The 223,071-nt window shown below is 68.9% G+C and carries 209 protein-coding genes and 4 tRNA genes (2 of these 213 cut by a window edge); 97 read left to right on the forward strand and 116 right to left on the reverse strand.

Going from position 1 to position 223,071, the window contains the following annotated elements:
• Window positions 1-2,469: the 5' portion of a 2-oxoglutarate dehydrogenase E1 component gene (locus ACYVAK_RS08280; protein ID WP_461059800.1), read on the reverse strand. 357 nt of this gene lie to the left of the window's left edge; 2,469 of the gene's 2,826 nt are visible here — the first part of the coding sequence; it begins with the start codon at window positions 2,467-2,469; the stop codon falls past the left edge of the window.
• 158 nt (window positions 2,470-2,627) lie between these two features.
• Here ACYVAK_RS08280 and ACYVAK_RS08285 point away from each other — a divergent pair, with 158 nt between their 5' ends.
• Both ACYVAK_RS08285 and ACYVAK_RS08290 read left to right on the forward strand, forming a co-directional pair.
• Window positions 2,628-3,074: a GntR family transcriptional regulator gene (locus ACYVAK_RS08285; RefSeq protein WP_461059802.1), complete on the forward strand. Its 447-nt coding sequence runs from the start codon at window positions 2,628-2,630 to the stop codon at window positions 3,072-3,074.
• Between the two features lie 133 nt (window positions 3,075-3,207).
• The gene (locus ACYVAK_RS08290; protein ID WP_461059804.1) at window positions 3,208-4,809 is read left to right on the forward strand and encodes a hypothetical protein; all 1,602 of its coding nucleotides are present in this window, start codon (window positions 3,208-3,210) and stop codon (window positions 4,807-4,809) included.
• Between the two features lie 15 nt (window positions 4,810-4,824).
• Here the strand turns inward: ACYVAK_RS08290 and ACYVAK_RS08295 are convergent, their stop codons facing one another.
• Genes ACYVAK_RS08295 through purB form a run of 4 tightly spaced genes read right to left on the reverse strand, consistent with a single transcriptional unit; the run spans window position 4,825 to window position 9,300 of the window.
• Window positions 4,825-5,790, reverse strand: coding sequence for a GNAT family N-acetyltransferase (locus ACYVAK_RS08295; protein WP_461059806.1), 966 nt, complete (start codon window positions 5,788-5,790; stop codon window positions 4,825-4,827).
• The gene (locus ACYVAK_RS08300) at window positions 5,787-7,031 is read right to left on the reverse strand and encodes a JmjC domain-containing protein (protein ID WP_461059808.1); all 1,245 of its coding nucleotides are present in this window, start codon (window positions 7,029-7,031) and stop codon (window positions 5,787-5,789) included. Before ACYVAK_RS08300 ends, ACYVAK_RS08295 begins: the two co-directional genes overlap by 4 nt.
• On the reverse strand, window positions 7,028-7,918 hold the full coding sequence (gene bla / locus ACYVAK_RS08305; protein ID WP_461059810.1) for a subclass B3 metallo-beta-lactamase: 891 nt from the start codon (window positions 7,916-7,918) through the stop codon (window positions 7,028-7,030). The genes ACYVAK_RS08300 and bla overlap by 4 nt, the downstream gene beginning before the upstream one ends.
• A 17-nt stretch (window positions 7,919-7,935) precedes the next feature.
• Window positions 7,936-9,300: an adenylosuccinate lyase gene (purB, locus tag ACYVAK_RS08310; RefSeq protein WP_461059812.1), complete on the reverse strand. Its 1,365-nt coding sequence runs from the start codon at window positions 9,298-9,300 to the stop codon at window positions 7,936-7,938.
• Between the two features lie 89 nt (window positions 9,301-9,389).
• On the opposite strand from purB, the gene ACYVAK_RS08315 reads away from it, so the two are divergent.
• Both ACYVAK_RS08315 and ACYVAK_RS08320 read left to right on the forward strand, forming a co-directional pair.
• Window positions 9,390-10,796, forward strand: coding sequence for a class II fumarate hydratase (locus tag ACYVAK_RS08315; protein WP_461059814.1), 1,407 nt, complete (start codon window positions 9,390-9,392; stop codon window positions 10,794-10,796).
• Entirely contained in the window at window positions 10,793-11,698 is a 906-nt protein-coding gene (locus tag ACYVAK_RS08320; RefSeq protein ID WP_461059816.1) for an NAD(P)-dependent oxidoreductase, read from the forward strand. Before ACYVAK_RS08315 ends, ACYVAK_RS08320 begins: the two co-directional genes overlap by 4 nt.
• 21 nt (window positions 11,699-11,719) lie before the next feature.
• Here the strand turns inward: ACYVAK_RS08320 and ACYVAK_RS08325 are convergent, their stop codons facing one another.
• Complete coding sequence (locus ACYVAK_RS08325; protein ID WP_461060524.1) at window positions 11,720-12,214, reverse strand: DUF3574 domain-containing protein; 495 nt, start codon at window positions 12,212-12,214, stop codon at window positions 11,720-11,722.
• 186 nt (window positions 12,215-12,400) lie between these two features.
• On the opposite strand from ACYVAK_RS08325, the gene ACYVAK_RS08330 reads away from it, so the two are divergent.
• Window positions 12,401-14,854: a TonB-dependent receptor plug domain-containing protein gene (locus tag ACYVAK_RS08330; protein ID WP_461059818.1), complete on the forward strand. Its 2,454-nt coding sequence runs from the start codon at window positions 12,401-12,403 to the stop codon at window positions 14,852-14,854.
• 37 nt (window positions 14,855-14,891) lie between these two features.
• On the opposite strand, the gene ACYVAK_RS08335 is transcribed toward ACYVAK_RS08330, so the two are convergent.
• Entirely contained in the window at window positions 14,892-15,980 is a 1,089-nt protein-coding gene (locus ACYVAK_RS08335; RefSeq protein ID WP_461059820.1) for a PLP-dependent cysteine synthase family protein, read from the reverse strand.
• Window positions 15,981-16,057: 77 nt separating this feature from the next.
• On the opposite strand from ACYVAK_RS08335, the gene ACYVAK_RS08340 reads away from it, so the two are divergent.
• Window positions 16,058-17,437, forward strand: a complete 1,380-nt coding sequence (locus ACYVAK_RS08340) for a M24 family metallopeptidase (RefSeq protein ID WP_461059822.1) — start codon at window positions 16,058-16,060, stop codon at window positions 17,435-17,437.
• Between the two features lie 14 nt (window positions 17,438-17,451).
• Here the strand turns inward: ACYVAK_RS08340 and ACYVAK_RS08345 are convergent, their stop codons facing one another.
• Genes ACYVAK_RS08345 through ACYVAK_RS08375 form a run of 7 tightly spaced genes read right to left on the reverse strand, consistent with a single transcriptional unit; the run spans window position 17,452 to window position 22,069 of the window.
• The gene (locus ACYVAK_RS08345; protein ID WP_461059824.1) at window positions 17,452-17,994 is read right to left on the reverse strand and encodes a hypothetical protein; all 543 of its coding nucleotides are present in this window, start codon (window positions 17,992-17,994) and stop codon (window positions 17,452-17,454) included.
• Between the two features lie 2 nt (window positions 17,995-17,996).
• Window positions 17,997-18,671: a hypothetical protein gene (locus ACYVAK_RS08350; RefSeq protein WP_461059826.1), complete on the reverse strand. Its 675-nt coding sequence runs from the start codon at window positions 18,669-18,671 to the stop codon at window positions 17,997-17,999.
• Window positions 18,672-18,700: 29 nt separating this feature from the next.
• Window positions 18,701-19,588: a DUF4097 family beta strand repeat-containing protein gene (locus tag ACYVAK_RS08355; RefSeq protein WP_461059828.1), complete on the reverse strand. Its 888-nt coding sequence runs from the start codon at window positions 19,586-19,588 to the stop codon at window positions 18,701-18,703.
• A 57-nt stretch (window positions 19,589-19,645) separates the two neighbouring features.
• Window positions 19,646-20,608, reverse strand: a complete 963-nt coding sequence (locus ACYVAK_RS08360; protein ID WP_461059830.1) for a hypothetical protein — start codon at window positions 20,606-20,608, stop codon at window positions 19,646-19,648.
• Window positions 20,605-21,465, reverse strand: a complete 861-nt coding sequence (locus ACYVAK_RS08365) for an ABC transporter ATP-binding protein (RefSeq protein ID WP_461059832.1) — start codon at window positions 21,463-21,465, stop codon at window positions 20,605-20,607. Before ACYVAK_RS08365 ends, ACYVAK_RS08360 begins: the two co-directional genes overlap by 4 nt.
• A complete protein-coding gene (locus ACYVAK_RS08370; RefSeq protein ID WP_461059834.1) occupies window positions 21,462-21,833 on the reverse strand; it encodes a GntR family transcriptional regulator in 372 nt (123 codons plus the stop codon). The genes ACYVAK_RS08365 and ACYVAK_RS08370 overlap by 4 nt, the downstream gene beginning before the upstream one ends.
• Entirely contained in the window at window positions 21,833-22,069 is a 237-nt protein-coding gene (locus ACYVAK_RS08375) for a hypothetical protein (protein ID WP_461059836.1), read from the reverse strand. The genes ACYVAK_RS08370 and ACYVAK_RS08375 overlap by 1 nt, the downstream gene beginning before the upstream one ends.
• Window positions 22,070-22,209: 140 nt before the next feature.
• On the opposite strand from ACYVAK_RS08375, the gene ACYVAK_RS08380 reads away from it, so the two are divergent.
• Complete coding sequence (locus tag ACYVAK_RS08380) at window positions 22,210-22,770, forward strand: glutathione peroxidase (RefSeq protein ID WP_461059838.1); 561 nt, start codon at window positions 22,210-22,212, stop codon at window positions 22,768-22,770.
• Window positions 22,771-22,774: 4 nt separating this feature from the next.
• Here ACYVAK_RS08380 and ACYVAK_RS08385 read toward each other — a convergent pair whose 3' ends face one another.
• Window positions 22,775-23,275, reverse strand: coding sequence for a nuclear transport factor 2 family protein (locus ACYVAK_RS08385; protein WP_461059840.1), 501 nt, complete (start codon window positions 23,273-23,275; stop codon window positions 22,775-22,777).
• Here ACYVAK_RS08385 and ACYVAK_RS08390 point away from each other — a divergent pair.
• Entirely contained in the window at window positions 23,274-23,795 is a 522-nt protein-coding gene (locus ACYVAK_RS08390; protein ID WP_461059842.1) for a DUF3429 domain-containing protein, read from the forward strand. The two genes, ACYVAK_RS08385 and ACYVAK_RS08390, sit on opposite strands and share 2 nt — an antisense overlap.
• A gap of 88 nt (window positions 23,796-23,883) precedes the next feature.
• Window positions 23,884-24,657, forward strand: coding sequence for an FKBP-type peptidyl-prolyl cis-trans isomerase (locus ACYVAK_RS08395; RefSeq protein WP_461059844.1), 774 nt, complete (start codon window positions 23,884-23,886; stop codon window positions 24,655-24,657).
• A gap of 63 nt (window positions 24,658-24,720) precedes the next feature.
• Here ACYVAK_RS08395 and ACYVAK_RS08400 read toward each other — a convergent pair whose 3' ends face one another.
• The 3 genes from ACYVAK_RS08400 to ACYVAK_RS08410 are packed head-to-tail and all read right to left on the reverse strand — an operon-like array spanning window position 24,721 to window position 27,498.
• Window positions 24,721-26,403: an ArnT family glycosyltransferase gene (locus ACYVAK_RS08400; RefSeq protein ID WP_461059846.1), complete on the reverse strand. Its 1,683-nt coding sequence runs from the start codon at window positions 26,401-26,403 to the stop codon at window positions 24,721-24,723.
• Window positions 26,390-26,740 (reverse strand): lipid-A-disaccharide synthase N-terminal domain-containing protein, encoded by a 351-nt coding sequence (locus ACYVAK_RS08405; protein WP_461059848.1) that lies wholly within the window; start codon window positions 26,738-26,740, stop codon window positions 26,390-26,392. Before ACYVAK_RS08405 ends, ACYVAK_RS08400 begins: the two co-directional genes overlap by 14 nt.
• Entirely contained in the window at window positions 26,737-27,498 is a 762-nt protein-coding gene (locus ACYVAK_RS08410; RefSeq protein WP_461059850.1) for a glycosyltransferase family 2 protein, read from the reverse strand. The genes ACYVAK_RS08405 and ACYVAK_RS08410 overlap by 4 nt, the downstream gene beginning before the upstream one ends.
• A 174-nt stretch (window positions 27,499-27,672) precedes the next feature.
• Here ACYVAK_RS08410 and ACYVAK_RS08415 point away from each other — a divergent pair, with 174 nt between their 5' ends.
• The 5 genes from ACYVAK_RS08415 to ACYVAK_RS08435 are packed head-to-tail and all read left to right on the forward strand — an operon-like array spanning window position 27,673 to window position 32,136.
• Window positions 27,673-29,031: a UDP-glucose dehydrogenase family protein gene (locus tag ACYVAK_RS08415; protein WP_461059852.1), complete on the forward strand. Its 1,359-nt coding sequence runs from the start codon at window positions 27,673-27,675 to the stop codon at window positions 29,029-29,031.
• Complete coding sequence (locus tag ACYVAK_RS08420; RefSeq protein ID WP_297866552.1) at window positions 29,018-29,248, forward strand: SlyX family protein; 231 nt, start codon at window positions 29,018-29,020, stop codon at window positions 29,246-29,248. The genes ACYVAK_RS08415 and ACYVAK_RS08420 overlap by 14 nt, the downstream gene beginning before the upstream one ends.
• 5 nt (window positions 29,249-29,253) lie before the next feature.
• Window positions 29,254-29,844 carry a DUF2058 domain-containing protein gene (locus tag ACYVAK_RS08425; protein ID WP_461059854.1) on the forward strand — a complete coding sequence of 197 codons (591 nt, stop codon included), beginning with the start codon at window positions 29,254-29,256 and terminating at the stop codon, window positions 29,842-29,844.
• Window positions 29,841-30,977, forward strand: a complete 1,137-nt coding sequence (locus tag ACYVAK_RS08430) for a sterol desaturase family protein (protein ID WP_461059856.1) — start codon at window positions 29,841-29,843, stop codon at window positions 30,975-30,977. The genes ACYVAK_RS08425 and ACYVAK_RS08430 overlap by 4 nt, the downstream gene beginning before the upstream one ends.
• Window positions 30,978-31,008: 31 nt before the next feature.
• Window positions 31,009-32,136 carry a sterol desaturase family protein gene (locus ACYVAK_RS08435; protein WP_461059859.1) on the forward strand — a complete coding sequence of 376 codons (1,128 nt, stop codon included), beginning with the start codon at window positions 31,009-31,011 and terminating at the stop codon, window positions 32,134-32,136.
• 34 nt (window positions 32,137-32,170) lie between these two features.
• On the opposite strand, the gene ACYVAK_RS08440 is transcribed toward ACYVAK_RS08435, so the two are convergent.
• The 3 genes from ACYVAK_RS08440 to ACYVAK_RS08450 all read right to left on the reverse strand — a co-directional run bounded on the left by ACYVAK_RS08440 (window position 32,171) and on the right by ACYVAK_RS08450 (window position 37,715).
• Complete coding sequence (locus ACYVAK_RS08440) at window positions 32,171-33,025, reverse strand: ribonuclease H-like domain-containing protein (protein WP_461059861.1); 855 nt, start codon at window positions 33,023-33,025, stop codon at window positions 32,171-32,173.
• Window positions 33,022-35,370, reverse strand: coding sequence for a DEAD/DEAH box helicase (locus tag ACYVAK_RS08445; RefSeq protein ID WP_461059863.1), 2,349 nt, complete (start codon window positions 35,368-35,370; stop codon window positions 33,022-33,024). Before ACYVAK_RS08445 ends, ACYVAK_RS08440 begins: the two co-directional genes overlap by 4 nt.
• A 146-nt stretch (window positions 35,371-35,516) precedes the next feature.
• Window positions 35,517-37,715 carry a M3 family metallopeptidase gene (locus tag ACYVAK_RS08450; RefSeq protein WP_461059865.1) on the reverse strand — a complete coding sequence of 733 codons (2,199 nt, stop codon included), beginning with the start codon at window positions 37,713-37,715 and terminating at the stop codon, window positions 35,517-35,519.
• Between the two features lie 152 nt (window positions 37,716-37,867).
• Here ACYVAK_RS08450 and ACYVAK_RS08455 point away from each other — a divergent pair, with 152 nt between their 5' ends.
• Window positions 37,868-40,180: a methyl-accepting chemotaxis protein gene (locus ACYVAK_RS08455; RefSeq protein WP_461059867.1), complete on the forward strand. Its 2,313-nt coding sequence runs from the start codon at window positions 37,868-37,870 to the stop codon at window positions 40,178-40,180.
• An 18-nt stretch (window positions 40,181-40,198) separates the two neighbouring features.
• Here ACYVAK_RS08455 and metH read toward each other — a convergent pair whose 3' ends face one another.
• Complete coding sequence (gene metH, locus ACYVAK_RS08460) at window positions 40,199-44,011, reverse strand: methionine synthase (RefSeq protein WP_461059869.1); 3,813 nt, start codon at window positions 44,009-44,011, stop codon at window positions 40,199-40,201.
• Complete coding sequence (locus ACYVAK_RS08465; RefSeq protein ID WP_461059871.1) at window positions 44,008-44,961, reverse strand: ArsR/SmtB family transcription factor; 954 nt, start codon at window positions 44,959-44,961, stop codon at window positions 44,008-44,010. The genes metH and ACYVAK_RS08465 overlap by 4 nt, the downstream gene beginning before the upstream one ends.
• A 96-nt stretch (window positions 44,962-45,057) precedes the next feature.
• On the opposite strand from ACYVAK_RS08465, the gene ACYVAK_RS08470 reads away from it, so the two are divergent.
• Entirely contained in the window at window positions 45,058-46,269 is a 1,212-nt protein-coding gene (locus ACYVAK_RS08470) for an acyl-CoA dehydrogenase family protein (RefSeq protein ID WP_461059873.1), read from the forward strand.
• Between the two features lie 36 nt (window positions 46,270-46,305).
• Window positions 46,306-47,277 carry an NAD(P)/FAD-dependent oxidoreductase gene (locus ACYVAK_RS08475; protein ID WP_461059875.1) on the forward strand — a complete coding sequence of 324 codons (972 nt, stop codon included), beginning with the start codon at window positions 46,306-46,308 and terminating at the stop codon, window positions 47,275-47,277.
• On the opposite strand, the gene ACYVAK_RS08480 is transcribed toward ACYVAK_RS08475, so the two are convergent.
• Window positions 47,262-49,340 (reverse strand): EAL domain-containing protein, encoded by a 2,079-nt coding sequence (locus ACYVAK_RS08480; RefSeq protein WP_461059877.1) that lies wholly within the window; start codon window positions 49,338-49,340, stop codon window positions 47,262-47,264. The genes ACYVAK_RS08475 and ACYVAK_RS08480 overlap by 16 nt on opposite strands.
• Window positions 49,341-49,416: 76 nt before the next feature.
• Window positions 49,417-50,421, reverse strand: a complete 1,005-nt coding sequence (gene epmB, locus ACYVAK_RS08485) for an EF-P beta-lysylation protein EpmB (protein ID WP_461059879.1) — start codon at window positions 50,419-50,421, stop codon at window positions 49,417-49,419.
• Between the two features lie 68 nt (window positions 50,422-50,489).
• Here epmB and efp point away from each other — a divergent pair, with 68 nt between their 5' ends.
• The 6 genes from efp to folE2 all read left to right on the forward strand — a co-directional run bounded on the left by efp (window position 50,490) and on the right by folE2 (window position 55,710).
• Window positions 50,490-51,056, forward strand: coding sequence for an elongation factor P (gene efp, locus ACYVAK_RS08490; RefSeq protein WP_461059881.1), 567 nt, complete (start codon window positions 50,490-50,492; stop codon window positions 51,054-51,056).
• Between the two features lie 96 nt (window positions 51,057-51,152).
• Window positions 51,153-52,499 carry a TRZ/ATZ family hydrolase gene (locus ACYVAK_RS08495; RefSeq protein ID WP_461059883.1) on the forward strand — a complete coding sequence of 449 codons (1,347 nt, stop codon included), beginning with the start codon at window positions 51,153-51,155 and terminating at the stop codon, window positions 52,497-52,499.
• The gene (gene ubiG, locus ACYVAK_RS08500) at window positions 52,496-53,227 is read left to right on the forward strand and encodes a bifunctional 2-polyprenyl-6-hydroxyphenol methylase/3-demethylubiquinol 3-O-methyltransferase UbiG (protein WP_461059885.1); all 732 of its coding nucleotides are present in this window, start codon (window positions 52,496-52,498) and stop codon (window positions 53,225-53,227) included. The genes ACYVAK_RS08495 and ubiG overlap by 4 nt, the downstream gene beginning before the upstream one ends.
• Window positions 53,224-53,886 (forward strand): phosphoglycolate phosphatase, encoded by a 663-nt coding sequence (gene gph / locus ACYVAK_RS08505; RefSeq protein WP_461059887.1) that lies wholly within the window; start codon window positions 53,224-53,226, stop codon window positions 53,884-53,886. Before ubiG ends, gph begins: the two co-directional genes overlap by 4 nt.
• On the forward strand, window positions 53,883-54,701 hold the full coding sequence (locus tag ACYVAK_RS08510; RefSeq protein ID WP_461059889.1) for a hypothetical protein: 819 nt from the start codon (window positions 53,883-53,885) through the stop codon (window positions 54,699-54,701). Before gph ends, ACYVAK_RS08510 begins: the two co-directional genes overlap by 4 nt.
• 55 nt (window positions 54,702-54,756) lie before the next feature.
• Window positions 54,757-55,710, forward strand: a complete 954-nt coding sequence (folE2, locus tag ACYVAK_RS08515; protein WP_461059891.1) for a GTP cyclohydrolase FolE2 — start codon at window positions 54,757-54,759, stop codon at window positions 55,708-55,710.
• A 29-nt stretch (window positions 55,711-55,739) separates the two neighbouring features.
• Here folE2 and yidD read toward each other — a convergent pair whose 3' ends face one another.
• On the reverse strand, window positions 55,740-56,000 hold the full coding sequence (yidD, locus tag ACYVAK_RS08520) for a membrane protein insertion efficiency factor YidD (protein WP_461060526.1): 261 nt from the start codon (window positions 55,998-56,000) through the stop codon (window positions 55,740-55,742).
• Between the two features lie 40 nt (window positions 56,001-56,040).
• Between yidD and dksA the strand changes: the two genes are divergently transcribed.
• Window positions 56,041-57,063, forward strand: coding sequence for an RNA polymerase-binding protein DksA (gene dksA, locus ACYVAK_RS08525; protein WP_461059893.1), 1,023 nt, complete (start codon window positions 56,041-56,043; stop codon window positions 57,061-57,063).
• Between the two features lie 119 nt (window positions 57,064-57,182).
• Here the strand turns inward: dksA and ACYVAK_RS08530 are convergent, their stop codons facing one another.
• The gene (locus tag ACYVAK_RS08530; protein WP_461059895.1) at window positions 57,183-58,079 is read right to left on the reverse strand and encodes a LysR family transcriptional regulator; all 897 of its coding nucleotides are present in this window, start codon (window positions 58,077-58,079) and stop codon (window positions 57,183-57,185) included.
• 96 nt (window positions 58,080-58,175) lie between these two features.
• Here ACYVAK_RS08530 and ACYVAK_RS08535 point away from each other — a divergent pair, with 96 nt between their 5' ends.
• Complete coding sequence (locus ACYVAK_RS08535) at window positions 58,176-58,898, forward strand: SDR family oxidoreductase (protein ID WP_461059897.1); 723 nt, start codon at window positions 58,176-58,178, stop codon at window positions 58,896-58,898.
• Between the two features lie 14 nt (window positions 58,899-58,912).
• Window positions 58,913-59,317 (forward strand): RidA family protein, encoded by a 405-nt coding sequence (locus tag ACYVAK_RS08540; RefSeq protein WP_461059899.1) that lies wholly within the window; start codon window positions 58,913-58,915, stop codon window positions 59,315-59,317.
• 46 nt (window positions 59,318-59,363) lie between these two features.
• On the opposite strand, the gene ACYVAK_RS08545 is transcribed toward ACYVAK_RS08540, so the two are convergent.
• From ACYVAK_RS08545 to cysS, 3 genes are read right to left on the reverse strand one after another with little or no spacing between them, the layout of a single operon-like run.
• A complete protein-coding gene (locus ACYVAK_RS08545; protein ID WP_461059901.1) occupies window positions 59,364-61,208 on the reverse strand; it encodes a DUF885 family protein in 1,845 nt (614 codons plus the stop codon).
• Complete coding sequence (locus ACYVAK_RS08550) at window positions 61,205-61,651, reverse strand: SufE family protein (RefSeq protein WP_461060528.1); 447 nt, start codon at window positions 61,649-61,651, stop codon at window positions 61,205-61,207. The genes ACYVAK_RS08545 and ACYVAK_RS08550 overlap by 4 nt, the downstream gene beginning before the upstream one ends.
• An 8-nt stretch (window positions 61,652-61,659) precedes the next feature.
• Window positions 61,660-63,072: a cysteine--tRNA ligase gene (gene cysS, locus ACYVAK_RS08555; protein WP_461059902.1), complete on the reverse strand. Its 1,413-nt coding sequence runs from the start codon at window positions 63,070-63,072 to the stop codon at window positions 61,660-61,662.
• Window positions 63,073-63,203: 131 nt separating this feature from the next.
• Here cysS and ACYVAK_RS08560 point away from each other — a divergent pair, with 131 nt between their 5' ends.
• From ACYVAK_RS08560 to argH, 8 genes are all read left to right on the forward strand, one after another.
• Window positions 63,204-63,764 (forward strand): glycine zipper 2TM domain-containing protein, encoded by a 561-nt coding sequence (locus ACYVAK_RS08560; RefSeq protein WP_461059904.1) that lies wholly within the window; start codon window positions 63,204-63,206, stop codon window positions 63,762-63,764.
• A gap of 312 nt (window positions 63,765-64,076) precedes the next feature.
• Window positions 64,077-65,087 (forward strand): N-acetylornithine carbamoyltransferase, encoded by a 1,011-nt coding sequence (locus tag ACYVAK_RS08565; RefSeq protein WP_461059906.1) that lies wholly within the window; start codon window positions 64,077-64,079, stop codon window positions 65,085-65,087.
• 64 nt (window positions 65,088-65,151) lie between these two features.
• On the forward strand, window positions 65,152-66,342 hold the full coding sequence (locus ACYVAK_RS08570; RefSeq protein ID WP_461059908.1) for an argininosuccinate synthase: 1,191 nt from the start codon (window positions 65,152-65,154) through the stop codon (window positions 66,340-66,342).
• Window positions 66,339-67,436 (forward strand): acetylornithine deacetylase, encoded by a 1,098-nt coding sequence (locus tag ACYVAK_RS08575; RefSeq protein ID WP_461059910.1) that lies wholly within the window; start codon window positions 66,339-66,341, stop codon window positions 67,434-67,436. The genes ACYVAK_RS08570 and ACYVAK_RS08575 overlap by 4 nt, the downstream gene beginning before the upstream one ends.
• Window positions 67,433-68,752, forward strand: coding sequence for an acetylglutamate kinase (locus ACYVAK_RS08580; protein ID WP_461059912.1), 1,320 nt, complete (start codon window positions 67,433-67,435; stop codon window positions 68,750-68,752). Before ACYVAK_RS08575 ends, ACYVAK_RS08580 begins: the two co-directional genes overlap by 4 nt.
• On the forward strand, window positions 68,749-69,351 hold the full coding sequence (locus ACYVAK_RS08585; RefSeq protein WP_461059914.1) for a GNAT family N-acetyltransferase: 603 nt from the start codon (window positions 68,749-68,751) through the stop codon (window positions 69,349-69,351). The genes ACYVAK_RS08580 and ACYVAK_RS08585 overlap by 4 nt, the downstream gene beginning before the upstream one ends.
• Complete coding sequence (argC, locus tag ACYVAK_RS08590; RefSeq protein WP_461059916.1) at window positions 69,348-70,301, forward strand: N-acetyl-gamma-glutamyl-phosphate reductase; 954 nt, start codon at window positions 69,348-69,350, stop codon at window positions 70,299-70,301. Before ACYVAK_RS08585 ends, argC begins: the two co-directional genes overlap by 4 nt.
• Window positions 70,298-71,590: an argininosuccinate lyase gene (argH, locus tag ACYVAK_RS08595; RefSeq protein WP_461059918.1), complete on the forward strand. Its 1,293-nt coding sequence runs from the start codon at window positions 70,298-70,300 to the stop codon at window positions 71,588-71,590. The genes argC and argH overlap by 4 nt, the downstream gene beginning before the upstream one ends.
• On the opposite strand, the gene ACYVAK_RS08600 is transcribed toward argH, so the two are convergent.
• The 4 genes from ACYVAK_RS08600 to ACYVAK_RS08615 all read right to left on the reverse strand — a co-directional run bounded on the left by ACYVAK_RS08600 (window position 71,587) and on the right by ACYVAK_RS08615 (window position 76,487).
• Entirely contained in the window at window positions 71,587-72,012 is a 426-nt protein-coding gene (locus tag ACYVAK_RS08600; RefSeq protein WP_461059920.1) for a hypothetical protein, read from the reverse strand. The genes argH and ACYVAK_RS08600 overlap by 4 nt on opposite strands.
• Window positions 72,013-72,095: 83 nt before the next feature.
• Window positions 72,096-73,454: a DUF3999 family protein gene (locus ACYVAK_RS08605; RefSeq protein WP_461059922.1), complete on the reverse strand. Its 1,359-nt coding sequence runs from the start codon at window positions 73,452-73,454 to the stop codon at window positions 72,096-72,098.
• On the reverse strand, window positions 73,451-76,204 hold the full coding sequence (locus ACYVAK_RS08610; protein ID WP_461059924.1) for a DUF2339 domain-containing protein: 2,754 nt from the start codon (window positions 76,202-76,204) through the stop codon (window positions 73,451-73,453). Before ACYVAK_RS08610 ends, ACYVAK_RS08605 begins: the two co-directional genes overlap by 4 nt.
• A gap of 206 nt (window positions 76,205-76,410) precedes the next feature.
• Window positions 76,411-76,487 (reverse strand) — tRNA-Pro (locus ACYVAK_RS08615).
• A 175-nt stretch (window positions 76,488-76,662) separates the two neighbouring features.
• Between ACYVAK_RS08615 and hisS the strand changes: the two genes are divergently transcribed.
• Window positions 76,663-78,042 carry a histidine--tRNA ligase gene (gene hisS / locus ACYVAK_RS08620; RefSeq protein WP_461059926.1) on the forward strand — a complete coding sequence of 460 codons (1,380 nt, stop codon included), beginning with the start codon at window positions 76,663-76,665 and terminating at the stop codon, window positions 78,040-78,042.
• Window position 78,043: 1 nt separating this feature from the next.
• Window positions 78,044-79,927 carry an HAL/PAL/TAL family ammonia-lyase gene (locus ACYVAK_RS08625; RefSeq protein ID WP_461059928.1) on the forward strand — a complete coding sequence of 628 codons (1,884 nt, stop codon included), beginning with the start codon at window positions 78,044-78,046 and terminating at the stop codon, window positions 79,925-79,927.
• Between the two features lies 1 nt (window position 79,928).
• On the opposite strand, the gene ACYVAK_RS08630 is transcribed toward ACYVAK_RS08625, so the two are convergent.
• Genes ACYVAK_RS08630 through ACYVAK_RS08645 form a run of 4 tightly spaced genes read right to left on the reverse strand, consistent with a single transcriptional unit; the run spans window position 79,929 to window position 83,677 of the window.
• The gene (locus ACYVAK_RS08630; protein ID WP_461059930.1) at window positions 79,929-81,065 is read right to left on the reverse strand and encodes a PQQ-dependent sugar dehydrogenase; all 1,137 of its coding nucleotides are present in this window, start codon (window positions 81,063-81,065) and stop codon (window positions 79,929-79,931) included.
• 44 nt (window positions 81,066-81,109) lie between these two features.
• Window positions 81,110-82,375 (reverse strand): TIGR03862 family flavoprotein, encoded by a 1,266-nt coding sequence (locus ACYVAK_RS08635; protein WP_461059932.1) that lies wholly within the window; start codon window positions 82,373-82,375, stop codon window positions 81,110-81,112.
• Window positions 82,376-82,385: 10 nt separating this feature from the next.
• Complete coding sequence (locus tag ACYVAK_RS08640) at window positions 82,386-82,832, reverse strand: FKBP-type peptidyl-prolyl cis-trans isomerase (RefSeq protein ID WP_461059934.1); 447 nt, start codon at window positions 82,830-82,832, stop codon at window positions 82,386-82,388.
• A complete protein-coding gene (locus tag ACYVAK_RS08645) occupies window positions 82,832-83,677 on the reverse strand; it encodes a hypothetical protein (protein WP_461059936.1) in 846 nt (281 codons plus the stop codon). Before ACYVAK_RS08645 ends, ACYVAK_RS08640 begins: the two co-directional genes overlap by 1 nt.
• 129 nt (window positions 83,678-83,806) lie before the next feature.
• Between ACYVAK_RS08645 and ACYVAK_RS08650 the strand changes: the two genes are divergently transcribed.
• The gene (locus ACYVAK_RS08650; RefSeq protein ID WP_461059938.1) at window positions 83,807-84,562 is read left to right on the forward strand and encodes a sulfurtransferase; all 756 of its coding nucleotides are present in this window, start codon (window positions 83,807-83,809) and stop codon (window positions 84,560-84,562) included.
• A gap of 24 nt (window positions 84,563-84,586) precedes the next feature.
• Here ACYVAK_RS08650 and ACYVAK_RS08655 read toward each other — a convergent pair whose 3' ends face one another.
• Window positions 84,587-86,488 (reverse strand): DEAD/DEAH box helicase, encoded by a 1,902-nt coding sequence (locus tag ACYVAK_RS08655; RefSeq protein WP_461059940.1) that lies wholly within the window; start codon window positions 86,486-86,488, stop codon window positions 84,587-84,589.
• Between the two features lie 143 nt (window positions 86,489-86,631).
• Between ACYVAK_RS08655 and ACYVAK_RS08660 the strand changes: the two genes are divergently transcribed.
• Window positions 86,632-88,533: an ATP-binding cassette domain-containing protein gene (locus ACYVAK_RS08660; RefSeq protein WP_461059942.1), complete on the forward strand. Its 1,902-nt coding sequence runs from the start codon at window positions 86,632-86,634 to the stop codon at window positions 88,531-88,533.
• 12 nt (window positions 88,534-88,545) lie between these two features.
• On the opposite strand, the gene ACYVAK_RS08665 is transcribed toward ACYVAK_RS08660, so the two are convergent.
• Window positions 88,546-89,160 (reverse strand): putative metalloprotease CJM1_0395 family protein, encoded by a 615-nt coding sequence (locus ACYVAK_RS08665; protein WP_461059944.1) that lies wholly within the window; start codon window positions 89,158-89,160, stop codon window positions 88,546-88,548.
• A 200-nt stretch (window positions 89,161-89,360) separates the two neighbouring features.
• Between ACYVAK_RS08665 and ACYVAK_RS08670 the strand changes: the two genes are divergently transcribed.
• Genes ACYVAK_RS08670 through ACYVAK_RS08680 form a run of 3 tightly spaced genes read left to right on the forward strand, consistent with a single transcriptional unit; the run spans window position 89,361 to window position 95,890 of the window.
• Window positions 89,361-94,217 carry an NAD-glutamate dehydrogenase gene (locus ACYVAK_RS08670; RefSeq protein WP_461059946.1) on the forward strand — a complete coding sequence of 1,619 codons (4,857 nt, stop codon included), beginning with the start codon at window positions 89,361-89,363 and terminating at the stop codon, window positions 94,215-94,217.
• Window positions 94,218-94,232: 15 nt separating this feature from the next.
• Window positions 94,233-95,000, forward strand: a complete 768-nt coding sequence (locus ACYVAK_RS08675; protein ID WP_461059948.1) for an NAD kinase — start codon at window positions 94,233-94,235, stop codon at window positions 94,998-95,000.
• Window positions 95,000-95,890, forward strand: coding sequence for a 5'-nucleotidase (locus ACYVAK_RS08680; RefSeq protein ID WP_461059950.1), 891 nt, complete (start codon window positions 95,000-95,002; stop codon window positions 95,888-95,890). The genes ACYVAK_RS08675 and ACYVAK_RS08680 overlap by 1 nt, the downstream gene beginning before the upstream one ends.
• Window positions 95,891-95,918: 28 nt before the next feature.
• On the opposite strand, the gene ACYVAK_RS08685 is transcribed toward ACYVAK_RS08680, so the two are convergent.
• Window positions 95,919-97,073 carry an MFS transporter gene (locus ACYVAK_RS08685; RefSeq protein ID WP_461059952.1) on the reverse strand — a complete coding sequence of 385 codons (1,155 nt, stop codon included), beginning with the start codon at window positions 97,071-97,073 and terminating at the stop codon, window positions 95,919-95,921.
• Window positions 97,074-97,315: 242 nt separating this feature from the next.
• Between ACYVAK_RS08685 and ACYVAK_RS08690 the strand changes: the two genes are divergently transcribed.
• From ACYVAK_RS08690 to ACYVAK_RS08705, 4 genes are all read left to right on the forward strand, one after another.
• Window positions 97,316-97,645, forward strand: a complete 330-nt coding sequence (locus ACYVAK_RS08690; RefSeq protein WP_461059954.1) for a hypothetical protein — start codon at window positions 97,316-97,318, stop codon at window positions 97,643-97,645.
• A gap of 163 nt (window positions 97,646-97,808) precedes the next feature.
• A complete protein-coding gene (locus ACYVAK_RS08695) occupies window positions 97,809-98,375 on the forward strand; it encodes a hypothetical protein (protein WP_461059956.1) in 567 nt (188 codons plus the stop codon).
• Window positions 98,376-98,402: 27 nt separating this feature from the next.
• Window positions 98,403-98,726, forward strand: coding sequence for a heavy-metal-associated domain-containing protein (locus ACYVAK_RS08700; RefSeq protein WP_461059958.1), 324 nt, complete (start codon window positions 98,403-98,405; stop codon window positions 98,724-98,726).
• Entirely contained in the window at window positions 98,716-99,108 is a 393-nt protein-coding gene (locus ACYVAK_RS08705) for a hypothetical protein (RefSeq protein WP_461059960.1), read from the forward strand. Before ACYVAK_RS08700 ends, ACYVAK_RS08705 begins: the two co-directional genes overlap by 11 nt.
• A gap of 56 nt (window positions 99,109-99,164) precedes the next feature.
• On the opposite strand, the gene ACYVAK_RS08710 is transcribed toward ACYVAK_RS08705, so the two are convergent.
• Window positions 99,165-99,368 (reverse strand): heavy-metal-associated domain-containing protein, encoded by a 204-nt coding sequence (locus tag ACYVAK_RS08710; RefSeq protein WP_461059962.1) that lies wholly within the window; start codon window positions 99,366-99,368, stop codon window positions 99,165-99,167.
• Between the two features lie 204 nt (window positions 99,369-99,572).
• Between ACYVAK_RS08710 and ACYVAK_RS08715 the strand changes: the two genes are divergently transcribed.
• On the forward strand, window positions 99,573-99,995 hold the full coding sequence (locus tag ACYVAK_RS08715; protein ID WP_461059964.1) for a MerR family DNA-binding protein: 423 nt from the start codon (window positions 99,573-99,575) through the stop codon (window positions 99,993-99,995).
• Window positions 99,996-100,061: 66 nt separating this feature from the next.
• Here ACYVAK_RS08715 and ACYVAK_RS08720 read toward each other — a convergent pair whose 3' ends face one another.
• The gene (locus ACYVAK_RS08720) at window positions 100,062-100,286 is read right to left on the reverse strand and encodes a hypothetical protein (RefSeq protein WP_461059966.1); all 225 of its coding nucleotides are present in this window, start codon (window positions 100,284-100,286) and stop codon (window positions 100,062-100,064) included.
• Window positions 100,287-100,473: 187 nt separating this feature from the next.
• Between ACYVAK_RS08720 and ACYVAK_RS08725 the strand changes: the two genes are divergently transcribed.
• The 12 genes from ACYVAK_RS08725 (at window position 100,474) to ACYVAK_RS08780 (ending at window position 112,643) form a co-directional block, all read left to right on the forward strand.
• Window positions 100,474-100,872 carry a hypothetical protein gene (locus tag ACYVAK_RS08725; RefSeq protein ID WP_461059968.1) on the forward strand — a complete coding sequence of 133 codons (399 nt, stop codon included), beginning with the start codon at window positions 100,474-100,476 and terminating at the stop codon, window positions 100,870-100,872.
• Between the two features lie 175 nt (window positions 100,873-101,047).
• Complete coding sequence (locus ACYVAK_RS08730) at window positions 101,048-103,249, forward strand: heavy metal translocating P-type ATPase (RefSeq protein WP_461059970.1); 2,202 nt, start codon at window positions 101,048-101,050, stop codon at window positions 103,247-103,249.
• Window positions 103,246-103,689: a Cu(I)-responsive transcriptional regulator gene (gene cueR / locus ACYVAK_RS08735; protein WP_461059972.1), complete on the forward strand. Its 444-nt coding sequence runs from the start codon at window positions 103,246-103,248 to the stop codon at window positions 103,687-103,689. Before ACYVAK_RS08730 ends, cueR begins: the two co-directional genes overlap by 4 nt.
• Before the next feature lie 25 nt (window positions 103,690-103,714).
• Window positions 103,715-104,107 carry a CopL family metal-binding regulatory protein gene (locus ACYVAK_RS08740; protein WP_461059974.1) on the forward strand — a complete coding sequence of 131 codons (393 nt, stop codon included), beginning with the start codon at window positions 103,715-103,717 and terminating at the stop codon, window positions 104,105-104,107.
• Window positions 104,108-104,195: 88 nt separating this feature from the next.
• On the forward strand, window positions 104,196-105,932 hold the full coding sequence (locus ACYVAK_RS08745) for a TolC family protein (RefSeq protein WP_461059976.1): 1,737 nt from the start codon (window positions 104,196-104,198) through the stop codon (window positions 105,930-105,932).
• Window positions 105,929-107,275, forward strand: coding sequence for a multicopper oxidase family protein (locus tag ACYVAK_RS08750; protein ID WP_461059978.1), 1,347 nt, complete (start codon window positions 105,929-105,931; stop codon window positions 107,273-107,275). The genes ACYVAK_RS08745 and ACYVAK_RS08750 overlap by 4 nt, the downstream gene beginning before the upstream one ends.
• Window positions 107,276-107,290: 15 nt before the next feature.
• Entirely contained in the window at window positions 107,291-108,010 is a 720-nt protein-coding gene (locus tag ACYVAK_RS08755; RefSeq protein WP_461059980.1) for a c-type cytochrome, read from the forward strand.
• A gap of 13 nt (window positions 108,011-108,023) precedes the next feature.
• Entirely contained in the window at window positions 108,024-108,542 is a 519-nt protein-coding gene (locus ACYVAK_RS08760) for a YybH family protein (RefSeq protein WP_461059982.1), read from the forward strand.
• Entirely contained in the window at window positions 108,539-109,039 is a 501-nt protein-coding gene (locus tag ACYVAK_RS08765; RefSeq protein WP_461059984.1) for a DUF411 domain-containing protein, read from the forward strand. Before ACYVAK_RS08760 ends, ACYVAK_RS08765 begins: the two co-directional genes overlap by 4 nt.
• Before the next feature lie 10 nt (window positions 109,040-109,049).
• Window positions 109,050-111,245, forward strand: coding sequence for a copper-transporting P-type ATPase (locus tag ACYVAK_RS08770; protein ID WP_461059986.1), 2,196 nt, complete (start codon window positions 109,050-109,052; stop codon window positions 111,243-111,245).
• 65 nt (window positions 111,246-111,310) lie between these two features.
• Window positions 111,311-111,619 carry an EF-hand domain-containing protein gene (locus ACYVAK_RS08775; RefSeq protein WP_461059988.1) on the forward strand — a complete coding sequence of 103 codons (309 nt, stop codon included), beginning with the start codon at window positions 111,311-111,313 and terminating at the stop codon, window positions 111,617-111,619.
• 112 nt (window positions 111,620-111,731) lie between these two features.
• On the forward strand, window positions 111,732-112,643 hold the full coding sequence (locus tag ACYVAK_RS08780; RefSeq protein WP_461059990.1) for a sterol desaturase family protein: 912 nt from the start codon (window positions 111,732-111,734) through the stop codon (window positions 112,641-112,643).
• Here the strand turns inward: ACYVAK_RS08780 and ACYVAK_RS08785 are convergent.
• The 7 genes from ACYVAK_RS08785 to ACYVAK_RS08815 form a co-directional block, all read right to left on the reverse strand.
• On the reverse strand, window positions 112,550-113,344 hold the full coding sequence (locus ACYVAK_RS08785) for a helix-turn-helix domain-containing protein (RefSeq protein ID WP_461059992.1): 795 nt from the start codon (window positions 113,342-113,344) through the stop codon (window positions 112,550-112,552). The genes ACYVAK_RS08780 and ACYVAK_RS08785 overlap by 94 nt on opposite strands.
• A 94-nt stretch (window positions 113,345-113,438) precedes the next feature.
• On the reverse strand, window positions 113,439-116,591 hold the full coding sequence (locus ACYVAK_RS08790) for an efflux RND transporter permease subunit (RefSeq protein WP_461059994.1): 3,153 nt from the start codon (window positions 116,589-116,591) through the stop codon (window positions 113,439-113,441).
• A 7-nt stretch (window positions 116,592-116,598) separates the two neighbouring features.
• Window positions 116,599-117,630, reverse strand: a complete 1,032-nt coding sequence (locus tag ACYVAK_RS08795; RefSeq protein WP_461059996.1) for an efflux RND transporter periplasmic adaptor subunit — start codon at window positions 117,628-117,630, stop codon at window positions 116,599-116,601.
• Window positions 117,627-118,898, reverse strand: coding sequence for a TolC family protein (locus tag ACYVAK_RS08800; RefSeq protein WP_461059998.1), 1,272 nt, complete (start codon window positions 118,896-118,898; stop codon window positions 117,627-117,629). The genes ACYVAK_RS08795 and ACYVAK_RS08800 overlap by 4 nt, the downstream gene beginning before the upstream one ends.
• A 58-nt stretch (window positions 118,899-118,956) precedes the next feature.
• The gene (locus tag ACYVAK_RS08805) at window positions 118,957-119,337 is read right to left on the reverse strand and encodes a hypothetical protein (RefSeq protein ID WP_461060000.1); all 381 of its coding nucleotides are present in this window, start codon (window positions 119,335-119,337) and stop codon (window positions 118,957-118,959) included.
• A gap of 17 nt (window positions 119,338-119,354) precedes the next feature.
• On the reverse strand, window positions 119,355-119,693 hold the full coding sequence (locus ACYVAK_RS08810) for a DUF3703 domain-containing protein (RefSeq protein ID WP_461060002.1): 339 nt from the start codon (window positions 119,691-119,693) through the stop codon (window positions 119,355-119,357).
• Entirely contained in the window at window positions 119,690-120,376 is a 687-nt protein-coding gene (locus ACYVAK_RS08815; protein ID WP_461060004.1) for a cation transporter, read from the reverse strand. Before ACYVAK_RS08815 ends, ACYVAK_RS08810 begins: the two co-directional genes overlap by 4 nt.
• 58 nt (window positions 120,377-120,434) lie before the next feature.
• Between ACYVAK_RS08815 and ACYVAK_RS08820 the strand changes: the two genes are divergently transcribed.
• Window positions 120,435-120,869, forward strand: a complete 435-nt coding sequence (locus ACYVAK_RS08820; protein WP_461060006.1) for a MerR family transcriptional regulator — start codon at window positions 120,435-120,437, stop codon at window positions 120,867-120,869.
• A gap of 175 nt (window positions 120,870-121,044) precedes the next feature.
• On the opposite strand, the gene ACYVAK_RS08825 is transcribed toward ACYVAK_RS08820, so the two are convergent.
• Genes ACYVAK_RS08825 through ACYVAK_RS08835 form a run of 3 tightly spaced genes read right to left on the reverse strand, consistent with a single transcriptional unit; the run spans window position 121,045 to window position 122,849 of the window.
• Window positions 121,045-121,671, reverse strand: coding sequence for a BPSL0761 family protein (locus ACYVAK_RS08825; protein ID WP_461060008.1), 627 nt, complete (start codon window positions 121,669-121,671; stop codon window positions 121,045-121,047).
• A 55-nt stretch (window positions 121,672-121,726) separates the two neighbouring features.
• Window positions 121,727-122,491 carry an SseB family protein gene (locus tag ACYVAK_RS08830; protein ID WP_461060010.1) on the reverse strand — a complete coding sequence of 255 codons (765 nt, stop codon included), beginning with the start codon at window positions 122,489-122,491 and terminating at the stop codon, window positions 121,727-121,729.
• On the reverse strand, window positions 122,472-122,849 hold the full coding sequence (locus ACYVAK_RS08835) for a hypothetical protein (protein WP_461060012.1): 378 nt from the start codon (window positions 122,847-122,849) through the stop codon (window positions 122,472-122,474). The genes ACYVAK_RS08830 and ACYVAK_RS08835 overlap by 20 nt, the downstream gene beginning before the upstream one ends.
• 113 nt (window positions 122,850-122,962) lie before the next feature.
• Here ACYVAK_RS08835 and ACYVAK_RS08840 point away from each other — a divergent pair, with 113 nt between their 5' ends.
• Entirely contained in the window at window positions 122,963-123,244 is a 282-nt protein-coding gene (locus ACYVAK_RS08840) for a helix-turn-helix domain-containing protein (protein WP_461060014.1), read from the forward strand.
• 30 nt (window positions 123,245-123,274) lie between these two features.
• Here the strand turns inward: ACYVAK_RS08840 and ACYVAK_RS08845 are convergent, their stop codons facing one another.
• From ACYVAK_RS08845 to ACYVAK_RS08865, 5 genes are all read right to left on the reverse strand, one after another.
• Complete coding sequence (locus ACYVAK_RS08845) at window positions 123,275-126,268, reverse strand: Tn3 family transposase (RefSeq protein WP_461060016.1); 2,994 nt, start codon at window positions 126,266-126,268, stop codon at window positions 123,275-123,277.
• A gap of 24 nt (window positions 126,269-126,292) precedes the next feature.
• Complete coding sequence (locus tag ACYVAK_RS08850) at window positions 126,293-127,582, reverse strand: site-specific integrase (RefSeq protein WP_461060018.1); 1,290 nt, start codon at window positions 127,580-127,582, stop codon at window positions 126,293-126,295.
• 336 nt (window positions 127,583-127,918) lie between these two features.
• Complete coding sequence (locus ACYVAK_RS08855) at window positions 127,919-128,398, reverse strand: hypothetical protein (protein WP_461060020.1); 480 nt, start codon at window positions 128,396-128,398, stop codon at window positions 127,919-127,921.
• Between the two features lie 13 nt (window positions 128,399-128,411).
• Entirely contained in the window at window positions 128,412-129,527 is a 1,116-nt protein-coding gene (locus ACYVAK_RS08860; protein WP_461060022.1) for a HigA family addiction module antitoxin, read from the reverse strand.
• 18 nt (window positions 129,528-129,545) lie between these two features.
• The gene (locus ACYVAK_RS08865; protein ID WP_461060024.1) at window positions 129,546-129,842 is read right to left on the reverse strand and encodes a type II toxin-antitoxin system RelE/ParE family toxin; all 297 of its coding nucleotides are present in this window, start codon (window positions 129,840-129,842) and stop codon (window positions 129,546-129,548) included.
• A 281-nt stretch (window positions 129,843-130,123) separates the two neighbouring features.
• On the opposite strand from ACYVAK_RS08865, the gene ACYVAK_RS08870 reads away from it, so the two are divergent.
• From ACYVAK_RS08870 to ACYVAK_RS08885, 4 genes are all read left to right on the forward strand, one after another.
• Window positions 130,124-131,179 carry a DNA-binding protein gene (locus ACYVAK_RS08870; protein WP_461060026.1) on the forward strand — a complete coding sequence of 352 codons (1,056 nt, stop codon included), beginning with the start codon at window positions 130,124-130,126 and terminating at the stop codon, window positions 131,177-131,179.
• 119 nt (window positions 131,180-131,298) lie between these two features.
• Window positions 131,299-131,637 carry an ArsR/SmtB family transcription factor gene (locus ACYVAK_RS08875; protein WP_461060028.1) on the forward strand — a complete coding sequence of 113 codons (339 nt, stop codon included), beginning with the start codon at window positions 131,299-131,301 and terminating at the stop codon, window positions 131,635-131,637.
• Entirely contained in the window at window positions 131,634-132,020 is a 387-nt protein-coding gene (locus ACYVAK_RS08880; protein ID WP_461060030.1) for an arsenate reductase ArsC, read from the forward strand. The genes ACYVAK_RS08875 and ACYVAK_RS08880 overlap by 4 nt, the downstream gene beginning before the upstream one ends.
• Window positions 132,017-132,688, forward strand: coding sequence for an aquaporin (locus tag ACYVAK_RS08885; RefSeq protein WP_461060032.1), 672 nt, complete (start codon window positions 132,017-132,019; stop codon window positions 132,686-132,688). The genes ACYVAK_RS08880 and ACYVAK_RS08885 overlap by 4 nt, the downstream gene beginning before the upstream one ends.
• A 13-nt stretch (window positions 132,689-132,701) precedes the next feature.
• Here ACYVAK_RS08885 and ACYVAK_RS08890 read toward each other — a convergent pair whose 3' ends face one another.
• From ACYVAK_RS08890 to asnS, 17 genes are all read right to left on the reverse strand, one after another.
• Window positions 132,702-134,840: a putative bifunctional diguanylate cyclase/phosphodiesterase gene (locus tag ACYVAK_RS08890; protein ID WP_461060034.1), complete on the reverse strand. Its 2,139-nt coding sequence runs from the start codon at window positions 134,838-134,840 to the stop codon at window positions 132,702-132,704.
• Window positions 134,821-135,366: a heme NO-binding domain-containing protein gene (locus ACYVAK_RS08895; protein WP_461060036.1), complete on the reverse strand. Its 546-nt coding sequence runs from the start codon at window positions 135,364-135,366 to the stop codon at window positions 134,821-134,823. The genes ACYVAK_RS08890 and ACYVAK_RS08895 overlap by 20 nt, the downstream gene beginning before the upstream one ends.
• Before the next feature lie 12 nt (window positions 135,367-135,378).
• On the reverse strand, window positions 135,379-136,830 hold the full coding sequence (gene sbcB, locus ACYVAK_RS08900) for an exodeoxyribonuclease I (RefSeq protein WP_461060038.1): 1,452 nt from the start codon (window positions 136,828-136,830) through the stop codon (window positions 135,379-135,381).
• Window positions 136,827-138,200, reverse strand: a complete 1,374-nt coding sequence (locus tag ACYVAK_RS08905) for an FAD-dependent oxidoreductase (RefSeq protein WP_461060039.1) — start codon at window positions 138,198-138,200, stop codon at window positions 136,827-136,829. Before ACYVAK_RS08905 ends, sbcB begins: the two co-directional genes overlap by 4 nt.
• Entirely contained in the window at window positions 138,197-139,474 is a 1,278-nt protein-coding gene (gene kynU / locus ACYVAK_RS08910; RefSeq protein ID WP_461060041.1) for a kynureninase, read from the reverse strand. The genes ACYVAK_RS08905 and kynU overlap by 4 nt, the downstream gene beginning before the upstream one ends.
• 8 nt (window positions 139,475-139,482) lie before the next feature.
• Window positions 139,483-140,493 carry an amidohydrolase family protein gene (locus tag ACYVAK_RS08915; RefSeq protein ID WP_461060042.1) on the reverse strand — a complete coding sequence of 337 codons (1,011 nt, stop codon included), beginning with the start codon at window positions 140,491-140,493 and terminating at the stop codon, window positions 139,483-139,485.
• Between the two features lies 1 nt (window position 140,494).
• The gene (locus ACYVAK_RS08920) at window positions 140,495-141,451 is read right to left on the reverse strand and encodes a sodium-dependent bicarbonate transport family permease (RefSeq protein WP_461060044.1); all 957 of its coding nucleotides are present in this window, start codon (window positions 141,449-141,451) and stop codon (window positions 140,495-140,497) included.
• Window positions 141,451-141,981: a 3-hydroxyanthranilate 3,4-dioxygenase gene (locus tag ACYVAK_RS08925; RefSeq protein WP_461060046.1), complete on the reverse strand. Its 531-nt coding sequence runs from the start codon at window positions 141,979-141,981 to the stop codon at window positions 141,451-141,453. Before ACYVAK_RS08925 ends, ACYVAK_RS08920 begins: the two co-directional genes overlap by 1 nt.
• Before the next feature lie 25 nt (window positions 141,982-142,006).
• The gene (locus ACYVAK_RS08930) at window positions 142,007-142,432 is read right to left on the reverse strand and encodes a RidA family protein (protein ID WP_461060048.1); all 426 of its coding nucleotides are present in this window, start codon (window positions 142,430-142,432) and stop codon (window positions 142,007-142,009) included.
• On the reverse strand, window positions 142,429-143,085 hold the full coding sequence (gene can, locus ACYVAK_RS08935; RefSeq protein WP_461060050.1) for a carbonate dehydratase: 657 nt from the start codon (window positions 143,083-143,085) through the stop codon (window positions 142,429-142,431). Before can ends, ACYVAK_RS08930 begins: the two co-directional genes overlap by 4 nt.
• Window positions 143,070-144,506, reverse strand: coding sequence for an aldehyde dehydrogenase family protein (locus ACYVAK_RS08940; RefSeq protein WP_461060052.1), 1,437 nt, complete (start codon window positions 144,504-144,506; stop codon window positions 143,070-143,072). The genes can and ACYVAK_RS08940 overlap by 16 nt, the downstream gene beginning before the upstream one ends.
• A gap of 48 nt (window positions 144,507-144,554) precedes the next feature.
• Window positions 144,555-145,346: an endonuclease VIII gene (gene nei / locus ACYVAK_RS08945; protein ID WP_461060054.1), complete on the reverse strand. Its 792-nt coding sequence runs from the start codon at window positions 145,344-145,346 to the stop codon at window positions 144,555-144,557.
• A 48-nt stretch (window positions 145,347-145,394) separates the two neighbouring features.
• Window positions 145,395-145,736 (reverse strand): PilZ domain-containing protein, encoded by a 342-nt coding sequence (locus tag ACYVAK_RS08950; protein ID WP_461060056.1) that lies wholly within the window; start codon window positions 145,734-145,736, stop codon window positions 145,395-145,397.
• Window positions 145,736-146,509, reverse strand: a complete 774-nt coding sequence (locus ACYVAK_RS08955; protein ID WP_461060058.1) for an SDR family oxidoreductase — start codon at window positions 146,507-146,509, stop codon at window positions 145,736-145,738. Before ACYVAK_RS08955 ends, ACYVAK_RS08950 begins: the two co-directional genes overlap by 1 nt.
• Window positions 146,506-146,769, reverse strand: coding sequence for a hypothetical protein (locus ACYVAK_RS08960; RefSeq protein WP_461060530.1), 264 nt, complete (start codon window positions 146,767-146,769; stop codon window positions 146,506-146,508). Before ACYVAK_RS08960 ends, ACYVAK_RS08955 begins: the two co-directional genes overlap by 4 nt.
• A 112-nt stretch (window positions 146,770-146,881) precedes the next feature.
• Window positions 146,882-147,175, reverse strand: a complete 294-nt coding sequence (locus tag ACYVAK_RS08965) for a hypothetical protein (protein WP_461060060.1) — start codon at window positions 147,173-147,175, stop codon at window positions 146,882-146,884.
• 40 nt (window positions 147,176-147,215) lie between these two features.
• Entirely contained in the window at window positions 147,216-148,616 is a 1,401-nt protein-coding gene (gene asnS / locus ACYVAK_RS08970; protein WP_461060062.1) for an asparagine--tRNA ligase, read from the reverse strand.
• Window positions 148,617-148,747: 131 nt separating this feature from the next.
• Here asnS and ACYVAK_RS08975 point away from each other — a divergent pair, with 131 nt between their 5' ends.
• The 5 genes from ACYVAK_RS08975 (at window position 148,748) to ACYVAK_RS08995 (ending at window position 152,083) form a co-directional block, all read left to right on the forward strand.
• On the forward strand, window positions 148,748-149,089 hold the full coding sequence (locus ACYVAK_RS08975) for a HesB/IscA family protein (protein ID WP_461060064.1): 342 nt from the start codon (window positions 148,748-148,750) through the stop codon (window positions 149,087-149,089).
• Window positions 149,090-149,251: 162 nt separating this feature from the next.
• Complete coding sequence (rpsF, locus tag ACYVAK_RS08980; protein WP_461060066.1) at window positions 149,252-149,662, forward strand: 30S ribosomal protein S6; 411 nt, start codon at window positions 149,252-149,254, stop codon at window positions 149,660-149,662.
• Window positions 149,662-149,934 (forward strand): 30S ribosomal protein S18, encoded by a 273-nt coding sequence (gene rpsR / locus ACYVAK_RS08985; protein WP_297867205.1) that lies wholly within the window; start codon window positions 149,662-149,664, stop codon window positions 149,932-149,934. The genes rpsF and rpsR overlap by 1 nt, the downstream gene beginning before the upstream one ends.
• Window positions 149,935-150,029: 95 nt before the next feature.
• On the forward strand, window positions 150,030-150,479 hold the full coding sequence (gene rplI, locus ACYVAK_RS08990; protein WP_461060069.1) for a 50S ribosomal protein L9: 450 nt from the start codon (window positions 150,030-150,032) through the stop codon (window positions 150,477-150,479).
• Between the two features lie 212 nt (window positions 150,480-150,691).
• Complete coding sequence (locus tag ACYVAK_RS08995; RefSeq protein ID WP_461060071.1) at window positions 150,692-152,083, forward strand: replicative DNA helicase; 1,392 nt, start codon at window positions 150,692-150,694, stop codon at window positions 152,081-152,083.
• Between the two features lie 15 nt (window positions 152,084-152,098).
• Here the strand turns inward: ACYVAK_RS08995 and alr are convergent, their stop codons facing one another.
• Window positions 152,099-153,238 (reverse strand): alanine racemase, encoded by a 1,140-nt coding sequence (gene alr, locus ACYVAK_RS09000; protein ID WP_461060073.1) that lies wholly within the window; start codon window positions 153,236-153,238, stop codon window positions 152,099-152,101.
• An 84-nt stretch (window positions 153,239-153,322) separates the two neighbouring features.
• On the opposite strand from alr, the gene ACYVAK_RS09005 reads away from it, so the two are divergent.
• The 12 genes from ACYVAK_RS09005 (at window position 153,323) to ACYVAK_RS09060 (ending at window position 164,806) form a co-directional block, all read left to right on the forward strand.
• The gene (locus ACYVAK_RS09005; RefSeq protein WP_461060075.1) at window positions 153,323-154,921 is read left to right on the forward strand and encodes a cryptochrome/photolyase family protein; all 1,599 of its coding nucleotides are present in this window, start codon (window positions 153,323-153,325) and stop codon (window positions 154,919-154,921) included.
• Window positions 154,918-155,679 carry an SDR family NAD(P)-dependent oxidoreductase gene (locus tag ACYVAK_RS09010; protein WP_461060077.1) on the forward strand — a complete coding sequence of 254 codons (762 nt, stop codon included), beginning with the start codon at window positions 154,918-154,920 and terminating at the stop codon, window positions 155,677-155,679. Before ACYVAK_RS09005 ends, ACYVAK_RS09010 begins: the two co-directional genes overlap by 4 nt.
• On the forward strand, window positions 155,676-157,115 hold the full coding sequence (locus tag ACYVAK_RS09015) for a cryptochrome/photolyase family protein (protein ID WP_461060079.1): 1,440 nt from the start codon (window positions 155,676-155,678) through the stop codon (window positions 157,113-157,115). The genes ACYVAK_RS09010 and ACYVAK_RS09015 overlap by 4 nt, the downstream gene beginning before the upstream one ends.
• Window positions 157,116-157,152: 37 nt before the next feature.
• Complete coding sequence (locus ACYVAK_RS09020; RefSeq protein WP_461060081.1) at window positions 157,153-158,712, forward strand: WS/DGAT/MGAT family O-acyltransferase; 1,560 nt, start codon at window positions 157,153-157,155, stop codon at window positions 158,710-158,712.
• Window positions 158,712-159,347, forward strand: coding sequence for a peptide-methionine (S)-S-oxide reductase MsrA (gene msrA / locus ACYVAK_RS09025; RefSeq protein ID WP_461060083.1), 636 nt, complete (start codon window positions 158,712-158,714; stop codon window positions 159,345-159,347). Before ACYVAK_RS09020 ends, msrA begins: the two co-directional genes overlap by 1 nt.
• Window positions 159,348-159,370: 23 nt before the next feature.
• The gene (locus ACYVAK_RS09030) at window positions 159,371-161,986 is read left to right on the forward strand and encodes a putative bifunctional diguanylate cyclase/phosphodiesterase (protein ID WP_461060085.1); all 2,616 of its coding nucleotides are present in this window, start codon (window positions 159,371-159,373) and stop codon (window positions 161,984-161,986) included.
• Entirely contained in the window at window positions 161,983-162,588 is a 606-nt protein-coding gene (locus ACYVAK_RS09035; protein WP_461060087.1) for a glutathione S-transferase N-terminal domain-containing protein, read from the forward strand. Before ACYVAK_RS09030 ends, ACYVAK_RS09035 begins: the two co-directional genes overlap by 4 nt.
• A gap of 300 nt (window positions 162,589-162,888) precedes the next feature.
• A tRNA-Val gene (locus tag ACYVAK_RS09040) sits at window positions 162,889-162,963 on the forward strand.
• 74 nt (window positions 162,964-163,037) lie between these two features.
• Entirely contained in the window at window positions 163,038-163,700 is a 663-nt protein-coding gene (locus tag ACYVAK_RS09045; protein WP_461060089.1) for a 4'-phosphopantetheinyl transferase family protein, read from the forward strand.
• The gene (locus ACYVAK_RS09050; protein ID WP_461060091.1) at window positions 163,693-164,019 is read left to right on the forward strand and encodes a GIY-YIG nuclease family protein; all 327 of its coding nucleotides are present in this window, start codon (window positions 163,693-163,695) and stop codon (window positions 164,017-164,019) included. Before ACYVAK_RS09045 ends, ACYVAK_RS09050 begins: the two co-directional genes overlap by 8 nt.
• 3 nt (window positions 164,020-164,022) lie before the next feature.
• Complete coding sequence (locus ACYVAK_RS09055; protein WP_461060093.1) at window positions 164,023-164,280, forward strand: hypothetical protein; 258 nt, start codon at window positions 164,023-164,025, stop codon at window positions 164,278-164,280.
• Window positions 164,281-164,311: 31 nt separating this feature from the next.
• The gene (locus tag ACYVAK_RS09060; RefSeq protein ID WP_461060532.1) at window positions 164,312-164,806 is read left to right on the forward strand and encodes a YgjP-like metallopeptidase domain-containing protein; all 495 of its coding nucleotides are present in this window, start codon (window positions 164,312-164,314) and stop codon (window positions 164,804-164,806) included.
• 103 nt (window positions 164,807-164,909) lie between these two features.
• Here the strand turns inward: ACYVAK_RS09060 and ACYVAK_RS09065 are convergent, their stop codons facing one another.
• From ACYVAK_RS09065 to ACYVAK_RS09080, 4 genes are all read right to left on the reverse strand, one after another.
• A complete protein-coding gene (locus ACYVAK_RS09065) occupies window positions 164,910-166,052 on the reverse strand; it encodes a PGAP1-like alpha/beta domain-containing protein (protein ID WP_461060095.1) in 1,143 nt (380 codons plus the stop codon).
• Between the two features lie 111 nt (window positions 166,053-166,163).
• A complete protein-coding gene (locus ACYVAK_RS09070; protein ID WP_461060097.1) occupies window positions 166,164-166,958 on the reverse strand; it encodes an alpha/beta fold hydrolase in 795 nt (264 codons plus the stop codon).
• A 143-nt stretch (window positions 166,959-167,101) separates the two neighbouring features.
• The gene (locus tag ACYVAK_RS09075; protein ID WP_461060099.1) at window positions 167,102-167,257 is read right to left on the reverse strand and encodes a hypothetical protein; all 156 of its coding nucleotides are present in this window, start codon (window positions 167,255-167,257) and stop codon (window positions 167,102-167,104) included.
• A complete protein-coding gene (locus tag ACYVAK_RS09080; protein WP_461060534.1) occupies window positions 167,245-167,637 on the reverse strand; it encodes a glutamine amidotransferase-related protein in 393 nt (130 codons plus the stop codon). The genes ACYVAK_RS09075 and ACYVAK_RS09080 overlap by 13 nt, the downstream gene beginning before the upstream one ends.
• Between ACYVAK_RS09080 and ACYVAK_RS09085 the strand changes: the two genes are divergently transcribed.
• Window positions 167,527-167,841: a hypothetical protein gene (locus tag ACYVAK_RS09085; RefSeq protein WP_461060564.1), complete on the forward strand. Its 315-nt coding sequence runs from the start codon at window positions 167,527-167,529 to the stop codon at window positions 167,839-167,841. The genes ACYVAK_RS09080 and ACYVAK_RS09085 overlap by 111 nt on opposite strands.
• 35 nt (window positions 167,842-167,876) lie before the next feature.
• Here ACYVAK_RS09085 and ACYVAK_RS09090 read toward each other — a convergent pair whose 3' ends face one another.
• The 3 genes from ACYVAK_RS09090 to ACYVAK_RS09100 form a co-directional block, all read right to left on the reverse strand.
• Window positions 167,877-168,626, reverse strand: coding sequence for a hypothetical protein (locus ACYVAK_RS09090; RefSeq protein WP_461060101.1), 750 nt, complete (start codon window positions 168,624-168,626; stop codon window positions 167,877-167,879).
• Window positions 168,627-168,760: 134 nt separating this feature from the next.
• Complete coding sequence (locus ACYVAK_RS09095) at window positions 168,761-169,270, reverse strand: thioredoxin domain-containing protein (protein ID WP_461060103.1); 510 nt, start codon at window positions 169,268-169,270, stop codon at window positions 168,761-168,763.
• An 89-nt stretch (window positions 169,271-169,359) separates the two neighbouring features.
• Complete coding sequence (locus ACYVAK_RS09100; protein ID WP_461060105.1) at window positions 169,360-169,902, reverse strand: carboxymuconolactone decarboxylase family protein; 543 nt, start codon at window positions 169,900-169,902, stop codon at window positions 169,360-169,362.
• A 107-nt stretch (window positions 169,903-170,009) separates the two neighbouring features.
• Between ACYVAK_RS09100 and ACYVAK_RS09105 the strand changes: the two genes are divergently transcribed.
• Window positions 170,010-170,885 (forward strand): helix-turn-helix transcriptional regulator, encoded by an 876-nt coding sequence (locus ACYVAK_RS09105; protein ID WP_461060107.1) that lies wholly within the window; start codon window positions 170,010-170,012, stop codon window positions 170,883-170,885.
• Here the strand turns inward: ACYVAK_RS09105 and ACYVAK_RS09110 are convergent, their stop codons facing one another.
• Together ACYVAK_RS09110 and ACYVAK_RS09115 are read right to left on the reverse strand one after the other, a co-directional pair.
• A complete protein-coding gene (locus tag ACYVAK_RS09110) occupies window positions 170,886-171,317 on the reverse strand; it encodes a hypothetical protein (protein ID WP_461060109.1) in 432 nt (143 codons plus the stop codon).
• Entirely contained in the window at window positions 171,310-171,807 is a 498-nt protein-coding gene (locus tag ACYVAK_RS09115) for a hypothetical protein (protein WP_461060111.1), read from the reverse strand. The genes ACYVAK_RS09110 and ACYVAK_RS09115 overlap by 8 nt, the downstream gene beginning before the upstream one ends.
• Window positions 171,808-171,906: 99 nt before the next feature.
• Here ACYVAK_RS09115 and ACYVAK_RS09120 point away from each other — a divergent pair, with 99 nt between their 5' ends.
• Window positions 171,907-172,689 (forward strand): AraC family transcriptional regulator, encoded by a 783-nt coding sequence (locus tag ACYVAK_RS09120; RefSeq protein ID WP_461060113.1) that lies wholly within the window; start codon window positions 171,907-171,909, stop codon window positions 172,687-172,689.
• On the opposite strand, the gene ACYVAK_RS09125 is transcribed toward ACYVAK_RS09120, so the two are convergent.
• Entirely contained in the window at window positions 172,677-173,060 is a 384-nt protein-coding gene (locus tag ACYVAK_RS09125; protein ID WP_461060115.1) for a hypothetical protein, read from the reverse strand. The two genes, ACYVAK_RS09120 and ACYVAK_RS09125, sit on opposite strands and share 13 nt — an antisense overlap.
• Before the next feature lie 161 nt (window positions 173,061-173,221).
• On the opposite strand from ACYVAK_RS09125, the gene ACYVAK_RS09130 reads away from it, so the two are divergent.
• Window positions 173,222-174,391 carry a WD40/YVTN/BNR-like repeat-containing protein gene (locus tag ACYVAK_RS09130; RefSeq protein ID WP_461060118.1) on the forward strand — a complete coding sequence of 390 codons (1,170 nt, stop codon included), beginning with the start codon at window positions 173,222-173,224 and terminating at the stop codon, window positions 174,389-174,391.
• Window positions 174,392-174,488: 97 nt separating this feature from the next.
• Entirely contained in the window at window positions 174,489-175,694 is a 1,206-nt protein-coding gene (locus tag ACYVAK_RS09135; RefSeq protein ID WP_461060120.1) for an Lcl C-terminal domain-containing protein, read from the forward strand.
• A 30-nt stretch (window positions 175,695-175,724) separates the two neighbouring features.
• Here the strand turns inward: ACYVAK_RS09135 and ACYVAK_RS09140 are convergent, their stop codons facing one another.
• Window positions 175,725-176,327: a TetR/AcrR family transcriptional regulator gene (locus ACYVAK_RS09140; protein ID WP_461060122.1), complete on the reverse strand. Its 603-nt coding sequence runs from the start codon at window positions 176,325-176,327 to the stop codon at window positions 175,725-175,727.
• Between the two features lie 61 nt (window positions 176,328-176,388).
• Here ACYVAK_RS09140 and ACYVAK_RS09145 point away from each other — a divergent pair, with 61 nt between their 5' ends.
• Both ACYVAK_RS09145 and ACYVAK_RS09150 read left to right on the forward strand, forming a co-directional pair.
• The gene (locus ACYVAK_RS09145; RefSeq protein WP_461060124.1) at window positions 176,389-177,462 is read left to right on the forward strand and encodes an efflux RND transporter periplasmic adaptor subunit; all 1,074 of its coding nucleotides are present in this window, start codon (window positions 176,389-176,391) and stop codon (window positions 177,460-177,462) included.
• Window positions 177,459-180,569: an efflux RND transporter permease subunit gene (locus ACYVAK_RS09150; RefSeq protein WP_461060127.1), complete on the forward strand. Its 3,111-nt coding sequence runs from the start codon at window positions 177,459-177,461 to the stop codon at window positions 180,567-180,569. Before ACYVAK_RS09145 ends, ACYVAK_RS09150 begins: the two co-directional genes overlap by 4 nt.
• 62 nt (window positions 180,570-180,631) lie before the next feature.
• Here ACYVAK_RS09150 and ACYVAK_RS09155 read toward each other — a convergent pair whose 3' ends face one another.
• Window positions 180,632-181,486 carry an NAD(P)H-binding protein gene (locus ACYVAK_RS09155; protein WP_461060129.1) on the reverse strand — a complete coding sequence of 285 codons (855 nt, stop codon included), beginning with the start codon at window positions 181,484-181,486 and terminating at the stop codon, window positions 180,632-180,634.
• Between the two features lie 101 nt (window positions 181,487-181,587).
• Between ACYVAK_RS09155 and ACYVAK_RS09160 the strand changes: the two genes are divergently transcribed.
• Window positions 181,588-182,541, forward strand: a complete 954-nt coding sequence (locus tag ACYVAK_RS09160; RefSeq protein ID WP_461060131.1) for a LysR substrate-binding domain-containing protein — start codon at window positions 181,588-181,590, stop codon at window positions 182,539-182,541.
• Between the two features lie 134 nt (window positions 182,542-182,675).
• Window positions 182,676-182,873: a YjfB family protein gene (locus ACYVAK_RS09165; protein WP_297866241.1), complete on the forward strand. Its 198-nt coding sequence runs from the start codon at window positions 182,676-182,678 to the stop codon at window positions 182,871-182,873.
• On the opposite strand, the gene ACYVAK_RS09170 is transcribed toward ACYVAK_RS09165, so the two are convergent.
• From ACYVAK_RS09170 to ppsR, 6 genes are all read right to left on the reverse strand, one after another.
• Entirely contained in the window at window positions 182,864-184,972 is a 2,109-nt protein-coding gene (locus ACYVAK_RS09170) for an oxidoreductase (protein ID WP_461060133.1), read from the reverse strand. The two genes, ACYVAK_RS09165 and ACYVAK_RS09170, sit on opposite strands and share 10 nt — an antisense overlap.
• A gap of 6 nt (window positions 184,973-184,978) precedes the next feature.
• Window positions 184,979-186,040 (reverse strand): aromatic ring-hydroxylating oxygenase subunit alpha, encoded by a 1,062-nt coding sequence (locus ACYVAK_RS09175; protein WP_461060135.1) that lies wholly within the window; start codon window positions 186,038-186,040, stop codon window positions 184,979-184,981.
• Window positions 186,041-186,178: 138 nt separating this feature from the next.
• Window positions 186,179-186,254 (reverse strand) — tRNA-Glu (locus ACYVAK_RS09180).
• Window positions 186,255-186,277: 23 nt separating this feature from the next.
• Window positions 186,278-186,353, reverse strand: a tRNA-Ala gene (locus ACYVAK_RS09185).
• Between the two features lie 46 nt (window positions 186,354-186,399).
• A complete protein-coding gene (locus ACYVAK_RS09190) occupies window positions 186,400-186,900 on the reverse strand; it encodes a DUF1249 domain-containing protein (protein WP_461060137.1) in 501 nt (166 codons plus the stop codon).
• Window positions 186,901-186,937: 37 nt separating this feature from the next.
• The gene (gene ppsR, locus ACYVAK_RS09195) at window positions 186,938-187,756 is read right to left on the reverse strand and encodes a posphoenolpyruvate synthetase regulatory kinase/phosphorylase PpsR (protein WP_461060139.1); all 819 of its coding nucleotides are present in this window, start codon (window positions 187,754-187,756) and stop codon (window positions 186,938-186,940) included.
• A 140-nt stretch (window positions 187,757-187,896) separates the two neighbouring features.
• Here ppsR and ppsA point away from each other — a divergent pair, with 140 nt between their 5' ends.
• Complete coding sequence (gene ppsA / locus ACYVAK_RS09200; RefSeq protein ID WP_461060141.1) at window positions 187,897-190,284, forward strand: phosphoenolpyruvate synthase; 2,388 nt, start codon at window positions 187,897-187,899, stop codon at window positions 190,282-190,284.
• Window positions 190,251-191,216 carry a mechanosensitive ion channel family protein gene (locus tag ACYVAK_RS09205; protein WP_461060536.1) on the forward strand — a complete coding sequence of 322 codons (966 nt, stop codon included), beginning with the start codon at window positions 190,251-190,253 and terminating at the stop codon, window positions 191,214-191,216. The genes ppsA and ACYVAK_RS09205 overlap by 34 nt, the downstream gene beginning before the upstream one ends.
• Before the next feature lie 20 nt (window positions 191,217-191,236).
• Here the strand turns inward: ACYVAK_RS09205 and ACYVAK_RS09210 are convergent, their stop codons facing one another.
• Both ACYVAK_RS09210 and orn read right to left on the reverse strand, forming a co-directional pair.
• Window positions 191,237-194,182 (reverse strand): two-component regulator propeller domain-containing protein, encoded by a 2,946-nt coding sequence (locus ACYVAK_RS09210; protein WP_461060143.1) that lies wholly within the window; start codon window positions 194,180-194,182, stop codon window positions 191,237-191,239.
• Window positions 194,183-194,214: 32 nt separating this feature from the next.
• Window positions 194,215-194,784: an oligoribonuclease gene (orn, locus tag ACYVAK_RS09215; RefSeq protein WP_461060145.1), complete on the reverse strand. Its 570-nt coding sequence runs from the start codon at window positions 194,782-194,784 to the stop codon at window positions 194,215-194,217.
• A 121-nt stretch (window positions 194,785-194,905) separates the two neighbouring features.
• Between orn and ACYVAK_RS09220 the strand changes: the two genes are divergently transcribed.
• Window positions 194,906-195,382 (forward strand): DUF2721 domain-containing protein, encoded by a 477-nt coding sequence (locus ACYVAK_RS09220; protein ID WP_461060147.1) that lies wholly within the window; start codon window positions 194,906-194,908, stop codon window positions 195,380-195,382.
• A 25-nt stretch (window positions 195,383-195,407) separates the two neighbouring features.
• Here the strand turns inward: ACYVAK_RS09220 and tadA are convergent, their stop codons facing one another.
• From tadA to ndk, 17 genes are all read right to left on the reverse strand, one after another.
• A complete protein-coding gene (tadA, locus tag ACYVAK_RS09225; RefSeq protein ID WP_461060149.1) occupies window positions 195,408-195,911 on the reverse strand; it encodes a tRNA adenosine(34) deaminase TadA in 504 nt (167 codons plus the stop codon).
• 88 nt (window positions 195,912-195,999) lie between these two features.
• Window positions 196,000-198,345 (reverse strand): sensor domain-containing diguanylate cyclase, encoded by a 2,346-nt coding sequence (locus ACYVAK_RS09230; protein ID WP_461060151.1) that lies wholly within the window; start codon window positions 198,343-198,345, stop codon window positions 196,000-196,002.
• Between the two features lie 171 nt (window positions 198,346-198,516).
• Window positions 198,517-200,100 carry a glutamine-hydrolyzing GMP synthase gene (gene guaA, locus ACYVAK_RS09235; protein WP_461060153.1) on the reverse strand — a complete coding sequence of 528 codons (1,584 nt, stop codon included), beginning with the start codon at window positions 200,098-200,100 and terminating at the stop codon, window positions 198,517-198,519.
• 42 nt (window positions 200,101-200,142) lie between these two features.
• Window positions 200,143-201,597 carry an IMP dehydrogenase gene (guaB, locus tag ACYVAK_RS09240; protein ID WP_461060155.1) on the reverse strand — a complete coding sequence of 485 codons (1,455 nt, stop codon included), beginning with the start codon at window positions 201,595-201,597 and terminating at the stop codon, window positions 200,143-200,145.
• 31 nt (window positions 201,598-201,628) lie between these two features.
• Entirely contained in the window at window positions 201,629-202,924 is a 1,296-nt protein-coding gene (locus tag ACYVAK_RS09245) for a TRAP transporter large permease (protein WP_461060157.1), read from the reverse strand.
• On the reverse strand, window positions 202,921-203,415 hold the full coding sequence (locus tag ACYVAK_RS09250; RefSeq protein WP_461060159.1) for a TRAP transporter small permease: 495 nt from the start codon (window positions 203,413-203,415) through the stop codon (window positions 202,921-202,923). The genes ACYVAK_RS09245 and ACYVAK_RS09250 overlap by 4 nt, the downstream gene beginning before the upstream one ends.
• Window positions 203,412-204,410 (reverse strand): TRAP transporter substrate-binding protein DctP, encoded by a 999-nt coding sequence (dctP, locus tag ACYVAK_RS09255; RefSeq protein WP_461060161.1) that lies wholly within the window; start codon window positions 204,408-204,410, stop codon window positions 203,412-203,414. The genes ACYVAK_RS09250 and dctP overlap by 4 nt, the downstream gene beginning before the upstream one ends.
• A 13-nt stretch (window positions 204,411-204,423) precedes the next feature.
• Entirely contained in the window at window positions 204,424-205,317 is an 894-nt protein-coding gene (locus tag ACYVAK_RS09260) for a TRAP transporter TatT component family protein (RefSeq protein ID WP_461060163.1), read from the reverse strand.
• A gap of 9 nt (window positions 205,318-205,326) precedes the next feature.
• Window positions 205,327-206,217, reverse strand: a complete 891-nt coding sequence (gene folD / locus ACYVAK_RS09265) for a bifunctional methylenetetrahydrofolate dehydrogenase/methenyltetrahydrofolate cyclohydrolase FolD (RefSeq protein ID WP_461060165.1) — start codon at window positions 206,215-206,217, stop codon at window positions 205,327-205,329.
• A 31-nt stretch (window positions 206,218-206,248) separates the two neighbouring features.
• The gene (gene moeB / locus ACYVAK_RS09270; protein WP_461060538.1) at window positions 206,249-207,436 is read right to left on the reverse strand and encodes a molybdopterin-synthase adenylyltransferase MoeB; all 1,188 of its coding nucleotides are present in this window, start codon (window positions 207,434-207,436) and stop codon (window positions 206,249-206,251) included.
• A 642-nt stretch (window positions 207,437-208,078) separates the two neighbouring features.
• Window positions 208,079-209,476: a ribosome biogenesis GTPase Der gene (gene der / locus ACYVAK_RS09275; RefSeq protein WP_461060167.1), complete on the reverse strand. Its 1,398-nt coding sequence runs from the start codon at window positions 209,474-209,476 to the stop codon at window positions 208,079-208,081.
• Window positions 209,477-209,480: 4 nt separating this feature from the next.
• On the reverse strand, window positions 209,481-210,698 hold the full coding sequence (gene bamB / locus ACYVAK_RS09280; protein ID WP_461060169.1) for an outer membrane protein assembly factor BamB: 1,218 nt from the start codon (window positions 210,696-210,698) through the stop codon (window positions 209,481-209,483).
• A 3-nt stretch (window positions 210,699-210,701) separates the two neighbouring features.
• Window positions 210,702-211,352 carry a YfgM family protein gene (locus tag ACYVAK_RS09285; protein WP_461060171.1) on the reverse strand — a complete coding sequence of 217 codons (651 nt, stop codon included), beginning with the start codon at window positions 211,350-211,352 and terminating at the stop codon, window positions 210,702-210,704.
• Window positions 211,353-211,409: 57 nt separating this feature from the next.
• On the reverse strand, window positions 211,410-212,303 hold the full coding sequence (locus ACYVAK_RS09290) for a RodZ domain-containing protein (protein ID WP_461060173.1): 894 nt from the start codon (window positions 212,301-212,303) through the stop codon (window positions 211,410-211,412).
• Window positions 212,300-213,091 carry a type IV pilus biogenesis/stability protein PilW gene (pilW, locus tag ACYVAK_RS09295; RefSeq protein WP_461060175.1) on the reverse strand — a complete coding sequence of 264 codons (792 nt, stop codon included), beginning with the start codon at window positions 213,089-213,091 and terminating at the stop codon, window positions 212,300-212,302. Before pilW ends, ACYVAK_RS09290 begins: the two co-directional genes overlap by 4 nt.
• On the reverse strand, window positions 213,078-214,235 hold the full coding sequence (gene rlmN / locus ACYVAK_RS09300) for a dual-specificity RNA methyltransferase RlmN (protein WP_461060540.1): 1,158 nt from the start codon (window positions 214,233-214,235) through the stop codon (window positions 213,078-213,080). Before rlmN ends, pilW begins: the two co-directional genes overlap by 14 nt.
• Before the next feature lie 36 nt (window positions 214,236-214,271).
• A complete protein-coding gene (gene ndk, locus ACYVAK_RS09305) occupies window positions 214,272-214,697 on the reverse strand; it encodes a nucleoside-diphosphate kinase (protein WP_461060177.1) in 426 nt (141 codons plus the stop codon).
• Between the two features lie 250 nt (window positions 214,698-214,947).
• On the opposite strand from ndk, the gene ACYVAK_RS09310 reads away from it, so the two are divergent.
• The 3 genes from ACYVAK_RS09310 (at window position 214,948) to ACYVAK_RS09320 (ending at window position 219,275) form a co-directional block, all read left to right on the forward strand.
• Window positions 214,948-215,571 carry a TetR/AcrR family transcriptional regulator gene (locus tag ACYVAK_RS09310; RefSeq protein ID WP_461060179.1) on the forward strand — a complete coding sequence of 208 codons (624 nt, stop codon included), beginning with the start codon at window positions 214,948-214,950 and terminating at the stop codon, window positions 215,569-215,571.
• A gap of 117 nt (window positions 215,572-215,688) precedes the next feature.
• Window positions 215,689-218,058, forward strand: coding sequence for a 3-hydroxyacyl-CoA dehydrogenase/enoyl-CoA hydratase family protein (locus ACYVAK_RS09315; RefSeq protein WP_461060181.1), 2,370 nt, complete (start codon window positions 215,689-215,691; stop codon window positions 218,056-218,058).
• Window positions 218,059-218,078: 20 nt separating this feature from the next.
• Window positions 218,079-219,275 (forward strand): acetyl-CoA C-acyltransferase, encoded by a 1,197-nt coding sequence (locus ACYVAK_RS09320; protein ID WP_461060183.1) that lies wholly within the window; start codon window positions 218,079-218,081, stop codon window positions 219,273-219,275.
• A 78-nt stretch (window positions 219,276-219,353) separates the two neighbouring features.
• On the opposite strand, the gene ACYVAK_RS09325 is transcribed toward ACYVAK_RS09320, so the two are convergent.
• Entirely contained in the window at window positions 219,354-220,655 is a 1,302-nt protein-coding gene (locus tag ACYVAK_RS09325) for an NAD(P)/FAD-dependent oxidoreductase (protein WP_461060185.1), read from the reverse strand.
• 59 nt (window positions 220,656-220,714) lie between these two features.
• Between ACYVAK_RS09325 and ACYVAK_RS09330 the strand changes: the two genes are divergently transcribed.
• Window positions 220,715-221,110, forward strand: a complete 396-nt coding sequence (locus tag ACYVAK_RS09330; RefSeq protein WP_461060187.1) for a hypothetical protein — start codon at window positions 220,715-220,717, stop codon at window positions 221,108-221,110.
• Between the two features lie 8 nt (window positions 221,111-221,118).
• Here the strand turns inward: ACYVAK_RS09330 and galU are convergent, their stop codons facing one another.
• Both galU and ACYVAK_RS09340 read right to left on the reverse strand, forming a co-directional pair.
• A complete protein-coding gene (galU, locus tag ACYVAK_RS09335; protein WP_461060189.1) occupies window positions 221,119-222,000 on the reverse strand; it encodes a UTP--glucose-1-phosphate uridylyltransferase GalU in 882 nt (293 codons plus the stop codon).
• Window positions 221,997-223,071, reverse strand: partial view of a polysaccharide biosynthesis protein gene (locus tag ACYVAK_RS09340; protein WP_461060191.1) — the 3' portion only. 830 nt of this gene lie beyond the right edge of the window; 1,075 of the gene's 1,905 nt are visible here — the last part of the coding sequence; the start codon falls outside the window, past its right edge; it ends in the stop codon at window positions 221,997-221,999. Before ACYVAK_RS09340 ends, galU begins: the two co-directional genes overlap by 4 nt.

Genomic DNA, 223,071 nt, shown 5'->3' on the forward strand with positions numbered 1-223,071 from the left:
GCCGCCGCAGACGACCACGCGGGTGGCCTTCTTGGCGTCCTTCGCGGTGCTGTCCGGGATGAGCGTCTGGAAGCTGCCCTTGGCGAGGTCGTCGAGCGTCGACACCGAGAGCTTGTGGCGCAGCATCGACTTCGGCGTCATGACGACCAGCGGCTTGCGCGTGCCGCGCAGCATCTGGCGGCGCAGCATGTGGAAGCTCTGCGCCGGCGTCGTCGGCGTGACCACCGAGATGTTGTGGTGGGCGCAGAGCTGCAGGAAGCGCTCGAGGCGTGCCGAGCTGTGTTCCGGGCCCTGGCCTTCGTAGCCGTGCGGCAGGAACAGCACGAGGCCGCAGAGACGGCCCCACTTGGCCTCGCCCGAGGTGATGAACTGGTCGATCACGACCTGCGCGCCGTTGGCGAAGTCGCCGAACTGGCCTTCCCAGATGTTCAGCGTGGTCGGCTCGGCGGTGCTGTAGCCGAACTCGAAGGCCATTACGGCCTCCTCCGAAAGGAGGGAGTCGACGACCACCACGTGTTCCGGGTTCGACACCAGCTCGCGCAGCGGCATGATCGCCTCGCCGGTGGCCTGGTCGTGCTGCACCGCATGACGGTGGAAGAACGTGCCACGGCCGGCGTCCTGGCCGACGAGGCGCAGCTTGAAGCCTTCCTTCAGCAGCGTCGCGTAGGCGAGGTTCTCGGCGAAGCCCCAGTCCATCGGCAGCTCGCCGGCGGCCATCTTGCGGCGGTCCTCGTAGATCTTCGCCACGCGCGGGTGCAGCTTGCGCTCCTCGGGCACCGCGTTGATCTGCTGCGCCAGCGCGTCCAGGGTCTTGCGCGCGACGGCGGTCTTCACCTCGTCGTTCAGCGAGCCCTTGAAGTAGGGCGACCAGTCGACGCTGACGCTGTCCTTGGCCGCGGTGGTGACATCGGCCGTCACTTCGCCCTTGTCGAGCTTGGCGCGGTAGCCGTCCACGAGGGTCTTCGCGTCGTCGGCGCTGATCACCCCGGCCTCGATCAGGCGGTTGGCATAGAGCTCGCGCGTGGTCTTGCGCGCGCGGATGTTCTGGTACATCAGCGGCTGGGTCGCGGCCGGCTCGTCGGCCTCGTTGTGGCCGTGGCGGCGGTAGCAGACGAGGTCGATGACCACGTCGCTCTTGAAGGTCTGGCGGAAGTCGAAGGCGATCTGTGCGCAGAACGCCACGGCTTCCGGATCGTCGCCGTTCACGTGCAGCACCGGGGCGCCGACGATCTTCGCCGGGTCGGTGCAGTACAGCGTGGAGCGGGTGTCGTCCGGGCGGCTGGTGGTGAAGCCCACCTGGTTGTTGATGACGATGTGTACCGTGCCGCCGACCGCGAAGCCGCGGGCCTGCGACATCTGGAACAGCTCCATGATGACGCCCTGGCCGGCGAAGGCCGAGTCGCCGTGGATCAGCACCGGCACGACCTGCGAGCGCGCCTTGTCCTCGCGGCGCATCTGCCGCGCGCGCACCGAGCCGGCGACCACCGGGTCGACGATCTCGAGGTGCGACGGGTTGAAGGCCAGCGCGATGTGCAGCGGGCCGCCCGGGGTGGCGATGTCGGCCGAGAAGCCCATGTGGTACTTCACGTCGCCGGAGTGCGCCGGGTCGTCATGGTGGTCGAAGCGGCCCTCGAACTCGGCGAACAGCTTGGACGGCGGCTTGCCAAGCGTGTTCACGAGGACGTTGAGGCGGCCGCGGTGGGCCATGCCGATGACCATGTCCTTGACGCCGTTGGCCCCGGCGCGGCGCACCAGCACGTCCATCGCCGGGATCAGGCTGTCGCCGCCCTCGAGCGAGAAGCGCTTCTGGCCGACGTACTTGGTGTGCAGGTAGCGCTCGAGGCCCTCGGCGGCCGTGGTGCGCTCGAGGATGCGCGTCTGCTCCTCCTTCGAGAAGCCGAAGCGGCCGGCGGCCTTCTCGAGGCGCTCCTGCATCCAGTGGCGCTGCCTGGCGTCGCTGATGTGCATGAACTCCGCGCCGATGACGCTGGAGTAGGTGGTGCGCAGCTTGGCCAGCAGGTCCTTGAGCTTGAGGCGATCGGCACCGAAGTAGGTGTTGACCGGGAATTCGGTCTCGAGATCGGCATTCGACAGGCCGTGGAAGGCGAGCTCGAGATCCGGGGCGTCCGGCTTGCCGGCCATGCCCAGAGGATCGAGCGAAGCGCCCAAGTGGCCGCGCGAGCGGTACGCCGTGATGAGCTTGCTCACCGCCATCTGCTTCTTGGCGGTCTCTTCGTCGAGGCCACCACCGAGGCCCTTGGCCGCCAGCATCCCGGCCACCTGCACGCGGGCCATGGCGTCGGAATGCGGCACGTCGGCGCTGCCGCCGAAGCCGTCGAAATAGGCCTTCCACTTCGCGTCGACCGACGCCGGGTCGCGGAGGTACTGCTCGTAGAGCTCTTCAATGAACGCGGCGTTGCCGCCGGAGAGCTGCGAGGACTGGGCGAAGGTCTTGAGGAGGCTGGCCACGGCGATCCTGGGTGCGTTGGGCTTGGACGGGTTGTTGGCGCAAGTGCTTGATGGACAAGAGGCGCCGGGCGCGGGCCCGGGCGAAGCCGCGCGATTATAGACCGTCACGACGCGAAACGGGCTTGACGCCGACCATCTGTATCGGATTATTAATACACATGGACGCATCGCAATGGCAGGTTTCCGGCGCGTCGCCGGTCCCCATCTATCGTCAGATCACCGAGCAGGTGCGGCGGTTCATTGCCGCCGGGCAGTTGCAGGTGGGTGAGCGGCTGCCTTCGGTTCGCGCCATGGCCGCGCGGTTCGGCATCAATCCGATGACGGTGAGCCGTGCCTACGCAGCCTTGTGCGAGGACGGCGTGCTGTTGCGGCGCCGGGGATCGGGCATGGTCGTGGCGCCCCGCACGGGCCGGGCGGGTCTGACGGCCGAGGCGCGCCTCCGCTTGCTCGAGTCGAAGCTGCAGGAGGTGATCCTCGAAGCCAACGATCTCGGCCTGGCCGCGGGCCCGGTGTGCGAGCGCCTGCATGCCCTGTTCCTCTCGCCGACGACGCCCGCCGTCACGCCGCCGCGTCGACGTCGGCGGCAACTTCCATCCCCGGGCTGAAGAATCGCGACCCCAGCGCCATGGAATCCGAGACGGACGCGCTCCAATGCGTCCGGCGCCCGGAAGGGCTTGGCGCCAGCGAGGCATCCGTGATGCCATCCGCCGGCCCGCCCGCGACGTTACAGAGGTCACCATGTCCCTGCCCCCCAGCGCCCCACGCTCGGCGCCAACGTGGCTCGTCATGCCGCTGGTTGCGGGCGTTCTGACGGGATGCACCGCGTTCGAGCGGGGCGTCGAACAAGGGGACCCGCCGACCGATCCCGTGACGGGGTGTCCGGACCTCAGCGGCTCGTATGTGCTGCAGCCGACCACGCTGGACGGCGATCCGGATCCGGGCGTGGATCCGGCGAAGCCCGTGCGCTTCGAGGATGGCGCACTGTCACCGGCCGCGGCGCGCCTCGGCGGTTCTGCTGGCCCGAGCCTCTACGAGGGCGTCATCGTGCGATCCGATGGCACGCACGCGCTCGAGCTGCAGTTCATCCCCCCGTTCGGCCGGGTGATGCAGGACCTGGAGTCGATCCGCCAGCACCAGCGCCCGCGTTATGCCGAGTGGTACCGCCTGCTGCAGCCGGCCCGCCGTGCGGCCTTTGTCGCGGAGAACGGCGAGGCCGCGCTGCAGGCCCGCCTTCGCGAGTTGGGGCCGGACACCGGGCCCCTCGTGCGGTTGAACCGTGGTCCCCACTTCAACTGCGAGGACGGGTGGGTCGTGGTGCCGCGCGAGTACCTGCCGCCCATGCGGATGACGCTTGATGACGGCGGGCATCTGGTCATCGAGGCCAAGGAGTGGACCTACAGCGTCTGGGGCGGATGGGGTGACCAGTCATGGCGCGTTCCGACGGGCGCCTACCTTGGCACCGCCCGGTGGGCGCGCGACGCGTCGGTGCGACCTTGGGACGCCGATGACGTTGGGCAGCGTTACGTCTTCGCACGGCCGGCCGAGGAGATCGAGCGTGAACAGGCGGTCGCCGCCGATCGCGCGCAGCGCAGTGCCGAGCGTCGCTACGCGGATCCGGAGGCCGTGCGCGACGCGCTGCGCCCGCTGCTGCCGGCGGGTGTGACCCTCGGCGAGATCGAGATCGCGCAGTTGCCTTTCATCGGCCACCGGGTTCGCGTGCAGGCGCTGCCCAGCGATCCGGCGATGGACGGCGAGGAGCAGCGGCGCCGCCTGGAGTGGTTCCTCGCCGCGCTGAAGGAGGGCGACCCCGGCTTCATCGAGGATCGGGAAGTCGTGAAGCGGGCGATTTCGAGCGCTGGACACGTGCGCCATGAATTCGAGATCTACCTCGATACCCATCCGGCGGTGCAGCCGGCGCGCGAACGCGTCGTGGTGGGCTTTACCCCGGCGCCGGCCGATTTTTCCGGGGCCGGGGCGTCGTCGGCACCACGGCCTTCGTCGCCGCCTGCATCGGCCGTCACCGCCGGGAGTGCCCCCGGGCCCGTGCCGTCCTCGGATCCGGTGCCGCCAGGATTCGCCCTGTTGTCCGAGGTCGAGTCACGCCTGCAACCGCTGTTGGCGACCGGGTGCCGACTGTCGCGGCTCCGTTACGCCGGTGAGGCGGTGATCATCGCCGGCGAGGCCGACGACATGCCGTGTGTGTCGAACACCTTGCGCGCCATCGACGTCGTCATCGCGCCGAATGGCGCACGCGTCGAACTGATGCATATCGCCGCCGATGGCGCTGGCCGCTACCGCTACGAGATCCGCCTGCCGCCCTCGCCGCTGACGCGCGCGTGAGGCGGCGACGCCACCTCAGATCCCGAGCGCACGAAGCTCGGTGAGTTCGCGGGCACGCTCCCAGCGGCGATCGAAATCCTGCGCCAGCTGGCGCGCACGCGCCGGGCCATCGAGGCAGCCACTGCCCTCGAAGCGGGTGGCCAGCGGACGGAAGGCGTAGGCGGTCTCGTCGATCACGAGGTAGCTTTCCGGTGCCTGGCGATCCTCGGCATCGATCGGTGTGCGCAGGGCAAACACCGAGCTCAGGCGCTGCGCCAGAGGCAGCAACGGATGGCTCTCGCCGCGCAGTCGATCCGGCTCGATGACGATGAGGCGCACCGTCGGGCCGCGGCCGGCGGTCGCGAAGCTGCGCAGGGCGTCGATCACGGCGGCGTGGCCGTACAGCGTCGGCTCGAGGTCGCGGGTGAACACCCGGATCTCGCGACGTGCGCGGCCCAGCAGTGCCAACGTGAAGTCGCGCACCGCGGACTCGCTGGTGAACTCCTGCAGCGCGCCGTCGCCGGTCGGCGCCGGTCGCGGGCGGCGGCCGGGGTCCGGGGCGCCGAGGGCCTTGCGCATCTTGCGATGCGGGATGCCGGCTTCCATGAACTCGTCGCCGAACGCCTCGAAGCCGTGGCGGGCGTAGAAGGGCATCGCGTGGGTCTGCGCATTGAGGCTCACCTCGGGCCAGCCCAGCGCGCGCGCCTCGTCCATCAGGGCCTCCATCAGCACGTCGCCGACGCCCTTGCCACGCCATTCGGCGAGTACCGCCATCCGCCCGATCTTCCGCTCTGGGGTGAGGCGGCCCGTGCCGATGGGACGGTTCGCTGCGTCGCGGGCGATCACGTGCCGACACTGCGGGTCGAGCTCGTCCCATTCCTCTTCGATCGGCACCTGCTGCTCGACCACGAACACCGGCTCGCGCACGGCGCGCAGGTCGGCGAAATCGACGGCATAGTCCGCGGGCTCGACGCGGAATTCAGCGGAAATCGGCAGGGTCATCGGGGCTTCCTGGGCGAGCGGGGCTTCTTCGGGGCGATGGCGCGGTAGTGCCCGAGGGCGGCGAGGGCGACGACGGACTCGCGGGCGTGGTCGTCGAGCTGCCCCCACGCGGCCGCATCCAGCGTGTCGTGGCGGCAGAGCAGGGCCGCATCCTTGGCCCGAAGGCCTTCGATGTCGCTGCCGGTGACGAACCATAGGGCCTTGGTCTTGCCGTCGCGCAGCCAGGCCACGCGCGAGAACGGATGGCGTTGCACGATGCCCCCGGCCGCGAGGGCCGTGTCGAACTCGGCACGGGTCGGGGCCTTCTTCGGCGGCTGCAGGTTGCCGGAGGCGCGGTAGCGGGTGATGAAGCGGCCGAACCAGCGGCGCAGCAGGGCGTCGTCGGCGTCCGCGTCGCCGGCCATGCCACCGAGCGTGTGCTTGACCCGTGCGAGCGCGTGCGCATCGATCTCGAAGGCGTCGGTGGGCACGGCGAGATCGGGGTCGGCGTATCGCTCCTTCTCGCCGGCGCGGGACGCAAGCTCCAGCGCGAAATCCTCGATCAGCTCGGCCTTGGCCGGTGCGCGCATGCCCAGCGAGAAGGTCAGGCAGGGGTCGAGCGCGACGCCGTGGTGGCCGAGGCCCGGCGGCAGGTAGAGCATGTCGCCGGGGCCGAGCGTCCATTCGTGGCTCGGCGTGAAGCGCTTCAATAGCTTGATCGGGGCGTCATCGCGGAAATCGACGGGTTGGTCGGGATTCGCGTCGATCTGCCAGTGACGATGGCCCATGCCCTGCAGCAGGAAGACGTCGTACTGGTCGATGTGCGCGCCAACCGATCCACCTTCCACGGCGAAGCTGATCATCACGTCGTCGATGCGCCAGCGCGGCAGGAAGGGGAAGGCCTCGACCAGTTCGCGCACGTCGGCATCCCACTTGTCCACGTCCTGCACCAGCAGGGTCCAGTCGCGCTCGGGCACGCGGTCGAAGCGGTCCTCGGGCAGCGGGCCGGTCTCGACGGTCCAGCGGTCCTTCTTTCGATCCCACAGGATGAGGCGCGAGAGCGCCGTCGCCTCCAGCGAGAGCGCGCCGAGGTCGTCGGGGCTGATCGGGCTCTCGAAGCCGGGGAAGGCGTTGCGGATCAGCAGCGGGCGCTTCTGCCAGTAGTCGCTCAGGAAGGCGCCGGCCGGCATGCCGAGCGGGCCTTTGCCGGTGGCGTCGATCTCGATCGGCAGCAGGGCCGAAGGGGCGGTCTTGCGGGTCATGGCGTGGCCTGGCGTTCGGTGTCGAGGCGGGCATCGAGCCGGCGGGCGCCCGCTTCGGCGTAGCGGCGGCAGGCGGTGGCGTCCACCAGCGGTTCGGAGGGCGCGTCGCCGAGGCGATACCAGAGCCGGCTGGCCACCGGATGCGGCGAGATCAGGATGTCGCAGGGCAGGGCGGCGACGGTGTCGAAGGTGCTGCGGAGCATCGTCGCGAAGGCCGGACTCGCGGCCGGATTGCTGAAGCGGTAGCTGTCCGGCGCGACGGCGCTCAGGGAATCGGCGAAGACCATGGCGTGGCAGACCCCAGCCTCGCAGCTGGTCCAGCTGAAGCTGGTCCCGCCCAACGAATGGCCCGGCGTGGCGTGGGTCTGGATGCGCAGGTCGCCGACGCGTACCTCGGCGTTGTCGGGCAGGGTCTCGATGACTGCGACTGGCGGGAAGCCCGGCATGCGGAACGGCACCTGCGGGTCGCGCACGTCCATGTCACCCTTGCGCAGCGCGATCAGGCCGGGGCGCCGGGCGCGCAGCGGCGCGCCGGTGGCCTGCTGGACGGCCGCGAGGCCGCCGGCATGGTCGATGTGCTCGTGCGTGTTCAACAGCACACGGACGTCCTTCGGGTCGAAGCCCAGCGTGCGGATGCTCTCGACGATCATCGGCCCGGCCTCGGGCGTGGCGCCGTCGATCAGCACGTGGCCCGCGTCACCGGTGATGAGCAGCGCGCTGATCCCGCAGGTGCCCACGTACCACGTGTTCCCGAAGATTGGGCGCGGGGGCGTCGGGTCGCTCCAGCCGGCGTCGTCGGGGCAGGTCGGCGCGGGCGCGATGGCCTCGGCCCTCACCGCGCCGGTGGCCACCAGCAGGACGGGCAGTAGGGCGGCAGCGAGGCGCACGAGCGGGCCCCGGGCGCTCAGACCGTCTTCGCCAGCGATTCGGCGCGGCCGGTGTACGTGGCCGGCGTCAGCGCGAGCAGGGCACGCTTCGGCTCGTCCGGCAGGTCGAGGCCGGCGATGAACTCGCGGATCGAATCCTTGGTGATGGCCTGGCCGCGGGTGAGCGCCTTGAGCTGCTCGTAGGGGTTCGGCAGGCCGTGGCGGCGCATCACCGTCTGCACGGCTTCCGCCAGCACTTCCCAGCTGTTGTCGAGGTCTTCGGCGAGGCGTGCCGGGTTCACCTTGAGCTTGCCGATGCCGCGGTTCAGCGCGTCGTACGAGACCAGCGTGTGGCCCCAGGCGGTGCCCAACGCGCGCAGCACGGTCGAGTCGGTGAGGTCGCGCTGCCAGCGGCTGATCGGCAGCTTGGCGCCGAAGTGCTCGAACAGCGCATTGGCGATGCCGAAGTTGCCTTCGGCGTTCTCGAAGTCGATCGGGTTGACCTTGTGCGGCATGGTCGAGCTGCCGACCTCGCCTTCCTTCAGCGCCTGCTTGAAGTACCCGAGCGAGATGTAGCCCCAGACGTCGCGGGCGAAGTCGATCAGGATCGTGTTGATGCGGCGCTGCACGTCGCCCAGCTCGGCGATGAAGTCGTGCGGCTCGATCTGCGTGGTGTAGGCGTTGAAGTGCAGGCCCAGCGATTCGACGAAGCCCTGCGCGAGGCGCGGCCAGTCGACGTTCGGGTAGGCCGACAGGTGGGCGTTGTAGTTGCCGACCGCGCCGTTGATCTTGCCGAGGATCTCGACCTGCGCGAGCTGCTGGCGCTGGCGCTTCAGGCGCGCGACGACGTTGGCCAGTTCCTTGCCCAGGGTCGTCGGGCTGGCGGTCTGGCCGTGGGTGCGCGAGAGCATCGGCTCGTCGGCGTACTCGTAGGCCAGCTTCTTCAGCGTTTCGATCAAGCCGTCGAGCTGGGGCAGCAGTACCTCGTCGCGAGCCTGCTTCAGCATCAGCGCATAGCTGAGGTTGTTGATGTCCTCGGAGGTGCAGGCGAAGTGCACGAACTCCAGCGCGGCCTTGAGCTCCTCGTTCTCCGAGAGCTTCTCCTTCAGGAAGTACTCGACGGCCTTGACGTCGTGGTTGGTGGTCCTCTCGATCGCCTTGACCCGCGCCGCGTCCTCCACCGAGAAGCCGTCGGCCAGGCGCTGCAGCAGGGACGCGGCCTGATCGGAGAAGGGCGGCAGTTCCGGGATGCCCGGCTCGGCCGAGAGGGCCAGCAGCCACGCGATCTCCACGCAGACGCGGGCGCGGATCAGTCCGTACTCGGAAAAGATCGGGCGCAGGGCGTCGACCTTGCCGGCGTAGCGGCCGTCGAGCGGGGAGAGGGCGGTGAGGGCGTGGGACATGGCGGGGTCGGGAATCGGGGCGGTCGAGCCGCGGAAGCCCGCCATTCTACCGGGCTAAGCTGGGGCGCCCCCACCCCGAGGAGAGCCCCATGGCCGGCCCCACCCGCACCGAACGCGACAGCATGGGCGAGCTCGCCGTGCCGGCCGAGGCCCTTTGGGGCGCGCAGACCCAGCGCGCGCTGGAGAACTTCCCGATCTCCGGTTGGCGCATGCCGCGCGGCTTCCTGCGCGCCCTCGGGTTGATCAAGGCCGCGGCCGCTGAGGCGAATGCAGGGCTGGGCCTGCTTGACGCCAAGCGCGGCGAGGCGATCCGCGATGCGGCGCTGAAGGTGGCCGCCGGCGAATTCGATGCCGAGTTCCCCATCGACGTCTTCCAGACCGGCTCGGGCACCTCGAGCAACATGAATGCGAACGAGGTGATCGCCCACGTGGCGCATTCACTCGGCGGCATGGCCGTGCACCCCAACGACCACGTCAACCTCGGGCAGAGCTCGAATGACGTCATTCCCACCGCGATCCAGGTCGGCGCCGTGCTGGCGGTGCGCGGGCGCCTGCGGCCCGCGCTCGAACACCTGCGCGAGGTGATCGCGCGGCGCGCGCACGAGCACCTCGGCACGGTGAAGACCGGCCGAACGCACCTGATGGATGCGATGCCGATCACGCTCGGGCAGGAGCTCTTCACTTGGGCCAGCCAGGTCGGGCAGGCCGAGGAGCGGCTGAAGGACGCCGAGCGTCGCCTGCGCGCTTTGCCGCTCGGCGGCACCGCCATCGGCACGGGCATCAACGCGCATCCGCAGTTCGCCGAACGCGCCTGCACCGAACTCGCGCGCCTCGCCGATGCGCCGTTCACGCCCGCGGCCAATGCCTTCGTGGGCATCGCCGCGCAGGACGGCGCGGTGGAGCTCTCCGGCCAGCTCAACGGCCTTGCCGTGGTGCTGATGAAGATCAGCAACGACCTGCGCTGGATGAACTCCGGGCCGCTGGCCGGCTTGGGCGAGATCGAGCTGCCCGCCCTGCAGCCGGGTAGCTCGATCATGCCGGGCAAGGTGAACCCGGTGATCCCCGAGGCCGTGGCCATGGTCGCCGCCCAGGTGATGGGCATGCACGCCACGATCTCGGTGGCCGCGCAGAGCGGCAATTTCCAGCTCAACGTGATGCTGCCGGTGATCGCCCACAACCTGCTCTGGGCCATCGAGCTCAGCGCCAATGCCGCGCGCCTGCTCGCCGATCGCGCCATTGCAGGCTTCAAGGCGCGCGAGGATCGGCTGCAGGACGCGCTGGTGCGCAATCCGATCCTAGTGACGGCACTGAACCCGCTGATCGGCTACGAGAAGGCCGCCGCGATCGCCAAGAAGGCCTATGCGAGCGGAAAGCCCATTCTCGACGTGGCGGTGGAGGAGACCGGGTTGAATCGCGAGGTGCTGGCGAAGGCCTTGGACCCGCTGGCGCTGACGAAAGGCGGCATCGTCGACGGGCTGACGGGCGCCGGCGGATGAGCCCCGGACCCGAGCCGCGCATCGGCGTGATCGGGCTCGGCGCCATGGGCCAACCGATGGCGCTGCGCCTGCAGGCCGCCTTCGGGCCGATCCACGTCTGGAACCGCAGCGCCGAACGATGTGCGCCGCTGGTGGCCGCGGGCGCGATGGCTTGCGATGACCCGGATGCGCTCTTTGCGGCCTGCGACGTCGTACTGGTGATGCTGGCCGACGAGGCCGCCATGGACGCCGTGCTGGCCCCGGAGGCCGCAACCTTCGCGGCCCGTGTTCGCGGTCGGACGATCATCAACGCAGCAACCATTTCCGGTCCCGCCTCGCAGCGGTGGGAGCAACGGATCCGCGAGGCCGGCGGCGCCTACGTCGAGGCCCCGGTCTCGGGCTCGCGCGTGCCGGCCGAGTCGGGGCAGTTGCTGGCCATGCTGGCCGGTGCACCCGAGGCGGTCGCGGCGGCGAGGCCGGTGATGGCGCCGATGTGCCGGCAGGTCGTCGACTGCGGCCCCGTGCCCTCGGCGCTGACGATGAAGTTCGCGGTGAACCTGTTCCTGATCGCCTCGGTGACGGGGCTCGCGGAGTCGGCCCACTTCGCCCGCGCCGCCGGCATCGATCTCCGGGTCTGGGCCGATCTCGTCGACGCCAGCCAGATGGCGAGCGACATCTCCCGGGTCAAGACGGGGAAGCTCCGCGAGGGCGATCTCTCCCCGCAGGCGGCGATCAACAACGTCCTGGCGACGAACCTGCGCATCGTCGAGGCCGCGCACGCCTCGGGCATTCCGGTGCCGCTGGCAGAGGCAACGCTGCGCCTCTACGCGCGGGCTGCGGAAGGGGGCTTGGGGGCGTTGGACATGATCAGCGTCGTCGACGCGTTCCCGCCGGTGACACGCCCGGACGCACCGCGCGACTGATCCGCCCGGGGTAGCGCCGGCTCAGAAGGAGACGTCGGCCGCCTGGCTGGCCCACAGCACCGACTGGTGCCCCGTCTCGGCTTTCCACGCGCTGCGGATCGCGTCGATCTTGGCCCGCTCCTCCGCCGTGTCCGGATGGAGGATCACCAGCACTTTCGAGTCGAGGCGTTCCGGTGCGGCTTGGCCACGGAAGAGCCATTGGCCGTAGGCGTCGAGGACGGTGAGCCCGTCGGGAAAGCGCGGCGTCACCTCGCGGTCGAGGAAGCCTTGCCAGCGGGCGTCATCGATGCGGGTGGCCGGGTCGTCGCGGTCGCCGACGCCGAAGTACAACTCGCTGCGACGCCAGGCGGCGGCGACCCTCGGTCGGGCGGCGTCGCCTTGCAACGTCGGCGAGCGGCGATCGGTTGGCGTGGCGTTGGTGGCAACGCCTGCGCAGCCGGCGAGCGCGAACAGAACGATGGCAAGCAGCGCGGGCCGCAGGGCGGTCCGCGCGGACTCCACGGGAATCGGGCGCATGGGGCGACGTGGTGTGGAAACGACGACGGAGGCCTGCACGGTCGCCGAGGTCGCGACGGCGGCGAAATGGGTGGGGGTCATGGCGTTATTCCTCCGCGTTATGGTTTCGAAATGTCTGCGTCAATTAGGGTTTTTGGCATCAGCTGCACTGATCGCTGGCCCTACTTTCGAACACGCAGGTTGCTTATGCCAAAGACACATGTCGCACCCCTCGCCATCGCCATCGCCGTCGCACTCAGTGCGTCCGCCGGGGTCTCGCAGGCCCGGTCCACGCCCACTGCGCCGGCCAATGACGCCCGCACCCTGGATGCCGTCATCGTCACCGGCACCCGAGCCTCGGGCAGAACGGCGCTGGAGTCGACCGCGCCGATCGACGTGCTCGATGCCGAGGACCTGCGCCGCGCCGGCGTGTTGAACGGCGAGCTGGGGACGGCGCTGCAGGCGCTGCTGCCCTCGTTGAACTTCCCGCGCCAGTCCAACAGCGGCGGCGCGGACCACGTGCGCCCGGCCCAGCTGCGCGGCCTCGCGCCGGACCAGGTGCTGGTGCTGGTGAACGGCAAGCGCCGCCACGTCAGCGCGCTGGTCAGCACCGACAGCAAGATCGGCCGCGGCACGACGCCCGTCGACCTGAACGCGATCCCGGTGTCGGCCATCCGCCGCATCGAGGTGCTGCGCGACGGCGCCGGCGCGCTCTACGGATCGGATGCGGTGGCCGGCGTGATCAACATCCTGCTCGACGACCGCCCCGAGGGCGGCCGCGTGGACGCCAGCGTCGGCGCGCACCGCACGGACGTCGACGCCATCGACGAGACGCTGACCGACGGCCAGACCACCTCCGCCAGCGCGCAGATCGGCACGGTGCTGGGGGGTGACGGCTTTCTGCGCACCGGCTTCGAAGTGAACCGCCGCGAGCCGACCAACCGCGCCGGCTTCGACCAGGTTCCGTTCTTCGAGGAGCAGACGCCGGCCAACCTCGCGCTGGGCGGGCGCCGCAACTTCGTGCTGGGCGATGGTGAATCGCAGCGCTTCGGCGGCTGGTTCAACGCTGGCCTCCCGGTGGGCGAGGGCGGCGAGCTCTACGCCTTTGGCACCTACCAGCAGTCGGACACCGAAGGCGCGAACTTCTTCCGCTATCCGGACGGTGCGGCGAACCTCCGCAGCGTCTATCCGAACGGCTATCGCCCGGTCTCCGTCGGCGAGAACCTCGATATCGCCGGCGTCGCGGGCCTGCGCACCCGCGCCGGGGCGTGGGATGTCGACGCCAGCCTCAACCTCGGCCGCAATGATTTCACCTACCGCCTGCGGAACTCGTTGAACGCCTCGCTCGGGGCGGCCAGCCCGACGCAGTTCCGCGTTGGCGACTACCGGTTCGACCAGACGCTGTTCAACCTCGATGCGTCGCGGGTGTTCGAGAGCGATGCCGTGGCCCATACGCTGGCCTTGGGCACCGAGTTCCGCAGGGAGACCTACGAAACCGGTGCGGGCGACCCGGCGTCGTATGCCGCCGGCCCGCTGACCACGCGCCCGACCGGCGCGCAGGCCGGTGGTGGCCTGACGCCGCAGGACGTGGCCGACCTCTCGCGCGACGTGGCCACGCTGTACGCCAACGTCTCGACCGACTGGGGCAACGCCTGGACGACGGATGCCGGCCTGCGCTACGAGGATTACAGCGACTTCGGCGGCGAGTTGACCGGCAAGCTGGCGGCCGGCGTCGCCCTGAACGACATGGTGGCCCTGCGCGGCTCGGCCTCGCGCAACTTCCGCGCGCCGTCTCTGTCGCAGATCGGGTTCGAGGCCACCAGCACCGGCTACGACGCCTCCGGCCGCCTGCTGCAAGGCCGCCTGCTGTCGGTCAACAACCGCATTGCCCGGGGGTTGGGCGCCCAGGATCTCGATCCTGAAACCGCGCTGAACCTGTCGTTCGGTGTGACTGTGCAGCTTGGCGGCGGTTTCGATGCCAGCGTCGACGTGTTCCGTATCGACGTCGACGACCGTGTCGCGCTGTCCGAACGCATCACCGGAACCGCGCTCACCACCTTCGTGCAGACCACCTTCGGCGTGGCGGGGGTGCAGAGCGTCAACTTCTTCGTCAACGCGGCGGACCTGCGCACGCAAGGTGCGGAGCTGGTGGCCAACTGGCAGGGCGAAGCCGCGGGCGGCGACCTGCGCCTCAACGCCGCATGGAGCTACGCGGAGACGGAGATCCAGCGCTTGGCCGACACGCCCGCGGTGCTGCGCACCCTGGTGCCGGGCTACCGCGTGATCGGCGTCGAGGAGAGCAACACGCTGACCGACGCTGCGCCACGCACCCGCGCCGTGTTGACGGCGAACTGGGATCGACAGGCGTGGTCCCTCTTGGGGCGCCTGACCCGCCACGGCAGCGCCACGCGTGTCTTCGACTTTGGCGGCGGCTTCGAGCCGCGCCAGACCTACGGCGCCGAGTGGCAGCTGGACGCGGAGGTCGCCTATGCGATCAGCGACGCATGGACGGTGGCCGTGGGTGGCCAGAACCTCACGGACAACTACCCCGACCGCTCCATCGACGACATCGCCTACTTCGGCAACCTGCCGTACGACGTGCTGTCGCCGATCGGCAGCAATGGCGCGTTCTGGTACGGCCGCGTGAGCTGGACGTTCTGACCGAGCGACCCGGCCCGGCGGCGCCGCCGGGCCGGGCTCAGCCGGCCAGATCCACCGGCAGTTCGAACCGTGCCCCCCCGACGATGGCCGCGACCGCGGTGGCGTGCGATCGGAGGTCGTGGCCCTGCGCCACCACCCAGGCGTCGTCGTAGTAGGTGTCCAGATAGCGCTCGCCGCCGTCGCAGATCAGCGTCACGACCGCGCCGGTCTCGCCCGCGGCCTTCATCTCCGCCATCACCTGCAGCGCCCCGACGAAATTGGTGCCGGTCGAGCCGCCGACGCGGCGGCCGAGCAGGCCCGCCAGCACGCGCATCGCAGCGAGGCTGAGGGCGTCCGGGACCTTGACCATGCGGTCGATGGTCTCGGGGAGGAAGCTGGCCTCGACGATGGGACGCCCGATGCCCTCGATGCGCGAGCCGCGGTCGAGGCGGTGGCAGCGCTTGCGGTCCTTGAAGGCGTCGAAGAACACCGAGTGCTCCGGGTCGACGACGGCGAGGCGCGTGCAGGCGTTGCGGGTCGGCTGGTAGCGGATGTAGCGGCCCACCGTGGCGGCGGTGCCGCCCGTGCCGGCGGAGACGACGAGCCAGCGCGGGCAGGGGTGGGGTTCGAGCTTCAGCTGTTCGAAGATCGATTCGGCGATGTTGTTGTTGCCGCGCCAGTCGGTGGCGCGCTCCGCGTAAGTGAACTGGTCCATGAAGTGGCCGCCGATCTCGGCGGCCAAGGCGCGCGAGGCCGCGCTGACGTCCGCGCCTTCGATCATGTGGCATCGGCCGCCGTAGAACTCGATGCGCGCGATCTTTTCCTTGGACGTGGTGTTCGGCATCACCGCGATGAAGGGCAGGCCGACCAGGCGCGCGAAATACGCTTCGGACACCGCCGTGCTACCGCTGCTGGCCTCGATGACGGTCTGGCCCTCGCGCAGCCAGCCGTTGCACAGGGCATACAGGAACAGGGAGCGCGCGAGCCGGTGTTTCAGGCTGCCGGTGGGATGCGAGCTCTCGTCCTTGAAGTACAGCGGGATGCCCGGGTAGGCCGGCAGGTCGAGGCGGATCAGGTGGGTGTCGGCCGAGCGCTGGAAGTCGGCTTCGAGAGCCGCGATGGCGGCGTTGACCCATTGGCGGGACATGGCGGTGGGACGGGCCGGTGGCTGGACAGGCCGCCATTGTCGCCTAGGATCAAGGCCCCGGACCCCGAGACCCGCCGATGCCGACGCCGATGCGCTCCGCCCTGTTCGCCGCCACCCTGCTGGCCCTGCTGCCGATGGCGGCCGCTGCCGCACCGTCGTCCACCGAGTTCGCGCAAGGGCGGGTGATCGCCTCGGCCGACGGTTTCGCCGTGCTACCGCCGCGCGCGCGCATCGAACCCGAGAACCGGATGCTCACCGAGCGCATCGAGGCCCTGCTGCCGGCACTGATGGCCGAGGCCGATCTGGACATGTGGCTGGTGCTCAACCGCGAGTACGCCGAAGACCCGGTCTACTTCACCCTCGTGCCGCAGCCCAGCTTCGCGGCGCGTCGCACGACGATGCTGGTGTTCCATCGCCAGCCCGGCGGCACGGTGGAGCGCCTTTCGGTCAACACCTATCCGCTTGGCCCGCCCTACGAGGTAGCGTGGTCGGGGGGCAACCTCGACGAACAGTGGGCGGCACTGGGCAAACTCATCGGCGAGAAGAATCCGAAGCGCATCGGCATCAACGTCTCGCGCCACTGGCCGGTGGCCGATGGCCTGACGGCCGGGCTCGAGGAGCGCCTCCGCGAGGTGCTGCCGGCGGGCTTCGAGGATCGGCTCGTGCCTGCCGAGAACCTGGTCATCCGCTGGCTGGAAACGCGTTCGGCCGGCGAACTCGAGGTCTACCCGCACATCATGGGCATCGCCCGAGGCGTCATCGCGGAAGCCTTCAGCGCGCGGGTGATCACGCCCGGCGTCACCACCACGGACGATGTCGCGTGGTACGTCCGCGAGCGTTTCGAATCCCTGGGCCTGCCGATCTGGTTCATGCCCTACGTGAACCTCCAGCGGCCCGGCCTCGCCTGTGACGCGGAGAACCCGTTCTGCGGCGAGAGCGGCGTGATCCGCCCCGGCGACGTGCTGCATACCGACGTGGGCATCTGCTACCTGAAGCTCTGCACCGACACGCAGGAGATGGCCTACGTGCCCAAGGCTGGCGAGACCAGCGTGCCCGAGGGCCTCGTCCGCGCGCTGGCCACCGGCAACCGCTGGCAGGACCTGCTCACGGCCCAGTTCGTCGCCGGGCGCAGCGGCAACGAGATCCTGCAGCGTACGCGCGCGGCCGCGGCCAAGGCGGGCATCACGAGCAACACCTACACCCACCCGCTGGGCGTCTTCGGGCATGCGCCCGGGCCGACCATCGGCATGTGGGACAACCCCGGCCTGAACCCGGTGACGGGCGACTGGCCCCTGCACGCCAACACGGTCTACGCCATCGAGGGCAACATCGCGCAGGCCGTGCCGGAGTGGGGCGGCCAGTGGGTTCGGATCAAGCTGGAGCAGGGCGCCCTGTTCGACGGCGAGCAGGTCATCTACCTCGCCGGCCGGCAGACCCAGTGGCACGTGGTGCGCTGAGCCTCGCTTCGCCTTCAGCGGCCTGAAGCGCGCTTCCAGAGGTACTTCAGGCCGGGGAAGAGCCCGCGATGCAGGGCGAAGGAGATCGCGGCGAAGGCGAAGGCGAAGATCGAGGGCAGGATCGCGCCGATGGCCACCATCGCACCGGCGAGGAAGCCGAGGACGATCTCACCGCGCCACACGGGGAACGCCAGCGAGAGCGCAAGCAGGCTGCCCAGGACCCACGTCCCATCGATGTCGGGGCGGACGACGACGAACGCGGCGATCGCGCCGCCGGCCGCCAGCCCGCCCAGCATCCCGGCCACCATGCCGGGCCGCCAGCGCGGGCGAAGCCCCGTGCCGATCGCCCGGCGACGGATCGACGGGGCGTAGAGCACCGCCAGCAAGGGCAACCACAGTAGACCCCAGGCGTTCGAGATCGCCGGCATCGACGGGTCGGCGAGGAAGTGGTGGCTGGCGATGCCGCCCTGCGACCACTCCCAGCCGAGGTGCAAGGCCACGAGGCCTGCTGCGATAGCAGCGAGCCTCAGGCGCCAGCCCCCGACGGAGAGCGCCATCGTCAGGAACTGACGGTGGCTTCGGCTTCGCCTTCCGCGGGTGCGGCGGGCTCGGCAGCGGTGTCGTCCGACGCCGACTTGCACTCCGTGTCGACGTTGATGCTCTTGGCGTAGGGCGCGAACTCGGGCACCAGCGCGGTCAGGCGCTCCTGCGCGACCTCGAGGCCCTCGACCTGGTCGCAGAGCGCGAGCGCGGCGGCCTCGATCTTCTTCGCTTCGGCTTCGATGCGCGCCTCGGCGCCCTCAGCGTTGCCACCGAAGATGCTCTCGATCGCGAGGGCGGCCGCTTCGCCGCCGATCGCAGCGCCCTGGCGCCCGATGGCCATGCCGGCTTCGGCCACGGCCAGCACTTCCTTGCGGTAGGCGAGGGCGGCCTCGCGCTGTTCAGCGCTGAAGGGCACGGCCGTGCCGTTAATGAGCAGGTCGCCCTGCGGGGTCAGTTCGGCCTTCGGGCCGACACCGTCCACCTGCAGCGAAAGGTTCTCCTCTTGCAGCTTGCGGCTGGCCTCGGCCAGGGCCTTGTCGACTTCGCCGCCCGCAGCCGTGGCTTCCGCGACCCCTTGGCGGGTCTCATCGGCGATCTGCTGGGCGGTGCTGCGGGCCTGTTCGCCGCAGGCCGTGCCGGCGAGCGCGAAGGTCAGGGCGAGGGCAATGGGGGACAGTCGCGAGAGGCGCATGGGGATTCCTCGGGATGGGGGTTGAAGGGTCAGCCGCCGATGACGACGCGACCGCGGATGTCACGGGTGTCGATGTTCTCGAGGGCGCCGCGGTCGGCGACGATCACGTCGCCATCGACGTTCTCGATATCGACATCGCCGGAACCGACGCTGCCGATGCGCACGGCGCCGCGCACGCCACGCAGGGCGATGTCGCCGGAGCCGACGGAGGCGATGCGGGCGTCGCCGCGCACGCCGTCGACGCTGATCGAGCCGCTGCCTGCGGACATCGAGGCGATCGGGCCGACATCGAGCATGTCGACGTCGCCGGAACCGACGCTGGCGCGCACGTCACCCTGCACGCGCTTGAGCACGGCATCGCCCGAGCCGACATCCACCGAGACCGCGGTGGCGCCATCGACGACGAGGTCGCCGGAGCCGACGTTGCCCTCGACGCGCCCGACCTGGCGCAAGTCCACGTCGCCCGAGCCTACGTCGACACCAATGCGGGAAAGGCCCGTCAGGGTTGCGTCGCCCGAACCGACGGTAAGGGAGATCGGCAGGTCGGCCGGCAGCGAGAGGCTGATCTCGCGCCAGGTGTACACGTCGGTGCCGAACAGGCCGTAGATCGTGATCGAGCTGTTTCGACTCGCGATATGCAAGGTGTCGCCGCGGCGTTCGACGGTCATGTGGCTTTCGGCCGCGCGCTCGGCGGTCGAGGCGCAGTGCTTGATGGCGAGCGACGGCGCGCCCGGCCTGACGGTGAGTTCGTCAGCGCCGATCTCGACGACGACGCGGGTGATGCCGTCGAGGTCCAGGGTGGGCGCCTCGGAGCGGGAGTGCTCGCAACGGTCGGCGGCCATGGAGGGGAAGGCCAGGGCGCAGGCCGTTGCGAGCAGCAAGGGGCGGAGCAGGGGGCGGGGGATCTTGGCAGGCATCGTGCGTTCTCCGATTCGGGGGCGGGGTGCCCGGCGGACGCCGGGCACCGGAGGGCATCAGGCGTCTTCGCGCCAGCGGCGCAAGCGGATGGCCACGGCGACAAGGGCGGCGGCGACGGCCACGCCGATCCACAGCGAGGGCGCCGCAAGGCTGGCATAGCTCATCGACACCAGTTCGAAGACGCTCTGGTCGGTGGGCTGGAAGTCGTCGACACGCTCCCAGTTCCCGGAGAAGGCGAACCACAGGCCCGGGATGAAGCTGCCGAACAAGCGCCCGACGATGTTTTCCCAGAACCACTCCGCGCCGAGGTTGCGGTCGAACATCGCCTGCTGCCAGGAAAGCAGGATGCCGGCCAGCACCGGGGTACCCACGGCCCACAGGAAGGGCGCGCGTTTGGCCCAGGCCGAGACGGCCATGCACCAGGCGATGCTGGGCAGGGCCCACAGGGCGTAGACCGGGATCACCACCAGCACGGCGAGTGGCGCCAGGTAGAACTCGCTTGTCCCGAGCAACTTCGGAAGCACGTTGGCGCCGAAGGCCGACATGGTCAGCGCGGCGACGATGGCCACCAGCGTGCCGACCACGATCCCGACGACCGCGGCGATCAGCGGGGTGACCACGGCCATGGACACCAGCTTCGAGATCACCGTGGCGGTGTTCGAGACCGGCATCGACTTCCAGAAAAGCACGCTGCGGTCGCGGCGGTCATCGTAAAGCGAGCCCAGCGCGTAGAAGAGCACCACGAAGGCCAAAACGGCCGCCAGCGGGGCCATCGACGGCACGATGGCGAAGGCCAGGCCTTCGGCGATCTGCTGCTGGGTCTGCGTGGCCAGTACGGTGCCGTCGGTGACGATGCGCTCGCCGTTGACCCGGATGTCCCCGTCCTTCGCGGCGATGCCGATCGCGGCACTGATGCCCGCGGCGCCGAGCATCAATCCGCCGACCACCACGGGTGCCCAGAGCATGCCGCCCTTGTGCTCCCAGAACTCGCGCTTCAGCAGGGTGGGGAAGGTGTTCATGCGTAGGTTCCTTTCATCGTGGCCACGAACAGATCGGCGACGCCTGGCGTCCGGAGTTCACCGAGCTCGGCCAGGCGTTCGCGCGGCTGGCCATCGAACAGGAAGACGGTCTTGCCGAAGACGCTGCGTTCGTCGATGGGCTTCAGCGCGCGCGCGGCCTCGGCCTTGTCGCCGCCGACCATCACTTCGTGGAAGCGCTCGCCCACGTCGTCCATCGTCGCCTGCAACACCAGCTTGCCGTCGCGGATGAAGACGAGGTCGGTGAGGATGTGCTCGATCTCCTCGACCTGGTGGGTGGTGACGATGATCGTCTTCTCCTCGTCGAAGTAGCGCTCCAGCAGGTCCTTGTAGAACTGCTTGCGGTAGAGGATGTCGAGGCCGAGCGTCGGTTCGTCCAGCACCAGCAGCTTGGCGTCGATGGCCATGACCAGTGCCAGATGGAGCTGCACGATCATGCCCTTGGACATGGCCTTGACCTTCATCTTCGGGTCGAGCTTGGTGTGCGCCAGGAAGGCCTGGCACTTCTCGCGGTTGAAGCGCGGGTGCACGCCGGCGACGAAGTCGATGGCTTGGGCGACGCTGATCCAGCGCGGCAGCACGGCGACGTCGGCGATGAAGCAGACCTCTTTCATCAGCGCGTCGCGCTGGGTGCGCGGGTCGAAGCCCAGCACCTTCATGTCGCCTTCGAAATCGATCAGGCCGAGCATGGCCTTCAGGGTGGTGGTCTTGCCCGAGCCGTTCGGGCCGATCAGGCCGACGATGCGCCCCGGGGCGATGTCGAAATCGACGCGGTCGACGGCCACCGACTTGCCGTAGCGCTTGGCCAGGCCGCGGGCGGAGACGGTCATGGTGCTCATGAATGGGCTCCGTTCGTCGGCTTGGCCGCGAGCAGCTGCTCGGGCTTCAGGCCAAGGCGCTCGATGCGGGCCAGCACCTGCGGCCACTCTTCCTTCAGAAAACGCTCGCGCTCGGAAGCGAGCAGTTTTTCCCGAGCTCCATCGATGACGTACATCCCCAGTCCCCTTCGTTTTTCCACCAAGGCCTCGTCGGCCAGTTCCTGATAGGCGCGTGACACGGTGATCGGATTGAGCTGGTAGTCGGCGGCCACCTGGCGCACCGAGGGAAGGGCATCCCCCTCCTTGAGCTCGCCGTCGAGAACCATCGCCACGACGCGCTCCTTGAGCTGCCGGTAGATCGGCGTGCTGTCACTCCAGGCGATGCTCATCAGGGCGCCCCCACGCTGGCGCGCTTGCCGAACGAAAAGAACGGCATGGCGTGGTGCGAACGGGCGCGGCCCTGGCCCTCGCGGGCGTCGACGTGCGCGATCGCGGCGACGGCCTGTTGGCTCGCGTCGGCGGCCAAGCTGCCCGGGCGCGGCGGTTCACCCAGGGCGTAGCCGAGCGAGGTCACGCCGGCGGCGAGGACCAGGGCGCTCAGGCTGTTGCGGAGGCGGGTGTTCATGGCGGGACCTCAGTGAGGTGGGTGGGTGGTGTTGTAGGTAACTATAACACCATTTTTTGGGCCGTCAACACCCCGAACACGGCGAATAAGCAAACTGATGGCATAGACCGGTGTCCGCTGGTCCCACCGAGGAGAACGCAATGAAGGCTTGGATCGGCGCCCTGGCGCTCGTGGTCGGATTGGGTGCGGGCGGCTTCACCGCCGACGCGCAGGCCGGGGTGCTGGACCACGAGTTCCGCCGCTTGGCGGGGCAGGACCGGGTCAACCTCGCGCAGGCCTACGCCGGCCAAGTGCTGCTCGTCGTGAACACGGCCAGCAAGTGCGGCTTCACCCCGCAGTACGAAGGGCTGGAAGCGCTGCACCAGAAGTATTCGCCGCAGGGCTTCGCGGTGCTCGGCTTCCCGTCGAACGACTTCATGGGCCAGGAGCCCGGCAGCGAGGCGGAGATCCAGGCGTTCTGCACGCTGACCTACGGCGTGAAGTTCCCGATGTTCGAAAAGGTCGTGGTGCGCGGCGCGGAAGCGACGCCGTTCTATCGCGAACTGGCGGCGGCGACCGGTGACCAGCCGGGCTGGAACTTCCACAAATACCTGATCGGCCGCGACGGCACGGTGGTCGCAAGCTTCGGCAGCCGCACCAAGCCGGATGCGCCGGAACTGGTCGAAGCGATCGAGAAGGCGATCGCCGCGCCGAAGCCCTGAGGGCTCAGACGCGTCGCAGCACGGCCTCGATCATCCAGCCGAGCACGGGGATGTGGCGGAACAGGCCGTCCGCCGCATTCCAGTAGTCCTGGTGGTAGACGACGCGGCCTTCCGCGTCGAAGCGCAGGTGGGACAGGCCGATGCTCTCGGTGTCCCGGCCTTTCTTGAAGCGCTTGAAGCGGATCACCATGCGCCAACGCAGAAGGTATTCGCCTTCCGGATTGCGCGTGCTGTCGATGATGTCGACGCGGCAGTGCTCGACGGCCTCGGCGCTCTCGCGCAGGTAATGCGCGAGCGCCTCGCGGCCGACGACCGTCTTCAACGTGTCGTTGAACCAGATGTCCTCGGCATAGGTCGCGGGGAGCAGGCGGTCGATGCGGTCGGCCGCGAAGCTGGAGAAGAACGCCGCGAAGGCATCGAGGGCGCGGGCTTCCGCGTCGCTGCCGGCTGCGGGAGGATGCGAGTGGCGGCGTCGTGCCGCATCGAGGGCTTGGAAGGTGTCCATGAGCGGATTGGAGCGCGAGGCGCGTCGGGAGTACATGACGGTACAGGACCTGTACCAGCCGCCGCTGCCGCGCGCCGCGGTGTGGTTGACCTGGTTGGGGCTGATGCCCTTTGTCGCCGCGCTGGCGGCCTGGGCGGCCGGCGGCCTGCTCGAGGAGGCGCGACCGCTGGCGATCGGCAGCAAGGCCTTCCTCGTCTACTCGGCCGTGATCCTGAGTTTCCTCGGCGGCGTCCGTTGGGGCAGGGTGATGGGGGCCGGCGGCGGTGCGCCGGGCTATGTCTTGGCCGTGCTTCCCAGCTTGTGGGCCTTCCCGGCCCTCTTCCTGCCCGCGCTCCAGTCGCTGGCGGCACTGGCGCTCGGCTTCGGCCTTGCGCTGTGGTTCGACACCCGCGCCGACGCCTTGCCTGCCACGCCGGGATTCCGCCAGCTGCGGCGGCAGATCTCGGCCGCGGTCATCGCCGCGCACGGGATGGCGATGGGCCTTTGCTGGCATTTCGGCGGCGGGCTCTCCCCGGCCTGAGCGGTGCATTGCCGAAGCCCGTCGTCGGGGCCACAATCGGCGGCCCGCCGCGTCCGTGGCGGTTCCGACTGATGGAGTCCGTTCCCCCATGTTGAACACCCGTTCCCTGGCCGCGACCGCCCTGCTGGGCCTTTGCGTCTTCGCCGCGCCGGCCTTTGCCCAGAACCCGACCGCCGCCCCCGCGGAAGCGCCGGCCACGCTGCAGCTGCCGGCCGTCGAAGGCCTTCGCACCGACAATGAGAAGATCAGCTACATGATCGGCTTGCAGATGGCCTCGAGCCTGCAGCAAGTCAAGGACTACGTGGATCCGGCCACGCTGGCCAAGGCCATCGAGGCCGGCCTCTCGGGCGAAGGCAAGCTGATGACCGACGCCCAGGCGCAGGAAGTGGGCATGGCCTTCGGCCAGTTCATGCAGCGCCGCCAGGCGGCCCTGATCGCCGAGCAGGGCGCCAAGAACCTCGCCGAGGGCGAGGCCTTCCTGGCCTCGAACAAGACGAAGGCCGGCGTGCGCTCGACCGAGAGCGGTCTGCAGTACCAGGTGGTTCGTGCGGGCGCTGGCGCCCGCCCGACCGCCGCCGATACCGTGAAGGTTCACTACCGCGGCACGCTGCTCGACGGCAAGGAGTTCGACAGTTCCTATGCCCGCAACGAGCCGGCGACGTTCCCGCTGGCCGGCGTGATCCCGGGCTGGACGGAAGGCGTGCAGCTGATGCCCGTGGGTTCGAAGTACGTGTTCTGGATCCCGGCCGCGCTGGCCTATGGCCCGAACGGTGCTGGCCAGGACATCCCGCCGAACGCCACCCTGAAGTTCGAAGTCGAACTCCTCGAGATCGTCCAGCAGGACGCTGCAGCCGCCCAGTAAGCGGGCTGCCGCAGGCATCGACGAAAGGGCCGCGGTTCGCCGCGGCCCTTTTGCGTGCCGCGGCTAGTCGGCGCCCTCGGAACCGCAGCGCGCCGTCAGGGCGCCTCCGGGCACCAGCGACCATGAGCGCCGGTTCGCCACGCCCACGTCGATCACCCGAGAGCGCTCGATGCAGGCCGGGATCGTGTCGGTGCGGGCGAGCACCCATCGGTCGCCGGGGGCGGTGCCGAGCCACGGTATGGCGGATCGCCATTGCGCCTTGCCGGACCTCTTGAAGCCGAAATCGGTCACCGGACGGTCCGCCTGCAGGCGCATCTGTTCGGTCCACGCCACGAGGCCGAGGTCCGCGTCGGTCGGCAGGCGCGCGGCGACGGTGGCCATCACGCTGCGGCCGGAACTGCTCGGATCGAGCGCCGGCCGCAGGACCAGGCCGTAAGTGCTCCACAGGATGGCGGTCAAGGCCAGCAGGCCGGGGACAACCCGCCGCGTGCGCGTGGCAAGCATGGCGGTGAGGCCGAGGGCGCCGGCAACGAGAAGGCCGAGGAAAACGGTATGGGCATCGCTGTCTTCGATTCCCCTCGGCGCGGCGAGGCGATCGGACCACGCGTCGGGCCCGGCGACGCCGGCGAGGCCGATCGCGGCCAGCAGCGACGCGATCGCAAGGCCGTAGCCGAACAAGGCACGACGAACGCCGGTGCGCTCGAGCAGTGCGCCAAGGAGGGGCGCCGCGGCGACGCACAGCACCGGCAGCGCCGGGAAGATGTAGACCCCGCGTTTTCCCGGGCTGGCGGAGAAGAAGAGCAGCACCATCACCACCCAGGCGAGCAGGGTGATCAGCACCGGGTCGCCATCGCGCAGCCGCCGCCACCACGCCGGTGCCAGCCAAGGCAGCAGGAGGACCCCGGGCAACCATAGGGAGGCGATGACTTCGGCGTAGTACCACCACGGCTTGATGTGGTGCCACGCGTTGAAATAGCGCTCCCCCGTCTGGCGGAACAGCAGTTCGGCGACATAGGCGTTCAGCTCCGGATTCTGTGCCCGCATCACCTCGAGGCCCAGGGGGGCCAGCCACACGGCGGTGCCGGCGACGAAGGCAGGGAGCACCAAGGCCCAGCGGATCCGCCACTCAACGCGCGGGGCGCCGGGCAGGGGCAGGGCGCCGCGACGCTCGAGGATGAAGGCGGGCAGCAGCATCAGCAGGGGCAGGAAGCCCACGCCTTTGGTGACCGTGCCGAGGCCGGCGAGGAAGGCGCCGAACCACAGCCAGCGCGGCGGATGGCCGAGGAACAGGTGCCGCCCCATCGCCCAGACCGCGCCCATGATCATGGCCACGACGACCATGTCGATCTGCGCGCGCTTCGCCTGCAATCCGAACTGCAGACAGAGGGCCAAGGCGACCGAGGCCGCCATGCCGGCCTGCGGCCCCCAGAGTCGGCGGGCCAGGTCGTGAACGAGCCACAGCGTCAGCACGCCCGCGAGCAGCGAAGGCAGCAGGAAGGCGATGCGAAGGTCGCCGAGCAGCGCATAGGCGCTGGCCTGCAACCACATGAATACCGGGGGCTTCTCGGCGTAGATCTCGCTGCCCCGGTGCGGTACCAGCCAGCGTCCCGTATCCACCATGTCCTGCGCCATCATCGCGAAGCGGGGCTCGTCGGGCGGCGTGGGTTCCCTCAGGCCGATGCCCGCGCCCAGCACGAGGAGCGCGGCCAGCAGCCAGAGCAGCAGGCGGCGATCAGGACGAAGCATGGGAGCCCTCGTCGCCGCGTGCGCCGGCCTTGTCCCAGCCGCGGTGGCGGATATCGAGCCACAGGCTGTAGCAGGCGGTGAAGGTGGGGAACAGGTTCTGCAGCACGCCGACCGAGTCGCGTTTGCTCGAGAACAGGAAGTAGGAGAGCACCATCAGGCTTCCGACGATGCTCATGTACCAGAAAAGGCGCGGGATGACCGGTTTGCCGGCGCGCCGGCTGGCGATGAACTGCACGAGCCAGCGGCCGCCGAACATCAGCGCGCCGAGGTAGCCGATCAGCTTCCACGGCGTGATGTGGATGCCCGTCCAGTCGAGCCAGAGGATTTCCTGGTTCATGCGCGCGTCGCCCCGGCGACGGTGACTTCCTTCACCGCTGTGCGCTTGGCGCGGCGGATCAGCCACATCACGCCGCGCAAATCGGCGAACGCGACGAGCAGGCGGCCAAGGTTGGTGTACTTCGACGTGCCTGCCCCGCGTTCGCGGTGGTTCACAGGCACGCTTACCGTCTTCCACCCCGCGCGCTGGAACAAGGCCGGCAGGTAGCGGTGCATGTGGTCGAAGTAGGGCAGGTCGAGGAACGCCTCGCGCTCGAACAGCTTCAGGCCGCAGCCCGTGTCGGGCGTCGCGTCCCGCAGCAGCCGCGCGCGCACCGCGTTCGCCACCCGCGAGCTGATGCGTTTGCCGGCGTCGTCGCGCCGGGTGGTGCGCCAGCCGGCGAAGCACTTGGTGTCGTCGCCCGCCAGGGTCCGCTCGGCGAGCAGGAGGCGGATGTCGGCCGGATCGTTCTGGCCGTCGCCGTCCAGCGTGGCGATCCACTCGCCGCGCGCGGCCTTGATGCCATTGCGGATGGCCGTGCTCTGGCCGCTCTGCTGCGCATGCGAGAGGACGCGAAGCTCCGGATGGCGCCGCTGGGCCTGCCGCAATTCGTCGAGCGTTCCGTCTTTCGAAGCGTCGTCGACGAACACCATCTCGAACGCCATCCGCCCACGCAGGGCGTCCGCGACTTCGTCGACCAGTCGGCCGACGTTGCCCTGTTCGTTATGGGCCGGGACGACCACGCTGAGCGGGAGAGGGGGCGCGTGCGGCTCGGTCATCGGTCAGGTCGCGTCGTGGTCCGGGAATCGAGCGTGAAGTCTAGGCGAAAGGCGCTCCGCGCCACCATAAGGCCGCGGGCGATGAGACTCATTCGCGATCGCGGCCTGGACGCTGCCAATCGACACATCCGGTCGCTAGAGTGCCGCCTGCGTCCAGCCAGCGGGGAGTGGTGCATGCGGGTCAGCGTGTTTGGAACGGGGTACGTGGGGCTCGTGACGGGGGCCTGTCTGGCGGAAGTGGGCCACCAGGTGGTCTGCGTGGATGTCGACGCCGCGAAGATCGCCGGGCTGCGGGAGGGCCAGATCCCGATCTTCGAGCCCGGCCTCGACGAACTGGTGCGCAACAACCACCGGGCGGGCCGCCTCGATTTCACCACCGGGGCCGAAATCGCCGTCGCCCATGCGCGGATCGTGTTCATCGCGGTCGGCACGCCGCCCGACGAGGACGGCAGCGCCGACCTGCGCCACGTGCTCGCCGTGGCGCGGACCTTGGGCCAGCACATCGCCCAGCCCACCGTGATCGTCAACAAGAGCACCGTCCCCGTGGGCACGGCCGACCGGGTGCGCGAGGTGGTCGCCGCCGAGCTGGCCGCGCGCGGCGCCGAGGTCGCGTTCCACGTGGTGTCGAACCCGGAGTTCCTGAAGGAGGGCGCGGCGGTGGCCGATTGCCTGCGCCCCGACCGCATCATCCTCGGCAGCCGCGACGCCGGCGCCATCGAGAAGATGAAGCGGCTCTACGCCCCCTTCAACCGCAACCACGAGCGCGTGATCGTGATGGACGAGCGTTCGGCCGAGCTGACCAAGTACGCCGCGAACGCGATGCTGGCGACGAAGATCAGCTTCATGAACGAGATGGCCAACATCGCCGAGCGCGTCGGTGCCGACATCGAGGCCGTGCGCCACGGCATCGGCAGCGACCCCCGCATCGGCTGGCATTTCATCTACCCCGGCGCCGGATACGGCGGCAGCTGCTTCCCCAAGGACGTGCAGGCGCTGGAACGCACCGCACGCCAGCACGGCTACGGCGCGCGCATCCTCGAGGCGGTGGAGGGCGTCAACGAACGCCAGAAGGGCAAGCTCTTCGAGCTGATCACGCGGCATTTCGGCGGGGACGTGCGCGGGCGCACCTTTGCCGTGTGGGGCCTGGCGTTCAAGCCCAACACCGACGACATGCGCGAGGCCTCGAGCCGCACGCTGCTGCAGCAGCTGTGGGCCGCGGGCGCGCGGGTGCAGGCCCACGACCCGGAGGCCATGGACGAGGCGCGGCGGATCTTCGGCGAACGCGACGACCTCGTGCTCAGTGCCACGCCCGTCGAAGCGCTCTCTGGGGCGGATGCGCTCGTCGTCGTGACCGAGTGGAAGGCGTTCTGGAGCCCGGACTTCGACGCTTTGAGGCACACTTTGCGGGCCGGCGTCGTCTTCGATGGCCGGAACGTCTACGACCCGAAGGAAGTGGAAGAGGCGGGCCTCGCGTACTACGGCATCGGCCGGGGGCGCAGCCTCCTCGCCCCGAAGCCGAATGCCCAGCCCTGACCGCGACACCACCGCCGACCGCCGGCTCACCGAGCTCGAGACCCGCCTGGCCTTCCAGGAGCACGCGATGCAGGAGCTTTCCGAAGCCCTGGCCGACGCGCGCATCGAAGGCCAGAAGAACCGCGAGCTGCTGACCCGCGTGCTCGACGACCTCAAGCAACTGCGCCGTGCGCTGATGGCCGACCCGGCCAGCGAGCCGCCGCCGCCGCATTACTGATCCCCATGAGCGACAGCCTGAAAGACCAGCTGCTCGGCCTCGGCTTCAAGCCGGCGCCCAAGCCCGAGCGCGCCGAGCGCAAACCCGACGCCAAGGCGGGGCCACGCCCGGCCGCTGGCGGGCGACCGCATCGCGGCAAGCCCGGTGGTGGTGGCAAGCCGCGCACGCAGGAGGAGATCGATCTCGCCAAGGCCTACGCGCTCCGTGCGGAGACCGAGAAGCGCGAGCGCATGGCCGCGGAACAGGCCAAGCAGGAGGCCGCGCGCGTCCGCCGCGAGGCGAAGGCGAAGCTGGACGCCTTCCTCGTCGGCAAGGCGCTGAACGACGCGGCCGCCGAGCACGCGCGGCACTTCCCCTACGGTGGGAAGATCAAGCGCGTCCACGTGACGCCGGACCAGCTGAAGGCCCTCAATGCCGGTGAGCTGGGCGTGGTTCAGAGCAACGGACGTTACCTGCTGGTGACCGCGGCCGTGCTGGCCGAGGCCAAGGCGATCTTCGCGGACGCCATCGCGCTGGAGGTCGATCCCCACGCACCGCCGGGCAGCGACGAGTACGCCGATCCGCAGTACCAGGTGCCGGACGACCTGGTGTGGTGACGCCGCGTCGCTCGTGGCTGGCGTCGATGTCCGCCGGGCTGGGCGTGCTGTCGGTGCTCGGCGTGCTGTGCTTCCACTTCCCGGACCTGCTGACGAGTCGCGATTTCCGCGCCGTCTATAGCGAGACGTTTGCCCGCCATCTGCTGCTCGCGGGCATCGTCGCGGCGTTCGTGCTGGGCACCGTGTCGATCCTGCGCGGCCGCGCGCGCCGCGTCGCGCTGGTGGGCGTGTGCTCCGCGGCCCTGGCCTCGCTGCTGGGCGGCGCGTCGGTGCAGTTCGATCCGATCCCCCAGACGCCCTACTCGCTGGGCCTCGACTGGTTCGTGATCTCGCTGTTCTTCTCGACGATCGTTTTCGTGCCGGTCGAGCGGATGCTGGCGGTGCGGCCGATGTCGCCCTTGCGTCCGGGTTGGCGCACCGACCTCGCGTACTACTTCATCAGCCACGTCGCCGTGCAGTTCCTGCTGATCGCCGCGACGGCCTCGACCACGGCGATGGATGCCCTCGTGGCGAACGAGGGCCTCAAGGCGGTCGTGCAGTCGATGCCGGTGTGGCTGCAGTTCGTGATGGCGGTCTTCCTCGCCGATCTCGCCCAGGCCGGTCTGCACCGGGCGTACCACCGCGTGCCCGTCCTGTGGCGCTTCCATGCCGTGCACCACTCCAGCCGGCACATGGACTGGCTGGCCGGCTCGCGCACCCACATCGTCGAGGTGCTGTTGACGCGCACCGCGGTCCTGACGCCGCTGGTGCTGGCGGGGTTCTCGGCGGAGGCCATCAATGCCTACGTGATCCTGGTCGGCCTGCAGGCCGTGCTGGCCCACGCCAACCTGCGCATCGACTTCGGCTGGCTGGAGTACGTGCTCGTGACGCCGCGGTACCACCATTGGCACCACGTCCGCGATCCGGCGTGGGTCGATCGCAACTACGCCATCCATCTGCCGCTGGTGGACATGCTGATGGGCACGTTCAAGCGGGCGCCGCGAGGCGAATGGCCTGCGGAGTACGGCGTGCTGAAGCTCGAGACCGTGCCCAGTGGCGTCGTGGCGCAGACGCTGATGCCGCTGCGCCCCATGCGATCGCACGCCGATTACGTCGGCAAGGCGGGCGAGGCCGGCGCGCCGCCGGTGGGTTGAGCGGCGCGAGGCAGTCGAGGGGAGGGCGGTCATGGCGGAAACCATCATGCTCTGGGCCATCCCGGCCTTCTTCGTGCTGATCGGCGTCGAACTCGTCGCCGCGCGTGCGACGGGGCGCGCCGTCTACCGCGCGAACGACGCCATCGCCAGCCTGTCGCTGGGCGTGATGTCGCAGGTGGCCGGTGCGTTCACCAAGGCGCTGACCATCGGCTTCTACGCCGTGGCCGCGGAGCACGTGGCGCTGTTCGAGCTCTCCGCCACCAGCCCGTGGGTGTGGGTGACCGGGTTGCTGCTCTACGACTTCTGCTACTACTGGCTGCACCGCGCCGGCCATGAGGTGAACCTGCTGTGGGCCGCGCACGTGGTGCACCACCAGAGCGAGCGCTACAACCTCACCACCGCATTGCGGCAGACCAGCAGCGGTGCGTTTCTCGGCTGGCTCTTCTACCTGCCGATGGCCGTGCTCGGTTTCCCGCTCGAGGTGTTCGCCGTGGTGGCGGTCATCGACCTGCTGTACCAGTTCTGGATCCATACCGAGCTGGTGCCGAAGCTGGGCTGGTTCGACCGCGTGTTCGCGTCACCGTCGAACCACCGCGCGCACCATGCGGTGAACGAGCGTTACCTCGACAAGAACTACGGCGGCCTGTTCATTCTCTGGGACCGCCTGTTCGGTACCTTCGTCGAGGAGGACGACGCGGATCCGGTCGTCTACGGCACGCGCGCCCCGCTGCGCAGCTTCAATCCGCTGTGGGCCAACCTCGAGGTGTACGTGGCGCTGTGGCGCGACACCTGGCGCACGGCGCGCTGGCGTGACCGCCTGCGCCTCTGGTTCGGCGAGCCGGGCTGGCGTCCTGATGACCTGCAGCGCCTCGATCCGAAGCCCGCGTTCGACATCGGGCGCCCCGAGTACGACCCGCCGGCCTCGCGTGGCACGACCGCGTACGTCACGGTGAACTTCGCGCTGCTCTTGCTCCCGGCCGTGCATTTCCTGATGAGCGCGGGAACGATGCCGCTGTGGCAGTCGGCCGCGTATGCGTGCGCCCTGGTGGCGAGCTTGGTCGTGCTGGGTGCCCTGATGGAAGGCCAACGCTGGGCCCGGCCCGCGGAACTGGCCCGATGGGTATTGTTCGCGGCCGGCCTCGTCGTGGCCTCGACCTGAGCGGCGACGGTTCACGATCAGGCACTGCCGCCGGCTAGCCGCAAGGGGGGGGGCCGAGATGGCGGAGCAGCAGGGCCGCGAGGCTCGCGAGGTCCTGCGCATTGTGTTCGCCCACGCGCCGCAGCAGGGCGGCGCTGCCGCCGCGCAGGAAGCCCCGCCACGCGGCCGGGGCCTCGCTGCCCGGGAGGTCGTGGTGGCGCACGATCCCGAGCAGGTGCCGCTCCACCGTGGCGAGCCGGAAATCCGGCAATAGCCCGCGCCATCGCCGCCGCGTGGGATACAGCAGGTCGAGGTGCGGCCGGTCGCGCCACGGATCGGGCAGTCGCGACAGCGTGTGCCGGGTGCTGAGCAGGGGGCGGTCGTAGCTGCGCCCGTTGTAGCTGACGAGCACGGCGCCCTCGTCGAGATCGGCCAGCGCCGCACGAAGCATCGCGGCCTCCGCCGCCATCGTGGCGGTGGTGAACTGGGTGATCGACAGGCCCTCGGGGCCGAAACGCGCCAGGCCGATCATGAAGGCCCGCGTGCCCGTGCCACCGGCGAGGCCGGTGGTCTCGGTGTCGAAGAAGCACAGCTGTTCGCGGGCGATCGGCGCGTCGAACGTCGCGCCTACCGCGGGCGGCCGACGCCCCCGCGCCGGCCTCGCCAGCGCGGACAGGTCGATCGTCGGCGGCGCGACGAGCGACGCGCGTTGCTCGGTGGTTCGCCACAGGCCCGGGGCGACTTCCTCGCCCGGAAGGTGGCGGTCGATTGCGGAGGCGCTGGCGGGCGAGGCCGTCCGACGTGGTCCGCGCTCCCGCAGGCGGCGCAGGCGCTCGATCACGTCGGCGAGATCGTCGCTGCCGGGGGCCGTTCGCCGCTGCTGCCGCAGCCAGTCGAGGGCCGCGCTCATGCGGCCTCGAACAGGGTGAGCAGACGTTGGGCGGCGCGCTTCGGCGTCTCGGCCTCGTCCTTGACCGGGGCCGCCACCGGCCCCACGCAGGCGGGGCAACCGCGCGTGCACGGACAGGCCGCCACCAGGCCGCGGGCGCGCTTCACCAGCGCGGCCCGACGCTCGTACAGCGGCTGCGACAACCCGATGCCACCGGGGTAGGCGTCGTAGAGGTACAGCGCCGGATGGAAGCGGCCGTCGGGATGCGCGTCGTCGACGCACTTCTGCAGGTCGCGGCCCTCGGCCATGACGGCCAGCTGCGCCACGCACTGCAAGGCGTATGCTGCGCCGTGGAAGGCAGCGAGAGCCTGCTCGCGTGTCGGCCACGCAGCCTCGAGCACGGCCGGCGGCAGCTGCCACCACGTGGCGGTGGTCTGCAGTTCCTGGTCCGGCAACTGCACCGGCCCGTAGCCGATGTTCTCGTGTGTGTGGAAGCGGATCTTCTTGTAGCCGGAGACGCGTCGCACCACGTGCACCTCGCCGGTTTCGCACTGGCCCGCGCCGAGCGGCGAGGCGTCGAAGCGCTCCAGCACCTTGAGCTTGGTGTGGTCGATGGCGTCGGTGTAATAGTCGACGAAGGTGCGCCGCACGTAGGCCTTGCGACCGGGCCAGTCCAGGCGCTCCACCTGGTAGGGCACCGACTGCACCATGTGGATGGCGCCTTCGTACAAGGTGAGCGCCGCGGCGGTGTAATCGACCTCGGCGATGATGGTCTGGCGGCCGTCCGTGCGATCCACGACGACGAAGTTGCCGTCGGCGACGGCGCGCAGGTTGACGGCATTCGCAGGGTAGCTGTCGGCGATCCACTCCCAGCGCTCGCCTTCCCGGTGCACGACCGCGTCGTCGGCCAGCAGATCGAGGAAGCCGTCGACCTCCACGGGCCCGAAGCGCTCCCCAACGCTGAAGGGCAGCTCGAAGGCGGCGCAGCGCACGTGGTCAAGCAGCACCAGCGGCTGGTCGGCGTGGATCCGCGCCTGCTCCGGGTTGGCGCCGAAGAAGTACTCCGGGTGCTGCACCACGTACTGGTCGATGGCCTCGCTGCTGGCGACCAGCACGCCCACCGAAACCTGCTGCCGCCGTCCGGCGCGCCCGAAGCGTTGCCAGGTCGCGGCGACCGAGCCGGGCCAGCCATTCAACACCACGACGTCGAGCGCACCGATGTCGACACCGAGCTCCAGCGCCGAGGTGCTGACGATGCCATCGACCTTCCCGGCGCGCATGGCCACCTCCGTCTCGCGGCGCTCGTTCGGCAGGTAGCCGCCACGATACGCGCGGATCCTCGCGGGGCCGCGCGGTTCGCGGTCGAAGACCTCCTTGAGGTACTTGGTGATCACCTCGACTTGCGTGCGCGAGCCGCAGAAGACCAGCGTCTTGAGGGCGGCTTTGATGGCGACGCGGGCGATGCGCACCGACTGCGAGCGCGCCGAGGCGCGCAGGCCGAGGTCGGGGTTCACCACCGGCGGATTCCACAGCAGCAGGAACTTTTCGCCGGAGGGCGCGCCGCTTTCGGTGATGGCGTGCACCGGCGCTTCGACCAGGGCTTCGGCGTGCTCGACGGCATTGCCGATGGTCGCCGAGCAGAGGATGAACTGCGGGTCACTGCCGTAGAACGCGCACAGCCGCTTGAGGCGTCGGATCACGTTGGCGACATGGCTGCCGAAGACGCCGCGGTAGCCGTGGATCTCGTCGATCACCACGTAGCGCAGGTTCTCGAAAAGCGCGGCCCATTTGGTGTGGTGCGGCAGGATGCCCTGGTGGAGCATGTCCGGGTTCGTCACCACGACGTCGGCGCCTGCACGGATGGCCTGCCGCGCATCGCCGGGGGTGTCGCCGTCGAAGGTCGCAGCGCGCACGCCAAGGTCACCCGCGGTCGAAAGCTCGATCAGCTCCGCCACCTGGTCCTGCGCCAATGCCTTGGTCGGAAACAGGAACAGCGACTTGCCCCCGAGCCGTGCCGCCGCCAGCACCGGCAGCAGGTAGCAAAGCGACTTCCCCGAGGCGGTCGGCGTCGCCAGCAGCAGGTTCTCGCCATCCCGGGCAGCCCGCCAGGCGTCGCCCTGGTGGCGGTAGAGCCGCGTGATGCCGCGAGCCTGCAGGGCCTCGGCGATGCCACGCGGGAGGTCGGCCGGAAAATCGACGTAGTCACCGTCCCTGGCCGGCACGCGCCGCAGGGCGGTGATGCGCTCGGCGTACTTGCGCCCGAGGCGTTGCACCCAGTCGCCGCCCTCGGTCCGGGCGATGGCGGGGCCGCGCGGGGCCGCGGACTCGGGAAGGGCGGGGGGGGCGGAGCGGACGGCAGCGTTCATGCAGGCACCGGTAGGGAGGAGGCCGTTGTCGCCCGGTCCCGTCTCACGGCCTGCGACTCGCGGGCCGTCGACGCCTGGAAAGGCGACGGGGCCCGAAGGCCCCGTCGCGAGTGGCAGGCGTCGAGCCTGTGCCTCGAAGACCGCGATCAGCCTTCGTTGTCGGCCTCGGCGGCGGTGCCGGGGGCGTCGCCGTCGGCGAGGAACCCGCGGTTGCGCAGCAGGGGTTCGACCACCGGCTCGCGGCCGCGGAAGGCCACGTAGGCCGCCATCGGGTCGCGCAGGTTGCCGGCCGAGAAGACGTAGCGCTTCAGGCGGGCGGCGGTCTCGGGATGGAACAGGTCCCCCGTCTCCGAGAAGGCGTCGAAACCGTCCGAATCCAGGACTTCGGACCACAGGTAGCTGTAGTACCCGGCCGAGTAGCCTCCGGCGAAGATGTGGGCGAAGTGCGGGCTTCGATGCCGCATGGGGATCTCGGGGATGGCCCCGATGCGCGCCAGCGCCTGCGCCTCGAACGCGGCGACGTCGATGCCCTTGGCCTGCTCGGCCGTGAGCGCGTGGAAGTCCATGTCGACGAGGCCCGAGGACAGGAATTCGACCGTGGCGAAGCCCTGGTTGAACTGGCGCGAGGCGATCAGGCGCTGCTGCAGCTCCACCGGCATCGAGGCGCCCGTGGTCTTGTGCGTGGCGAACTTGTTGAGGAAGTGCGGCGTGAGCACGTAGTGCTCGAGGATCTGCGCCGGGAACTCGACGAAATCCCGCGACACCGACGTGCCGGCAAGGCTCGGGTAGTTCACGTCCGACAGCAGCCCGTGCAGGCCGTGGCCCATTTCGTGGAACAGGGTGATGGCGTCGTCCAGGGAAATCGTGGCGATCTCACCCTCGGGGGCGGCCGGGATGTTCATCACGTTGACGATGTGCGGCGTCACCACCCCGTCGAACTTCTCCTGCACGCGGTAGCTGCTCATCCACGCGCCGCCCGACTTGCCCTGGCGTGCGAAGTAATCGCCGTAGAACAGGCCGACGTGCTGGCCCGCGGCGTCCTTGACTTCCCAAACCCGCACGCTGGGGTGGTAGACCGGGATGTCCTCGCGCTCGGTGAACTCGAGGCCGAACAGGCGCTTGGCGAGATAGAACTGCGCGGCAATGAACTGCTCGAGCTGGAAGTAGGGGCGGATCTCGTCCTGGGAGATGTCGAACCGCGCCTTGCGGACCTTTTCGGCGTAGTAGCGCCAATCCCAGCCCTGGAGCGCGTAGTCGCCGCCCTCGCGGGCGATCAGCGCCTGCATGTCGGCGCGTTCCTCCTTGGCGCGGGACAGTGCCGGCTCCCACACTCGGCGCATCAGATCGAGCGCCGCGCCGGGGGTCTTCGCCATCGTGTCGTCGAGCGTGAACTCGGCATGCGAGCCATAGCCCATGATCTGCGCGCGCTCGGCGCGCAACGCGACGATTTCGGCGATGACGCCCTTGTTGTCCTCGCCGTCGTTGTTGTCGCCGCGGAGGGTCCAGGCGCGCCATGCCTGCTCGCGCAGGGCGCGGTCTTCGGCGAAGGTCAGGAACGGCTCGACGCTCGGACGCTGGAGGGTGATGGCGAATTTGCCCTCTTGCCCGCGGGACTTGGCCTCCGCCGCTGCGGCGGCCTTCAGTGGCGCCGGGACGCCGCCCATCTGTGCCTCGTCGAGGAACAGGGCCCACTCGTCCGTGTCCTTCATGAGGTTCTGCTGGAACCGCGAGGACAGGGCGGCGAGGCGTTCGCCGATCGCGGCCACCCGCTCGCGCTGCGCCTCGGTGAGCGCGGCACCGGCGCGCGTGAACTGGAGGTGGTAGCGCTCGACGAGGCGCACCTGTTCAGCATCGAGCGCCGCGTCGGCCCGGCTCTCGAAGACCGACTTCACGCGCGCGAAGAGCGCGGGGTCGAGCAGGATGCGGTTCTGGTGCGCCGCGATCCTGGGCGCCATCTGGGTCTGGATGGCGCGGATGGCGTCGCTGCTGTTGGCCGACGTCATGTTGAAGAAGACCTGGGCGACGCGGTCGAGGTCCCGCCCGGCACGCTCCATCGCCGCGATCGTGTTCTCGAAGTCGGGCGTCGCCGGGTTCCTCGCGATCGCCTCGACCTCCTCGAGGTTGCTCGCCATGGCCGCTTCGAAAGCCGGCACGAAGTGCTCGGGACGGATACGGTCGAAGGGCACGGCACCGTGGGGCGTCGACCATTCGGGCTGGAGGAAGGGGTTGGCCTGCACGGCCGCGGTCGCGGCGGCGGCCGGTGCCTGTGCCTGCGGCGCCGCGCCGGCGGGGAAGGCGAGGATGAGGGTGGCCGCCAGGGCGGCGGCGAGGGTGGTCTTGGTCATGGAAACAGGCAAGGGTGGGTCGAGTCGCGATGCTGCGACCGAAGAGTCGTACCATCGAGGTCGCCTGCGGCGCGTGAGGCCCGGAATTGATTGAGGTCATGTCGGGCGATGCGGCGCGCGGGTCAGCTACGACGACGCCAAGGGAGCCCGACATGCCGATGCCCCACTCGATGTCCGATGCCAAGCCCCGTGGAACGGCTTCCGGCCCGTCCCCCGCACCCTCCCCGTCGAGGCGCGACCGTCGGCATGACGTGCCGGTCACGGGGGTCGAAGTCGAGTTCCGCGACGGCGAAACCATCGTCTCGTCGACCGATCCGCAGGGGCGGATCACCTACGTCAACGGCTACTTCATCGAGATCAGCGGCTACAGCGAGGCCGAGCTGATCGGCCAGCCCCATCGCATGATCCGTCATCCGGACATGCCGGCTGCGGCGTTTGCCGACATGTGGGCCGCGCTGAAGAAGGGCCGTCCGTGGGTCGGGATGGTCAAGAACCGCTGCAAGAACGGCGACCACTACTGGGTGGAAGCGAACGTCGCACCCATCTACGACGCCCAGGGCCGGCTCGAAGGCTACGTCTCGGTGCGGCGGAAGCCGACCCGGGCGCAGGTGGCCGAGGCGGAGGGCCGGTATCGCGACATCCGCGACGGCCGGCTGTCGCGCTTCGAGATCGAGAACGGCGTGGTTCACCCCCCCAGCCTCGCCCGGGCGCTCAATCCGCTGTGGCGGTTGACCCTGACCTCCCGCCTCTTCCTCCTGGCCCTGTTCGGCGTCGGGGCGGCGGGTGCGCTGCTGTGGCTTCAGGCCAAGGGCGCCTCCTCGGCCACCCTCGTCGCCTTGTGGCTGGCCAGCGGCGCCTTCGCCACGTACTCGGCCTGGTGGCTTTCCAGAGACGTCGTCGGCCGTCTCGCGCGGGCCAAGGCGCTGTTCCACGAGATCGCGGCCGAGAAGCACGACGGTGTCGTGGATATCTCCCGGGCCGACGAGGTCGGCGCGGTGCTCCTCGGACTGAAGTCGCTGCAGGTCCGGCTCGAGTTCAGCACGCAACGCCTCCGCCGCGAGGCGGCCGCCTCGTCGCGCATCAACCAGGCGCTCGACATGGCGGCGACGAACATCATGGTCGCCGATCGCCGCTTCAACATCGTCTTCGCCAACAGGGCCGTCCTCGAAACCTTCCGCCGCCACGAGGCCCGCATCGCCTCGGCGATCCCCGGCTTTACCGCCGATTCGATCGTCGGCTCGTCCATCGATCGCTTCCACGAAGACCCGGCACGCCAACGCGCCATGCTTGCCGGGATGAAGGCCCCGCATCGCGGCCAGGTGGTGATATCGGGGCTGATCTTCGATCTGGTCGTGACGCCGGCATTCGGCCATGCGGGACTGTTGATCGGCTATGTCGTGGAGTGGAAGGACCGCACCGAGGAAATCGCCATCGAGCGCGAGGTGCAAGACGTGGTCGAGGCGGCGAGCCGGGGCGAGCTCGGGCACCGGATCGACACCGCCAGCAAGGCGGGCTACGTGCGCCAGCTCGGCGAAGGCATCAACCGCGTGCTCGGCATCTTCGAGGACATCACCGCCAAACTGCAGGCGTTCATGGCCGGCCTCGCCCATGGCGACCTGCGCGTTCGCATGGAGCAGCGCTACGAGGGGGCGTTCGGCCGCATGGCGGCGGACGCCAACAGGACGGTGGAGGAGCTCGCGGACATCGTCGGCCGCATCCAGGACGCCGTCGGGGTGTTCCGCACCGTGTCGTCGGAACTCGCGGCCGGCAACAGCGACCTGCAGGCGCGCACCGAGCAGCAGGCCGCCAGCCTCGAGGAGACCGCCTCGTCGATGGAGGAACTCACGGCGACGGTGCAGCAGAACGCCGAGAATGCCCGCACCGCGAAGAGGCTTTCGGAAGGCGTCGGGCGCATCGCGCAGGAGGGGGGGCACGTCGCTGCGGAAGCGGTCGATGCCATGGCGCAGGTGGCCGAAGCCTCCCGGAAGATCGAGGACATCATCACGGTGATGGACGGCATCGCCTTCCAGACGAACATCCTCGCCCTCAATGCCGCGGTGGAGGCGGCCCGTGCCGGGGAACAGGGGCGTGGCTTCGCCGTCGTGGCCTCCGAGGTGCGCGCGCTGGCGCAGCGCAGCGCGGCCTCGGCCAAGGAGATCAAGTCCCTGATCGCGCACTCGGTCGAGGCGGTGCGCGGCGGTTCCGAGAAGGTGTCCCAGGCCGGGGCGTCGATCCGTGCCCTGGTCTCCGAAGTCGAGAAGATGGGGCATCTCGTCGCCGAGATCAGCGCCGCCAGCGAGGAGCAGGCGCAGGGCATCGTCACCGTGAACCAGACCGTGAGCCAGCTCGACACGGCCACCCAGCAGAACGCCGCCTTGGTGGAGGAGGCGAGTGCCTCGGCCCGCGCGCTCGAAGACCAGAGCAACCAGCTGGGTCAAGCGGCCGCCAGCTTCCGCTTGCAGTGAGCCCGCTGCGACCCGGACTCAGTCCGGGTCGTAGTCGAGGTTGGGCGCCAGCCAGCGCTCGGCCTGCTCCAGCGCGATGCCCTTTCGCTTCGCGTAGTCGGCCACCTGCTCACGCGAGAGCCGGCCGACCACGAAGTACTGGCTGTCGGGGTGGCTGAAGTACAGGCCGCTCACCGCCGAAGCCGGGTACATCGCGAAGTTCTCGGTGAGCGAGAGGCCGATGCGCTGTTCCGCCTGCAGCAGGTCGAAGATCGTCCGCTTTTCGCTGTGCTCGGGGCAAGCCGGGTAGCCCGGGGCCGGACGGATGCCGCGGTAGTCCTCGCGGATGAAGGCCTCGTTGTCGAAGGCCTCGTCTGCCGCATAGCCCCACAGCCGGGTGCGCACCTCGCGGTGCAGCCATTCGGCGCAGGCCTCGGCGAAGCGGTCGGCCAAGGCCTTCAACAGGATGGCGTTGTAGTCGTCGTGGGCGGCCTCGAAGCGCGCCACGTGCGGCTCGATGCCGATGCCGGCGTTCACGGCGAACGCGCCGACCCAGTCGCCATGGCCGGACGGGGCGATGAAATCGGCCAACGCGAGGTTCGGGCGGGTGTCCGGTTTGTCGGCCTGCTGTCGGAGCGTGTGCAGGGTGGCGAGGCGCTGCGCCGGCTGTGCCGGGTCGAAGACGGCGATGTCGTCGCCCTCCTGCGCGGCGGGCCACAGCCCGGCCACGGCCTTGGCCGTCAGCCACTTCTCCGCGATCACCGTGTCGAGCATGGCTTGCGCGTCGCGCCAGAGTTCACGGGCCTGCGCGCCGACCACCGCATCGTCGAGGATCTGCGGGAAGCGCCCGGCGAGTTCCCAGGTCTGGAAGAACGGCGTCCAGTCGATGAAGTCGCGCAGCGTGGCCAAGGGCACGTCGTCGAACACGGTCACGCCAGGTGACGCGGGCTGCGGTGGGGCGTAGGCCGACCAGTCGGGCGCGAAGCGCTTGGCGCGGGCGCGCTCCAATGGCATCAGGGGCTTGGCGTCGCCCCGGTTGGCGTGGCGGCGGCGCACGTCCTCGTAGTCCGCCACGATGCCGGCCATGAAGGGTTCGCGCAGGTCCTTGGAGAGCAGCGACTGCGCGACGCCGACGGCGCGCGAGGCGTCCTTCACCCACACCACCGGCTCGGCGTAGTGCGGGTCGATCTTCAGCGCGGTGTGCGCGCGGCTGGTGGTCGCGCCGCCGATCATCAGCGGCACGGTGAAGCCCTGCCGCTTCATCTCCTTGGCGACGTGGCTCATCTCCTCCAGCGACGGCGTGATCAGGCCGGACAGGCCGATCAGATCAACGTTCTCCTCGCGAGCGCGGTCGAGGATCGTCTGCGCCGGCACCATCACCCCGAGGTCGATCACGTCGAAGTTGTTGCAGCCGAGCACGACGCCGACGATGTTCTTGCCGATGTCGTGCACGTCGCCCTTCACCGTGGCCATCAGAATCTTGCCGCGCTGCTTGGCGTCGCCGCCGGCGGCGGCCTTCTCGGCCTCGAGGTAGGGCAGCAGCACGGCCACGGCCTTCTTCATCACCCGGGCCGACTTCACCACCTGGGGCAGGAACATCTTCCCGGCACCGAACAGGTCGCCGACCACGTTCATGCCGGCCATCAGCGGGCCTTCGATGACGTCGAGTGGTCGGCCCAAGGCCTGCCGCGCCTCTTCGGTGTCGCCCTCGATGAAGGCATCGATGCCGTGGACGAGGGCGTGCTTGAGGCGTTCCACCACCGGCAGTTCGCGCCACGCGGCGTCCTCGACCTTCACCTCGCCCTTCTTGCCCTTGTAGCGGTCGGCGATGGCGAGCAGGCGCTCGGTGGCGTCGGGGCGGCGGTTCAGCACCACGTCCTCGACGCGCTCGCGCAGTTCCGCGTCGAGGTCGTCGACCAGCGCCAGGGCGCCGGCGTTGACGATGCCGAAGTCCATGCCCGCGCGGATGGCGTGGTAAAGGAAAACGGCGTGGATGGCTTCGCGCACGTGGTTGTTGCCGCGGAACGCGAAGCTGACGTTGGAGACGCCGCCGGAGACGTGGGCGAGGGGGAAGCGCGCCTTGATCGCCCGCGTCGCCTCGATGAAGGCGACGGCGTAGTCGTCGTGCTCCTCGATGCCCGTGGCGATGGCGAAGATGTTGGGGTCGAAGATGATGTCTTCGGGCGCGATGCCGGCGCGTTCCGTCAGCAGCGCGTAGGCGCGCGAGCAGATCTCGACCTTGCGCTCGAAGGTGTCGGCCTGGCCCTGCTCGTCGAAAGCCATGACGACCACGGCCGCGCCGTAGCGGCGCAGCAGCTCGGCCTGGCGCAGGAACTCGGCTTCGCCTTCCTTCAGCGAGATCGAATTGACGATCGGCTTGCCCTGGACGTTCTTCAGGCCGGTCTCGATCACGCTCCACTTGGAGGAGTCGATCATCACCGGCACTTTGGCGATGTCCGGCTCGCCGGCGATCAGGCGCAGGAAGCGGCCCATCGCGGCTTCGGCATCGAGCATGCCCTCGTCCATGTTGATGTCGATGACCTGCGCGCCATTCTCCACCTGCTGGCGGGCGACCACGAGCGCCTCGTCGAAGCGGCCCTCGAGGATCAGCTTCTTGAACTGCGCCGAGCCCGTGACATTGGTGCGCTCGCCGACGTTGACGAAGTTGCTCTCCGGCGTGATGACCGACGGCTCCAGGCCCGAGAGGCGCATGTGGGGGGTCAGCGAGGGCAGGGCGCGCGGCGGCAGGCCGGCCACGGCCCGGGCGATGGCGGCGATGTGCTCGGGCGTGGTGCCGCAGCAGCCACCCACGATATTGAGCAAGCCGGCCTCGGCGAACTCGCGCAGCACGCCGGAGGTTTCTCCCGGCTGCTCGTCGTAGCCGCCGAAGGCGTTCGGCAGGCCGGCGTTCGGATGGCAACTGATCGCGCATTCGGCCACCGAGGACAGCACATCGATGTGGGCGCGAAGGTCGCGGGCGCCGAGGGCGCAGTTCAGGCCGATCGACAGGGGCTTCGCGTGGCGCAGCGAATACCAGAACGCTTCCGCCGTCTGGCCCGAGAGCGTGCGGCCGGAGCGGTCGGTGATGGTGCCGGAGATCATCACCGGCCAGCGGGCGCCATGCGCCGCGAACATCGTCTCCAGCGCGAAGACGGCAGCTTTCGCATTCAGCGTGTCGAAGATGGTCTCGACCATCAGGACGTCGGCGCCGCCTTCGACGAGGGCTTCGGCGGCCTCGCGGTACTGCGCTACCAGGCTGTCGAAATCGATGTTGCGGAACGATGGATCGTTGACGTCCGGTGAGATGGAGGCCGTGCGCGGCGTCGGGCCGAGCACGCCAACGACGAAGCGAGGCTTCGTCGGGTCACGGGCTTCGAACTCGGCGCAGGCCGCCTTGGCGAGCTTGGCCGCCTCGCGGTTCAGCTCGGGCACGAGGTGCTCGAGACGGTAGTCGCCCTGGGCGACCCGCGTGCCGTTGAAGGTGTTGGTCTCGATCAGGTCGGCGCCGGCCTCGAGATAGGCCCGATGGATGCCGGCGATCACCTCGGGCTTGGTCAGCACCAGCAGGTCGTTGTTGCCTTTCAGGTCGCTGCCGCAGCCGCACCCTTCGCCGTGCTCGTGGTCGGGCGCCAAGTGTGCGCGCTCGTGGCCGGAGGGGATGTCGCTGGCCCTGGGCGAGAACTGCAGGCCATCGAAGCCCTGTTTGAAGCGCTCGCCGCGGTAGTCGGCTTCGGTGAGCTGGTGTTTTTGCACCATCGTGCCCATCGCGCCGTCGAGTACGAGGATCCGCGATGCCATCGCGTCGAGCAGCTGCAGGACGCGGTTCGCATGCTTCCAGGGCAGGTCGCTCATCCGCGCTTGCGCTCCGGCGAGAGGCCCGGCTTGTGCGCGATGAGGCTGATCACCTCGAAGTGGGGCGGCCGCTTCTCCTTCGCGACGACCTCGCAGACGCGCACCTCGAGCCCCGCTTTCTCCGCAAGCTTGCGCAGTTCCTTTTCGGTGAAGCCGAGGTTGAGGTGGCCATAAGGCTCGACCGCGGCTTGATGCTCGTGTCTGGCGAGGCAGGTCGCGAGCAGGCGCCCCCCTGGGCGCAAGGCGCGCGCCGCTTCGGTCAGGGCCTTGGCCGGCTTTTCGGCATAGGTCAGGGCGTGCATCAAAAGCACGAGGTCGAACGCCGCATCGTCGCAGTCGATGGCATGCATGTCGCCCTCACGCAGCTCGACGTGCGCGTACTTCGACAGCCGCTCGCGTGCCGCGGCGATCACCTTCGGGCTCGCGTCGATGCACAGGTAGCGCCGCGCGTGCGGGGCCAGCATCTCCGCCATCAGGCCGTCGCCGGAGGCGATATCGAGGACATCCACGGGTTCCAGCAGGGGCAGGGCACTGCGGGCCAGCGCTTCCCACGTGCGGCCGGGGGAGTAGTGGCGCTCCATGTCGCCGGCCACGGAATCGGCCCAGTTCTGGTCCGAGGCGCGGGCCGCCAGCACCGTGGGCAGGCGTTCGGCGTCCTGACGGAGCAGCGGATCGTTGGCGCCATCGCGCAACGTGCGCCAGAGCGCGGCCTCCGCGGGCTCCAGCGCGTCGTTGAACCGGTAGTAGGCCGACACGCCGGCACGACGGTCGACGACCAGCGCCGCCTCGCGCAGCTTCGCGAGGTGCGTCGACACGCGCGGCTGCGCCAGGTGCGTGATCGTCGCCAGCTCGGCGACGGTGAGCTCCTCGCGTTCGACGAGGGCCAGCAGGCGCACGCGGGTAGGGTCGGCCAGCACCTTCAGGCAATCCGACCAGGCTTGCAGGTCCATATGTATCTTTTTATCCGAATCCAGCGATGAACTAGTCTGGAGGCCGCTTCAGGCCGGGTCAAGGCGCGCCTTCACCCCGGCACCATGCCGTGGGGTATGGGTCAGCGGTTACACTCGCGACTTTCCGTTTGCCGACCGGGGTGTGCTGTGGATTTCGGATTCACTGAAGAGCAGTTGATGATTCAGGACGTGGCCCGTCGTATCGCGCAGGAGAAGATCGCGCCGAGCGCCGAGCACCATGACCGCACGGGCGAGTTCCCGTTGGAGAACATCCGCATCCTCGGCGAGAACGGCCTGATGGGCATCGAGGTGCCCACGGAGTACGGCGGCGCCGGCATGGATCCGATCAGCTACGTGCTGGCCATGATCGAGATCGCCGCCGCCGACTGCGCGCACAGCACCATTGTCTCGGTGAACAACTCGCTGTTCTGCAACGGCATCCTGAAGTTCGGCACCGAGGCGCAGAAGCAGAAATACGTCCGCGCGATCGCCGAGGGCAAGGAGATCGGCGCCTTCGCGCTGACCGAACCGCAGTCGGGCTCCGATGCCACGGCCATGCGCTGCCGCGCGGTGAAGCAGGCCGACGGTACGTACGTGATCAACGGCAAGAAGAGCTGGATCACTTCAGGTCCGGTCGCCAAGTACATCATCCTGTTCGCGATGACCGACCCGTCGAAGGGCGCCAAGGGCATCACCGCCTTCATGGTCGACACCGCCAAGCCGGGCTTCTTCCGCGGCAAGACCGAACCGAAGCTCGGCATCCGCGCCTCCGCCACCTGCGAGATCGAGTTCCAGGACTACGTGGCCACCGCCGAGGAAGTCGTCGGCGTGGAGGGCGAGGGCTTCAAGATCGCGATGGGCGTCCTGGATGCAGGCCGCATCGGCATCGCCTCGCAGGCCGTGGGCCTGGCCCGCGCGGCCTACGAGGCCAGCGTGGCTTACGTGAAAGAGCGCAAGAGCTTCGGCCAGGCGATCGGCAGTTTCCAGATGATCCAGGCCAAGATCGCCGACATGAAGTGCAAGCTCGACGCGGCGGAGATCCTCACGCTGAAGGCGGCATGGGCGAAGACGCAGGCCGACAAGACCGGCGGCCGCTTCAGCACCGAGGCGTCAGTGGCCAAGCTCACGGCTTCGGAAGCGGCGATGTGGATCACCCACGCGGCGGTCCAGATCCACGGCGGCATGGGCTATTCGAAGGAAATGCCGCTGGAGCGCTACTTCCGCGATGCCAAGATCACCGAGATCTACGAAGGCACCAGCGAAATCCAGCGCCTCGTCATCGCCCGCAACGAAACCGGGCTGCGCTGAGTCCCCACGGCCGCGCCAGCCCCCCCTTTCGTCCCGATGGATGTCGACGTTCTCGTCGTCGGCGCCGGCCTTGCCGGCGCGTCGGCCGCGCGGTCGTTGCATGACGCCGGGCGCACGGTCCTTGCCCTCGACAAGGGCCGCGGCCCGGGGGGGCGGCTGAGTACGCGCCGAGCAGGCACCGGTTCGTTCGACCACGGAGCGGCTTGGCTGCAGGCCCGCACATCGGCTTTCGACGCTTGGTTGTCGACCGAAACCGCGGCGGGGCGAGCCGGCGTGTGGCGTTCCGGTCATGTCGGGATTCCCGGCATGAACGCCCTCGTCGCTGGGCTGCTCGATGGGCTGGCACCGCGATGGTCCGTGGCGGTCGCGGTGCTGCGTCACGATGCGGGACGATGGTGCGCCGTCGATGCGGATGGTCGCGTGGTCGGCGTTGCTCCGGCCGTCGTGCTCGCGATCCCGGCACCCCAGGCCGCCACGCTGCTGCGGAACAGTGCAGCCCCCTTGGGTACCTCGCACGCCGCGGCGGCGATGGCCCTTGCCGGCATCCGCTATTCGCCCTGTTGGGCGGCCTTGCTTGCCGTCGACGTCGAGGCGGCTGGCCGGGTGGGGGAGCGCGTTTCCGATGATGTCGTCGAGGCGATCTACCGCGAAGCGGACAAGCCTGGACGCGCGGACTCGGGCCATTGGGTTGTGCATGCCAGTGCCGAGTGGAGCGAGGCGAACCTCGAGGCGGACGCGGGCGACATCGCCCGCCGTCTGAAAGAGGCCTTCGTCGCGCGAACCGGCGTCGACGCCGCCGCGATCCGCAACGTGTCGGCGCATCGTTGGCGCTACGCCCGGCCCCTGGATCGGATCGATCCGGTGCCCCTCGAGGCTCCCGGCCTGGTGTTCGCGGGCGACGCCTTCGGGCCGCCGGAGACCTCGACCATGGCGCCCGCGGAGCGGGCGTGGGTGTCGGGGCGTGCCGCCGCCAAGCGGCTTCTCGCCGAGGTTCAGCCGAAGTCGTAGTTCATCGCCGGTCCGGCCGCCGCCAGGAAGTCGCCCTCCACGTAGTCCACGCCGATGCCGAAGAGCACGGTCATGCTTGCGGCGTCCTGCACGTAATGCACCACGCAGGTCTTCCCGAGCTCGCGGGCCTTCTCGGCGAACTCGCGCACCTTCGCCTGGTTCTCGCCGTTCTTCGACAGGTCGGTGATATAGCTGCGATCGATCTTCACCACGTCGGCATCGATGTGTTGCAGCAGCTGGAACGAATTGAGGCCCGTTCCGAAATGCTCGAGGGCGAGGCGGACGCCCGCGGCATGCAGTGTCTGGGCGAAGGCCTGGATCGCCTTCAAGTGGGTGAAAACGGCCGGCTCGTGCAACTGCAGCACGAGCAGTCCGCCCGGGATGCCCGCTGCCTTCACCGCCTCCACGATTTCCGCGGCAAGCCGGTCGTTCGCGGAGATGCTCTCCGGGCCGAGTTTCACGTACAGGGTCGTATCCTTCCGGGCGGCTTTGCGCTCGGCGATGACCGCGATGGCGCGATGGATGACCCAGCGGTCGATGTCCGGCCCGAGGCCTTGCTCAAGGGCGAGGGGCAGGAACGTCGAGGGGTTGATGATCTCCCCGCCGTTACCCTTCAGGCGCAGGTAGGCCTCATAGGTCTCGCCGGGCTCGCCGTTGAGGCTGATGATGGGCTGGTAGTGCAGCACGAAGCCGTCGTTGTCCAAGGCGTCGCGAAGACGTTGCACCCAGGCCTGGATGCGCTCTTCCTCGGCGCGGTCGCGGGCGGCGGGATCGTGGATCTCGATCCGGTCGCCACCCACGCCCATCGCCGACTGAAGGCTCGTTTCGGCGCGACTGAGGACGGGGCCGATCTGCGCATTGCGCTCCCCGATCTGGACGCCGCCCACGCTGACGGTCAGCGTCAGCGACCGGTCGCCCACCTCGAGGATCTTGCCCTGGAAGGCCGCGCGGATCCTCTCGGCGCGGACCTGGCTGGCCTTGTGGTCGTGGAGCCGGCAGATCACGGCGAAGCGGTGGTCCGACAGCCGGCCCGCCATGGTGGTGTCGTCGAGGGCCGTCCCGAGCCGTTCGCAGAACGCCTTGAGGAACTCGTCGGCCTGCGCCATGCCGATGGTGCCGACGAGGGTTTCATAGTTGTCCGGCTCCACCAGCAGCAGGGCCTGGTGGTGCCGTCCGCCGGCCGCGGCCGCGACCACGCGCTCCAGCTCACCCATGAAGTGGGCACGGTTGGCGAGGCCGGTAAGCGGGTCGCGCAGGCGCAGCGCCTCCAGCTCGGCCGCCATCGAGGCGTCGACCATTTGCGGCCGGAACACGATCTGCAGGCAGGGCTCGCCCTCGTACGAGGCAGGCGTGAACTCCATCAACGCGTCGAACTCTCCGCCCGTCGCATCCATCGCCTTGATTTCGAGCTGGCTCGGAGGGGTTTCCCCTTTCGACAAACGCTTCAGCAGGTCCTTGAAGGACGAGGCGTGCGACGAGGCGATCAGGTCGAGGACCGACAGGCCTTCGATGTCCTCGAAGCTCTCGTAGCCGAACATCTCGAGGTAGGCCTCGTTGGCCCGGATGTGCATGCCTTCATGGATGTAGGCGATCGGATCGCGCGAGGAGTTGATCAACGCGTCGCAGCGCCGCTCGGTCTCGCGGAGCTGTGCTTCCAGCACGCGGACGGCGCGTCGGGTCCGGACGAACTCGGCCTCCGCGCGCACGACGGTCTGCGCCTGGGCCGGCTGGTCGCGCAGCACGACGTCGCGTGCGCCCCGCTTCAACGCATCGAGCAGCCCGCTCTCGGTGAGTCCCTCCAGTACGGCGAGTACGGGCAGGTCCTTGCCGCTGCTTTCCACCTCGCGCACGACCGCGTCGAACGGGATCGTGGCGGCATCCATGGCGGCCACGACCAGGTCGATGCTCTGCGTCGACAGCAGATTGCGCAGGTCGTCCAGATGGTCCGGACGTTGCGGGCGCACGGCCATGCCGCCGTTGCGGAGCATGCTGGTGAGCTGCTCGGCGTCCTCCAGGCGGTCGTCGACCAGGAGAAGGCGCAGGACGGCGTCGTTCGTGGGCATTCGGGCTCCGGGGGTCGCATCGGTATCCCGTCCGAGTATACGGACAGCGCAACGCCTCGCGGCCCCTGCCGTCGCGTCAGGCCGGGGTCTTGCCAGGCTGCCCCGGGATTTCGCGGACGAGCGTCGGCACGAGATAGCCCGGAAGTCGCGCGTGGATGGCCGCGCGCAGGGCGAGGGCCTCGGCTTCCGGCACTTCGAAATGCGCCGTGCCGTGCACGCGGTCAAGCAGGTGCAGGTAATAGGGCAGGACCCCGGCCTCGAAGAGGGACTCCGACAAGGCGACCAAGGCGTCCGCGTCGTCGTTCACCCCGCGCATCAGCACGGACTGGTTCAACAGGTGGACCCCGCGCTGGCGCAGGGATTGGCAGGCGTCGCGGACCGACGCGTCGATCTCGTTGGCATGGTTCGCGTGGACCACCATCACCACCGGCCAGGGCAGGGCGCCGATCCAGTCGAGGCATTCGCGGTCGATCCGTTCCGGCAACACGATCGGAAGCCGGGTGTGGAGGCGCAGCCGGGTGACCTGCGGAAGGTCGCGCAGCGCATCGGTCAACTCGGCCAGCTTGGCCGTGGAAAGGCTCAACGGATCGCCGCCGGAGAGGATCACTTCACGCACCGACGGATCGGCGCGCAAGTAGTCGAGGGCCGAGGCCCAGCCGCCCGCCGCCGCAGTCTCGTCGGCATAGGGGAAATGCCGGCGGAAGCAGTAGCGGCAGTGGATGGCGCAGCTTCCCGTGGCGATCAGCAGGGCGCGGCCGTCGTACTTGTGGATGACGCCGGTGCCCCCTTTGGCGGCACCATCACCCACGGCATCGAGGCTGAAGCCCGGTACGAGGCGGTCTTCCTCGTCGATGGGCAGCACCTGCCGCAGCAGGGGGTCGGCCGGGTCGCCGTGGCGCATGCGGGCGGCGTAGCCGCGCGGCACCCGCAACGGGAATTGCGCCTGCGCCGTGGCCGAGACGCGCGCCGCCAGGGCCGGAAGGCCCAGGCCTTCCAGCAGTTCGACGGGGTCGCGAAGGGCCTCGCGCCACAGGGCCTGCCAACGGGCCGGCTGCCGGGCGGCGGCGGGAACGGGTATCATCTCGGGTCTTTACGCGCGGCCCGACCGGGCCGTGAAGCCCCGCATTCTAAAGGTTCAGGAGCACCCGCATGGCCAGCTACGGCATGAATGACGTCAAGAACGGCATGAAGATCATCGTCAACAACGAGCCGTGCGTCATCACCGAGACGGAATACGTCAAGCCGGGCAAGGGCCAGGCCTTCACCCGCGTGAAGTACCGCTTCATCAAGACCGGCCGCGTGGTCGAAATGACCATGAAGGCCACCGACAACGTCGAGGCCGCCGACGTCGTCGACACCGACATGCAGTACCTCTACAACGACGGCGAATTCTGGCACTTCATGCAGCAGGAGACCTTCGAGCAGGTGCAGGCCGACGCCGCTGGCGTGGGTGACACCGCGAAGTGGATCAAGGGCGAGGAGCCCTGCGTCGTCACGCTTTGGAACGGCACCCCGATCGCCGTGCAGGCGCCGAACTTCGTCGAGCTGAAGATCATCGAAACCGACCCGGGCGTCCGTGGCGACACCTCGGGCGGCGGTGGCAAGCCGGCCAAGCTGGAAACCGGCGCGGTCGTGCGCGTGCCGCTGTTCGTCGGCCAGGACGAAGTCATCAAGGTCGACACCCGCACCGGTGAGTACGTCAGCCGCGTCAAGTAATCGCGTACGCCAGCCTCTGGCGTCATCGCCCCGCCACGGCGGGGCCGGCATCCTTGCGGCGCGCCCTCACCGGCGCGCCGCAGCCTTATCCGGGGAGTGAACGTGCTCGAACCCTGCGACCTGTTGATCGAAGCCGGCTTCGTCGTGCCGGTGGTGCCCAAGGGCGCCGTGCTCGCGGACCACGCCGTGGCCGTCAAGGACGGCCGCATCCTCGCGGTGCTGCCGCGCGCCGCGGCCCGGGCGCGCTTCCTCCCGGCGGAAATCGTGTCGCGGCCCGACGCTGCGCTGATCCCGGGGCTGGTCAACATCCACACCCACAACCCCATGACCTTGCTCCGGGGCGTGGCGGACGACCTGCCGCTGATGCCCTGGCTGCAGGAGCACATCTGGCCGATCGAAGGGGCGGTGATGGGGCCCGACTACATCGCCGATGGCATCGAGCTCGCCGTGGCCGAGATGCTCCGGGGCGGCACCACCACCTGCAACGAGAACTACTTCTTCCCCGACGTGCAGGCGCAGACCTACAAGCGCCTCGGGTTCCGCGCCACCGTGGGCCTGCCGGTCATCGAGTTCCCGTCGCCCTGGGCGCGGACCACCGCCGAGTACTTCGACAAGGCGCTGGAGGTCTTCGACGCCTGGCGCGGCGACCCGCTGATCCGCTTCGCGTTCGCGCCGCACGCGCCGTACACGGTGTCGGACGCCAGCTTCGAGCGCATCAACATGCTGTCGGCCCAGCTCGACATTCCCATCCACTGCCACGTCCACGAGACGGCGCAGGAAATCACCGATTCGCAGGCCCAGCACGGGCAGCGCCCGCTGGCACGGCTGGATCGGCTCGGCGTGGTCGATGCGCGCCTGATCGCCGTGCACATGACCCAGCTCACCGAGGGCGAGATCAAGCTCTGTGCGGAGCGCGGCGTGCACATCGCCCACTGCCCGCAGTCGAACCTGAAACTGGCCTCCGGCTTCTGCCCCGTCGAGGCGCTGCGTTCCGCCGGCGTCAACGTGGCCATCGGCACCGACGGCTGCGCCAGCAACAACGACCTCGACATGTTCGAGGAGACCCGCCACGCCGCGCTGCTGGCCAAGGCCGTCGCCAGCGACGCGAGGGCCCTCGACGCCTCGGCCGCGCTCGAGGCGGCCACGTTGGCGGGTGCGAAGGCCCTCGGCCGCGACGACGAGATCGGTTCGATCGAAGCGGGCAAGCAGGCGGACCTTGCACTGGTCGACCTCGGGGAGCTCGAGCTCCAGCCGCTGTACCACGTGGTGTCGCATCTGGTTTATGTCGCGACGCGCCACCAGGTCAGCGACGTGTGGATCGCCGGGCGACCGAAGCTCCGGGATCGAGGCCTCGTGGACATCGATGCGGACGCCCTGAAGGCCAAGGCCAGGCAGTGGGCGCGCCGCATCGCCGACATCCCGCGCCCGGGAGCCTCGGCATGAGCGCCACGGCCGCGGCGACGAACGTGAATCCGGCGGAAGTGGCGAAGTTCTCCGCGCTCGCCAACCGCTGGTGGGATCCGGAGGGCCCGCAGGCGCCGCTGCATGTGCTGAATCCGGCACGGCTCGGGTACGTCGCGGCGCGCCAGCCGCTGCGCGGTGCGCGCGTGCTGGATGTCGGGTGTGGCGGCGGTCTGCTCAGCGAGGCCATGGCGCGCGAGGGCGCCCGCGTGCTCGGGCTCGACCTCTCACCGGAGCTGATCGATATCGCCAAGCTGCACCGCCTGGAGGCGATGCAGGGCGGCGCGGTTCTCGACCTCGACTACCGCGTGCAGCCGGTCGAAGCCCTCGCCGATGCCGAGCCCGGCACCTTCGATGCGATCACGTGCATGGAGATGCTGGAGCACGTGCCGGAGCCGGGGAGCATCCTCGAGGCCTGCGCCCGCCTGCTGAGGCCCGGTGGCCGCCTCGTCGTCTCGACCATCAACCGCACGCCGGCCGCCTTCGCGCTGGCGATCGTCGGCGCCGAGTACGTCGCCGGCCTGCTGCCGAAGGGCACGCACGACTACCGCACCTTCATCAAGCCCTCCGAGCTGACGCGCGTGCTGCGCGCCGTGGGGCTGGAGGTCGAGGATGCCAGCGGCCTGCACTACGACCCGCTGCGCAAGACCGCGTGGGTCGCCCCGGGCACCCGGGTGAACTACCTGCTTTGCGCACGGAAGCCCGGATGACCCTGCGCGCCGTGCTGTTCGACCTTGATGGCACCCTCGCCGACACCGCGCCCGACCTGATCGCCGCGGTGAACCGCGTCCTGATCGAGGAAGCGAGGCCGCCGCTCCCGGACCATGCCCTGCGGCCGCTGGTGTCGAAAGGCGGACGGGCGCTGCTGTCCCGTGCGTTTCCCGAACTCGATGAGGACGCCCGCGAACCCTTGCTCCCGCGCTTCCTGGCGGCCTACGCGGAAGCGTTGGCCGTGCATACGCGGCCGTTCGACGGCATCGAGCCGCTGCTCGCCGACATCGAGGCCCGTGGATGGTCCTGGGGCATCGTCACCAACAAGCCCGAAGGCCTGGCCGTGGGCGTCGTGGCGGGGCTGGGGTGGTCTGCGCGCGCCAAGGCCTTGGTGGGCGGGGACACGCTGCCCGTGAAGAAGCCCGCGCCCGAGCCCTTGTGGCTCGCCGCCTCGCACTTGGGCGTCGCCCCGGAGGCTTGCCTGTACGTGGGTGACGACGCCCGCGACATCGAGGCCGCCCGCGCCGCCGGCATGGCCAGCGCCGCGGCGCTCTGGGGGTATCGCGAAGCGCACGAGGACCCGCGGTCCTGGGAAGCCGACGTCGATTGCCGCGATGCCGAGGCCCTTCGTCAGTGGCTGGCCGGGCAGGGCGCATGAGCTCGCCGACGATCGACGAAGGCCTCCGCGCGGCCTTCTCCAAGGCCGAAGTGCGGGAGCCGATCCACCGCGCTGCGGCCGGCTTCGTGCCGACGGACTCGCGCGCCGTCTACATGGCTTGGGTGGCCCTGCTTGAGGAACTGCGCGAATGCGCGTTCGAACTGTCGGACCCGCGCGTGACCGCGGTGAAGTCGGGATGGTGGGCCGAGGAACTGGACGGCGTCGCCCGCGGGGCGGCGAGGCACCCGTTGACGCGTGTCCTCGTCCGCGGTGGTGGGCCGTGGACCGGCATCGGCGATGCCCTGTTGGCCGTGGCCACCGACGATGCGCCCTCGGCCGATCGCGAGGGCGCCCTCGCGGCCCTGCGTCCGTTCGCCGAAGCCCTCGTTCGCGTCGAAGCCCATCTGTTCGGTGCCGAACCCGAGATCGAGATGCAAGCGCGCTGCCTCGCGGTGCATTGGCTTCGCTTGCGTCTTGAACGAGGTCTCCAGGCGACGGATCGCGCCCGCGTGCCGCTGGTGCTGTTCGCACGCCATGGCCTGCGACGCGAGCAACTCGCCGGGACGGAGGCGGAGGCGCTGCGCCGCGATTGGGCGAAGCAATTGCACGAGCTGCTCCCCGAAGGCTCCCCGGTCGGGTGGGCGTATCCGCGCCGCGTGGGCCTGCACGCCGACCGCCTCGCCCTGGCGTGCAGCGCGGACGGGCGCCGCCGCCCGGCTGGACCCGCCGCGGCCTTCTTCGACGTGTGGCACGCCTGGCGTTGCGCCCGAAACGCTGCATTGCGCAGCGACGCGCCGGCCGCCCGCACGACTTGACGTACGCTGCACCCGCACCCACTTAGGGTGCCTGCCTTTATTGACCGGACCCCCCATGTCCCCGACCCGCGAAAACGTCGTCCGCATCATGCCGGACATCGCCAACGACGCCCGTCCCGCAACGGCCGGCCAACTCGCCTGGGTGGGTATGGGCGAGATCGAAGCCCCCGTCCGCGTCGTCACGGGCGGCGCCGAGGCGGTGGCCGTGCCGGCCCGCATCACCGCGTTCGTGAACCTGCACCGCGCCGACGTGCGCGGCATCCACATGTCGCGCCTCTACCTGCATCTCGACCGCCATCTGGCCGCCGAGCCGCTGAGCGCGAACAGCCTGCGTCGCCTGCTGCGCGATTTCCTCGACTCGCATGCCGACCTGTCGGACCGGGCGATGGTGGAGATCCGCTTCGACCACCTGCTGCGTCGCAAGGCGCTGGTGAGCGACAACACCGGCTGGAAGGCCTATCCCGTCACCCTGGTGGCCACCCTCGACCGCAATGGGTTCGATCTCGAGCTCGGCGTGCAGGTGGCGTACTCCAGCACCTGCCCTTGCTCGGCCGCCCTGGCACGGCAGCTGATCCAGGAGCAGTTCCGCGGCGATTTCGCGGCCGGCGGGTCGGTGGATGCCGATGCGGTGCTGCGTTGGCTCGGCTCGGAGCAGGGCATCGTCGCCACCCCGCACAGCCAGCGCAGCCACGCGGACGTGAAGGTCCGGCTGGCGCCGAACGCGAACGAATTGCCGATCGTCGAGCTGGTCGATCGCATCGAGGGCGCCCTGAAAACGCCGGTGCAGACGGCCGTGAAGCGCGAGGACGAGCAGGCGTTCGCCCGCCTCAACGGCCAGAACCTGATGTTCTGCGAGGACGCCGCGCGCCGCATGCAGGCGGCCTTGCAGGACGACGAGCGCATCGCCGATTTCTGGCTGCGCGCATCGCACTTCGAAAGCCTGCACGCCCACGACGCCGTGGCCGTCGCGGTCAAGGGCATCGACGGCGGCTACGGCCCTCGCGGCTGATCGGCCGCGGGGCAACCGCTGGGACCCGGTCAGGGAACCGGGTCGAAGCCGCCCGGGTGGAGGGGGTGGCAGCGGCAAACCCGCTTCGTGCCCAACCACACTCCCTTGGCGGTGCCGTGCTTCTGCACGGCCTCGTACATGTACATCGAGCAGGTCGGGTGGAAGCGGCAATGCTGGCCCAGCCACGGGCTGATGACGCGCTTGTAGCCGCGCAAGCTGGCAAGGACGAGACGCTTCAAAACCGGACTTCCAAGCGGCGGCGGGTTGCCCCGCTGGGGCCGAAAGGCTATAACACGCCGCCGCAACGGCTCAACGACCCAGAGGAACCTCGTGGCTGCCAAGAAACCCGCGAAGAAAGTTGCCAAGGCCCCGGCCAAGAAGAGCAGTGCGGTCGGAAAAGTGGCGAAGGCGGTCGGCAAGGTCGCCAGCGCGGTGAAGAAGGCGGTTTCGACCCCGGCGAAGAAGGCGCCCGCGGGCAAGGCCAGGCCTGCGTCCAAGCCGGCCGCGAAACCGGCGAAGAGTCCGGCCAAGAAAGCGGCAAAGGCGGTGCCGAAGGCCGCGTCGAAGGTCGTCACCAAGGCCAAGGCGCCACCGGTCAAGGCGACCGGCAAGCCGGCGGTGAAGCCTGCCGCCAAGCCCGTCGCCAAGCCGCCGGTGAAGGTGGCTGCCAAGGCCGCGCCCGCCGCGAAGCCGGCGGCGTCGCCGAAGGCTCCGGCCAAGGCGCCGGCGACTCCGGCGGCAAACGCTGGAACGGCGTCGAAGACCGTCGTCTCGCCGACCAAGGCGGGGTCCGCCGCCAACGCCAAACCCTCAACCCCCACGGCGACGCCGGCGAAGCCTGCGCCGCGTCCTGCTGAGACGAAGCCGAGCGGCAATCGCGCCGGTTACGTCAAGCCGGAGCGTCCCCGTGAAGAACCGAAGCGACCCACACAAGTGATTGAACGCGTCACCCTCCCGGCCGGCTACAAGCCGAGCCCGAAGGAGGAGTACATGAACTCCTTCCAGCTCGAGTACTTCCGCCAGAAGCTCCTCCATTGGCGGCAGGAACTGGTCGAGGAATCGCAGCAGACCATCGAGAACCTCAAGGACGAAGTCCGCGACGTCGGCGACGAGGCCGAGCGCGCGACCCGCGAGACGGAAAACGCCCTCGAACTCCGCACGCGGGACCGCTACCGCAAGCTGATCAACAAGATCGACAGCACCTTGCGCCGTCTCGACGAAGGCGACTATGGCTTCTGCGTGGACACGGGTGAGCCGATCGGACTCGACCGCCTCGAGGCCCGCCCGACGGCGGAACGCACGCTGGACGCTCAGGAGCGCTGGGAGCATCTGCAGAAGCAGATGGGTGACTAGCAGGAGCGATCACCGTCCGTCGACGGACCGGATACGGTCGAAACAACAAGCCCCGCAATCGCGGGGTTTGTTGTTTCCGGGGGGGCGAATCCGCAGCGCTTGCTTCGTCGACGCAGGCATCAGCCCGACCAGGCGGCGTTGCGCACGTGGTCAATCAAGGCGCGAAGCTTTGGCGCGACGTTGCGACGCTGCGGAAAGTAGAGGAAAAAACCGGGGAACGGCGGGAGATAGCCGCCCAGCACAGGCACGAGTTCGCCGGTAGCGACGTAGGGCCGGAAGGTCTCCTCGGTCGCGAACGTGATTCCCCCGCCTGCGAGTGCCACGCGCAGCATGAGGCGCAGGTCGTTGGTCGTCACCTGGGGCTCGACCGCCACATCGAAGGGCGTGCCGTCCTCGCTGAACTCCCAGCGGTAAGGCGCCGCGTGCGGCGCCGGTCGCCAGCCGATGCAGCGGTGCTCGAGCAGGTCGCGCGGATGCATCGGCGTTCCGTGGGCGGCCAGATAGGCGGGGGATGCGACGACGGCCTCGCGCTGATCGCCGGTGACCGCGATCGCCACCATGTCCTGGTCGATGGCGTCCCCCAGGCGGATGCCGGCATCGAATCCGCCGGCGACGATGTCCACGTCGTCATCGGTCACGGTCACGTCGAGGGTGACGCCGGGGTGCTCGGCGGCGAACGACGCGATCAGTGGACCGGAGAGGAAGTGCTCTGCGATGGACGTGACCGCGACGCGAAGCACGCCACGCGGGGATCGCTCCGCCGCGACGGATTCCAGGGCCGCCTCGATGTCGGAGAACGGCTGGGAAAGGGCGTCGCGCAGGCGCTCGCCAGCTTCGGTCAAGCGTACGGAGCGCGTGGTGCGCATCACCAAGGCCGCCCCGAACGCGTCCTCGAGTCGGCGGATGCCCTGGCTCACTGCGGAACGCGTCACCCCCAACCGATCGGCGGCGGCGCGGAAGTTGCGCTCGGTCGAAACGGCGAGGAAGAGCGGCAGCAGATTCAGGTCGACGCTCATTGTCCAGCGCCGCTCATCATCGCGTCGACGTTCCCGGGGATACCGCCCTTCATCGTTCTCGCCCACCTTTGCCGGACACACGCAGGGAGTGTAAGCATGAGCAAAGTCATTCTGGTCACGGGCGCATCCAGCGGCATCGGCGAGCGCATCGCGCGGGAGATGGGGGGCGCGGGCGCCAAGGTCCTGCTCGGGGCGCGCCGGGTGGAGCGCATCCAGGCGATCGCGGAGGACATCCGCTGGGCCGGTGGCATCGCCGAAGCCCGATGCCTCGACGTCACCTGCCGCCGATCGATGGAGGGATTCGCCGCCTTCGCCGTCGAGACCTGGGGACGCATCGATGTTCTCGTCAACAACGCCGGCGTGATGCCGCTCTCGCCGATGTCGGCGTGCAAGGTGGACGAATGGGAACGCATGGTCGACGTCAACATCAAGGGCGTCCTGTGGGGCATCGGCGCCGTCTTGCCGGTGATGGAGTCGCAGGGGGCCGGCCAGATCATCAACATCGGGTCGATCGGCGCCTTGGCGGTGGTGCCGACGGCGGCGGTTTACTGCGCCACGAAGTTCGCGGTTCGCGCCATCTCTGACGGCCTTCGTCAGGAGAGCCCCCGCATCCGGGTGACCTGCGTCAATCCCGGGGTCGTCGAGAGCGAGCTTGCTTCGACCATCACCCATGCCGAGACGGCAGCGGCGATCCGGGCCTACCGCGCCATCGCGCTACAGCCCGGCGACATCGCGCGCGCCGTCCGGCAGGTGATCGAGGCGCCGCACCACGTCGATACCACCGAAATCACCATCCGGCCTACCGCCGCGCCGCACTGAGACGGAGCCCCCCGATGAATCCGATCACCCGCCTCAACCCGCCATCCCTGCCGGATACCGCCGAGCTGGGGTACTCGCAGATCTCGATCGTCGCTCCCGGCCGGATGGCCTATGTTTCCGGCCAGGTCGCCTGGCGGCCCGGCGGAGGCCCTGTCCCTGCGAGTCTGGTGGAGCAGATGCGGATCGTGGCCATCAACGGGAAGGCGGCGCTGGACGCCCTGGGGACGTCGCCCCGTGACATCGTCCTCGCGCGCCTCTATGTCGTCGACCTGACGCCGGAACGACTCGATGCCCTCATGCCTGCCTTCCTGGCCACTTTCGAAGGCGCCCAGCCCTGCATCACGGGCGTGGGCGTGCCAGCCCTGGCAGCCCCCGAGTTGCATGTCGAGATGGAACTGGTCGTCAGGCTGCCTGATTGACGTCGTGGGAGGGTACCGGTCATCGCAGGGCGAAGCCCGAGCCCGATCAGCGCGCGCTGGCGTTGGCCGGACTGTCGAGGAAGCGCCAATTGCCCCCCGGGGCCTGGGCTCCGACGCGGTCGAACAGTCGCTCGCGCAGATAGCGGATCGGCATCGAACCCTCGCGCATCACCCGGTCGTGGAACTCGCGCTCGCTCCATCCGCCGCGGGTCACGCGCTCCTCGTGCAGGGCGCGGAACTGCCAGCCGCCGACGAGGTAAGCCACCTGATACAGGGGGCCGTAATCGCCCGCGATCGAGCGCCGCACCTCGGCCTTGGCGTTCTCGGGCTCGTGACCGACGCGATCGACCAGAAGCGCCACGGCCTCGTCCGGCGTCATCCGGCCGGACTGCACGCCGAGCGAGAAGAGGATCCGCGCGGCGCGGTGGCTGCGCCAGAACAGCATTCCCATCCGGTCTTCCGGCGTGGTCGCGAAGCCCATGTCGTAGAGACGGAGTTCCCAGTACAGGGCCCAGCCCTCCGTCCAGAACGGGCTGTCGAAGCCTGCGCGGTGCTGGCTGTAGCGCTGTGAGTACCAGTGCTGCAGGTGGTGGCCGGGGATCAGTTCGTGGTGCACCACCGCGCGGGAGAAGTGACGGTTGTTGCCACGCAGGGCATTGAGCTTGCGCTCGTGCGGCATGCCGTCGGTGGGGAATGCGACCCAGACGTCCTGCCCGCCGAGGAAGAACGGCGCCTGTAGCTGGAACTCGGGCGTGAGCATTGTCATGCGCCAGTCGCGCTTCGCGCCGTCGGGCACCGTGATCAACTCACGCGATTCGAGGAAATGCACCGCTTCGTCCGCCAGCTCGACCACGAGCCCGGGCTGTTCGCCGGGCGCGACGTGGCGCTGCTTGACCCGTTCCAGCGCCTCGCGCCAGTCACGCGAGCCCATCTCGCGGGCGGCCTTGTCCATCTCGGCCTGGCACCAGGCCAGTTCGCGTTCAGCTGCCGCCATCAGTTCGGCCGGGCTGTAGTCGATGCCTTCGGCGGCGAGTGCCTTGGCGATCGCCGCGTCGCCGATCGGGTCGGCGCGCAGCGTTTCCGGGTCAGCGGCACCGCCCAGCGTGTCGCGCAACAGCTTGCCGTGCGCTTCCAGTTGCTTGTCGAGGGCCGCGTAGGGCGCGTCGACCCACCAGCTGAACTGCGGGTCGTAGCCGGACTGGTAGGTGTGCCAATCCGCGAGCCCACGACGCAGCGCGGCAGCATGTTGCGCGGCGCGCAGGGCGAGGGTAGGGGGGACATCGGGGGCGCCGTCAGCTGCTGCAAGGCGTTGGGCGCGGGCCTCGAGATCGCGACGCACGCGTTCGAGGGTGTCCGCCGTACGGCGCGGATCGGCCTGCCGCAGGTCGCGACGGTCCTCCAGCAGGACGACGAGGTCGTCATACCCCGGAAGCAGCCCACGGACGGCCTCGTAGCGCTCCTTGGCGAACGCCTGGGCCGTCGCATCCAGCGCCAGATCGCGTTGCAGCAACAGGCGGTCGAGGCGGTCGTCCTGGTTCAGTCCATCGGCATCGATCGCGGCGAGGCGGGCCTGCCAATCGGCGACCAGGCCGGCGCGGAGCCGGGCACGGCGTGGTGCATGGAGTGGCTCGATGCCTCGGTCGACGAGCGAGCGCACGTGCTCGAGCGCCTCGCGGTCGGCGCGATAACGCGCGACCACCGGTCGAAGCCGCGAGGCCGGCTGCTCGGGCATTTCCGACAGGGGGGGCGGCGCGAAGCGCGCTGGATCGATGGTGATGGGTGCCGGAGTCGCCGAGCCAGCCGCCTCTCCCTCCGGGCGGGCGTGCGCTTCGATCCGAGGTATCGCGATCAGCGCGGTGGCGATGGCGAGGAAGAGCAATCGGAGGCTCATGGGGCACTCCCGGCGCGACGCGCGGTGTCTTGGATGAACGCGAGCAGGGCGGCGAGCCCGTTGCTGCGCGTCGGGGAGAGGTGTTTCGAAAGTCCGACCGTGGCGATGTAGTCGGGCGTGGTCGCGAGGATCTCGGCGGCGCTGCGGCCCGAGTAGACGCGCAGCGCCAAATACACTAGGCCGGACACGATCGAAGAGTCGCTGATGGCGTGGAAGTCCAGCCGGGCCGCGTCACCCTGCGCGACGATCCACACCTTCGACTGGCAGCCGAGCAGGCGGTTCTCCTCGGTTTTCCACGCCTCGGGAAGGTCGGGCAGCTTGCGACCGAGGTCGATCAGATACTGGTAGCGCTCTGTCCAGTCGCCGAAGAAACCGAACTCCTCGGCGATGGCCGATTGTGCCTCGGACGGCGTGGGTTCGATCGGGAAGGATGGCGCCGGCATCGGCGTGCTCATGCGCGCTTCCTCGACCAGCGCACGCCCTGCGGCGTGTCCTCGAGCACGATGCCCGCGGCGGCGAGTTCGTCGCGGATGGCATCGGCGCGGGCGAAGTCACGGGCCTTCTTCGCGGCGTTACGCTCGGCGACGAGGGCATCGATGCGTGCATCGTCATCGTTGGCTGTGCCTTTTCCGAACCAGGCGTCCGGGGGCTGCTGGAGCAGGCCCAACGCGGCACCCGCACCGAGGAGTTCGGCCTTGGCGCCGCGGGTTTTCGCAATGGCCAGCGCCACGGCGGCGTCGCCCGATGCCTGCGCCAATTCGCGCTGCGCCGCCCGCGCCTCGCCCGCAAGTCGCGACAGTTCCGCCAGCGCCGCGGGCGTGTTCAGGTCGTCCGCAAGGGCGAGCTCGATGGCCTCGGGCAGTACCGGGGCCGCCTCGACGTCGACAAGGTCGCGCAGCGTCCCGTACAGACGATCGAGGGTGTTGATGCTCTGCTCGATCAGGGCCGGCGACCAGTCGAGGGGCTGGCGGTAATGCGCCGAGAGCAGGGCATAGCGCAGCGCTTCGGCGGGGTAGTCCTTCAGCAGCTCGTGCACCGTGCGGATGTTGCCGATGGACTTCGACATCTTGCTGCCGTCGAACGTCAGCATGCCGTTGTGCAGCCACCAGCGGGCGAACGTCGTGCCGCTGGCGCACTGGCTCTGGGCGATCTCGTTCTCGTGGTGCGGGAACTGCAGGTCGACGCCGCCGGCGTGGATGTCGATGGTGTCGCCGAAGTGCGCGTGGCACATGGCCGAGCATTCGATGTGCCAGCCCGGGCGGCCGCGGCCCCAGGGCGAGTCCCAACCGGGCAGCTCCGGGGTGGAGGGCTTCCAGAGCACGAAATCGCCGGCGTCGCGCTTGTACGGGGCGACCTCGACGCGGGCGCCGGCCAGCATCTCGTCCGTGCTGCGGCGGGAGAGGGCGCCGTACTGGGCGTAGGTCGACACCTGGAAAAGCACGTGGCCGTCCGCGGCGTAGGCATGGCCCTTCGCGATCAATCGCTCGATCATCGCGATGATGTCGCCAATGTGGTGGGTGGCGTGGGGCTCGAGGTCCGGCAGCTTCACGCCCAGCGCGCCCATGTCCTCGCGGTAGATCGCCGTGAACTTTTCGGTGATCGCGGTGATGGGCACCTGCTGTTCGATCGCCGACTGGTTGATCTTGTCGTCGACGTCGGTGATGTTCCGGGCGTACACGACCTTCGGGTAGTGGCGTCGCAGCAGGTCGCTCAGGACGCCGAAGACCACCGGCCCGCGCGCGTTGCCGATGTGGGCATAGTTGTAGACCGTGGGGCCGCAGACGTACATCGTCACACGGTCCGGATGGGCGGGCTGGAAGTCCTCGACCTGTCGGGACAAGCTGTTGAAGAGACGGATCGCCACGGGGCCTCGGGGCTGACTGAACACGGCCTCGGAGTGTAGCAACGGCCTCCCTCGCCTTAACGGAAATCTTAGGCCCCGGTTCAGCCGTCCGGTGCTGGAATTCGGGTCGTCCGAACGTTCCGGAGTCACCGATGATCCGCATCCCGCGCTGCGTCCTCGTTCTTGCCACCCTGGCCGCCACCGGCGCCGCCTCGGCGCAGTACCGCGACGACTACGCGCCGTCCTACGCCTCGGGCCAGGAGAACGTCTCCTACGCCTACGCGCAGGTCACCCGCGTCGACCCGATCTACGAGACCGTCCGAACCCGCGTTCCGGAAGAGGTCTGTGGTGGTGAAGAAATCCGCGAAGTCCGCCGTTCGAACGGCGGCACGGTGGTCGGCGCCTTGGTCGGCGCGGCCCTCGGCAACACCGTCGGCAGCGGCGACGGCCGCCAGGCCGCGACGGTGGCCGGCGCGGTGATCGGTGGTGCGATCGGCCGCAACGCCGACAAGAACAACGAGCGCGTGGTGGTGCGCGACGCCGGCTGCCGCGTGGTCGACGTGGAGCGCGAGCAGCGCCGCATTGCCTCGTATGATGTCGAGTACGTGCACCAGGGCCAGACCTACATGTCCCGTCTGCCCTATGACCCGGGTGACCGCCTGCGCGTGCGCGTGGCCGTGACCCCGGTGGACGAGGGCACGGCCTACCGCTGAGGTCTCGCCTGACGGTCGGGACGGGGCGCCCTTCGGGGCGCTTCGTCGTTCCGGGGCTTGCATGCACCCGCCCGCTCTGCGACCCTTCTTACCCTATGTTCCCCTTCCTGCCCGCCTTCGGCGTCCTGACCTCGGCCTACATGGCCGCCGGGATGACGTCTCGTGCGCGCCGACCGGAACCCCGCCACGTCGCTGGGTAACCGGTTCGTTTCGCTGTTTTGAAACCACCAACGCCCAGCCTCGCGCTGGGCGTTGGCGTTTTGCGTTCCCGAAATCCGCTTTGCCCGATTCGCCTCCTTGGAGCCTCCACCCATGAAGCACTTCCTGAACACCCAGGACTGGTCCCGCGCCGAGCTCGACGCCGTCCTCGACGAGGCCGCCGCCTTCAAGGCGTCGAAGTTCGGCCAGCAGATGGCCGGCAAGAGCATCGCCCTGGTGTTCTTCAACCCCTCGCTGCGCACGCGCACCAGCTTCGAGATCGGCGCGACCCAGATGGGCGGCCATGCCGTGGTGCTGGCGCCCGGCAAGGACGCGTGGCCGATCGAGTTCGACTTCGGGACGGTGATGGACGGCGAGGCCGAAGAGCACATCGCCGAGGTGGCGAAGGTGCTGAGCCGCTACGTCGACCTCATCGGCGTGCGCGCCTTCCCGAAGTTCATCGACTGGTCGGTGGACCGGCAGGACAAGGTGCTGGCCGGCTTCGCGAAGTACGCGACGGTGCCGGTGATCAACCTGGAGACCATCACCCATCCCTGCCAGGAGCTGGCCCATGCGCTGGCCCTGCGCGAGCGCTTCGGCAAGGACCTGCGCGGCCGCAAGTACGTGCTGACCTGGACCTACCACCCGAAGGCCCTGAACACGGCCGTGGCCAACTCGGCGCTGACCATCGCCACGCGCCTCGGCATGGACGTGACGCTGCTGTGCCCGAACGAGCAGTACCTGCTCGACGAGCGCTACATGGGCTGGGCGAAGGCGAACGTCGCCGAGAGCGGCGGCTCGCTGCAGGTCTCGCATGACATCGACGCCGCCTACAAAGACGCCGACGTGGTCTACGCCAAGAGCTGGGGCGCATTGCCCTTCTTCGGGAACTGGGCCGAGGAAAAGCCGATGCGCGATACGCTCAAGCACTTCATCGTCGACGAGCGGAAGATGGCCCTGACGCGCGACGGCGGCAAAGGCCTGTTCTCGCACTGCCTGCCGCTGCGCCGCAACGTGAAGGCCACCGACGGCGTGATGGATTCGCCGAACTGCATCGCCATCGACGAGGCCGAGAACCGCCTGCACGTGCAGAAAGCCGTGATGGCCCGCCTGTTGCGCGGTTGAGTGCCCCCAGTCCCGCCGCATACCGCCTCCCTCTTTCCTCCCCACTCCTTCCTTCCCTGAGCCCATGTCCAAGAAAATCGTCCTCGCCTTTTCCGGCGGCCTCGACACCAGCTTCTGCGTGCCTTACCTCCAGGAGCGCGGCTGGGAAGTGCACACCGTGTTCGCCGACACCGGCGGCGTCGACGCCGAGGAGAAGGCGTGGATCGAAGCCCGTGCGCATGAACTGAAGGTCGCCAGCCACGTCACCGCGGACGGCGGCCCGGCCATCTGGGCCGGTTTCGTGAAGCCCTTCGTCTGGGCCGGCGAGCCCTACCAGGGCCAGTACCCGCTGCTGGTCTCGGACCGCTACCTGATCGTCGAAGCGGCGCTGAAGCGCTGCGCCGAACTGGGCACCAAGGCCATCGCGCACGGCTGCACCGGCATGGGCAACGACCAGGTGCGCTTCGACCTCGCCATCAAGGCGCTGGGCGACTACGACATCATCGCGCCGATCCGCGAGATCCAGAAGGAGCACAAGGAAGTCCGCGCCTACGAGCAGGCCTACCTCGAGGCCCGCGGCTTCGGCGTGCGCGCCAAGCAGAAGAGCTACACGATCAACGAGAACCTGCTGGGCGTGACCATGAGCGGCGGCGAAATCGACCGCTGGGAGGCCCCGGGCCCGGGCGCGAAGGGCTGGTGCGCGCCGCGCAGCGAGTGGCCGACGACGCCCCTTGAGCTCACGCTGGGCTTCCAGAACGGCGAGGCCGTCACCTTGAACGGCGAGGCGCTGCCGGGCCACGTCATCCTTGCCAAGCTCAACGCAGCGCTGGCGCCCTATGGCGTCGGCCGCGGCCTGTACACCGGCGACACCACGATCGGCCTCAAGGGCCGGATCATCTACGAGGCCCCGGGCCTCGCCGCGCTGCTGACCGCGCATCGCGCGCTGGAGGAGGCCGTGCTCACCAAGAACCAGAACCGCTTCAAGCCGGAGATCGGCCGCAAGTGGACCGAGCTGGTCTACGAAGGCTTCTTCCACGACCCGTTGAAGACCGATGTCGAAGCCTTCCTGGCCTCGTCGCAGCGCACGGTCAACGGCACGGTGACCCTCCGCACGGAGGGCGGCCGCGTCGACGCGGTGGCCATCCAGTCGCCGCACATCCTCAACGCCAAGGGCGCCACCTACGCGCAGGCCGCCGACTGGGGCGTGGCCGAGGCCGAGGGCTTCATCCGCCTGTACGGCATGAGCAGCACGCTGTGGGCCGAGGTGAACCGGTGAGCGAGGCCCTCGCCAGCACGCTGACGCACCTCGACGCCCTCGTCGGTTTCGACACGCGCAACCCGCCGCGGGCCATCGGCACCGGCGGGATGTTCGACTACCTGCAGTCGAACCTGCCGGGCTTCCGCTTCCAGCTGACCGACTTCGGCGCCGGTGCGGTGGCCCTGCTGGCCGTGCGCGGCAACCCGACCCGGGTGTTCAACGTGCACATGGACACCGTGCCCGACTCGCCGGCGTGGACGGCCAGCCCGCACGTGCTGCGCGTGACGGCCGACCGCGCCATCGGCCTCGGCGCCTGCGACATCAAGGGCGCGGCGGCGGCCATGCTGGCGGCCGCGGCCCGCACCACGGGGGATGCGGCCTTCCTGTTCACCACCGATGAAGAAGCCAACGATGCCCGCTGCATCGCCGGTTTCCTCGCCCAAGGCCACGGCTTCACCGAAGCCGTGGTCGCGGAACCCACGGGCTGCGAGGCCGTACTGGCGCATCGTGGCATCGCCTCGGTGCTGATGAAATTCCAGGGACAGGCCGGGCACGCCTCGGCGGCGAACGCCTTGAAGCTCTCGGCCCTGCACCAGGCCATCCATTGGGGCGAAGCGGCACTGGCTTTCGTCGAGTCGCAGGGGCACCAGCGCTTCGGCGGCCTCACTGGGCTGCGCTTCAACATCGGCCGCGTCGAAGGCGGCATCAAGGCCAACATGATCGCGCCGAGCGCCGAGGTTCGCTTCGGCTTCCGGCCGCTTCCCAGCATGGACGTCGCGCAGCTGCACGCGCACTTCAAGGGCCTCGCCGATCCGGCCGCGCTGGCACATTACGAACCGACGTTCTATGGCCCCTCGCTGCCCGCCGGCGACGTCGCGCAGGCGGAAGCCAAGCGCCTCGCCGCGCGCGATCTCGCCGACGAGCTGGGCCTGCCGATCGGCAACGCCGTCGACTTCTGGACCGAAGCCAGCCTGTTCTCGCAGGCGGGCATGACGGCCCTCGTGTTCGGCCCGGGCGACATCGCCCAGGCCCACACCGCCGACGAGTGGGTCGCCCTCGACCAACTCCGCCAGTACACCGACCACCTGATCCGACTGTTTTCGCGGCCATGACCGACCTTCGCACCACGATCGTCCGCCTGCTCTCCAATATGGCGAGCGCCAAGGAGATCCAGCAGTACTTGAAGCGCTTCAGCTCGGTGGACGCCGCGCGCTTCGCCGTCGTCAAGGTCGGCGGCGCGATCCTGCGCGACGACATGGAATCGCTCGTCTCGTCGCTGTCTTTCCTGCAGCAGGTGGGCCTGACGCCGGTGGTGATCCACGGTGCCGGCCCGCAGCTGGACGAGGAAATGGCCGCCGCCGGCATCACCAAGCAGACCGTTGATGGCTTGCGCGTGACGCCGCCGGAGGTGCTGGCCGTCGTGCGCCGCGTGCTGGTGCGCGAGAACCTGCGCCTCGTCGATGCCTTGCAGGAAGCCGGCGTGCGCGCCACGTCGATCCAGACGGGGGTGTTCGAAGCCGAAATCGTCAACCGCGAGCGCCTGGGCCTCGTCGGCGACGTGAAGCGTGTCGAGCGCGACGGCGTCGAGGCGGCTATCCGCGCGAATTCGATCCCGGTGATCTGCTCGCTGGGCGAGACCCGGGACGGCCAGATCGTCAACGTCAATGCCGACTGGGCGGCGAACGAGCTGGTGAAGTCGCTGCAGCCCTACAAGATCATCTTCCTGACCGGCACCGGCGGCCTGCTGGACGGGGAGGGCCGGCTGATCGACTCGATCAACCTCAGCACCGACCGCGAGCGCCTGATGGCCGCACCATGGCTGACCGGCGGCATGCGGGTGAAGATCGAGCAGATCGCCGACCTCCTTGACGCGCTGCCGCCGTCGTCCTCGGTGTCGATCACCAAGCCCGACGAGCTGGCCAAGGAGCTGTTCACCCACCGCGGCTCGGGCACGCTGGTGCGCCGCGGCGAGGCCATCCACGTGTTCGAGCGCTGGGACCAGGTGGACCTGCCGCGCTTGAAGCATCTGATCGAGTCCGGCTTCGGTCGCGCCCTCACTCTGGACTACTTCGAAACGACGACGCCGTGGCGGATCTACGTCTCGGCCAACTACCGCGCCGCGCTGGTGCTCACCGAGGAGAACGGCATCCCGCACCTCGACAAGTTCGCCGTCGCCGACGACGCCAAGGGCGAGGGCCTCGGGCGTGCCGCGTGGGACGTCATGCGCGCCGAAACCACGCGGCTGTTCTGGCGCTCGCGCAGCACCAACCCGATCAACGACTTCTACTTCGACCAGTCGGAAGGCGCGCTCAAGGGCGACCCCTGGACGGTGTTCTGGTACGGCCTCGAAGGCTTCGACGACATCCGTTTCGCCGTCGAGCACTGCCGCACGCGCCCGGCCACGCTGAAGCTGGGGGCGGCGGCATGAGCGCGTGGACGTCCGTGCCCACACTGCGCGGCCAGCACGTGATGCTGGAGCCGCTGGCCCGCGAACACGTTCCCGGGCTGGAGGACGCGGTGCGCGACGGTGAACTCTGGAGGCCGGGATACACCGCGATCCCCGCGCCAGAGGGCATGGCGGCCTATGTCGACAAGGCCCTCGCGCTCCGTGATGCCGGTCGGGCCCTGCCTTTCGTGGTGCGGGACGCGACGGGAGCCATCGTCGGCAGCACCCGATTCGGCGATATCGAGGCATCGCACCGGCGCGTGCAGATCGGTTGGACCTGGTATGCCAAGCGGGTCCAGCGCACCGGACTCAATACCGAGGCCAAAACGCTGCTGCTCACGCACGCCTTCGAAAGCATGGGCTGCCGTCGGGTGGAATTCTTCACGCATGCCCTGAACCAGGCCTCCCGCGCCGCGATCGTCAGGATCGGCGCCAAGGAAGAGGGCGTCCTGCGCAACCACATGCAGATGCCCGACGGCCATTGGCGCGACACGGTGGTGTTCTCGATCATCGATGAGGAATGGCCCGCGGTGCGCGTCCATCTCAAGCACCTGGTGTCCCGTGCGGGAGGCGACGCATGATCCGCGTCGGCCTCGTCGGAGCCCGCGGCCACGTCGGCACCGAGCTGATCCGGCTGCTGGCCGCGCATCCGGCGTTCGAGATCGCCTTCGTCTCCTCGCGCGAGCGCGAGGGCCAGCGGCTCGCCGACCACGAGCCGGCCTACCGCGGCGAACTGCGCTACTCGGTGCTGGACGCCGCGGGCGTGGCGGCCAGCGGCGTGGAGGCCGTCGTGCTGGGCTTGCCGAACGGGCTGGCCGCGCCGTACGTGGCCGCCATCGACGCCGCCGCCCCGGGCATGGTGATCGTCGATCTCTCGGCGGATTTCCGTTTCGACGGCGCGTGGACCTACGGCCTGCCCGAGCGGAACCGTGCGGCACTGGCCGGCGCCCGCCGCATCAGCAATCCCGGGTGCTATGCCACCGCCATGCAGATGGCGCTTGCCCCGATCCTCGATCTCGTCGACGGACCCTCGCAGTGCTTCGGGGTGTCCGGCTACAGCGGCGCCGGGACGACGCCGAGCGACAAGAACGACCCCGAAAAGCTGCACGAAAACCTGATGCCGTACTCGCTGGTGAACCACGTGCACGAGCGCGAGGTGACCCGGCATCTCGGCCACCCCGTCGAGTTCATGCCGCACGTCGCGGCGCATTTCCGCGGCATCACCATGACCGTCAATGCGCACCTGCGCGACGCTGCTCCGCTCGATGACCTGCGCGCCCGCTACGCCACGGCGTACGCGGACGAGCCGCTGATCCGGGTGGTCGATGGCGCGCCGTGGGTGTCGCGCATCGCGAACCGGCACGGCGTCGAAATCGGCGGCTTCGCGCTGTCGGACGACGGTCGCCGGCTGGTGGTGGTCAGCACCCTCGACAACCTGCTGAAGGGCGCCGCCACGCAGGCCTTGCAGAACCTCAACCTCGCGTTCGGCCAAGCCGAGACTGCGGGCCTCACCGTGGAATGGGCAGCATGAGCAACGTGTTGTGGGCCAAGCCCGGCATGGACATCGACGCGGACATCCAGCGTTTCCTCGCCGGCGACGACGTCGTCCTTGATCGCGAGTTCATCCGCTACGACATCCGCGCCAGTGGCGCACACGCCGAGGGACTCGAGCGCATCGGCATCCTCGCCGCGGACGAGCTTGCCGCGATCGCTCGCGAGCTCGCCGAGCTCGATGCCGACGTCGCTGCCGGCCGGTTCGTGCTCGATGATCGCTTCGAGGACATGCATTCCGCCATCGAAGCACGCCTGATCGAACGCCTCGGCGATGTGGGCAAGAAGATCCACACCGGGCGCAGCCGCAATGACCAGGTGCTGGTGGCGACGCGCCTCTGGTTGAAGGACCGTCTCGCCCATGCGGCGGCCTTGTCCCACGCGGCCGCGGGGATCGCGATCGAGCGTGCGACGAGCGAGACGGCGATGCCACTGCCGGGCTACACCCACCTGCAGCGCGCGATGGTCTCCAGTGCGGCCATGTGGTGGGCGGGTTGGGCCGAAGCCTTCCTCGACGACGCCGACCGCCTTCGTGACACCGCGCGCTGGATCGACGCCAATCCGCTCGGTTCGGCCGCCGGCTATGGCGTGAACCTCGCCCTCGACCGCGACCATACGACCAGTGCCCTCGGTTTCGGCCGGATGCAGGTCGCCGCGACCTACGCGCAGCTCTCCCGGGGCAAGTTCGAGCTGGCCGCCCTGGAGGCCCTCGGCTCCGCCTTGCTCGACCTGCGGCGGCTCGCGTGGGATCTGTCGCTGTTCGCCAGCGCCGAGTACGCGTTCGTCCGCCTGCCGGCGAAGTACACGACGGGCAGTTCGCTGATGCCGAACAAGCGCAATCCCGACGTCGTCGAGCTGATGCGTGGCGTGTACGCCTCCGTCGCCGCGGCGAAGACCGAAGTGGAGCAACTGCTCTCGCTGCCGTCGGGCTACCACCGCGACCTCCAGTACTCGAAGGGCGCGATCGTGCACGGCTTCGGCCGTGGCCTCGCCGCGCTGGGCTTGCTGCCCGAGCTGTTGCGGGCGATGGAATGGCAGCCGGACCGCATGCGCGCGGCCATCGAACCGTCGATGTATGCGACCGACTTGGCGGTCGAGCTCTCGGCGCGAGGCGTTCCTTTCCGCGACGCCTATCGTCAGGCGGCCGACCCTGCCCAGTGGGCGGATCGCGATCCGCTTGCCAGCCTCGAGGCACGGCTGTCGCCGGGCGCCGCGGGCGACCTCCGCGTGGCGCGTCTCGCCAACCGCTGGTCGACGTCGGGGTCCTAGCGCACGGTGGGCGGGTTCGCGTCGATCCGCCGTGACTCCAACGCGCGGAGCACGCGACTCATCGCATCGCCGATGCGGTCGTGCGATTCGCGCGGCTCGCGAAGACCCAGCGAACGTTCGAGGTCGGCGAAGCTCGCATCCTCCGGCAACGCGTTGAGGGCATCGATGATGCGATTCACGGCATCGAGCGTCGGCTTGAGTTCAACGGCCTTCAGATTCGCGAGGACGAGGCGCCCGCCCAGGGCCAGCACGAGCGGAGACCATGCCGGTTGGGTCGGCGCCGCCCCGCCGTCGGGATCCGTCCGCAAGGCGAGGGCATTCACCCGCCGCTCGGCGCGGTGCCAACCGCTGTGGGCCGCGATGCGGCCGCGCGCGGAGATATCGAAGGCGTCGACGTGGGGAATCGGGGCGCTCGCGTCCATGGCTCCTCCGGGGTGTCAATAACTGTCAATACGCGAAGTCTGTCACGTATTGCCTGCCTCCCGGATGAACGTTTCCAATGCAATCAACTGGCGGGCGCGGTCCTCAGGAGCCGCCATGCGAGTCCACCGACCAGCAGGGCCCCCGCTCCCAGGACGGCCCAGAGGCTCCAGCGGCCGGGATCGGGCCGGGGCGACAGGGCCGCGGCCCCGGCCAGGATCCGGGCCGGTCCGAGGGTCGCCAAAGGCGGCTGCCAGTGTTGTCCCTGGCGCTCATGGAGCGCCGTGAGGGGATCCCCCAGCGGCACGGCGTTGCGCCGCCCCTGGGCACTGCCCGCCAGCACGCGGAAGGGCGGCGTGCCGTTGGCCATGACGATGACGCGGTCCGGGGCGTAGCCCAGGACGAGTCGAGGGGGCGGGGCCGATTGCTGCAACTGGAGCCGAAGGCGACCAGCGCCGCTGCGCCACAGCGGCACGGGCGCGGCTTCCAGGGTCTCCCCACCCAGCGTCAGCCGCCATGCCGTTCCGGAGGACACCGGCTGCCATCGGTTCCCGATTTGCTCCTCCACGCGGAACTCGAGGATCCCGTCGCGCCCCGCGAGCTTCACGTCGGCCTGCTGGATGGGAAGGGGGCCGATGGCAGGGAATTCGACCGTGCGTCCGTCCTCCGAAACGGCATTGGCGTCGAGCACTCGAGTCGCCAAGGGCGCCGGCTCCGCATCGCGCCGACGCAGCCCCTCCAGAGCCGCGACCGTCGGCAGAGGCGCCTCGCCGGTCACCGGACGCAGCGAGAGGTAGCGGTGCGTGCTGCGGGGGAAACGCAGGTCGAGCCGCTCGATGCGGCGACCGTCGCCGGAAGCGCGCAGCAGGGGCAGGGCCGATTGGAGGGGCTGCCAGTGCACGAGATCGTCGGAGCCGCGCACGTCGACGAGGGTTCGGAAGTCGGCGTCATCCCGCGGCGTCAGGCGCAGCCCATCGATGCCCTCGCGTGATTCGCCGCCGACATCGACCAGCCATTCCGCTGCTCCGGCGCTGGTCTGCCCGCCTTCGGCGCTTTGCAGGTCCAAGGCCGCCAGTCCGCCCTGCGCATCGCGGCGCACGTGGAGTTCCCACCCCCCCGACGTCGCCGTGGCGTCGCCGGGCACCGCGAGCGGCAGCGCCAGCGGGAGGACCTGGGGCGCCAGCGGCGGCGCGGGCGGCGGCGGGCGCTGGAGGGTGATCGGCTGCTCGCGCCCTTGCGCATCCACCACGACGAGGTCGGTCAGGTCCGAGGTGGTCAGCGTGGCGTAGGCCTCGGCCGGCAACTCGAAGGCGAACACCGGTGCGTCCGCCGGCGCCTCGATCGGAAAGGCCAGCGCGAAATCCGCGTCTGCCGCGTGGGCCGGCGTCCAGAACAAGGCTGCCGCCAGGAGCAGCCCTCGGTGGCGGGGGGTGGCACGGATCATTCGATGGCCTCAGGGCGGCTCGGGGGGCGGGGGGCGAGACGGCCGACGACGACCAGCAGGCCGCCGACGGTCAGGAAGGACACGATGCCAAGCAGGTCGCCGAGGTTCGCGCGATCCACCAGCAGGAGCTTCAGTAGCACCATGGCGAGCAGCAGCGCGCCGTAGGTCCACAAGGATCGGCTGCCGCGGCGCGACCCGGTCACCCAGCAGATCACGCCGGCCAGCGACCAGACCACGCTCAGGGCCGCCTGCGACGACGTCCACGAGGCGACGTCCAGCCAATCGACGGCGCTGATCCACGGGGAACCGGCCGAACCCTCCGCGCCCCAATGCCACGACGCCCGGAGCGTCGCCATCGTCATCAGCGTGAACGCCGCGGCGCCCAAGGCGACGGCCGCGATGGGGCGCGTCGAGGCCCGCGGGGGCATGCGCCGGAGCCAGACGGCGAGGCCCAGCACCCCGATGAGCTGGAACAATTCGACAGGGTTGAGCAAGGGCACCCACGGCAGCGGCGCGGCGCTGCCAGCGACGGCCTGGGTCACGACCCACACGCCGCCCAGCACGAGCAGGGCGAGGCCCAGCGCGACCCGCCGGTAAGCCTCGCTGTCATCGCCGACCGGCCACGCCGCCAGCGCCGGCCGCCGCAGCAGGAGGGCCGTGAGCGCCGCCAGGGGCAGCCACGGCAGGATCCATCGCCAGCCATCCCCCAGGGCCTCGGCGTTGATGGCCTCGAGCCCCTCGCGAATGCCCAAGCCGACAGCGAGCGTCAAGGCCGCGAGCCCGGCGATGTGGGTCGTCGCCCGCCGGCCGGTGAGTCCACGCAACGCCGGCAACACCAGCACCAGCGCTGCCGTCAGGGCCAGCAAGGTGAACCCCCGCGGCTGCGACAGCCACGACGGCGATTCGAGGGCGGCCACCACGACGGCGAACACCGCCGTGGGCATTGCCAGCGCCGGCAGCCACGCCGGCTTGCGCCATGGCGTGAGGCGCCGTAGACCGGCGGCCAGCAGGGCGCTGATCGCCACGAACACCAGCCAGCCCGCCCCCAGTTCGAGGGTCGTCTGGTCGGTGGTGGTGTAGGTGTACACGCTGTCCAAGCGTTCCACTTCACGCGCACCCGCCCAGAACCACCACCCAAGTGCGGCGGTGGTCAGCACGGCGCCGGCGGTCGAACGCTGGTTTTCGTGGGCGCGATCCAGCAACCACGCGCAGGCACCGGCGCCCAGGACGAGCAGCAGCAGGTTCAACGTGTGCGGATTCAGCACGGCCATGCCCTCGTCGCCATGCTCGAGCGATGCGACGTAGGCGAGGCCGGCGAGCACCTGCAGTCCCACGCCCGCGACCTGCGGCCAACGCCGCTGTTGCGTCTGACCCAGCCACAGCAGGGCGACGCCTTGCAGTGCCCACGTGGCCGAGGTCCAGCGCGCGGAGAGCGCCAGGGGCACGGCGAGGGTGGCGAAGGCGAGGCCGAGGGCGGCCGCGCTCTGGCCCAGTACCCGCAGCTTGGCCTCCCGGCGCGACCACAGGGCCAACAGCAGGTAGACCGCCGCCACCGCGAGCGCGGAGAAGGCCAGTGGCATCGTCTCGCCATCCAGCAGCGCGACCTGCATCGGAAACGCGACCAGCGGCGTGCCGAACAGCAGCGTCGCATCGACTTTGCCCGGCTCGCGCCCCTTCAGCGCATAGGCCACCGGGATCGTCACGTACATGAGGAAGAACGCGACGAGGAAGGGCTCCGTCGTCGCGAAGAGTTCCGGTCGGAAGTACTTCGCGCCCCACAGCGCCGCAACGCCGAACGTGAAGACGAATCCCATCAGGTTCAACGCCCGCCACGGCCGCACCCACGCCATCGCGAACACGGCGCCGTTGAGCAGCGCGTAGTAGCTGAAGAGCGCGACATGGTTGCCGCTGCCGGTGGACAGCAGGATGGGCGCGAGATAACCGCCGAGGAAGCCGATGGCCGAAAGCCACACCGCGCTCTGGCGGATGGCCAGCACGGCGGCACCGGCCACCAGCACCAACACCAGGGCGAAGGCGAGCCCGGCAGGCAACAGTCCAGGGACGCGGAAGCTGCCAAACACCGTGAGCAGCAGGATGCCGATGGCGCCGCCCTGCAGGCTGAGACCGAACGCGGGACGTTCGCGCACCTGCTTGAGCCCGTAAAGGAGCATGCCCATGGCCGCGACCGCAATGGCGGCGTAGCGCACCGACACCGGCACCGTCAGCCAGCCTTCGCTGGCCGCATAGCGGATGAGCGCCGCCACGCCGAACAGGGATACCAGCAAGCCGAGCTTGACCGGCACGTTGCCTTCGAACAGGAACGTCCTCAGGCGGGCGGCGAAGCGCTCGACCGCGTCGGGCTCGGACGCGGGCGGTCGCGAAGCCGTGGTGCGCAGGGCAGCGCGCTCGACGGCGGGTGAGGGGGCAGGCGCCGGTGCAGGATCGGCGTCGCCCATCGACGGTATCGGCGGCGGTTCTTCGGCGGGCCCTGGCTTCGCGGAGGTCATCGGCGCCGGCGTCGGATTGGCGGGCGCCGCAAAGGCCGTCGCCTGAGATTCGCGCTGCGGGCCATGGGGCGTTTCCAACTCGCGAAGACGTGACGCGAGTGCGTCGATGCGACGCGACTGGCGATGCAGCAGACCGAGCGCGGCCACCAGCAGGAAGCCCGCACCGAAGCCGAACAGGGCCTCCGCCTCGGAGGCCAGGACGGCACCCATGAGGGCTGCGAGGAAAGCGAGCACCCAGATCATTGAACGCGTCTCCCCGCGCGTGAATTCCGCGGCAGTTCATCCCGATTGGGCGGAAAGGTCAACGAAGCGTCGACGAGCCGCGCGCGCGTCGCGCTTGGCGGCACGGGGCAGTGCGGATTCCGCTACCGGGTCGCCGTGGCGTGCGTGGGCGCGCCGCCGGGCCGGAAACGCAAAACCCGCCTTTCGGCGGGTTTGGCTTGCAGCTTTGGTCGGGGAGACAGGATTCGAACCTGCGACTTCTACGTCCCGAACGTAGCGCTCTACCAGGCTGAGCTACACCCCGACGGGAGCCGCAAAGAATAGTGGGATTTGCTGGTCATCGCAAGTCCCCCGGGTCGAGTGTCGAACGCGAACGGCCCCGGCCAAGCGCCCGATGGTCGGGGCCATCGCACGACTGCGTCGCCTTGCGGTCGATTTGCGACAATCGCAGGCCTGTCGATATTCCCCGGAGAGTCCGCGTGATCAAGCCCCGCACACCGCCCGGCGTCCTGGAGCTGCTGCCCCGCGACCAGATCGCCTTCCAGCGCGTGCTCGACGTGATCCGTCGCAACTACGAGCGTTTCGGCTTCCTGCCGGTCGAGACGCCGGTGTTCGAGCTCACCGACGTGCTGCTGACGAAGAGTGGCGGCGAAACCGAGCGCCAGGTGTACTTCGCGCAATCCACCGGCGCGTTGGAGAAGAAGGAAGAGGGCCTGCCCGAACTCGCCCTGCGCTTCGACCTCACCGTACCGCTCGCCCGCTACGTGGCCGAACACGAGCACGACCTCGCGTTCCCGTTCCGCCGCTACCAGATGCAGCGCGTCTACCGCGGCGAGCGGCAGCAGCGTGGGCGCTTCCGCGAGTTCTACCAGTGCGACATCGACGTGATTGGGAAGGACGCGCTCTCGGTGCGCCACGACGCCGAGATGCCTGCGGTGATCCACGCGATCTTCGCCGAGCTCGGCATCGGCAAGTTCACCATCCAGATGAACAACCGAAAGCTGATGCGTGGCTTCTTCGAGCGCCTTGGCGTCGCCGATGGTGCACTCCAGATGGCAGTGCTGCGCGAGGTGGACAAGATCGACAAGCGCGGCGCCGATTACGTGCGCGACACGCTGACCGGCGAGGGTTTCGGATTGTCCGTCGATGCGGTCACGCAGATCCTTGGGTTCGTCTCCATGCGTTCCAGTGGCCATGCAGACGCACTGGCGAAGCTCGATGCGCTGGGTGGCGGCAACGCGACGCTGGAGCAGGGCGTCACGGAGCTGCGGGAGGTGCTTGCGCTGGTCGGCGCGCTCGGCGTGCCCGAGGCGGATTACGCGATCAACTTCTCGATCGCGCGCGGCCTCGATTACTACACCGGCACGGTCTACGAGACGACGCTCGACGCCCATCCGCAGATCGGCTCGATCTGCTCGGGTGGCCGCTACGACAACCTCGCGAGCCACTACACGAAGTCGCACCTGCCGGGCGTCGGCATCTCGATCGGGGTGACGCGCCTGTTCTGGCAGCTCCGGGAGGCGGGATTGATCGGCACCGCCGACAGCAGCGTCGAGTGTCTGGTGGCCCTCATGGACGATGCCGGCCTCGCCGATGCCCTGGCGCTCGGCAGTCGACTGCGAACCGGTGGCATCAATGCCGAGGTGCAGCTCGAGCCGAAGAAGCTCGCGAAGCAGTTCCAGTACGCCGATCGGGCCGGCATCCGCTTCGTGCTGCTGCGCGGCGAGGACGAGCTGGCCAAGGGCACCGTCGCGGTGAAGGACCTTCGCCGAAACGAGCAGTTCGAGGTGGTGGAGTCGGAGCTCGTCGCCGCGCTCAAAGTCGAACTGGCGCAACAGCGCGCGCTCGCGGGACGCTGACGTGGCGCCTCCCTTGCCGGGCGCCGCCCCCATCCGGCTCGACGGGGCTTCGCTGACCCGGGAGCAGGTCGTCGCCGTCGCACGCGGCGCATCGGTTGTTCTCGACGTCGCGCAGCTCCGTGCGGTCCAGCGTACCGCCGATTTCCTGGCCGAGCAGGTGCGCCGGCAGGAGCCCTTGTACGGGGTGTCGACCGGCTTCGGCAGCAACGCCGATCGCCTCCTGGGTGGGCACCGCGTCCGAGGGGACGGCGATACGGCGACGACGCTGCACGAGGAGCTGCAGGAAAACCTGATCACCACCCATGCGGTGTGCCTTGGCGAACCCTTCCCCGAGGACGTGGTGCGCGCGATGCTGGTGATCCGCATCAACACGCTGATGAAAGGGCACTCCGGCGTGCGCTCGAGCACGCTCGAAGCCTATGCCGCGATGCTCAACGCCGGGATCGTCCCCGTGGTGCCGAAGCTGGGTTCGGTGGGTGCAAGCGGCGACCTCGCCCCACTGTCGCACCTCGCCATCGTCCTGCTGGGGCAGGGGGAGGCCTTCTTCCGCGGCGAACGCCTGCCGGGTGGGGAAGCACTGAAGCGGGCCGGGCTGTCGCCGATCCGCCTCTCCTACAAGGAAGGTCTCGCCCTCAACAACGGCACGGCGCAGATGCTCGCCACCGCCGTGCTGTGCGCCGATCGCCTCGAGAAGCTCGTGGATCTCGCCGACCGCTGCGCGGCAATGACGATCGACGCCTTCGCCGGCCGACGGCGTGCGTTCGACGCGCACGTCCACGCGCTGCGCCCTCATCCGGGGCAGGTGGCCAGCGCCGACAACCTGCGGGTCTTGCTCGAAGACTCCACGCTCGCCGACATCGCCTACCACCTCGTGCCGCGCGCCCGGCCATGGCTTCCGTCGAGCTGGCCTAGCGCCTCGCTTGCGCGCTTCAGCTTCGACATCGGCTGGGACTGGGTGCCGGCCGACCAGCGCCATGGCCGCGAGCGCTTCTACCAGCGCTTCAAGCCGTTCCGCGGCGGCAAGAAACACCAGCCGCAGGACAGCTACAGCCTGCGCTGCGCGCCGCAGGTGCACGGCGCCGTGCGCGATGCGCTGGCCCAGCTGCAGCGTGTGGTCGACGTCGAGCTCAACGCGGTCACGGACAACCCGCTGATCTTCCCGGACTTCGAAGGCGCGAGATTCATCGAGGACCAGGTGGTTTCCGCCGGCCATTTCCACGGAATGCCGATCGCCTTGGCCATGAGTTACGTCAAGGCCGCGATTCCGGTGCTGGCCTCGATCTCGGAGCGTCGACTCAACAAACTGGTCGACCCCGCCACGAACGACGGGCTACCGGCGTTCCTGAGCGGTAACGAGGACGGCACCGATTCGGGCTACATGATCGTGCAGTACACCGCCGCGGCGATCGTCAACGACCTTGCTTCCCGGGCGCACCCGGCCACGGTGTACTCGGTGCCGACCAGTGCGAACGCCGAGGACCACGTCTCGATGGGGGCGAACGAGGGTCGCCACGTGCTCGACATGAGCGCCGACCTGGCGAAAGTGCTGGCGCTCGAACTGATGACGGCCGCGCAGGCGCTGGATTTCCGCCGGGACATGATCGAAGCCGCGCGGCGGTTGGCCCGCGAGGCAGACCTCGCGACGTTCGCCTCCAAGGTCGGCAATGCCCCGCCGGACCCGCACCCGCAGCGTCCGCAATTCCTCGCCGAGTGCGACGCGCTGCGTGCCGAGCTGGCATCGTCCCCCGGCTTCGCGCCGGGCACGGCGACCGCGGAACTGCACGCGGCGTTCCGTGCGCACGTAGCGTTCCTCGGCAAGGACCGTGCCCTCGACGGCGACGTTGCTGCCGCCGTGGCTTTCGTCGAGGCGTGGCTGGCGCGCTGAATCAGCGGGCCAGCAGCTCCACTCTCGCGATCTGCCCGTTCCGTGCGTCGGTGAGGACGTACAGGGCGCCGTCCGGCCCTTGGCGCACGTCGCGGATGCGCTGACCCCAGTCGTCAAGGAGCACTTCGGTGTCGACCACGCGTTCGCCGTCAAGCACCAGCCGCTGCAGGTGCGTCAGCGCCAGTGCGCCGACGAAGGCGTTGCCCGACCAGGCCGGGAAGCGGTCGGCGGTGTAGAACGCAAGGCCAGAGGCCCCGATCGACGGCGTCCACTGGTACAGCGGCTGCTCCATGCCCGCCTTCTCCTTGAGGCCGCCTCCGATGGTCGTGCCGTTGTAGTTGATGCCATAGGTGATCACTGGCCAACCGTAGTTGAGGCCCGCGCGCGGCACGTTGATCTCATCGCCGCCACGCGGCCCGTGCTCATGCGTCCACACGAGGCCGGTCTGCGGGTGCAGCGCCATGCCTTGGATGTTGCGGTGGCCGTAGCTGAACACGCCAGGGTGCGTGCCTTCGCGGGCGGCGAGCGGCAACCCGGCGACCGGCGTGCCGTCGTCGTTGAGCTTGAAGAGCTTGCCCTGGCCGCGCGTGAGATCCTGCGCGGTGTCCTGCATGCCGCGGTCGCCGGAGCTGACATACAGCTTGCCGTCGCGGTCGAAGACGAGGCGCGAGCCGTAGTGGAAGCCGGTATCGACCTTCGGCGACTGGCGGAAGATCACCTGCACGTCCTTCAGCGCCTCGCCGTCGAGGCGACCGCGCGCCACCGAGGTGCCGGCACCGCCGCTTCCGGGCTCCGAGAAACTCAGGTAGACGAGGCCGTTCTCGGCGAACCGCGGGTGCAGGGCAACGTCCAGAAGGCCGCCCTGGCCGCGGGCTTGCACGCGGGGGACGCCACTCACCGGCCGGGAAAGCGTGCCGTCCGCGGCGGCGATGCGCAGGCGTCCCGGGCGCTCCGTCACCAGCATCCGCCCGTCAGGAAGGAAGGCGAGGCCCCAGGGGTGCTCGAGGCCCTCGACCACGGACGTCACGCGGACCGTGCCCTGTTCGCTGGGGAATTCGCGGGACTCGGCGCCAGCCGGTGGCGCGAGAGCGAGGGCAAGAGCGAGGGCGATGAGGGCGTTGCGGGGGCGTTGGGGCATGGCCGGTGTTCCAGGAAGGAGCCGCGAGTCTCGCGGCGGGTGGATCAAGACGATGTCACCGCGTCTCGGCACGCATCGGCCGCCGCCCGGCCTGCCGTGACACCGCTGGCGAAGCAGGCGGTGAGCAGGTAGCCCCCGGTCGGGGCGTCCCAATCAAGCATTTCGCCGCAGGCGAACCATCCGGGCAGCGCCTTGAGGCCAAGGCGCTCGTCGACGGCCTCCAGCGCCAGCCCGCCCGCGGTACTGATGGCCTCGGCGATCGGGCGGGGCGGCCCCAAGGGCAGGGGAAGGCGCTTGATCGCCGCGGCAAGGCCACGGGCATCGGCGAGCGCGTCGGCCGTGAGGACCTCCCGGATCAGGGCGGCCTTGGCCCCGTCCAACTTGAGCCGACGCCGGAGGATCTCGCTCAGCGAGCGGCCCTCGCGGGGCTTCGCAAGGGCCTCATGCACGCGCTCGACGGCCAGGCCCGGCAACAGATCCAGCGCGAGCGCGGGGCGCTCCCCGCGTTGCCATGCGGCCCTCAGGTCGGGGCCGATCGCGTAGATGAGGCTGCCTTCGATGCCCTGCGCGGACAGCACGCATTCCCCTTGGCGCCGGTGCTCGCGGCCCTCGGCGTCGCGCCAGTGCGCGATGACCGGCTTGAGCGGCGCTCCGGCGAACTTGGTCGCGACCAGCGGGCTCCACGCCACGTCGAACCCACAGTTGGAGGCTTCCAGCGGCAGCGTCGGCACGCCTCGTCGTGCCAACCAAGGGAGCCAGGCGCCGTCCGAACCCAGTTGTGGCCAGCTGCCGCCGCCCAGGGCAAGCACCACGGCCTGCGCCACAAGTCGCCGCGTGCCTTCCGGGCCTTCGAGCAAGGCGTGGCCCCCGCCATCGAAACCCGTCCAACGCTGGCGCATGTGCATCCGGACGCCGTCCTGCTTGAGGCGGGCCACCCAGGCGCGGAGCAGCGGCGCCGCCTTCATGTCGGCAGGGAAAACCCGACCCGATGAACCGACGAAGGTCTCGATGCCAAGCCCCCTTGCCCAGTCACGGAGGCGCGGGCCGTCGAAAGCATCCAGCCAACGCGCCACCTCCGGCGCTCCGCGGCTGTAGCGCTGCTCGAACGCGGGCCGGGAATCACCATGGGTCAGGTTCAGCCCGCCACGGCCGGCGATCAGGAACTTGCGACCGACCGAGGGTTTGGCTTCGAAGAGGTCGACCTCGACGCCAGCGCGTCGCGCGGTCTCCGCGGCCATCAGGCCGGCTGGACCGCCGCCGATGATCGCGACGCCGGGGCAATCCCAGACGGCAGGCGCGGTCGAGCTCATGGGGATGCGCTCATCCGGCCGGCTCGACGGCCAACAGTTCGACCTCGAAAAGCAGGGCCTGGTCCGGCGGGATCACGCCGCCGGCACCCCGCTTTCCGTACGCGAGGTCGGCGGGGACCGCCAACTCGCGGACTTCCCCAACCTTCATGCCCAGCACGCCCTCGTCCCAGCCGCGGATGACCCGGCCGCGGCCGAGCGGGAACGCCAGAGGCTCGCCACGCGGCCGCGAGCTGTCGAAGGACTCGCCCCGTCGGCCCGCGCTGCGCTCGTCATAGAACCATCCGGTGTAATGGACACGGACAAGGTCGCCGCTGCGGGCCACGGCGCCATCACCCGCTCGAAGCACGGTGATTTCGAGATCCGCGGGGCTGCCCCCCGCGGCTGGCGCCGGGGGAGGGCGGCAGCCGGCAAGCAGTGCGAGGCCGAGGACCAATGCGGCGGCGACCCGGAGACGCATCACTGCTCCGTCAGGGTGATCGTGTACGCCCCGTCCTGGTCGCCGTTCGTGCCGACGTAGATCTCGTATTGCCCCGGCGCGAACACGCCGCTGATCTCGGCATCGAGCTCGCCGCGGCTGTCGTCGTCGCACCACGTGCGGTTGGGGCCGACCACGACGAGGGTCGAGTCGGTCGTGCTTTCGACGAAAATCCGCAGGTTCAGCGCCGAGGTGACCGTCAGGCGGTGGTCTGGCGTGGTGTCGATCGTGCCGACGCAGGCCTTCCCGAAGCTGCGCGCGTCGCGCGAGCCGCCGGTTTCGCCGCGGCTCCGCTGCGGGTCCGGGGTGAAGCCCGCGCCCAACGTGAAGTCGCGATAGGCTTCGATAGCGCCGCTGTCACCGGCCCCGGTGCTCGCGCCACCGACGTTTTCGGTCAGCGTGAGGGTGTACTGGCCGGTCTGGCCGAGGTGCCCCACGTAGACCTCGTAGCGGCCAGGACGCAGCAAGGCGTTGATCTCGGCGTCGAGCTCCCCGCGGCTGTCGTCGTCACAGAACGTGCCGGACGGGCCCCGGAGGACGAGTGTCGAATCCGTGGTGCTGGTGGTGTAGAGCTTCAGGTTGACGGCACTGGTGACCGTGATCACGTGGTCCGGCGTGGTGTCGACACTCCCACTGCACGGGCCGCCGAAAGCCTGCGCGGCATCGCGCGCGCCGCCGGTGGTTCCGGTGCCCGTTTGCGGATCGGGCGTGAAGCCAGCCCCGATGCTGAAATTCCGGTAGTCCGACGCCCCGGCGACGCCGGTGATCAGGATGGCGCCAAGGGCGATCATGCGGGCGGCGGCGCGGCGGAGGGCAATGCGGCTCATGGAAGCTCCCGGTAGGAATCCGGGGCAGTCTGGCGGGGCAACCCGCATTGTCAAGCTTCCGTGACGGGGATTGACCGCTCGATAATGCCGCCGACGTCGATGACCGCCCTCGGCCTCCGGAAAGCCCGCATGCCATCGATCCTGAACATCGCCGCCTATCGATTCGTCGCGGTCGCTGACCCGGTGGCGCTGCGCCGGGCGATCGCCGAGCGCGCCGAAGCCGACGGCCTGAAGGGAACGGTGCTGGTGGCGCCGGAGGGCATCAACCTGTTCCTGGCCGGCGTACCGGGCTCGGTGCGGGCGTTTATGCGCTGGCTACGCGCCGAGCCTCTTTTCGTCGGGCTGCATGCCAAGGAGAGCTGGAGCGAGCAGGTGCCGTTCGCGCGGCTCAAAGTGAAGCTCAAGCGCGAGATCATCGCGTTCCGGCGCGACGGCGTGGACCCCGTCGGGGCGCCGGCACCGTTCGTGGCCCCGACGACCCTGAAGCGCTGGCTCGATGCCGGGCGGGACGACGAGGGGCGTGCGGTCCTGCTGCTTGACACGCGCAACCGCGAGGAAGTCGCTCAAGGAACCTTCGACCAAGCGCTCACCCTTCCCATCGACGACTTCGTCCAGTTGCCCGAGGCGCTCGAACACGAGCGCCATCGGCTGCATGGAGCGACGGTGGTGAGTTTCTGCACCGGGGGAATCCGTTGCGAAAAGGCCGCGCCCCTGCTCCGGAATCTCGGTTTTGGAGACATCCGCCAGCTCGAAGGAGGCATCCTTGGCTACTTCGAGGCCGTGGGTGGGGCGCACTGGCGCGGCGACTGCTTTGTCTTCGATGAGCGCATCGCGCTCAAGCCGGACCTGTCCCCGGTCGGCGGTTCGCCAGGCACTGGCGCGTAGCGAGGGCCCCGGCCGCGACGCGGCTCATTCGCCGCGCGGCTTGCCCTTGAAACCCGGCTTGAAATTGCCGCCCTTGTAGCCGCCGGGCTTGAAGCCGCCCTTCTTCGGGAAGCGCGGCGCCGCACCCTCGAGCTCGCCGCTGTCGTCCTTCGACGGGTCGTAGGCCTTCAGCATCAGCGCCTGCCCGGCGACGCGCACCTTCTTCAGGTGGGCCATGATCTCCTTGGGCATGCCCTCGGGCAGATCGACCAGCGTGTCGTTGGTGCGGATGTTGATGCGGCCGATGTGCGCGGCCTCGAGGCCGGCCTCGTTGGCGATGGCGCCCACGATGTTGCCCGGCTTGACCTGGTGGGCGTGGCCCACGGCGATCCAGTAGGTGGCGAAGCCCGGCTCCGGCGCGCGCGGCGCGTCGAACTTGGCCGGACGCGGCTTCGGCGGGCCGTCCTCGCGCGGCGTGCGCATCTCGGGACGCCAGCTCATCGGTTCGCCGCGCGGCTGGCGCGGCAGCTTGTCGAAGTCGACGCGCTCGCGGCGCTCCGGACGCTCGCCGAACTCACGCTCGGGGCGCGCCTCGCGGCTCGGCGGCTCCATCAGCAGTGGCGTGTCGCCCTGCAGCAGGCGGGCAAGGGCGGCGGCGATCTCGATGGCCGGCACGTTGTGCTCGGTCTCGTAGCGCTCGACCAGGGCGCGGAAGGGCTCGATGCCCTCCAGCTGCCGGGCCTGGGTGATGCGGTCGAGGAAGCGGTTGATGCGCGAGTCGTTGACGGCCTGCACGGTGGGCAGCGTCATCGGCTCGATCGGCTGGCGCGTGGCGCGCTCGATGGCCTTGAGCATGCCGCGCTCGCGCGGGCTGACGAACAGGATCGCTTCGCCGCTGCGCCCGGCACGGCCGGTGCGGCCGATACGGTGGACGTAGCTCTCCGTGTCGTAGGGGATGTCGTAGTTCAGGACGTGGCTGATGCGCTCGACGTCGAGGCCACGGGCCGCCACGTCGGTGGCCACGAGGATGTCGATCTTGCGGTCCTTGAGCTGCTGGATCGTGCGCTCGCGCTGGGCCTGCTGCACGTCGCCGTGGATGGCGGCGGCGGCCAGACCGCGGGCGGCCAGCTTCTCGGCGAGCTCCTGCGTGGCCTGCTTGGTGCGCGCGAAGATGATCATCGCGTCGTAGGCCTCGGCCTCGAGGATGCGGGTGAGGGCATCCAGCTTGTGCAGGCCGCTGACCATCCACATCCGCTGGCGGATGTTGGTCGCCGTGGTGGTCTTGGCCTTGATGGCCACTTCCACCGGGTCTTTCAGGTAGGTCTGGGCGATGCGCTTGATCGGCGGCGGCATGGTCGCGGAGAACAGGGCGACCTGGCGCTCCGGCGGCGTCTTCTTCAGGACCGCCTCGACGTCGTCGATGAAGCCCATGCGCAGCATTTCGTCGGCCTCGTCGAGGACGAGGGCCTTCAGCTTCGACAGGTCCAGCGAGCCGCGTTCGAGGTGGTCGATGACGCGCCCGGGCGTGCCGACGACGACATGGACGCCACGCTTGAGCGCGCCGAGCTGCGGGCCGTAGGCCTGGCCGCCGTAGATGGGCAGCACCTGGAAGCCGGGGATGAACGCGGCGTACTTCTGGAAGGCCTCGGCCACCTGGATCGCGAGTTCGCGCGTCGGGGCGAGCACGAGCACCTGGGGTGCGCCCGCCGGGCTGGTGCCGATGCGGGTCAGCAGGGGCAGGGCGAAGGCGGCGGTCTTGCCGGTGCCGGTCTGCGCCTGGCCGAGGACGTCACGCCCATCCAGCAGCGGCGGGATGGTGGCGGCCTGGATCGGCGAGGGCGACTCGTAGCCCACGGCCGCGAGGGCCTGCATCAGGCTTTCGGACAGGGCAAGGTCGGAGAAGCGCAGCGACGGCGCTTCGTTGGTCGTTTCGGTATCGGCGCTCATGGCGGCCTCGAGAGTGCCGGCTCAAACGCCCGGCGGGAAGGGCGCGGAGTTTACCCGACCTTCGGGCCCGCCACCCCAACGGGAGCCAACCGGCGGTTTCCGAACCGGGGGAGGGGCCGGGACCACCGCGTAAACTCCGGGGTATGCCTCTGCTCACTTTGAATCGCGTCGACTACGGCGTCGGCGGCCCGCGCCTGCTCGACGGTGTCGACCTCGCCATCGAACCCGGCGAACGCATCGCCCTGATCGGCCGGAACGGCGCCGGGAAGTCCACCCTGCTGAAACTGATCGCCGGGGAGCTCGTCCCTGACGACGGCGAACGCCGGCTCGAAGGCGGCGTCCGCGTCGCCCGGCTGGAGCAGGAGGTCCCGGCGCATCTCGACGGTTCGATCTACGACGTCGTCGCCGACGGCCTTGGCTCGGTGGGCCATGACATCGCCGAGTTCCATCACTTGAGCCATGCCGAGGACATCGACATGGAAGCCCTCGGCCGCGTTCAGGCGCGCATCGACGCCGCCGACGGCTGGCGGCTCGAGGCGCGCGTCGAAGCCACGTTGACCAAGCTCGGTCTCGATGGCGAACTGCCCTTCAGCGCCCAGTCCGGTGGCCTGAAGCGCCGGGTGCTGCTGGCCCGCGCCTTCGTGGCCGAGCCGCAGATCCTGCTGCTGGACGAGCCCACCAACCACCTCGACATCGCGGCCATCGAGGCGCTCGAAGCCGCGCTGCTCGACTACAAGGGCTCGATCGTATTCGTCACCCACGACCGCCGCTTCCTGAAGGCCCTGGCCACCCGCATCGTGGAGATCGACCGCGGCAGGCTGACCAGCTGGCCCGGCGACTGGGCGAACTACCTGCGTCGGCAGGAGGAACGCGCCCATTCGGAAGCGCAGGAGAACGCCAGGTTCGACAAGCTGCTGGCGCAGGAAGAGGTCTGGATCCGCCAGGGCATCAAGGCCCGCCGCACCCGCGACGAAGGCCGCGTGCGCCGCCTCGAGGCCATGCGCCGCGAGCGCGCCGAGCGCCGCGACAAGGCCGGCAACGTGAAGATGGCGCTGGCGGAAGGCCAGCAGAGCGGCCGCAAGGTCATCGAGACGAAGGGCCTCACCTTCGGCCACGGCGAGCGCACGCTGGTCCGCGACCTCGACCTGACGGTGATGCGTGGCGACCGCATCGGCCTCATCGGCCCGAACGGCAGCGGCAAGACCACCCTGATCAAGCTGCTGCTCGGCGACCTGCAGCCGCAATCCGGCGAGGTGAAGCAGGGCACCGGCCTGCAGGTGGCCTACTTCGACCAGTACCGCATGGCGCTGCGCGAGGACTGGAACGCCCTCGACAACGTCTCGCAGGGGGCGGAGTTCGTCGAGGTCGGCGGCCAACGCAAGCACGTGATGGGTTACCTGCAGGACTTCCTGTTCACGCCCGAGCGCGCCCGCGCGCCGATCCACAAGCTCAGCGGTGGCGAGCGCAACCGGCTGCTGCTGGCCCGGCTTTTCGCCCAACCCTCGAACCTGCTGGTGATGGACGAACCCACCAACGACCTCGACGTCGAGACGCTGGAACTGCTCGAGGAGCTGCTGGGCGAGTATCCGGGCACCCTGCTGCTGGTCAGCCACGATCGCGACTTCATCGATGCCGTGGCGACCTCCACGCTGGTGATGGAGGGCGAGGGCCGCGTCGGCGATTACGTGGGCGGCTACACGGATTGGCTGCGGCAGCGGCCCGCCGCCAGCGTGGCCGCGACGTCGGGCGCCGTGGCCAAGTCGGCACCGCCGGCCCCCGTCGTTCGCGCCGTGCCGGCGCCGGGACCCGCGAAGCCCGCGGCGCCGAAGCGCAAGCTCGGCTTCAAGGAGCAGCGCGAGCTCGAAGCCCTGCCCGGGCGGATCGATGCGCTCGAGAACGAGATGGCGGCCCTCGCCGAAGCGTTGTCGGCGCCGGGGTTCTACGCCAAGGACAGTGCCGCACAGACGGCGCACCACGCGAGGATGGCCGCGGTGCAAACCGAATTGGATGCCGCGTTTGCCCGCTGGGCGGAACTCGACGGCTGAGCAAGCGGCGCGTCAGGCGACGCGATCGAGCACCACCCCCACGGAACGCGGCGGTTCGCCGCGATTGCGCAGCGCATCGCCGAGCGAGGCCTGGGCCGAATAGGCCTCGGCCGCGGCCTCACGACGGGCGATCTCGGCCCGGGCACGTTGCTCGATGCGCGCCCCCAGCTTCGCCACGGCGAGATCCGCCCCGGAAGGCTCTGCGGGGGCCAAGGCCGCGGCCTGGATGCGCCGACCTTTCTCGAGGTTCGCTTCCGGGTCGTCGCTGGTCTCGCTGGTGTCGATCTCTACACTGCCGCCGATGGCGTACCGCTTGCCGTCGGGGCCGGTGATGTAGCTGTAGCTGGGGCCGGATTTCAGCAGGCCACCGGCCGCGGCCATGTGCGCCTGTTCGTGCTGGCGGACCTCGCGGTCACGGGCCTGAAGTTGCTGTATGGCAACGCGAGTCCGCGCGTCCTCGAGCGGGTTTCGCGCACTGCCAGGCGTCACCGGGACCGCCGCACGGAGCGTTTGCGGCTGCGCGGACGCGGGGGGGAGTGCGACTGCCGGCAAGGGGGCGGCGACCGCCTCCGTGCGTGACGGAGCCGCTGCGGGCGACGACGGGGCGATGGACGGGCCGATCAGCATGGGCAGACCGATACGCGGAGCCCGGTCACGATACCCCCGCGCCCCCCCGCGTGTCGTGATGCAGCGCACGGACGTTGCCCGTCGGCCGACCACCCACCGACGACCGCGGCGACGCGGGGCGGGGTGTGTCGTGGCGACGGGAGCCCGTTGAGACGGCGTACACTTCGAGCTTTCACTCAGTCGCCGGATCGACCGACCCCATGAGCGCCCCGAACGCCGCCCCCCACCCCGAACTCTCCGCCCTGGCCACGGCTGCAGCGAACTCGGGACCTGACGGTGCAGCGCTGGCGCGCTTCGTCGAACGCTTCTACGCCCGCGTGCCGCAGGAAGACCTCGCCCTCCGCCCGGCCGAAGCCTGGCTGGTCGTGGCGCGCGCGATGCTGGCCTTCGCCGCGGGTCGCGCGGCCGGCGCTCCGAAGCTCCGCCTGTCCAACCCCGATGCGTCCGCCCTGGGGTTCGCCAGCTCGCACACGGTGCTCCAAATCGCCAATGACGACATGCCGTTCCTCGTCGATTCGGTCAGCATGGCTTTGGCCGAGCGCGGCATCGGCATCCACCTGCTCGTGCACCCGGTGATCGACGGCGAGTCCCTGATGCACATCGAGATCGACCGACAGTCTCCCGAAGACTTCACGGCCATCGAACAGGCGCTGGTTGCCGCGCTCAGGGACGTGCGGCTTTGCGTGCAGGACTGGGCGGCGATGCGCGAAATCATGGTGCGTGCCGCCGACGACCTGGCCACACGCGCCCTGCCGGTCAACGATGTCATTCGCGCCGAGTCACAGGACTTCCTGCGCTGGGCCGCCGACAACCACTTCACCTTCCTTGGCTATCGGGAGTACCGGGTCGCCGGGGAGGGCGCCGCGCGCACGCTGGCTCCGGTCGAGGGCACCGGCCTTGGCCTGATGCGCCACGCCTCGACGCAACCGCCGCGAGCCGTCAGCGAATTCGCTGCGCATCGCCATGGGGGCGAACGCGACGTGCTCATCCTTACCAAGACGAACGCCCGCGCGACGGTGCATCGCCCCGGGTACATGGACTACATCGGCGTGCTCGTCTACGACGAGAACGGCGTGGCCGTGGCCGAGCAGCGCTTCCTCGGGCTCTACACGTCGGGGGCGTACAACCGCCGCCCCTGGGAGATCCCGCTGGTGCGTCGCCGCCACGACCAGATCATGGAGCGCTCCGGCCTCGCCGCCGCGAGCCATAGCGGCAAGGCGCTGCGCCACATCCTCGACACGCTGCCGCGCGACGAGCTCTTCCAAAGCTCGGTGGATGAGCTGTTCAGCACGGTGATGGGCATCCTGGCCCTGCAGGAGCGCGTGCGCAGCCGCCTGTTCCTGCGCCGTGACCGCTACGGCCGCTTCTTCTCGGCCCTCGTGTACATCCCGCGCGACCGCTTCAGCGGCGAGGTTCGCAACCGCATCGAGACCCTGCTGCGCGACGCCCTTCAGGGCGAGCGCCTCGACTCCAGCATCAGCATCGGCGAATCGCCGCTGGCGCAGATGTATCTCGTGATCCGCCCCAAAGCGGGCGCCACGGTGGCGGCCGACGCGGCGGCGCTGGAACAGCGCATCGCCGCCATCGTGCGCAACTGGCAGGACGGCCTGCGCGACGCGCTGGTCCGCGCCAAGGGCGAGAGCGACGGCCTGCGCCTGGCGCGACGCTTCGCGAAGGGCTTGCCGCCGGGTTACGTCGATGCCGTCACGCCGGAGATGGCCGCGCGGGACCTCGTGCGTGCCGACCAGCTGGCGTCCGAGAAGGACCTCGCGCTCTCGCTCTACCAGGCCGACGACGGCCTGCGCTTCAAGGCCATGCGACTGGATCGCGTGATCGCGCTCTCCGACGCGCTGCCGATGCTCGAGAACCTCGGGCTCCGCATCCTTTCCGAGCACCCGTACGAGCTCGAGGCCGACGGCCGCCTCGTGGCGATCCAGGACTTCGTGGTGCAGGCCCAGCGCCCGCTGGGCGACCTCGCCGCGGCGCGGGCCGATTTCGAGGACGCATTCGCCCGCGTCTGGTCCGGTGACGCCGAGAACGACGGATTCAACAAGCTCGTCCTTGCCGCAGGCCTGAGCTGGCGGCAGGTGGCGATGCTCCGCGGCTACGCCAAGTACCTGCTGCAAACCGGCGTACCGTTCTCGCAGGCCTACATGGAAGAGACGCTGGTGCGCTACCCGCTGGTCGCCCGCCTGCTCGCGGAACTGTTCGAAGCCCGCTTCAACCCGGGCCGCGGCCATGCCGACGCCGCACGCGCCGGCATCGCACGCGAGTCGCTGTCCCGCGTCCTGGACGGGCTGCCGGACGCCGAGCGGACCGCGCTCGCGGCCTCCGTCGACGCCGCGGCCGCGGCGATCGGCCAGGAGCGCACCGCCGCCATGGCCGGTATCGAGGAGGCGATGGGCGGCGTGCTCGAGCGCGTGTCCAGCCTCGACGAGGACCGCATCCTCCGCAGCTTCAAGGCGGTCATCCAGGCCACGCTGCGCACCAGCTTCCACCAGGCGAAGGGCCGCGACTACATCAGCTTCAAGTTCGACCCTGCCAAGGTCCCCGACCTGCCGAAACCCAAGCCCTACCGCGAGATCTTTGTCTACTCGCCGTGGGTCGAAGGCACCCATCTGCGCTTCGGGCCCGTGGCGCGCGGCGGCCTGCGCTGGTCGGATCGCCGCGAGGACTTCCGCACGGAGGTGCTGGGCCTCGTCAAGGCGCAGATGGTGAAGAACACCGTCATCGTGCCGGTGGGTTCGAAGGGCGGCTTCTTCCCGAAGCGCCTGCCGTCCAGCAGCGACCGCGACGCGTGGATGGCCGAGGGCATCGCCAGCTACAAGCGCTTCATCAACGGCCTGCTCGACATCACCGACAACATCGTCGACGGCAGGATCGTCCCGCCGGTCGACGTGGTCCGCCATGACGCGGACGATCCGTACCTGGTCGTCGCCGCCGACAAGGGCACGGCCACGTTCTCCGACATCGCCAACGGCATCAGTGCCGAGCACGGGTTCTGGCTGGGCGACGCCTTCGCCTCCGGCGGCTCGGTGGGCTACGACCACAAGGGCATGGGCATCACGGCGCGCGGTGGCTGGGAGTCGGTCAAGCGTCACTTCCGCGCCATGGGCCGCGACTCGCAGACGCAGGATTTCACCTGCGTGGGTGTCGGCGACATGTCGGGCGACGTGTTCGGCAACGGCATGCTGCTCTCGAAGCACATCCGCCTGCTGGCGGCCTTCGACCACCGCCACATCTTCCTCGATCCGAACCCGGACGCGGCGCGCTCCTTCGTCGAGCGTGAGCGCCTGTTCAAGCTGCCGCGATCGAGCTGGGACGACTACGACAAGGCGCTGATCTCCACGGGCGGTGGCGTGTTCCCGCGCTCGGCCAAGCACATCCCGGTCAGCCCGGAAGTCCGCGCCGCCCTCGGCATCGAGGGCGACGTGGAGCAGATGACGCCCGCCCAGCTGATGAACGCCATCCTCAAGGCGCCGGTCGACCTGCTGTGGAACGGCGGCATCGGCACGTACGTCAAGGCCAGCACCGAGACCCACGCCGACGCCGGCGACCGCGCCAACAACGGCCTGCGCGTGGACGGCCGCGAGCTGCGCTGCAAGGTGGTGGGCGAGGGCGGCAACCTCGGCATGACCCAGAAGGGCCGCATCGAAGCGGCGTTCAACGGCGTCCTGCTCAACACCGACTTCATCGACAACTCGGCGGGCGTCGACACGTCCGACCACGAAGTCAACATCAAGATCCTGCTTGGCGGGGTGATGGCGCGTGGCGGCCTGACGCTCGAGCAGCGCAACACGCTGCTGGCCGAGATGACCGACGAGGTCGGCGAGCTGGTGCTCAACGACAACTACCGCCAGAACCAGGCGATCAGCCTGATGGAGCGGATGAGCGTGCCGCGCCTCGGCAGCTTCCAGCACCTGATCCGCACGCTGGAATCGCAGGGCCTGCTCGACCGCGCCATCGAGTTCCTGCCGTCCGATGCCGAATTCAGCGACCGCCGCTCGCGAGGGCTCGGCCTGACGCGCCCGGAGCTGTCGATCCTGCTCAGCTACGACAAGATCGTGATCTTCAACCAGCTGCTCGACAGCGACGTTCCGGAAGACCCGTACCTGTCGCGCGAGCTGCAGCGCTACTTCCCGAAGCCGCTTCAGGAACGCTACGCGGCCGACATGGAAGGCCACCGCCTGCGCCGCGAGATCATCGCCACGGCGGTGACCAACTCGATGGTCAACCGCATGGGTTCGACCTTCGTGCTGCGCATGCAGGAGGACACCGGCGAGCAGCCGGCGCAGATCGCCAAGGCCTACACGATCGCCCGCGAGATCCTCGAGGCCCGCGCTTGGTGGTCGGCCATCGACGCGGCCGACCTACGCGTGCCGGAAACCGCGCAGATCGACGCGCTGATGGCCATCTGGCACCTGCTGCGCCAGTACACGCGCTGGATGCTCAACCTGCCGGGCGAGCAACTGGTCATCGCCTCCATGGTGGAGCGCTATGCGGCGAGCCTGCGCGAGCTTCGCGCGGTGCTCGCCGAAGCGCTCCCCGGCGAGGCAAAGACGCAGTACGAAGCCAGCATCGACGGCTGGTCTCGCAAGGGTTTCGCGCCGACGCTGGCCGCCGATTTCGCCGCCCTGCCGTTCCTCGCCTATGGCCTCGACATCGCGCAGATCGCCCTGCAGCGAAAGCTGCCGGTGGCCGACGTGGCGCGCGTCTACTTCTCGCTCTCGGATGAGCTGCACACCAAGTGGCTGATGGACCAGGTCGAACTGCTGCCGGTCGAGGGGCGTTGGCATGCGCAGGCCCGTGGCGCGCTCCGCGACGAGTTGCAGCAGCAGCAAAGCACGCTCGTCGGGCAAGTGCTGGGGAGTGCACCAGCCGGCAAGGGCGCCAACGAGGCCGTGGCGGATTGGCTGTCCCGGGAAGATTCGACGCTGCGCTACACGCTCGCGATGTTCGCCGACATGCGCAACCTGCGTGGAATGGACTACGCGACGCTGCTGGTCGCGGTTCGCCGCCTCGGGCAGATCGCCGCGGCCGGCGGCCGGGCCGGTTGATCGATCCGTCAGCGCATGGCCTTCACCCGAATCGCCTTCATGGCAAGCCCGACGGCGGAGGCCGAGGTGGCGCGCCGGGCATTGGAAGCCGCCCATGGGCATTGTCCGCCGGCGGAGGCCGACGTCGTGGTGGCCCTCGGCGGCGACGGGTTCATGCTGCAGACCCTGCATCGCCATGGCGGCCTCGGCGTGCCGGTCTACGGCATGAAGTTGGGCACGGTCGGGTTCCTGATGAACCAGTACCGTGCCGACGGCCTGCACGATCGCCTTGCCCGCGCACGGCACAACGTGCTCCGGCCGCTCGAGATGCAGGCCATGACCGAGGGCGGGCAGGCGATCACGTCGCTGGCCTACAACGAGGTCTCGTTGCTGCGGCAGACGCGGCAAACGGCCCACCTCCGGATCGCGGTGAACGGCCAGCGCAAACTGGATGAGTTGGTCTGCGACGGCATGCTGGTGGCGACGCCGGCAGGGTCGACGGCCTACAACTATTCGGCGCATGGACCCATCCTGCCGCTGGGCTCCGAGGTGATCGCGATGACGCCGATCGCCGCGTTCCGCCCCCGGCGCTGGCGCGGCGCGCTGCTGCGATCCGACGCCGAGATCGGCATCGAGGTGCTGGATGCCCTCAAGCGACCGGTCAGTGCCACCGCCGACTCGCACGAGGTCCGCAACGTCGTCGAGGTGCGTATCCGCGAATCGCGGACCCACACCGTGACCTTGTTGTTCGATCCCGAACACGACCTGGCGGACCGCATCCTCAACGAGCAATTCGAGAGCTGATGCGTCCCCTCGTCGTTGCTATCACCGCTCGGGCACTCTTCGACCTCGAGGACGGCCATGCCCTCTTCGAGCGCGAGGGCCTGCAGGCCTATGCCGCCTACCAGCGCGAGCGCGAGGACCAGCCGCTCCAGCCAGGGATCGCCTTCCCACTGGTGCGCAAGCTGCTCGCGCTGAATGCCCTGCTACCCGAGGGCGTCCCGCCGGTCGAGGTGATCCTGCTGTCGCGGAACTCCGCCGATACGGGGCTGCGCATCTTCAACGCCATCGAGCACTACGGGCTCGGCATCGTGCGCGCCGTGTTCACCAGTGGCGCGGATACCCACCCCTACATCCGCCCGTTCGGCGCGCAGCTGTTCCTCAGCGCCAATCCCGCCAGCGTACGCAGCGCGCTGGAGCACGGCGTCGCGGCCGCGACGATCCTGCCGACCGGCCTTCCTCCGGTCGATCGCCATCCGCAGCTGCGCATCGCCTTCGACGGCGATGCGGTGATCTTCGGCGACGAGAGCGAACGCGTCTCGCAGGAGGAGGGACTCCAGGCCTTCCACAACCACGAGACCGAACGGGCGCTCGAACCGCTGTCCGGCGGACCGTTCCGCGGCTTCCTTTCGGCGCTGCATACCCTGCAGCAGGCGCTGCCCGCCGACGATCCGCCGATCCGCATCGCGTTGGTGACGGCGCGCTCGGCCCCTGCGCACAAGCGCGTGATCCTCACCCTGCGGGAGTGGGGCATCCGCCTCGACGAGGCCTTGTTCCTCGGCGGGCGTCCCAAGGGGCCATTCCTCGACACCTTTGGCGCCGACATCTTCTTCGACGACTCGATGCACAACATCGAGAGCGCGATGCAGCACGTCGCTGCTGGGCACGTTCCGCACGGCGTCTCCAACGAATAGGACGGCTGATGCCGGGGGCATCAGCCGTTCATGGCAGCCGTCCTGGCCGCGCCAATGCCATCCGGTGAAGCAGCAGGGCGGACAAGGTCAGGGCGGCGCCACCAAGGAAGGCCGCCGCTCCCGCCCCCTTTTCCCACAGCGCTGCGGCCAGCAGCGCACCCAGCACGCCGCCAAGTCCCGACGAAAAGCCGTACATCAGTCCCTGGCCGGCGCTCGCTTCGTTGCCGGGGAACAGGGCCGCCATGCGATGCATCAAACAGGCATGGAACAGTGCGAAGCCCAAGGCGTGCGTGGATTGCGCCAGCAGCATCACCGGCATGGATGACGCGAACAGGGCGACCGCCACCCAACGCAGGACGGTCAGCCCGAGGCAAACCGCGACAAGGCGATCCACGCCATGGCGGCGGATCAGGCTCGGTGCCCACCAGAACAGCACGATCTCGGCGAGCACGCCGACCATCCACAGCATGCCGACGGCAAGCCCGTCGTGGCCGTTGGCACGCAGATGGAGGGTGTAGAAGACATAGAACGCGCCGAAACCGGCCTGCACGAGCAAGGCGAGCAGTAGCAGCGGTCGCACGCCCGCCCGCGACCAGAGGCCGCGCATCGCGACGCGCGATGCGCCCGCGGGCGGGACCGCCGGTGGATCGCGCCGGAACGGCCATGCCGCCCAGGCCATCAAGGCGAACCAGGGCAGCGTTGCGCCGACGAACCACGCGTCGCCCCACGCATCAAGCAGGGCACCGTAGGAACCTGCGACCACGAGGAAGCCCACCGAGCCCCACACCCGCAGCCGGCCGTAGCTCTCGCTGCGGCCATCGATCGCCCCAAGGGTCATGGCCTCGAACTGCGGCATAACGGCGTTGTAGAAGAGTCCGAACAGGAGCATCGCGGCGAACAGCCCGGCGACGGTGGAGACCGCGCCGAACGAGGCGAACGCGATGCCCGCAAGAATGCAGCCGCCCACCAACCAGCGTCCCGGACGGGGGCTGCGAGCCACGGCGCGCGACCACACGGGCGGGGCGATGATCCGCGACGCGTACCAGAGACCGAGCATGCCGCCCGCCACGAAACCGCTGAATCCGAGGTGGTCGACGAAGCGCGCCACGTAGGGCGTATAGGCACCCAAGGCCGCGTAGAAGCAGAAATAGAAGACCGCATAGCGGCGGAGTGGGGTGGGCATGGGAACGGACGCTTCGACGGCGCGTGAATGATCGCATTCCCGCGGAGGCGCCCGAGCGGCCAATCCAGAGGGATGGCAGGGATAGTTGCGAAAATCTCCCAGAGGTCGTGTAACTCCTTGTCGCTACTCAGAATTTAGAACTTCTCCGTTGTCTTCGCTACCGAACAAGGCGCGTCTCTGGCCGAACGACTCGGACGGAAATGTTGACTGCTCTTCGACACCGCACGAGAGATAATTGAGGAATGCGCTGCACCCTCGTCCTTGTCGTCACGCTGTTCGCCCTGCTGCTCGCGCAGATGGCGATCGCCGGCGCGCCGGCAATGACTGCGCCCGCGGAGACGCCAAGCGGTACGTCGGCCCCGTGCCACCCGGTGAGCCCCGATGCCCCGTCGTCAGACGACGTGCCGGAGCCGTGTGAAGCGCTGTGCGAAGCGGCCTGCGCCGCACCGAGCCTGGGGTTGTTGCTCCTGACGGTCTCGATTGACGCTCCCAGCGCCAGCCGCCTTCCCCTCCAGGGCGCTCGCGGCCACGGCCGACGCACCGGCGTGGAGCCTCGCCCCCCGAACGCCTGACTCACGCCCGCGCCGCGGCGTTTCGCCGCGGTCTTGCCCCACCCGGGGCGTGATTCGGAGTTCAACCATGATTCGGACTTTTTTTCGGCAGGCCCTCGCGGTCTGTCTGGTGCTGTCTGCGGGCTCTCTCGCGGCGCGCCCCGTCGGCTACGCCGACGGCCACATGCTTATGATCGATGCGACCGCGGACAATCAGCAGCTCGCCTACACCTACAGCCCCAGCTTCCGCTGGTCAGTGTCTGCGGGCCACGCCCGCGTCGAAGACGTCGAGGCCCTGGACGGCAACGTCAGCGTCAGCTTCGTTCGCAGCGCTCGGCTGCTTCACCGCTGGAACCTTCCCCGTGCGCAAGGCAACGCGTTCGTGTGGGGCGGGCTCGGTCGTGCCCGCTACTCGAACGCGGCGCTGCTGAACGGGCAAGGCGTCTGGCATGCCGGGCTGCAGCTCGATTACGAGACGCGACGCATCTACACCGCGTGGGTAACCGAGTACTTCAACGGTGACGGCTGGCAGTTCCGCAGCGACGTCGCATCGCTGGGCATCGCGCCCTACGAGCACGACATGGATCGCATGGCGACCTGGATCGTGCTCAAGGCCAAGCGCTCGTCCGGAATGCGGATGGACGAGATCAACAAGGAGCTTGCTCTGCGCCTGTTCACGCAAACCTGGTGGGTCGACGCCGGCGTGGATCAGCGCGGCCGACCCGCCCTCAATCTGATGTTCAACTTCTAACCCTTCTCACTCCAAAGGACCTATCCCATGAATCGCATCGCTCTCTCCTTCCTCCTCGCCCTTGCCGCGGCACCGGCGTTCGCCACTACGTTGAAGATGGAGGTCAATGGCCTCGTCTGTGCGTTCTGCGCCAACGGCATCACGCAGGCCTTTTCGAAGAAGCCCGAGGTCGCGGAGGTGCACGTCAGCCTCGAGGACCGCCTCGTGGCCGTCGCGCTCAAGCCGGGCCAGAACCTGACGGACGAGGCCGTCACGACATCGCTCAAGGACGCGGGCTACACCGTGGTCTCGATCCAGCGCACCGAGCAGACGGTCGATGAGATCCGCGCCGAGGTCGCCCGTGGCGGCTGATCCGCTGACGCCGCTGAAGACCAGTGCCTGGGGGGCGACCGGCGCCTTGGCCACCAGCATCGGCACCCTAGTGTGCTGCGTGCTTCCGGCGGTCATGGTCAGCCTGGGTGCGGGTGCTGCGTTGGCCGGTCTGGTCAGCGCCGTGCCGCAGCTGATCTGGTTGTCCGAGCAGAAGGCGCTCGTCTTTGGCATCGCCACGGCGATGCTGGCGCTTTCCGGCGCCATGCTGTGGAACGCGCGACGACTGCCGTGTCCGGCCGATCGGCGTCAGGCGGAAGCCTGTACCCGACTGCGCCGCTGGTCGCATCGGCTGTACGCGACAGCGGTGGTGCTGACAGCGCTGGGGGCCCTTTTCGCCTTCGGGCTACCCCTTCTCGCTTGACGGTCCAGTCCCCGGGACGAACGTCCCGGGGACCGCTTCGAGACGCGTCGCGACGTTCAGCGCTCGATCGGGACGGACTCGTAGCCAGCGTCCTGAATCGCGCCGACCAGGCGGGGCCGCTCGGCCGCATCGACGTCGACGTCGAGCTCGCGACGGCTGAGATCGATCACCACGGGTACTCCAGGAAACGCGGTCTGCATCGCGTGACGCAGCGTGCGGACGCAGTGGCCGCAGGTCATCTGCGGGATATGGAATCGCATGACGCTCTCCAAACGAGGATGTCATCCGACGATGCGGCTTACCCGCGTGGGAAGGTCAAGCGAGGCCGCATGACGACGGAATTGACCTTCCCACCGTGGGAGGCCGGATGCTGGGGCGTGTCATCCACGTGGGAGCTCGACCCGATGCCCTTGCGCCCTGATCCCCGGAGAAGCCCAACGCGCTCCACACCGTCGCCCGCTTCCGTGGACACCCCGGTGTCGATCGGCGTCGCCGCACGGATCGCCGGCATCACCGTGCGCATGGCGCGGCACTACGAGGCCGTAGGTTTACTTCCGCCAGCGAGCCGAACGCGCACGGGGGAGCGCCGGTTCAACCGCGCCGACCTCCACACGCTGGCGTTCATTGCTCGAGCGCGGGCGTTGGGCTTTCCGCTGGATGCCGTTCGGACGCTGCTGTCGCTGTGGCATGACCCGCACCGCAGCAATGCCGACACGCTCGCCCTGGCCGAAGTGCAGTTGGAAGAGCTTGACGGCAAGCGCGCCGCCTTGGAAACGATGTCCGGCGCGCTGCAGCGGCTGATCGATGCGTGTGCCGGGGACGGTCGTTCGGAATGCCCGATTTTGGACGACTTGGCGGAGCCTCCGCGATCGCCCCGAGCGTGGTGATCGTGCCGAGCGGAGGATGCTGAGGGGCGGACGTCGCGGGTGTGACGCGGCACACCCGCTTGGTGGTCAGTCCTCGATGTCCACGATGTCGGGACTGACGCCGAGGCGTTCCGCCACATCGGCCTTCAACGCGTCTTCGGAAGCGAACTCCGCGTTGTCGATCAGTTCGGGGTGGTCCTGCTCGTTCCCCTCTTCGTCTTCCGATGTCACCTCAGCGCAACGCAGCACGCCGTGCATGTACTCCGGTACCTCTTGGTCCAGATGGACCGTAACGCTTGCAATCTTCTTCATGGCTCGTACTCCTGTGTGGAATGGGCGCACCTCAGCCAATGAGGTGTCCACACCTATTTAGGCGAAACACCAGCCGACTGCACCTGGTTCGCGAAACGCTTGACCTGACGCGTGTCAGCCCGGGCAGTGTCGGGGTGCGGTCGCGACCGGGGCCGCATTTTCCTTCCATTGCCACGAGGACTTCCCCATGACTCACGGCTTCGACGTGCTGAAAACCCATCCCCATCCACCCCACGCCACGCTCGAGGACTGCATCAAGGCCTGCCTCGATTGCTGGGTGGCCTGCACCGCTTGCGCTGACGCCTGCCTGGCCGAGAAAGACCCCACCGGCATGGCCGCCTGCATCCGCCAGGACATCGCCTGCGCCACGGTGTGCGCCGCCACGGTCCAGCTGCTGATCCAGTCCGCGTCGCTCAAGGACCACGCCGCCGTTCGCGCCCAGCTCGAGGCCTGCGCGGCGGCCTGTGCGGCCTGCGAGAAAGAGTGCCGCAGCCACGCGCATCACCATCGCCACTGCGCTCACTGCGCCGAGGCGTGCAAGGCCTGTCGAGAGGCGTGCGAGCGCGCCCTGAAAGCCCTGGGCTGATCCCCAGACGGCCCGGCGCGGGCGCTCGCACGCCGCGCCGGGTTTCCTTCTTCCGACGGCGGCTCCACAGGTGCCGACGTGCTCCTGAACCACGCGGGCGGGTCTCGACAACGGGCATTGACCTTGCCCCGGTGGGAAGGGCCAAGGTGGCCCTGCGACCCGCCGGACGAGCCCCATGAACCCACCGAACGCCACGACGCTTCCCGTTGTTCTCGACATCGAAGGCATGACCTGCGCGTCCTGCGTGGGACGCGTGGAGCGAGCACTGCGCGGTGCGGACGGCGTCCGCGCGGCAACGGTGAATCTCGCCACCGAATCGGCTCGCGTGGAGGGCGTGATCGAGGATGTCGAGCGTCTGCTGCGGGCCGTGGTAGCGGCCGGCTACAGCGCTCGGGTTCGCGCGAGCGGCGTTCCGTCCCCGCCCCCGGTCGCCACCGATGCCCTGCGTCGGCACCTGATCATCGCCAGCGTGCTGACCTTGCCGCTGGTCGCGCCGATGCTGCTGCCCTTCGGCGTCCACGCCATGCTCCCCGGCGTCTGGCAGTGGGCGCTCGCCACACCCGTGCAGTTCTGGATCGGAGCGCGCTACTACCGAGGGGCGTGGTCGGCGGTTCGCTCCGGCAGCGCCAACATGGACGTGCTGGTCGCGCTGGGCACCACGGCCGGCTACGGCCTGAGCGTCTGGCACCTCGTTGATCCAGCGGCTGGAGCGGGCGCGGCGCTGTATTTCGAAGCCTCCGCGGCCATCATCACGCTCGTGCTGTTGGGCAAGTGGATGGAGGCCCGCGCCAAGCGCGATGCGTCCGCCGCCATCCGCGCCCTGCAGCAGCTGCGACCCTCGCTCGCGCGGGTGTGGATGCCGGACGGAACCGAGGCGGAATGGCCCATCGAGCGGGTGCGGGCCGGCGACCGCGTGGTGGTTCGACCGGGCGAGCGCGTGCCGGTGGATGGCGACGTGATCGACGGCCACACGCACGTCGACGAATCGATGCTGACGGGCGAGCCCTTACCGGTCAGCAAAGGCCCCGGCGATCGCGTGACCGGCGGCGGCGTGAACGGCGAGGGGCGCATCGTCGCCGTCGCCCGGACATCGGCCGCGGAAGGGACGCTGGCGCGGATCGTTCGCCTGGTCGAAGAAGCGCAGCTCCGCAAGCCGCCGATCCAGCGACTGGTCGATCGCGTCAGCGCCGTGTTCGTCCCGGCGGTGGTGCTGATCGCACTCGGCACCCTGGTGGGATGGGGTGTCACCACCGGCGACTGGGAGCGAGCGCTGATCACCAGCGTGGCGGTGCTCGTGATCGCCTGTCCGTGCGCCTTGGGTTTGGCCACCCCCACGGCGATCATGGCGGGCACCGGCCTGGCCGCACGAGCCGGCATTCTGGTGCGGGACGCGGTGGCCTTGGAAGCGGCCCGCGACGTCCGCGTCGTCGCGTTCGACAAGACCGGCACGCTGACCGAAGGCCGTCCGCGCTTGGCCGGCTTCTATCCGGCCGCGGGACCCCGCAGCGAGGCGCTGGCGCTCGCCGCTGCCGTGCAGCAGGACAGCGAGCACCCGCTGGCGAAGGCCGTGGTCACTGCGGCGCAGGCCGAAGGGCTCGCCATCGAACGCGCGGAGCACGCGAAAGCCATCCCCGGTCGCGGCGTCGAGGCCGTGATCGGCGGGACGACGTACGCCCTGGGCAGCGGCCGATGGATGGACGAGCTCGGCGTTGATCGCCAGCCCCTCATCCATGGCGCCGACGCGGCCGCGGCCCAAGGGATGAGCGTGTCGTGGTTGGCAGACCTCAACGCGACGGAGCGCCGGCTGGTGGCGCTGATGGTGTTCGGCGATGCGCTGCGCCCGGAATCGGTCGAGGCGATCGCGCTGCTGAAGGCCGACGGCATCCGCCCCGTGCTCGTCACGGGGGATCACGCCTTGGCAGCGGCCCACGTGGCGCAGGCGGTCGGCATCGCTGCCGACGACGTGCATGCCAGCGTGCTGCCGGAAGGCAAAGCGACCGTGGTGGCGGACCTCGCCCGGCATGGCCCGGTCGCCATGGTGGGCGACGGCATCAACGACGCGCCGGCGCTGGCCGCGGCGCGGGTTGGCATGGCGATGGGATCGGGCACCGACGTCGCCATGGAAACGGCGGGGATCACCCTGATGCGCGGCGACCCGCGCCTGGTGGCCGACGCGCTGGATCTGTCGCGACGCACCGTCCGCAAGATGCGGCAGAACCTGTTCTGGGCCTTCGTCTACAACGCCGTCGGCATTCCGCTGGCCGCGGGCGGCCTGCTCAATCCGATCGTGGCCGCGGCCGCGATGGCGCTGTCGAGCGTCAGCGTGGTCGGCAATACACTGCTGCTCAAGCGCTGGACCCCAAGGAGCCACCGATGACGCGGCGAGCCCATCGACCCGTCCCCGTGCCGAGTGGACCCCACACCATTGGGGAAGCGTCCGCCGCGTCCGGCGTGTCGGCCAAGATGATCCGGCACTACGAGGCGATGGGGCTGATCCCGGCCGCGGCGCGCACCGAGAGCAACTACCGGCTCTACTCGAACGCGGACGTGCACCGGCTCCGCTTCATCAAGCGGGCCCGGCTGCTGGGGTTTTCGATGAAGCAGATCGAGGTCCTGCTCGGCCTGTGGGCCGACCCTGCGCGCAGCAGCCGCGAGGTCAAGACCTTGGCCCTCGCGCACGCCGACGAGCTCGAGGCGCGAATCCGTGAAATGGCGGCGATGCGCGACACGCTGCTGGACCTGGCCCGCCACTGTCGCGGCGACAGCCGACCGGACTGCCCGATCCTCGCGGACCTGGCCCAGCCGGGTGGCGGTTAACGCTCGCCGATGTAGACTACGGCTCATGTCGCTCCTGCGCACCGCCCTCCACCTGCTGCTCGCCGTGGTCCTCGTGATCAACGGCGTCGCGGGCGTGGCGATGGCGGCGGCGATGACGAGCCACGACGCGGCGGCCGCGTCTGCGGCGACGCCCACGTCGCAAGCGCAGGGCGGCTGCCACGAGAGCCTCAATCAGGCTGCGGCGGCGAACAACGACCCCGCGGACTCGGGCAGCGATTGCTGCGCGGACGGCCGCTGTGCGTGCGCGTGCGTCCACCACGGCACGGTCGTGATGACGATGCTGTCGCCGGTGTCCGTGGTCGTCGCCTGGCCGTCCGTTCCGCCACTTGATGTGGCCGCCGCGCCGAGCGCGCCGGTCGCGCCCCAACTCCGACCACCCATCGCACGGATCTCCTGAGCGGGCTCCTCGCCCGCTGAACGCCCCTGCCTGTCGTTCGACGGGCGGATGACGCGGCCGTCTGAGCCGCTGAGTTCCGGAGATCACCATGAATCCCTTGCTTCGCCGCAGCGCTTTGGCTGTGGCCCTTGCGTCCCTGTTGGGCGGTTGCGCCTCGCTGTCGCCGCGTCCGGACGACGCCCAGGTGAACCGCCTGCTCGAAGAGCGCGGCGCACCGGTCGTCCGCGGCATGGCGGCGGATGCCGCGCCCATCGACGTCCGCGACCGGCTGGCGTCGCCCATCGACCGCGATCGCGCCGTCGCGATCGCCATGCTTCGCAGCCCGCGCATGCGCGAGGCCTACGCCCGCCTGGGCCTCGCTCGCGCCGAGGTCATCGAGGCGGTGGAAATCGCCAATCCTGGCGTGTCCATTGCGCGTATGAACCTGAGCCCGGGTGCGGGCTACAACCAGACGATCGGCGTGTCGCTGCCGTTTGTCGATGCCCTGCTGCTGCCGGTGCGCGCCCGCTGGGCCCGACAGCAGTACGAGCGCCACGGCATCGAGGTGGCCCAGGCCGTGATCGGTCTGACCGTCGAGGTGGAAGCGGCGTGGTACCGGGCCGTGGCGGCACAGCAGGTGGCCGATATGCGCTCCGCTGTGGCCGAGGGGGCGGACGCCACCGCCGAGCTGGCGCAGCGCTTCTTCGACGCCGGCAACATCAGCGAGCTGCAGCTCAAGCGCGAACAGGCGGTGGCGACCCAGTTCCGCATCGATGCCGCCCAAGCGCGTGCCGACGCGCTGCGAGAGCGTCTCGCGTTCGGCAACCTACTGGGCTTGAGTGCCGCCGACGGCGACTGGTCGCTGGCCGATCGCCTGCCGATGCCCGTTACGGCGGAAGACGACGCCGAGGCGCTGGTTCGACTGGCGGAATCGTCGAACCTCGAGTTGCAGGCGGCGCGATTGCAGGAAAGCCAGCTGCGTTCTGCACTGCGCACCACCCGCGCCACGCGCTGGTTCGGCGGCGTCGAGGCCGGGGCGGAGCGCGAGAAGGAAGCCGACGGCGCGTATCTCACCGGCCCGACGCTGAGCTTGGAGCTGCCGCTGTTCAACCAGGGCCAGGGCAAGCTCGCTCGCGCCGAGGCGCTGGTCGCGGAAGCCCAAGCCCGCGTGCAGCTCGCCGAGCTCAATGCGACGAACGCCGTGCGGACCGGATCGCGTGCGTTGAACGAGCACCGCCAGATCGTCGCCCTGCATCGCGACACGCTGATTCCGCAGCGCGAGCGCATCGTCGAGCGCAGCCAGCAGGAGCAGAACTTCATGCTGATCGGCGTGTTCGAGCTCGTGCAGGCGAAGGTCGAGGAGTACGACGCCTACCAGAGCTACCTCGAGGCGGTGCGCGACTACTGGCTGGCCCGCGTCGAGCTGATGCGGGCGGTGGGCCAACGGCTGCCGAGCGACGGGGCAGCGAGCCCGCCCACCCCCAGCGTGCAGGACATCCTGACGCCGAAGGGCGGCATGCCGGGCATGGATCACGGCGCGATGCCGAGCATGGATCACAGCGCCCACGCCCCCGCAGCGGCCGAAGCGGGCGCGACCTCGATGAACGGCATGAAGGGAATGGAGGGCATGGACCACAGCCAGCACGGCGAGACGGCGCCGCCCTCGGAGACGTCGATGGACGGCATGGAGGGGATGGAAGGGATGGACCACAGCGCCCACGGCGCGCCATCGACCCCCTTGCCACCGGAAGACGAAGCCGACGACGCCCTGCCCGAAAGCGGCAAGTCCGAAGACGACCATCACCAGCACGACCACCACGACGGTGGTCAGGGAGAAACGCCATGAGCACGATGTCCCGACGCGATCTGCTGCGCACCGCCGGTGTCGGCTTGGCCGGTGCCGCCGCGACCGGCCTGGTCGCCGCGCAGAACCACGCCGGCCATGCCGGCCACGCCGAGCCTGAGGCAACGCCCGCCGCACCCGCCGCTCCGTCGCGCCGCAGCGCCGGCGGCCGCGGCCGGGTGCGTACGCTCAACGGCTGGACGCTGCCCTACCGGATGAACGGCGGCGTCAAGGAGTTCCACCTCGTCGCCGAGGAGTTCGAGCACGAGTTCGCGCCCGGCTCGAAAGCGATCTGCTGGGGCTACAACGGTGGCACGCCGGGCCCGACGATCGAAGCCGTTGAAGGGGACCGCGTGCGGATCTTCGTCACCAACCGCTTGAAGGAGGCCACCACGATCCATTGGCACGGCCTGATCCTGCCTTCCGGCATGGACGGCGTTGGCGGGCTCTCGCAGCCGCAGATCGGCCCGGGCGAAACGTTCGTCTACGAATTCACGCTGCAGCAGCACGGCACGCACATGTACCACCCGCACGCCGATGAAATGGTGCAGCTTGCGATGGGCACGATGGGGCTCTTCATCATCCATCCCAAGGGCGAGGACCCGGCGCCGGTCGATCGCGACTACGCCTTCCTGATCCACAACTTCGCGCTGCATCCGGGCACGCGCCGTCCCGACCCCGCGATCATGCAGGACTTCGACCTGTGGACCTTCAACTCGAAGGTGTTCCCGGCGATCGACTCCATCGTGGCGCGCACGGGCGAGCGGGTGCGGATCCGCATGGGCAACCTGAGCATGTGGAACCACCCGATCCATCTGCACGGCGTGCAGTTCCAGGTGACGGGCGGCGACGGCGGTCGCTGGCCGCGCAGCCAGTGGCGCTCGGAAGTGACCGAGATCGTCGGCGTCGGCCAGATGCGCGACATCGAGTTCACCGCGGTGCCCGGCGATTGGGCGTTCCACTGCCACATGTCGCACCACACGATGGGGCCGATGGGGCACGACCTGCCCAATACGCTGGGGGTCAATCAGCGCGGGGTTGAAGAGCGCATCCGCAAGATGCTGCCCGGCTACATGGCCATGGGCGAGAACGGCATGGCCGAGCACCAAAAGCACACCGACAGCGGCCACATGCAGGGCCCGCCGAACACACTCGCGATGATGTCGGGCAACGGTCCGTTCGGACCGCTGGAGATGGGCGGCATGTTCACCGTGGTCAAGGTGCGCGACGACCTGCGCTCGGGTGATTACAGCGACCCGGGCTGGTACCGGAATCCCGCCGGCACGGTGGCTCGGAAAGTCAGCGCCGACCCCAGCTTCGGCAACCCGCCGCGTCGTCCCCGCTAAGCCTTGGAGCCCACCATGAACTTCCTGAAATCCGCGCTGCTGATCGGCGGCGTCGGCCTGCTCGGCGCGACCGGCGCCATCTACTTCGGCGTCGTGCATCCCGGCGCCGACGAGCCGCATTCCGCGCCGGTGTACCGCCTGATCGAAACCGCCCGCGAGCGCGCCATCGCCGTGCGTGCGAGCGACATCATCGTGCCGGCCTTGGGCGACGCCGAGCAGATCCGTCGCGGCGCCGGCAACTACGCCTCGATGTGCGTGGCCTGTCACCTCGCTCCGGGCGCGCCCGGGACCGAGCTGAGCCAAGGCCTCTATCCGGCCCCGCCGAATCTGTCGACGCAGGCCATCCGCTCGCCGGAGCACGCCTTCTGGGTGATCAAGCACGGCATCAAGGCCTCGGGCATGCCGGCCTGGGGCAAGAGCATGGACGACCCGTACATCTGGGACATGGTCGCCTTCCTGCAGGCGATGCCGACGATGGATGCGGCGGCCTACCGCGAGCTGGTGGCGTCGAGCGACGGCCACTCGCACGGCGGCGGGGAGTCGATGCCGCACCCGCACGGCAGCGCCGGCGGCGGCGATCACCACGGGGCCGCTGACGAGGCCGGCGGCGCGGCCGCCCACGACCACGGGAGTCACGACCACGGAGCGCATGACCACGGCGACGCCGCGGACAGCACCGAGGCCGCCCCGGCCGACCACCACGACGACCCCAACGCACCGCCCCACGCGCACTGACCGGAGCCCTCGCATGCACACTTTCACCCGATCCGCCGGCGTCCTGCTGTTGGCCGCCGCACCCACCCTGGCGATGGCGCACGAGAACGCGCCGCATGCCGCGCCGGCCGCGAGCGTGCACGCGCAAGCCGCAGCGCCGGCCGCGACGACGCCCGAAGCCACGGTCGACGCCTTTGCACAGGCGCTGCGCCGCGGCGATACCGCCACGCTGCGCACTCTGCTGGCGCCTGACGTGCTGATTCTCGAAGGCGGCGGCGCGGAGCGCTCCGCCGAGGAGTACTTGAGCGGGCACGCCGTCTCCGATGCCGCGTTCCTGAAAACCGCGCACATCCAGCAGACGGCACGAACGGCCAAGACCGAGGGCGAGCTCGCCTGGGTCGCCACCGAGAGCGAGCTGCACGTCGAGCGCGACGGCCAGCCGGTGACGCTGGGCAGCGCCGAGACGATGCTGCTGCAGAAGATCGACGGCGTGTGGCGCATCGTCCACATCCACTGGTCGTCGGCGCGACGCGCCCAGAAGGTGACGCCATGAGCCGCCTCTTGATTGCGCTGGTGCTCGGTTTGGCTGCCGCTGCCTCGGGCTGCAGTGTGGCCACGTCGACCGACAGCGCGTCATCGCCGGCCGCCGCGGCGCCCGCGGCCGCGTTGCCGCTGCTGGTGGTGCACAAGAGCCCGACCTGCGGCTGCTGCTCGCTGTGGGTCGACCACATGAAGCAAGCCGGCTTCCGCGCCGAGATCCAGCTCTCCGACGACGTCGAGCCGGTGAAGCGCCGCGTCGGCGTTCCAGCGGGCTACGGCAGCTGCCACACGGCGGAAGTGGGCGGCTACTTCGTCGAAGGCCACGTGCCCGCCGAAGACGTCCAGCGCCTGCTCAAGGAGCGACCGGACGCGCTCGGCCTGACCGTACCCGGCATGCCGATGGGGTCGCCGGGCATGGAAGTGCCCTCGGGCGAAGTCCGGCCCTACACCGTCTTCCTCGTGCACCGGGACGGCACCGTGTCGCCGTTTGCCGAGCACGGACCGCGCTGAGGAGAACGTCATGGCGCACGACCCGCACGCCCACCACCGGCACGCCGGTGCTCCCACCGCAACCCCGTCGCCCGCCGCGGCCGGCGATAGCAGCGGCATCGGCGTCCCTTGGTACACCTGCCCGATGCACGCCGAGGTGCGCCAGCGCGGTCCGGGGCACTGCCCGAAGTGCGGCATGGCGCTGGAACCGGAGCTCGCGAGCGCTGATGACGATGCGGTTTCGCCCGAACTGGTCGACTTCACGCGGCGGTTCTGGTGGACGCTGCCGCTCACGGTGGTGGTGCTGGTCATCGCGATGGTCGGCCACCGCGTTCCCGGGTGGTCGCCGGCGGCCCGCACCTGGATCGAGCTGGTGCTGACGACGCCGGTGGTGCTGTGGGCGGGCTTGCCCTTCTTCGCCCGCGGCTGGGTCTCGTTCCGTACGGGTCAGCTCAACATGTGGAGCCTGATCAGCGTCGGCGTCGCGGCGGCGTTCCTGTACAGCCTGGCGGCGACGCTCGCGCCCGGTGCGTTCCCGACGACCTTCGTCGAGCACGGCCGGGTCGGGGTGTACTACGAGGCCGCGGCGGTCATCGTGTCGCTGACCCTGCTCGGACAGCTGCTCGAGCTGCGCGCCCGCTCGAAGACCTCGGCAGCGATCCGGGCCCTGCTGGACCTGGCCCCGAAAACCGCCCGTCGTCTCAAAACCGATGGCACGGACGAGGACGTCCCGATCAGCGAACTGCACATCGGCGATCGCGTCCGCGTCCGGCCCGGCGAGAAAGTCCCTACCGACGGCAAGGTGCTCGAAGGACGGTCGCATGTGGACGAATCGATGCTGACGGGAGAGCCGGTGCCGGTCGAGAAGTCGGCGGGCGATGCGGTGATCGGCGCCACCCAGAACGCCAACGGCGCGCTGCTGGTCGAGGTGACCCGCGTGGGTGGCGACACCCTGCTGAGCCAGATCGTGCAGCTCGTGGCCGCCGCACAGCGGTCGAAGGCGCCACTGCAGCGCATGGCCGACGTCGTCGCCTACTGGTTCGTCCTCGCCGTGCTCGCGATCGCGGCGCTGACCCTGCTCGGCTGGGGCCTGTTCGGGCCGGCGCCGTCGTGGACCTACGGCGTGCTCAACGCGGTCTCGGTGTTGATCATCGCGTGCCCGTGCGCTCTCGGGCTGGCTACGCCGATGTCGATCATGGTCGCGACGGGACGCGCCGCGGGATCAGGCGTGCTGTTCCGCGACGCCGAGGCGATCGAAACGCTTCGGCGCGTCAGCGTCTTGGTGGTGGACAAGACCGGCACGCTGACCGCCGGGCGTCCGAGCTTCGCTGCCGTCGAGGTGACCGCGGGCTTCACCCAAGACCAGGTGCTGCGTTGGGCGGCATCGCTCGATTTGGGCAGCGAACATCCGCTGGCGGCGGCCATCGTCGAGGAGGCGCGGCGCCGCAACCTGCCGCTGTCGGCCGCCGAGGATTTCTCCTCCGACTCAGGCATCGGGGTGCGCGGGCGAGTTGACGGCCTGCAGCTGATGCTGGGCAACGAAGCGCTGATGGCGCGGGGCGCAGTTCGGCTGGGCGCACTCGCGTCGGCCGCCGAGAGCTTGCGCAACAGCGGTGCCAGCGTCATGCATCTGGCCGTTGATGGCCAGCTCGCCGGGCTGCTCGCAGTCAAGGACCCCATCAAGTCGACCAGCCCCGACGCCATCGCGACCCTGCGCAACGCCGGCCTGCGCATCGTCATGGCGACGGGCGATGGCCACGCCACGGCCAAGGCGGTGGGACGGGCGCTGGGCATCGACGAGTTCCATGGCGAGGTCACGCCGGCCGACAAGCTCGCACTGGTCGAGCGCCTGCAGGCCGGCGGCGCCAAGGTCGCCATGGCCGGCGACGGCATCAACGACGCGCCGGCGCTGGCCAAAGCGGACGTCGGCATCGCGATGGGCACCGGCACCGATGTCGCGATGTCGAGTGCCAAGGTCACGCTGGTGAAGGGCGACCTTCAGGGCATCGCCATCGCGCGGCGGATCTCCGAAGACACCGTGGCGAATATGAAGCAGAACCTGATGTTCGCGTTCGCCTACAACGCGGCCGGCGTCCCGGTGGCGGCCGGCTTGCTTTACCTGTTCGGCGGCCCACTGCTCAGCCCGATGGTCGCGGCGCTGGCCATGAGCCTGAGCTCGTTCTCGGTCGTGGTGAACGCCCTTCGACTGCGAAAGGCCACGCAGTGAATCCCGGTCCGGGCGGCGCTCCGACGTCCCGGTCCGTTCCCTCACCCACGGAGCAGGAGATGCCCATGTCACGCACACTGACCACCACGCTCGCCCTCGGCATGCTGTTCGCCAGCCCCTTGGCGCTGTCGAACGACAACCCGCACGCCAACCATCCGGCTCCGGCCGCGCAGGACCACGCCGCGATGGCGCCGGACTTCGCCAAGCTCGACACCAACGGCGACGGCCAGCTCGAGAAGATCGAGCTGCCGAAAGACCATCCGATGGCGGCTCACTTCGACATGATGGACAAGGACAAGGACGGCAAGGTCAGCAAGGCCGAGTTCGACGCCATGCACAGCGGGCACGACGGCGCGCACCACGGCACGCACTGAAGTGCCCTGCACGCGGCCGGGTTCCGCCGAGCCCGACCGCGATGCGCCAATTCTTCAAGACGGTCCCCTCGCGGCGACGTAGCGTTCGTGGACGTCGATGGAGGATCGCCTCATGTGGCTTCGCGCAACCTATGCCCCGCTGTTCTTCTTCGGATTCCTCGCCCTCGGGGTCTGGATCGCGAAGGCCCCGGCTTGGTCCTTGTGGACGCTGATGGCCCCACTGGTCTGCGCCGTTGCCGTGTCGTTGGTGGTTGAACGGATCGTTCCGTACCAACCGGACTGGAACGGGTGGCAGCCCGACACGCCGCGCGATCTCGCGCACGCCGGCGTCAACGAGTCGCTGAATCTCGCCGGGGTCGCGCTGTGGAGCACGGTGGCGGCCGCTGTTGCCGGGGTTGGTCTTCCGCGGGCGTGGCCCGACGAGTGGCCGTTGGCAGCGCAAGTGGTGCTTGCGATCGTCCTCGCGGATGTCGGTTTCACGTTGGCGCACTACGCAAGCCATCGGATCGGATGGCTCTGGCGTCTGCATGCGGTGCACCACAGCCTTCGCCGGATGTACGGATTCAACGGGTTGATGAAGCATCCGCTGCATCAGGGTATCGAGGCTGCGGCGGCCTTCGCGCCGCTGCTTCTGCTCGGGGCGCCGCAGGCCGTGGTGGCGCTCGTGGGCTACGCCGCTGTGATCCAGCTGCTGCTCCAGCACAGCAATGCCGACCTCCGCATGGGCCCGCTGCGCCACGTGTTCGCGTGGGCGCCGGTGCATCGCTTCCATCACGTCAAGTACGGCCGCTCGGGCGACGTCAACTTCGGGTTCTTCCTGACCGTGTGGGACCGGCTGCTGGGCACTGCGTTCTGGACAGGCCGTCACCGGGTCAACAGCGACGACCTGGGCATCGGCACGCGGCCCGACTTCCCGGTCGACTACGGGTCTCAGCTGATCGAGCCCTTCCGGGCGCCGACGTCATCGGACGCTCCCGCAACGCCGGAATGGCTCTCCCGGGATGCCTCCGCTGCCGGCGGCTGATGGCCACGGGCGATCGGAATCAGCGACCGGTCCGCACGGACGCCGAAAGTAGCGCGAAGCGACCGCGAGAAGTGAGCGGCGTCGGAAAATCCGGCGTCATGGGCGGCGGCGGTCAGCGTGGCGCCGGCCAGCACGCGATCCATGGCGAATCGCAGACGCCGCCATAGGACGAGCTGCTTGGCCGGCAGGCCGATTGAGGCCCCCAGTCGGCGTTCGAGCTGGCTGATGCTGATGTTCTGACGTTTCGCGAGTTCGCCGACGCGGAGTGGCTCACCGAGCAATCGGTCGACGTCCGCCATTAGCGCGCTGAGCGAAGGCGCTAGCGGATTCGCCGGCCACTCCGCTTCCAGCCACTGTAGCCAGGCATCTGCATCCCGTGGCGCCATCCCGTCGATCAGCGGAATGCGTTCAAGGGTGTAAACCCAGGGCTCCGCGTAGATGAACGTTGCGGGCCCGGTTCCGGCACGGACGAGGTGCGACACCCCTGAGGGCACGATCCATGCTTCGCCGTGCCGAGCCGCCCCATCGACGACCAGCTCGTTTCCGTGGCCCCTGGAGTACACGATCTGATGCGCGTGATGCGCATGACGCGCTGCGTCCCCCGGGACGCCGACGAACACCGCCAGGTGCTCGCCAACGCGGATACGGCCGCGCCAGGGCGATTCTGGCGGTTGTCGAATGCAGGTCAGCGGCGGCGTCATAGTGGGCGCCAGTCTGCCAAGGCGGCGAGCCCCTGGGGCTCGCCGGAATGGAGTTGCTTTCTGATCGACCGACGAAGCGGTGAATGGCCCTTTGTCACGGATTGGTCTTGGGCATCGCTTCCATTGTCTTGTCGCTCTTGTGCACCAGGCGGTACAGCGCCGGCAGCACGAACAGCGTCAGCAGGGTCGACGACAGCACGCCGCCGATCACCACCGTCGCCAGCGGCCGCTGCACTTCCGCACCCGCACCGACGGCAAACGCCATTGGCACGAAGCCCAGGCTTGCGACCAGTGCGGTCATCAGCACCGGACGGAAGCGCGTCAGCGCTCCGTCGCGCACCGCGTCGTCAAGAGCCATACCGTCCAGGCGCAGCTGGCGGATGAAGCTCAGCATCACGATACCGTTGAGCACCGCGATGCCGCTGAGCGCGATGAAACCCACACCCGCCGAAATCGACAGCGGCAGGTCGCGCAGCATCAGCGCCGCGACGCCGCCGGTCAGCGCGAGCGGCACGCCGGAGAACACCACCAGCGCATCGCGGCCTGAGCCGAAGGCGAGGAACAGCAAGCCGAGGATCAGTACCAGTGTCAGCGGCACGACGATCGACAGCCGCTGTGTCGCCGAGATCAGCTGCTCAAAGGTTCCGCCGTACTCGACCCAGTAGCCAGGAGGCACGTCGACTTCGCTGGCCACCCTCCGCTGCACCTCGGTGACGAAAGAGCCGAGATCACGACCGCGGACGTTGGCCGTCACCACCACGCGGCGCTTGCCGTTCTCGCGGTTGATCTGGTTCGGGCCCTCCTCGATGGTGATGCGCGCCACTTCGCGCAGCGGCACGGTGCGGACGCTGTCGGCGCGATCGGCGGGTAGCGGGATCGGCAGGTCGCCTAGTCGGTCGGCATCGTTGCGCAGGCGGTCGTCCAGGCGGACGACGATCGGCGCGCGGCGATCGCCCTCGTAGAGCATTCCCGCCTCGGTGCCGCCGATGGCCGTGGTGACCACCTGTTGGACGTCCGCCACCGAGAGGCCCAACCTCGCCACCGCTTCGCGGTCGGGGTCGACCACCAGCATCGGCAGGCCAGTGGTCTGCTCCACGCGCACATCCGCAGCACCGTCGACGCTGGACATCGCGGCCTCGATCGCCCGTGCGGTGTCCATCAGCGTGTCGAGGTCGTCGCCATACACCTTTACTGCCACGTCCGAACGCACGCCCGAGATCAGCTCGTTGAACCGCATCTGGATGGGCTGGGTGAACTCGTAGTTGTTGCCGGGCACTTTGGCGACCAGCGCTTCGAGCTCGGCGACCAGCTCCGCTTTCGACTTGCCGGAATCCGGCCATTCGTCGCGTGGTCTCAGGATCACGAAGGTATCGGCCACCGACGGCGGCATCGGGTCGGTCGCGACCTCGGCCGTGCCGATCTTGCTGAAGACGAGCTTCACCTCCGGCATCGTCACGATCTCGCGCTCCAGCACCTGCTGCATCGCCACCGACTGTGAGATGGAGGTGCCCGGAATGCGCATCGCATGCAGCGCCACGTCACCTTCGTCCAGGCTGGGCATGAATTCGGTGCCCATCTGCGTCGACGCGAATCCCGCACTGGCCACGAGCACCGCGGCCGCCAGCACCACGCGCCAGCGCCACGCGAGCACGCGGTCGAGCGCCGGGGCATAGCCGCGCTTCAGCCACAGGACGACCCGGTTCTCCTTCTCCCCGATGCGGCCACCGAGGCCCACCGCGACCATCGCCGGCACGAAGGTGAGCGAGAGCAGCATCGCTGCGGTCAGCGCGAACACCACGGTGAAGGCCATCGGGTGGAACATTTTTCCTTCGACGCCGTCCAGCGCGAGAATCGGCAGGTACACCGCGGTGATGATGCCCACGCCGAACAGACTCGGCTTGATCACTTCGGCCGTGGCAGAGGCCGCTAGCTCGTAGCGCTCCTCGCGCGTCAGCAGGCGGCCGAGCCGGTGCTGCAGCTCGCCGAAGCGACGGATGCAGTTCTCCATGATGATCACCGCGCCGTCGACGATGAGGCCGAAGTCCAACGCCCCCAGGCTCATCAGATTCCCCGAGACGCCGGCCTTCAGCATGCCGGTCGCGGTCATCAGCATCACCAGCGGGATGACTGCGGCGGTGATCAGCGCCGCGCGCAGGTTGCCGAGCAGCAGGAACAGCACGACGACGACCAGAAGCGCGCCTTCGGCGAGCGATTTCGACACCGTGCCGATGGTGCGGTTCACCAGCGCCGTGCGGTCGTAGACCGTCCGCAGGATCACGCCGTCCGGCAAGGTGCTGCGAACCGATTCGACACGCGCATCCACCGCCTGCGCGACCTCGCGACTGTTGGCGCCGACCAGCATGAACACCGTGCCCAGCACGACCTCCTCGCCGTTCTCGGTGGCGGCACCGGTGCGCAGCTCCTTGCCCTCTTGCACGGTCGCGACGTCGGAAACGCGGATGACCCGCGTGCCGCGCGTCGTGACCACCACCGCACCGATCGCCGAGGCATCGCCGAGCTGTCCAGGCACGCGCACCAGCACCTGCTCGCCGCGCTTCTCGATGTAGCCGGCGCCGACGTTGGCGTTGCTGCGCTCCAGCGCATCGACCAGGTCATCGAGACTGAGGTTGAGTGCGATCAGCCGGGTCAGATCGGGAGCGACCTGCACCTCCCGGGCATAGCCGCCGATCGTGTTGACCTCGACGACTCCCGGCACCGTGCGGAGCTGCGGCTTGACCACCCAGTCCTGCAGGGTGCGCAGGTCGGTCGGCGTCCACGGCTGTCCGTCCTGCCGCTTCGCCCCGGGCTCGGCTTCGACGGTGTACATGTAGATCTCGCCCAAGCCGGTGGAGATTGGCCCCATCGCGGGCTCGAGGCCGGTAGGCAGCTGGCCGCGCACCTGCTGCAGGCGTTCGGCGATTTGCTGTCGGGCCCAGTAGATGTCGGTGCCGTCCTGGAACACGACGGTCACCTGCGAAAGCCCATAGCGCGACAGCGAGCGCGTGTAGTCGAGCTTTGGAATGCCGGCAAGCGCCGTTTCCACTGGAAACGTCACGCGCTGCTCGGCCTCGAGTGGCGAGTAGCCCGGCGCTTCGGTGTTGACCTGCACCTGCACGTTGGTGATGTCCGGCACCGCGTCGATCGGTAGCCGGAGGAGATTGAAGGCGCCCCAGGCCCCGAGGGCGAGGACGAGCATCAGCACCAGCCAGCGGTGCCGGATGGTGTAGCGGATGAAGGACTCGATCATGGCGGCCTCAGTGCTCGTGCTCGGCGCCGGCCTTGGCGATGTCCGCCTTGACCAGGAAGCTCTGCTCGACGACCACCTCGTCGCCCGAGGACAGGCCGTTCTTCACCTCGACAAACGCGCCGTCGCGAACGCCGAGCGTGACCGGCGCTGCCGCGTAGGTGTCGCCTCGGCGGACGAACACGACGTCGCGACCCTCCATGCGCTGCAGCGCGCCGAGCGGGACGCGCAGCGCGGCCACGGTGGTGCCGATGCTGACCTCGGCCTGCACCGCCATGCCGGGGCGCCAGAGCCCGTCGGCGTTCGCCAGCACCGCCCGCCCGGTCAGGCTCTGGCTGTCGACATCGGCAGCCGGCAGCATCTGCGCGATCGAGGCCGTGGCGCGCGTTCCGTCGGCGATGCGCTCGACCTGCACCTCGGCGCCGATGCGCACCCGCTGGGCATCGCGACCGAACACATGCAGGTCGACCCACACTTCGGAAAGGTCCGCGACCTCGAACAGCGGTGCGTCGCCCGCGAGGCCGCCCACCTCGACGTCGCGGCGCATCACCACGCCGGCGATCGGCGTCGTGATGGCATACGACGAGAGACTGGCGTTGCTCTCGACTGTGGCCAGACGCTGTCCCGCGCTGACGCGATCGCCCACCTGCACGGCGACGGTGCGGACGGCACCGGGAAAGCGCGCCGACACGCGGGCTATGGCCCCCTGGCGCGCCTCGATAACGCCCGGCAGACGCACGGTCTGGTGGATCACGCCTGCGCCAACCGGCGCGACGACGATGCCTGAGCGCTCGGCGGTTTCGGCCGGGATGGTGGTCTGGTCGGCTGGGGCGTCGTCGTGGCCGTGCTCGTCGTCTTCTTCGGCTTGTGTCTCGTCATGGCCGTGGCTGTGTTGCTCCTCGCCTTGGGAGTCATGGGAGGCCTCGGCCTCGTCATGCGCGTGGCCATCGCCATGATCGTCGTCGGCTTGGTTTCCGCAGCCGGCCAGACCGGCGGCCAGGAGGAGGGAAAGCGCGGTGAACAGAAGGGTGTTGCGGTTCATTCGGTGTCTCCTTCGCGAGCGTCGCTTGCCGTCCAGGAATCGGCGGTGAGGCGCTGCAGTTCGATCAGGGCGCGCTGCGTGGCCACGCGGGCCTCCAGCAGCGCGAAGCGTGAGGTGGTGATGTCGGTTTGCACGGCGGCCCACTCGAGGTAGCTCAGGGCGCCGGCGCGGTAAGCGCGCTCGGACTGCGCAGCGGCGCGTTCGAGGCGCGGCAGCACCTCGGTGCGCAGGCGATCGGCCTGCAGTGCGCCGCTTTCCACCTGCGACCAGGCGTCGACGGCCACGGCTTCCAGCTGCAGCGCGGCGGACTCGCGTTGCATCCCCAAGGCCTCGCGCTCCGCGCGGGCGGCGGCGATGGCGGGCTCGGCGCGCTGCCGCGTGCCCAGCGGCAGGCTGAATCCGGCGACGAGGCCGGTGTCGCTACCGTCTTGCAGGCGACGCACGCCGACGCTCCAATCAGCATCCGGGCTCGCCTCGGTCTCAGCGAGCCGCAGCCGCGCTTCGCGGATGCGCGCTTCGTCGGCGAACGCCAACAGCTCCGGTGACTCGGCAATCCGCGCCGTGAGTTCCGCCAGCGTCGGCAACGCAGGCGGCGATTCCGGCACCGGGGTAACCTCCGGCACCGGGCCGTCGACCGGCGCGCCCCACAGAAGCGACAGCCGGCGCCACGCGGCAGCCTGCTGCGCGTCGAGTGTGGCGAGGCGGGCCTCGGCCTGCGCGATCCCGGCTTCGGCCGCAAGCGCAGACGCTTCGGGCGCAGCACCCGCGGCAAAGCGCTGTCGCGTGGCGTGGGCGATGCGCCGGCGCTGGGCGAGGTCTTCCGCCAGCAGCGGGCGCTGCGCCTGCAGTGCGGCGAGATCGACGTAGCGGCGCGTGGCTTCTGCGAGCAGGTCGAGCTGCGTGGCTGCGCGCTGGACGCTGAGCGCGTCGATGCGGGCCGCAGCCAGTGCCCGGCGCGCCTCGCGCTTGCCGCCGCGCTCCAGCACGCCAGCGAGACTCAGCGTCAGCTCGGCGGATCGGGTGCCCTGGAGAGGCCCCGAACCGAGCACGTTCTCCAGATCCACCTGGGCATCGAGTGCTGGGCGAAGGGCCGCCGCTCGCGCGTCGGCCTCAAGACCCTCGCGGCGGGGGACGAACAGACGAAGATCGGGATGGAACTGGACGACGCGTTCGTGCGCGTCTTCCAGCGTGAAGGGCTGGGCGGCCGCGCCCGTGGCGACGGCCAGCACCATCAGCCCGGCCGCGAGCGCGGCCAGACGATTAGACATGGGGAAACTCCGTTGATTCGTGGAATGGAACGCCGCGAAGCGCGGCCGATTCGACGGATCAGCGGATGGGCGGGCGGAACAGGCCTTGAAGCGCCGGGGTTGGCGCGAGGATCGACGCCACATCGGGAGGCAGCATCGGAGGCAGCGCGATCAGCTTCACGACGGGCGTCGGCAGTACGGCAATGACCACGCCGCAGTGGTGCCAGGCATGCGCCAACTCATGCGAGAGGCTGGCCAGCCCGGGCGGGTGCGGCGTGTCTTCATCGCAGCCAGGACGATCGGCGTCGGCGACCGCGGCAGACACCGCGACAGCTTCGTCATGGACCGGCGGATGACCGGTCGCGATCGCACCCAACATCGACGCCACGATCAGCAGCGCCGCCAGCGCCCAAATGAGGCTGGCTTTGAAGGCTCGTGCGCGAGGTCGGAGGCGGCTCATGAGTTCAGGATAACGAATCAACGCGACAACAGGTCGCGAAGGTCGGCGGGGATGGGCATCGGCTGGATGGCGCTGACGTTCGCTCCCCCGGTGTTGCCCTCCGGCACCCAGATCCGACTGAACAGCGCTGCCGCCATAATCCGCGTGGTCTGCCCGAGCATCTCCCGCGGCTGGCGTTGACGCCAAGCCCAGCCCCACATCCGCAGGTGGCTGCGCACATGGGCGAGCGTGTGACGCTGCGAAAGGATGTGGGCGCGTTCAAGGTGATGGAAGGCCTCGCCGGCCCGGCCGCCGGCTTCCGCCTGACGGGCGAGCGCGTACTCGGTCTCGATGGCTTGGTTGAGGCGTGGGCTCATGGTTTCTGCTCGGCGTGTCCGATGGCAGCCGTATGCCCATGCCCATCGTTCATGGGGGTGGGGATGCCGGTGGTCCACTCCCGCCACGCGGCGCGCAGGACGGTGAAGGAGGTCTGTAGGAACAGCGTGGCCACCAGCAGTCCGACCGCGAGATCAGGCCAGCGGGTTCCCGTCCACACGACCAGGCCCGCAGCCGCCAGCACACCGACGTTGTTCGCCAAGTCGTTGCGCGAGCACAGCCAGACGGAGCGGAGGTTCAGGTCCTCATTGCGGAAGCGCGTCAACAGGGCGAAGGCCGTCACGTTGACGGTGAGCGCGACCAGCGACATCACCGTCATGAGCCCGGCATTCGGTACCTCGCCGGAGATGGCCCGTCTGACCACTTCGATGATCACAAACAGCCCGAACGCGCCCTGGAGTGCACCCTTGAGCAGCGACGCGCCCGCACGCTGCCGGATCGAGCCGGCCATCACGACGAGGGTGAGTAGGTAGATGCCCGCGTCACCGAGAGCATCGAGCGAGTCCGCCATCAGCGCGCTGCTGTGCGCCCACAGGCCGACACTGAATTCGCCAACGAAGAGCATCGCATTGAGCCCCATGACCACCCACAGGACGCGGCGAAGGCCGCGTTCATTCGAGCTGGCGCAGGCGGTCGCGGTGTCGTGGCAGGAGCAGTCGGTCATGGTCTTGTCCTCCGAATGGGCGTACCGTAAACCCCGGAGTCGCTACAGGGTCAAGCCCATGAAGATCGGCGAGCTGGCTGCGGCCACGGACTGCCATTTCGAGACCATCCGCTACTACGAAAAGGTCGGTTTGCTCCCGAAACCGGAGCGAACGGCGTCGGGATACCGGGCGTACCGAAAGGGCGACATCGCCCGCGTCCGTTTCATCACTCGTGGCCGCGCTCTGGGGTTCAGCCTCGACGAGATCCGCAGCCTCCTGCGTCTGTCGGAAAGCCCGGATCTGGCCTGCGCCGAGGTCGACACCCTGGCGCGCCGCCACCTGGCCGAGGTGCGCGAGAAGCTCGCCCACCTTCTGCGGATGGAGGCCGAGCTGGTCGCCACAGTGGAACGGTGTCGCGGCGGGAAGCGGGCCACATGTGCTGTGTTGGAGAGCTTGGCGCATGAAGAAAATGCCTCCGATGCGCCCATATCGATCCACTCCGCGCTGCCTTGAGAAGCTCACATGGCCCTTAAACGCCTCGGCCATCAAGGGTCTTCCAAGACGAATGCCGGTTTTCGCTTGAGCTAACGAGGTACGCCGACGGGGCATCCCAACCGTATTTTCCTGGGTGGGAGGGCAGATCGCGGTCGACCAGGTTCGCCAGACTCGGTCATGGCCTCGAATGGGATCAGTCCAGCGGGTGCCACTTGACTGGATTTTCGTGGGTCAGCTGACGAAGGCGTTCATTGATCTCCTCCCCACGATCCTCGATCAGCAGATGCGCAACACTTTTCGTGTTGTCGTCGAACTGCAGGCGGTTGGTCCACTCGATGACCTCTTTCAGGTCCCAGCCAAGGACATGGAAGCAGACGATCAGCACGGGGTGCGCGTCCCGGCACAAGTACGCCAGGCGCTGGCGGCGACGCGTAAGTGCGTCCTGTGCGCGATCCACCGCGGCCAACTGAGCCTCGAGCCCTTCCACACTGGAATCCGCTTCGTCGTCCGCACCGCCGTCTTCGATACCATCATCAGCGTCCTCGGACGGCCAGTGAAGACGCGTCGCCCACGTGAGCGGTTTGCCCGGACACCCCTCCCGCCAGTTCACGCAGTCTCTGGGGTTCTCGAACATCCCCTCGTCCCGACCGAACAACCGCAGGTGCGACGCACTGGAAACATCTTCCACCGTTGGAAAATGGCGCGCAATCTGAGTAGCAGCCCGCCGATGTTCCATCGGCACCCGACGGTCTCCGTTGAGCGCAACGAGCAAGCCGCCCGCCCACAGCACCGCACGACTTCGTTCAAGGGGGATGGTCATTCAAGGGTCCAAGACGGTGTGTGGCGAAAACCGTGGAGTGTTCGCGCTCATCCGGCTAGTGCACGCTTTGGAGGCCGGATTGCCTCGCGTGCGATGTCCGCCGATAGGCCTTCGGAAACTGGCCATACGGATGATCAAGCGACGGACTGAGGGTGAGTACGTCGAGACTCACTTCGAGCCTTTCGCAACACTCTTTCAGGACCACGGTCGCCGCCCTTGCAGCGCGCTCGGCGTCGGCGTCAGAGACAAAGACGATAAGAACGAGATGACTGGTGCCATCCGAATCCGACTTGGCGTATCGGCCGACCGAGGCACTTTCGACCCCCGGAATGCTCTCGAACAAGCCGGGCAAGGGAGCGACAAGCCATGCGGGTGGTTGAGCCTCGGATTCTAGAGCTCGGCCCCGTTCCCCTTCGCCGTCGATCTTCCGCACTGGCGGCAGCACCTTGCCTTGGAGCAGCAAGGCGATCTCCTCGGGATAGAACAGGCAATAGCGCTGGTTCGGATTGAGGATCAGAGTGGCCCCGGCCGTGATCTTAAACAGCTTCCGGCCTGTGATGCCGATGATCCGGATCCTCGGACTCGAGGCCTCTTCTGCTTGGCGACGGTCGCTGAAGAAGGGCACCAGATAGGCGCCGGTTTGAGGGTGGGGAAACGACACAAGCCGAAGATTTCCAGGACGGTCGTTCAGTGGCGCGTGCACGTAAACCGTGGCGTCGAGCAAGGCCGCCATGAACGCCGGCTCGGCAGAGGCATCCTCCATCGAGCGTGCCATTAGCGCCTCCAAGGAGGACTTGCCGTCAGATCGCTTGGGATTCATCGGTCGACTTATTCGGATCGATGCCGTTGTCCCGTTCCTTGAGCTTCGGGGCGTACTTCTCGAGAAACATGGCCATATGGAAGCGACTGTGGCGCGCCTCGGTGGGGACGCCCACGCCGAGTTTTGTGGCCACCACGGTGGCGTAGCTCTGTTGGGCGGCGGTCGGCGGCTTGAGGTCCCAGTCCAAGCAGTCCTTCAGGAGATCCTCGAGCCGTCGCTCCAAAGCCCGGCGGTACGTGTCCCGTACCTCCCGGTCCCGAATCCGCTCCCACTGCATTGCTACCGCCGCCTCGAGTTGGGGCGATACGAACAGCTCGAGGCTGAGATCCACGCCCGCGTGGACGACGTAGATGGTCATGACAGAGCTCTGTCCAGGGTGCCGGGAAGCCATCCTAGCGCGCCGCTACACGTTTTTCATGTATCCGGTGGCGGGCTATAGCTTGGCCAGTCGTTCGGCGTCGGAGCGACTGCGTGGGAAAGAAGACGATCTATTCGGAGGCGTATCGTCACCTGGTTGACCGCTTACGGGAGCGGCGGGAGTCTTTAGGGCAAACCCAGACAGCGCTCGCAAAGGCGATCGGCTGGCCACAGCAGAAGCTGTCCGCCGTTGAAATCGGCTCCCGGCGGCTCGACGTTATGGAGTATTTCACCCTTACCACTGCGCTTGGCCTGTCGAGGCAAGCGGCCCTGAACCTCGTGCCTGAGGTGCCGCGGGGGCGGACCCGGAAGCCCGGAGCGACGCGCGGCCGGTGATCGAGCGACCCCCGCCTGAATTCCCTTGCGCTAGGCGCTGTCGTCGACGCTTGGGAGGACATCCAGCGTCGGGTCTCGCGTTCGTCGACTGAGGTCCAATCGATAGTCGCCGAAACGATTGATGTGCATAGTTCGGTAGGGCGACAAGCCACGCAGCAACTCTTCGTCGATCGTGTGGCCCTCGGCGCGAAGATCCCACAGCACCCGTGTCATGCCATCGAGTGTGTGGAGCATGACTAGGTTCGCCACGACGTGGCTGTACTTGACCAGCTTCTGCTGCTCGTAAGCGACGTTCTCGGCGATCACCCGGTCATTGCCGAAAAAGATCCACTTCACGAAGTTGTTGAACTGCTCGCTCTTGTTCGTCGCTGCACCGATCATCTTTCGAACGTCACCGTCATCGATGTACTTGAGCAGGAACAGCGTCCGCACCGCCTTACCCAACTCTTTGGTGGCGAAGTAAAGCTTGTTCTTGCGACTCTGCGTCCCGAGACGGCGAAGAATAGTGGACGCCGTGATTTTCCCGAGTTTGATCGACACCGCCACGCGCAGCATGTCATGCCAGTGGGAGCGGATCAGCGCCCAATCGATCGGGTCGCCAAATAGACTGCCGATTGCGCCATAAGTGATTTTCGTGTCTGGCTTGTACAGCTTGAGTTCGTGCAATCGGCGAATTCGCGGCATTAGCTCAATGCCCAATAGGTGGGACAGTCCGAAGACCGGCAGGTTCTGCGCATGCGTATCGCCGTGCAGGACGCTGGGCTGGATTGCCGAATCGTTTCCGAAGACGCCGTCGAGGATGTAATACCCCTCGTAGCTGCCGCAGGCATTGAAACGACTGAAAAGCGCGATGTATTTGTCGGAGACATGGTAGTAGCCGATCCCTCCGTAACCCCCGTAACGGATATGGTGCTCCGACAAGAGGTTCTGCTCGTACATCGACCACATGGTGCCGTCCGCCGAGGCGTGGGTGCCCGTGCCCCAATAGCTCGGGAGTTCGTAGCGATCGTAGGCATTGATGATGTGCATCGCGGCGCGGTGAAGAATGTCCTCGGACACATACTTCACGTTGATCCACGCCACGTTTCGACGCTTGGTGTCTTTCAATGACCGTTCGGTCTGCGACGCACCGAGATTGCAGCCGTAGCACAGGAGGGTCGCCACCACCCGACCCAGCAGATCGCTGATCTTCGGATCTGTTCCGGCCAAGGGCCTGAAGAACTTGGTCAGGTCCGTCCAGCGGACACTGTCGATGAGGACATCGATAATGCTGACGGGCTCCATCCGATCGGCGATCAGCTGATCGAGCTTCTTCAACGCATCGCTGGGCTCTTCGCGCCGGTGTCGCGTCAAGACCAGCCGATCATTCTCAAGACGTGCAGAGACGTTGCCTGGAAATCTCGCATCGACCTCCAGGCTCAGGGCCGTCAACTTCGACTTGAGTTCATCAATGAAGGCATCCGCATCGGTCAAGACGCCGGAGGTCTTCTCGTATTCTTCGATCTCGGCGCGGAAGTCTTCATCATTGACGAGCTGCTCCCGGTAGTCGTTGAACTTTTCGCCACCGGGAACGAAAAGGTCGCCGCTCTTGAGTTCGTCCTTGACTTGGCACATCACCGCGATCTCGAAGTACCGTCGATCAATTAGTGGCGGTTGTCCACGCCCCATCTTGTGGAACACGTGCTTCCGCCAGCGGGGCGTCAGCCAGTCGAGATCACGCTCCGAAGAGAGTCCGATCTGCTCGACGCTGAGCCTCATGGCCTTCTGGCGGCGAAGCCGGAGAACCGCTTCAATACAGCGCTCGATCGCGCGGTCGGCGCTCGTCGATCGCAGGCCCATGACCTGAAGGCAGTTCATCAGGATCGGGCGCGCCGAGCCGTATGGCTTCGGCATGAAAGGAATGTAGTCCTTTCCCGAGAAAGCGAGGTGCGCCTCGCACTCTGCCAGCAAAACCTCGGGATCGGCCATCAGGCTCGACGTAATGGCCTCCAGCGTTCCCTCCGCGGTCACGCCGCCCTGGTACGCATTGAGCACGTCGCGGAGCTGCAAGACCAGTCGATCCACGCTCTCCGCGTTGTCAAGCATGTGCTGGTTGAGCATGGCGAGTGCGGCGTTCTCAACCTTTTGCATCCGCTTCAAGTAAAGCTCGGCGGCATCGTCCATGGCCTTGTAGTACCGCCCACGAATGTAAATCACCGCGAGGCCGTACCGCTTCTCGGGGACGAGCTCCGCCATCTCCGGCGCATTCAGGGACTGGGCGTAGCTGAAGAAGTCTCGAAGCCTGGGAATGCTCGTCGCAACCGCAGGAAGTTCATCCGCAAGCGTACGAAGCCGCTCGATGTGCTGGAGATAGCTCCGGACCTCAACATCCGTCGGCTTCCGGGGGTCGCGCCGCAGCATTTGCCAGCCCGTTTCGGCCCCCACGGAAGGACGAACGAACAGCGCGTCGATCCGGGCCTTGATGGTATCAGGGAGCTCACCGGCAATTCGCCCCAAGATTCTGGCGTTGGCCCGGGTGTGTGCCGTCGTCGCCATGCGATCGACCGTCGAGAACGCCGGGAGCTCGATCCGGTGATGGACGAACTCCTCCAGCAGGGCGTTGATGATGTCCCTCGTGTGATGGCGGGCATCGGCGACACGATCGGCCGTGAGGGCTACCCATTCATCGTCCACCTTCGACCAAGCGGTGATGCCCAGTCGTTTGCGCACTAGCTCGATCTGCCTTTGTCGGACGCTGCTTTGGTCGAGTGAGGTCAAGTCACTGGCCTTGGGGCGTCGACCGAATCGAACGAACTTGGCGATGTGGGCCACGATGTCGGGGCGCACCTCTGCCAGCGTGGGGAAATACCCGAGTCGTTGCGCGATTTTGAGAAGAACCGCGAGCCCGAGTCGCGTCGTGGGCTCCCGCGCAGATTTGAAGACGAAATCCACCTCCTCGCGCGTGAGGGAGTACGTTTCTTCCAGTTCGCGGGGACTCAGGTCCGGCTTGATTCGTGGGTAGGCGGTTTCGTGGATCTGGGGCATCGGGGGGAGGATTCCTGTCGATCGCTATTCCCAACGGCGGGATCCGGAGCGCTCCCGCACGTCGGCGTCGAGGTGGAAATGATGGTTGCCGGCGAAGCGGTGGAGACCGTCGAGAAGTTCCGCGACCGTCTCTTCGAAAAGCTCGTCGTCGGGAAGCGAGAAATGGAATCGCTGCCCGTTGGCATCGACCTGCTGGGCCGCCAAGGGCGCGAGACAGCTGTCGATGAGAATCTTCCTTACCTTCGCATTGCCCGAGCGCGAAGCGCGCTGGTTGCTCAGGACCAGACGCACCTCGAGGTCGACCATCGGCACGCGCGGGGCTGGCAAGGCCGCCGGAACCGGCCGCGCGGTGGGCGATGGGCGGGACTCTTCCGCACGCTCAGAAAGTCCGGCCTCGATACGATGCTTGGCGAAGGGATCGGCGCCATCGAGGTAGCGCATCGCCGAGGACACGTCCTTCCAGCCGACGTACTCCATCAGCGACTTCAGGTCCCAGCCTTGGGCATTGGCCCATTGGGCGAAACCGCGACGGAGGGAGTGGCCGCTGTATTGCTCGGGGGATGCCAAGCCGGCCCGCGCGAAGATCTCGCGAAGCAAGCGGGGAATGCTGTTGGCATGCAAGCTGTTCGATCCGATCGCGCCATTAGCGTCAATGCTCCGAAACACCGGTCCGCTGCTGAGTTCGCTGATCGTCAACCAGTCAACCACGGCCTCGACGGGACACCACCTGGACAGCGCGGGAACGCGGAAAGTGACTCCCTCGGCCTGACGATCCCCCTTCGACTGTGGGAGGAAGCACGTCATGCCTTGGCCCTCGACCACCGTCAGGTTCTGGACCTCCAGGCGCAGAAGCTCATCGGTGCGGAACGCTCGCCAGAAGCCCACCAAGACCAGGGCACGATCGCGACGGTGACGCCGCTCGCCCGGCACATCGCCGTGCGAGCCGGCCCATCGGGCGGCCTCGTCCAGCCAGTCGGCCAGTTGGCCGAGCAACGACAGCTGCAGGGGGGCAGCCTGCCGGGGCGCGGCCGGATGAACCGTCTGGATGCCCTTGAGCACCTTTCGAACCACCGGCGCTTTGGTGGGATCGGGAAACCCGTGATCCCGGTGCCACGCCGACAACGCCGCGACGCGCTGCCTGAGCGTGCTGACGGCGAGGGAGGGGGCGAACCGAGCGAGGTACTTGGCGACTTGATCGGCGGTGGCGGGCAACAGCCCTTCGCCTTCCACCTCGAAATGCCGGATGGCCTTGGCATAGCTCGCTCGCGTGTTCTCGCGGGTGGCGGCGTCGAGGTAGCGATCCAGATCCGACATCGGCAGGGGGAGGAGGAGCGTGGGGGACGGGTGGGAAACGCTCGGGTCTACCGCGCTGGGGCCGCTAGGCTGACGCGCGGATGCGGTAGGACGAGGTTCTTCTTCTCGCCGTCGTCGAATTGAACCGCGACGTGTACCTGTTGTCTTCGGGAAGCGGACGCCACAGGCGCAACGGCCTGCACGGTACCCGTGCCGAACAGCGCATGGCTGATCCGAGGTCCGATGGCCACGGTGACCTTGGGGCCAGACTGTTCACGCTTGGGCATGGCGGTTCCTCGTAGTGGCCGGAGGGAATCCTGGTGCGCTCGCCACGGTGAAGCGCGCTCAGGCAAACGATTAGGCGGCGCGCGGCAACGGCTGCTGCATCTCGGCGACGTCGAGCGTGAAGTCCAGCGGGACCTGAACCGGAACGACGGGATCTCGCTTGTCGTTGTAAACATCGACATCGGTCTTGAGCTGGAGGCAGTCGCCGACGATCTGCTGACGCCGCTGTGCGAAGGATCGTACGAAGTGCTCATGGGGTGCGACCGGATCGTCCAAGTCGGCCCAGAGCGACAGCGTCTTGTTGCCCTTCTTGTGGGTCGCGGCGTGCTTGGCGCGGTACCTCCGACCATGGCGGTCGGTCCGATACTCTTCACGGAACACCTGCGAAATGTCGGCCGCGATCACGTCAATGATCGTTCTCGGGTTCGGCTTGTGCAGGCCGTTGTGGAACGCCCAAGCCGCTACTTCATGCGGGTCGAGCAGGCCATCGTGGCCGGTCTCCGCCTTGTACCGCTCGATGTAGTCCTTGACCTGATTGCTGTATGCGGACATCACGAGTTCTCCTTCAGTGCGTCTGGACCACACCCCAACCGTCGGTGCGGGCGGCGTTCGTCACGAATGCCCGCACCTTGGCCTGGTGCTTACGGAAAAGGTCATAGCGGGCGAGCTGCCGCTGCAGCTGGCCCACCACAAGCCCGGGATGGACGTTGATTCGCTGCGCAAACTGCAGGACGCGTTCTTCCTTGAAGAAGGGTGACACCCGTGCAATGAACCCACTCACTTCTGCCTGGTCGACACAGAACTGCGCCGCAGCGTCATTCGCCACCTTCTCCTCGTCATTGATCTGTGTGGACGAAGGGCTTTCGACCTCCTGATCGAGGATGTAGCCCTTGTCCCGGCCGTGACGCTGGAGCACGTGTTCCAGTTCGTGACGGAGCACGAACCAGAAGTTGTCGATGCGATCCAAGCGCAACGTCATGGCGACGACGGGCTGATCGTCCGCAAGCCAAAAACAGGCCCCGTCGATCTTCGTACCCGCGATCGGCTCCACAATCACCCAGCGGACACCGCATTCTTCGAGGATTCGAGCGACGTGGCGGGTTTCTTCCGGCGCGGTGCGCAGCGCCGAGAGTCGCAGCAGGGCATGGCGCAGCGCAGACTCGTCGTACGGGCGGGTGACGAGTTCACGCGCCACATGCCGGGCCCGGTAGAGCCACGCCAACTGGAGCATGGTCGGGCCCGTCTCTGCATCGGTCTTGCGGGCGGCGTGCGCGAAGGCGGGCTCGGCCCCGAGGTGGGGGATGCCGAAGAACTGGCAAAACTGCTGCTCGAGGACATCAATGCTGGTGCTGGCCGAGACCCAGCCGCGCTTGATCATCTCCCGAACCGGAAAGCGGTTGTACAGGTCGGCGCGCCGCTTGATCAGGTTGTCCGCCATCCGAACCTTGGAGAGCTGGTACTGGCTCTCGAGGTTCATCCACACCTCCGGGCCCGTGCCCAAGGACTCCCCAAGCTGGATCGCCGTTTCCGGCGTAATGGCCTTCTTGCCCGCAATGATCTCGTTGATCAGGCGAACAGGGCGGCCAATGATCTCGGCAAGCTCCGTCTGTGACCAGTTGCGGGCCTCCAGCTCCTCGCGGAGGAATTCGCCCGGTGGAAAGACTTCGGCGAACGTACTCATGACATGTCCCCAGGGGTGTTAGTGGTAATCGGCGATCTCAATGACAACGACCTGCTTGCCCTGATCGTCCTCAGCAATCCGGAGGATCAGCCGCCACTGCTTGTTCAGTCGCATCGATCGTTGACCGGCCCGGTCGCCCTTCAACTTTTCGTAGTGGAGCGACTTCATCTCGTAGAAGGGGCGCTCATCCAGTGCCGCCCGAATGAATTGAAGGCGCATGCGAAAGACCTTCACCAAAGCGGCGTCCAAGCCGTGGGTATAGGTTGGATCCTCCTCGAGGCGCCTCAACGCTGGATCCTCGAACCTGACTTCCATGCGCAGAAGGACTCAATAGCTGTCTTTTACACTTAGTGTAATAGATGGGTTGCGGATAAGCAACTCGCTTTCTAGATCGCCGTTCTCCAGGAGCCAGAGTCGGGACGCCTTGCGCCTTTCGTGCTGTTTCAGCCGGCGCAATCCGATGCCGCACGGGGCAAGGCGGGATAATCCAGAATTATCCCGCCTTCGATGCGGCCGCCAGAGGCATCTTGCAACTCCGAATGTTCCCATGTACAAACGTGGTACATACCACAGTACGCAATAGTAGGAGCGACCCCATGGCCCGACCTGGCGTCTACAAAACGGAAGTGGCGAAAGCGCGCGATCGCCTCGTTGCGGAAGGCAAGAACCCCTCCATCGACGCAGTCCGGGCCGCGCTGGGGAACACCGGTTCTCGGACGACGATCCATCGCTACCTGCGCGAGATCGAAGCCGAAGAGAGCGGCGCCATGCCGAACAAGGACCGGCCGGCGGTCAGTGACGTACTGCAGGACATGGTTGCGAAGCTCGCCGAGCGTCTGAACGCGGAAGCCGACGAGCGGATCGCCCAAATCCAGGAGGCTGCGGCAGCCACAATCCAGGAGCGGGACGCCCTGATCGAGGCCCGGAACAAAGAGATCCAGGTGCTCTCTGAAACCGTGCGGGGGCTCGAGCTGCGCCTTCGAAACGAGCAGGCCGGCCATGCCGAGTCTCAAGGAACACTTCAGGCCGCCCGGGTGGCCATCGCCCAGCTTGAGGAGCGCCTTTCGGGTGCGGCCACCCGGAGTGCGGAGCAGGAAGCCCGGATTGGGTCGCTGGAAGACAAGCACAGGCAGGCGAGGGAGGCGCTGGAACACTTCCGGACCTCCGCCAAGGAACAACGTGATCAGGAACACCGGCGCCACGAGCACCAAGTTCAGGGCCTGCAGGTGGAGATCCGCACCCTGCAAGACGGCCTCACGGCCAAGAACGCCGAACTCCTCCAACTGAATCGGGAAGGGGCGCGCCTGAGCGAACAGGTGACGTCACTGGGCAGCGAGGTGCGAGATCTGAAGTCGACCCTGCGGCAGCGGGACCAGAAGATCGCAGAGCTGGATGCCGTGACACGAGAAGTTCTCGACCTCCGTAAGCGGGTCGCAGTGGAAGCTGAAGCCCGCCAGCTGGCTGAAGAACGCGTCTCCGGCCTGCAAAAGGAGGTTCAAGCAGAGCGGGAGGCGCGGAATGCGGCAGAAACAGCTCGCGGAATCGCTGAAGCCCGTGCGGGTGCGGTGGAACTGTTTCTACAGAAGCTCGAGATCTTGCGAGCGCCGGAAACGGGGCAGCCTGGGGTAGCCGAAGCGGGCGAGAAGCCCTAAAAAATCCATCAGAAACGGAGCGTTACGCTGCTTGTGGGTGAAAAATGCACATATCCCTGCCAACCCTCATCCACCGCCTCGCTTGCCATCAATTCCGTTTTTCTGGAAATATGGAATCAATGAAAGCCGCCGCTGCCCTGGAAATCCTCGACGCCCTCGCGCATCCCACGCGGCTCGCGGCATTCCGCGCCCTGGTGGTGGCGGGCCAGGAAGGCCTGTCCGTGGGAGTCCTCCGCGCGGCGTTGCGCGTGCCGCCGGCAACGCTCACCGCCCATCTCAACGTCATGCGGGCGGCGAAACTGGTGCAGGACCGGCGCGAAGGACGGCACATCCTCGTCCGCGCCCATTTCGCCCGCATGGATGACCTCATCACCTACCTCACCGAGAACTGCTGCGCCGGCGCCGCGCCCTGCAGTGTCGGCTCCGTCTGTCCGCCTGCCAAAGGAACGTCCCGATGAAAAAGCGCGTGCTGTTCGTCTGCGTCGAGAACGCCAACCGTAGCCAGATGGCCGAGGCCTTCGCCCGAATGCACGGAGGCGACGCCGTCGAAGCGCTGAGCGCGGGCTCAAGGCCCTCCGGCGTGATCAATCCCAAAGCGGTGCGCTTCATGGCCGAACTGGGTTACGACCTCAGCCGGCACGATTCGAAGTCGCTCGACGAGATCAGCGGCGAGTTCGATGCCGTGATCACCATGGGCTGCGGCGACCACTGCCCCTGGGTCCCCGCCAAGCGTCGCGAGGACTGGGCCCTGCCCGACCCCAAGCACATGGACGATCCCGCCTACCGGGAGGTTCGGGATGACATCTCGGCGCGGGTGAAGGCGCTGCTGGATTCGCTGTGACACCGCTGTCCGCGCGGCTGCTGGCCGAGGGCATCGGAACGGCCTTGCTGCTCGCCTGCGTGGTGGGTTCCGGCGTGATGGGCGTGGCCTTGGCCGAGGGCAACGACGCGATCGCGCTGCTGGCGAATGCCGGCGCCACCGCGGGCTTCCTCTACGTTGCGATCAGCGTGCTCGGGCCGGTCTCCGGCGCCCATTTCAATCCCGTGGTGACCGCGGCGATGGCTGCGCGCGGCGACTTCGCTCCGCGTGAAGCGGCCGCCTACATCGCGATCCAACTCCTTGGCGCCGTGTTCGGAGTGGTCCTGGCCCATGCCATGTTCGACCTGCCCGTCCTGCAGCCCGGCACGACGATCCGCACCGGCCCCGCCCAGTGGCTCAGCGAGGGCGTCGCGACCTTCGGCCTGCTGCTCGCCATCCTGCTCGGCGTGCGGCATCGTCCGGCCGCCGTGCCCGGACTGGTGGCGGCCTACATCTTCGCGGCTTACTGGTTCACGTCGAGCACGTCCTTCGCGAATCCCGCCGTGACGCTCGCCCGCGGCCTGACCGACACCTTCGCGGGGATCCGGCTGCAGGACGTGACCGGGTTCGTGCTTGCGCAGGGCGGCGGCGCGATCGCGGCGCTGTGGGTGACGCGCGTCCTCGGCGACCGGACGCCGCCGGCGGCGTGAAGCGTCGACCGGGTCAAGGCAGCCGGGCGATGGCCTCGAAATCCAGGGGGCGATGGAAGTAGAAGCCCTGGAACTCCGGTGTCCCCAAGGCCGCGAGGCGGGCGAACTGGCCCGCCGTTTCGACCCCTTCGGCCACCACCTGCATATCGAGCGCACGGCAGAGGTCGACCACGCCGCCGACCAGGCGGGCGGCCCGGGCGTCTTCCGCAACGTCCTTCACGAAGCTGCGGTCGAGCTTCACCTTGTGGAAGGGCAGGTTCTGCAGATAGCTCAACGACGAATAACCCGTGCCGAAATCGTCGAGCGCCAGCGTGAAGCCCTCCCTGCGCAGCTGGGTCAGCAGGCGATGGGCTCCGTCGATGTCCTGGACCAGGCCACTCTCGGTCACTTCAAGCTCGAGATCGCCGGGCGTCGCGCCACCGGCCGCCAATTCGGAAAGCAGCATGTCGGCCAGCAGCGGGTCCTGGATCTGCTTGGCCGCGAGATTCACGCTGACGCGTGCGCGCCGGCCGGACTCGCGCAGCTGTACGGCGAGCACGACCGCCGCGCGGACGGCGGCGCGGCCGATCCGGTCGATCATCCCGTTCTCCTCGGCAAGCGGGATGAACTGCGCCGGACTGACCCAGCCCAGCTCCGGCGTATGCCAGCGCACGAGCACCTCATACCCGACGATACGGCGCCGGGTATCGACGCGCGGCTGGGCCACGAATCGGAAGGCATCATTCTCGCACGCACGCCTTAGCAGGCTGACCATCGCGAGCCGTTGCAGGCCGTGATCATCCATGCGTGGCTCGTAGGCCTCGATCCGCGCCCGTCCGCGGCGCTTGGCCTGGCGGAGTGCCGTTCCGGCGTTCAGCACGAGCGTTTCCGCCGACTCGCCATCCTCAGGGTAGACCGCGAGCCCGGCGCTCGCGGTGAGGGACAGGGTCGTGGAGGGGACTTCGATCGGCTCCGCGATCCGCCGAAGGAGCGCGCCCGCGAGCGCCATGGCCTGCTGGATGTCCTCCCCGGGCGGCCCCACGGCCAGCCACTCATCGCCGCCCCAGCGGCCCAGCAGCCAGCCTTCGGGCACGAGGCTCTGCGCCCGCATGGCGCAGGTGACGATCACGTCGTCGGCCTCTCGCGCCCCCAGGCCGTCGTTCACCGCCTTGAACTGGTCGATGTTGATCCACAGCACCGGCAAGGGACGATGGCCAGCTTCGCCGACCCTTGCGACAAGGACTTCCTGCATCGCCGCACGATTGAGGAGGCCGGTCAACACGTCGGTGCGCGAGGCCGTCGCGAGTTCGACCTCCAGGCGCTTTGCCTCGCTGAGGTCCTTGATGGAGACCACCCACTGCGACGTCCGCTCGCCGGTGCCCTGCAGCAAGGTCGCCGAGACGTCGACGGGCAAGCTGGCGGCGCCGGTCTCGAGGCGGCAGTCCGGAACCCAGAAGTGGCCGGCATCCATGGCCTCGCGACTGGCGGCCTCGAGGAGGGCCGGCACGAGGCTCGCCATCGGGATGCGCCGTGCCCGGTCGTGGCTCAAACCGGACAACGCATGGAAGGCGGCGTTCGACTCGAGGATCCGCCAGTCGACGTCGCACAGCACCAGAGCGTCGCGTGAATTCGCGAAGGCATGCCCGAGGACGCGAAGGGACTGGTCCTGTTCGCGCTGGCGCGTGATGTCCTTCGTCGTTCCGACCATGCGAAGCGCGTTACCCGCGTTGTCGCGCTCGATCACCCTGCCGCGGCTGCGCAGCCAGGATCGCCCGTCGCGCAGCCGGAACTGCATGTCGTATTCGGCCGTGCTGCCGGCGAGATGCAGGCGCCACGCCAGCACCACAGACTCCACGTCGGCAGGATGGATGGCGTCGAGCACGTCGATCAGGAGCATCGAGCTCTCCTCGGGTGGCGCATCGACGGCGGTGTAGCGCGTGCTCCTGACCAGGTCGGTTTCCGCGTCCCATTCCCAGATCGATTCACCACTGGCCCAGAGTGCGAGCTCGAGACGGCGCTGCGATCGCTCGGAGGCCTGTAGCGCTTCAAAAAGGGCAAGGCTCTTCCGTTCAAGGAGGCGCTCCGCCTCCTTTCGCGCCGCGCGCTCCCGCGCCAGGCGACGCGCGTGAAGGTCTGCCGCTGGGCTTGCGCCCTCAGGGGCGGGGGCGGACATGGAACACCGAAACGGCGCGACCCTCGAACGTTCCGTGTTCCCAATGCACCTGCAGCGGCTCACCGAAATGGCGGATCGCTCCCTTGATCAGGCCAAGGGCGAGGTCCTCCATGCCGCGAGGCGATTCGTAGGCGAGGCGAAGCTCGCCATCGCCCTGCGACACGACATGGAAACGCGGGAGGCGGGCTTCGGGGTAAAGCTTCCGCACCGCGACGTGGATGTCGCCATCGAGCTGGCAGAGGAGGTCGATCGTGCCGCGACGTCCGTCGATGAGCGACGCGTAGCCCTCGGTGAAGCGGCCGAAGAGGTGCTCTCCGAAGGCCTGGACCAAGGTCCCCGCGGACATGCCGGTCTGTTCGGCGAGCGCGCCCACCAGCGCGACGATCTCCTCGTGCGGGTAGTAGCCGACCGCGGTGTAGGCCCCCTGGTTGGCGGGTGCCGCCTTATCGATGATCCGCTCCAGGGTCTCCGGCGAGAAGCGCTCCTCGACCATCTCCATGAACTCGGTGAACACGATCCCCAGCATCGTCGCGCTCCTTCAGGAAAGCATGTCGGGGATGGCGATCCCCACGTCGGCCAGCCGGTCCCGAACCCATGCGTCGGCGGCCGCCAAGGCCCCATTGTCGCCGCCTGTCGCAGCCATCGCGATGGCCGCATCGCGTTCCGTGAGGTAGCTCGCAAGCGTGCCGTCCGCAGGTGCCGGTTCGTGAAACCGGTCACGCCGCCAAGCGTCCCACACCCGGCGCTGTCCTGCATCCAGCGTGTCGGGCCAGTTCCGTGCCTGGTAACGGAAGAGCAGGGCCTTGAGCCGGGGATCCCGCAGCTGGGACTCGAAGGCGGGCAGTCCCGCCGGATCGGCCGTACGGATCCGCGGGAACAGGCGTCGATCCGCATCGCCGACGAATCCGCCATAGAGGTCGCCGTCGGCGTCGGATTCGCCGAAATCACGCGACTCGGAGTAAAGCGAAACGCAGCGCGCGACGAACTGCGGATGCGCCGCCAGCCAAGCGGCGCGGTCGCCCGCGAGGGCAGCGTCGAGCCCCAGCGCACCGAGCTCCGCCGGCCGCACATGCGCCAGCGGCAGCAGCGCGGGGCAACGGTTGGTGTGGATCTCCTTGAGCGGCAGACGCTGCACGTCCTCGGCGAGCCGCGCCCGCGGCGTGTACAGGCGGGCCTTGAGGGTCTCGTCGTCGAGGTCGTGGAAGAGGGCGGGGTCGGTACCGAGATCGTAGGCGATCACCCGCGTCGCGATGAGCGGATGCAGGGCGATCGGGGCCACGAGGGCGGCATGGCGCTGCGCGGCGGGGAAACGACCGGAAACATGCAGCAGCGGGGTGTGGGCCACGAGATCGCAGAGGCCACGCACGGTCTTCTTGTCGCGCAGCTGCAACACGTAGTCCCAGAACCGGGGCTGGGCGTCCTTGAGCTTGCGGGCGAGGCCGATCAACGCGCGGACGTCGCTCAACGCCTCGTGGGCCATGCCGTCGCGCACCCCGTTGGCCGCCGCGAGGTCTTCCAGCTTGAAGCTGGCCTGCCCGTCGTCGCGCAGCGGCCAATTCAGGCCCTCGGGACGCAAGGCACGCGCGAGTCGAAGCACGTCGAGCAGGTCCCAGCGGCTGTTGCCATGGCGCCATTCGCGCTCGTAGGCGTCGTAGAAGTTCCTGTACAGCCCGAAGCGGATGAATTCATCGTCGAATCGCAGGCTGTTGTAGCCCACCGCGCAGGTCCCGGGCTCGGCCATCAGCTCATGGACGCGGGCGAAGAACTCGGCTTCGATGGTGCCTTCGGCCTTTGCTCGCTGCGGCGCGATACCCGTGATCACGGTCGCGACCGGGGAGGGAAGCAGGTCATCGGCCGGCTGGCAGAACAGCGACACCGGCGCATCGAGCTCGCGAAGGTCCTCATCGGTGCGGATCGCGGCGAACTGCGCGATGCGGGATCGTCTCGGATCGCGGCCGAACGTCTCGAGGTCGTACCAGAGGAAGCTCACGCAGCAAGCTCCAACCAGTCGGCCGGCAACGGTGCCAGCCCGCCGAGGATCCGCGCATCGAGGCCAGCCAGGTCGACGTCTGCCAGATCGTCGATGCCGCGGGTCGCGTCGATCAGGAGTTCGCGCTGCCAGCGCCCGCGCTCGAAGGCGACGGCGTACGGCGTACGGGTGAAGCTCACCATCGAGTAACGCGGCACGAAGCGGCCGGGATGACGCTCGGCCAGCTGCAGCTCCAGCGCCCGCTGGCGGCGCCATTCCGGGTTGTCCACGGAGTCGCGCATCTCCACGTAGTTCTCCAGTGCCATGGCCTGGATCGCTTCCGCGTTGGGGCGACGGTCCGCTTCGAAGGCGGCGAACGCGTCCCGGGTGTCCCCATGCTCCGCCATCAGGCGATCAAGCGCCGCGACGTCTTCGAAAGCGCAGTTCATGCCTTGGCCGTGGAAGGGCACCATGGCATGGGCTGCGTCGCCCAGCAGCACAGCACGCCCGTCGAAGTGCCAGCGCTTCAAGCGCAGCGTGGCCAAGCCGCTGGTGGGGTTGTCCGCCCAATCGGCGGCGAGGCCCGGCATCAGCGCCAAAGCGTCCGGGAACTCGCGCTCGAAGAACGCCCGCGCGGCGCCGGCGTCGGGCATCTGCTCGAAGTTCGGGGTGCCGTCGCGATGGGCCAGGAACAGCGTCGCCGTGAACGTGCCCTCGGTGTTGGGCAAGGCGATCAGCATGTAGCCGCCGCGGGGCCAGATATGCAGCGCGTCGCGGGCGATGCGGAAGCCACCATCCTCGAGCGGCGGGATCTCCAGTTCCTTGTAGCCGTGACCCAGCGGCTCGAAGTGCTCGTGCAGGTCGACGTGGCGCTGCATCGCCGCGCGCAGCGCGCTGCCCGCGCCGTCGGCCCCGATCAGGGCATCGAAGTCGATCCACCGCACGCTGCGATCGTGGTCGTTGACGAGCTCGGCGCGCCGCGCTGCGAAATCGACGTAATTGAGGCGCTGGTGGAAATGCAGCCGTGCGCCAGCCTGCTCCGCGGCGTCGAGCAGCAGCAGGTTGAGGTTGCCACGATGCACCGACCAGATGCACTCGCGATCGACGCGGCCATAAGGCTGGAAGTTCGTGTCGCCCTCGCGCGGATGCACCATGCGCCCGCGCATCGCCACGGCCTGGGCCAGCACGGCGTCGCCGAGGCCTGCCTCGCGCAACACCGCAAGACCGCGGGCTGCGAGCGCGAGGTTGATCGAGCGTCCGCCTTCGTAGCCGCGCAGTCGGGCGTCCGGCCGTCGCTCGAACACATCGACCCGGTGCCCGCGCCGCGCCAGCAGCGCGGCGAGCAAGGCTCCCGCCAGTCCGCCACCGATGATGGTGTAGGCGCGGCTCATGACGGACGCCATTCGCGCACGGCGCGCGCGAACGCGAGGACATCGGTGAAGCGGTTGTACAGCGGCGCCGGACTGATGCGGATCACATCGGGTTCGCGCCAATCGCCGAGCACGCCGTTTGCCGCAAGGTGCTCGAAGAGGGCGCGGCCCATGGCCCGGCCGCCGGCGACACGCAGCGACAGCTGGCAGCCGCGGCGCGAGGGATCCGCGGGCGTCAGGATCTCGATGCGTTCGCAGAGGTGCGTGTTCACCAGCGCCTCGAGGTAACCCGTCAGCGCCAGCGACTTCGCGCGCAGGGCCGGCATCGTGGCGGCGTCGAACAGTTCGAGCGAGGCCCGGATCGGTGCCATCGCGAGGATCGGCGGGTTGCTCATCTGCCAACCTTCCGCGCCTTCCGCAGGTTCGAATTGCGGCGCCATCAGGAAGCGCGTGTCGGCCCGATGCCCCCACCAGCCGGCCAGGCGTGGCAGCTCGGTGCGGCGGCCATGCCGCTCGTGGACGAACGCCCCGGCGACCGCGCCAGGGCCGCTGTTGAGGTACTTGTAGGTGCACCACGCGGCGAAGTCGGCATCGCTGTCGTGCAGCGCGAGCGGCAAGTTGCCGGCCGCGTGCGCCAGGTCGAAACCCACGGCGCAGCCCTGCGCCTTTGCGAGCGCCGTGATGGCGGCGAGATCGAAAGCCTGCCCGGTGCGGTACTGCACGCCCGGCCAGAGCACGAGTGCGACGCGCGACCCGTGCTCTGCCAACACGCGCTCGATGGCCGCCATGCTGATCAGGCCATTCGGCTCGTCGCCTTCGAGCTCGATCAGGTCGGTCGCCGGATCGAAGCCGTGGAAGCGGATCTGCGACTCCACCGCATGGCGATCGGACGGGAACGCCCCGGCTTCGATCAGGATGGCCGGCCGCTCGCGCGTGGGCCGGTAGAAGCTCGCCATCAGAAGGTGCAGGTTGACGGTGAGGGTGTTCATCACCACCACTTCCGAGGGCAGGGCGCCGACCACGCGTGCCATCGGCTCGCGGAGCGTGGCGTGGTAGTGCATCCACGGACGCTCCCCGCGGAAATGCCCTTCCACGGCGTTCGTTGCCCAGCTCGCCAGCTCCTCGGCAATGGCCGTGGCCGCGGCGCGCGGCTGCAGGCCCAGCGAGTTGCCGACGAAGTAGTGCAGGTCGCAGCCGTCGTGCTGCGGCACATGGAACGCGGCGCGGTGGTGCGCCAGGGGGTCGGCGGCGTCCTGGGCCAGGGCCCAGGCGTCGTGGTCGAGCGAAAGATCCATCAAAGTCCTCAAACGAATCGCGACGCCGGCAGGCCGAGCCAGCGCAGGGCCGTGCCGTGGAAGAGTCGGGCCTGTTCGGCCTCGGAAAGCCCCAGGGCCGTGATGCCCGAACCGGGCTCCTGCTCGCCAAGGGGGAAGGGGTAGTCGGTGCCCAGCATGACGGTGTCGGCACCGGCCACGTCGAGCAGGTAGCGCAGGGCCCGTGGGTCGTGCACGCAGGAGTCGAAGAACAATCGACCGAAGTACTCGCGCGGGTTGCGCGGGTTGTCGGTGGCGACGAGGTCGGGGCGCATGTGGAACCCGTGCTCGATGCGGCCGATGGTGTAGGGGAAGCTGCCGCCGCCGTGCGCGAGGCAGACCCGCAGGCGCGGATGCCGCTCGAGCACGCCGCCGAAGATCAGGGCGCAGGCGGCGCGGGACTGCTCGGCCGGCATGCCGACGAGCCACGGCATCCAGTACTTGGGCATCGATTCCGCGCCCATCATGTCCCAAGGGTGCACGAGGATGGCGGCACCGAGGTCCTCGGCGGCCTGCCAGAACTCGGTGAGCTCCGGTGCATCGAGGTTCCAGTCGTTGATGTGCGAGCCGATCTGCACGCCCTGCAGCTCGAGGCCATCCATGCAGCGCTCCAGCTCGCGCACGGCCAGGCTCGGCGACTGCAGCGGCACCACGCCGAGGCCGGCGTAATGGCGCGGATGCTCGCGGCAGGCCTCGGCGATGTGGTCGTTCAAGGCCGCATGCAGCTCCAGCGCCTGATGGCCTTTCGCCCAGTAGCTGAACATCACCGGCACCGTGCTGATCACCTGGACCTGCACGTCGAAGCGCGCGTAGTCGGCGATGCGGATCGCCGGGTCCCAGGTCTTGGGCCAGATCTCGCGGAAGAACTTGCCGTCCTTGTAGATGCGGCAGCGCCCGTCGTCGCCGTGGTGGATCACCGGAAAGCGGACATCCCCATACTTGGCCGCGAGGTCGGGCCAACGGTCGGGCAGGAAATGCGCATGGGTGTCGATCTTCAGCATGTCAGGCGCCGAGCCACGCCGCGAAGGCGAAATAGAGCGGGATGCCGATGGCGAGGTTGAAGGGGAAGGTGATGCCCAGCGCCGCGGTGATGCAGCGCCCGACGTTCGCCTCCGGCAGGGAGGCGCGCACCGAAGCCGGCGCGGCGATGTAGGACGCGCTGGCGGTCATCGTGCCGAACACGGCCGCCCCCGCGGGGGAGAGGCCCGCCCAGTGCCCGAGGGCCGTACCGATGATCCCGTGCAGCAACGGCAGGGAAACCCCGTAGACCGCCAACCGGAAGGCGCCGCGGCCGATGCCGCGAAGCTGCGCGGCGGCCACCATGCCCATGTCGAGCATGAAGAGCATCAGCGTTCCCTGGAAAAGCTGGCCGTACATCAGGTTCACCGCGTCGGTGCCGTGCTTGGTGGCGATCGCGCCGATGACCATGCCGCCGATCAGCAGCAGGGCGGTCTTGCCGACCAGCACCTCGCGCACCTGGTGCCATTGCAACCCGGCATCGCGCTTGGCCAGCGTCAGGCCGAGCAGGATGGCCGGGATCTCCAGTGCCACAACCAACGCCACCAGCACGCCTTCGGGGGCCTGGCCGCTGCGCTCGCCGAACTGCTGGGCGGCAATGAAGGTCACGGCCGATACGGAGCCGAAATGCGCGGCGATGGCCCCCGCTTCGAGCGGCCCGTCCTTCAACCACAGGCGCGCCATCGCGTAGGCCGACGCGCAGGTGACGATGCCGGCGACGATGGTGACGGCGAGCAGGATGGCGACGTCGCCGAAGGAGGTGCTGCGCAGGGCGACGCCGCCCTTCAGACCGATCGCCAGCAGCAGGAAGATCGACAGGTAGCTCTGGATCGCGGGCGGGATGGTGAGATCGCTGCGCAAGGCGCGGGCGATCAGGCCCAGCGCGAAGGCCAGCACCACCGGCGAGAGCAGGTTGCTAGCGAGGAGTTCCGGAGAAAGCATCACGTCGCCGCCTCGGCGTAGCGGGCCGGAGCAGGATTCACATGGCCACAATGCCCGCACGTGCGGTGGCCCACCGAACCGTAGTAGCGGTCGAAAACGGCGCCGAACTGCGTCTCGATGTTGTCGAGCACGAAGAACTCCTCATAGACGGGATGGTTGCAAGCCGCGCAGTACCAGCGCAGGCCGTCGCGTTCGCCCGCGGTGCGCTTGCGTTCGATAACGAGGCCGACCGAGCCCGGCTTGCGCTGCGGCGAATGCGGGACGCGCGGGGGCAAATAGAAGCACTCGCCGGCGCGGATCGGGATGTCACGCACCCGGCCGTCCTCTTGGACGCGCAGCACCATCTCGCCCTCGAGCTGCTGGAACCACTCCGGGCCGTCCTCGATGTGGAAATCGTCGCGCTCGTTCGGGCCGCCGACGATCATCACGATGTAGTCCCCGGCGACGATGCACTTGTTGCCCACCGGCGGCTTGAGCAGGTGGCGGTGCGCGTCGATCCAGGCGTTGAGGTTGAAGGCGTGGCCGATCATCGGGCTCTCGTCGTGGGGGATGGCATCATCGCCGCAGCGAGGCGACGCACTTCAGTTCGATGGCGATCGGCGTCGGCAGCGCGGTGATGCCCAGCGTGGTTCGGCACGGGGCGGTCTCGACGTCCGGGAAGTGCTCGGTCCAGACGGCATTGAAGGCGGCGAAATCCCGCGCCATGTCGGTGAGGTAGACGGTGACGTCGACCAGGTCCTCCCACCGTGCCCCGGAGGCCTCCAGCACGGCACGGACGTTGGCGAACACCGAGTGGCACTGGGCAACGATGTCGTAGGCCACCAACCGGCCGTCCGCGTCGACGACGTTGCCGGGCACGCCATTGGTGGCCGGGTCACGCGGCCCGATGCCGGAGAGGAACAGCAGGTCGTCGACACGCCGCGCATGCGGGTACCGGCCCACGGCCTTCGGCGCGCCGGCGGCATGGACGACCCCGGTCATCCGAGCACCTCGCGCCTCTGCAGACGCGCGATCGCGTCGGCATAGGTCGGTTCGAGCCCACCGCTGTCGCGCACGTCCATGCCCAGCTCGCGCACCCGCCCGTCGTGCAGGCTGTACACCCAGCCGTGCACCGAGAGGTTCTGCCCGCGGGCCCAGGCGTCCTGCACGACCGTGGTCAGGCAGACATTGCGGGTCTGCTCGATCACGTTCAACTCGCAGAGCCGCGCATGGCGAAGCGACTCGAGTTCGCACTGGGCGAGACTCCCCGCATGTTTGTCGGCGACGTCGCCGACATGCCGGATCCAGTTGTCGGCAAGGCCCACCCGCTGCCCCTTGAGGGCGGCATGGACGCCACCGCAACCGTAGTGGCCGACGACCAGGATGCAGCGCACCTTCAGCACGTCGACGGCGAACTGGACCACCGACAGGCAGTTCAGGTCGGTGTGGACAACGACGTTGGCGATGTTGCGATGGACGAACACTTCGCCGGGCAACAGGCCGCAGATCTGGTTCGCCGGCACGCGGGAATCGGAACAGCCGATCCACAGGTACTCCGGCGCCTGCTGGCGCGACAGGCGCTTGAAGAACTCCGGGTCCTCGGCCTTGACCCTGGCCGCCCACTCGCGATTGCTCTGGATCAGGTGGCCAGGCATACCGTCCTCGCTTCGGTGAAGAATCGCATCGCCTCCCAGCCCCCTTCGCGGCCGACCCCGGACTGGCGGTTGCCGCCGAAGGGCACGCGCAAGTCGCGCTGCATCCAGGTGTTGACCCACACCAGGCCGACGTCCAGCGCCGCCGCCACCCGATGGGCGCGGGCGAGGTCGTGGGTGAGCACGGTCGCGGACAATCCGTAGGGCGTGGCGTTCGCCATGGCCAGCGCTTCGGCCTCGTCCTCGAACGCATGCAGCGTGAGCACCGGACCAAAGATCTCCTCGGTGGCGCAGCGGCTGCCGATGCCCAAGCCCTCGACCACCACCGGCGCCTGCCACCAGCCGGCCGGATGGGCGCTGTCGAGCACGCGGCCCTGTGCGAGACGCGTTCCACCCTCGTCGTCGGCGAGCGCGAGGTAGCCACGCACCTTCGCCGCGTGCGCGGCGGAAGCCAGCGGGCCGATGCGCGCGCGCGCATCCGTCGGGGGGCCCGCCGTCCAGCCCGGCAACTCGGCCTGCAAGGCCTCGCGCCATTCGTCCAGCCGAGAACAGGGGACGAGCAGCCGCGAACCGCACAGGCAGATCTGCCCGGCGTTCTGGAACGCGGCCCGCGCCACCAGCCCGGCGGCCTCGCGCGGCTCCACGTCGTCGAACGCGATCGTCGCATTCTTGCCACCGAGCTCCAGCGAGACCTTCTTCAAATGCTCGCCGCCGATGGCGCCGATGCGCCGACCGACCGCTGTGCTGCCGGTGAAGCTGATCGCCTTGATCCCGGGATGCCGCACCAGCGTCTCGCCGACGACGGCGCCATGGCCATGCACCACGTTCAACACGCCACGCGGCAGGCCGATGCGGGTGGCGAGCTGGGCGAAGGCCGTGGCCGTGGCCGGCGTGACCTCGGAAGGTTTGGCGACCACGGTGCAGCCCGCCGCCAGGGCAGGCGCCAGCTTCCACGTGAAGAGGTAGAGCGGCAGGTTCCACGGGCTGATCGTCGCGACGACGCCGAGCGGCGGGCGCAGCACGATGTTCAGGCCGGCCTCGCCGTGCTGCGATTCGCTCCCGAAGGTGCGCGCCGCGGCGGCGAAGAAACGGAGGTTGGCGACTGCGCGGGGAATTTCGATCTTCCGGCACAGCGCGAGGGGCTTGCCGGTATCGCGCGACTCCAGCGCGACGAAGGTCTCGGCCTCGGCCTCCAGCGCGTCCGCTATGCGTTCGAGCCAGCGGGCACGCTCGGAAGGCTTCTGCGCGGCCCACGCCGGTGCGGCGCGCTGCGCTGCGGCAACGGCAGCCTCGGCATCCGCCGCCTCCGCCGCCGCCACGTCGGCCCAGGGGGTGCCCGTGCAGGGATCGAACACCGGCAACCACGCATCGCGCGCCGAGGCCAGGTCCTCGCCATCGATGTGCAGGGCGAAACGCGGGGTCATCCGCGAAGCGTAGCCGCTACGCGGGCCGTACGGACAGGTTCGGGCCCCTCAGGCCTGGCAGCGCGGGCACCAGTACAGCCGCCGGGTGCCGACCTCCTGCCGCTCGACCGTCGTGCCGCAGGCAATGCAGGGCTCGCCCTCGCGATCGAAGACCATGAAGCGGAAGCCGCCCTTGGCGCTGTAGGCCTTCCCGCGACGCCCGCGGGTGGCATAACTGAGGCGCGGAATGCGCAGGCAGGCGTCGGCAAGGCGTTTGCGCTCGTCGGTATCGAGATCCTTCGGGCGGCGCATCGGCAGCAGGCCGGCGTCGAACAGGATCTCCGAACGCAGGTAGTTGCCCAAACCACCGAGGAAGCCCTGGTCCAGCAGGATCGCCCCAAGCTGGCGCCCGGCGAAGGCCGGTTCAGCCAGTCGCTTGCGCACGACCGCCTCCGTCGTGGTGGCATCGAGCACGTCGGGACCGAGCTTCGAGAGAAAGGGGTGGGCCGCGACGCCGGCGTCATCGAGCAGGGCGATGTCCGACGCCGAGTAGAGAAGCAAGGCCTTGGCGTCGGACTCCAGCACCACACGCAGACTGCGGGAGGTCTCCGGACGCTCACCTGCCTCGGCCACGCGCCAGACCCCATAGAGCTGGTTGTGCGTGTACAGCGTCATGCCGTGGTCGAAGCGCGTGAGCAGGGCCTTTCCCCGCGGCGTGATCGACACGACGCGACGCCCCAGGAGGGACCGGGCATGCGTCGCGAGCGACGGCAGGTTCAATTCGGCATGGACGATGGGCGCGCCAACCATGGCCTGGGCCAGTTCGTCGGCGGCACGGCGGATTTCAGGACCTTCGGGCATGGCCCATCGTCGAGGCTCGGCGATGCAGGCGGCGTCGAGGGCGTGGGATCAACGCCCCACGGCTGACGGGCTGGACGTTCCGAGGGATGGTGGCACCGCCTGCACGTCGTGGTACTCGAAACCGATGTCACGGGGCCCGAGCCGCGCCACCCGGGCGCCGACGCCGGGACCGGGGCCGTTGCGGGTGAGGAAGTAAAGGGTCACCACGGCGCCGATATGCAGGTCGAATCCCGCCGGCCGAAGCAGCGCGCAGCCGCCTTCGGACAGGTCGAGCACGGCCGTGCGCCAGCCGCGGTCCGGACGAGCGACCAGCACTTCGGCAGCGAAGGGAAGGCGTTCGTTGTCGCGTCGGTTCTGCGCGTCCATGGCCTCGTCGTCGGCGGGCGCCATCACAGGGCCTTGGTACGGCCACCGTCGACCGCCAGGGTGGTGCCGGTAATGTAGCCCGCCGCCGGCGACGCGTAGAAGGCCACCGCCGCGGCCACTTCCGCCGGCGCCGCGAAGCGTCCGGCCGGCACCACCGACAGGAACTCCGCCTCGACTTCGGCCAGCGCGCGACCCGTCGCGCGTGCCCGCTCTTCGAGGATCTGGGCCAGCCGGGCGGTCTTCGTGAAGCCCGGGAGCACCGAGTTCACGGTGATGCCGTCCGCGGCCACTTCGCTGGCCAGCGTCTTGGCCCAGGCGGCGACCGCCGCACGCACGGTGTTCGACACGCCGAGGTGCGGGATGGGCTCGCGGACCGACGTCGAGATGATGTTGATGATCCGCCCGAAGCGCTGCGCGCGCATGCCGGGCAGCAGGTGCTGGGCGAGGCCATGGGCGGCGAGCAGCTGCTGTTGCACGGCATCGAGGAACTGCGTCGCCGTCGCGTTCGCGATCGCGCCCGGGGGCGGCCCCGCGGAATTGTTCACCAGCACCTCCACCGGTTCGTCGCCGAGGGCGGCGTGGACATGGCGCACCAGCGACTCCGGATGCGCGGCGTCGGCGACAATGACGCCGTGCCCGGAGCCGGGCAGGGTGGCCAGCGCGGCACGCAGGGTGCCCTCGGTACGAGCCAGAAGGCGAACGCGGGCGCCGGACGCAGCGAGGGCCTGCGCGGAGGCGAGCCCGATACCGGCCGAACCGCCGCAGACCAGCGCGAGGCGTCCATCCAGCGCGCTCACCGCTGGGGCACCTCGAGGGCCCGCATCATCTGCGGCACCAGGTCATCGTCGTGATCGCCTTCGGGCGGGATCAGGTCCTCCAGGAGGAGGCCCCAACCGGCCACATCGTCGTCGTCCAAACCGTCGAGTGCGCGGAACTCGGCGTCCATCAGCGCGGCACGGGCCGTGTCCTCGCTGTCGTACACCAGCACCTGCCCGTCGCAGTCGAGCACATCGGCGACGCCTGACTCGCGCAGCTGAAGCCGGGCCCAGACCAGCATGCGCGCCGGGCAGGCCACCCACCAGGCGGTCGCGACGACCGGGCTGCGTTCGCCGGCCTCGCCATCGACGTCGCTCTCGATTCCGCTATTCGTGCTCATGGGACTCTCCGATTCAGGGGTACTGCCGCAGCACGATCATCACCGTGGCGCAGAGGATGGCGAGGGCGGCGATCCAGCCGCTGAGGAACGCCCAGAACCCGAAGAAGGCCATGTCGCGGTCTGCATCGGCGACATACCCGCGCTTCATCAGCCAAGCGCTGTAGCCCCACTGGCCGTCTTCGGTGCCTTCGGCGAACGGCCAGCCGCGGTCGCGATGGTGCCGGTGAGCGAGCAGCCGGAAGCCGATGTGGGCCGGGCCTGCCGATCCGGCGAGGCCCAGCATCAGGAACAGGAGGAAGTCTTCCATGGCGGTGGAACCTACGCGGTGACCGGGGAGGGCATCGTGATCAGAACGTCGCGAGGCCCGGCGCGCGCGGGTAGGGGATGGCGTCGCGGATGTTCGACAGGCCGCAGGTGTAGACCACGAGACGCTCGAAGCCGAGGCCGAAGCCGGCATGCGGCACCGAGCCATAGCGACGGAAGTCGCGGTACCACTCGTAGTGGGCCGGATCGAGGCCGAACTGGCGCATGCGGGCGTCGAGGACGTCGAGGCGCTCCTCGCGCTGGCTGCCGCCGATGATCTCGCCGATGCCCGGGGCCAGAACGTCCATCGCCGCGACGGTTTTCCCATCGTCGTTGATGCGCATGTAGAAGGCCTTGATCTGCTCCGGGTAGTTCATCACCACGACCGGGCGGCCGACGTGGGTCTCGGTGAGCCAGCGCTCGTGCTCGGTCTGCAGGTCGAGGCCCCATTCCACCGGGAACTCGAACTTGTGCGGCGCCTTCTGCAACAGCTTCACGGCCTCGGTGTAGTCGATGCGCTCGAAGGGCTGGTCGATGAAGGCCTGCAGGCGGGTGATCGCGTCCTTCTGCACGCGCTCGGCGATGAACTGCATGTCATCCATGCGTTCCTCGAGCACGGCCTTGAACACGTACTTCAGGAACGCTTCCGCGAGGTTGGCGTCGTCGTTGAGGTCGGCGAAGGCGATCTCCGGCTCGACCATCCAGAACTCGGCGAGGTGGCGCGCCGTGTTCGAGTTCTCCGCGCGGAAGGTCGGGCCGAAGGTGTAGACCTTGCTGAGCGCGAGGCAGTAGCCCTCGACGTTGAGCTGGCCGGAGACCGTCAGGAAGGCCTCCTTGCCGAAGAAGTCGCGCGAGAAGTCGATGCTGCCGTCCGGCTTGCGCGGCAGGTTCATCATGTCGAGCGTCGAGATGCGGAACATCTGCCCGGCGCCTTCGGCGTCCGAGGTCGAGATGATCGGCGTGTTGACCCAGAAGAAACCGTCCTCGTGGAAGAAGCGGTGGATGGCCTGGGCGAGGCAGTGGCGGATGCGGGTGACGGCGCCGAACAGGTTGGTGCGCGGGCGAAGGTGGGCCACTTCGCGAAGGAACTCCAGCGAATGCGGCTTCGGCTGGATCGGGTAGGTCTCCGGATCATCGACCCAGCCCAGCACCTCGACGTGGGTGGCCTGGATCTCGAAGCTCTGGCCCTGGCCCTGCGAGGGCACCAGCGTGCCGGTGGCGACCACCGAACAACCGGCCGTCAGCTTGGCCACTTCCGAGGCGTAATTCGGCAGGTCACCGGTGCAAACCAGCTGGATCGGCGCGAAGCAGGAGCCGTCCGAGACGTTCACGAAGCTCAGTCCGGCCTTCGAGTCACGGCGGGTGCGGACCCAGCCTTTCACGGTGACGGTGCTGCCGGAGGCGGGCTGGCCGGCGAGGGCCTGCTGGATGCTGATGACGCTCATGCGATGGGCCTGGGTCGGGGACCCGCGAGAATACCGTGACACCGGCCTTCACGCAGCCTGCAGTGGCCTCTGGGAGCTGCGGCGCTACACTTCGGCGGGTCTCCGCCCATACAGCCCCTGCCGCCGCCCGCATGCCCGTTTCGCTCACCCCAGCCGCCGTCGATCGCGCCCGCCAATACATCGCCCAGCAGCCCGGCGGCGCTGGCCTGCGTTTCGGCGTGAGAAAGAACGGCTGCTCCGGCTTCGCCTACGTCGTCGACGTGGCCGCGGGCGCGGGCGAGGGCGACACCGTGGTCGAGGCCGGCGGCGTATCGGTGTTCATCGATGCCTTCAGCCTCCCGCACGTGGCCGGCACCGAGATCGATTTCGTGCGTCGCGGCTTGAACCAGGAGTTCGTGTTCCGCAATCCGCAGGCTACCGGCGAATGCGGCTGCGGCGAGAGCTTCACCACCCGCGACGACCTGCCGGCCTGAGCCCGGGCCGCAGACGCCGGCAGGAGCGGCTTCGTTCATACAGGTGCTTGATCGGCAAGGCGTTGCCCCCCATACTCGTGGGCTGCCTCCAGGCAGACCTTGCTCCACGGCAGCCGCCGGGGGCTGACCGGCCGCGAGGCCGCCATCCGAAAGGAACATCCCATGCGTCACTACGAGATCGTCTTCATGGTCCATCCGGACCAGAGCGAGCAGGTGCCGGCGATGATCGAGCGCTACAAGGCGTCGATCGAAGCCGCCGGCGGTGCCATCCACCGTCTGGAAGATTGGGGCCGCCGCCAGCTGGCCTACCCGATCAACAACCTCGTCAAGGCCCACTACGCGATGATGAACATCGAGTGCGGCCAGGCCACGCTGAACGAGCTGGTCGAGAGCTTCCGCTTCAACGACGCCGTCCTGCGCCACCTCGTCATCGCCCGCGATGAAGCGGTGACCGAGCAGTCGGCCATCCTGAAGAGCAAGGACGAGAAGAGCGAGCGCGGCGAACGCCGTCGCCGCGACGAGGACGGCGAAGGTACCGTCGAGAACGACAACGACAGCGTGGAGACCGCCTGATGAAGCCCAAGACCCCCCGCGGCAAGGGCCGCAGCGACGGTGGCTCGAAGTTCTTCCGCCGCCGCAAGTTCTGCAAGTTCACCGCCGAGGACGTGGTGGAGATCGACTACAAGGATCTCAACACGCTCCGTCAGTACCTGACCGAGACGGGCAAGATCGTCCCGGCCCGCATCACTGGCACCAAGTCGAAGTACCAGCGCCAGCTCGCCGCCGCCGTCATGCGCGCGCGCTTCCTGGCCCTGCTGCCTTACAGCGACAGCCACCGCAACTGATCGCGTGCGCCGCCCCCGCGGGGCGCCGCGTGATCCGTCCGAACGGACAGCACCCGCTGCGGGCCCAAGGGCCCGCTAACGTTTAAGGAATAGAAATGGAACTGATCCTCCTGCAGAAGGTCGTGAACCTCGGCGGCCTCGGCGACAAGGTCCGCGTCAAGCCGGGCTACGGCCGCAACTTCCTGATCCCGTACGGCAAGGCCGTGCCGGCGACGGAAGCCAACATCGCCGCGTTCGAAGCCAAGCGCGCCGAGTACGAAGCCAAGGCCAAGGCCCTGCTGTCGGGCGCCGAAGGCCGCAAGGCGCAGCTGGAAGGCGTCGAAGTGACGCTGGGCGCCAACGCGTCGCCGGAAGGCAAGCTGTACGGCTCGATCACCTCGCGCGACATCGCCGAGGCCCTGACGAAGGCTGGCCACCAGGTCGCCAAGTCGGAAGTCGTGCTGGCCGGCCCGATCCGCGCCGTCGGCGAGTACGACGTCATCGTGCACCTGCACGCCGACGTCGAAGTGACGGTCAAGGTCGTGGTCAAGGCCGAAGCCGCCTGATCGCCACGCGTCACGCGTCACCGGAACGGGCGCCTCGCGGCGCCCGTTTTCTTTTTCGGCGCGCACGCACCGCCGACCGGCCTCGTCGCACGGCGTGAGACGCCGGACGGCCACGATTCCCACCGCTTATCCACAGACTTGTCTGCAACGCCGTGGGCGCCATCGCGCCTACGCTGTGCGACCGCTGGGACGCCCCGAGTAGAACCCCCGAGATGGCTGCACGACTTCCGCCCCGAGCTTCGATCGATCCCCGCGTGGAGGCGCTGCGCGTGCCTCCGCACTCGATCGACGCCGAGCAGGCCGTGCTGGGCGGCCTGATGCTCGACCCGTATGCGCTCGAGAAGATCCTCGACCTGCTGTCCTACACCGACTTCTACCGCCGCGACCACCAGCTGATCTTCAAGGCGATCTCCGAGCTGTCGGAGAAGAGCAAGCCCTACGACGCGGTCACGCTGGGCGACTGGTTCGAAGCGCACTCGCTGGCCGACCAGGTCGGCGGCACGCCGTACCTCGTCGAGCTGGCGCAGACGACGCCGTCGGCCGCGAACATCCGCGCGTACGCCGAGATCGTGCGCGACAAGTCGGTGCTGCGCAGCCTGATCGAAGTGGGCACGCAGATCGCCGAGGACGGCTTCGCGCCGGGCAACCGCGAGACGCCGGATCTGCTGGCCGAAGCCGAGCAGCGCGTCTTCAAGATCGCCGACCAGAACCGCAGCGGCCGCAAGGACATGGTCTCCCTGAAGGAGGCGATGAAGGAGGCTTTCGAGATCCTCCAGGTCCGCTACGAGACGCAGGGCACGGTCACCGGCCTGCCCACCGGCTTCACCGACTTCGACGAGATGACCGCCGGCCTGCAGCCCTCCGACCTGATCGTGCTCGCCGCGCGCCCGGCCATGGGCAAGACCACGCTGGCGCTGAACATGGCCGAGTACGCCGCGCTGAAGTCGAAGAAGGCGGTGGTGATCTTCTCGATGGAAATGTCTGCCAGCCAGCTGGCCTTCCGTCTGATTTCCTCGATCGGCCGCATCAACGCCGGCCGGCTGAAGACCGGCCAGCTCGAAGACGAGGACTGGTCGCGCGTGACCATGGCGATGAAGATGCTGTCGGAATCGAAAATCTTCATCGACGACGAACCGGCGCTGTCGCCGGCCAAGCTGCTGTCGAAGGCCCGCCGCCTGAAGCGCGAGCACGACCTTGGCCTCGTGGTCGTCGACTACCTGCAGCTGATGCAGGTGCCGGGCAACAGCGAGAACCGCGCCACCGAGATCTCGGAGATCAGCCGTTCGCTGAAGGCGCTGGCCAAGGAGCTCAACCTGCCGGTGATCGCGCTCTCCCAGCTCAACCGCGGCCTCGAATCGCGCACCGACAAGCGCCCGGTGATGTCCGACCTGCGCGAGTCCGGCGCCATCGAGCAGGACGCCGACATCATCCTGTTCATCTACCGCGACGATTACTACAACAAGGACAGCAACGACAAAGGCCTGGCCGAGGTGCTGATCTCGAAGCACCGTAACGGCGCGACCGGCACCGTCAAGCTGAAGTTCTTCGGCGAGTACACGCGCTTCGACAACCTCGCCCGCGATTCCGTGGGCAGCTTCGAGTAAGGCGCTGCGGCGGACTCAACCGCCGACGTATTCGCGCGGGATGCGCTCGTTGAGGCCGGTCAGGATCTCGTAGGGGATGGTCCCGGCCCGCTCGGCCACGGCTTCGACGCGGAGATCCTCGCTGCATTGGGCACCGATCAGTACGACCTCGTCGTCGTTGTACGCCGTGCCCTCGGGCCCGAGATCCACCATGAACTGGTCCATGCACACGCGGCCCACGATCGGCTTGCGCAGGCCCCTCACGAGCACCTCGCCCTTCGAAGAGAGCGCCCGCGGCCAGCCGTCGCCGTAGCCGATCGGGATGGTGACGACACGCGTGTCGGTACCGGCCGCCCAGGTGGCGCCGTAGCTCACCGTGGCGCCGGCACGCACCACCTTGAAATAGACGACGCGCGAGGTCAGCGACAGCACCGGCGTCAATCCGATCGGATCGCGCGAGGCCGGGTCGGGCAGGGCGCCATAGAGCGCGATGCCGGGGCGCACCATGTCCAGCCAGGTTTCGGGGAAATGCAGAACGCCGCCGGAGTTCGCGAGGTGGCGGATCGGCATCGGTGCGCCGGATCGCGCGCAGGCGCGTTCGACGTGGGCGCAGGCCTCGGCGAAGCGGGCGACCTGCACGGCCGTCATGGGATGGTCGGGATCGTCGGCGCAGGCGAGGTGCGAGTACACGCCCTTGACCCGGCAGCCGCGCGAGGCGAACGCCGCATCGATCAGGCCCTGGCAGGAGTAGCTGTGGACGCCGACGCGCTCCATGCCGGTATCGATCTTCAGGTGGACGACGGCCTCGCGGCCGACGGCCGCCGCCGCGGCCTCGGCGAGGCGCAGCTTGTCGATCGACGAGACGGTGATCTCGAGGTCGTGGGCGAGGAACTCCTGCAGCTGCTTGCCGTACACCCCGCCCATCACGAGGATCGGCGCGCGCACGCCGGCCCGGCGCAGCGCGATCCCCTCTTCGACGAAGGCGACCCCCAATTGGTCGATGCCTTGGGCCTCGAGATGCCGCGCCACCGGTACGAGGCCGTGGCCGTAGGCATTGGCCTTGACGATGCCCATGACCGGCCTGCCGGTGTGGCGACGGAGGCCCCGGAGGTTGTGGGCGAGGGCATCGAGATCGACGCGGATGCGGGTCGGCCGCTGGCTGGCGAGGTCGCTCATGGCCGGATTGTACGGGGCGCATCTGGCCGCCCGAAGGCAGGGACGGGCACGTGCCGTGCACGCGGCGCTGGCCAGACTGCCCCGATGCCCGTCGCCCTCCGCCACCTCGTCGTCGTCCTCGGCGACCAGCTCAACCTTGATTCGGTGGCCTTCGACGGCTTCGACCCGGCGCGGGACGCGGTGTGGATGGCCGAGGTGCGCCACGAAGCCACGCAGGTGTGGTCGACGAAGCCGCGGATCGCCGTCTTTCTCGCCGCCATGCGGCACGCCCGCGACGCGCTGCTTGCCCGTGGATTCACCGTCCACTACCGGGCGATGGACGCGCACGAGGCGCCGACGCTGGAGGCGGCGCTGGCCGACGACCTCGCGCGGCTGCGTCCGCAAGCGGTGATCGCGGTGACGCCGGGGGAATGGCGGCTGGCGCAGTCTCTCCCGGCGACCTGCCGCGAGGCCGGCGTGCGCTGGATCGAGCGCGACGACACGCATTTCCTCGCCAGCCGCGAGGACTTCGCGCGCTGGGCCAAGGGCCGCAAGGAGTACCGGATGGAGTACTTCTACCGCGAGATGCGCCGGCAGCACGGCGTCCTGATGGACGGTGACGCGCCCGTCGGCGGCCAGTGGAACTTCGACCACGACAACCGCGAGGCCTTCGACGCGCGCGGGCCGGGCTTCCTCCCGGCGCCGATCCGCTTCGAGCCCGATGCGACCACGCGCGAGGTGATCGCTCTCGTCGAACGCCGCTTCGCTGCACACCCCGGCAGGCTCGCGACCTTCGACTGGCCGGTGACCCCCGAGGACGCCGAGGACGCGCTGCAGGACTTCGTCGCGAACCGCCTGCCGCTGTTCGGCCGCTACCAGGACGCGATGTGGACCGGCGAGCCGTGGCTGTACCACTCGCGCATCAGCGCCGCGCTGAACCTCAAGCTCCTCGACCCACGCCGGGTCATCGCGGCGGCCGTCGCGGCCTGGGAGGAGGGCGGGGCGCCACTGGCCGCGGTGGAGGGCTTCGTGCGGCAGGTGCTGGGCTGGCGCGAGTTCATCCGCGGCATGTACTGGCTGCGGATGCCGGCTTTCCTCGATGACAACGCGCTCGACGCCCATGAGCCCCTGCCGGCCCTGTACTGGACCGGCGAGACCGAGATGCGCTGCCTCGCCGAGGCCGTGGGGCAGACCCTCGAACACGGCTACGCGCACCACATCCACCGTCTGATGGTGACCGGCCTGTTCGCCCAGCTGGTCGGCGTCGAACCGAAGCGCGTGCACGAGTGGTACCTCGCCGTGTACGTCGACGCGGTCGAGTGGGTCGAACTGCCGAACGTGCTGGGCATGAGCCAGTACGCCGACGGCGGCAAGATGACCAGCAAGCCCTACGTCGCCAGCGGCAAGTACATCGAGCGCATGTCGAACTACTGCGCGCATTGCCCCTACGACCCGGCCAAGGCCACCGGCCCCAAGGCCTGCCCGTTCACCACGCTGTACTGGGACTTCCTCGACCGCCACCGCGAGCGCTTCGAGCGCCATCCCCGCACGGCGCTGCAGTGGAAGAACCTCGCCCGCAAGCCCGACGCCGAACTCGCCGCCATCCGCGACGCCGCCGCCGCGCTGCGGGCCCGCCTGCGCGCTGTCCCGAATCCTGAAACCGCATCCCAGACGGGCCGCGTGCCCGAGGAGACAAGCCCATGACCTCGACCTGCCTCATCACCGGCGGCTCCGGCGGCATCGCCCGCGCACTCGCGGCCACGCTGCGCGCGCAGGGCTGGCGCGTGGCCCGCGCCGGCCGCTCGTTCGACAAGCTCGCGCCTGATGACGGCGACACGCTCATCGAAGCGGACATCGCCACGGAAGCTGGCGCGGCGGAGGCCGTCGCCGACGCCACGGCCGCGTTCGGTGGGGTGCCCGGCGCGGTGGTCAACGCCGCCGGCGCCATCCTGCTGGCCAGCATCACCCGCACCAGCGAGGCGCAGTACCGCGACTGCCTCGCCGCCAACCTCGACACCGCGTTCTTCACCGCCAAGGCCTACGTGGCCGCGCTGCAGCAGGCGCAGAAGGACGGCGGCAGCGGGGCAGGGCGCCTGCTGATGTTCTCGTCCGTCGCCGCGGGCATCGGCGTCGGCAACCACGCGGCCATCGCGATGGCCAAGGGCGCGATCGAGGCGCTCGTGCGCTCGCTGGCCGCCGACCATTCGGCGATGGGCCTGCGCGTCAACGCCATCGCGCCGGGCCTGATGGCCACGCCGCTGACCGCCAAGCTCGTCGCCAACGAGGCGTCGAAGAAAGCGATCAGCGCGCAGTACCCGCTCGGTCGCCACGGCGAAGCCGAGGACGCCGCGGCGCTCGCGGCCTTCCTGCTCGGCCCGGGCGGCGACTGGATCAACGGCCAGGTCATCGCGCTCGACGGCGGCTTCACCGCGGTCCGTCCGATGGTCAAGGTGGCCGGATGAGCCGTGCCCTCGTCTGGTTCCGCCGCGACCTGCGGTTGGACGACCATCCCGCACTGCAGGCGGCGCTGAAAGCCGGGCACGCGCCGGTGCCGGTCTACATCCATGCGCCCGAGGAAGACGCGCCGTGGGCGCCGGGTGCGGCGTCGCACGTGTGGCTCGATCGCTCGCTGCGCGCCCTGCGCGACGCGCTGCGCGCGATCGGCAGCGACCTGATCATCCGCCGAGGCCCCAGCACGGCGACCCTGCTGGCCCTCGCCGAGGAGACCGGCGCCGAGGCCGTGTACTGGCATCGGCTCTATGAGCCAGCGAGCATCGCCCGCGACACCACCACGAAGGCCGCGCTGAAGGCGAAAGGCCTGCACGCCGAGAGCCTCAATGGGGCGCTGCTGGTCGAGCCGTGGGAGATCAAGACCGGGGGCGGCGAGCCCTACCGCGTGTTCACGCCGTTCTGGAAGAACGCGAAGCAGCGGCTGGACGACCTCGTGCCCGCTCCCGCGCCGACCACGCTGCCCGCGGTGCCGGCCTTACCCTCGCTCGACGTCGACGCCCTGCGCTTGCGCCCACCGGCCCGCGAGCGCGACTGGGACCTCGGTTTCTGGGCGCACTGGACGCCCGGCGAAGCCGGCGCGGGCGAACTGCTCGAGGCCTTCCTCGACGGCGCGGTGCACGGCTACAAGGAGCAGCGCAACTTCCCGGACCGGGTCGGCACGTCCAAGCTCTCGCCGCACCTGCACTTCGGCGAGATCTCGCCGCGGCGCATCGTGCAGGCCCTCCGCGACGCGCGGCTGCCGTCCAAGATCCAGCCCGACGTCGACCACTACCTCTCGGAGCTCGGCTGGCGCGAGTTCAGCCACCACCTGCTGTTCCACTTCCCGCACACCAGCGACGAGAACATGAACCCGCGCTTCCAGGAGTTCGCCTGGGCCGAGGTCGACCCCGTCCGCCTGGAGGCCTGGCAACGAGGCCGCACCGGCGTGCCGATCGTCGATGCCGGCATGCGCGAGCTCTACGCCACGGGGTGGATGCACAACCGCGTGCGCATGGTGGTGGCGAGCTTCCTGACCAAGAACCTGCGCTACCACTGGCTGCACGGGGCGCGCTGGTTCTGGGACACGCTGGTCGACGCCAGCCTCGCGAACAACACGCAGGGCTGGCAGTGGACGGCCGGCACCGGCGCCGACGCCGCGCCGTACTTCCGCATCTTCAGCCCCGCGTCACAGGCCGAGAAGTTCGACCCGAAGGGCGCCTACATCCAGCGCTGGGTGCCGGAGTTGGCGAAGCTCCCGGCCGCGGCCTTGGCCGAGCCCTGGACGCATGGCGACCTGCTGGCGCGCCTGGCCCCCGCCTACCCGCGGAAGCCCATCGTCGATCTCAAGCAGAGCCGGGCCGAGGCGCTCGCGGCCTATTCCGGCCCCAAGTCCTTGCCGGAGGACTGAACGGCGCGGCATCCTGCCGGGAACAGGGGAGGGGATGATGGCGACGCGGAAATCCACGCGGGGGAAGGCGTTCGGTGAGGCCGGCAGGGACCTCACGCGGGTGCAGCGCGACAAGGCGCCGGAGCCCGTGATCGACGGGGTGCCACCCCGCCGCCGTCGTCGCGAGCCGATGTCGCGGGTCGATACGGCATGGCTGCGCATGGAGCGCAGCACCAACCTGATGATGATCACCTCGGTGATGATGTTCGAGTCGCCGCTGGCGCTCGACCGCCTGAAGAAGACCATCAAGGACCGTTTCCTCGCCTATCCGCGTTTCCGCCAGAAGGTGGTCGAGACCGCGATGGGGCCGCACTGGGAAAACGACCCCGACTTCGACATCGACTGGCATGTGCGCTTGTCGGCACTTCCCGGGCGCGGCGGCAAGCGCGAGCTCGAGCGCTTCGTCAGCCACATGGCCTCGACGCCGCTCGACCAGACCAAGCCGCTCTGGCAATTCCACCTCGTCGAACGCTACGGCGGCGGTTCTGCCGTGGTCTGCCGCATCCACCATTGCTACGCCGACGGCATCGCCCTCGTGCAGGTGCTGCTCTCGATGACCGACGTCGAGGCGCAGCCGCAGAAGTCCGAGCCGCTCACCAAGCGCTGGCTCAAGAAGGAAGAGCACGCCAAGGTCGCGCAGCGCGTCGGTGCCATCGGCCGCTACGTGCAGATGGGCGAGAAGGTGCTCGAGAAGGGCATGGATTTCGCGCGCGACCCCTCGCTGGTCGGCGTGCTCGCGAACGAGGGCGTGGAACTCGCCAAGGAGCTCGCGTACGCGCTCGCCCTCGAGGACGATCCCGCCACCGTTCTGAAGATGCCGCTGGGCGTGAGCAAGCGATGTGCCTGGGCGGAACCGCTCGCACTGGCCGATGTGAAGGCCGTGGGGCGGGCCTTCCAGTGCACCGTCAACGACGTGCTTCTCGCCTCCGTGGCGGGGGCGCTGCGCAGCTACCTGGTCGAGCGCGGCGAGGTGCTCGACGGGCGCAACATCCGCGTGACCGTGCCGGTGAATCTGCGGCCCCTCGAACATGCCAAGCAGCTCGGGAACCACTTCGGCCTGGTCTTCCTCGAACTGCCCGTCGGCGAGCCGAACCCGGTGGCCCGCCTGCAGAAGGTCGCCGCGAACATGCGCCAGCTGCGCAAATCGCGGCAGGCGATCATGGCCTTCGGCCTGCTCGCCGCCTTGGGCATGGCGCCGGTACCGCTGCAGCGCGTCGCGCTGGAGCTGTTTTCGCGCAAGGCCACCGCCGTGGCGACGAACGTGCCCGGCCCGCAGAGCCCGCTTTACCTCGCCGGCAGCAAGATCAGGGACATGATGTTCTGGGTGCCGCAGACCGGCGGCATCGGCATCGGTGTCTCCATCCTCAGCTACAACGGCCGGGTGCATTTCGGCCTGATCGCGGACGCGAAGCTGATGCCCGACCCGGATTCGGTGATCCGCCGTTTCGAACCGGAGTTCGAAAAGCTGGTCTACCTCGCGCTGATGGCGGGATGGGATCACGGCTTCGGCCCCGAAGACGCCGAGGCGCTGATGCCCTTGGTCGACGAGTCCATCTGATGGCCGGATTCTGCCCGCTCCCCGGACAAGGCCTGCAGGTCGCTCCCGACGAGGTTCCTGCGCCCGCGATCGCCATTGCCAGGGAGGAAGACATCGGCGTGGCCGTGTTGGCCGGCGGCTGTTTCTGGTGCACCGAAGCCGTGTTCGCCGCGCTCGATGGCGTCCTCAGCGTCCTTCCGGGCTACATCGGTGGCGAGGCGGCCACGGCGAACTACGATGCCGTGTGCAGCGGTCGCAGCGGCCACGCCGAGGCCATCCGCATCAGTTACAACCCCGCGAGGATCGGATTCGGCAACCTGCTGCGGGTGTTCTTCACGGTGGCGCACGACCCGACGCAGCGCGACCGGCAAGGCCACGACGTGGGCACGCAGTACCGCTCGACGATCTTCCCGTTGGACGCCCGGCAACACGACGTGGCCTCGGCCTACATCACGCAGCTCGACGCGGCCGGGGTCTTCGCCGGGCCCATCGCGACGACGCTGGAACCGCATGCGGCGTTCTATCCCGCGGAGGCGTACCATCACCGTTACGTCGAGCGGAACCCCGGCCAGCCCTATGTCGCCGCGGTGGCGCTGCCGAAGCTCGACAAGCTCCACGACCATTTCGGGACATGGACCCGGCAACGGCCGGATTGATCGCTTCTCCTGGAGACCGCGGGATGACGCTCCAGAACCAAGGCTCTTCGGCCATTTCGCTCCACGGCCCCAGCTTCCCGGTCTCCGCATCGAGCATCCTTGGCGCAGCGCATGCCGCCATCGTCGTGCAGGGACCGAACGGACAGATCGTCCATTGCAATGCGGACGCCGAGCGGGTGCTCGGCCTGAGCCGCGAGCAGATGCTGGGGCGCGATTCACTCGACCCGCGTTGGGCGGCGATCGACCCGGACGGCCGACCGCTTCCCGGAGATCGCCACCCGGGTCCGATGGCCCTCGCCACCGGGCAGCCGCAGCTCGGCATCACCATGGGGATCCGCCTTCCCAACGGCAAGCGCCGCTGGTTGCTGGTCGATTCCGACGTGTTCGATGCCGAAGGCATCGGCACCTGCGCCGTGTCCTCCTTCATGGACATCACCGAACGCCGGCGGCTCGAGGCCTGGCAGTCGCTGACGCTCGACCTGTTCGAGGAGATGGGACGACGGGCGCCGCTGGAAAGCCTGTTGCTCCGCCTCGTGGGGTTCGTCGAAACCCAGCTCGGGGGCGCGCGCTGCTCGATGCAGCTGCTCTCCGACGACCGACGACGAATGCAGACGAGCCTGTCTCCATCGCTGCCCCGCGCCTACCTCGCGGCACTCGAAGGCCTCGAGATCTCCCCGACGGTGGGCTCGTGCGGCGCCGCCGCGTCGTTGGGCCATACGGTCATCGTTCCGGACGTCTTCAACCACCCGAACTGGGCGCCCTACCTCCCGCTTGCGGAGATTCACGGCTTCCGCGCTTGCTGGTCGGAACCCGTGTTCGACGATTCCGGCGTGCCGATGGGCACCTTCGCGGTCTACTACGACGAGGTGCGGGAGCCGGAGCCGGACGACCTCTCGCTGCTGCGCCAATCGGGCAGCCTCGCGGCCCTCGTGATCCAGCGTGCAGCCGCCCACGAGGACCTGATGCTCGCCGCCGCGCTGTTCGAACAGGGCACCGAATCGGTGGTGGTGACCGACGCGGAACACCGGATCGTTCGCGTCAACCGCTCCTTCGAGCGTCTCACCGGTTACACGCTCTCGGAGGCGCTCGGCCGGCGCCCGGCCGAATGGCACGCCGGTTCGCCGCTCGCCACGCAGGGCCGCAGCATCGAAGAGGATGCCGAGGCGGGAGGCCACTGGCAGGGCGAGCTGATGCTGCGCTGCAAGAACGGGGAAATCGTCCCGGTCTGGCTGTCGGTCGTGCCACTGCGCTGTCGGCAGGGGCACATCACGCACTACCTGCGCACCGCCATCGACTTGCGCGAAACCAAGGCGCAAGCCGAACGGATCCGGCAATTGGCTTTCTACGATCCGCTGACCCACCTGCCCAACCGGGCCCTCGTCACCGATCGTTTGAGGCAGGCGCTCGTGAGCGCGGAGCGACGCCGGCAGCCCCTTGCGGTTTTGTTCATCGACCTCAACCGCTTCAAGGAGGTGAACGACACGCTTGGCCACGCCGTCGGGGACGAGGTGCTCGCGGCCGTCTCCCGACGTTTCGCCGACGCCGTTCGCCGTGACGATTCGCTGGGACGCCTCGGCGGCGACGAGTTCATCGTGATCGCGGACGGCGCCGGAGAGCCGGAAGCCTCGCTGTGCGCCGAACGGCTCATGGAGGCGCTCTCCGAGCCGGTCGTCGTGCAGGGCCAGCCCTTCGCCCTCGGCGCCAGCATCGGCATCGCGCTATACCCCGCCGACGGTCGCCAGCCCGAGGAGTTGATGAAGCACGCCGACATCGCGATGTACCGGGCGAAGAGCGCGGGCGGCGGCTTCCGCCTCTACCAGCCGGAAATGAGCAGCGGCCTCGGCGAACGCGTGGCCCTGGCGCGTGACCTTCGCTACGCATTGATGCGCGGCGAAGCCTTGAGCCTGCACTTCCAACCCCAGTTCGCGCTGGAGGACGGGGCGCTTAGCGGGGCGGAGGCGCTCATCCGGTGGAACCATCCGTCGCTTGGCCCGATTTCACCGGCCGCGTTCATCCCCCTGGCGGAAGAGCGCTCGATGATGCTGGACGTTGGCGACTGGGTGCTTGACGCCGCTTGCCGGCAACTGGCCACTTGGAAAGCCGAGGGCAGGGCGCTCCCCGGACGCCTCGCGATCAATGTGTCGGCGCAGCAACTCGACGCCGCGGACGCCGCGTCGCGCGTCCGACGCGTCCTTGCCACCCATGGGATCGACAGCGCGGAGATCGAGATGGAACTCACGGAAAGCGCCCTGATGCGCAACATCGACCACGCGTTGGCGGTGATGCGCGAGCTGCGCGACGACGGCATCGCGCTTGCCATCGACGATTTCGGGACGGGATATTCATCGCTGGCCTATCTAAAACGTTTCCCGGTGGAACGGCTGAAGATCGACATGAGTTTCGTGCGGGACATGCTCTCCGACCCCAACGACTACGCCATCGTCGGCAGCATCATCGGCATGGCGCGCCCCCTGCGGCTGTCCACGGTGGCCGAGGGCGTCGAGCATCCCGGGCAAGCCGAGGCCCTGCGCGAGCTCGGCTGCACGCATGCGCAGGGCTACCTGTTCGGACGACCGGTGCCAGCCGCAGAATTCACCCACCGCTGGTTGTCGCCGGCGACCGGGACACGCACGCCATGAAACTCTTCCACAGCCCTGCGAGCTGCTCGCTTTCGCCCGCCATCGCGCTATTCGAAGCCGGACTGCCGGCCGATCTCGTCAAAGTCGACCTGCGCAAGAAGACGACCGAGCACGGCACCGACTACCGTGCCATCAACCCGCTGGGCTACGTGCCCGCCCTGCAGCTCGACGACGGGGAGATCCTCCTCGAGGGTCCGGCGATCGTCCAGTACATCGCGGACCTCGCACCGGGCAGCGGCCTCGCACCGGCCAACGGCACCCGCGAGCGCTATCAGCTTCAGTCGGCGCTGGCCTTCATCAACAGCGAACTGCACAAGGGCATCGGCGTGCTGTTCGCGCCAGGTCTGTCCGACGACGAAAAAGCGGGCATGACGAAGCGCGCCCGCTTCCGCATCGACCAGCACGAAGCCCGGTGGGGCGAGCGCACCTGGTATCTCGGCGACGCGTTCACTGTCGCCGATGGCTACCAGTTCGTGGTGCTCAACTGGCTGCAGTTCGTGGGCATGGATCTCGCCGACTGGCCGAGGCTCGCCGCGCACAGCGCCCGCGTCCGTGCCCGCCCCGCCGTGCAGGCAGCCATGGCGGCGGTGGGGCTCGACTGAGGCGCGACGCGTTTTCCCCACAACCTGTGGATAGCCGTCTGGACAGTTCCGGGAATGCGGCCGGAGCGGCCGGCGTGGCAAGGGTGTCAAGCGGTCTGCTGGTTTTTTGACCACCCGAGGATCGCGCCCCGCGGCTTTTCCACACGCATTGTGGATAAAGGTCTGGACAGGCTCTGGAGCACGCGTGGCGCGGCCTTGCAACGTGGGCTTGTCAAGGCAGATTGCTCAAAATTTGACCATCAAGCGCCGCCGATTTGACCGCCGATGGGGGAAGCCCGTATTCTTCGCATCCCGATTTCCGGGCGGTTAGCTCAGCGGTAGAGCACTGCTTTCACACGGCAGGGGTCACAGGTTCGAAACCTGTACCGCCCACCAGAACAAGGCGCCCCCGGGCGCCTTTTCTTTTGCCCGGCGACTTCGCGACGATGGGACGGAGGGAGTGGAGCAGGGTGGTCCCGATCGAATTCGCCGCTCGATTCTTCGATCTTGACGCTGTCGTCGTCGACGAGGCGCTGCTGTCGGCCGAGGAGCGCGTGCGCGTCGCACGCAAGGCCACGCCGATCCTGCGCCAGCGCCAAGCGGCATCCTTCCAATGCGTTCGCCTCACGTTGGGCGAGGCGCTGGGGGCCGATCCGTCGACGTTGGCCTTCCGCGCGGATGCCCAGGGCAAGCCGATGCTGATCGACACCCGGCTGCACTTCAACATGAGCCATAGCGCGGGGGTTGGCTTTCTGGCTTGGGGGCAGCGCCCGCTGGGTGCCGATGTCGAAGCGCTGATCGCCCGCCCCACCGACCGTCTCGCGGGGGAGATCCTCGCGCCATCCGAGTTCGAGGCGTGGCGAGCCCTGGCCCCACCGTCGCGCCAAGTAGCGCTGACGCGGGCCTGGACACGGAAAGAAGCCACGCTGAAGGCGATCGGGACCGGCCTGCGGATCGCGCCGCGAACCGTCCTCGTGGGCAACGTCTGGACCACGCCCGACACGCCGACGGCGGCGACGGCCCAGCGATGGATCGCCGAGCATGGCGGGCGGCGCTGGCGCGGCTTCGAAGGCTTCGAGGGTGCTCCCGACGGCTATCGCGCCGCCGTCTGCATCGAGGCCGACGGTGTCTGAACAGGAGTGGTGGTTCGTCTACGTCCTTCGATGCCGGGGGGATCGCCTCTACTGCGGAATCGCCAAGGATGTCGAGGCGCGATACGCCGAGCACCGGGCGGGGAAGGGGGCCAAGTTCACGCGCGCATTTCCGCCGGAAACCATCCTGGCCGCGATCCGGATTGCCGGCAAACCGCAAGCGCTGCGCGAAGAGCGGGCGTTCAAGGCCTTGGGGCGTCCTCGGAAACTGCAACGGCTCGTCGAATGGTCGATCCCTGCAAAGGCCGGTCAATCCGCGACGCATCGCACGCCGGCCTCGACGACGACGGAGCACGATTGACGAATGCTCCCGCCGGTCTTCGGTCCCTCGCTCGGACCCGCGCTGCCCATCGCCCCCATTCGACCGACGCCAATCGGCACGCCGGAGGCGCTCGCGACCCCCGAGCCCGCGCCCCGGCCCCTGCCGCCGGACCGGTCGCCCGGAATCGACGAGGTCGGCGCGATGCTGGCAGCGATGGTGAAGCAGCTCGACCCTTCGCGGACGACGGCTGCGAACGCCGCGAAGATCTACAGCGCGGTGTCCCGGCTTCCGCCGGCCTGAGCGGATGGCGATCGGTGACGCCATGCCCCACATGCCGCCGCTGAAGTATCTCGTTGGCTACCCCGACAACCTGCAGCAGCGGGTCCGAATGCTGATCGATCAAGGCCGCCTCGGCCCCATGCTGGCGCAGCGGTATCCGGATCGGCACGCCGTTCGAAGCGACGGGCAGCTATACGAGTATGTCCAAGGGCTGAAGGACCGGCACCTTCGCCAGTCGCCGCCCTTGGGCAAGGTCGTCTACGACGGCGGCCTGCACGTGCTGAAGCACGCCCTCGGTACGCACACGATCCGTTCGAGGGTGCAGGGAAGGCGATTGAAGGTGGGGCGTGAAATCCGGATCGCCGCCTTGTTCAAGGAGGTTGCGCCGGAGTTCCTGCAGATGATCGCTGTGCACGAGCTGGCGCACCTCCGGGAGGGGGAGCACAACAAGGCCTTCTACCAGCTCTGCACGCACATGGCGCCGGAGTACCACCAATGGGAGCTGGATCTTCGGCTGTACCTGACGCTTCAGGACGTCGCGGCTTGAGAAACCTCAGGCCGGCGGCGCTGTTGCAACGGGGTGGAGGCTAGGCGCCGCGGGACAATGGTTCGCATAATGAATATTATGTAATTTCGTACAGGGGCGATGCCTAGAGCCCCGCAAGGATCCGCCGCACGTGCTCGGTCACGTCCGGATGGCCCAAAAGCCTCAGGTGCCCAACGTCGTCGAACACCCGTCGGCTGCGGACCGGCAACTCAGACGGAGATACGGATCGCGCCAAAGCGCTGGCGACCGGGACCAGCCCGTCCCCCCAGTGCTCGTGCGCGGCCCGAGGACCACGCCGTGTCTGGCACCCGGCCACGAGATGCAAATGCACGCCGTCAAGCGACGATGGCCATGACGGCACGGCGGCGTCCCCGAGTTGGCGAATCGCGATGCTGCGAAGGCGGCCCAGCATCGCCCAAGGCGCGGAGAACCGGTTGAGCGCAAGCAGCGTCTCGATCGATGCGCCAAGCCGCTCCAGGGGAGCCCCCTCGTGCGGCGTCCCCAGGCAAACCACATGCCCGAGGCGTTGCGGCCAGCGGTGCCCATGCTCGACACCCGCGGCGATGGCGCTACGAACGACCAGCCCCCCCAGGCTGTGGGCGACCAGATGCAGGGGCCGGTCTGTACTGGCGGGCCGTAACTCGCGACGCTCCAGGATCTTTGCCAGACGGCGACCGTTCTCTTCGATCGGCCGGCCGGAGTTGTATCGCGCGTAAAGCGGTCGTAGCTCGTGGGCCATCGAGAGTGCGCGACCGAGATCGACCGCGTCCGCCGCTTCGTCCTGCCAATGGCGATCGTGCATGCACAGGCCATGGACGAAGACCACGTCACCCGCTGCGGCCGTTCGACGCGCCACGCGCGACGAACGGTGCGGATGAAGGCGCATGGGCAGCACCGTCGCCGGGGCCACCCGATCGAGCCGGTCGCCGAGGACCCCATTGAGCGCCGCTTGGACGCCCAACGGCACGGGAGGCGAAAGGCGTCGGCGGGTGTCCGACCCGAGGCGAGGCGCCAGTAGGGACAGCAGACGATCGCCGCCCTGCCCTGCAAGGCCCGCAACGCCGCGGACACTCGCGTAGATGGTCCGCGCCAGGGGCCGCCCGATCCCCCAGGGGGTGGTCGACAGCACCGCCATGTGCACGGCTTCCGCCAGCGTGGCGGCGGCGACGGTGCCGGCCACGCCGATCTGGAGCGCGCCACGGGCGGCGGCGAGGTTGCGGGTGGCGGTGGTTCGGCGCGGGCTCACCCGGACAGTAGTGCACGAAATGGCCGCGCCGTCGACGGTCGGCTTTAGCAGAGGCCGCGCCACGTATTGAACAACATCGAGCCGCGATGCGGAGTCGGCTTGCTTGAATTGTCAGGCGCTACATGCCGCCAAGAATGGCTGTACTTCTTCCAGAAACAGCTCTGGCACCTCCGCAAATGACGCGTGGCCACATGGCAGAGCTTTAAACTGCGCTGAAGGTATGCATCGCGCCGCCACCCTTCCGTCTTTTCCGGCTGGAATCACGGGATCGTGTTTGCCGAAGAGCAGCAACGTGGGTGCCTTGATCTTCGACGCAACGGTTCGAAGGTCGTTGTCCGGCGTGGCGAAGCCACGCCAGACGGCACGATTGAGCATGATCTGTGGTGCTTCGGCCTGTGTTGTCGACGCGCGCTCCAGCATGGCCCGTGTCGTGGCTGTGCGGTGTTTGAGATACAGACTTGCAAAGCGACGGGGCGAAAGAGAAAACCGGCTGCCCTGCAGCTTGCAGAAGTTGCGCGAAACCAAACTCGGGGTCGTGAATCCCCCCGGGGCAACCAGCACCAAGCCGCGGACGAGTTCGGGTGACTCTGCGGCGAGACGTGCAGCGGCATTGCCGCCAAGGGAGTTTCCAATGAAGCAAGCGGGCGGCAATGCCAGCGCTGCCAGGAACTCACGCAGGACTTGGTAAAAGAACAGCACCCCAACCCATTCAGGCTGTTGTGGAATAGCCGATTGACCGTAGCCCGGCCAGTCAAGCGCGAGAACGCGGTAGGTTTTTGAGAGCGCGGGAACAACGGCTTCAAAATCCTTGCCGTCGCCCGGGTTGGCGTGGAGCAAAACAAGCGGGACACCGTGCCCATGCTCGGTGTAGTGAACGGAGCCCGTAGGTAGCTTGATCGATGGCATGCCACCTCCTCAGCGAACGCCTGAACAACGCTGCCACTTTCGGCGAGGACGGGTCATCGCTTCAAGGGTGCGTCCGATGAAGCATTGGTTCGGTGACGCTCGACATCGCATCCCGCGGGCGGCCTGCCATTCGGGAGCGGGGCTCATGATGGGTGCTCCCATCCGGCCACGAAGGCCGACATCACGTGGTCGAGGTCGCGGGCGAGCGTCTTCGCATGGGCCTGCATCTCGGCGTGCAGGGCGCGGGGGTCCAGCCCGGCGCGGGACAACTCGCCGGCATGGCCGATCAGCCAGGCCATGAATCGCGCCGGGTCGGCCTCGAGATGGAACTGCAGCGCGAGCGCATGGCGGCCGACCATGAAGGCCTGCGTGCGGCAGCCCAAGCTGCTGGCGAGGATATCCGCGCCAGTCGGTGGGTCGAAGGCATCGCCGTGCCAATGCAGCACGTTGCACCCGTCCATGCCGTACAGCGGCGTGCCCGCTGCGGCGTCATGGACGTTGAGCATGAAGAGCCCGATCCGGGGTGCGGCATGGGCCGCACGCGGGCACCGAGCGCCGAGGCCATCAGTTGCGCACCGAGGCAGATGCCCAGCAGCGGACGCCGTTGCTCGAGCCGCCGGCGGATCAGCGCCCGCTCGTCGGCAAGGAAGGGATAGCGCGCATCGTCTTCGGCGCCGATCGGTCCGCCGAGGACGATGAGCAGGTCCGCGGCATCGATCGTCGCGGGGTCGAGAGGGTCGATGCCGACGTCGAGGGTCTGGATCTGCCAGCCTCGGGCGGTGAGCCACGGGGCCAGCAGGCCGAGGTCCTCGAAGGCGACATGGCGGAGCGCGAGCGCAGTCGGCATGCTGGCCTCGTTGGGGCGGTGTCAGGTCCTTGGTGAACAGGTTCATGGCCACGTGGGCCGGCAGGTCTACCTTACTGGTTGACTCGGCCCGGTAGCGACAGGTCACCGGAAGCGATCTTGAAGACGTCGGCAACGCAAAGCAGAGGGTTATGCACGCTCTCGTTCACGCGAAGTGCGGCGGTGACGCCGTCGAAGCTTGCGGCCTCCACCGCTCCGATGTCGTCAAACGGAACGCGAACCTCGACCGTGTCGGCGTCAAACACCGGACTCCATCCCGGACTGTCGATGAGGATGGGCAAGCCGGGCCAGGTTTTCGGCAGCCGCGGCGTCGTGCCCTCCTCGATGTCCACCACCTTCAAGGCGTTTTCGCCGCATGTCGAGTCCGGGGCGAGAACCACCCAGTGGGAGTGCCAGACGTTGCCGTCGTTCCCGAGGTTTCCGTCACCGTTCTCGTCGAAAAGCGGCGTGTCGTCGAAGTCCGGATGCGCGGTGACGGCAAACGCCAGGATCCCGGCCTTCGACGCGAAGCCGACCAGCGCACTGTCGAGCGTCGTCGGCCAGACGTAGGAGAACACGCGGCTGCCGCCCAGCGTTCCGCTGGCCGTGGGCTTCTTGTCGCCGGCCTGGCCGGAGACCGCCATGTGGAACACCGCGACGTTGCCCTCGGTGGTGACCTTCGAATGCACGATGTCGAACTCGGCTTGCACGGCGGGCTCGGGCGCGGGCTTGATGCCCTCGGTGTGTTCGCTATGCGCGACCGTCACTTGGGCGGCCAGACTCGCGGAAACGACGAGCGCTGATGCGATGGGCTTGAGGTTCATGGCGGGAATTCTCCAATGAGGTGTGGGGACACCTGCGACCACCTTGGGTGCAGGCTGAAGAACGGTTGGCCATCGCGCTGCAGGCGCGACTGCGAAGCGTCTTCTTTTCTTTGTTTTCCGTCGGCGCGTGGGGTTCAGGACGCACGGGGCACGCGACAGCCCTCGGCGTCGCAGTCGGCATCGGCCGGCTCGGCCAGCAGCCGCCCGATCCACGCCCCCAGCACCAAATCGTCGACGACGCCGAAATGCGAGAAGCGGATGCGGCCCTGGCGATCGATCAGCGTGAGGCTCGGCGTGCCGCGCCAGCCGTAGGCACGCAGCGTGCGCGGCAGCGGATCGCCGTCGTCATGGGCATCCACAAACACCGGATAGCCGATGCGGTACTCGTGCAGGAACACCGCCAGTGCCTCCGGCCGCATGGCAGCGTGGTGCTCGAACACGCTGTGCGCGCCGATGACGGCGAGGCCCTCGCCGGCGAACCGGGCGCGGGCGCGTTCGGCTTGCGGCAGGCCATGCTGCACGCAGCCGGGGCACAGCATCTGGAAGGCGTGCAGCAGCACGACGCGGCCGCGCAGGGCGGGGATGCTCGGTGCAGCGTCGGTGTTGAACCAGCGCGCGACCTGCCATTCGGGGGCGGGGGTCATGGTGGGGTCTCCCAGCCGGCCCTGAAGGCCGGCCTCATGTGGATGGACCAGCGGCCGAGCGTCATCGCTCCGACCTCTCTGAAGCGCTCTCAGGCCGCGCGACGCAGCGGCACGGCGGGGAAGTCCACCGGCACGTCGAACGCGAGGTTCAGGTAGTTGGTGAACAGGTTCAAGGCCACGTGGGCCAGCAGTTCGACCTTCTCCTCGGCGTTGAAGCCCGCGGCCTCGAGGGCCTGCCAGTCGGCGTCGGACACGGGGCCGCGCTGCTCGACCACGGCCAGCGCGAAACGCAGCGCCGCAGCGGTGCGCGCATCGGCCGAACGGCCCGACTGCGCATCGACCAGGGCCTCGGCACTGACGCCGGCCTTGCGGCCCAGTGCGGTGTGCGCAGCCAGGCAGTAGTGGCAGGCGTTGCGGTTGGCGATGGCGACGGCGACCGTTTCGGTCAGCGCGGTCGGCAGGCGGCCGCCGCCCAGGGCGCCGAACGAGCCCCACAGGCTCTGCAGGGCGGCCGGGGCATTCGCGGCGGCGCGGAACATGGCGGGCACGGTGCCGAAGGCCTGTTGGATGGCATCGAGGGTGGGCTGGCTGGCGACCGGGAGGGCCGTGCGGTCAAGGGGAAGTCGGCTCATGGAACACTCCAATAGGTTGGGGAGGGGCCCGGCAAGGCCGCCGGGGTGTTGCCAGCATCCCCGGGACAGGAGGACGATGGATCACGTTCCGTCGCGACTTCTTTGCAATGCATCCAGAACCGTCCCCGCCCGCCCTCGACCGGCTGGGCCCCCTGCTCGACCGCTTCCGCGTGCGCGCCACGCTGTTCCATGCCGGCGCGCTCTGCGGGGTGACGCGCTTCGCGCCGGAGCCGGGCCGCGCCTTCCTGCACGTGCTCCGGCGCGGCGAGCTGCAGGTGCGTCACGGGCCGGACGGCGCGCTGCGCACCGTGCCCGCCCCGGCGCTGCTGTTTTATCCGCGCGCGGTGGAGCACGCCTTCATCAACCCGCCGGAGGGCGGCGCGGATTTCGTCTGCGCGACGCTGGCCTTCGACGGCGGCGATCGCCATCCGGTGGCCGCCGCCCTGCCCGCCGCGGTGGTCCTGCCGGTGGACGCGGTGCCGGGCTTGGGCCCGACGCTGGACCTGCTGTTCGACGAGGCTGACCGCACGCGCTGCGGCAGCCGCGTGGTGCTGGATCGATTGTTCGACGTGGTGCTGGTGCAGGTGCTTCGCGCACTGCTGGCCGAAGGTCGCGAGGACGAGCGCCGCACCGGGCTGATGGCCGGCCTCGCGCATCCACGCCTCGCACCGCTGCTGACCGCGCTGCACCGCGCACCCGGCGAGGCCTGGCCGCTCGCGCGCATGGCGGCCGTCGCCGGCCTGTCGCGCAGCGCCTTCGCCGAGACCTTCGCGCGCGTCGTGGGCATCACGCCTTCGGCCTACCTCGGCGCGTGGCGCATCGACGTCGCTTGCACCGAGCTTCGCGCCGGGCGCCCCGTCGGCGTGGTGGCCGACCAGCTCGGCTTCTCCGGCGCGGCGGCGTTCTCGCGCTCGTTCCGCGAGCGGATGGGGTGTTCGCCGAGGGAATGGCGGGCGCGGGCGTCGAGCGAGACGGCGCCCTGATCAGGTCTTGGTGCTCTCAAGCGCCCGCTCGCGCTCGATGACATCGCTGCCGAAGCTCAGGCGTTTCGCGATCGGGCTGCCCGGGTCGATGACCCGCCAGAACGGCGGCACCGCGTCGCGTGGCGCGCCGGCGCACAGGTCCTCCCACGCGGACTCGGCGATCACACGCAGGTAGATCGCCGTGGTCACGGGGCACGTCGCGTCGGCGCGATGCCGTCGGGCCAATTCGTTGCGCAGGCGCACGAGGTTGCGGGTCTCCCCGGCGGGAATCGCCATCAGGTAGCGCGCCAGGATCTCGGGGCTGGCGATGAGCAGCCGGCTGCCGGCGCGGATGCCGGCGAAGTCGGCTTCGGTGGTCACCACGTGGGCGGGCTTCGCCTTGGCGATGCGCGCCTTCCACGACACGGGCTTGCTCTTCTTGCGTTCAGCCATTCGTCGTCGCCTTTCGGGACAGTTCCGCTTCAAGGTCGTCGAACCAGGCCGCGAGGAACGCGTCGGGGTCGAAGAACGCGCGGGCCATCAGCCGCCGCCAAGGATGCCGCAGCGTGATGGACTCTTCCACGCGGATGCGCAAGCCCCCGTTGGTCGGCGACCATGTCGCCGTCCACGTGCCTTGAAGGCCGCGGTCATCCTCGAACACCAACCGATAGCGATCGTCGCTTTGTTCGGTCCAGCGGAACCGCAGCACCCGGCCCCGCGCATCGGTCTCCGTCCAAGCGTTCCCGGACACCTCGACGCGGGCGATGTCCCGACGCCAACGCGGCTGGTGTTCGACGGCATCCAACACCTGGCGCAGCGTGGCCACGTCGGTGGCCAGCACCCGTTCGGCGGCATGGTGGGTGGTGTCGGGCAGGGACCGCGCCACGAACCACAACAGCCCGGGCATGACGACAAGCAGAAGCAGCAGTACGGTGGCGATCATCGGTCTCATGGGTTCGGTGCACGACGGGAGGCGCGACACCCTCCCACGACGGCGGCCCAAGACCAATAATCGGCCGAATTCCCATTGGAAATCAGCGACATGGCGCCATCGCCACCCCGCGCCACGCAGGCGCCCGGAACCCCTCTGGAGCGCCCCCGCCTCAGCATTGGCCGGAGTCGAGTCGCCTACATCGGCCCGGGGCTGGATCTCGCGCCGCACCGCAACGCCACCGCCACCGTCGCCATCGCGGTCGATGCCCCGTTCCGCCTCGGCATCGGCAGGGCGCGGATCGGGCCCGACGCCCCGCTGCATCGACTCGCGGTGATTCCGCCGGGCACATGGCACCACCTCGTTGCTGCGGGGCCGATGGTGTTCCTGTATCTCGATGCCCAAGCGGCCGACGCCCGCAGCCTCGCCGTGTTGGACCTCGACGCCTTGCCGGACGGAGCCGTCGGTGCGTTGGGGGCGCTGGCCCTCCACGGCACGGTGGACGATGTCTGCGCGGCGCTGGGACTGCCCACACCGCCCCCGCTCGAGCCGCGACTCGCCGACGCCTTGGCGCGAATGGACGAGGATCCGGAGGCCTTTGCCTCCGTCGACGCCCTGTCGAGCGCCTTCGGGCTGTCGCGGTCGCGCACGCAAGCGCTGTTCACGGCCGCCGTCGGCATGCCCTTCCGTCGCTACCGCCTGTGGCGGCGGATGGCGCGGGTCATGGCCCGGCTTCAGGCCGGCGCGACGCTGACGCAGGCCGCGATCGACGCGGGCTTCGCCAGCCCCTCGCACCTCGCGACGGCCTTCCGCACGCAGTTCGGTCTCGCGCCCAGCGCCCTGCTGGGGCGCGGGCTCCGCATCGACTGGGGGGACGGGGCTCAGCCGGGCTGACGCGCCCGCCATTCAGCCCACGCGCCGATCACGAGCAGCACGAGAGCGATGACATCGGCGATCACCACGCGTTGGATGGCCGGCTGGGCGGGGTTTTCCAACGCGGCGAGCGCAAGGAAGGACAGCACGCTGACGAACGCCGCCACATAGGCGGCAGGCCGCCACGCTGGCCAGGCCACCGACGCGATCATCCCGACGCCCAGCAGGCCGAACAGCACGGCGCGGTGCCGCAGCAGCAGCGCGAGGTCGGGGTTCTCGACGGGAATGCCGTACAGCCGGACCAGCACCTCCCCGCCGAGGACCCCGGGCAGCGGCAGCAGGTGGATCAACGCGACAAGGAACAAGGCGGCGGAAGAGACGCGGGACATCATGGCGGCAGACCGTTCGTGGACCGTGCTCAGGATCGCGCAGGAACCGGCGCCGCGCTTCCACAAACGTCCGGTCTGTCCCGGAAGTCACACGGGCATCAGGCACGGGCGCCGCGAGGCCCGGGTGAGCAGGATGGACGCCTCATCGCCAAGGAACGTCCCGGATGCGCCTCGCCCCGCTGGCCCTCGCCCTCGCCCTGCTCGTGCCCACCCTTCCTGCCGCGGCGCGCGCCGACGCGGGCGCCCCCGGATCGGTGTCGCCGAGAACCGACACGCCCCGCTGGCAGGCCCTGCCCACGGAGGCCTACCGCGGCAAGCAGGACGACATCGTGTTCGTCGACGCCGAGAACGGCCTCTACGCCAACGGGCTCGGCCGCATCTTCCGCACGACCGATGGCGGCCGACACTGGGACAAGGTGCACGACACGCCGGGCACCTACTTCCGGGCGCTCGGCATGATCGACGCTCAGCACGGCTTCGCCGGCAACATCGGGACCGACTACTTCCCCGGCGTCACCGACACCCGGCCGCTCTATCACACGTCGGACGGCGGGCGCACGTGGACGCCGGTCGACGACCCGACGGTGCTGGCGATGCGCGGCGTCTGCGCCATCGACATCGTGCACGAGCCCTTCATCAACGCCGGCGAGCTGGGCCATCGCACCGTGGTGCATGTGGGCGGTCGCGTCGGCGGCCCGGCCCACCTGCTGCGCAGCCTCGACGGCGGCGCCACGTGGTCGATGATCGACCTCTCCGCCCAGGCCGGCATGATCGTCGACGTGAAGTTCTTCGATGCGCAGCGTGGCCTCGTGTTCGCGGCGACCGACGCGGCCATCGAGCAGGCGAACGCCCTCATCCTGCGCACCGAGGACGGCGGGGCGACGTGGACGCCGGTGTACCGTTCGACGCGCGGCTTCGAGATCACCTGGAAAGGCGCCTTCCCGACCCCCGAGGTGGGCTACGCGACGATCCAGTCCTACGACCCTGACCCGGCAAGGTCGCAGCGCTACGTCGCCAAGACCACCGACGGCGGCCGCACGTGGACGGAGATGCCCCTCGTGGACGATGCCGGTGTGCGCGCGTTCGGCGTGGGCTTCCTCGACGCCGAGCGTGGCTGGGTTGGCACCAACAAGGGTGGCTTCGAGACGCGCGACGGTGGGGCCACCTGGACGGCGGTCGACCTCGGCCGCGTGGTCAACAAGATCCGCGTCCTGCACACGCCGGATGGGCCGCTGGCCTACGCGATCGGTGCCGACGTGTACCGCTTCGGCCCGCCGCTGACCGACCTGCCGGCACCGCCCGCCCTGGCGCCTGCGCCGGTCGCCAAGCCCTGAGCCACGCCGCGCGGGCGAAACCCGCGCCGGGGCCGGCGAGGCGACGCGACCCTTCTTCGCCCGCGCGCATCCTCTGGTTCGGCCTCTGGAGACCGCCATGCGCGCCCCTGTCCTTCGCCCCCTCGCCTTCCTCGCCGCCTCGGTGCTGGCGTCCGCGGGGCCGGCCCGCTATGCCATCGTCGGCACGCAGCAGGACCGCTGCTATGACATCGACGGACGAACGATCCCCTGCCCGGCGCCGGGCCAGGCGCTGGCCGGGCAGGACGCCGCATCCGGTGGACGCGCGTCGTCCTACATCGACCATGGCGACGGCACCTTGACCGATGCGGTGACCGGCCTCATGTGGGCGAAGGCCCCGATCGAGGGCGTCGCCTTCGCAGACACGGACCCGACGGCGAAGGCGAGCCGCCTCGGGGGCCACGACGACTGGCGCGTGCCCAGCCTGCGCGAGCTCTACTCGCTGGTCGACTTTCGGGGCGGCTTCACCGGCGACCCCGCCACGTCACGGCCTTACATCGACACCCGCGCCTTCACCTTCGCCTACGGCGCCGGCACCGGCCTGGGGGATGCCGCGCACGGACGACGGCCGATCGACGTGCAGGAATGGAGCTCGACCCGCTACGTGGCCCTGACGATGGGCCGCTACGACACGGTGTTCGGCGTGAACTTCGCCGATGGCCGGATCAAGGGCTACCCGGTGATGGACCCCGCCAACCGGATGCAGACGCCGCACCGCCTGGCGCTGCGCCTCGTCCGCGGGCCGACGTACGGCACCAATGACTTCCATGCCGGCGGCGAGGTCGTCGAGGACCGCGCGACCGGACTGACGTGGCAGCGCGGCGACAGCCGCACGCCCATCCCGTGGGCCGAGGCCCTCGCCACCTGCGACCGGCTCGTGCTCGGCGGCCACGACGACTGGCGCCTGCCCACCGCCAAGGAACTGCAGTCGGTCATCGACACCACGCGCGTGCCGGCGCTCGACCCGGTGTTCGATCTGTCCGATCCGGCGGCCTACCTGTGGACCTCGACCACCCACCTCGAGAGCCCGCCCCCGGCGGCGGAGACGGCGCCCTTCCATGCGCGGGGCGAGCTGGCCGTCTACTTCGCCGTGGGGCCGGCCCTCGGCAAGGTCGAATCACCGCCCGGTTCGGGGCGACGCGTGTGGATGGACGTCCATGGCGCCGGTGCGCAGCGCAGCGACCCGAAGACCGCAACGCCGGGCCAGTGGCCGGGCGGCTTCGGCCCTCAGGGCGACGACATCCGCGGGGCGAACCTCGCAAAGTGCGTGCGCCGGACAGGCTGAAGGGCGGATCGAGGCCTGCGCGCCTTGGCGTCACCAACCACGCACGACCGGCGCGACGATGTCCGCGGCCGGCGCGAAGGCGCCGGGGGGCTGGAAGTCGGTCATGCCGTCGATGGCGAGCCGCGACCAGCCGTGGACCACGGTCCAGATCGCATTGGCCCGCTTGAGCAGGTCGATCTCGTCGAGGATCCCCGGGGCCGACGCGGCCGCCGTGGCCGCCACTAGCCGGCCGAAACAGGCCATCGCCGCCTCGTGCAGCGGGGAGTGCTCCATCAGCGCGGGCTTGTCGATACCGAACATCACCCGGTAGAGATGCGGGAACTCCACGGCGAAGCCGGTGTAGAGGTCGCAGAGCCGGATCAGGCGTTCCTTGGCATCGGGTTCGCTGTAGGCATCGAAGCGCTCCGTCATCTGGACGAAGCCAGCGGCGGCCACTTCCGCGAGGATCTCGTCCTTGGATGCGAAGTGCCGGTACGGCGCGTTGGCCGTCACCCCGGCCCGCTTCGCCAGTTCCCGGAGGCTCAAGGCTTCATAGGCGCCCTGATCCAAGGCCTTCCGGGCGACCTGCAGGATGGCCTCGCGGAGATTGCCGTGGTGGTAGGCGTTTCGCGGTTTCCTGACGGATGTCGGCATGGCTTGACGATAGCGAGAAACAGGAGTGTACACTATCCACATTGTGGACATTGGACACTTTATGCGCCAGCGCGCCCTGCCCCGTCGCCTTGCCGCGTGGATCGCGGCCTCCCTCGTCATGGCGGGCTGCTCCGCCGACCCGGACCGTCGCGCCGAGGCCTCGGCCTCGACCGCGGTGCCGGTCGTGGTCCAGACGCCGCGGCCGGCCTCCACGTTGCTTCCTGTGCCGGCGATCGGCCGCCTCGAGCGCGCCGAGGAATCGACGCTCGGCTTCCTCTCCGGCGGCGTGGTCGATCGCATCGACGTCGATATCGGCGACGTCGTGCGCAAGGGCCAGGTGCTCGCGACGCAGACCCCGACGACCGTCGATGCCGCGCTCCAGCAGGCGCAGGAGCAGCAGGCGCAGGCCCAACGCGACCGGGAACGGGCCGCCGAACTGGTGCAGAAGCAACTGCTGCCGCGCCAGGTCCTCGACGACGCCACGACCCGCCTCATCGTGGCCGAGGCCCAGGTGCGCAGCGCGGTGTTCGCCGCCCGCAACGCGCGGATCGTCGCGCCGGCGGACGGGGTGGTCAGGCGGCGCCTCGCCGAACCCGGCGAAGTCGTCGGCGCCGGTGCGCCCATCCTCGTGGTGAGTGGCGGCGATGCGGGATGGCGGCTGCGCGCGACGGTCGCGGACCGCGACGGCCTGCGCCTCCGCGTCGGCGATCGGGCGAGCATCCGCATCGACGCGATCGGCGGCCTCCCGTGGCCGGCGACCGTGTCGCGGATTGGCGGTGAAGCCGACGCGGCGAGCGGCGGCATCGCCGTGGACCTCGCGCTTTCGGCTCCCGCCGGCGAGGGCGCCGCGGCACTGCGCAGCGGCCTCGTGGCCAGCGCGCGGATCGATGCATCCGCCGACACGGGACTCGCCGTGCCGACCTCGGCCCTCGTCGCCATCGAGGACGGACGGGGGCGCGTGTTCGTCGCGAGGGACGGCCGGGCGGTGCCGCTCGACCTCCGACTCGCGGAGGTCGGGTCCGAGCACGTCCGCGTGCTCGAAGGCCTGGACGCGAACGACGCGGTGGTGGTGGAAGGCGCCGCCTACCTCGCCGAAGGCACCCCGGTTTCGACCTTGAGCGACGGTGCGCCGTGAGCCCCTGGTCCTTCGCCGTCCAGCGCTGGCAGTTCACCAGCGTCGCCCTGCTCCTGCTCGTGGCCCTGGGCGCCTTCGCCATGGCCTCCATCCCGCGCCAGGAGGACCCCACCTTCCCGATTCCGCTCACCACGGTGGTGGTCGTGTATCCCGGCGCCGATCCGATGGACGTCGAGCGCCTCGCCATCGACCCGATCGAAGACGCCCTCGCCGAGCTGGAGGACGTCAAGGAGATCCGCTCCACCAGCGAGAGCGGGCTTGGCGTCATCCAGATCGAATTCGAGTGGACGGTGACGCCGGACGACAAATACGACGAGGTGGTCCGCGAGGTGAACGCACTCCGCGGATCGCTGCCGGCGGGCGTGCGTGACATCACCTTCCGCAAGGCCAACCCCGGCCTCGTGAACATCCTGCAGGTCGCGCTGGTCGCACCGGCCCTCGACGGTCGGCGCCTCAAGCAGTTGGCCGACGATCTCGAGGAATCGCTGGAAAGCGTGCCCGGCATCCGCCGCGCGGAGTCCTGGGGCTTTCCCGCACCGGAAGTTCGCGCCACGCTCGATCTGCCGCGCATGGCCGCGCTGGGCATCGACGTGGCCACGGTCGATGCCGCGGTGGCCGGCGAGGGCGCAAGCATTCCCGGCGGCGCGGTCGACGTCGGCCAGCGCCGCTACAACCTCAAGGGCACCGGCGACTACGCCAGCGTCGAGGCCATCGCGAACACGGTGGTCGCGACACGCAACGGGCGCCCCGTGCTGCTCCGCGACATCGCCGACGTGCGATGGGCCACCGAGGAACCGACCTACCTCGCGCGCTACAACGGCGAGCGCGCGGCCTTCGTCACCGCCAACATGAAGGACGGCTTCAGCATCTTCGACGTCCAGGCCGGACTCGACCGGCGGCTGGCCGAGTTTCGCGCCACCCTGCCCCCGGGCGTCCGCCTCGAGGTCGGCTTCGAGCAGGCGGACAACGTCGCCCATCGCCTGAGCCGCCTTGGCTTCGACTTCGGCATCGCGCTCGCACTGGTCTCGATCACCCTGCTCCCCCTCGGGTTCCGCGCCGCCGGCATCGTCATGGTCGCCATCCCGCTGTCGCTGGCCATGGGCGTGGCCGCGCTGTGGTTCCTCGGCTTCTCGCTGAACCAGATTTCGATCGCGGGCTTCGTCGTCGCGCTCGGCCTGCTGGTCGACGACGCCATCGTCGTGGTCGAGAACATCGCGCGGCACCTGCGTGAAGGCGCCGACCGCGTGCGCGCCGCCATCGATGGCACGCGGCAGATCGCGTTGGCCGTCCTCGGCACCACGGCGGTACTGATCCTCGCCTTCCTGCCGCTGCTCAACCTGCCCGAAGGGGCCGGCAAGTTCACGCGCGGCCTGCCGCTGGCCGTGGTGATGACCGTGGCGGCCTCGCTGCTGGTGGCATTCACCGTGGTGCCATTCCTCGCCAGCCGTTTCCTGCCGCGCGAATCGCACGGCGAGGGCAATGCCCTGCTGCGTGGCCTGAAGTCGGCCATCCACCGCGTGTACGCCCCGGTGCTGGCCAAGGCGCTGGTCGCCCCGAGGCGGGCGCTGCTGCTCTGCACCGCGCTGTTCGTCGCGTCGCTGGCTCTCGTGCCCTTCCTCGGCTTCTCACTGTTCCCGGCCGCCGACAAGCCGCAGTTCCTCGTCAAGATCGACGCCGCGGAAGGCGCGTCGCTGGGCTCGACCGATCGGGCCCTGCGCTTCGTCGATGGCGTGCTGGCCGGGACGCCTGGCGTGGTCCACCGCATGGCGAACCTCGGCCGCGGCAACCCGCTGATCTACTACAACGAGTTCCCCGAGGAGACGAAGACCACGGTCGGCGAGGTGTTCGTCTCGCTCGATCGCTGGGACGGCGCCCGCTCCGAGGCACTGCTCGAAGACCTGCGCCGGCGTTTCGCGGCATATCCCGACGCGCGGATCACCGTGGCGCAGTTCCAGAACGGCCCGCCGATCGAGGCCCCGATCGCGGTGCGCGTGGTTGGCCCCGACCTGGCGACGCTGTCCACGTTGGCCCGCGACGTCGAAACGACGCTGGTCGCCGTTCCGGGCGTGCGCGATGTCGACAATCCGCTGCGCCTGCCGCGCATCGACCTCGATCTCGGTTTCGACACCCTCGAGGCGGGCCTGCTCGGTGTGCCGAGCCTCGACCTCGACCGCATGACGCGCCTTGCTACGGCCGGCGTCGAAAGCGCGCGGTTCCGGGATGAACGCGGCGACGACTATGCCGTGCAGCTGCGACTGCCGACCGGCGCCCATCCGACGCCCGAGGTGCTGGCCGACCTGTACTTCACCAGCCGCAGCAGCGGCGCGGCGATCCCCTTCCGGCAGCTGGCCGAACCCCGGCTCGTGAGCGGCCCGAGCGAGATCCAGCGCCTCGACCGCGAGCGAATGGTCACGGTCACGGCGAATGTGCGGCAGGGTTTCGTGTCGGGCGATGTCTCGGCGGCCGTGTACCGGGCGCTGGACGCGAAGGACTGGCCCGCGGGCTACCGCATCGAGGCCGGCGGCGAGGCAGAGGCAGCCGCCAGCAGCCTCGGTGGGCTCGGCACCGCGGTGATCATTGCCACCTTCGGCATCCTCGCCGTGCTCGTGCTCGAGTTCGGCAGCTTCCGCAGCACGCTGATCGTCCTCGGCGTCGTGCCCTTCGGCATCCTCGGCGCCCTGGTCGCCCTGTTCCTCGCCGGCTACCCGCTGAGCTACATGGCGATCATCGGCTTCGTCGCGCTCGTCGGCATCGAGACCAAGAACAGCCTCCTGCTCGTCGACTTCACCAACGAGCTGCGCCGCGAAGGCCTGCCGCTCGACGCCGCGATCGCCAAGGCCGGCGAGCAGCGCTTCCTGCCGGTGGTGTTGACCTCGGTGACGGCCATCGGCGGCCTGCTGCCTCTGGCCGTGAGCGGCTCGGCGCTCTATGCCCCGCTGGCCATCGTGCTGATTGGCGGCCTCGTCAGTTCGACGCTGCTTTCGCGGGTGGTCACGCCCCTGATGTACAAGCTGCTGCCGCCAGCCATCGACGTCGACGTGCCACCGATCCTTTCGTCCCCACCGACGGCGGGCGTGGCTTCGGGGCGCTCGAACCCGATGGGCTGACGGAAGGCGTGCCCCGGCCGGCCGGGGCCACCCCCATTCCGGGCGCGCGATCTTGCTTGGCGTCAGCGCCAGACGTGGGCGTGCCCGCGGACGAAGTCGGCGAACCGCCGGGGCGGACGTCCCGTCAGGGTCTGCACGCCGTCGGCGATGCCTGCGCCCCAGCCGTTGCGCACGATCGCGTTCAGGCTGGTCAGCCAGTCGACGACGGCGGGCGGCATGCCGGACGCCGCCATCGCATCGCGGGCGGTGTCCAGAGGCACGTCGACGTACTGCACGGGACGACCGAGTTCCTGCGAGATGAGCGCCATCTGCTCCGCCTCCGTCAGCGCCTCGGGGCCGGTCAGGTCGTAGGTGCGGCCCGAATGCGCGGCGGGGTCGGCCAACACCACGGCCGCGGCCGCCGCGATGTCGCGGACATCGACCACCGCCATCGCGCCTTCGCCGTGCGCGGCGTAGAGCGTGCCGGCGCGGATCGCCCCGGCGTTGAAGTTCACGTGGTTCTGCATGAAGAAGGTCGGCCGGAGGATCGTCCACGGCAGCCCGCTCTGCATGACGAGACGGTCGATCTCGCCCTGCACTCGGGCGATCGCCATCGGACTGTCCGGGTCGGCGCCCGCGCCCGAGGAACGCACCACGTGGCGGATGCCCGCGTCACGGGCGGCCTGCAGCGCGTTCGCGGCCCACGCGAGCATGTCGGGGGCCAAGGGCAGCAGCAGGAACAGGGTGTCGAAACCACGCATCGCCTCGGCGAGCGTGTCCGGCCGGGCGAAGTCGCCGACCACCACGGGCGCGGGCGAGGCCTCGCTGGAGGGCTTCGAACGGAGCGCCGTGACGTCGGCGCCCTGGCGGAGGAGTTCGGCCACGAGGGCCGAGCCGATGGTGCCGGATGCGCCGGCGACGAGGATGCGATGGCTCATGACGATGTCCTTGCGGGTGTTGGGGTGGCAGGCATCCTGATCCGCTCGGGGAAAGACAGAAAGCCATAGAATGGAAGTTCATCTTCAACCTGAATTTGAAAATGAGCGCCCCCAAGCTCCAGCGTCTGGTTGCCTTCGTCGAGTCCGCGGCGAACGGTGGGTTCAGTGCGGCCGCACGGCGCCTCGACCTCACGCCCGCGGCCGTCAGCAAGAGCGTGCAGCGGCTCGAGGACGAGCTCGGCCTGCGCCTGTTCAAGCGTTCGACGCGCCAGTTGCGCCTGACTCCGGAAGGCGAACGCTTCCTCGCGCAGGTCGCCCCCGGCCTTCGACAGCTCGATGAGGCGGTGGCCGAGATGGCGCAGGACGCCAGCCTGCCGCGGGGCCGCGTGCGCATCTCCGCGCCGCCGGGGTTCGGGCGCCGCTATGTGCTGCCCTGCCTGCCGTCCCTCGCCGCGCAACACCCGCAACTGGACATCGAACTGAGCCTCGAGAACCGCAAGGTCGACCTGATCGGCGAGGGCTTCGACATCGGCGTGCGCGGCGGAACCCTCGAAGATTCAGGCCTTGTCGCACGCCGTGTCGCACGCCTGCCCCTCGTACTGGTGGCGTCGTCCACCTACCTCCGCCGGCACGGCGCTCCGCCTTCCGCCGACGCTCTTTCCAGCCATCAATGCATCGGCATACGCCTCGATGGCGGCGCCGAGATTCCGTGGCGGTTCCGCCGCGGCGACCGCAGCCACGATCTCCGCCCTCGGGGCGTGCGCCTGTGGCTCTCCGACCCCGAGGCCGCGCTCGACCTCGCGCTGGCCCACGGCGGCATCGCCCAGGTGGGCCTGCACCACGCGATGCCCGGCCTGCGCAGCGGGCGGCTGAAGGCCTTGCTCCTCAACGAGCATGACCCCGGCGACCGCGAGATCGCCGTGCACTACGCCCACCGGCAATACCTCGCCCCGCGCGTCCGGGTGGTCGTCGATGCGCTCGTGGACGCCCTCGCCGGCCACGACGATCTGCAGGTCGCACCCGGCCAACTCCCTGGTGCCTGGGTCGCGGGTTGAGCGCCGGTCGGGACAACCTGCTCATGCGCTGCGCCGTGAAGGCGAGCGCGTGAACCCGCGAGGCTTGGCATCGGCGGTCAAGTTTCTGCCGGCTCGGCCGATTCTGACTTCGATCCGAGAGGAACCATGACGACATGGACCCGATTTCCGCTGCCATCGTCCGCAGCGCGACGGCGCTCTCACAGGCGCAACTCAACCAGCAGGTGAGCTATGCCGTGCTTCGGAAGGCGATGGATGCCGAAGCCAGCACCGCCGCGATGCTGTTACAGGCCATTCCGCAACCGCCCCCGATGAACGGCACGAGCGGCGGCCTGGTGGACACCTACGCCTGATCGTGGTGGAAATGCCGGCGGAAGGCCACCTCGCTTTCGCGTGGCGCGCCAAGTTCCTGCGCGTGCCGGTGGCCGGCGTAGACGGCGTGAACGATCATGCCCGGGGCCTGGGCGTCGCCGATGCAATCGACCGTCACGATGCCTGCATCGCGCCATTCGGGCTCGCGCTCGCGCAGCGCCAGGTACAGGGCATCCTCGGGTGACCGGGCGGTGACAAGCAGCACCGCGTCGCAGGCGAGGTGCTCCTGACGACCTGTCCAGACGTCTTCCAGGGTGACGCGGCCGGACTCGGCGGCGACGAGGTTGACCGACACCCGGGTTGCCACATCGAGGGCTGCCAGTCGCTTTCGTACGTGGCGGTACTCGAGGGTGTGACCACCCCAGGCGCCAACCACATCGTCAGGCGTGGCCAGAACGACAGGGTTGCCGCGTGCACGCAGGGCCTCCGCGGCCACGCCGGCGTAGTAACCGTAGTCGTCATCGAAGACCAGCACGCGACCCTCGGGCCAGCGGCCATCCATGAGGTCATCCAGCGTAAACACCGGCGGATGTGCCGACACCGCAAGCTTCGCCGCGACAGGATCGGCCACGCTGATCGCGCCGCCCAGTGCGGCGATGCCCAGGCCATTGCTGCGACCGTAGCCGTCACGGCGCCAATGGCAGCCGGTGGCGATCACCACGTGCTCGGCGCCGAAATCCAGTACGTCCTGCACACCCAAAAGCGAATCGAGGTAAATGGCCACGTTCGCCATCTTGCGGATCTGCCCCAGCCGCCAGTCGCGCACGCGGGCCCACTCCGCCAGACCCGGCAGTCGCGCTTCGCGCGTCACGCGCCCGCCAAGCTCACGGCGTGCTTCGGCGAGACTCACTTCGTAGCCGCGCTGTCCGAGTGCCCTCGCCGCTTCCAGTCCCGCCGGTCCGCCACCGACGACGAGCACCCTCGCCTCGCGATGCTTGGGCGCGATGCGCTCCGGGTGCCAGCCCTTGCGCCACTCCTCGCCCATGCTCGGGTTTTGCGTGCAGCGGATCGGCGAGATGGTGTTGTCCCCGGACACACAGACGTTGCAGCCGATGCACTCGCGGATGTCGTCGACGCGGCCTTCCTCGATCTTCTTCGGCAGGAAGGGGTCGGCGATCGAAGGCCGCGCCGCACCGATGAAATCGACGATGCCGCGGCGGATCTGCGACACCATCGTGTCCGGCGAAGTGAAGCGCCCGACGCCGACCACCGGCTTGGTGGTGGTGCGCTTCACGAAGTCGACGAAGGGCTCCTGCGCGCCCTCCCCCGCGAACCGCGAGGGCACGGAATCGTTGTACCAGGCCGCGACGTTGACGTCCCAGAGGTCGGGCAGCTCGGCCAGCATCGCGACGATGTCGCGCGCTTCGGCGAGCTCCACCCCTTCGGGCCCCAGCATCTCCTCGGTGGCGAAGCGCAGGGCCACGCCGCAGCGGTGGCCCACGGCCTCGCGGGTGTCCTCGAGCAGTTCGCGCAGCAGGCGCACGCGGTTTTCCAGCGAGCCGCCGTATTCGTCGCTGCGGTGGTTGCGGCGCCGCTGCAGGAAGTGCATGGCCAGCGACAGATCGTGCGCGGCATACACGTACACCACGTCCATGCCTGCCCGCATCGCCCGCACCGCGGCCTCGCGATGCCAGCGCCGGTACTCGCGGATGTCGGCCTTGTCCATCGCCCGCGCCTGCGTCGGGTAGCCGTACTTCGAGGGCTGGTGCGAGGGCGCGATCAGCACTTCGCGCGAAAACAGGTTCGAGGCGGTAGGGCCGTTGTGCGTCAGTTCGATGGCTGCGAGCGCGCCGTGCGCGTGCACCTTGTCGGCCATCAGCGCCAGCGCGGGGATGTCCCGGTCGTCCCAGAGCCGCGCCTCGACGAAAGGCGTCAAATCACCGCTGGGGTGGATCTCGCATTCCTCGGTGCTGATCACCGCCCAGCCGCCCTCGGCCTTCACCTCGCGCATGGCGGCGTGGGCCAGGGGCATCGCATGGCCCATGCCATTGCAGTGCGGCACCTGGAAAAAGCGGTTCTTCGCCACCACCGGGCCGATGGCCATCGGGGTGAACAGCACGTCGTAACGCGGGTCGCGCATGGGCCCTCAGCCCTCGCCCGCCGCGGCGTAGGCCGCGCGCAGCAGGCTCTGGAAGTGCCATACCCCGCTCTCGCGTTTGGGGCACAGGCGCCCGGCCTCGTAGGTCCCGGAGGCGAGGCCCCTCTGCACGGCCTCGCAGATACCGATGTCCTCTTCCTGCACCTCGTGGCTGAAGTCGCGATCGGCGGCGATGCGGGCCTGCGCCTGCGCGTCATCGACGTAGTAGTAGTCGAACTCGACGCGGCAGCGGTCGGGCCCGAGCGGCAGGATCCGGTTCGTCTGCAGGCGCCCCGGCATGATGTTGAGCATCACGTTCGGGTAGACGAAGTAGTAGAAGGCATCGCCATCGCCATACATCGCACCACCGTTGCGGATCGGCGAATGCTGCAGGGAGTGCCAGGCCCCGAGCTCGGTGTCGTAGGCGCGGTAGTCGAGCACCCTCGACAACCCCGGGTGCACGTGCGGCAAGTGGTAGCCCTCGAGGAAGTTGTCGACATACACCTTCCAGTTGCAGGCGATGTCGTAATGCTCGCGGCGCAGGAAACGCATGGCCGACAGGTCGATCGGGGCGATGCGCTCGGCGATGCCGGCATACACCTCGTCGAAAGGGGGCGTCTCGGGATCGATCGCCACGAACACCAGCCCCTGCCATTCGTGCACGCGCAACGGCGGCAAGCGGATGGCGTTGACGTCGAAGTCCTCCGCGCCCTGCATTTCCGGTGCGGACCTCAGCTGGCCGTCGAGCCCGTAGCTCCAGCCGTGGTACTTGCAGTGCAGCGCCCGCGCGCCCTTGCCGTTGCAAAAGGCCAGCGGCCCGGCCCGGTGCCGGCAGACGTTAGGAAAGGCCCGCAGCACGCGGTCGCTCCCCCGCACCACCAGAACCGGGACGGCTCCCACCTGTTCGACCACGTGGTCACCGGGCTCGGACAACAGGCCCTGATGGGCCACCAGTTGCCAACTGCGTGCAATCACCGCACGGCGGTCCAGCCGCAGCGCCCCTTCGCCGACGTAGTACGAGGCAGGCAGGGTGATTGCCCGCGGCAAAGCGATGTCGGTGTACTTCCCCATGGCGCTCTCCAACGCGCGCGCCTCACCGGTCGGACGCCGCGCTTCGAGCCTAACGCAGCGTCGCCTATCGAAGCGGCCTCGAGCAGTCGAAAAAACAAACGGCTCACATTGCTGCGAGCCGTCGGAATCAGCGTGAGCTGGCGTCCCCACGGGGATTCGAACCCCGGTCGCCTCCGTGAAAGGGAGGTGTCCTAGGCCTCTAGACGATGGGGACGTTTAGAGGGTTCAACGAAGAAGTGGTGGAGCTAATCGGGATCGAACCGATGACCTCTACAATGCCATTGTAGCGCTCTCCCAGCTGAGCTATAGCCCCACCGATTCAGGAGAGGCGCGCATCATATTCAGCAGGATCGGCTTCGTCAAGCGTCTGTCGTCGATGGATTCGATTCGACGTCATCTTCGGCCCGGCGGTCCAGTGTCGACCGGGCATGCCCGAGGCTCTCAAGGTACCCCAACCACTTGCTCAGGAAGCTGTTCATGCGCAGCCGGTGGCCCATCATCACCTTCGGCGAGGGGCGCAACCCGAGAACGTCCTGCCAGTGTCGGCCCATGTAGCAGTTGGTGGCCTCCGCCTGCCGCGAATCGAGATAGGCGCGCAGCATGGCCGACGGATCGGGGGCGCCGGTGACCGGGTCGGTCATCGCATAGGAAAGCCGCAGCTCCACCGTGTGGGCGTGGCGGGCGAGGACGTCGATATGCACGTCGAGGCCGTCACCCACCCGCGAAACATGCCGGCCGACGGGCGCCCGTTTGAGGTCGATGATCCGGTCGATCCGTTCGAAATTCTCCCCATAAAGCCCCATCAGCCACGCGAAGCGGCCGATGGCAGGGTAAGGAAGCTCGCTGCGGTTCTGGCGCATCGCGGCAATGTAGAGGCGCCCTCCCCCGCCGACAAGCTCAGAAATGGCTGCGCTGGAAGCCGAACTGGGCAACGATCTTCGAGGCGATCTCCTCGATCGACGTGTGCGTGGTGCTGAGCACCGGGATCTGTTCGCGTTTGAACATCCCTTCCGCGATGGCCACCTCGCGACGACAGACGTCCAACGTCGCATAGCGCGAGCCCGGCTTGCGCTCCTCACGGATTTTTTGCAAGCGCTGCGGGTCGATGGTGAGCCCGAACAGCTTGCGCCGATGTCGACGCAGTTTCTCCGGCAGGCGGTCCGACTCGAGGTCCTCCGGCGTCAGCGGGTAGTTCGCGGCGCGAAGGCTGTAATGCAGCGCGAGGTACAGGCACGTGGGGGTCTTTCCAGAGCGCGACACGCCGACCAGCAGGACGTCGGCCTCGTCGTAATCGAGGTCGGTCCCGTCGTCGTGGGTCAGTGCGAAGTTGGTCGCGTCCATGCGGCGCTCGTAGGCATCGAAATCCACGAGGGCATGCGCCTGGCCCACCTTGGGCGTCCACGGCTGTCCCAACGCCTTCTCCAGCCGCGGCATGAAGGGCTCGAAGACATCAAGCACCAGCGCGCCACTGGTCGCCAGAACGCGGGTCATGTCGCCATCGACGATCGTATTGACCACGATCGGCTGGCAACCATGGCGGTCGCCGGCGGCGCGAATCGTCTCCGCCGTTTGCCGCACCTTCTCCAGCGTGTCGACGAATGGCAGTCGCTGGCGTTGGAACTCCTGCCCGCCGAACTGGGTGAGCAGGCTGTTGCCGATGGTTTCGGCGGTGATGCCGGTGCCATCGGAGACAAAGAAGACAGGGCGAATCGACATGGGTGGTTCCGCTCAATGGCGCCAGGCCCCGATTCTGCTTCGAAATCGGCGGGAATGGGCCCCTCGTGAAGAACGCGCTTGTCCCGCGGGCCTGCGGCCCGGAAAATAAGCCTTTCCCCTCGCGGTGTGCCGGAGCTGCCTTGAACGCCCACGTCCTTTGGCTGAACGACCTTCGTCTGACCGATCTTCCGCAGGTGGGGGGCAAGAACGCCTCGCTCGGCGAAATGATCGGCAACCTCGCCCAGCTGGGCGTCTCCGTGCCGGGCGGCTTCGCCACCACCGCCGACGCGTTCCGCGAGTTCATCGCCGAGAACCACCTGCACGAGCGCATCTACTCGAAGCTGGGCACTTTGGACGTCGAAGACGTGGATTCCCTTGCGGCGGCCGGCAAGGAGATCCGCGGCTGGGTCATCGACGCCCCGCTGCCGAAGGCGCTGGACGCTGCCATCCGCGACGCGTACGTGCGCATGTGCGGGGACGCCGGCGCCGCCGAAATCTCCGTTGCCGTCCGCTCCTCGGCGACGGCGGAGGACCTGCCGGACGCCAGCTTCGCCGGCCAGCAGGAAACCTTCCTGAATGTCTCCGGTGCCGACGACGTCGTGCACAAGGTGAAGGAGGTCTTCGCCTCGCTGTACAACGACCGTGCCATCGCCTACCGCGTGCACCACGGCTTCAAGCACGAGGACGTGTTCCTCTCGGCCGGCGTGCAGCTGATGGTCCGTTCGGACGTCGGCGCCTCGGGCGTGCTGTTCACGCTCGACACCGAATCCGGCTTCCGCGACGTGGTCTTCGTCACCGCCAGCTACGGCCTCGGCGAGACGGTCGTGCAGGGCGCCGTGAACCCCGACGAGTTCTACGCCTACAAGCCGAACCTCGAAGCCGGCCGCCCCGCCATCCTGCGCCGCACGCTCGGCAGCAAGCAGATCCGGATGGTGTACTCGAAGACGCCGGGCGAGCGCGTGCGCAACGAGGACACGCCCGCCGAACTGCGCGGCCGCTTCTCGCTCTCCGACCATGACGTCGAGGAGCTGTCGCGCCAGGCGCTCGTCATCGAGAAGCACTACGGCCGCCCGATGGACGTCGAGTGGGCGAAGGACGGCATCACCGGCAAGCTCTACATCGTGCAGGCCCGCCCGGAGACGGTGAAGTCGCGCGCCCGCGCCACCCAGATCGAGCGCTTCCGCCTGCAGCAGCGTGGCGAGGTGCTGGCCCAGGGCCGCGCCATCGGCCAGAAGATCGGCTCGGGCATCGCCCGCGTGATCCGCAGCGTGGCCGAAATGAACAAGGTGCAGCCCGGCGACGTGCTGATCGCCGACATGACCGACCCCGACTGGGAGCCGGTGATGAAGCGTGCCGCCGCCATCGTCACCAACCGCGGCGGCCGCACCTGCCACGCCGCGATCATCGCGCGCGAGCTCGGCGTGCCGGCGGTCGTCGGCACCGGCGACGCGCTCAAGGTGATCCCGGACGGCACGCCGGTGACGGTGAGCTGCGCCGAGGGCGACACCGGATTCATCTACGCGGGCCAGCTGCCCTTCGAGAAGGTCGTTGCCGACCTCGACAAGATGCCGCCTGCCCCGCTGAAGATCATGATGAACGTGGGCAACCCGGAGCGCGCCTTCGACTTCGCGCAGCTGCCGCACCAGGGCATCGGCCTCGCCCGCCTCGAGTTCATCATCGCCCGCCAGATCGGCGTGCACCCGCGCGCCCTGCTCGAGTACGACAAGCAGCCAGCCAACATCCGCGCGCAGATCGACCCGCTGATCGCCGGCTACGCCGATCCGGTGAGCTTCTACGTGGAGCGCCTCGCCGAGGGCATCGCCACGCTGACGGCGGCCTTCGCGCCGCACCCCGTCATCGTGCGCCTGTCGGACTTCAAGTCGAACGAGTACGCCAACCTGATCGCCGGCGCGGCCTACGAGCCGCACGAGGAGAACCCGATGATCGGGTTCCGCGGCGCCTCGCGCTACATCCACCCGGACTTCAAGGACTGCTTCGCGCTCGAGTGCCGCGCCGTCCGCAAGGTGCGCGACGAGATGGGCCTGAAGAACCTGTGGGTCATGATTCCCTTCGTGCGCACGCTCGAGGAAGGTCAGGCGGTCATCGACACCTTGGCCGCCAACGGCCTCGTGCAGGGCAGCCAGTCCGGCAACCCGGACGGACTGAAGGTCATCATGATGTGCGAGGTGCCGTCGAACGCCCTGCTGGCCGACGAGTTCCTCGAGATCTTCGACGGCTTCTCGATCGGCTCGAACGACCTGACCCAGCTGACGCTCGGCCTCGACCGCGATTCCGGCATCGTCGCCAACCTGTTCGACGAGCGGAACCCCGCGGTCAAGAAGATGCTGTCGATGGCCATTTCGGCCGCGCGCGCCAAGGGCAAGTACGTCGGCATCTGCGGCCAGGGCCCGAGCGACCATCCCGACCTCGCCGAGTGGCTGATGGACCAGGGCATCGAGTCGGTATCGCTGAACCCGGACACCGTCGTCGACACCTGGCTGCGCCTCGCCCAGCACAAGAAGGGCTGAGCGCGGTGACGCCGATCCTGCCGACCTCGACCGCGGAAGCGTTCGGGCTCTGGGCCAAGGTCCAGGCGCGCCTTGCCGAGGCCGACTGGATGGGGCTGCTGGAGGACTGGGGGCTGAAGCTGCTGTCGGTCGTGCTGATCCTCGGCGTCGGCCTGTGGCTGTCGCGCAAGTTGAGCAAAGGCATCGAGCGCGCCCTGCTCAGGGCGAACGTCGACCCGATGCTTGGCAGCTTCCTGCGCAATATCACCTACTTCGCCGGCGTGATCGTCGTCGGAGTGGCCGCGTTGACGCAGCTGGGCGTGCCACCCGCCTCCCTCCTCGCGGTTCTCGGTGCGGCCGGCCTTGCCATTGGCCTTGCACTCAAGGACTCGCTGTCGAACTTCGCTTCCGGCGTGATGCTGATCCTCCTTCGCCCCTTCAAGTCGGGGGATTTCGTCCAGATCGCCGGGCTGGAGGGGACGATCGAGCAGGTGCGGGTGTTCCAGACCCAGATGCGCACCATCGACAATCGCGTGATCGTGTTGCCGAACAGCCAGATCACCACGGCACCCATCGTCAATTTCACGGGACGCCCGACGCGACGCCTCGATCTCGTGGTCGGTGTGGGCTACGACGACGACCTGTCCGCGGCACGCAGCGCCCTGCTGGACGTCGCCGGTGCGAGCGAGCGCGTCCTGAAGGATCCCGCCGCCGACGTGCTGGTGTCGTCGCTCGGCGAGAGCAGCGTGAACCTCACGCTTCGTGCCTGGGTTCCGACCAACGAGGTGCTGGTCGCGAAGAGCGAGCTGCTCGAGGGCATCCACCGCGAGCTGCGCCGGCGCGGCCTGTCGATCCCATTCCCGCAGCGCGACCTGCACGTTTACCACCATGGCACGCCATCGAGCGGCCTACCCGCCTCGGTCCGGGACGCGCTCGACGACGGCGACCACTGAGACCGCGGTCGGGCGTCCCGTCAGCTCTCCACGCGGTTGCGTCCGGCGCGCTTTGCCGCGTACAGCCGCTCGTCCGCTCGGTAGATCATCCGCTCGTGATGGGTGAAGCCCGTGCGGCTCGCCAGGCCGATGCTGGCCGAAGCGCGAGCGCCGGGCGCGAAAGCGCTGGTATCGATGGCTTCGATGCGCCGGCGGATGCGCTCCGCGATGTCGAGCGACTGCTCCAGCGTGGCGTCGACGAACAATAGAGCGAACTCCTCGCCCCCCCAGCGCGCGAGGTGGTGGCTCCCCCCCATCACTTCGGCCATCACCCGCGCCACGGCTTGAAGCAGGGCGTCGCCCGCCGCGTGCGAGTAGTTGTCGTTGATGTCCTTGAAATGGTCGAGGTCAAGCACCCCGAGGCACAGCGGCTTGCCGTCCCGCTGCGCCTCAGCGAAACAATCGGCGAGCCGTTCTTCCATGTGCCGGCGGTTGGGCAGCCCCGTAAGCGCATCGGTCCGAGCCTGCAGTTCATACGCGCTGCTCTGTTCGCGCACAGTTTCGGCAAGGCGTTCCAGCTCGGTGTTCTGGCGTGTCAGCGCCTGCGTGCGCTCTTCGACGAGGCGGCTCAACTCACGCTCGCGCTGCTGCAGAGCGTCCACGCGCAGGGCATAGGCCCAATACAGCCCGAGGGCGAGCAGCAGGCTGGCCAGCAGGAGGAACAACGGCTGCTGCCAGAACCTCGGCTGCACTTCGACCTCGATACCGACGACGTCGCTGCTCGTGCCGCTTCCACGGGTCTCCGCGCTGACTTCGAAACGGTACGTGCCGGGAGGAAGGTGATTGAAACGCGCGGAGCGCACCGCACCGCTGTTGGTCCAGCCCTCGTCGAGGCCGGCCATCCGATAGCGGTAGCGGATCTGTTCGGGCATGCGGTAGCTGAGGCTGGCGAAATCGATCTCCAGCCGGCTTTCCCCGGGCCTGATCACCAGCCGGTCACCGGGAGGACGGGGCTGGGCGTCGACCCGCACATCCTCGATGATCACGGGCGGTGGCGGGCGTTGGTAACGGGCCAGCTGATCGGGCTGTACCACGCTCACCCCGCGCGCCGTCGCCACCCACAAGCTGCCATCGCTGGCACGAATGGCGGCGGGGCCGGCTCCACCGTTGCACTGGGCGCTGGCGAGGCCATCGGCTTCGGCGAAGCTGAGCACGTCCAGGCGTTCACGCTGCCCGGACAGGACGTCCTCGAGCTGTTGCCGCGGCACCTGGAGCACGCCGCGGTTGGACGTCAGCCAGAAGTTGCCGTAGCCGTCTTCCACGACTTGGAACAGCGTCGCGACCGGCAAGCCGTGGCGGACCCCGACGCCGCCGAGCACGCCGTCCTTCAGCCGCAGCAAGCCACGGTCGGTGGCGAGCCACAAGCCCCGATCGGCGTCTTCGTGGATGCCGAACACATCCTGTGCATCGAACCATTGCCGGATCGGAACGTCGCGGATCCGCCCGTCCTCGCGCACCGCGAGGCCGTTGGAGGTTCCGATCCAGAGGCGCCCGTCGCTCCCTTCGTGCAGCGCGACGACGAAGTTCCGCGGCAAGCCGTCGCTCTCGTCGAAACGGTCGATCCGACCATCCGGACGCCGCCGGTACAAGCCGGAACTCGTTCCAATCCAGAGGTCGCCGTCACGGGCCTCGACGATGGCTCGAACCTGCGGGCCCAGCAGGCCGTCGCCTGCACCAAGCTGCTCCACGACAATACCCTCGCGTAGCCGGTACAGGCCCAGCGAGTACATACCCACCCAGACACTGCCGTCGCGGCCGTGTGCGAGGCTGAGCACCGCCTCGTTGCCGATGCCGCCGTCCCCCCTCGAGACCGGTTCGATGCGACCCTCCGTCCAACGGTCGAGGCCGCCGCTGCTGCCGATCAGCATGCTGCCGTCGGGCAACTGGAGCACCGAGCGCACGTAGTTGTCGGCCAACCCCTGGTAAGTGTCATAGCTGCCGAACGGCGTATCGGCGAACCGCAGCAGGCCGGCATTCGTACCGACCCAGATGGAGCCTTCGCGGTCGACGAACAACGCAGGCACCCGGTTGTTCGGCAGTCCCCCGGCACGGCTGAACCGCTCCAGCCCGCCGGGCTTGGCGCGGAACACGCCGCGATTGACCGTGCCAGCGATCAGGCCACCCTGCGGATCGAGGGCCAGGCTGGGCACGGCATCGTCGGGAAACCCGGCCTCATGCTCGCGGAACTCGGCGTTGCGACCGCGCCACACACCGTGATGGGTGCCAAGGAAGAGCCCGCCATCCGGCGCGGCGATAATCGCGTAAACGGCACCCTTGGGCATCCCGTCCCGGACACCGAAGGCCTGCACGCGGTCATCCTCGATGCGCACGAGGCCCTCGGCGCTGCCGGCCCAGATCACATCGTTCGCATCGATCATCAGTGCGAACATCTGCCCGGATGGCAGCCCCTCGGCGACACCGAAGCGCGCCACCGTCCCGTCCGGGGCGATCCGCACGAGACCGAGGCTTTCGTGGGCCACCCAGAGACGGCCTCGCGCGTCGAACTCGGCGCGCATCGTCTCGTCCTGCGCGAGGCCCTCGGCCACGCCGACGCGGCGCCATCGACCGCCCTCCTGGATCATCACCCCGCCGCGGGACGTCGCCACCACGAGCTTGCCGGGCGTCCGCGCGGAAATGCTGCGGATGCCCTGGTCGGTGAAGGCCTCGACGTTCGCTGGCCCGAACAAGGTGAAGTCCTGACCGTTGTAGCGCACCAGGCCCTCCCAAGTCGCGAGCCAGAGGTAGCCTTCCCCGGTCTGGGCGATGGCATTGACCTGGTTGTGCGGCAATCCGTTGCGCGTGGTCCAAACATCACGGGCATACGCCGCCAACGGCTTCGACTCCATGGCAACCGCCGCGCCGGCGGCCAACCCGAGGAACAGAGCCCACAATCCGGCCAGCGCCAACCGCCCTGCAGCGAACCCCATGCCTTTCCCCCTGCTTGGCGAACGGCTTGCGATCAGCCGGCCTGACCGCCGAGCGCGCCCATGTGCCGCCGATAGTGCCTGAGTTCCTCGATCGACTCGCGGGCATCGGCCAACGCCGTGTGCGCACCTTGTTTCTGCATGCCATCGAGTACCGCCGGGGCCCAGCGCCGCGCCAGCTCCTTGACGGTCGAGACGTCGAGGTTGCGGTAGTGGAACCAGCGCTCGAGGCGGGGCATCAAGCGGACGAGGAAGCGGCGGTCCTGACAGATCGAGTTGCCGCACATGGGCGACTTGCCGGCATCGATCCATCGGGACAGGAAGTCGCAGGTCAGGGCCTCCGCCTCGGCGAGGGAATGGGGGCTCGACAGCACTCGGTCCCAAAGCCCCGATCTCCGGTGCGTGCCGCGGTTCCACTCGTCCATCGCCTCGAGCGCCGCGAGGTCGTGGCGCACGGCCAGCGACGGCCCCTCGGCGAGCACGTTGAGCTCACGGTCGGTCACGATCGTGGCGATCTCCAGGATCGAATCCGACGACGGGTCCAGGCCCGTCATCTCGAGGTCGATCCAGATCAGGCGGGTGTCGTCGCGTTCGGGCATGGTCATCGGCGGAGTGTATCGATTCCGCCGCGCACCTCCCCGGCGGGGCCGCGCCGCACGACCAGCGATTTACGCCGTTTGTCAGCCCATCCCGGCTACGCGATGATCACCGGGACGAGGAGAACCCATGCCCCTCAACGACGGTCTCGCCCATCCCACGGTCATCAGCGCCATGCTGGCGCCCGCGCTGCTCATGGCGGCGACGGGATCGCTTCTGATCTCCGCCAACGCACGACTCGCCCGCGTCGTCGACAGGCTGCGCCTCTTGGTGCTCGGCGAGGGCGAGCCGCACGGCGAGGCCCCTCCCCTAGCGGAGAACCAGCGCCAGATCCACGAGCACCGGCGCCGCGCGGCCTTGGTCCTCCGGGCCTGTTGGATGCTCTATCTCGCGCTCGGCTGCTTCATCGGCACCAGCCTGGCCCTCGCCGCCACCGCGCTCGTCGACCCGCGGCTCGGCCTGCTGGCGACGGCGCTCGCCCTGATCGGCATGGGCGGGCTGCTTGGTGCGGCCCTGGCCATGGGGCGGGAAGTCAGCCTCGCCGTCCACAGCCTCGACGCGGAGCTCGACACGGCCCTCGCCCGGCGGCGTCCCGGGGGACGCTGAGGATCCGAGCCGCCTAGGGGCCGACTCAATCCCGCGGCGGGCGCGCAGGCTTGACGCGCTTGGCGCGGAAATAACCCGTCAGCATCGCCGAGGCCTCCTCGGCCAGCACGCCACCCGCGACCGTCACGCGGTGGTTGTGGCGCGGATCGGCCAGAAGGTTGAACACGCTCCCGGCCGCACCGGTTTTGGGGTCGGCTGCCGCATAGACCACGCGCGCAATCCGGGCGTGGACCATGGCCATGGCGCACATCGCGCAAGGTTCGAGCGTCACGTAGAGCGTGGCGCCGAGCAGCCGGTGGTTCCCCAAGGCCTGCCCGGCCCGGCGCATCGCCACGATCTCCGCATGCGCGGTCGGGTCGTGTTCGGTGATGTTCCGGTTGCCCCCTTCGGCCAGCAGCGTGCCGTCGGCGGCGACGAGCACGGCACCGACCGGCACCTCGTCGTCCTCCCGACGTGACCGCTCGGCGACCTTCAGGGCCTGTGCCATCCAGCCGAGGTCAACGGCGGCTTGCTCGGAATCGGGGGACATGGCGCGGGAAACCAACGCGTTGGGCATGCTCGGCCGCGAAGGATACCGCCTGGCGACGGAGTCCGGCCCAGACCGCGGATCGTCGTCCCTACCGGGTGGGGGCGACGGGTGCGGGGCGGGCGACGCGGATCGCATCCCGACCTTGCGACTTGGCCTCATAGAGCGCCCGGTCGGCGCCAGCCATCGATGCGTCGAGGTCCAGGGAACCCGGCGGGCACTCGGCGATGCCCGCACTGAACGTCACCCGGATGCCTTCCACGTCCCATGGAACAAGCGTTCCCGCCAGCGCGTCACGCAGCCGATGCAGCGACGACGCTGCCTCGTCGCCGGAACCACACCGCAACAAGAGGCCGAATTCCTCGCCACCGATACGGGCGACCATGTCGTCCTCCCGGATCGAGCGGCGTGCGATCTCGGCGAAGTGGCGAAGCGTGGCATCACCCGCGGCATGGCCGCACGTGTCGTTGATCGATTTGAAGTGATCGAGGTCGATGATCGCGACATGCAGAGGGAGGGAACCGCCCTCGTTGGCGCGAAGAGCGGAAAGACAGCGCTCAACGAAGGCCTGGCGGTTGGGGAGCCCGGTGAGGGCATCGGTGTTCGCCCTCAACTCGAGAGACTGCTCCGCGCGGCGACGGGCATCATCAAGATCGCGGGCATGCACCAGCGCACCGAGGGTCGATGCCAGTGGCTCCAGCAGTGCCACCCATGAAGCGTCGTAGCCCTCGGGGCGGTTGCCAAGCGCGATCATGCCCATCACGCGTCCGTCGAAACGCATGGGCAGGCCGAGGAAGCTGTTCAACCGGGGATGGCCCGCCGGGAACCCGCGGCTGGCCGGATGCGCGGTTGGATCATTGGTACATACCACCGTATCCGCCACCACGACGTGCCCGAAGAGGTTATCGAGGTTCGTGAAACGCAGGCCCACCCCGCGGTCACGATGGCTCTCGTGCAGCGCGCGACTGCCTTCGTCCCAGCTGATGTTCGAGATCGTGGGAACCAGAAGGAAGGGGCGACCGTCATTCCCCTCGCGCATGATGCCGATGAAGCCGAAGCGGCTTTCCGTCAGCTTGAGCAACGGCTCGAACAGGCTCTCGCAGGCGTCATGGAGATCCCGGGTCAGCAGGAAACCCGAATGGGCCCGGTTGAGCACGTCGAGCAGCCCGCGCTGGCGCGCACGCTGCGCCTCCTCCTCCTTCCGCTCCGTGATGTCGGTGAGGGTCCCGACGGCGCGCACCGGTCTCCCACTCGTGTTGAATTCGACGACCTTGCCGAAAGACTGCACCCAGACATAGTGGCCGAGTCGATGACGGACCCGGTACTCGATGGACGTCACGCTATCCGGCCTGCTCTCCGCTGCGATCAGCTCGTCGAGCGTCGCGCGGTCTGCCGGATGGACGCGATCCAGCCAGAAACTCTGGTGGGTATCGACCTCATCGAGAGGGAAACCAATGATTTCGGCGGCACGCGGATTCAGGACGCGGACCTGCGTCCGGATGTCGAGATCCCACGTGCCCAGCCTCGCGGACTGGATCGCCAACGCAAGGCGGTCCTTCGTGCCGGCGACGATCGCCTCGAGTCGCTTCTGGCGGGTTTCGTCCGTGAGGTAGCCGAACACCCTCGTCTCTCCGTTGCCAGCGCGGGGCGCCAGGCGAGTGGCGTGGCGGAGCCAACGGATATCGCCCTCGGACGTGTGAATCCGGAGACTCTGCTCGTAGGCCACCAACCCGGTGGAGCGGTGACTACGCAGCGTGGTGCCGAGGTCGATCCGGTCCTCGGCATGGACGAGGGCATCGAACGGCGTGCCGGCATCGAGCCGACGAGCCAGCTCCTCGCCGAGGATGTGGCCGAGATTCCCACTGCGATGCAGCAGCCTCACATCCTCCTCGCCAACCTCCCAGACCACGGCCGCTGTCGGGCCACTCACGAACAGCTGGCGCTCGGCGACGTCCAGATCGCGCTTGACGAACATCCGCAGCGAGGCGCCAACCAAGTTCGCCGCATCGACCAGCGCCCGTCGCTGCTGATCGGTGAAGTCGCCACGGGGTCGGCCATCGATCAGGCACAAGACCCCTGCGATGCCGCCGGTCTCGTCAGGAATCGGCACACCGGCGTAGAAACGCAGGCGGATGCCGTCGACGACGTGCGGATTTCCTGCGAAGCGCGGATCCAGGGCGGCGTCGGGAACCACCAAGGGCTGGCCGCTCTCGAGGGGATGCCGACAAAAACTGTCTTCGACCGGAAAGGCCGTTCCGGGGTCGATGCCGCAGCCGCCGGCGATGCACTGGCTGCCGTCACGGAAGCCGGAAATCAGGCAGATCGGGACGTCGAACGCCCCCGAAAGCAGGCCGGCAAAATGCTTGAGCAGCGACCGGAATTCCTCGCGCTGCGCCTGCGGCAGCCGATCGCCGCCAGAAGCGAGCAAGGCGCCCATCCATTGTTCCACGTTTGCCGACGACGACATCGGAACCACCCCTCGCAGCTAGCGGAAGCGCGCGGGACCCGAGCCCCGCAGGCGCGTAGCGTCGCCGGTGCGGCGACCGCCCTGTCGTGACCGACGTCCGGAATTGACGCCTGTTTCAATTCAGGCGTCCGCCGGATCGGCTCACTCCCATTCGATGGTCGCGGGCGGCTTGCCGGAGATGTCGTAGACCACCCGGCTGACGCCGCGCAACTCGTTGACGACACGGCGGGCCACCGCGTCGAGCAGCTCGTACGGCAGGTGCGCCCAGTGCGCGGTCATGAAGTCGATGGTCTCGACCGCACGCAGCGCGATCACCCACTCGTAGGCGCGGGCGTCGCCGACCACGCCGACCGACTTCACCGGCAGGAACACCGCGAAGGCCTGCGAGGTCTTGTCGTACCAGCCGGCCTTGCGCAGCTCCTCGATGAAGATGGCATCGGCACGGGCGAGGATTTCGGCGTATTCCCGCTTCACTTCGCCGAGGATGCGCACGCCCAGGCCAGGGCCCGGGAACGGATGGCGGAACACCATCTCGCGCGGCAGGCCGAGTTCGACGCCGATGCGGCGGACCTCGTCCTTGAAGAGCTCGCGAAGCGGCTCGACCAGCTTGAGGTGCATGCGCTCCGGCAGGCCACCCACGTTGTGGTGGCTCTTGATCACGTGCGCCTTGCCGGTCTTGCTGCCCGCCGACTCGATGACGTCGGGGTAGATCGTGCCCTGCGCCAGCCACTTCACGTTCGTGAGCTTCTTCGATTCCTCCTCGAAGATCTCGACGAACAGGCGGCCGATGATCTTGCGCTTGGCCTCCGGGTCCTGCACACCGGCCAGCTCGGCGTAGAAGCGCTCGGCGGCGTTCACGCGGATGACCTTGATGCCCATGCCGCCCTTCTCGGCATTGTTGGCGAACATCGCCATCACCTGGTCGCCTTCGTTCCAGCGCAGCAGGCCGGTGTCGACGAAGACGCAGGTCAGCTTCTCGCCGATGGCCCGGTGCAGCAGCGCGGCCACCACGGAGGAATCGACGCCGCCCGAGAGACCCAGCAGCACCTCGTCGTCGCCCACCTGGGCGCGCACGCGGGCGATCTGGTCCTCGATGATATTGGCCGCCGTCCACAGGGTGGCGCAGCCGGCGATGTCGACGACGAAGCGGCGCAGCTGCTCGGTACCCTGCTTCGTGTGCGTCACTTCCGGGTGCCACTGCACGCCGTAGTAGCGACGGGCCTCGTCGGCCATGGCGACGATCGGCACGCTGTGCGTGCGGGCAGTGATCTTGAAGCCCTCGGGCAGGCGCGTGACGCGATCACCGTGGCTCATCCACACGTCGATGCGCGGCGGCGTGCCAGGGTGGTCCTTCTGCTCGTCGAGCAGGCGGCAGGCCGAGGCGACTTCCACCTCCGCGTAACCGAACTCGCGGTCGTGGCCGCCTTCCACCAGCCCACCGAGCTGCATGGCCATCGTCTGCATGCCATAGCAGATGCCGAGCAGCGGCACGCCAAGGTCGAAGACCTGCTGCGGTGCGCGCGGCGAGCCGGCTTCGGTCGTCGATTCCGGGCCGCCCGACAGGATGATGCCCTTCGGCGCGAAGCGGGCGATCTCAGCCGGATCGTGGTCCCAGGCCCAGATCTCGCAGTAGACGCCCAGCTCGCGGACGCGGCGGGCGATCAGCTGCGTGTATTGCGCGCCGAAGTCGAGGATCAGGATCTTGTCGCTGTGGATGTCGGTCATGCGGCGCGCGGCCTCAGTGGAGTCGGGGCGTGGGGGCGTGGATCACTGCCGGTAGTTCGGCGGTTCCTTGGTGATCTGCACGTCGTGCACATGGGCCTCGCGGGTGCCGGCGTTGGTCACGCGGACGAAGCTGGGTCGGGTGCGCATCTCCTCGATGCTGGCGCAGCCCACGTAGCCCATCGAGGCGCGCAGGCCGCCGGCGAGCTGGTGCACGACATTGGCCAGCGGGCCGCGGTAAGGCACACGGCCTTCGATGCCTTCCGGCACCAGCTTGTCGGCGTCGGAGGCGTCCTGGAAGTAGCGGTCCTTGCTGCCCTGCTGCATGGCGCCGAGGCTGCCCATACCGCGGTAGCTCTTGTAGCTGCGGCCCTGGAAGAGTTCGATCTCGCCCGGGGATTCCTCGGTACCGGCGAACAGGCCGCCGATCATGATGCAGGAGGCGCCGGCCACGATCGCCTTGGCGATGTCGCCCGAGTAGCGGATGCCGCCGTCGGCGATCAGCGGGATGCGGCCCTTCAACGCGTCGGCGACCATGCCCACGGCGGTGATCTGCGGCACGCCCACGCCGGCGACGATGCGGGTGGTGCAGATCGAACCGGGGCCCACGCCGACCTTCACCGCGTCGGCGCCGTGCGCTTCGAGCGCCAGCGCGGCGTCGCCGGTCACGATGTTGCCGCCGATCACCTGGAGGTGCGGGAAAGTCTTCTTCACCCAAGCCACGCGGTCGAGCACGCCCTGCGAATGGCCATGGGCGGTATCGACGACGATGACGTCCACGCCCGCCGCCACCAGCGCCTCGACGCGCGCTTCGGTGTCGCCGCCCACGCCGACGGCCGCGCCGACGACGAGGCGCTCGCTCGAATCCTTCGCGGCGTTGGGGTTGTCGCGGGCCTTCTGGATGTCCTTGACGGTGATCAGGCCGCGCAGCGCGAACGCGTCGTCGACCACGAGCACCTTCTCGATGCGGTGCTGGTGCAGCTTGGCAAGCACCTCCTCGTCCGTGGCGCCTTCGCGCACGGTCACGAGGCGGTCCTTGCCGGTCATGATGCTGCTCACCGGGGCATCGAGGCGCGTCTCGAAGCGCATGTCGCGGCCGGTGACGATGCCCACCAGCTGGCCGTTCTCCACCACCGGCACGCCGGAGATGCGGCGCGCGGCGGTGAGCTTCAGCACTTCGCCCACGCTGGTGCCCGGGGTCACGGTGAACGGCTCGCGGATCACGCCGGCCTCGAACTTCTTGACCTCGGCGACCTCGGCGGCCTGGCGCTCGGCGCTCATGTTCTTGTGGATGATGGCGATGCCGCCGAGCTGCGCCATGGCGATGGCGAGCCGCGCCTCGGACACGGTGTCCATGGCGGCGGCGACGATCGGCAGGTTCAGCGAGAGGCCACGCGTGAGGCGGGTGGCGAGGGAGACGTCCTTGGGCAGCACGGCCGAGTGGGCCGGGATCAGGGAGACGTCGTCGAACGTGAGGGCTTCCGCCTGGATGCGCAGCATGGACTGCTCCGGAACTGGGAAGCGCGACATTCTAACCGGTTCCACCGGCCTCCAGCAGGGTCAGGGACAGGGCCGGCCACCACGTGATCACCAGCACGGAGGCCCCCAGGAGCAGAAGGAAAGGCAGCGTGGCGCGCACCAGGGTCGTCACCGGCACCTTGAACCGATAGGCGGCGATGAACAGGTTCATACCAACCGGCGGCGTGAAGTACCCCAACTGCAAGTTCGCCAGCATCACGACGCCGAGGTGCGCGGGATGGACGCCGAACTGCACCGCAAGGGGCATCAGGAGGGGCGTCAGGATGACGATGGCCGAGAAGATGTCAACCAGCATGCCCACCACCAGCAGGAAAACGTTCAGCACCAGGAGGAATTCCAACGGACTGTCGATATGGTTGCTGACAAGGGCATAGAGCCGGCCGGGCACGTCCTGGTCGATGAACCAGTTGGACAGGGCGCGTGCAGCCCCGAGGATCAGCAGGATGGCGCCCACCATGCGCATCGACTCCGCCATCACGCCCGGAAGCCGGCGCAGCGCGAGTTCACGCCGCACCACCACGGTCACGAACAAGACGTACGTGGCCGTGAGCGCGGCTACTTCGCTGACCGCGAGCACGCCCTGGTAGATGGCGGCCAGCACCACCACCGGCAAGGGCAGCTCCCACCGCGCATCTTTGATCGCCGCCCACAGCTCACGGGGTTCGAAGGCCCTGCTGCTTGCGGGAACACCCCGCCCCACCCACATCGCGTGGGCGGCGAGCATGGCGAGCATCAGCGCTCCGGGCAGGAGGCCGGCGAGGAAAAGGTCCGGGATGGAGACCGTCGGATTCGTCGCGATCGGCGCCGCGACGAAACCGTAGAGGATGAGGGGCAGCGACGGCGCGAACAACAGGCCCAAACTCCCTGCCGCCGTCACCAAACCGAGGCTGTAGCGGTCCGGGTAGCCTGCCGCCTTCAGCGCGGGATACAGGAGCGCGCCCATCGCCACCACGGTGACGCCGGAGGCGCCTGTGAAGGCCGTGAAGAACGCACAGGCAACGATTGCGACGATGGCAAGGCCGCCAGGGAGGCTGCCGAGCAGCGCGTCGGAGAGCCGCACCAGTCGCTTGGGCGCACCGCTTTCGCTGAGCAGGTAGCCGGCCAAGGTGAACAGCGGGATGGCCATCAGGCCCGGCATGTCGCCGAGCCCGTAGAACTCCGTCAGCGCCGCCTGCTCGTAGCCGGCAGCCTGCAGGCCGACCAGCGCGATACCGAGGATGACGGCGAACAGCGGCATCCCCAAAGCCGCCAGGAGCAACAACAGCCCGATCTGAATCTCGAGGCTCATGGTGCGGGCTCGTCGACGGGCCGGGGCGCGAACGCGGACAGCGTGAAGCGTAAGGCCAGCAGTCCGAAACCGAAGGGCAGCACCAGCATCGGCACCCAGCTTTCGATCCCGGCGACGAAGGGCAGTGGGAATTCGCGCTCGGATGCCATCAGGCCCCACCCCACCCACGCCGCCCAACTGCAGAGGGCTGCAGCGGCGAACTGCGTGAGCACGTGCACGGCCCGCCATGCCGGATCGGGCAGAAGACGCGGGATGGCATCCACGGCGATGTGGCGCTGCTCGCGCGCCGCCCCCAGGGCACCGAGCATCGCCAACCAGAGCACCCCGGCGCGACCGATGGCCTCCCCCCAGGCGAGGCCCTCATCGAAGCCGACACGCAGTACGATCTGGGCGACCGCGAGCAGCAGCAGGCCCGCAAGGGCCGCGGCGAGCACCGCGTCCTCGCCACGATGCAGCACACGCAAGATGCGCCGCAGCGCAGGGTCGCTCAAGGCCGGCCGCCCGTCGCCTTGGCGTCGCGGATGGCCTCCAGGACGGCCGGGCTGATGCCCTGCTCCGCCTCGAGGCGGGCGATCACTCGCCGCCCGACCTCGCGGAAGTAGTCGGCGTCGGCGGTCGTCGGCGCGACGACAACAAGGCCCTGCTTCTTCATGGCCTCGAGCGCAGCCACGTCATCGCGACGGATGGTCTGGTCGACGCGTGCCGCCGCCGCCTTGAAGATGCGGTCGACGACGGCCTGGTCTTCAGGCGCAATGCGCGACCACGCACGCCGGTCGACCACGATGAAGCCGACCACATAGGCCAGCGGAAGGTCATAGAGCGTCTTCAGCCTGCCGTGCCACTGGAGCGCCACGGTGCCGGCCGGCGTATTGGCCACCATGTCGACCATGCCGGTCTGCAGGCTCGTGAAGACATCGCCGATCGGCAGCGGGATCGGACTGGCGCCGCCCTCGCGGAAGGTCATCTCGGCGATGGCGTCGTTCTGCGGCACCCACAGCTTCGCCCGACGGACGTCCTCGACGCCGGCCATCGGCTTGGTACTCATCAGGTAGGCGAAGCCCACCCCCGAGGCGCCGAGCATGTGGAAGCCGCGCTCGGCGAATCCCGCCGCCAGCAGTGGATCGACTGCAGCACGTACGCGATCGACCTCGTCCCAGCTGGCGAACAGAAAGGGGAGCGTGTACACGGGGGCGTCGGGGTAGACGAGCGACAACTCGCTCGAAGTGAGGACACCGCCCTGGAGCTGCCCGCCCTGCCGGATGCGGCGCAGCACGGCTTGGTCGTTGCCCATCACGCCGCCCGGGAAGTAGCGGATCTCCACGCGGCCGCCGGTCTCGGCCTTCACTTGGTCGGCCGCGGCGCGGAGCTCGCGCATCCAGGGCGAGCCATCGGGCGCTAGTGTCGCCAATCGCAGCGTCTGGGTCTGTGCCAGCAGTGCCGGGGCGAGGGCCCAAAGCAGCAAAGGGAAGAGGAAACGGCGGATCATCGGGGGGCGTCCTTCAAAAGTAGTCCTTGCCGGACTCCAGCAGTGCCTTGGCGCGCACTTGGGCCAGCGTGTTCATCAGCGTGTAGCGCGGGGCCTTCGGGTCGGCTGCCAAGACCTCGGTGAGGAGCCGGTCATGGAGCGACTGGTCGAAGACGAGGCGTGCGTGGAACTCGGCCATCAGCGTCTTGGCGTAAAGATTGCGCCCTTCCGACGCATCGATCGCCTGCTGGAAGTAAGCCTTGCCGACCTCGGGCTTACCCCCGACCGCCGCGGGCCGCAGTGAGTTCAACACCCCGAGATACACCAGCGGCAGCCCGCCGTCGTGGTTCGCATCGATGGCGACGACGCGCAGCAGCAAGGCCTCGACCTTCGGCAGGTCCGCCACGGCCCCCCAATCATCCCGGTTCGCCTGGATGTGCCCCGCCCAAGCCGCCGCCAAGCCGTAGATCAGCCCGACGCGTTCGTCGGGAACCCCTTCCAAGGCCTCTGCGAAGACATCGGGATTACCCTCGAGCGTCGCGCACAACCCGGCTTCCTCGATGCACGTGGCACGCTTGGCGTAGGCGAGCGCCCTCGAGGCCAGCCGCTGGGCGCGTGCCGTGTCGGGGCCCGTGAAGTTTCCAGCGTAGGCGCCGTTGAGGTTGGCCGCTGCGAGCAGGGTCCCCACGTTGTCGGGATCGCCCTCGATCAGGCCGTCCAGCAGGAGCAGGTAGGCGGGAAGGCCATCGCGCACGGTGGCGGGATCGTCGGCGTTCAGCACAGCACTGCCGAGATTGTCCGCGAATCGCTGCGTCGCCTTGTCGACGATGGACGTGCAGCCGGCCGCGAGCAGCGCGGCGAGAAGGGGGACGGCGAGGTGAGCCGCCGGCTTCCCGGGAGTGACGGCGCGGGCGATCAGGCGTGACATGCCACCAGCCTATCGGGCGAAGGTGTAGAGCTCGTGACCGGGGCGATCGGCGGCATCCGCGGCCTCGAGGGTGTTCTGCATCAGGGTCGCAACCGTCATCGGCCCTACGCCGCCGGGTACCGGGGTGATCCAGCTGGCACGCTCGCGCGCGGCCTCGAAGCCGACATCGCCGACGAGACGACCGTCATCCATGCGGTTGATGCCGACGTCGATGACGACCGCACCGGGCTTCACCCATTCCCCGGGGACGATGCCAGGACGACCCACGGCCACGACGAGAATGTCGGCCTGCTCGATCTGCCGGCGCAACACGTCACGCGGCGTGAATTTGTGGCAAGCGGTGACGGTGCAGCCAGCGATCATCAGTTCGAGCACCATCGGGCGACCGACATGGTTGCTCACGCCGACGACGACGGCGTTCGCGCCGCGCACCGGGCGGTCGGTGTACCCGAGCAAGGTGGTGATGCCGCGCGGCGTGCAAGGCCTCAGGCCGAACTGCCGCAGGGCCAAGCGGCCGACGTTTTCCGGGTGGAAACCGTCGACGTCCTTCCGGGGATCGATGCGTTGGATGATCTCACGGCCATCTCGGCCGCCGGGCAGCGGCAGCTGCAACAGGATGCCGTGGATGGCCGGATCGGCGTTGAGGCGATCGATCAGGGCGACCAGATCGGCGTCGCTGGTGTCGGCGGGCAGGTCGAAATCATGCGCCTCGATGCCCACCTTCAGGCAGGCACGACGCTTGTTGCGGACATAGACGGCCGAGGCAGCGTCGTCACCGACCAAGACCACCGCAAGGCCCGGGCGCGAATGGCCGGCGCCGAGCCGCGCCCGCACGCGGGCGGCGAGGTCATCGAGCAGACGGTCGGCGATGCCTTTGCCGTCGAGCAGGCGCGCACTCATCAGGGTTTGGTCCGTGCTGGGGAGCCCGCGATTATCGCATGCCGTCTTCGGGCCGTTCGCGGGACGCGCAGAACGCCTCGAGCGTGGCGTAACCTTCGAAAACGGCGGCAGAACCGCAGCCGGGGCAGTCCGGGTCGACGGCGAAGGAGATCTCGCGGAAACGCATCGCGAATGCGTCGACGGTGAGCAGCCGGCCGACCAGCGGCTCGCCGATCCCGAGCAGCAGCTTCAAGACCTCGGTCGCCTGCATGAGACCGACCAGCCCTGGCAGCACGCCGAGAACGCCGGCCTCCGCACAGTTCGGGGCGGCGTCAGCGCCCGGCGGCTCGGGGAACAGGCAGCGGTAGCACGGTGCGACGCCACGATGACGGCCGGCATCGAACACCGCGACCTGACCGGAGAAGCGCTCGACCGCTCCATACACGAGGGGGATGCCCAGCTCACGGCAGGCGGCATCGACGAGGTAACGGGTGGCGAAGTTGTCGCTGCCATCCACGACGACATCGGCGCCCTGCAGCAGCGCATCGACGTTCTCAGGCGACAGGCGTGCCTCGACGGCCTCCACCGCGACGCGAGGGTTCAGTGCCTGGAGGCGTTCCCGGGCAGACGCCACTTTGGGCGCGCCGACGGCCGCGTCGGTGTGCAGGATCTGGCGCTGCAGGTTGCTGCGCTCGACGCGGTCATCGTCCACCAGCACGATCGTTCCGATGCCCGCGGCGGCGAGGTAGAACGCCACGGGAGACCCGAGGCCGCCCGCCCCGACCACCACCACGCGCGAGCCCATCAACCGCCGCTGCCCCTCCAGCCCCACCCTCGCGAGGCGAAGGTGCCTGTCGTAGCGCGCCAGCGCATCGGCATCCAACGACGGCATCGTTCCGGGGCCGGTGGGCACGGCCATCGGCAGGCCGGCGGCACGCCACGCATCGACGCCGCCGCGCACGCTCGCCACGTCCATGAATCCGCGCTCGCGCAGCAAGCGTGCGGCACGCAACGAGCGCTGGCCTCGGGCGCAGATCAGCAGCAGTGGGGCGTCCGGATCCGGGGGCTCGACCTCGCCCTGCTCCAGGCGCGAGAGCGGCAGCGGCAACGCATCCGTCGGCGCGCCCGTGGCCTGCTCGTCGGGCTCTCGGACGTCATAGAGACGGGTGCCCGCGCCCATCCGCGCGACGGCCTCGACGGGCTCGCATTCCAGCGGAGGAGCCGCCGTAACGCCCTGCATCGCATCGATCAAGAGAGCGCCAGCCGCCGACCAGAGGTCAGCAAGGCGCCGAGGATCGTTGGGGAGGACCAGCAGCAACGCCCGGGGGGCACGCTTCCCAAAAGGAGCGAGCGTTGCGCCGTCGATGAGCGCGGACAGGCGCAGGTTGCCCTCGGCGTCGTCGTCACAACAGGCGATGACCAGGTCAAAAGCCTGTGCGGCATCTTCCAAGGATGCCGATGCACGCGACGGGTCGCCGGGCAGGATCGGCCAAGCGACGGGGTCGAGGCCGGCTTCCTGCAACAAGGCCAGCAACAGGGCGCGCCCCGCGTCGTGGCATTCGCCCGGGGCGAGGGGTTGGCCGGGGGGACGTAGCGCATCGCCGCTGCTGAACACCGCCACCATGGGCCGGCGCGCGCAGGGCAGCTCGGCCCAGCCCCGCGCCGCCAGCTGACCGAGGTCGGCCGGGAGCAAACGATGCCCCGAGCACCACTCGGCGCCATCGGCAGTGCGCAAGGTCTCGGCGAGCACCCTTCCGCGAGCGCGCGCCAAAGGCACGCGTTCCACGTCGGTCCGATGGGCCGCCCCCAAACGCCGCGCCGAGGCCACGAGGTGGGAAGAAACGGGGTCGAGACGCACCGCGGCCACCGCCACGCCCATCGATCAGCGCTTCTTGGAGAAGCGCATGAGGCGGCGACGTTTCGCCACCTGCCTTTCCGTCAACGTGTTCTTCTTGCCTTCGTAGGGATTGTCACCCTCGCGGAATTCGAACTTCAGCGGGGTGCCCACGAGCTTGAAGCGCTTGCGGAAGAAATTCTCGAGGTAGCGGCGGTAGCTCTCGGGGAGCCCCTTCAAACGCGAACCGTGAACGATGAATGTCGGCGGGGTGCTGCCGCCGGAATGGCCATAGCGCATTTTCGGCGCATGGCCCCTCACCGACGGAGGCGGATTGCTCTCGTAGGCGACTTCGAGCGCGCGGTTGATCTCGCTGGTGCCGAAGCTCTTCGTCACCGACGCATGCGCGCGGTTCACGGCCTGGAACAGCTCGCGCAAACCGCTGCCATGCAGAGCGGAAATGGTGATCCGCTCCGCCCAGGGCGCGAAAGCGAGCTTCCTCTCCAGCAACACGCGGTTCTGCTCGCGCTCGTAGGTGCTCAGGCCGTCCCACTTGTTGACGGCCACGACGAGGCCTCGACCGGCCTCAAGCACATGGCCGAGCACGGTGGCGTCCTGGTCGGTGATGCCTTCGGTGCCATCCACGAGCACTACGGCGACCTGGCAATGCTCGATCGACGCCAGCGTCTTGAACGCACTGAACTTCTCGACCGCCTCCTCGACCTTGCCGCGACGGCGGAGGCCGGCCGTGTCGATGAGGCGATAGAGCTTCCCGTCGCGCTCCAGGTCGACCGCGATGGAATCCCGCGTGGTCCCCGGCACGTCGGAGGCAATCATCCGGTCCTCGCCGAGCATGCGATTCACCAGCGTGCTCTTCCCGACGTTGGGGCGCCCGACGAACGCCACGCGGATGCGCCGCGGGTCATCGTCGAGAACGGACAGGTCGCGATCGGCGGGGAGCCGCGACTGCACGAGTTCCACGAGGTTGGGAACACCGCGCTGGTGCGAAGCCGCGAGCGGCAGGGCATCCGCGATACCGAACTTCGCGAACTCTGCCATGCAGTCGGACTCGACGAGGCCGTCCGTCTTGTTGACGCCCAGTACCAGCGGCTTTCCCGTCTTTCGGAGCCAGCCGATGATCTCGCGATCGAGCGCCGCGAGCCCCTCGCGGGCATCGACGACGAAGACAACAAGGTCGGCTTCCTCCACGCCGGCACGCGCCTGCTTCGCGGTCGCCCCGGCAAGCCCGATCTCGTCGCCCGAAAGCCCGCCGGTGTCGACGATGGCGAATGGCCGGGCGGGGTCGAGTCGGCAGACACCGTAGTGGCGGTCGCGCGTCACGCCCGGCTGGTCGTGGACCAAGGCGTCGCGCGTTCGCGTCAAGGCATTGAAGAGCGTGCTCTTGCCGACGTTCGGCCGACCGACCAGCGCGACAAGAGGCAGCATGCGATTACTCGACGACGCGGTAGGCCGCGAGGCGGCCTTCGTCGGTCACGGCCACGACCGTCCCCGTCGGGGTGGCGACCGGCGTGGCCAGGATGCGCGCATTGCCGACGCGTGCCCTGGCGACGAAAGCGCCCGTGCGCGGATCGAACCAGTGCAGGTAGCCCTCGAGATCACCGACCACGGCGAAGTTGCCCGCAAGGACCGGCCCCGTGGGCTGGCGTCGGACCAGGCCGTCCTGGCGCCAGAGCGCGCTACCGGTACCGCGGTCCAGCGACCACAGCGTGCCGGTCTTGTCGGCGACCAGCACGCCATCGGCAGTGAGCTCGATGCTGTTGGCGCCACCGTTGTCGCGCGTCCACGCGATCTGGCCGGAAGCGATCGAGATCGCTGCCGTCATGCCACGCACGCTGCTGGCGTAAACCGCGTCGGCACCGATAACGAGATCGCCATCGATGTCGACCAGGCGGTCCAGTTCACTGCGACCTTCCGGCTCGGCGACAGGGGCCTCCCAGACCGGGAGGCCGTCATCGGGGCGCAACGCCACCACGGTGCCGTCGTCGTGGCCGACCAGCACCAATCCTGCGGCCGCCGTCGGTGCGCTGGCGCCGCGCGAGCTCAACGTCGGAATGGCGCGATCGAAGGCCCAGCGCTGCCGGCCATCGACCGCGTCGAGGCCAACCACGCGGCCATCCTGCGAGCGAACGACGACGAGGCCATTCGAGATCAGCGGTGCTGCGAGGACCTCGGCGGAGGCCTGGGCTTCCCAGCGGGGCTCGCCGCTGTCCGCGGCAACCGCAAAGAGCGCGCCGCTGCGGCCGGCGACGACCACCAGGCCTTCGCCAACGCCGACGGACGACTGCAGGCCACCCTCGCGGACACCCGCCGACCAGATCCTCCAGCCACGGCTGTTCGACAGCGCCTCGAGGTCACGTTCCCAGCGCTCGTCGCCGCTCTCGACGTCGATGGCGCGGAGGGCACCGCCATCGGCGACGGCATAGACGGTCGAACCGTCGAAGCCGGGCCGCTGCCGGAACCCGAGGCTGCCCTCGCCTTCCCCAAGCGACTCCGACCAGAGTTTCTGCACCTTCCTGGCGCCATCGATGTCGACGAGCTCGGTCGGATCGGTGGCCTTCGCGTTGTCGCTGCGGAACCAGTCACGGACCGTCGTGCAGCCCGGGAGGACGAGTGCCGCGACGATGGCGAGGCCGAGGAGCTTGCGCATGGATCAGGCTTCCGGAGTGGTGTTGCCGCCGGCGTCGGCGAGCTTGAGTTCGAGGAGCACGCGCGTCGGCGACGCTACGTCCGTGCCGGTGAGGGCCTGCTGATAGGCATCGCGGGCATCGTCGCGCTTGCCCTGGGCGGAAAACGCGTCGCCGCGAAGCTCGTCGCGCAGGGCGGCGTAACCGTCGAGGTCCACGCCTTCGAGTCGCGACAGCGCGGCCTCGTGGCGTCCGAGGATAAGTTCGACGCGTGCGGCGCGGAGCAAAAGCAACTGGCGCAGCGTCTGGTCGCGGGTGGTCGGCAATGCGGACTCAAGGACCTCAAGCGCTTCCCCCGCCTTGTCCTCATTGACGAGGACGGCGCCGCGGCGGAGGGCCGCCAGCGCGGGATAGGGGGTGTCGGCGTAGTTGCTGCTCAGCGACGCTGCGAGTCCCGCGGCTTCATCGGCCTGCCCGGCTTCCTGGGCGGTGACGAAGCTTTCGAACTGCTTCGCGGCCTCGAGCTTTTGCGCATCCTGGCGACCCTGCCAGCTCTGGAAACCGACGATCGCCGCCAAGCCGATGGCGATACCACCCAGCACGGAACCGCCGTTGTCACGAAGCCACTTCCGGACGCGTTCGCCCTGTTCGTATTCGTCGATCTGGTCGTTGGACATGAGCCGTCGCCGCGGCGAACGCGGCTTATCAGGGGATGGGGCGAGGCCCCCGCGGCATCAGCGCGCGACGGCCTCGATCGATCCTTCGGAGGATAACGCAAAGCGAGCGACGTTCGCCGCGCGCACGGCGTCGAGGTTCACGCGCGAGCCATTCAGGACCACTTCGGTCGCCTCGACGTTGCCGATGGTGACGCGACCGACGTCCGAGGCGGCGAACCGGCGCGACTCACCCTCGCGCGCCAACGCGCGCTCGACGACGCCGCCGTCCCGATCGAACACCTCGATCCAGCTCTCGCCGACGAATCGGAGCTCGAGATGCGGCACCGCGGGCAAGACGCCGGCGAGGCTGGCGGCTACGGGCGTCGGCGGCGGCGTCGCGCCGGGCGCCGCGTCGGGGCCCATCGCACCGGCCCCCACGGCGCTTGACGGCACGGAGGGGCTGACCTCGGCGGTCTCGGCCATCCCTTCACCGGGAGGAGGCGCCCCGCCCTCGATCACCCGGCCCCGCGGCAAGGCCGGCGCCACGACGGTTGACGGGACGGGATCCAGCGATCGGTACTCCACAGGACCGGTCGCGGTACGCGACAAGGCGAGGTACACGAGGGGGAGCACGAGCAGGCTACCGCCGACGTATGCGGCGTTCCGCATCGACAGGTCGGCGAGGCGACCGATGCGGGACACCGAAACCTGGGGGCGCAGGACCGGTGCCTCGATGCGTTGGGCCACCTGATCGAGATCGACGGTGACCCCGAGGCGGCTGGCGTAACGGCCGACGAGATGCCGCGCGAACACGGGCGCGCCGAGACGCGCCCACTCGCCGCGCTCGATGCTTTCGAGAACCGCACGCGGGTTCTTGAGCTCGCGCGCCAGGGCATCGATCTCCAGGCCCTGCTGCAAGCGAGCCGCCTTCAGGCGGGCGGCGACACCGTGGTTGTGGTCAGGAGTGCTCACTGTCTCGGGATGCCCGTATCGGAGGGGGACAAGCTGGCTTCCACCTCGGCCGCAAGGCTCGCCAACTGGCTGCGGTAGCGCGCTGCCGCCCGCGGATCACCCGCGGCGGTTTCGATGTCGATTGCCAAAGCCAGCTCGGGAGCGGTCAATGGCGCGACCGCCTCCCTTCGCTGCAGGAACGCCCTCGCCTTCAATGCCTCGGAGCGCCGATGCTCGAGACGTGCCATGCCGATAAGGGCTTGAGCATGGCGGGGTTCCAAGGTGAGCGCGGCGCGGAAGTTCAGCTCGGCCTGGTCGTCGCGACCGACATCCGCCGCGCAGCTTCCGGCGTTCGCGAGCGCCTGCGTCGGTTGCCGGTAAGCCTCATCCGCAATCGCTTCGGCGAACGCCGCGAGCGCCTCGTCGGTCCGACCGACGCGGCAAAGCCATGCGCCGTAAGCGTTCAGTACCGGCCCACTGCCCGGCGCGAGCCGCACGGCCTGCTTGAAGTCCTCGCCGGCCTCGATGCTGCGGCCGAGGGCATCGAGCGCCGAGGCCCGCACCACCCGCGCGCCCGGACTACGGGCATCCGCGCGAACGGCTATCTCCGCCTCGGCGAGCGCGGCATTCGCGTCGCCCCGTGCGAGGAGCGACTGCGCGGCATTCACCGACCGCTGGGCGATCGGAGAGGTCGCGTGCGGCCTGTCTGGCCGGTGCCCCTTCGACCCCGGGGCACTCGCACAGCCCGCGCCCACGAGCGCAACGAGCGCAACGAGCAACGGCGTCGCGCAACGATCAAGCCGCGGCATCCGCGCTGCCCTCAAGCTTGCGGCGGAACTCGGCCTGTCGGCGGGTCTTGTCCATCACCTGCCCCTTGAGCTGACCGCAGGCGGCATCGATGTCGTCGCCGCGGGTGCGGCGCACCATCGTCAGGATGCCGGCATCGAGCAGTTTCTTCTGGAAGGCGCGGATCTCCGTTTCGCCACTGCGCTCGAAGCGCGTGCCGGGAAACGGATTGAACGGAATCAGGTTCACCTTCGCCGCGTGGCCGTCCTGCGCCTGGCGGCAGAACTGCCGCATCAGCGCGGCAAGCTCTCGGGCATGCTCGGGCTGGTCGTTCACGCCCTTCATCAGCGTGTACTCGAAGGTGATCGAATCGATCTTGGTGGACCGCACGTAGCGGAGGCAGGCGGCCATCAGCTCGGCGATCGGGTACTTCTTGTTGAGCGGGACGAGCTGGGTGCGGAGCTCGTCGTTGGCGGCATGCAGCGATACCGCGAGCGCCACGTCGCAGCGCGACGCCAACTGGTCGATCATCGGCACCATGCCCGCGGTGCTGAGCGTGACGCGCTTGCTCGCCAGCCCGAAGCCAAGGTCGTCGCGCATCAGGCTCATGGCGGTCACGACGTTCTCGAAATTGAGCAGGGGCTCGCCCATGCCCATCATCACGACGTTGGTGAGCTTGCGGTCCTTGTGCGGGACATTGCCCAGATGACGCGCCGCCACGAACACTTGCCCGATGATCTCGGCGGCCGTCAGGTTGCGGTTGAACCCCTGCGTTGCCGTCGAGCAGAACTGGCAGTTCAGCCCGCAGCCGACCTGGCTCGAGACGCAGAGCGTTCCGCGGTTCTTATCCGGGATCAGCACCGTCTCGACGGCATTGCCCGCATCCATGCCGAGCAGCCACTTGTGCGTGCCGTCGGTGGAGGGCTTGTCGAACATCACCTTCGGCGGGCGGGCCTCGCAGCGGTCTTCCAGCTTCGTGCGCAGCGCCTTGCCGAGGTCCGTCATGCCACCGAAATCGGTGACATGGCGGTGGTAGATCCACTTCATGACCTGATGCGCGCGGAAGCGCTTCTCGCCGAGCTCGCGCTCGAAGAAGTCCTCCGCAGCCACGCGGTCGAGGTCGAGCAGGTTGACGCGCGCAGGCACCGCCGGCGCGACCGGCGGCATCACCACAGCGGGGGCGTCAACCGGACCCATCGGGCATCAGCGGGCGCAGAGCTCGGTGGCGCTGAAGAAGTAGGCCGTCTCGATCGCGGCATTCTCGAGGCTGTCCGAACCGTGCACGGCGTTGGCGTCGATCGACTGCGCGAAGTCGGCGCGGATGGTGCCCGGGGCGGCGTCTTTCGGGTTGGTCGCGCCCATCAGCTCACGGTTCTTCGCCACGGCGTTCTCACCCTCGAGCACCTGGATCATCACCGGACCCGAGATCATGAACTCGACGAGCGCGTTGAAGAACGGACGCTCCTTGTGCACGGCGTAGAAGCCTTCGGCCTCCTTGCGCGAGAGGTGCTTCATCTTCGCCGCGACGATCTTCAGGCCGGCGCTCTCGAAACGCGCGTAGATCTGGCCGATCACGTTCTTAGCGACGGCGTCGGGCTTGATGATGGAAATGGTGCGCTCTACGGCCATGTTTGCAAACCTTTGTCAATAGGAAAACTACCAAGGCGCAAAGTATAGGCAGCGAATGTCAAAAAAGACAGCGGGTTACGAGACATTCCGCAGCCCGGATTGAGGGTGTGGCGCCCACCCGGACGGGCGCGACCAGCGACTCGCCCCTCCCCCGACGGATCGCAGCGATCGTCCGCTTGATTCAATCAATCACTTGACAGACGCGAGCGCCGGGGCGGACTATCGAACAAGCGTTTTAAACGAGGGCCGCATGAGCACCACCCACTTCAACACCAAGGAACGCATCCTCGGGGCGGCCGAAGAGTTGTTCGCCATCCACGGCTTCTCCGGGACCTCGCTCCGCCAGGTGACGAGCCGCGCCGACGTGAACATCGCTGCGGTCAATTACCACTTCGGGTCGAAGGAAAACCTCGTCAACGAGGTCTTCCGCCGACGGATGGACGACATGAGCGAGAAACGCCTCAAGCACCTCGTCGAGGCCCGCCAGGCCCATCCGGGCAACCTTGAGGCCGTGCTCCGCGCCTTCATCGAGCCGCCGCTGGCCCTGACCCTGGACCGGCAGCATGGCGGTGCGGCCTTCGTACGCGTGCTGGCCCGGGCTTTCGCCGAGAAGAACGACGGGCTGCGCAAATTCCTTTCCGACAACTACGGCCACGTCCTCCGGGAGTTCGCCAAGGCGATTGCCGAGTGCGTGCCGGGCATGGCAAAGGAAGACCTGTACTGGCGCCTCGACTTCGTCGCCGGCGCCTTGACCTACGCCATGGCCGACTTCGGCCTGATCAAGCGCCCGGCCGGCACGAGCGAGAAGCAGCACTGCGAAAAGGCCGCCCAACAGCTCGTGCGCTTCGCCGCCGCCGGCCTCCGGGCGGGCTGAGACCCGCCCCGCCGAACGCCCTGGGTTGACCATACGCTGGCGTATCCTTAACGTACGCCGGCGTACGCTTCAGCTTTCCATCCGTTTTCCCCGTTCTCCTCCCCACCGGAGTTCCCCATGTCCCAGCTTCGTATCCGCAAAGTGGCGGTGCTCGGCGCCGGCGTGATGGGCGCGCAGATCGCCGCCCACCTCGTCAACGCCGACGTCGACACCCTGCTCTTCGACCTCCCGGCCAAGGAGGGCGACAAGAACGGCATCGTCCAGAAGGCCATCGCCAACCTCGGCAAGCTCTCCCCCGCCCCGCTGGCCAGCAAGGCCAAGGCCGCGGCGATCATCCCGGCCAACTACGAGCAGCACCTGCCGTGGCTGAAGGACTGCGACCTCATCATCGAGGCGATCGCCGAGAAGATGGAGTGGAAGAAGGACCTCTACGAGAAGATCGCGCCGTACGTGGCGCCGCACGCCATCGTCGCCTCGAACACCTCGGGCCTGTCGATCAACGGGCTCGCCGAAGCCATGCCGGCCGCGGTGCGCCCGCGCTTCTGCGGCGTGCACTTCTTCAACCCGCCGCGCTACATGCACCTCGCCGAGCTGATCCCCTGCACCGGCACCGAGGCCGGCGTGCTGGAAGGCCTGGAGACCTTCCTGACCACCACGCTGGGCAAGGGCGTCGTCTACGCCAAGGACACGCCGAACTTCATCGGCAACCGCATCGGCGTGTTCTCGATCCTCGCCGGCATGCACCACACCGAGCGCCTCGGCCTCGGCTTCGATGAGGTCGACGCCGTCACCGGCCCGCTGATCGGCCGCCCGAAGTCGGCGACCTACCGCACCTCGGACGTGGTCGGCCTCGACACCATGGCCCAGGTCATCAAGACCATGGCCGACACCCTGCCGGACGACCCGTGGCATTCGTACTTCAAGGCTCCGGCGTGGCTCCAGGCCTTGATCGCCAAGGGCGCGCTGGGCCAGAAGACCGGCGCCGGCATCTACATGAAGAAGGGTAAGGACATCGTCGTCCTCGACCTCGCCAAGCAGGACTACCGCCCGACCGGCGCCGAAGCGAACGCCGAAGTCGTCGAGATCCTGAAGATCAAGAACCCGGCCGAGAAGTTCGCCAAGCTGCGCGCCCATGCGCACCCGCAGGCGCAGTTCCTGTGGGCGATCTTCCGCGACCTGTTCCACTACGCCGCCTTCCACCTGCACTCGATCGCCGACACCGCGCGCGACGTCGACTTCGCCATGCGCTGGGGCTATGGCTGGAACCTTGGGCCCTTCGAGACCTGGCAGGCCGCCGGCTGGCAGCAGGTGGCCGCGTGGATCGCCGAGGACATCGCCGCCGGCAAGACCATGGGCACGGCCCCGCTGCCGGCCTGGGTCACCGACGGCCGTGCCGGCGTGCACGGCAAGGACGGCAGCTTCAGCCCGGCCCGGAACGCCGCCCTGCCCCGTTCGTCGCTGCCCGTCTACGGCCGCCAGCGCTTCCCGGAAACCGTCATCGGCGAAGCCCCGGCCAACCCCGGCACCACGGTCTTCGAAACCGACGCCGTGCGCCTGTGGACCGACGGCGATGGCATTGCGGTGCTGAGCTTCAAGACCAAGATGAATACCGTCGGCGACGGCGTGCTGGCGGGCGTCCTGCAGGCGATCGACATCGCCGAGAAGGACTTCCGCGGCATGGTGATCTGGCAGCCGAAGGGCCCGTTCTCGGCCGGTGCCGACCTGGCCGGCGCTCTGGGTGCCCTGCAGGCCGGCAAGCTGGACGAGTTCAATGCGATGGTCGCCACCTTCCAGGCCGCCAGCCAGCGCATCAAGTACGCGCTGGTGCCGGTGGTCGCGGCGGTGCGCGGCCTCGCGCTGGGCGGCGGCTGCGAGTTCCAGATGCATTCGGCCCGCACCGTGGCCCACCTCGAGAGCTACATCGGCCTCGTCGAGGCCGGCGTCGGCCTGCTGCCCGCGGGCGGCGGCCTGAAGGAGTTCGCCGGCCGTGCCTCGGCCAAGGCGAAGAACGGCGACGTGTTCGCCGAACTGAAGCCGCTGTTCGAAGCCGTCGCGATGGGCAAGGTCTCGGCCTCGGCCCTCGAAGCGAAGGAGCTCGGCCTGCTGCGCGACGCCGACATCGTCGTCTTCCACGAGCACGAGCTGCTGCACGTCGCCCGCCAGGTCGCGCTGGGCCTCGCCGAGACCGGCTACCGTCCGCCGCTGCCGAACCGCACGATCACCGCGGCCGGTGACGTCGGCATCGCGACGTTCAAGATGATGCTGGTGAACATGCTCGAGGGGCGGATGATCAGCCCGCACGACATGGAGATCGCCACCCGCATCGCCACCGTGCTGTCGGGCGGCGAGATCGACCGCGGCGCGACCGTGGACGAGGACTGGCTGATCCGCCTCGAGCGCGAACACTTCGTCGCGCTCGCCCAGATGCCGAAGACGCAGGAGCGCATCGCGCACATGCTGAAGACCGGCAAGCCGCTGCGTAACTGACGGACGACGAGGACCACCCCATGAGCAAGCAAGTTCAAGACGCCTACATCGTCGCCGCCACCCGCACCCCGGTCGGCAAGGCCCCGCGCGGCTTCTTCCGCAACACCCGCCCCGACGACCTGCTGGCCCACGTGCTGAAGAGCGTCGTGGCGCAGGCCCCGGGCATCGACCTCTCGCAGATCGACGACGCCATCATCGGCTGCGCCATGCCTGAGGGCGAGCAGGGCATGAACGTGGCGCGCATCGGCGTGCTGCTGGCCGGCCTGCCGAACACGGTGGCCGCACAGACCATCAACCGCTTCTGCTCCTCCGGCCTGCAGGCCGTGGCGCTGGCGGCCGACCAGATCCGCCTCGGCAACGCCGACCTGATGCTGGCCGGCGGCACCGAGTCGATGAGCATGGTGCCGATGATGGGCAACAAGGTGGCCATGGCCCCGAGCGTGTTCGACAACGAACACGTCGCGATTGCCTATGGCATGGGCATCACCGCCGAGAAGGTCGCCGAGGAGTGGAAGGTCAGCCGCGAGGACCAGGACGCCTTCGCCGCCGAATCCCACCGTCGCGCGCTGGCCGCCATCGCCGCCGGCGAGTTCAAGGCCGAGATCTCGCCCTACGCCGTGCGCGCCCGCGTGCCGGTGCTGGGCGGCAACACGGTCAAGCTGGTCGAGAAGACCGTGGACACCGACGAAGGCCCGCGCGCCGACACGTCGGTCGAGGGCCTCGCCAAGCTGAAGCCGGTGTTCCGCATGGGCGGCTCGGTGACGGCGGGCAACAGCTCGCAGATGAGCGACGGCGCCGGTGCGGTGCTGCTGGCCTCGGAGAAGGCGATCAAGCAGTACGGCCTGACCCCGCTCGCCCGCTTCGTCAGCTTCTCGGTCGCCGGCGTGCGTCCGGAAGTGATGGGCATCGGCCCGATCGAGGCGATCCCGAAGGCGCTGAAGCAGGCCGGCCTCACGCAGGACCAGCTCGACTGGATCGAGCTCAACGAAGCCTTCGCGGCGCAGGCGCTGGCCGTCACCCGCACCTGCGGCCTCGACCCCTCGAGGATCAACCCGCTGGGCGGTGCGATCGCGCTGGGCCACCCGCTGGGCGCGACCGGTGCGATCCGCACCGCGACGATCGTCCACGGCCTGCGTCGCCGCAAGCAGAAGTACGGCATGGTGACCATGTGCATCGGCACCGGCATGGGCGCTGCGGGCATCTTCGAGGCCCTCTGAGGCCCTGCCCGTCCGCGCGGCTCCGGCGGACGGACCGGTGGAACGCGAAAGGCCCGGCATCGCCGGGCCTTTCCTTATTCACCGCGCTGCCCCGCCCTCGCGCCAAGCCTTCCACGCGTCCTTGGCCTGAAGCCACCAGTACGTGGCCTGCGCACCGCCGAAGCCCCACGGCTTCATCGCGGAGACCAGCCCGTACGGCGCGTACGCCTGCCACGTGGGATCCCCTTCCGCGATCGCGGCCGCCAACACCTCGCCGGCGACGGTGGTCGGGGCGACGCCATGGCCACCGAAGGCCTGTGCATGCCACAGGCCCGCATGGAGTGGGCCGATCTGCGGCATCTCATGGCGGGCATAACTCATCAGCCCCGACCACGCATGGTCGATGCGCACGCCATCGAGTTGGGGGAACACGCGCAGGATGTCGCGTCGCAGGAGGCGCTCGACGTCACGCGCGTCGCGATCCCGGACCGAAATGCGACCGCCCCACAGCAGGCGCGTGTCCGGCAAAAGGCGGTAGTAGTCGAAGGCGAAACGCGTGTCGTAGACCGCGGCCTGCGTGTCGAGCACCTCCGCGGCGCGCGCGCCGAGCGGCTCGGTGACGACCACGTAGGTCGCGATCGGCAATACGGAAGCATCGACCTTGGGCACCAGGCCCGCGAGGTACCCGCCGCAGGCCAGCACCACGTGCTCGGCCTCCACCGCGCCCTGCGGCGTCTCGACACGCCAAGCGGCGCCCTGGCGCCGGAGCGAAGTGGCGGGGCTGCCCTCATACACGGCCACGCCGAGGTGGCGGAGCGTGCCGGCGAGGCCGCGCGCGTACTTGAGCGGGTGGAAGTGGAAGGCCTGCGGTTCGAACAGGGCCGCGCTGTAGCGCTCGCTCTTCACCTCGCGGCGGAGATGCTCGCGGTCCACCGGCTGCCAATGCGTTTCGAAGTGGGTCTCGAGGAGGCGGCGCCGCCGCTCCAGCACGTCGCCGTCGCGGAACCAGTTGGCCCAGAGCACGCCGCCGTCGATCCGATCGCAGTCGATCGCATAGCGCTCGGTACGCGAACGGACGAGCGCGACCGCATCCCGCGTGCGCTGGTAGGCCGCCCGCGCCGCATCGGGCCCGAGGTCGGCGAGCAGGTCGGCCTCGCCCCGCGAGTAGCCGGCGAAAACGAAGCCGCCATTGCGTCCCGAGGCACCGAAGCCGACGGTGTCCGCCTCCAGCACCACCACGTCGGTCATGCCGCGCTCGACGAGCCCGAGGGCGGTGTTCAATCCGGCATACCCGCCGCCGATGACGCAGACGCGGGCCCCGATGGCCCCGTGAAGCGGCGACGGGTGGGGTGAAGGCCCCGCCGTGGCGCGGTAGTAGTCGGCGGCGGCGGCGTCAAGCATGGGCGGCGATAGACATAGGCGCTAGCATCGCGCTTCCCCCCGACACTATGCCATCGACGATGTCTCCGCACCGCCCTTCGGACCGCGCCCGCCTCGCCCTAGCCGCCCTGGCCTGCGCCTGCGTCATGGTCGGCCTCCTCTGGGGCTTGCGATGGGCCTTCGAGGGGCGCGTCGCCACCGGCCACATGAGTCCGGATGCCGCGATCGAGGCGATGGCGCGTTTCGTAAAGGCGCTCTACCTGCTCGGCGCGCTCGTCGCCGCCGTGCTGGCCAGCGTGCTGGCGTGGATCGCCAAGCGCACGCGGGAGACCCGGCTTTGGCCGCCCTCAGGCTCGTGGCCGGTGCCGCGAGCGATCTCCGAGGGCGATGCAAGGCGCCTGGGGCGCCGCCTGCATGTGGGGGCCGCCATCGCCGGCGCCGTCGCCATCGCTTCGCTGGTTGCCGCCTTGGCCTGAATCGGCGCTCACCCTTCCGACAGAGCCAGCCGCATCAGCGTCCTCGTGGCATCGCGGAGATCGGCGTCCTGGAGCGCATACTGCAGCGTGGCTTCGATCAGCCCGATGCGGCTGCCGCAGTCGAATCGCCTTCCTTCGAACCGGTAGGCCAGCGTTTTCTGCTCCTTGAGCAGGGCTGCGATGCCATCCGTGAGCTGGATCTCGCCGCCTGCACCGGGCTTCGTCGATTCGAGCAATTCGAAGATGCGCGGCTGCAGCACATACCGCCCCACGACGGCGAGCGTGCTGGGCGATTCCTCGGGTCGCGGCTTCTCGACGATGGCACTGATCTCGCCGTGCCGCCCGGTGAAATCGCGCGTCGCCACGATGCCGTAGCTGCGCGTCTGCTCGATCGGCACGTCCTGGACGGCGATCACGCTGGCCTGCTGCCGCATGGCGAGCTCCGCAAGCTGGCGGGTGGCGCCGGCGCCCCGATTCCAGATCAAGTCGTCGGGAAGGAGGACGGCGAACGGCTGGTCGCCGACGACCGGTCGAGCACACAGCACGGCATGGCCAAGGCCAAGGGCTTCCGCCTGCGTGACGAACACCGCGCGGACATGGCGCGGCAGAACGTCGCGAATCATCGCGAGGAGTTCGGACTTGCCCGCACGCTCGAGCTTATGCTCGAGCTCGTACGCCTTGTCGAAGTAATCGGCGACCGCGTGCTTGTAACGGTTGGTCACGAACACCAGCGTGTCGCACCCGGCCTCGATGGCCTCGTCGACCGCATACTGGATCAACGGGCGATCGACGACGGGGAGCATTTCCTTCGGCACAGTCTTGGTGGCCGGCAGGAAACGCGTCCCGAGCCCAGCGACCGGAAAAACCGCGCATCGCACCCCCGGGCTCATGGCGAGAGACCGCCGCGGATGACCTGGGGCCGGAAGGGACCGGTGATACGGCCGGTGGAGGTTCCGGCGAACTCCGGGATGGCCTCGGCGATCACGCGCCTGATCTCCATGTCGTCGTCGCGATGCACGGCCTGGCGCAGCGCTTTCATGGTGGCGTCGAACGCCACGAGGTCCACGGGCCGTGGCTCGGCCAGGAAGATCTTCGGGTGGATGGTCTGCGAGTAGCTCTCGTCGGCATGGAACAGCTCCTCGTGGAGTTTCTCGCCGGGCCGGAGGCCGGTGTAGCTGATATCGATGTCCCGGTAGGGGGCGAATCCCGCCAGCCGGATCATCTGCTCGGCCAACACGCGGATCAGCACCGGGCGACCCATGTCGAGGGTAAAAATGCCCGAAGCCTCGCGGAGGGTCGTCGCCTGCAGGATCAGTTGGCAGGCCTCGGGGATCGTCATGAAGTACCGCGTGACGTCCGGATGGGTGACGGTCACCGGCCCGCCGCGGCGGATCTGCTCGCGGAACAGGGGCACGACGCTCCCCGCGGAATCGAGAACGTTGCCGAAGCGGACGGTGACCAGCCGGGTTGCGGAGCCTTCGCAGCGTGCGAGGCAAGCCAACTCCGCGAGGCGTTTGCTCGCCCCCAGCATGTTGATCGCGTTGACCGCCTTATCGGTGGAGATCAATACCAGGGTCTTCACCGCGCCGTGGACCGCCGCTCGGGCAACGACCTCGGTCGCGAACAGGTTGTTGCGCACGGCCTCGCGCGGCTGGGCCTCGAGGAGGGGGACGTGCTTGTACGCCGCAGCATGGAACAACTCGTCCGGCCGCCACTGCTCGACGAGACGCCGCATGAGGGCCTCGTCCCCGCAGTCGCCCAGCACGTACTCGGCCTGAAGCCGGGGGAAACGCGCCCGCAAATCGAACTGGAGCTCATGGAGGGCCAGCTCGGAGCGCTCGACCAGGACGAGCTGGGCCACCCCGACGTTCGCGCACTGTCGTGCGAGCTCGGAACCGATCGACCCGCCGGCACCGGTGATCAGGACCGAGCGCCCCATGAGCGAGTCGCGGATGGCGTCC

It is taken from the genome of Silanimonas algicola, from assembly GCF_054777375.1.

Bases quoted from the DNA above. Each gene is read 5' to 3' on its own strand.
- ACYVAK_RS08285 (WP_461059802.1), top strand. From the start codon at position 2,628: ATGGACGCATCGCAATGGCAGGTTTCCGGCGCGTCGCCGGTCCCCATC.
- ACYVAK_RS08290 (WP_461059804.1), top strand. From the start codon at position 3,208: ATGTCCCTGCCCCCCAGCGCCCCACGCTCGGCGCCAACGTGGCTCGTC.
- ACYVAK_RS08295 (WP_461059806.1), bottom strand. From the start codon at position 5,790: ATGACCCTGCCGATTTCCGCTGAATTCCGCGTCGAGCCCGCGGACTAT.
- ACYVAK_RS08300 (WP_461059808.1), bottom strand. From the start codon at position 7,031: ATGACCCGCAAGACCGCCCCTTCGGCCCTGCTGCCGATCGAGATCGAC.
- purB (WP_461059812.1), bottom strand. From the start codon at position 9,300: ATGTCCCACGCCCTCACCGCCCTCTCCCCGCTCGACGGCCGCTACGCC.
- ACYVAK_RS08315 (WP_461059814.1), top strand. From the start codon at position 9,390: ATGGCCGGCCCCACCCGCACCGAACGCGACAGCATGGGCGAGCTCGCC.
- ACYVAK_RS08320 (WP_461059816.1), top strand. From the start codon at position 10,793: ATGAGCCCCGGACCCGAGCCGCGCATCGGCGTGATCGGGCTCGGCGCC.
- ACYVAK_RS08325 (WP_461060524.1), bottom strand. From the start codon at position 12,214: ATGCGCCCGATTCCCGTGGAGTCCGCGCGGACCGCCCTGCGGCCCGCG.
- ACYVAK_RS08330 (WP_461059818.1), top strand. From the start codon at position 12,401: ATGCCAAAGACACATGTCGCACCCCTCGCCATCGCCATCGCCGTCGCA.
- ACYVAK_RS08335 (WP_461059820.1), bottom strand. From the start codon at position 15,980: ATGTCCCGCCAATGGGTCAACGCCGCCATCGCGGCTCTCGAAGCCGAC.
- ACYVAK_RS08340 (WP_461059822.1), top strand. From the start codon at position 16,058: ATGCCGACGCCGATGCGCTCCGCCCTGTTCGCCGCCACCCTGCTGGCC.
- ACYVAK_RS08345 (WP_461059824.1), bottom strand. From the start codon at position 17,994: ATGGCGCTCTCCGTCGGGGGCTGGCGCCTGAGGCTCGCTGCTATCGCA.
- ACYVAK_RS08350 (WP_461059826.1), bottom strand. From the start codon at position 18,671: ATGCGCCTCTCGCGACTGTCCCCCATTGCCCTCGCCCTGACCTTCGCG.
- ACYVAK_RS08355 (WP_461059828.1), bottom strand. From the start codon at position 19,588: ATGCCTGCCAAGATCCCCCGCCCCCTGCTCCGCCCCTTGCTGCTCGCA.
- ACYVAK_RS08360 (WP_461059830.1), bottom strand. From the start codon at position 20,608: ATGAACACCTTCCCCACCCTGCTGAAGCGCGAGTTCTGGGAGCACAAG.
- ACYVAK_RS08365 (WP_461059832.1), bottom strand. From the start codon at position 21,465: ATGAGCACCATGACCGTCTCCGCCCGCGGCCTGGCCAAGCGCTACGGC.
- ACYVAK_RS08370 (WP_461059834.1), bottom strand. From the start codon at position 21,833: ATGAGCATCGCCTGGAGTGACAGCACGCCGATCTACCGGCAGCTCAAG.
- ACYVAK_RS08375 (WP_461059836.1), bottom strand. From the start codon at position 22,069: ATGAACACCCGCCTCCGCAACAGCCTGAGCGCCCTGGTCCTCGCCGCC.
- ACYVAK_RS08380 (WP_461059838.1), top strand. From the start codon at position 22,210: ATGAAGGCTTGGATCGGCGCCCTGGCGCTCGTGGTCGGATTGGGTGCG.
- ACYVAK_RS08390 (WP_461059842.1), top strand. From the start codon at position 23,274: ATGAGCGGATTGGAGCGCGAGGCGCGTCGGGAGTACATGACGGTACAG.
- ACYVAK_RS08385 (WP_461059840.1), bottom strand. From the start codon at position 23,275: ATGGACACCTTCCAAGCCCTCGATGCGGCACGACGCCGCCACTCGCAT.
- ACYVAK_RS08395 (WP_461059844.1), top strand. From the start codon at position 23,884: ATGTTGAACACCCGTTCCCTGGCCGCGACCGCCCTGCTGGGCCTTTGC.
- ACYVAK_RS08400 (WP_461059846.1), bottom strand. From the start codon at position 26,403: ATGCTTCGTCCTGATCGCCGCCTGCTGCTCTGGCTGCTGGCCGCGCTC.
- ACYVAK_RS08405 (WP_461059848.1), bottom strand. From the start codon at position 26,740: ATGAACCAGGAAATCCTCTGGCTCGACTGGACGGGCATCCACATCACG.
- ACYVAK_RS08410 (WP_461059850.1), bottom strand. From the start codon at position 27,498: ATGACCGAGCCGCACGCGCCCCCTCTCCCGCTCAGCGTGGTCGTCCCG.
- ACYVAK_RS08415 (WP_461059852.1), top strand. From the start codon at position 27,673: ATGCGGGTCAGCGTGTTTGGAACGGGGTACGTGGGGCTCGTGACGGGG.
- ACYVAK_RS08420 (WP_297866552.1), top strand. From the start codon at position 29,018: ATGCCCAGCCCTGACCGCGACACCACCGCCGACCGCCGGCTCACCGAG.
- ACYVAK_RS08425 (WP_461059854.1), top strand. From the start codon at position 29,254: ATGAGCGACAGCCTGAAAGACCAGCTGCTCGGCCTCGGCTTCAAGCCG.
- ACYVAK_RS08435 (WP_461059859.1), top strand. From the start codon at position 31,009: ATGGCGGAAACCATCATGCTCTGGGCCATCCCGGCCTTCTTCGTGCTG.
- ACYVAK_RS08440 (WP_461059861.1), bottom strand. From the start codon at position 33,025: ATGAGCGCGGCCCTCGACTGGCTGCGGCAGCAGCGGCGAACGGCCCCC.
- ACYVAK_RS08445 (WP_461059863.1), bottom strand. From the start codon at position 35,370: ATGAACGCTGCCGTCCGCTCCGCCCCCCCCGCCCTTCCCGAGTCCGCG.
- ACYVAK_RS08450 (WP_461059865.1), bottom strand. From the start codon at position 37,715: ATGACCAAGACCACCCTCGCCGCCGCCCTGGCGGCCACCCTCATCCTC.
- ACYVAK_RS08455 (WP_461059867.1), top strand. From the start codon at position 37,868: ATGCCGATGCCCCACTCGATGTCCGATGCCAAGCCCCGTGGAACGGCT.
- metH (WP_461059869.1), bottom strand. From the start codon at position 44,011: ATGAGCGACCTGCCCTGGAAGCATGCGAACCGCGTCCTGCAGCTGCTC.
- ACYVAK_RS08465 (WP_461059871.1), bottom strand. From the start codon at position 44,961: ATGGACCTGCAAGCCTGGTCGGATTGCCTGAAGGTGCTGGCCGACCCT.
- ACYVAK_RS08470 (WP_461059873.1), top strand. From the start codon at position 45,058: ATGGGTCAGCGGTTACACTCGCGACTTTCCGTTTGCCGACCGGGGTGT.
- ACYVAK_RS08475 (WP_461059875.1), top strand. From the start codon at position 46,306: ATGGATGTCGACGTTCTCGTCGTCGGCGCCGGCCTTGCCGGCGCGTCG.
- ACYVAK_RS08480 (WP_461059877.1), bottom strand. From the start codon at position 49,340: ATGCCCACGAACGACGCCGTCCTGCGCCTTCTCCTGGTCGACGACCGC.
- epmB (WP_461059879.1), bottom strand. From the start codon at position 50,421: ATGATACCCGTTCCCGCCGCCGCCCGGCAGCCGGCCCGTTGGCAGGCC.
- efp (WP_461059881.1), top strand. From the start codon at position 50,490: ATGGCCAGCTACGGCATGAATGACGTCAAGAACGGCATGAAGATCATC.
- ubiG (WP_461059885.1), top strand. From the start codon at position 52,496: ATGAGCGCCACGGCCGCGGCGACGAACGTGAATCCGGCGGAAGTGGCG.
- gph (WP_461059887.1), top strand. From the start codon at position 53,224: ATGACCCTGCGCGCCGTGCTGTTCGACCTTGATGGCACCCTCGCCGAC.
- ACYVAK_RS08510 (WP_461059889.1), top strand. From the start codon at position 53,883: ATGAGCTCGCCGACGATCGACGAAGGCCTCCGCGCGGCCTTCTCCAAG.
- folE2 (WP_461059891.1), top strand. From the start codon at position 54,757: ATGTCCCCGACCCGCGAAAACGTCGTCCGCATCATGCCGGACATCGCC.
- ACYVAK_RS08530 (WP_461059895.1), bottom strand. From the start codon at position 58,079: ATGAGCGTCGACCTGAATCTGCTGCCGCTCTTCCTCGCCGTTTCGACC.
- ACYVAK_RS08535 (WP_461059897.1), top strand. From the start codon at position 58,176: ATGAGCAAAGTCATTCTGGTCACGGGCGCATCCAGCGGCATCGGCGAG.
- ACYVAK_RS08540 (WP_461059899.1), top strand. From the start codon at position 58,913: ATGAATCCGATCACCCGCCTCAACCCGCCATCCCTGCCGGATACCGCC.
- ACYVAK_RS08545 (WP_461059901.1), bottom strand. From the start codon at position 61,208: ATGAGCCTCCGATTGCTCTTCCTCGCCATCGCCACCGCGCTGATCGCG.
- ACYVAK_RS08550 (WP_461060528.1), bottom strand. From the start codon at position 61,651: ATGCCGGCGCCATCCTTCCCGATCGAACCCACGCCGTCCGAGGCACAA.
- ACYVAK_RS08560 (WP_461059904.1), top strand. From the start codon at position 63,204: ATGATCCGCATCCCGCGCTGCGTCCTCGTTCTTGCCACCCTGGCCGCC.
- ACYVAK_RS08565 (WP_461059906.1), top strand. From the start codon at position 64,077: ATGAAGCACTTCCTGAACACCCAGGACTGGTCCCGCGCCGAGCTCGAC.
- ACYVAK_RS08570 (WP_461059908.1), top strand. From the start codon at position 65,152: ATGTCCAAGAAAATCGTCCTCGCCTTTTCCGGCGGCCTCGACACCAGC.
- ACYVAK_RS08580 (WP_461059912.1), top strand. From the start codon at position 67,433: ATGACCGACCTTCGCACCACGATCGTCCGCCTGCTCTCCAATATGGCG.
- ACYVAK_RS08585 (WP_461059914.1), top strand. From the start codon at position 68,749: ATGAGCGCGTGGACGTCCGTGCCCACACTGCGCGGCCAGCACGTGATG.
- argC (WP_461059916.1), top strand. From the start codon at position 69,348: ATGATCCGCGTCGGCCTCGTCGGAGCCCGCGGCCACGTCGGCACCGAG.
- argH (WP_461059918.1), top strand. From the start codon at position 70,298: ATGAGCAACGTGTTGTGGGCCAAGCCCGGCATGGACATCGACGCGGAC.
- ACYVAK_RS08600 (WP_461059920.1), bottom strand. From the start codon at position 72,012: ATGGACGCGAGCGCCCCGATTCCCCACGTCGACGCCTTCGATATCTCC.
- ACYVAK_RS08605 (WP_461059922.1), bottom strand. From the start codon at position 73,454: ATGATCCGTGCCACCCCCCGCCACCGAGGGCTGCTCCTGGCGGCAGCC.
- ACYVAK_RS08610 (WP_461059924.1), bottom strand. From the start codon at position 76,204: ATGATCTGGGTGCTCGCTTTCCTCGCAGCCCTCATGGGTGCCGTCCTG.
- ACYVAK_RS08630 (WP_461059930.1), bottom strand. From the start codon at position 81,065: ATGCCCCAACGCCCCCGCAACGCCCTCATCGCCCTCGCTCTTGCCCTC.
- ACYVAK_RS08635 (WP_461059932.1), bottom strand. From the start codon at position 82,375: ATGAGCTCGACCGCGCCTGCCGTCTGGGATTGCCCCGGCGTCGCGATC.
- ACYVAK_RS08640 (WP_461059934.1), bottom strand. From the start codon at position 82,832: ATGCGTCTCCGGGTCGCCGCCGCATTGGTCCTCGGCCTCGCACTGCTT.
- ACYVAK_RS08645 (WP_461059936.1), bottom strand. From the start codon at position 83,677: ATGAGCCGCATTGCCCTCCGCCGCGCCGCCGCCCGCATGATCGCCCTT.
- ACYVAK_RS08650 (WP_461059938.1), top strand. From the start codon at position 83,807: ATGCCATCGATCCTGAACATCGCCGCCTATCGATTCGTCGCGGTCGCT.
- ACYVAK_RS08655 (WP_461059940.1), bottom strand. From the start codon at position 86,488: ATGAGCGCCGATACCGAAACGACCAACGAAGCGCCGTCGCTGCGCTTC.
- ACYVAK_RS08660 (WP_461059942.1), top strand. From the start codon at position 86,632: ATGCCTCTGCTCACTTTGAATCGCGTCGACTACGGCGTCGGCGGCCCG.
- ACYVAK_RS08665 (WP_461059944.1), bottom strand. From the start codon at position 89,160: ATGCTGATCGGCCCGTCCATCGCCCCGTCGTCGCCCGCAGCGGCTCCG.
- ACYVAK_RS08670 (WP_461059946.1), top strand. From the start codon at position 89,361: ATGAGCGCCCCGAACGCCGCCCCCCACCCCGAACTCTCCGCCCTGGCC.
- ACYVAK_RS08675 (WP_461059948.1), top strand. From the start codon at position 94,233: ATGGCCTTCACCCGAATCGCCTTCATGGCAAGCCCGACGGCGGAGGCC.
- ACYVAK_RS08680 (WP_461059950.1), top strand. From the start codon at position 95,000: ATGCGTCCCCTCGTCGTTGCTATCACCGCTCGGGCACTCTTCGACCTC.
- ACYVAK_RS08685 (WP_461059952.1), bottom strand. From the start codon at position 97,073: ATGCCCACCCCACTCCGCCGCTATGCGGTCTTCTATTTCTGCTTCTAC.
- ACYVAK_RS08690 (WP_461059954.1), top strand. From the start codon at position 97,316: ATGCGCTGCACCCTCGTCCTTGTCGTCACGCTGTTCGCCCTGCTGCTC.
- ACYVAK_RS08695 (WP_461059956.1), top strand. From the start codon at position 97,809: ATGCTTATGATCGATGCGACCGCGGACAATCAGCAGCTCGCCTACACC.
- ACYVAK_RS08700 (WP_461059958.1), top strand. From the start codon at position 98,403: ATGAATCGCATCGCTCTCTCCTTCCTCCTCGCCCTTGCCGCGGCACCG.
- ACYVAK_RS08710 (WP_461059962.1), bottom strand. From the start codon at position 99,368: ATGCGATTCCATATCCCGCAGATGACCTGCGGCCACTGCGTCCGCACG.
- ACYVAK_RS08720 (WP_461059966.1), bottom strand. From the start codon at position 100,286: ATGAAGAAGATTGCAAGCGTTACGGTCCATCTGGACCAAGAGGTACCG.
- ACYVAK_RS08725 (WP_461059968.1), top strand. From the start codon at position 100,474: ATGACTCACGGCTTCGACGTGCTGAAAACCCATCCCCATCCACCCCAC.
- ACYVAK_RS08730 (WP_461059970.1), top strand. From the start codon at position 101,048: ATGAACCCACCGAACGCCACGACGCTTCCCGTTGTTCTCGACATCGAA.
- cueR (WP_461059972.1), top strand. From the start codon at position 103,246: ATGACGCGGCGAGCCCATCGACCCGTCCCCGTGCCGAGTGGACCCCAC.
- ACYVAK_RS08740 (WP_461059974.1), top strand. From the start codon at position 103,715: ATGTCGCTCCTGCGCACCGCCCTCCACCTGCTGCTCGCCGTGGTCCTC.
- ACYVAK_RS08745 (WP_461059976.1), top strand. From the start codon at position 104,196: ATGAATCCCTTGCTTCGCCGCAGCGCTTTGGCTGTGGCCCTTGCGTCC.
- ACYVAK_RS08750 (WP_461059978.1), top strand. From the start codon at position 105,929: ATGAGCACGATGTCCCGACGCGATCTGCTGCGCACCGCCGGTGTCGGC.
- ACYVAK_RS08755 (WP_461059980.1), top strand. From the start codon at position 107,291: ATGAACTTCCTGAAATCCGCGCTGCTGATCGGCGGCGTCGGCCTGCTC.
- ACYVAK_RS08760 (WP_461059982.1), top strand. From the start codon at position 108,024: ATGCACACTTTCACCCGATCCGCCGGCGTCCTGCTGTTGGCCGCCGCA.
- ACYVAK_RS08765 (WP_461059984.1), top strand. From the start codon at position 108,539: ATGAGCCGCCTCTTGATTGCGCTGGTGCTCGGTTTGGCTGCCGCTGCC.
- ACYVAK_RS08770 (WP_461059986.1), top strand. From the start codon at position 109,050: ATGGCGCACGACCCGCACGCCCACCACCGGCACGCCGGTGCTCCCACC.
- ACYVAK_RS08775 (WP_461059988.1), top strand. From the start codon at position 111,311: ATGTCACGCACACTGACCACCACGCTCGCCCTCGGCATGCTGTTCGCC.
- ACYVAK_RS08780 (WP_461059990.1), top strand. From the start codon at position 111,732: ATGTGGCTTCGCGCAACCTATGCCCCGCTGTTCTTCTTCGGATTCCTC.
- ACYVAK_RS08785 (WP_461059992.1), bottom strand. From the start codon at position 113,344: ATGACGCCGCCGCTGACCTGCATTCGACAACCGCCAGAATCGCCCTGG.
- ACYVAK_RS08790 (WP_461059994.1), bottom strand. From the start codon at position 116,591: ATGATCGAGTCCTTCATCCGCTACACCATCCGGCACCGCTGGCTGGTG.
- ACYVAK_RS08795 (WP_461059996.1), bottom strand. From the start codon at position 117,630: ATGAACCGCAACACCCTTCTGTTCACCGCGCTTTCCCTCCTCCTGGCC.
- ACYVAK_RS08800 (WP_461059998.1), bottom strand. From the start codon at position 118,898: ATGTCTAATCGTCTGGCCGCGCTCGCGGCCGGGCTGATGGTGCTGGCC.
- ACYVAK_RS08805 (WP_461060000.1), bottom strand. From the start codon at position 119,337: ATGAGCCGCCTCCGACCTCGCGCACGAGCCTTCAAAGCCAGCCTCATT.
- ACYVAK_RS08810 (WP_461060002.1), bottom strand. From the start codon at position 119,693: ATGAGCCCACGCCTCAACCAAGCCATCGAGACCGAGTACGCGCTCGCC.
- ACYVAK_RS08815 (WP_461060004.1), bottom strand. From the start codon at position 120,376: ATGACCGACTGCTCCTGCCACGACACCGCGACCGCCTGCGCCAGCTCG.
- ACYVAK_RS08820 (WP_461060006.1), top strand. From the start codon at position 120,435: ATGAAGATCGGCGAGCTGGCTGCGGCCACGGACTGCCATTTCGAGACC.
- ACYVAK_RS08825 (WP_461060008.1), bottom strand. From the start codon at position 121,671: ATGACCATCCCCCTTGAACGAAGTCGTGCGGTGCTGTGGGCGGGCGGC.
- ACYVAK_RS08830 (WP_461060010.1), bottom strand. From the start codon at position 122,491: ATGAATCCCAAGCGATCTGACGGCAAGTCCTCCTTGGAGGCGCTAATG.
- ACYVAK_RS08835 (WP_461060012.1), bottom strand. From the start codon at position 122,849: ATGACCATCTACGTCGTCCACGCGGGCGTGGATCTCAGCCTCGAGCTG.
- ACYVAK_RS08845 (WP_461060016.1), bottom strand. From the start codon at position 126,268: ATGCCCCAGATCCACGAAACCGCCTACCCACGAATCAAGCCGGACCTG.
- ACYVAK_RS08850 (WP_461060018.1), bottom strand. From the start codon at position 127,582: ATGTCGGATCTGGATCGCTACCTCGACGCCGCCACCCGCGAGAACACG.
- ACYVAK_RS08855 (WP_461060020.1), bottom strand. From the start codon at position 128,398: ATGTCCGCATACAGCAATCAGGTCAAGGACTACATCGAGCGGTACAAG.
- ACYVAK_RS08860 (WP_461060022.1), bottom strand. From the start codon at position 129,527: ATGAGTACGTTCGCCGAAGTCTTTCCACCGGGCGAATTCCTCCGCGAG.
- ACYVAK_RS08865 (WP_461060024.1), bottom strand. From the start codon at position 129,842: ATGGAAGTCAGGTTCGAGGATCCAGCGTTGAGGCGCCTCGAGGAGGAT.
- ACYVAK_RS08870 (WP_461060026.1), top strand. From the start codon at position 130,124: ATGGCCCGACCTGGCGTCTACAAAACGGAAGTGGCGAAAGCGCGCGAT.
- ACYVAK_RS08875 (WP_461060028.1), top strand. From the start codon at position 131,299: ATGAAAGCCGCCGCTGCCCTGGAAATCCTCGACGCCCTCGCGCATCCC.
- ACYVAK_RS08880 (WP_461060030.1), top strand. From the start codon at position 131,634: ATGAAAAAGCGCGTGCTGTTCGTCTGCGTCGAGAACGCCAACCGTAGC.
- ACYVAK_RS08890 (WP_461060034.1), bottom strand. From the start codon at position 134,840: ATGTCCGCCCCCGCCCCTGAGGGCGCAAGCCCAGCGGCAGACCTTCAC.
- ACYVAK_RS08895 (WP_461060036.1), bottom strand. From the start codon at position 135,366: ATGCTGGGGATCGTGTTCACCGAGTTCATGGAGATGGTCGAGGAGCGC.
- ACYVAK_RS08905 (WP_461060039.1), bottom strand. From the start codon at position 138,200: ATGAGCCGCGCCTACACCATCATCGGTGGCGGACTGGCGGGAGCCTTG.
- kynU (WP_461060041.1), bottom strand. From the start codon at position 139,474: ATGGATCTTTCGCTCGACCACGACGCCTGGGCCCTGGCCCAGGACGCC.
- ACYVAK_RS08915 (WP_461060042.1), bottom strand. From the start codon at position 140,493: ATGCTGAAGATCGACACCCATGCGCATTTCCTGCCCGACCGTTGGCCC.
- ACYVAK_RS08920 (WP_461060044.1), bottom strand. From the start codon at position 141,451: ATGCTTTCTCCGGAACTCCTCGCTAGCAACCTGCTCTCGCCGGTGGTG.
- ACYVAK_RS08925 (WP_461060046.1), bottom strand. From the start codon at position 141,981: ATGATCGGCCACGCCTTCAACCTCAACGCCTGGATCGACGCGCACCGC.
- ACYVAK_RS08930 (WP_461060048.1), bottom strand. From the start codon at position 142,432: ATGACCGGGGTCGTCCATGCCGCCGGCGCGCCGAAGGCCGTGGGCCGG.
- can (WP_461060050.1), bottom strand. From the start codon at position 143,085: ATGCCTGGCCACCTGATCCAGAGCAATCGCGAGTGGGCGGCCAGGGTC.
- ACYVAK_RS08940 (WP_461060052.1), bottom strand. From the start codon at position 144,506: ATGACCCCGCGTTTCGCCCTGCACATCGATGGCGAGGACCTGGCCTCG.
- nei (WP_461060054.1), bottom strand. From the start codon at position 145,346: ATGCCCGAAGGTCCTGAAATCCGCCGTGCCGCCGACGAACTGGCCCAG.
- ACYVAK_RS08950 (WP_461060056.1), bottom strand. From the start codon at position 145,736: ATGGCGCCCGCCGACGACGAGGCCATGGACGCGCAGAACCGACGCGAC.
- ACYVAK_RS08960 (WP_461060530.1), bottom strand. From the start codon at position 146,769: ATGCTGGTCTGGGCCCGGCTTCAGCTGCGCGAGTCAGGCGTCGCCGAT.
- ACYVAK_RS08965 (WP_461060060.1), bottom strand. From the start codon at position 147,175: ATGGAAGACTTCCTCCTGTTCCTGATGCTGGGCCTCGCCGGATCGGCA.
- asnS (WP_461060062.1), bottom strand. From the start codon at position 148,616: ATGAGCGTCATCAGCATCCAGCAGGCCCTCGCCGGCCAGCCCGCCTCC.
- ACYVAK_RS08975 (WP_461060064.1), top strand. From the start codon at position 148,748: ATGCCCGTTTCGCTCACCCCAGCCGCCGTCGATCGCGCCCGCCAATAC.
- rpsF (WP_461060066.1), top strand. From the start codon at position 149,252: ATGCGTCACTACGAGATCGTCTTCATGGTCCATCCGGACCAGAGCGAG.
- rpsR (WP_297867205.1), top strand. From the start codon at position 149,662: ATGAAGCCCAAGACCCCCCGCGGCAAGGGCCGCAGCGACGGTGGCTCG.
- rplI (WP_461060069.1), top strand. From the start codon at position 150,030: ATGGAACTGATCCTCCTGCAGAAGGTCGTGAACCTCGGCGGCCTCGGC.
- ACYVAK_RS08995 (WP_461060071.1), top strand. From the start codon at position 150,692: ATGGCTGCACGACTTCCGCCCCGAGCTTCGATCGATCCCCGCGTGGAG.
- alr (WP_461060073.1), bottom strand. From the start codon at position 153,238: ATGAGCGACCTCGCCAGCCAGCGGCCGACCCGCATCCGCGTCGATCTC.
- ACYVAK_RS09005 (WP_461060075.1), top strand. From the start codon at position 153,323: ATGCCCGTCGCCCTCCGCCACCTCGTCGTCGTCCTCGGCGACCAGCTC.
- ACYVAK_RS09010 (WP_461060077.1), top strand. From the start codon at position 154,918: ATGACCTCGACCTGCCTCATCACCGGCGGCTCCGGCGGCATCGCCCGC.
- ACYVAK_RS09015 (WP_461060079.1), top strand. From the start codon at position 155,676: ATGAGCCGTGCCCTCGTCTGGTTCCGCCGCGACCTGCGGTTGGACGAC.
- ACYVAK_RS09020 (WP_461060081.1), top strand. From the start codon at position 157,153: ATGGCGACGCGGAAATCCACGCGGGGGAAGGCGTTCGGTGAGGCCGGC.
- msrA (WP_461060083.1), top strand. From the start codon at position 158,712: ATGGCCGGATTCTGCCCGCTCCCCGGACAAGGCCTGCAGGTCGCTCCC.
- ACYVAK_RS09030 (WP_461060085.1), top strand. From the start codon at position 159,371: ATGACGCTCCAGAACCAAGGCTCTTCGGCCATTTCGCTCCACGGCCCC.
- ACYVAK_RS09035 (WP_461060087.1), top strand. From the start codon at position 161,983: ATGAAACTCTTCCACAGCCCTGCGAGCTGCTCGCTTTCGCCCGCCATC.
- ACYVAK_RS09055 (WP_461060093.1), top strand. From the start codon at position 164,023: ATGCTCCCGCCGGTCTTCGGTCCCTCGCTCGGACCCGCGCTGCCCATC.
- ACYVAK_RS09060 (WP_461060532.1), top strand. From the start codon at position 164,312: ATGCCGCCGCTGAAGTATCTCGTTGGCTACCCCGACAACCTGCAGCAG.
- ACYVAK_RS09070 (WP_461060097.1), bottom strand. From the start codon at position 166,958: ATGCCATCGATCAAGCTACCTACGGGCTCCGTTCACTACACCGAGCAT.
- ACYVAK_RS09075 (WP_461060099.1), bottom strand. From the start codon at position 167,257: ATGGCCTGGCTGATCGGCCATGCCGGCGAGTTGTCCCGCGCCGGGCTG.
- ACYVAK_RS09090 (WP_461060101.1), bottom strand. From the start codon at position 168,626: ATGAACCTCAAGCCCATCGCATCAGCGCTCGTCGTTTCCGCGAGTCTG.
- ACYVAK_RS09095 (WP_461060103.1), bottom strand. From the start codon at position 169,270: ATGACCCCCGCCCCCGAATGGCAGGTCGCGCGCTGGTTCAACACCGAC.
- ACYVAK_RS09100 (WP_461060105.1), bottom strand. From the start codon at position 169,902: ATGAGCCGACTTCCCCTTGACCGCACGGCCCTCCCGGTCGCCAGCCAG.
- ACYVAK_RS09105 (WP_461060107.1), top strand. From the start codon at position 170,010: ATGCATCCAGAACCGTCCCCGCCCGCCCTCGACCGGCTGGGCCCCCTG.
- ACYVAK_RS09110 (WP_461060109.1), bottom strand. From the start codon at position 171,317: ATGGCTGAACGCAAGAAGAGCAAGCCCGTGTCGTGGAAGGCGCGCATC.
- ACYVAK_RS09115 (WP_461060111.1), bottom strand. From the start codon at position 171,807: ATGATCGCCACCGTACTGCTGCTTCTGCTTGTCGTCATGCCCGGGCTG.
- ACYVAK_RS09120 (WP_461060113.1), top strand. From the start codon at position 171,907: ATGGCGCCATCGCCACCCCGCGCCACGCAGGCGCCCGGAACCCCTCTG.
- ACYVAK_RS09125 (WP_461060115.1), bottom strand. From the start codon at position 173,060: ATGATGTCCCGCGTCTCTTCCGCCGCCTTGTTCCTTGTCGCGTTGATC.
- ACYVAK_RS09130 (WP_461060118.1), top strand. From the start codon at position 173,222: ATGCGCCTCGCCCCGCTGGCCCTCGCCCTCGCCCTGCTCGTGCCCACC.
- ACYVAK_RS09135 (WP_461060120.1), top strand. From the start codon at position 174,489: ATGCGCGCCCCTGTCCTTCGCCCCCTCGCCTTCCTCGCCGCCTCGGTG.
- ACYVAK_RS09140 (WP_461060122.1), bottom strand. From the start codon at position 176,327: ATGCCGACATCCGTCAGGAAACCGCGAAACGCCTACCACCACGGCAAT.
- ACYVAK_RS09145 (WP_461060124.1), top strand. From the start codon at position 176,389: ATGCGCCAGCGCGCCCTGCCCCGTCGCCTTGCCGCGTGGATCGCGGCC.
- ACYVAK_RS09155 (WP_461060129.1), bottom strand. From the start codon at position 181,486: ATGAGCCATCGCATCCTCGTCGCCGGCGCATCCGGCACCATCGGCTCG.
- ACYVAK_RS09160 (WP_461060131.1), top strand. From the start codon at position 181,588: ATGAGCGCCCCCAAGCTCCAGCGTCTGGTTGCCTTCGTCGAGTCCGCG.
- ACYVAK_RS09165 (WP_297866241.1), top strand. From the start codon at position 182,676: ATGGACCCGATTTCCGCTGCCATCGTCCGCAGCGCGACGGCGCTCTCA.
- ACYVAK_RS09170 (WP_461060133.1), bottom strand. From the start codon at position 184,972: ATGCGCGACCCGCGTTACGACGTGCTGTTCACCCCGATGGCCATCGGC.
- ACYVAK_RS09175 (WP_461060135.1), bottom strand. From the start codon at position 186,040: ATGGGGAAGTACACCGACATCGCTTTGCCGCGGGCAATCACCCTGCCT.
- ACYVAK_RS09190 (WP_461060137.1), bottom strand. From the start codon at position 186,900: ATGCGCCAGAACCGCAGCGAGCTTCCTTACCCTGCCATCGGCCGCTTC.
- ppsR (WP_461060139.1), bottom strand. From the start codon at position 187,756: ATGTCGATTCGCCCTGTCTTCTTTGTCTCCGATGGCACCGGCATCACC.
- ACYVAK_RS09210 (WP_461060143.1), bottom strand. From the start codon at position 194,182: ATGGGGTTCGCTGCAGGGCGGTTGGCGCTGGCCGGATTGTGGGCTCTG.
- orn (WP_461060145.1), bottom strand. From the start codon at position 194,784: ATGACCATGCCCGAACGCGACGACACCCGCCTGATCTGGATCGACCTC.
- ACYVAK_RS09220 (WP_461060147.1), top strand. From the start codon at position 194,906: ATGCCCCTCAACGACGGTCTCGCCCATCCCACGGTCATCAGCGCCATG.
- tadA (WP_461060149.1), bottom strand. From the start codon at position 195,911: ATGTCCCCCGATTCCGAGCAAGCCGCCGTTGACCTCGGCTGGATGGCA.
- ACYVAK_RS09230 (WP_461060151.1), bottom strand. From the start codon at position 198,345: ATGGGCGCCTTGCTCGCTTCTGGCGGCGATCGGCTGCCGCAGGCGCAG.
- guaA (WP_461060153.1), bottom strand. From the start codon at position 200,100: ATGACCGACATCCACAGCGACAAGATCCTGATCCTCGACTTCGGCGCG.
- guaB (WP_461060155.1), bottom strand. From the start codon at position 201,597: ATGCTGCGCATCCAGGCGGAAGCCCTCACGTTCGACGACGTCTCCCTG.
- ACYVAK_RS09245 (WP_461060157.1), bottom strand. From the start codon at position 202,924: ATGAGCCTCGAGATTCAGATCGGGCTGTTGTTGCTCCTGGCGGCTTTG.
- dctP (WP_461060161.1), bottom strand. From the start codon at position 204,410: ATGATCCGCCGTTTCCTCTTCCCTTTGCTGCTTTGGGCCCTCGCCCCG.
- ACYVAK_RS09260 (WP_461060163.1), bottom strand. From the start codon at position 205,317: ATGTCACGCCTGATCGCCCGCGCCGTCACTCCCGGGAAGCCGGCGGCT.
- folD (WP_461060165.1), bottom strand. From the start codon at position 206,217: ATGAGTGCGCGCCTGCTCGACGGCAAAGGCATCGCCGACCGTCTGCTC.
- moeB (WP_461060538.1), bottom strand. From the start codon at position 207,436: ATGCAGGGCGTTACGGCGGCTCCTCCGCTGGAATGCGAGCCCGTCGAG.
- der (WP_461060167.1), bottom strand. From the start codon at position 209,476: ATGCTGCCTCTTGTCGCGCTGGTCGGTCGGCCGAACGTCGGCAAGAGC.
- bamB (WP_461060169.1), bottom strand. From the start codon at position 210,698: ATGCGCAAGCTCCTCGGCCTCGCCATCGTCGCGGCACTCGTCCTCCCG.
- ACYVAK_RS09285 (WP_461060171.1), bottom strand. From the start codon at position 211,352: ATGTCCAACGACCAGATCGACGAATACGAACAGGGCGAACGCGTCCGG.
- pilW (WP_461060175.1), bottom strand. From the start codon at position 213,091: ATGCCGCGGCTTGATCGTTGCGCGACGCCGTTGCTCGTTGCGCTCGTT.
- rlmN (WP_461060540.1), bottom strand. From the start codon at position 214,235: ATGCCGCCGGTCGCGCCGGCGGTGCCTGCGCGCGTCAACCTGCTCGAC.
- ndk (WP_461060177.1), bottom strand. From the start codon at position 214,697: ATGGCCGTAGAGCGCACCATTTCCATCATCAAGCCCGACGCCGTCGCT.
- ACYVAK_RS09310 (WP_461060179.1), top strand. From the start codon at position 214,948: ATGAGCACCACCCACTTCAACACCAAGGAACGCATCCTCGGGGCGGCC.
- ACYVAK_RS09315 (WP_461060181.1), top strand. From the start codon at position 215,689: ATGTCCCAGCTTCGTATCCGCAAAGTGGCGGTGCTCGGCGCCGGCGTG.
- ACYVAK_RS09320 (WP_461060183.1), top strand. From the start codon at position 218,079: ATGAGCAAGCAAGTTCAAGACGCCTACATCGTCGCCGCCACCCGCACC.
- ACYVAK_RS09325 (WP_461060185.1), bottom strand. From the start codon at position 220,655: ATGCTTGACGCCGCCGCCGCCGACTACTACCGCGCCACGGCGGGGCCT.
- ACYVAK_RS09330 (WP_461060187.1), top strand. From the start codon at position 220,715: ATGTCTCCGCACCGCCCTTCGGACCGCGCCCGCCTCGCCCTAGCCGCC.
- galU (WP_461060189.1), bottom strand. From the start codon at position 222,000: ATGAGCCCGGGGGTGCGATGCGCGGTTTTTCCGGTCGCTGGGCTCGGG.